Source organism: Roseimicrobium gellanilyticum (assembly GCF_003315205.1).
In the GTDB taxonomy this organism is placed as follows: Bacteria; Verrucomicrobiota; Verrucomicrobiia; order Verrucomicrobiales; family Verrucomicrobiaceae; genus Roseimicrobium; species Roseimicrobium gellanilyticum.
This window is the reverse complement of the sequence record NZ_QNRR01000004.1, coordinates 1-230,686: the sequence shown is the minus strand read 5'-3', so window position 1 is coordinate 230,686 and position 230,686 is coordinate 1. Positions and strand designations below refer to the sequence as shown.

At 60.2% G+C, this 230,686-nt stretch carries 195 protein-coding genes and 1 tRNA gene (1 of these 196 cut by a window edge); 112 read left to right on the top strand and 84 right to left on the bottom strand.

Annotation, left to right across the window (positions count from 1 at the left end; genetic code table 11):
• Positions 1-583, top strand: partial view of a hypothetical protein gene (locus DES53_RS13450; RefSeq protein WP_170157090.1) — the 3' portion only. Its footprint begins 104 nt before the window's first position; the window shows 583 of its 687 coding nt (coding positions 105-687); the start codon falls outside the window, past its left edge; its stop codon occupies positions 581-583.
• 254 nt (positions 584-837) lie between these two features.
• The gene (locus DES53_RS33490) at positions 838-1,296 is read left to right on the top strand and encodes a peptidoglycan-binding domain-containing protein (protein ID WP_211325538.1); all 459 of its coding nucleotides are present in this window, start codon (positions 838-840) and stop codon (positions 1,294-1,296) included.
• A 6-nt stretch (positions 1,297-1,302) separates the two neighbouring features.
• Here the strand turns inward: DES53_RS33490 and DES53_RS13440 are convergent, their stop codons facing one another.
• The 3 genes from DES53_RS13440 to DES53_RS13430 all read right to left on the bottom strand — a co-directional run bounded on the left by DES53_RS13440 (position 1,303) and on the right by DES53_RS13430 (position 6,246).
• Complete coding sequence (locus tag DES53_RS13440; protein WP_113958788.1) at positions 1,303-2,379, bottom strand: hypothetical protein; 1,077 nt, start codon at positions 2,377-2,379, stop codon at positions 1,303-1,305.
• Positions 2,380-2,704: 325 nt separating this feature from the next.
• Positions 2,705-4,168, bottom strand: coding sequence for an MBOAT family O-acyltransferase (locus tag DES53_RS13435; protein ID WP_113958787.1), 1,464 nt, complete (start codon positions 4,166-4,168; stop codon positions 2,705-2,707).
• A 197-nt stretch (positions 4,169-4,365) separates the two neighbouring features.
• Positions 4,366-6,246 (bottom strand): HAD-IIIC family phosphatase, encoded by a 1,881-nt coding sequence (locus DES53_RS13430; protein ID WP_170157089.1) that lies wholly within the window; start codon positions 6,244-6,246, stop codon positions 4,366-4,368.
• A 196-nt stretch (positions 6,247-6,442) separates the two neighbouring features.
• Here DES53_RS13430 and DES53_RS13425 point away from each other — a divergent pair, with 196 nt between their 5' ends.
• Positions 6,443-6,655, top strand: coding sequence for a hypothetical protein (locus tag DES53_RS13425; RefSeq protein ID WP_113958785.1), 213 nt, complete (start codon positions 6,443-6,445; stop codon positions 6,653-6,655).
• Here the strand turns inward: DES53_RS13425 and DES53_RS13420 are convergent.
• A complete protein-coding gene (locus DES53_RS13420) occupies positions 6,586-8,712 on the bottom strand; it encodes a hypothetical protein (protein WP_113958784.1) in 2,127 nt (708 codons plus the stop codon). The two genes, DES53_RS13425 and DES53_RS13420, sit on opposite strands and share 70 nt — an antisense overlap.
• A 122-nt stretch (positions 8,713-8,834) precedes the next feature.
• On the opposite strand from DES53_RS13420, the gene DES53_RS13415 reads away from it, so the two are divergent.
• From DES53_RS13415 to DES53_RS13405, 3 genes are all read left to right on the top strand, one after another.
• Positions 8,835-9,341: a hypothetical protein gene (locus DES53_RS13415; RefSeq protein ID WP_113958783.1), complete on the top strand. Its 507-nt coding sequence runs from the start codon at positions 8,835-8,837 to the stop codon at positions 9,339-9,341.
• 27 nt (positions 9,342-9,368) lie between these two features.
• Entirely contained in the window at positions 9,369-10,631 is a 1,263-nt protein-coding gene (locus DES53_RS13410; protein WP_147263392.1) for a hypothetical protein, read from the top strand.
• 393 nt (positions 10,632-11,024) lie between these two features.
• Positions 11,025-12,026 carry an SMI1/KNR4 family protein gene (locus tag DES53_RS13405; RefSeq protein WP_113958781.1) on the top strand — a complete coding sequence of 334 codons (1,002 nt, stop codon included), beginning with the start codon at positions 11,025-11,027 and terminating at the stop codon, positions 12,024-12,026.
• 341 nt (positions 12,027-12,367) lie between these two features.
• Here DES53_RS13405 and DES53_RS13400 read toward each other — a convergent pair whose 3' ends face one another.
• Positions 12,368-13,303 carry a bactofilin family protein gene (locus DES53_RS13400; protein ID WP_170157088.1) on the bottom strand — a complete coding sequence of 312 codons (936 nt, stop codon included), beginning with the start codon at positions 13,301-13,303 and terminating at the stop codon, positions 12,368-12,370.
• A gap of 159 nt (positions 13,304-13,462) precedes the next feature.
• Here DES53_RS13400 and metX point away from each other — a divergent pair, with 159 nt between their 5' ends.
• Positions 13,463-14,671: a homoserine O-acetyltransferase MetX gene (gene metX / locus DES53_RS13395; RefSeq protein ID WP_113959072.1), complete on the top strand. Its 1,209-nt coding sequence runs from the start codon at positions 13,463-13,465 to the stop codon at positions 14,669-14,671.
• An 82-nt stretch (positions 14,672-14,753) separates the two neighbouring features.
• Here the strand turns inward: metX and DES53_RS13390 are convergent, their stop codons facing one another.
• Positions 14,754-15,989 (bottom strand): MFS transporter, encoded by a 1,236-nt coding sequence (locus DES53_RS13390; RefSeq protein ID WP_170157087.1) that lies wholly within the window; start codon positions 15,987-15,989, stop codon positions 14,754-14,756.
• Between the two features lie 253 nt (positions 15,990-16,242).
• Between DES53_RS13390 and DES53_RS13385 the strand changes: the two genes are divergently transcribed.
• Positions 16,243-16,319 (top strand) — tRNA-Pro (locus tag DES53_RS13385).
• A gap of 28 nt (positions 16,320-16,347) precedes the next feature.
• Entirely contained in the window at positions 16,348-16,875 is a 528-nt protein-coding gene (locus DES53_RS13380; protein ID WP_113958778.1) for a YbjN domain-containing protein, read from the top strand.
• Between the two features lie 13 nt (positions 16,876-16,888).
• Here DES53_RS13380 and DES53_RS13375 read toward each other — a convergent pair whose 3' ends face one another.
• The 3 genes from DES53_RS13375 to DES53_RS13365 form a co-directional block, all read right to left on the bottom strand.
• Positions 16,889-17,626, bottom strand: coding sequence for an SMI1/KNR4 family protein (locus DES53_RS13375; RefSeq protein ID WP_113958777.1), 738 nt, complete (start codon positions 17,624-17,626; stop codon positions 16,889-16,891).
• A 130-nt stretch (positions 17,627-17,756) separates the two neighbouring features.
• Positions 17,757-19,067, bottom strand: a complete 1,311-nt coding sequence (xylA, locus tag DES53_RS13370) for a xylose isomerase (protein ID WP_113958776.1) — start codon at positions 19,065-19,067, stop codon at positions 17,757-17,759.
• A 245-nt stretch (positions 19,068-19,312) separates the two neighbouring features.
• Positions 19,313-20,092, bottom strand: a complete 780-nt coding sequence (locus tag DES53_RS13365) for a transporter substrate-binding domain-containing protein (RefSeq protein WP_245958168.1) — start codon at positions 20,090-20,092, stop codon at positions 19,313-19,315.
• 83 nt (positions 20,093-20,175) lie between these two features.
• Between DES53_RS13365 and DES53_RS13360 the strand changes: the two genes are divergently transcribed.
• Complete coding sequence (locus tag DES53_RS13360) at positions 20,176-20,937, top strand: dienelactone hydrolase family protein (protein ID WP_113958774.1); 762 nt, start codon at positions 20,176-20,178, stop codon at positions 20,935-20,937.
• A 339-nt stretch (positions 20,938-21,276) separates the two neighbouring features.
• On the opposite strand, the gene DES53_RS13355 is transcribed toward DES53_RS13360, so the two are convergent.
• The gene (locus DES53_RS13355; RefSeq protein ID WP_113958773.1) at positions 21,277-22,245 is read right to left on the bottom strand and encodes a LysR family transcriptional regulator; all 969 of its coding nucleotides are present in this window, start codon (positions 22,243-22,245) and stop codon (positions 21,277-21,279) included.
• Between the two features lie 119 nt (positions 22,246-22,364).
• On the opposite strand from DES53_RS13355, the gene DES53_RS13350 reads away from it, so the two are divergent.
• The 7 genes from DES53_RS13350 (at position 22,365) to DES53_RS13320 (ending at position 31,010) form a co-directional block, all read left to right on the top strand.
• Complete coding sequence (locus tag DES53_RS13350; protein ID WP_113958772.1) at positions 22,365-23,069, top strand: pirin family protein; 705 nt, start codon at positions 22,365-22,367, stop codon at positions 23,067-23,069.
• A 199-nt stretch (positions 23,070-23,268) separates the two neighbouring features.
• Positions 23,269-23,688 carry a DoxX family protein gene (locus tag DES53_RS13345; RefSeq protein ID WP_113958771.1) on the top strand — a complete coding sequence of 140 codons (420 nt, stop codon included), beginning with the start codon at positions 23,269-23,271 and terminating at the stop codon, positions 23,686-23,688.
• A gap of 339 nt (positions 23,689-24,027) precedes the next feature.
• Positions 24,028-25,533 carry a hypothetical protein gene (locus tag DES53_RS13340; protein WP_170157086.1) on the top strand — a complete coding sequence of 502 codons (1,506 nt, stop codon included), beginning with the start codon at positions 24,028-24,030 and terminating at the stop codon, positions 25,531-25,533.
• Positions 25,534-25,581: 48 nt separating this feature from the next.
• Positions 25,582-26,976 carry an NAD(P)/FAD-dependent oxidoreductase gene (locus DES53_RS13335; protein ID WP_342782357.1) on the top strand — a complete coding sequence of 465 codons (1,395 nt, stop codon included), beginning with the start codon at positions 25,582-25,584 and terminating at the stop codon, positions 26,974-26,976.
• A 15-nt stretch (positions 26,977-26,991) separates the two neighbouring features.
• The gene (locus DES53_RS13330; protein ID WP_113958768.1) at positions 26,992-27,471 is read left to right on the top strand and encodes a VOC family protein; all 480 of its coding nucleotides are present in this window, start codon (positions 26,992-26,994) and stop codon (positions 27,469-27,471) included.
• A gap of 117 nt (positions 27,472-27,588) precedes the next feature.
• Positions 27,589-29,805 carry a glycoside hydrolase family 5 protein gene (locus tag DES53_RS13325; RefSeq protein WP_113958767.1) on the top strand — a complete coding sequence of 739 codons (2,217 nt, stop codon included), beginning with the start codon at positions 27,589-27,591 and terminating at the stop codon, positions 29,803-29,805.
• A 200-nt stretch (positions 29,806-30,005) separates the two neighbouring features.
• Complete coding sequence (locus DES53_RS13320) at positions 30,006-31,010, top strand: N-acetylmuramoyl-L-alanine amidase-like domain-containing protein (RefSeq protein ID WP_170157085.1); 1,005 nt, start codon at positions 30,006-30,008, stop codon at positions 31,008-31,010.
• A 121-nt stretch (positions 31,011-31,131) separates the two neighbouring features.
• Here the strand turns inward: DES53_RS13320 and DES53_RS13315 are convergent, their stop codons facing one another.
• Both DES53_RS13315 and DES53_RS13310 read right to left on the bottom strand, forming a co-directional pair.
• The gene (locus DES53_RS13315) at positions 31,132-31,353 is read right to left on the bottom strand and encodes a hypothetical protein (protein ID WP_211325537.1); all 222 of its coding nucleotides are present in this window, start codon (positions 31,351-31,353) and stop codon (positions 31,132-31,134) included.
• Positions 31,354-31,614: 261 nt separating this feature from the next.
• Complete coding sequence (locus DES53_RS13310; RefSeq protein WP_113958764.1) at positions 31,615-32,640, bottom strand: threonine aldolase family protein; 1,026 nt, start codon at positions 32,638-32,640, stop codon at positions 31,615-31,617.
• A 42-nt stretch (positions 32,641-32,682) separates the two neighbouring features.
• On the opposite strand from DES53_RS13310, the gene DES53_RS13305 reads away from it, so the two are divergent.
• Together DES53_RS13305 and nrdR are read left to right on the top strand one after the other, a co-directional pair.
• Entirely contained in the window at positions 32,683-33,627 is a 945-nt protein-coding gene (locus DES53_RS13305; RefSeq protein WP_245958167.1) for an ADP-ribosylglycohydrolase family protein, read from the top strand.
• A 74-nt stretch (positions 33,628-33,701) separates the two neighbouring features.
• Positions 33,702-34,202: a transcriptional regulator NrdR gene (gene nrdR, locus DES53_RS13300; RefSeq protein ID WP_113958763.1), complete on the top strand. Its 501-nt coding sequence runs from the start codon at positions 33,702-33,704 to the stop codon at positions 34,200-34,202.
• Positions 34,203-34,308: 106 nt separating this feature from the next.
• Here the strand turns inward: nrdR and DES53_RS13295 are convergent, their stop codons facing one another.
• Together DES53_RS13295 and DES53_RS13290 are read right to left on the bottom strand one after the other, a co-directional pair.
• Positions 34,309-34,653 (bottom strand): MGMT family protein, encoded by a 345-nt coding sequence (locus DES53_RS13295; protein ID WP_113958762.1) that lies wholly within the window; start codon positions 34,651-34,653, stop codon positions 34,309-34,311.
• 58 nt (positions 34,654-34,711) lie between these two features.
• The gene (locus DES53_RS13290) at positions 34,712-35,701 is read right to left on the bottom strand and encodes a hypothetical protein (RefSeq protein WP_113958761.1); all 990 of its coding nucleotides are present in this window, start codon (positions 35,699-35,701) and stop codon (positions 34,712-34,714) included.
• Positions 35,702-35,965: 264 nt separating this feature from the next.
• Here DES53_RS13290 and DES53_RS13285 point away from each other — a divergent pair, with 264 nt between their 5' ends.
• The 3 genes from DES53_RS13285 to DES53_RS13275 all read left to right on the top strand — a co-directional run bounded on the left by DES53_RS13285 (position 35,966) and on the right by DES53_RS13275 (position 38,447).
• Positions 35,966-37,246 carry an MFS transporter gene (locus DES53_RS13285; RefSeq protein ID WP_113958760.1) on the top strand — a complete coding sequence of 427 codons (1,281 nt, stop codon included), beginning with the start codon at positions 35,966-35,968 and terminating at the stop codon, positions 37,244-37,246.
• Positions 37,247-37,309: 63 nt separating this feature from the next.
• Positions 37,310-37,900, top strand: coding sequence for a thioredoxin-like domain-containing protein (locus DES53_RS13280; RefSeq protein WP_113958759.1), 591 nt, complete (start codon positions 37,310-37,312; stop codon positions 37,898-37,900).
• Positions 37,901-38,057: 157 nt separating this feature from the next.
• On the top strand, positions 38,058-38,447 hold the full coding sequence (locus tag DES53_RS13275) for a hypothetical protein (RefSeq protein ID WP_211325536.1): 390 nt from the start codon (positions 38,058-38,060) through the stop codon (positions 38,445-38,447).
• Positions 38,448-38,607: 160 nt separating this feature from the next.
• Here DES53_RS13275 and DES53_RS13270 read toward each other — a convergent pair whose 3' ends face one another.
• On the bottom strand, positions 38,608-39,633 hold the full coding sequence (locus DES53_RS13270) for a DUF4886 domain-containing protein (protein ID WP_113958758.1): 1,026 nt from the start codon (positions 39,631-39,633) through the stop codon (positions 38,608-38,610).
• Between the two features lie 146 nt (positions 39,634-39,779).
• Between DES53_RS13270 and DES53_RS13265 the strand changes: the two genes are divergently transcribed.
• Positions 39,780-41,234 carry a CIA30 family protein gene (locus DES53_RS13265; protein ID WP_147263390.1) on the top strand — a complete coding sequence of 485 codons (1,455 nt, stop codon included), beginning with the start codon at positions 39,780-39,782 and terminating at the stop codon, positions 41,232-41,234.
• Between the two features lie 14 nt (positions 41,235-41,248).
• Here DES53_RS13265 and DES53_RS13260 read toward each other — a convergent pair whose 3' ends face one another.
• The 3 genes from DES53_RS13260 to DES53_RS13250 form a co-directional block, all read right to left on the bottom strand.
• Entirely contained in the window at positions 41,249-42,175 is a 927-nt protein-coding gene (locus DES53_RS13260) for a metallophosphoesterase family protein (RefSeq protein ID WP_170157084.1), read from the bottom strand.
• A gap of 50 nt (positions 42,176-42,225) precedes the next feature.
• The gene (locus DES53_RS13255) at positions 42,226-43,062 is read right to left on the bottom strand and encodes an alpha/beta fold hydrolase (RefSeq protein ID WP_113958756.1); all 837 of its coding nucleotides are present in this window, start codon (positions 43,060-43,062) and stop codon (positions 42,226-42,228) included.
• Between the two features lie 408 nt (positions 43,063-43,470).
• Positions 43,471-46,194, bottom strand: coding sequence for a hybrid sensor histidine kinase/response regulator (locus DES53_RS13250; RefSeq protein ID WP_113958755.1), 2,724 nt, complete (start codon positions 46,192-46,194; stop codon positions 43,471-43,473).
• A gap of 403 nt (positions 46,195-46,597) precedes the next feature.
• Here DES53_RS13250 and rplI point away from each other — a divergent pair, with 403 nt between their 5' ends.
• Together rplI and dnaB are read left to right on the top strand one after the other, a co-directional pair.
• Entirely contained in the window at positions 46,598-47,104 is a 507-nt protein-coding gene (gene rplI, locus DES53_RS13245) for a 50S ribosomal protein L9 (protein WP_113958754.1), read from the top strand.
• Between the two features lie 173 nt (positions 47,105-47,277).
• Positions 47,278-48,804, top strand: a complete 1,527-nt coding sequence (gene dnaB, locus DES53_RS13240; protein WP_113958753.1) for a replicative DNA helicase — start codon at positions 47,278-47,280, stop codon at positions 48,802-48,804.
• A gap of 835 nt (positions 48,805-49,639) precedes the next feature.
• Here the strand turns inward: dnaB and DES53_RS13235 are convergent.
• Positions 49,640-50,071 carry a VOC family protein gene (locus DES53_RS13235; RefSeq protein ID WP_113958752.1) on the bottom strand — a complete coding sequence of 144 codons (432 nt, stop codon included), beginning with the start codon at positions 50,069-50,071 and terminating at the stop codon, positions 49,640-49,642.
• A gap of 169 nt (positions 50,072-50,240) precedes the next feature.
• On the opposite strand from DES53_RS13235, the gene DES53_RS13230 reads away from it, so the two are divergent.
• From DES53_RS13230 to DES53_RS13210, 5 genes are all read left to right on the top strand, one after another.
• Complete coding sequence (locus DES53_RS13230) at positions 50,241-50,567, top strand: hypothetical protein (protein ID WP_113958751.1); 327 nt, start codon at positions 50,241-50,243, stop codon at positions 50,565-50,567.
• An 84-nt stretch (positions 50,568-50,651) separates the two neighbouring features.
• Positions 50,652-51,062 carry a hypothetical protein gene (locus DES53_RS13225; protein ID WP_147263389.1) on the top strand — a complete coding sequence of 137 codons (411 nt, stop codon included), beginning with the start codon at positions 50,652-50,654 and terminating at the stop codon, positions 51,060-51,062.
• A gap of 108 nt (positions 51,063-51,170) precedes the next feature.
• Positions 51,171-53,126 carry a phospho-sugar mutase gene (locus DES53_RS13220; RefSeq protein ID WP_113958749.1) on the top strand — a complete coding sequence of 652 codons (1,956 nt, stop codon included), beginning with the start codon at positions 51,171-51,173 and terminating at the stop codon, positions 53,124-53,126.
• 394 nt (positions 53,127-53,520) lie between these two features.
• Positions 53,521-53,832, top strand: coding sequence for a transposase (locus DES53_RS13215; protein WP_170157083.1), 312 nt, complete (start codon positions 53,521-53,523; stop codon positions 53,830-53,832).
• Positions 53,829-54,683 carry an IS3 family transposase gene (locus tag DES53_RS13210; RefSeq protein WP_113958747.1) on the top strand — a complete coding sequence of 285 codons (855 nt, stop codon included), beginning with the start codon at positions 53,829-53,831 and terminating at the stop codon, positions 54,681-54,683. The genes DES53_RS13215 and DES53_RS13210 overlap by 4 nt, the downstream gene beginning before the upstream one ends.
• Positions 54,684-54,947: 264 nt before the next feature.
• On the opposite strand, the gene DES53_RS13205 is transcribed toward DES53_RS13210, so the two are convergent.
• The 3 genes from DES53_RS13205 to DES53_RS13190 all read right to left on the bottom strand — a co-directional run bounded on the left by DES53_RS13205 (position 54,948) and on the right by DES53_RS13190 (position 61,509).
• Entirely contained in the window at positions 54,948-56,348 is a 1,401-nt protein-coding gene (locus tag DES53_RS13205) for an alkaline phosphatase family protein (RefSeq protein ID WP_113958746.1), read from the bottom strand.
• Between the two features lie 185 nt (positions 56,349-56,533).
• Entirely contained in the window at positions 56,534-59,197 is a 2,664-nt protein-coding gene (locus DES53_RS33725; protein WP_245958166.1) for a glycoside hydrolase family 130 protein, read from the bottom strand.
• Positions 59,194-61,509 (bottom strand): glycosyltransferase family 4 protein, encoded by a 2,316-nt coding sequence (locus DES53_RS13190; protein ID WP_281270152.1) that lies wholly within the window; start codon positions 61,507-61,509, stop codon positions 59,194-59,196. The genes DES53_RS33725 and DES53_RS13190 overlap by 4 nt, the downstream gene beginning before the upstream one ends.
• Before the next feature lie 141 nt (positions 61,510-61,650).
• Here DES53_RS13190 and DES53_RS13185 point away from each other — a divergent pair, with 141 nt between their 5' ends.
• The 7 genes from DES53_RS13185 (at position 61,651) to DES53_RS13155 (ending at position 67,812) form a co-directional block, all read left to right on the top strand.
• Positions 61,651-62,577, top strand: a complete 927-nt coding sequence (locus tag DES53_RS13185; protein WP_245958164.1) for a histidinol-phosphatase — start codon at positions 61,651-61,653, stop codon at positions 62,575-62,577.
• A gap of 114 nt (positions 62,578-62,691) precedes the next feature.
• Positions 62,692-63,843 (top strand): ABC transporter substrate-binding protein, encoded by a 1,152-nt coding sequence (locus DES53_RS13180; protein ID WP_113958744.1) that lies wholly within the window; start codon positions 62,692-62,694, stop codon positions 63,841-63,843.
• A gap of 6 nt (positions 63,844-63,849) precedes the next feature.
• Positions 63,850-64,773 (top strand): branched-chain amino acid ABC transporter permease, encoded by a 924-nt coding sequence (locus DES53_RS13175; protein ID WP_113958743.1) that lies wholly within the window; start codon positions 63,850-63,852, stop codon positions 64,771-64,773.
• A complete protein-coding gene (locus DES53_RS13170) occupies positions 64,770-65,756 on the top strand; it encodes a branched-chain amino acid ABC transporter permease (protein ID WP_113958742.1) in 987 nt (328 codons plus the stop codon). Before DES53_RS13175 ends, DES53_RS13170 begins: the two co-directional genes overlap by 4 nt.
• 14 nt (positions 65,757-65,770) lie before the next feature.
• Positions 65,771-66,535: an ABC transporter ATP-binding protein gene (locus tag DES53_RS13165; RefSeq protein WP_113958741.1), complete on the top strand. Its 765-nt coding sequence runs from the start codon at positions 65,771-65,773 to the stop codon at positions 66,533-66,535.
• 159 nt (positions 66,536-66,694) lie between these two features.
• Positions 66,695-67,051, top strand: a complete 357-nt coding sequence (locus DES53_RS13160) for a four helix bundle protein (RefSeq protein ID WP_113958740.1) — start codon at positions 66,695-66,697, stop codon at positions 67,049-67,051.
• A gap of 53 nt (positions 67,052-67,104) precedes the next feature.
• On the top strand, positions 67,105-67,812 hold the full coding sequence (locus tag DES53_RS13155; RefSeq protein ID WP_113958739.1) for an ABC transporter ATP-binding protein: 708 nt from the start codon (positions 67,105-67,107) through the stop codon (positions 67,810-67,812).
• Between the two features lie 601 nt (positions 67,813-68,413).
• On the opposite strand, the gene DES53_RS13150 is transcribed toward DES53_RS13155, so the two are convergent.
• From DES53_RS13150 to DES53_RS13140, 3 genes are all read right to left on the bottom strand, one after another.
• The gene (locus tag DES53_RS13150) at positions 68,414-69,076 is read right to left on the bottom strand and encodes a HupE/UreJ family protein (protein ID WP_113958738.1); all 663 of its coding nucleotides are present in this window, start codon (positions 69,074-69,076) and stop codon (positions 68,414-68,416) included.
• Between the two features lie 32 nt (positions 69,077-69,108).
• Positions 69,109-71,271, bottom strand: a complete 2,163-nt coding sequence (locus DES53_RS13145) for a TonB-dependent receptor (protein WP_170157082.1) — start codon at positions 71,269-71,271, stop codon at positions 69,109-69,111.
• 268 nt (positions 71,272-71,539) lie between these two features.
• Complete coding sequence (locus DES53_RS13140) at positions 71,540-71,956, bottom strand: hypothetical protein (protein WP_113958736.1); 417 nt, start codon at positions 71,954-71,956, stop codon at positions 71,540-71,542.
• A gap of 303 nt (positions 71,957-72,259) precedes the next feature.
• On the opposite strand from DES53_RS13140, the gene DES53_RS13135 reads away from it, so the two are divergent.
• The 3 genes from DES53_RS13135 to ppk1 all read left to right on the top strand — a co-directional run bounded on the left by DES53_RS13135 (position 72,260) and on the right by ppk1 (position 77,067).
• Entirely contained in the window at positions 72,260-73,264 is a 1,005-nt protein-coding gene (locus DES53_RS13135) for an ROK family protein (RefSeq protein ID WP_113958735.1), read from the top strand.
• Positions 73,265-73,353: 89 nt separating this feature from the next.
• A complete protein-coding gene (locus DES53_RS13130; RefSeq protein ID WP_147263388.1) occupies positions 73,354-74,889 on the top strand; it encodes a Ppx/GppA phosphatase family protein in 1,536 nt (511 codons plus the stop codon).
• A gap of 57 nt (positions 74,890-74,946) precedes the next feature.
• Positions 74,947-77,067: a polyphosphate kinase 1 gene (ppk1, locus tag DES53_RS13125; RefSeq protein WP_113958733.1), complete on the top strand. Its 2,121-nt coding sequence runs from the start codon at positions 74,947-74,949 to the stop codon at positions 77,065-77,067.
• A 63-nt stretch (positions 77,068-77,130) separates the two neighbouring features.
• Here the strand turns inward: ppk1 and DES53_RS13120 are convergent, their stop codons facing one another.
• The 3 genes from DES53_RS13120 to DES53_RS13110 all read right to left on the bottom strand — a co-directional run bounded on the left by DES53_RS13120 (position 77,131) and on the right by DES53_RS13110 (position 84,025).
• On the bottom strand, positions 77,131-78,471 hold the full coding sequence (locus DES53_RS13120) for a hypothetical protein (RefSeq protein ID WP_113958732.1): 1,341 nt from the start codon (positions 78,469-78,471) through the stop codon (positions 77,131-77,133).
• A gap of 261 nt (positions 78,472-78,732) precedes the next feature.
• Entirely contained in the window at positions 78,733-80,238 is a 1,506-nt protein-coding gene (locus tag DES53_RS13115; RefSeq protein ID WP_211325535.1) for a delta-60 repeat domain-containing protein, read from the bottom strand.
• Between the two features lie 43 nt (positions 80,239-80,281).
• Positions 80,282-84,025 carry a PVC-type heme-binding CxxCH protein gene (locus DES53_RS13110; RefSeq protein ID WP_170157080.1) on the bottom strand — a complete coding sequence of 1,248 codons (3,744 nt, stop codon included), beginning with the start codon at positions 84,023-84,025 and terminating at the stop codon, positions 80,282-80,284.
• 1,083 nt (positions 84,026-85,108) lie between these two features.
• Between DES53_RS13110 and DES53_RS13105 the strand changes: the two genes are divergently transcribed.
• Together DES53_RS13105 and DES53_RS13100 are read left to right on the top strand one after the other, a co-directional pair.
• Positions 85,109-86,194 (top strand): ribonucleotide-diphosphate reductase subunit beta, encoded by a 1,086-nt coding sequence (locus DES53_RS13105; RefSeq protein WP_113958729.1) that lies wholly within the window; start codon positions 85,109-85,111, stop codon positions 86,192-86,194.
• A 108-nt stretch (positions 86,195-86,302) separates the two neighbouring features.
• On the top strand, positions 86,303-89,659 hold the full coding sequence (locus DES53_RS13100; protein ID WP_113958728.1) for a ribonucleoside-diphosphate reductase subunit alpha: 3,357 nt from the start codon (positions 86,303-86,305) through the stop codon (positions 89,657-89,659).
• A 274-nt stretch (positions 89,660-89,933) separates the two neighbouring features.
• Here DES53_RS13100 and DES53_RS13095 read toward each other — a convergent pair whose 3' ends face one another.
• A complete protein-coding gene (locus DES53_RS13095) occupies positions 89,934-94,685 on the bottom strand; it encodes a CHAT domain-containing protein (RefSeq protein ID WP_113958727.1) in 4,752 nt (1,583 codons plus the stop codon).
• A gap of 553 nt (positions 94,686-95,238) precedes the next feature.
• Positions 95,239-95,856 (bottom strand): hypothetical protein, encoded by a 618-nt coding sequence (locus tag DES53_RS13090; RefSeq protein ID WP_113958726.1) that lies wholly within the window; start codon positions 95,854-95,856, stop codon positions 95,239-95,241.
• Positions 95,857-96,150: 294 nt separating this feature from the next.
• Between DES53_RS13090 and DES53_RS13085 the strand changes: the two genes are divergently transcribed.
• The 3 genes from DES53_RS13085 (at position 96,151) to DES53_RS13075 (ending at position 99,029) form a co-directional block, all read left to right on the top strand.
• Entirely contained in the window at positions 96,151-96,531 is a 381-nt protein-coding gene (locus tag DES53_RS13085) for a hypothetical protein (protein ID WP_113958725.1), read from the top strand.
• 45 nt (positions 96,532-96,576) lie between these two features.
• Positions 96,577-97,563 carry a porphobilinogen synthase gene (gene hemB, locus DES53_RS13080; RefSeq protein ID WP_245958163.1) on the top strand — a complete coding sequence of 329 codons (987 nt, stop codon included), beginning with the start codon at positions 96,577-96,579 and terminating at the stop codon, positions 97,561-97,563.
• Positions 97,564-97,964: 401 nt separating this feature from the next.
• Positions 97,965-99,029 carry a hypothetical protein gene (locus DES53_RS13075; RefSeq protein WP_211325534.1) on the top strand — a complete coding sequence of 355 codons (1,065 nt, stop codon included), beginning with the start codon at positions 97,965-97,967 and terminating at the stop codon, positions 99,027-99,029.
• A gap of 301 nt (positions 99,030-99,330) precedes the next feature.
• Here the strand turns inward: DES53_RS13075 and DES53_RS13070 are convergent, their stop codons facing one another.
• The 3 genes from DES53_RS13070 to DES53_RS13060 all read right to left on the bottom strand — a co-directional run bounded on the left by DES53_RS13070 (position 99,331) and on the right by DES53_RS13060 (position 102,810).
• Complete coding sequence (locus DES53_RS13070; protein WP_113958723.1) at positions 99,331-100,125, bottom strand: hypothetical protein; 795 nt, start codon at positions 100,123-100,125, stop codon at positions 99,331-99,333.
• Between the two features lie 90 nt (positions 100,126-100,215).
• A complete protein-coding gene (locus DES53_RS13065; protein ID WP_113958722.1) occupies positions 100,216-101,526 on the bottom strand; it encodes a CCA tRNA nucleotidyltransferase in 1,311 nt (436 codons plus the stop codon).
• Between the two features lie 336 nt (positions 101,527-101,862).
• Positions 101,863-102,810 (bottom strand): M15 family metallopeptidase, encoded by a 948-nt coding sequence (locus DES53_RS13060; RefSeq protein ID WP_113958721.1) that lies wholly within the window; start codon positions 102,808-102,810, stop codon positions 101,863-101,865.
• A gap of 122 nt (positions 102,811-102,932) precedes the next feature.
• On the opposite strand from DES53_RS13060, the gene DES53_RS32975 reads away from it, so the two are divergent.
• The 4 genes from DES53_RS32975 (at position 102,933) to DES53_RS13040 (ending at position 105,985) form a co-directional block, all read left to right on the top strand.
• Complete coding sequence (locus DES53_RS32975) at positions 102,933-103,247, top strand: hypothetical protein (protein ID WP_113958720.1); 315 nt, start codon at positions 102,933-102,935, stop codon at positions 103,245-103,247.
• Between the two features lie 429 nt (positions 103,248-103,676).
• On the top strand, positions 103,677-104,570 hold the full coding sequence (locus DES53_RS13050) for an alpha/beta hydrolase (RefSeq protein WP_170157079.1): 894 nt from the start codon (positions 103,677-103,679) through the stop codon (positions 104,568-104,570).
• Between the two features lie 104 nt (positions 104,571-104,674).
• Entirely contained in the window at positions 104,675-105,574 is a 900-nt protein-coding gene (locus tag DES53_RS13045) for an alpha/beta hydrolase (protein WP_170157078.1), read from the top strand.
• A 66-nt stretch (positions 105,575-105,640) separates the two neighbouring features.
• Positions 105,641-105,985, top strand: coding sequence for a hypothetical protein (locus tag DES53_RS13040; RefSeq protein WP_113958717.1), 345 nt, complete (start codon positions 105,641-105,643; stop codon positions 105,983-105,985).
• Positions 105,986-106,049: 64 nt separating this feature from the next.
• Here DES53_RS13040 and DES53_RS13035 read toward each other — a convergent pair whose 3' ends face one another.
• On the bottom strand, positions 106,050-108,548 hold the full coding sequence (locus tag DES53_RS13035) for a DUF3597 family protein (protein WP_170157077.1): 2,499 nt from the start codon (positions 108,546-108,548) through the stop codon (positions 106,050-106,052).
• Between the two features lie 619 nt (positions 108,549-109,167).
• Here DES53_RS13035 and DES53_RS13030 point away from each other — a divergent pair.
• Positions 109,168-110,655 carry a sulfatase family protein gene (locus DES53_RS13030; protein ID WP_113959065.1) on the top strand — a complete coding sequence of 496 codons (1,488 nt, stop codon included), beginning with the start codon at positions 109,168-109,170 and terminating at the stop codon, positions 110,653-110,655.
• Between the two features lie 302 nt (positions 110,656-110,957).
• On the opposite strand, the gene DES53_RS13025 is transcribed toward DES53_RS13030, so the two are convergent.
• The 9 genes from DES53_RS13025 to DES53_RS12985 form a co-directional block, all read right to left on the bottom strand.
• Positions 110,958-114,107: an efflux RND transporter permease subunit gene (locus tag DES53_RS13025; RefSeq protein ID WP_113958715.1), complete on the bottom strand. Its 3,150-nt coding sequence runs from the start codon at positions 114,105-114,107 to the stop codon at positions 110,958-110,960.
• A 9-nt stretch (positions 114,108-114,116) separates the two neighbouring features.
• Entirely contained in the window at positions 114,117-115,220 is a 1,104-nt protein-coding gene (locus DES53_RS13020; RefSeq protein WP_113958714.1) for an efflux RND transporter periplasmic adaptor subunit, read from the bottom strand.
• A gap of 21 nt (positions 115,221-115,241) precedes the next feature.
• Entirely contained in the window at positions 115,242-115,871 is a 630-nt protein-coding gene (locus DES53_RS13015; RefSeq protein ID WP_113958713.1) for a TetR/AcrR family transcriptional regulator, read from the bottom strand.
• 304 nt (positions 115,872-116,175) lie between these two features.
• Positions 116,176-116,814: a TetR/AcrR family transcriptional regulator gene (locus DES53_RS13010; protein WP_113958712.1), complete on the bottom strand. Its 639-nt coding sequence runs from the start codon at positions 116,812-116,814 to the stop codon at positions 116,176-116,178.
• A 166-nt stretch (positions 116,815-116,980) separates the two neighbouring features.
• Positions 116,981-117,592 carry a 30S ribosomal protein S4 gene (gene rpsD / locus DES53_RS13005; protein WP_113958711.1) on the bottom strand — a complete coding sequence of 204 codons (612 nt, stop codon included), beginning with the start codon at positions 117,590-117,592 and terminating at the stop codon, positions 116,981-116,983.
• Positions 117,593-117,628: 36 nt separating this feature from the next.
• Positions 117,629-118,201, bottom strand: coding sequence for a 30S ribosomal protein S11 (rpsK, locus tag DES53_RS13000; protein ID WP_342782355.1), 573 nt, complete (start codon positions 118,199-118,201; stop codon positions 117,629-117,631).
• 34 nt (positions 118,202-118,235) lie between these two features.
• Positions 118,236-118,631, bottom strand: coding sequence for a 30S ribosomal protein S13 (gene rpsM / locus DES53_RS12995; protein WP_113958710.1), 396 nt, complete (start codon positions 118,629-118,631; stop codon positions 118,236-118,238).
• Positions 118,632-118,651: 20 nt separating this feature from the next.
• Positions 118,652-118,765, bottom strand: a complete 114-nt coding sequence (gene rpmJ / locus DES53_RS12990) for a 50S ribosomal protein L36 (protein WP_113959063.1) — start codon at positions 118,763-118,765, stop codon at positions 118,652-118,654.
• A gap of 221 nt (positions 118,766-118,986) precedes the next feature.
• Positions 118,987-119,481 carry a DUF3592 domain-containing protein gene (locus tag DES53_RS12985; RefSeq protein WP_170157076.1) on the bottom strand — a complete coding sequence of 165 codons (495 nt, stop codon included), beginning with the start codon at positions 119,479-119,481 and terminating at the stop codon, positions 118,987-118,989.
• Between the two features lie 149 nt (positions 119,482-119,630).
• Between DES53_RS12985 and DES53_RS12980 the strand changes: the two genes are divergently transcribed.
• Genes DES53_RS12980 through DES53_RS12975 form a run of 3 tightly spaced genes read left to right on the top strand, consistent with a single transcriptional unit; the run spans position 119,631 to position 120,710 of the window.
• Positions 119,631-120,200 (top strand): DUF3592 domain-containing protein, encoded by a 570-nt coding sequence (locus tag DES53_RS12980; RefSeq protein WP_170157075.1) that lies wholly within the window; start codon positions 119,631-119,633, stop codon positions 120,198-120,200.
• 47 nt (positions 120,201-120,247) lie between these two features.
• Entirely contained in the window at positions 120,248-120,421 is a 174-nt protein-coding gene (locus tag DES53_RS32970; protein ID WP_170157074.1) for a hypothetical protein, read from the top strand.
• A 25-nt stretch (positions 120,422-120,446) separates the two neighbouring features.
• A complete protein-coding gene (locus DES53_RS12975) occupies positions 120,447-120,710 on the top strand; it encodes a hypothetical protein (RefSeq protein ID WP_113958707.1) in 264 nt (87 codons plus the stop codon).
• Between the two features lie 15 nt (positions 120,711-120,725).
• Here the strand turns inward: DES53_RS12975 and DES53_RS12970 are convergent, their stop codons facing one another.
• Together DES53_RS12970 and DES53_RS12965 are read right to left on the bottom strand one after the other, a co-directional pair.
• The gene (locus DES53_RS12970; RefSeq protein WP_147263384.1) at positions 120,726-121,418 is read right to left on the bottom strand and encodes a hypothetical protein; all 693 of its coding nucleotides are present in this window, start codon (positions 121,416-121,418) and stop codon (positions 120,726-120,728) included.
• A gap of 9 nt (positions 121,419-121,427) precedes the next feature.
• Positions 121,428-122,309 (bottom strand): hypothetical protein, encoded by an 882-nt coding sequence (locus DES53_RS12965; RefSeq protein ID WP_113958705.1) that lies wholly within the window; start codon positions 122,307-122,309, stop codon positions 121,428-121,430.
• Between the two features lie 133 nt (positions 122,310-122,442).
• Between DES53_RS12965 and DES53_RS12960 the strand changes: the two genes are divergently transcribed.
• Positions 122,443-123,360 carry a sugar phosphate isomerase/epimerase family protein gene (locus DES53_RS12960; RefSeq protein ID WP_113958704.1) on the top strand — a complete coding sequence of 306 codons (918 nt, stop codon included), beginning with the start codon at positions 122,443-122,445 and terminating at the stop codon, positions 123,358-123,360.
• A gap of 506 nt (positions 123,361-123,866) precedes the next feature.
• Here the strand turns inward: DES53_RS12960 and argA are convergent.
• Positions 123,867-125,153 (bottom strand): amino-acid N-acetyltransferase, encoded by a 1,287-nt coding sequence (gene argA / locus DES53_RS12955; protein ID WP_113958703.1) that lies wholly within the window; start codon positions 125,151-125,153, stop codon positions 123,867-123,869.
• A 473-nt stretch (positions 125,154-125,626) separates the two neighbouring features.
• Entirely contained in the window at positions 125,627-129,133 is a 3,507-nt protein-coding gene (dnaE, locus tag DES53_RS12950) for a DNA polymerase III subunit alpha (protein ID WP_113958702.1), read from the bottom strand.
• A 172-nt stretch (positions 129,134-129,305) separates the two neighbouring features.
• Here dnaE and DES53_RS12945 point away from each other — a divergent pair, with 172 nt between their 5' ends.
• The 3 genes from DES53_RS12945 to DES53_RS12930 all read left to right on the top strand — a co-directional run bounded on the left by DES53_RS12945 (position 129,306) and on the right by DES53_RS12930 (position 132,423).
• Positions 129,306-130,520 (top strand): phosphoglycerate kinase, encoded by a 1,215-nt coding sequence (locus DES53_RS12945; protein ID WP_113958701.1) that lies wholly within the window; start codon positions 129,306-129,308, stop codon positions 130,518-130,520.
• 88 nt (positions 130,521-130,608) lie between these two features.
• Entirely contained in the window at positions 130,609-131,412 is an 804-nt protein-coding gene (gene tpiA, locus DES53_RS12940; protein WP_113958700.1) for a triose-phosphate isomerase, read from the top strand.
• A gap of 519 nt (positions 131,413-131,931) precedes the next feature.
• Positions 131,932-132,423, top strand: coding sequence for a hypothetical protein (locus DES53_RS12930; RefSeq protein ID WP_113958698.1), 492 nt, complete (start codon positions 131,932-131,934; stop codon positions 132,421-132,423).
• 517 nt (positions 132,424-132,940) lie between these two features.
• Here the strand turns inward: DES53_RS12930 and DES53_RS12925 are convergent.
• Positions 132,941-133,675 carry a VC0807 family protein gene (locus DES53_RS12925; protein WP_113958697.1) on the bottom strand — a complete coding sequence of 245 codons (735 nt, stop codon included), beginning with the start codon at positions 133,673-133,675 and terminating at the stop codon, positions 132,941-132,943.
• A 98-nt stretch (positions 133,676-133,773) separates the two neighbouring features.
• Here DES53_RS12925 and DES53_RS12920 point away from each other — a divergent pair, with 98 nt between their 5' ends.
• From DES53_RS12920 to DES53_RS12885, 7 genes are all read left to right on the top strand, one after another.
• Positions 133,774-134,337 carry a c-type cytochrome domain-containing protein gene (locus DES53_RS12920; RefSeq protein ID WP_113958696.1) on the top strand — a complete coding sequence of 188 codons (564 nt, stop codon included), beginning with the start codon at positions 133,774-133,776 and terminating at the stop codon, positions 134,335-134,337.
• A 437-nt stretch (positions 134,338-134,774) separates the two neighbouring features.
• Positions 134,775-135,563 (top strand): sugar isomerase domain-containing protein, encoded by a 789-nt coding sequence (locus DES53_RS12915; RefSeq protein ID WP_113958695.1) that lies wholly within the window; start codon positions 134,775-134,777, stop codon positions 135,561-135,563.
• 89 nt (positions 135,564-135,652) lie between these two features.
• Positions 135,653-136,681, top strand: a complete 1,029-nt coding sequence (locus DES53_RS12910; RefSeq protein ID WP_113958694.1) for a methionine synthase — start codon at positions 135,653-135,655, stop codon at positions 136,679-136,681.
• A 253-nt stretch (positions 136,682-136,934) separates the two neighbouring features.
• The gene (locus DES53_RS12905) at positions 136,935-137,234 is read left to right on the top strand and encodes a hypothetical protein (protein ID WP_147263383.1); all 300 of its coding nucleotides are present in this window, start codon (positions 136,935-136,937) and stop codon (positions 137,232-137,234) included.
• 373 nt (positions 137,235-137,607) lie between these two features.
• Positions 137,608-138,057 (top strand): hypothetical protein, encoded by a 450-nt coding sequence (locus tag DES53_RS12895; protein WP_113958691.1) that lies wholly within the window; start codon positions 137,608-137,610, stop codon positions 138,055-138,057.
• Between the two features lie 109 nt (positions 138,058-138,166).
• Complete coding sequence (locus tag DES53_RS12890; RefSeq protein WP_113958690.1) at positions 138,167-139,015, top strand: MBL fold metallo-hydrolase; 849 nt, start codon at positions 138,167-138,169, stop codon at positions 139,013-139,015.
• Between the two features lie 361 nt (positions 139,016-139,376).
• Positions 139,377-141,281, top strand: a complete 1,905-nt coding sequence (locus tag DES53_RS12885; protein ID WP_113959062.1) for a sulfatase-like hydrolase/transferase — start codon at positions 139,377-139,379, stop codon at positions 141,279-141,281.
• Positions 141,282-141,314: 33 nt separating this feature from the next.
• On the opposite strand, the gene DES53_RS12880 is transcribed toward DES53_RS12885, so the two are convergent.
• A complete protein-coding gene (locus tag DES53_RS12880) occupies positions 141,315-142,235 on the bottom strand; it encodes a LysR family transcriptional regulator (RefSeq protein WP_113958689.1) in 921 nt (306 codons plus the stop codon).
• Positions 142,236-142,403: 168 nt separating this feature from the next.
• On the opposite strand from DES53_RS12880, the gene hpf reads away from it, so the two are divergent.
• The 3 genes from hpf to DES53_RS12865 all read left to right on the top strand — a co-directional run bounded on the left by hpf (position 142,404) and on the right by DES53_RS12865 (position 145,872).
• Entirely contained in the window at positions 142,404-142,802 is a 399-nt protein-coding gene (gene hpf / locus DES53_RS12875) for a ribosome hibernation-promoting factor, HPF/YfiA family (RefSeq protein WP_170157071.1), read from the top strand.
• Positions 142,803-143,080: 278 nt separating this feature from the next.
• Positions 143,081-144,916 (top strand): Na+/H+ antiporter NhaA, encoded by a 1,836-nt coding sequence (gene nhaA, locus DES53_RS12870; protein ID WP_113958687.1) that lies wholly within the window; start codon positions 143,081-143,083, stop codon positions 144,914-144,916.
• Positions 144,913-145,872, top strand: coding sequence for a universal stress protein (locus DES53_RS12865; protein ID WP_113958686.1), 960 nt, complete (start codon positions 144,913-144,915; stop codon positions 145,870-145,872). Before nhaA ends, DES53_RS12865 begins: the two co-directional genes overlap by 4 nt.
• Positions 145,873-145,974: 102 nt before the next feature.
• Here the strand turns inward: DES53_RS12865 and DES53_RS12860 are convergent, their stop codons facing one another.
• Both DES53_RS12860 and DES53_RS12855 read right to left on the bottom strand, forming a co-directional pair.
• On the bottom strand, positions 145,975-146,496 hold the full coding sequence (locus DES53_RS12860) for a VOC family protein (RefSeq protein ID WP_113958685.1): 522 nt from the start codon (positions 146,494-146,496) through the stop codon (positions 145,975-145,977).
• Positions 146,497-146,622: 126 nt separating this feature from the next.
• Complete coding sequence (locus DES53_RS12855; RefSeq protein ID WP_245958161.1) at positions 146,623-147,906, bottom strand: neutral/alkaline non-lysosomal ceramidase N-terminal domain-containing protein; 1,284 nt, start codon at positions 147,904-147,906, stop codon at positions 146,623-146,625.
• A gap of 465 nt (positions 147,907-148,371) precedes the next feature.
• Here DES53_RS12855 and DES53_RS12850 point away from each other — a divergent pair, with 465 nt between their 5' ends.
• A complete protein-coding gene (locus DES53_RS12850; protein WP_170157070.1) occupies positions 148,372-151,656 on the top strand; it encodes an FtsK/SpoIIIE domain-containing protein in 3,285 nt (1,094 codons plus the stop codon).
• Here the strand turns inward: DES53_RS12850 and DES53_RS12845 are convergent.
• On the bottom strand, positions 151,646-151,912 hold the full coding sequence (locus DES53_RS12845) for a hypothetical protein (RefSeq protein WP_113958682.1): 267 nt from the start codon (positions 151,910-151,912) through the stop codon (positions 151,646-151,648). The two genes, DES53_RS12850 and DES53_RS12845, sit on opposite strands and share 11 nt — an antisense overlap.
• Between DES53_RS12845 and DES53_RS12840 the strand changes: the two genes are divergently transcribed.
• The 8 genes from DES53_RS12840 (at position 151,911) to DES53_RS12805 (ending at position 157,431) form a co-directional block, all read left to right on the top strand.
• Entirely contained in the window at positions 151,911-152,174 is a 264-nt protein-coding gene (locus DES53_RS12840) for a hypothetical protein (RefSeq protein WP_113958681.1), read from the top strand. The two genes, DES53_RS12845 and DES53_RS12840, sit on opposite strands and share 2 nt — an antisense overlap.
• Before the next feature lie 14 nt (positions 152,175-152,188).
• Positions 152,189-153,871 (top strand): hypothetical protein, encoded by a 1,683-nt coding sequence (locus DES53_RS12835; protein WP_113958680.1) that lies wholly within the window; start codon positions 152,189-152,191, stop codon positions 153,869-153,871.
• 15 nt (positions 153,872-153,886) lie between these two features.
• On the top strand, positions 153,887-154,324 hold the full coding sequence (locus DES53_RS32965; RefSeq protein WP_113958679.1) for a hypothetical protein: 438 nt from the start codon (positions 153,887-153,889) through the stop codon (positions 154,322-154,324).
• 128 nt (positions 154,325-154,452) lie between these two features.
• Positions 154,453-154,662, top strand: a complete 210-nt coding sequence (gene rpmI / locus DES53_RS12825; RefSeq protein WP_113958678.1) for a 50S ribosomal protein L35 — start codon at positions 154,453-154,455, stop codon at positions 154,660-154,662.
• A 128-nt stretch (positions 154,663-154,790) separates the two neighbouring features.
• Complete coding sequence (gene rplT, locus DES53_RS12820; RefSeq protein ID WP_113958677.1) at positions 154,791-155,183, top strand: 50S ribosomal protein L20; 393 nt, start codon at positions 154,791-154,793, stop codon at positions 155,181-155,183.
• Between the two features lie 127 nt (positions 155,184-155,310).
• Positions 155,311-155,760, top strand: coding sequence for a GNAT family N-acetyltransferase (locus DES53_RS12815; RefSeq protein WP_170157069.1), 450 nt, complete (start codon positions 155,311-155,313; stop codon positions 155,758-155,760).
• Positions 155,761-155,823: 63 nt separating this feature from the next.
• Entirely contained in the window at positions 155,824-156,840 is a 1,017-nt protein-coding gene (gene pheS / locus DES53_RS12810; protein WP_113958675.1) for a phenylalanine--tRNA ligase subunit alpha, read from the top strand.
• 63 nt (positions 156,841-156,903) lie between these two features.
• The gene (locus tag DES53_RS12805; protein WP_113958674.1) at positions 156,904-157,431 is read left to right on the top strand and encodes a hypothetical protein; all 528 of its coding nucleotides are present in this window, start codon (positions 156,904-156,906) and stop codon (positions 157,429-157,431) included.
• Here DES53_RS12805 and DES53_RS12800 read toward each other — a convergent pair.
• The 4 genes from DES53_RS12800 to DES53_RS12785 form a co-directional block, all read right to left on the bottom strand.
• Entirely contained in the window at positions 157,415-159,784 is a 2,370-nt protein-coding gene (locus DES53_RS12800; protein WP_170157068.1) for a cupin domain-containing protein, read from the bottom strand. The genes DES53_RS12805 and DES53_RS12800 overlap by 17 nt on opposite strands.
• 66 nt (positions 159,785-159,850) lie before the next feature.
• Positions 159,851-161,380: an autotransporter outer membrane beta-barrel domain-containing protein gene (locus DES53_RS12795; protein ID WP_113958672.1), complete on the bottom strand. Its 1,530-nt coding sequence runs from the start codon at positions 161,378-161,380 to the stop codon at positions 159,851-159,853.
• A gap of 93 nt (positions 161,381-161,473) precedes the next feature.
• The gene (locus tag DES53_RS12790) at positions 161,474-162,577 is read right to left on the bottom strand and encodes an HTTM domain-containing protein (protein ID WP_113958671.1); all 1,104 of its coding nucleotides are present in this window, start codon (positions 162,575-162,577) and stop codon (positions 161,474-161,476) included.
• A 35-nt stretch (positions 162,578-162,612) separates the two neighbouring features.
• Positions 162,613-163,497: a hypothetical protein gene (locus DES53_RS12785; protein WP_113958670.1), complete on the bottom strand. Its 885-nt coding sequence runs from the start codon at positions 163,495-163,497 to the stop codon at positions 162,613-162,615.
• A gap of 224 nt (positions 163,498-163,721) precedes the next feature.
• On the opposite strand from DES53_RS12785, the gene pheT reads away from it, so the two are divergent.
• Both pheT and DES53_RS12775 read left to right on the top strand, forming a co-directional pair.
• On the top strand, positions 163,722-166,124 hold the full coding sequence (pheT, locus tag DES53_RS12780) for a phenylalanine--tRNA ligase subunit beta (RefSeq protein WP_113958669.1): 2,403 nt from the start codon (positions 163,722-163,724) through the stop codon (positions 166,122-166,124).
• 436 nt (positions 166,125-166,560) lie between these two features.
• Entirely contained in the window at positions 166,561-166,770 is a 210-nt protein-coding gene (locus tag DES53_RS12775; protein ID WP_113958668.1) for a hypothetical protein, read from the top strand.
• Between the two features lie 64 nt (positions 166,771-166,834).
• Here DES53_RS12775 and DES53_RS12770 read toward each other — a convergent pair whose 3' ends face one another.
• Both DES53_RS12770 and DES53_RS12765 read right to left on the bottom strand, forming a co-directional pair.
• Positions 166,835-168,148: a Gfo/Idh/MocA family protein gene (locus DES53_RS12770; RefSeq protein WP_113958667.1), complete on the bottom strand. Its 1,314-nt coding sequence runs from the start codon at positions 168,146-168,148 to the stop codon at positions 166,835-166,837.
• 32 nt (positions 168,149-168,180) lie between these two features.
• Positions 168,181-171,159, bottom strand: a complete 2,979-nt coding sequence (locus tag DES53_RS12765) for a PVC-type heme-binding CxxCH protein (protein ID WP_113958666.1) — start codon at positions 171,157-171,159, stop codon at positions 168,181-168,183.
• Positions 171,160-171,811: 652 nt separating this feature from the next.
• Between DES53_RS12765 and DES53_RS12760 the strand changes: the two genes are divergently transcribed.
• From DES53_RS12760 to DES53_RS12745, 4 genes are all read left to right on the top strand, one after another.
• Entirely contained in the window at positions 171,812-173,446 is a 1,635-nt protein-coding gene (locus DES53_RS12760) for an arylsulfatase (RefSeq protein WP_113958665.1), read from the top strand.
• Between the two features lie 269 nt (positions 173,447-173,715).
• The gene (locus DES53_RS12755) at positions 173,716-174,126 is read left to right on the top strand and encodes an acyl-CoA thioesterase (protein WP_113958664.1); all 411 of its coding nucleotides are present in this window, start codon (positions 173,716-173,718) and stop codon (positions 174,124-174,126) included.
• 91 nt (positions 174,127-174,217) lie between these two features.
• Positions 174,218-175,663, top strand: coding sequence for a hypothetical protein (locus DES53_RS12750; protein ID WP_211325533.1), 1,446 nt, complete (start codon positions 174,218-174,220; stop codon positions 175,661-175,663).
• 185 nt (positions 175,664-175,848) lie between these two features.
• Positions 175,849-176,721, top strand: coding sequence for an alpha/beta hydrolase (locus DES53_RS12745; RefSeq protein ID WP_113958663.1), 873 nt, complete (start codon positions 175,849-175,851; stop codon positions 176,719-176,721).
• A gap of 131 nt (positions 176,722-176,852) precedes the next feature.
• Here DES53_RS12745 and DES53_RS12740 read toward each other — a convergent pair whose 3' ends face one another.
• On the bottom strand, positions 176,853-178,127 hold the full coding sequence (locus DES53_RS12740; RefSeq protein WP_113958662.1) for a M14 family zinc carboxypeptidase: 1,275 nt from the start codon (positions 178,125-178,127) through the stop codon (positions 176,853-176,855).
• A 155-nt stretch (positions 178,128-178,282) separates the two neighbouring features.
• Between DES53_RS12740 and DES53_RS12735 the strand changes: the two genes are divergently transcribed.
• The 3 genes from DES53_RS12735 to DES53_RS12725 all read left to right on the top strand — a co-directional run bounded on the left by DES53_RS12735 (position 178,283) and on the right by DES53_RS12725 (position 181,645).
• The gene (locus tag DES53_RS12735; RefSeq protein WP_113958661.1) at positions 178,283-178,615 is read left to right on the top strand and encodes a hypothetical protein; all 333 of its coding nucleotides are present in this window, start codon (positions 178,283-178,285) and stop codon (positions 178,613-178,615) included.
• 214 nt (positions 178,616-178,829) lie between these two features.
• Complete coding sequence (locus DES53_RS12730) at positions 178,830-180,869, top strand: hypothetical protein (protein WP_113958660.1); 2,040 nt, start codon at positions 178,830-178,832, stop codon at positions 180,867-180,869.
• A gap of 191 nt (positions 180,870-181,060) precedes the next feature.
• On the top strand, positions 181,061-181,645 hold the full coding sequence (locus DES53_RS12725; RefSeq protein WP_113958659.1) for a hypothetical protein: 585 nt from the start codon (positions 181,061-181,063) through the stop codon (positions 181,643-181,645).
• Positions 181,646-181,784: 139 nt separating this feature from the next.
• Here the strand turns inward: DES53_RS12725 and DES53_RS12720 are convergent, their stop codons facing one another.
• Positions 181,785-182,084: a hypothetical protein gene (locus DES53_RS12720; protein WP_113958658.1), complete on the bottom strand. Its 300-nt coding sequence runs from the start codon at positions 182,082-182,084 to the stop codon at positions 181,785-181,787.
• 209 nt (positions 182,085-182,293) lie between these two features.
• Positions 182,294-182,740: a hypothetical protein gene (locus DES53_RS12715; RefSeq protein ID WP_113958657.1), complete on the bottom strand. Its 447-nt coding sequence runs from the start codon at positions 182,738-182,740 to the stop codon at positions 182,294-182,296.
• A 321-nt stretch (positions 182,741-183,061) separates the two neighbouring features.
• On the opposite strand from DES53_RS12715, the gene aroE reads away from it, so the two are divergent.
• Positions 183,062-183,907: a shikimate dehydrogenase gene (gene aroE / locus DES53_RS12710; RefSeq protein WP_113958656.1), complete on the top strand. Its 846-nt coding sequence runs from the start codon at positions 183,062-183,064 to the stop codon at positions 183,905-183,907.
• 120 nt (positions 183,908-184,027) lie between these two features.
• Here aroE and DES53_RS12705 read toward each other — a convergent pair whose 3' ends face one another.
• Positions 184,028-184,213 carry a hypothetical protein gene (locus DES53_RS12705; RefSeq protein WP_113958655.1) on the bottom strand — a complete coding sequence of 62 codons (186 nt, stop codon included), beginning with the start codon at positions 184,211-184,213 and terminating at the stop codon, positions 184,028-184,030.
• Positions 184,214-184,498: 285 nt separating this feature from the next.
• On the opposite strand from DES53_RS12705, the gene DES53_RS12700 reads away from it, so the two are divergent.
• Together DES53_RS12700 and DES53_RS12695 are read left to right on the top strand one after the other, a co-directional pair.
• On the top strand, positions 184,499-185,128 hold the full coding sequence (locus DES53_RS12700; protein WP_113958654.1) for a hypothetical protein: 630 nt from the start codon (positions 184,499-184,501) through the stop codon (positions 185,126-185,128).
• 29 nt (positions 185,129-185,157) lie between these two features.
• Positions 185,158-185,739, top strand: a complete 582-nt coding sequence (locus DES53_RS12695; protein ID WP_147263381.1) for a hypothetical protein — start codon at positions 185,158-185,160, stop codon at positions 185,737-185,739.
• 32 nt (positions 185,740-185,771) lie between these two features.
• Here DES53_RS12695 and DES53_RS12690 read toward each other — a convergent pair whose 3' ends face one another.
• From DES53_RS12690 to DES53_RS12680, 3 genes are all read right to left on the bottom strand, one after another.
• Complete coding sequence (locus DES53_RS12690) at positions 185,772-186,164, bottom strand: YciI family protein (RefSeq protein WP_113958652.1); 393 nt, start codon at positions 186,162-186,164, stop codon at positions 185,772-185,774.
• Positions 186,165-186,503: 339 nt separating this feature from the next.
• A complete protein-coding gene (locus DES53_RS12685; RefSeq protein ID WP_113958651.1) occupies positions 186,504-186,971 on the bottom strand; it encodes a hypothetical protein in 468 nt (155 codons plus the stop codon).
• Positions 186,972-187,184: 213 nt separating this feature from the next.
• Complete coding sequence (locus DES53_RS12680; protein ID WP_113958650.1) at positions 187,185-187,814, bottom strand: hypothetical protein; 630 nt, start codon at positions 187,812-187,814, stop codon at positions 187,185-187,187.
• Between the two features lie 189 nt (positions 187,815-188,003).
• Here DES53_RS12680 and DES53_RS12675 point away from each other — a divergent pair, with 189 nt between their 5' ends.
• The 3 genes from DES53_RS12675 to DES53_RS12665 all read left to right on the top strand — a co-directional run bounded on the left by DES53_RS12675 (position 188,004) and on the right by DES53_RS12665 (position 190,896).
• The gene (locus DES53_RS12675; protein WP_113958649.1) at positions 188,004-188,744 is read left to right on the top strand and encodes a uracil-DNA glycosylase family protein; all 741 of its coding nucleotides are present in this window, start codon (positions 188,004-188,006) and stop codon (positions 188,742-188,744) included.
• 188 nt (positions 188,745-188,932) lie between these two features.
• Entirely contained in the window at positions 188,933-190,045 is a 1,113-nt protein-coding gene (locus tag DES53_RS12670) for a glycoside hydrolase family 3 N-terminal domain-containing protein (RefSeq protein WP_113958648.1), read from the top strand.
• A gap of 149 nt (positions 190,046-190,194) precedes the next feature.
• A complete protein-coding gene (locus tag DES53_RS12665) occupies positions 190,195-190,896 on the top strand; it encodes a zinc ribbon domain-containing protein (RefSeq protein WP_113958647.1) in 702 nt (233 codons plus the stop codon).
• Positions 190,897-191,247: 351 nt separating this feature from the next.
• Here the strand turns inward: DES53_RS12665 and DES53_RS12660 are convergent, their stop codons facing one another.
• From DES53_RS12660 to mnmA, 3 genes are read right to left on the bottom strand one after another with little or no spacing between them, the layout of a single operon-like run.
• Positions 191,248-191,727, bottom strand: coding sequence for a hypothetical protein (locus DES53_RS12660; RefSeq protein ID WP_147263380.1), 480 nt, complete (start codon positions 191,725-191,727; stop codon positions 191,248-191,250).
• A 35-nt stretch (positions 191,728-191,762) separates the two neighbouring features.
• Entirely contained in the window at positions 191,763-192,404 is a 642-nt protein-coding gene (locus tag DES53_RS12655) for a DUF7832 domain-containing protein (RefSeq protein WP_147263379.1), read from the bottom strand.
• A gap of 35 nt (positions 192,405-192,439) precedes the next feature.
• Entirely contained in the window at positions 192,440-193,534 is a 1,095-nt protein-coding gene (gene mnmA / locus DES53_RS12650) for a tRNA 2-thiouridine(34) synthase MnmA (RefSeq protein ID WP_113958644.1), read from the bottom strand.
• Positions 193,535-194,169: 635 nt separating this feature from the next.
• Here mnmA and DES53_RS12645 point away from each other — a divergent pair.
• Positions 194,170-194,583, top strand: coding sequence for a GreA/GreB family elongation factor (locus tag DES53_RS12645; protein WP_113958643.1), 414 nt, complete (start codon positions 194,170-194,172; stop codon positions 194,581-194,583).
• Between the two features lie 52 nt (positions 194,584-194,635).
• Complete coding sequence (locus DES53_RS12640) at positions 194,636-195,103, top strand: hypothetical protein (protein ID WP_113958642.1); 468 nt, start codon at positions 194,636-194,638, stop codon at positions 195,101-195,103.
• A 155-nt stretch (positions 195,104-195,258) separates the two neighbouring features.
• Here DES53_RS12640 and DES53_RS12635 read toward each other — a convergent pair whose 3' ends face one another.
• Positions 195,259-195,699, bottom strand: a complete 441-nt coding sequence (locus DES53_RS12635; protein WP_113958641.1) for a DUF5069 domain-containing protein — start codon at positions 195,697-195,699, stop codon at positions 195,259-195,261.
• A gap of 433 nt (positions 195,700-196,132) precedes the next feature.
• On the opposite strand from DES53_RS12635, the gene DES53_RS12630 reads away from it, so the two are divergent.
• Positions 196,133-196,756: a hypothetical protein gene (locus tag DES53_RS12630; protein ID WP_113958640.1), complete on the top strand. Its 624-nt coding sequence runs from the start codon at positions 196,133-196,135 to the stop codon at positions 196,754-196,756.
• Between the two features lie 42 nt (positions 196,757-196,798).
• On the opposite strand, the gene DES53_RS12625 is transcribed toward DES53_RS12630, so the two are convergent.
• Positions 196,799-197,416 (bottom strand): protein-L-isoaspartate(D-aspartate) O-methyltransferase, encoded by a 618-nt coding sequence (locus DES53_RS12625; RefSeq protein WP_245958159.1) that lies wholly within the window; start codon positions 197,414-197,416, stop codon positions 196,799-196,801.
• A gap of 268 nt (positions 197,417-197,684) precedes the next feature.
• The gene (gene bcp / locus DES53_RS12620; RefSeq protein WP_113959060.1) at positions 197,685-198,188 is read right to left on the bottom strand and encodes a thioredoxin-dependent thiol peroxidase; all 504 of its coding nucleotides are present in this window, start codon (positions 198,186-198,188) and stop codon (positions 197,685-197,687) included.
• 750 nt (positions 198,189-198,938) lie between these two features.
• Between bcp and DES53_RS32960 the strand changes: the two genes are divergently transcribed.
• Positions 198,939-199,526 (top strand): CDP-alcohol phosphatidyltransferase family protein, encoded by a 588-nt coding sequence (locus DES53_RS32960; RefSeq protein ID WP_170157066.1) that lies wholly within the window; start codon positions 198,939-198,941, stop codon positions 199,524-199,526.
• An 89-nt stretch (positions 199,527-199,615) separates the two neighbouring features.
• Complete coding sequence (gene der, locus DES53_RS12610; protein WP_113958637.1) at positions 199,616-201,202, top strand: ribosome biogenesis GTPase Der; 1,587 nt, start codon at positions 199,616-199,618, stop codon at positions 201,200-201,202.
• Between the two features lie 17 nt (positions 201,203-201,219).
• Here the strand turns inward: der and DES53_RS12605 are convergent, their stop codons facing one another.
• Positions 201,220-202,713: an HTTM domain-containing protein gene (locus DES53_RS12605; RefSeq protein WP_170157065.1), complete on the bottom strand. Its 1,494-nt coding sequence runs from the start codon at positions 202,711-202,713 to the stop codon at positions 201,220-201,222.
• Positions 202,714-203,016: 303 nt separating this feature from the next.
• Here DES53_RS12605 and DES53_RS12600 point away from each other — a divergent pair, with 303 nt between their 5' ends.
• The 3 genes from DES53_RS12600 to DES53_RS12590 all read left to right on the top strand — a co-directional run bounded on the left by DES53_RS12600 (position 203,017) and on the right by DES53_RS12590 (position 207,916).
• The gene (locus tag DES53_RS12600; protein WP_113958635.1) at positions 203,017-204,051 is read left to right on the top strand and encodes a ThuA domain-containing protein; all 1,035 of its coding nucleotides are present in this window, start codon (positions 203,017-203,019) and stop codon (positions 204,049-204,051) included.
• Positions 204,048-204,623: a Fur family transcriptional regulator gene (locus tag DES53_RS12595; protein ID WP_245958158.1), complete on the top strand. Its 576-nt coding sequence runs from the start codon at positions 204,048-204,050 to the stop codon at positions 204,621-204,623. The genes DES53_RS12600 and DES53_RS12595 overlap by 4 nt, the downstream gene beginning before the upstream one ends.
• Positions 204,624-205,291: 668 nt before the next feature.
• Complete coding sequence (locus tag DES53_RS12590; RefSeq protein ID WP_113958634.1) at positions 205,292-207,916, top strand: VWA domain-containing protein; 2,625 nt, start codon at positions 205,292-205,294, stop codon at positions 207,914-207,916.
• A gap of 345 nt (positions 207,917-208,261) precedes the next feature.
• Here DES53_RS12590 and DES53_RS12585 read toward each other — a convergent pair whose 3' ends face one another.
• From DES53_RS12585 to leuB, 10 genes are all read right to left on the bottom strand, one after another.
• Entirely contained in the window at positions 208,262-209,773 is a 1,512-nt protein-coding gene (locus tag DES53_RS12585; protein WP_113958633.1) for a sulfatase, read from the bottom strand.
• A gap of 305 nt (positions 209,774-210,078) precedes the next feature.
• On the bottom strand, positions 210,079-210,339 hold the full coding sequence (locus DES53_RS12580) for a YHS domain-containing protein (protein ID WP_113958632.1): 261 nt from the start codon (positions 210,337-210,339) through the stop codon (positions 210,079-210,081).
• Between the two features lie 69 nt (positions 210,340-210,408).
• Entirely contained in the window at positions 210,409-212,631 is a 2,223-nt protein-coding gene (locus DES53_RS12575) for a multicopper oxidase family protein (RefSeq protein WP_170157064.1), read from the bottom strand.
• 144 nt (positions 212,632-212,775) lie between these two features.
• Positions 212,776-213,168 carry a hypothetical protein gene (locus DES53_RS12570; protein ID WP_113958630.1) on the bottom strand — a complete coding sequence of 131 codons (393 nt, stop codon included), beginning with the start codon at positions 213,166-213,168 and terminating at the stop codon, positions 212,776-212,778.
• 470 nt (positions 213,169-213,638) lie between these two features.
• Positions 213,639-216,125: a glycogen/starch/alpha-glucan phosphorylase gene (locus DES53_RS12565; protein ID WP_113958629.1), complete on the bottom strand. Its 2,487-nt coding sequence runs from the start codon at positions 216,123-216,125 to the stop codon at positions 213,639-213,641.
• 88 nt (positions 216,126-216,213) lie between these two features.
• Entirely contained in the window at positions 216,214-216,969 is a 756-nt protein-coding gene (gene rsmI / locus DES53_RS12560) for a 16S rRNA (cytidine(1402)-2'-O)-methyltransferase (protein WP_113959058.1), read from the bottom strand.
• 253 nt (positions 216,970-217,222) lie between these two features.
• On the bottom strand, positions 217,223-217,732 hold the full coding sequence (lptE, locus tag DES53_RS12555; RefSeq protein ID WP_170157063.1) for an LPS assembly lipoprotein LptE: 510 nt from the start codon (positions 217,730-217,732) through the stop codon (positions 217,223-217,225).
• A 103-nt stretch (positions 217,733-217,835) separates the two neighbouring features.
• Positions 217,836-219,311 (bottom strand): tetratricopeptide repeat protein, encoded by a 1,476-nt coding sequence (locus DES53_RS12550; RefSeq protein ID WP_170157062.1) that lies wholly within the window; start codon positions 219,309-219,311, stop codon positions 217,836-217,838.
• A 37-nt stretch (positions 219,312-219,348) separates the two neighbouring features.
• Positions 219,349-219,699 carry a hypothetical protein gene (locus DES53_RS12545; RefSeq protein WP_113958626.1) on the bottom strand — a complete coding sequence of 117 codons (351 nt, stop codon included), beginning with the start codon at positions 219,697-219,699 and terminating at the stop codon, positions 219,349-219,351.
• Between the two features lie 41 nt (positions 219,700-219,740).
• A complete protein-coding gene (leuB, locus tag DES53_RS12540; protein WP_113958625.1) occupies positions 219,741-220,844 on the bottom strand; it encodes a 3-isopropylmalate dehydrogenase in 1,104 nt (367 codons plus the stop codon).
• Positions 220,845-221,201: 357 nt separating this feature from the next.
• Between leuB and DES53_RS12535 the strand changes: the two genes are divergently transcribed.
• From DES53_RS12535 to DES53_RS12485, 12 genes are all read left to right on the top strand, one after another.
• Positions 221,202-221,501 (top strand): hypothetical protein, encoded by a 300-nt coding sequence (locus tag DES53_RS12535; protein WP_113958624.1) that lies wholly within the window; start codon positions 221,202-221,204, stop codon positions 221,499-221,501.
• Positions 221,502-221,558: 57 nt separating this feature from the next.
• Positions 221,559-222,362, top strand: coding sequence for a polysaccharide lyase family 20 protein (locus DES53_RS12530; RefSeq protein ID WP_113958623.1), 804 nt, complete (start codon positions 221,559-221,561; stop codon positions 222,360-222,362).
• Positions 222,363-222,429: 67 nt separating this feature from the next.
• On the top strand, positions 222,430-222,675 hold the full coding sequence (locus tag DES53_RS32520; protein WP_170157061.1) for a hypothetical protein: 246 nt from the start codon (positions 222,430-222,432) through the stop codon (positions 222,673-222,675).
• On the top strand, positions 222,672-223,052 hold the full coding sequence (locus DES53_RS12525; RefSeq protein WP_170157060.1) for a hypothetical protein: 381 nt from the start codon (positions 222,672-222,674) through the stop codon (positions 223,050-223,052). The genes DES53_RS32520 and DES53_RS12525 overlap by 4 nt, the downstream gene beginning before the upstream one ends.
• 25 nt (positions 223,053-223,077) lie before the next feature.
• Positions 223,078-223,533 (top strand): GyrI-like domain-containing protein, encoded by a 456-nt coding sequence (locus tag DES53_RS12520; protein WP_113958621.1) that lies wholly within the window; start codon positions 223,078-223,080, stop codon positions 223,531-223,533.
• Positions 223,534-223,821: 288 nt separating this feature from the next.
• On the top strand, positions 223,822-224,313 hold the full coding sequence (locus tag DES53_RS12515) for a GNAT family N-acetyltransferase (protein ID WP_147263377.1): 492 nt from the start codon (positions 223,822-223,824) through the stop codon (positions 224,311-224,313).
• A gap of 60 nt (positions 224,314-224,373) precedes the next feature.
• On the top strand, positions 224,374-224,871 hold the full coding sequence (locus DES53_RS12510; protein ID WP_211325531.1) for a hypothetical protein: 498 nt from the start codon (positions 224,374-224,376) through the stop codon (positions 224,869-224,871).
• 67 nt (positions 224,872-224,938) lie between these two features.
• A complete protein-coding gene (locus DES53_RS12505) occupies positions 224,939-225,472 on the top strand; it encodes a hypothetical protein (RefSeq protein ID WP_113958618.1) in 534 nt (177 codons plus the stop codon).
• 315 nt (positions 225,473-225,787) lie between these two features.
• Positions 225,788-226,336, top strand: coding sequence for a hypothetical protein (locus tag DES53_RS12500; protein WP_147263375.1), 549 nt, complete (start codon positions 225,788-225,790; stop codon positions 226,334-226,336).
• Positions 226,337-226,356: 20 nt separating this feature from the next.
• The gene (locus DES53_RS12495; RefSeq protein WP_113958616.1) at positions 226,357-226,902 is read left to right on the top strand and encodes a DUF6714 family protein; all 546 of its coding nucleotides are present in this window, start codon (positions 226,357-226,359) and stop codon (positions 226,900-226,902) included.
• A gap of 40 nt (positions 226,903-226,942) precedes the next feature.
• Positions 226,943-227,437, top strand: a complete 495-nt coding sequence (locus DES53_RS12490) for a DUF6714 family protein (RefSeq protein ID WP_113958615.1) — start codon at positions 226,943-226,945, stop codon at positions 227,435-227,437.
• 12 nt (positions 227,438-227,449) lie between these two features.
• Positions 227,450-227,872: a hypothetical protein gene (locus DES53_RS12485; RefSeq protein WP_113958614.1), complete on the top strand. Its 423-nt coding sequence runs from the start codon at positions 227,450-227,452 to the stop codon at positions 227,870-227,872.
• A gap of 15 nt (positions 227,873-227,887) precedes the next feature.
• On the opposite strand, the gene DES53_RS12480 is transcribed toward DES53_RS12485, so the two are convergent.
• Both DES53_RS12480 and DES53_RS12475 read right to left on the bottom strand, forming a co-directional pair.
• A complete protein-coding gene (locus tag DES53_RS12480; protein ID WP_113958613.1) occupies positions 227,888-228,433 on the bottom strand; it encodes a sigma-70 family RNA polymerase sigma factor in 546 nt (181 codons plus the stop codon).
• 278 nt (positions 228,434-228,711) lie between these two features.
• On the bottom strand, positions 228,712-229,653 hold the full coding sequence (locus DES53_RS12475; protein ID WP_113958612.1) for a serine/threonine protein kinase: 942 nt from the start codon (positions 229,651-229,653) through the stop codon (positions 228,712-228,714).
• A gap of 217 nt (positions 229,654-229,870) precedes the next feature.
• Here DES53_RS12475 and DES53_RS12470 point away from each other — a divergent pair, with 217 nt between their 5' ends.
• Positions 229,871-230,545: a hypothetical protein gene (locus DES53_RS12470; RefSeq protein WP_170157059.1), complete on the top strand. Its 675-nt coding sequence runs from the start codon at positions 229,871-229,873 to the stop codon at positions 230,543-230,545.
• The last annotated feature ends 141 nt before the right edge of the window (positions 230,546-230,686 follow it).

Sequence of the window (230,686 nt, the reverse complement as noted above, 5' to 3'; positions counted from 1 at the left end):
CTACAGCGGGTACAAGCAGGACAAGGAAATTGCCTCCTTCACCGTGCATGATGCCCCCTCCCTGGCGGCCAGCGTGCTCACCGATGCCACACGCGAGGCGTTGCAGAAGAAGATCGATGCCTTCAGCGAAGAGGCGAAGAAAGACAAGCCCGCCACCCTCACGCTCTCGCTCGAAGACCTGAATCAAGTGATCGCGCTCGCCGGGGAAAAGAAGATTGGCGACTACGACTATCGCAACGTGGTGCATTTCACGGCGATGGATGGCAAGGCTGGCCGCCTTCTGGCGAACATCCGATGGCAGATGAACAACCTCCCCCTCAGCAAGGCCCCAGATCGCTTCCTCGTAGGGAGTGCCAGCTTCCTGCCAAGAGTGGATGGCGGAAACTTCGATGTGTATCTCGATACCGTGGAAGTCCCCGGCAAGACCGTGAGCCCCGGCTTCATCGGCCAGTTGCAAACCATCCCCTGGCTCGCTGTCTCCAAGAACAACACGGACGTGGCCGAAGTGCTGAAGCACGTCGGCGCCGTCGAGTTCCTCCCCGACAGCTCCGCCCTCGTGCTGAAGGCGAACGTGGGTAAGTGAAGAACGATGAAAGCGCCAGGCAACAGGGGCGAAGGCACAAGTGACGGTGCCGGCTAAACCTGAGAAGCTCAGTCGCGAAGCGACACACGAACCCATGCATACCTCACGCACCCGCCAATTTCCTGTGCCTGAGCGCCATGCTCGGAGCTGGGAAAAAGGGCTTGCGCACCGCCGCAACGCCCCGACCTTCCCTTGAACAGGACCTGCTTAAGCGGGTCAAAAAACACCTGACTTCAAGGACAAGGGAGGATGCCATGAAACGAATCCTTTCACTATCGGTCGGAGTAGCGCTGGCTCTGATCACAAGTTATTCCCCACTTCAGGCCGGTCATCGCGGCGGCTGCTACGGTGGCGGACATTACCACGGCGGATCAAGCTGGGCCATTGGCTTCAGCCCGGGGCTGTTCTGGTCGTACCCGCTCTTCCGTCCGGCCTACTATCGACCTGCATACTATGAGCCGTACGGCTATGGTTATGGATACGGTTACCGCCCGTACTACCGGCCCGCCGTCAGCTACTCCTACTACAACCGGCCCACGCTGGCCTCCGACGTGCAGATTGCATTGGCACGAAGAGGCTACTACTACGGCAATATCGATGGAATCATCGGTCCGCAAAGCCGCAGCGCCATTCGTCGCTACCAGGTGCGGTATGGACTTCCCGTCACCGGGGTCATCGACTACCCCCTGATGAGATCGCTCGCCTTGAGGTGACGGTCGCTACTCCACCACATCCCACTTCAGCTTTTCCGCGAGGTAGCGTGAATAGATGCGCGCGCCGAGTTCATTGCAGTGCGTGCGGTCGGCCATGTGTTCCGCAGCGAGGCGGCACATGGCAGGATTCGGCGTGAGGATGCACGCGACGGGAGCGGGCTTCAAGGAGTCCACATAGCGGAGGAAGGCCGCATTTCCGCTTCGGAAGTCCGGGTCGTCATGCATCGCCGCGTACACCTCCGGGTGCACCGGTAGCTCGTGGAAGATCACCTTCACGCCATGCGCGTGGAACCACTCCAGGCTTTTGCGGAAGGCATGATCCTGCAAGGCAGAGAGCTTCCAATGTCCCAGCACCCGCTTCGCCGCGAGCTCGGGGGCGATGAGCTTGCGCCCTTTTTCCGTGTGCGCCATCGCGTTCTCCGCCTTCCAGTCCGCCATGGGAGTGACCCGTTTCTCCGGCCAGGGATAAATGGGATTCCCCGGCGCCGGATCGATGACATTCAACGTCGCCGTGTAGAGCGAGCGCCGCACCGAGCGCACCGGGAGCAGCCACTCCACCAGGTGGCCCATGCGTTCACTGCGCGGGCGCACTTGGATGCGTTCATAGAGCGTGGCATGCTGGGCCAGATTCGCCCGCACGCGCTGGTCCGCATCCAGGCTCTGGCGCAAGACAAAGGGATTCACCTCCACAATGGCCACGCGCAGCCCGGAGAGCAGTTCCTCATTGCGCCGGATTAAGGACCACATACCAAACGGCGTGCCACCTTCGATGGAGAGATTCCGCACCTCCCTCTCAGGCACGCCCCACATGCGTGCGGCTTCATCTGAGATCACCCCCCACACACTCTGGCTCGTGCCAAAGAAGCCAATCTTCACCGGCGTGTCCTGCTTGCGGAGTTGGAAATTCTCCACCGCTCCATACGCATCCATGCCCCGGATGTCATACATGGGGAGTGCGCGAAGGGGCTCCAGCGCGAGTCGTCCCAGGATGAAGACTGCGAGTGTGATCCACGCAGATTTGCCGAACCAGCGGTGGATGCGGAAGGGAATTGGGGTCGTGGAAGATGATGTATCAGGAGTCATCAGCAGTTGGATCCAATGCGAATAAAAAGAAGCCCGTGTTCAGAAAGGAAGCGCCGTAATTTCGCGCATCTGCGGCGCTCACCATTCTCTAAAAAATGGACGGTAGAAATGCGCTCCTGCGCGTCCCTCAATAATGTGGGCGGAGGAGGAGTGCTGCGATGCAAAACACCCTGCAACGCCATAGATGCGCACCGCCTCCGCCCGCCATCTACGGACGCGCAGGAGCGCATCCCTACCGCATCGTTTTTGTGGGAGCGTCGTGCTGTGTGGAGACTAGACTGCATTCGGCTGAGCAAAGGTGACCATGAAAGTGAAGCAGGCGTCCTCAAAACTGGAAATACACAAACGACACCCCTTCCATCTCGCCAAGGAAAGCCAGCAGCAACAGCAGTCCACCATAGGTCACGCCACGTCTCCACGGTGAAGCCGTGTCCGCCACAGGCAGCTCGCGATCCCGCCACCAGCAGGGGAAGTCGAGGAAGAGGACTACGAGCCCATAGAAGACCACATACCACAGCGCCATGATGTCCGGTGCGATGGCACCGCCTCTGAAAATTCCGGTGATGAATGCCCACGCATGCGCGAGTGACGCCGTCTTCACGAAGATGAGCGTGAGGCACACGCAGTGGAAGGTGAGCACCATGCCGCTGACCTGCACCAGCCACTCACGCGCATTCTTCGGGCGATGTGGATGCTTGCTCGCCTTCGGCCCGGACCACAGCTTATGCGCCACGAGCATGAGGCCCAGCACCACACCCCACATGACGAAGTTCCACGAGGCCCCATGCCAGATGCCGGAGATGAGCATGGTGAGGAAGAGATTGAAGTTGAGCCATTTCTTCCCGCGGAACTGGCGGCATAGCGGTACGAAGACATAGTCCCTCAGCCACGTGGAGAGCGAGATGTGCCAGCGCTCCCAGAACTCGGTGATGTTCCGCGCGAAGTATGGCTGGCGGAAGTTCACCATGAGATTCACTCCGAGCAGGCGTGCACAGCCGCGGGCAATGTCACTATACCCGGAGAAATCGCCGTAGATCTGCAGGGCAAAGAGATACAGCGCCAGCATGAGCCCCACACCTGTCTGTGAGGCCGGATTCGAAAAGGCCTCACGCGTCATCGGCGCGATGGCATCGGCAATCGCCACCTTCTTCACATAGCCAATGATGATGAGCTGCAGCCCGCTCCAGAGCTGCTCGGGCGTGAGCGTACGCGGTGCCGTGAGCTGCGGCAGCAGATTGCGGCTGCGTTCAATCGGGCCTGCCACGAGCTGCGGGAAGAACGCGTGGAAGAGCGCGAAGTCCCACACCTTCTCCGCTGGCTTCTGCGAGCCGCCATCGACATCGATCAGATACGAGAGACCTTGAAACGTGTAGAAGCTGATACCCGCGGGTAGGATGAATTGCATGACCACAGGCGTGGTGGTCCACCCAAACTGCGCACCCAGCGCATTCACATTCTCCAGGAAGAAGCCGCGGTATTTGAAGTAGCCGAGCATCCCGATATTCGCCGCCACACCTATCCAGAACCAGATGCGTCTCCGCCTCGACTCCTCCGGCAGCGCATACACCGCCTTCGCACACACATGCGTGAAGATGGTGGAGACTGCGAGCAGCACCAGAGGCAGCACCTTCTCCCAACCGCTCAGCTTGGGCTCAAAGAAGCCCCACCATCCATAGAAGAGATAGCTCGCCACCAGCAGCAGCGCCTGCTGCGCGCGAAACGGCACCGCCCAGTACAAGGCGAAGACGAGCGGGAAAAAGAGAACGTAGTCGAACGAATTGAACAGCATGACGCAGCACGGTCAGCGAAGGCACATTCACACTCACTAACTCCCCGGCATGGCGGGGATGACTCACACCAGCCGGCCCCTTCTTCAGGGCAGGCTGTACCTATCATGGAGCCGGGCACCGCGGTCTTTCTGCGGCGCCCGCGTCTTCACGGGGGTGCGAGTGTGGTGATGACTGGCGTCATGAGCAAAAGGTTGCGTCAGGCGTTCTCCGTGATCAGGAGACGGACTTGCGTGCTCTGGACCGGGGCCGTAGTCAAGCTCAAAGAGTGCCAGCTTTCTCCACGACCCGCCGCCGCATCCGTGTGGAATCCGAAGCCCGGGAGCAGCGCCTTTACTGGCGTATTCTTCGGCGTGGGCAGGTACTCGCCCAGCAGCTGCACATATCCGGCCGCAGTGGCACGCTCCACGAGGTGATTCATCACCAGGTGCTCCACGGTGCGACCCATGGCGCGGCAGCTCATGAGCCAGGTATCAAGGCGTAGCGCTTCTCCTGCGGTAGAGTCTTCATCCGGCACAGAGAGCACCACGGAGATGATGCCGTAATCGCCGAATCTGTCGGCCAGTTGCACGGCAAAGCACACCGCACCCGGCGTGCCCGCCATCTCCTCCACCTTCGCGCGCGAATGCCTGCGCGTGGTGAGGTTGAACTGGTTCGTCTTCGTGATGAGGTCCACCACACGATCGATGTTCTCCGCACTGATGGGTAGGATCTCTGCGCCCATTTCCAAGGAAGCGAGATACTCCTCCGGCGAGGCCGCGACGCCCAGAGACTGCTTCCGCGAGTTCTCTGCTGTGTACTGCGCCGCGCGCTCTGCATCCGCGCTCGTGAGTCCCACCGCTTCAAACGCGAGCGTCTCCTGCAGCACACGCACATACAGAGAGGGATCCGCAGGCACTTCAGGCACCAGCACCTCCGGCAGTTCCGCACGCACATGCGCGCGCTCCACCGGATTGTCATCGAAGAAGACGAAGCTATCCAGCCCCAGGTTCAGCTCGAGTGCGATCTGGCGCAGGCGCTCCGGCTTCGTATCCCAGGAAGCGTGGAAGGCCGCAAAGTCCTCCATGCGCAGTACGATGTGCGGATTCTTCTCAAAAGGCTCGCGCGCATCCGCGTCGTTATTCTTCGAGCACACCGCGAGCAGCACGCCGGACTTCCGGAGCTGCTTCACATGTTTTTGAAACGCGAGGAACGCCTCGCCCTCGGTCGAGCCTGCGGCGGTCGCAACGCCATGCGCGCCCAGTTCACCCACCACGCCGCCCCACAGGGTGTTATCGAGATCGAGCACGAGCACCTTCTTGCGCCCGGCGGTGAGCACGCGGATGCCTGCTGCGATATGCCGTGCCATCACGGAGAGCCCTTCCGGTGAGAAAGGCTGCTTCAGCCAGTGATAGTTCCGCTCGTCGTAGAAGCGTGACTTCCCATGCCAGGAGCTGATATGCTTCAGGTCCACCAGATACGTGCCCGCCGGCAGGGCTGCACGCAGGGAGGCATTCACGCGCTGGATGAGGGACACATCCCCCTCGTGATCATGCCGTGAGGAGAGGCCATACCCCAGCGCACCCACGCCCATCCAGTCATAGGACACCTGCACGAGTTTGCACTTCAGCCGCGCCACCTGCGCCCAGCACTGCTGGAGAAACGCCACCTCGTCCTCAATGCGCTGCGCCGAACTGCGCGAATCATGCGCAAGCAACCGCTGGTTCCACGGGAGCACCACAATGACATCGGGCGCATCCTCCACCTTCAGAGCCATGAGCGACTGTACCACCTGATCGTACTCCGCATCACTCACCTGCACATGCATGCCATCCGCCCACGCCCATGCCACGAGCATGGGCAGCAGATACGTGGTGGTGCACTGCCCTGCGACGAAGACTCGCAAGGGCTTTACCGTGGAGGCACCCGTCGCAATCTCAGCCGAGTCCTGCCTCCCCGTGCACAGATCCCTCTGCAGCATCTTCCCAAGCTGTGAAATCGCATTTGGCTCCAGCGAGGCCATCTCCCGCCGAGCCAGCAGCAGCGCCTCCTGCAGACGGCCTTCCTTCTTCAGCGCACGGTACTGGGCGGCAATTTCCATTGGGCCCATTGTATCGGACCGTCGCGCGGATGCAAAAGGGGATCATGGAATGAAGGCTCAGGGCGAGGTTTTTAACGCAAAGCAGCCAAGCAGCAGAGGAACCCATCGGAGGTCAGGCCTTCCGGCCTACCCTCCATCAGTTCTCTTGCTGGTTCGCTGCTTTGCGTTACACCTTGTTCCCCCATCCTCCGCACCCATGCCCACGCCGCCTGAAGTCCTCGCCCTGCTCCGTTGCCCTGCCACGAAGCAGCCGCTGCGTGCGGCCACGGCGGAGGAGAAGAAGGCGCATGGCATCCCGGAAAGCGAGGATGCGCTCGTCTCGCAAGATGGCACGCACATCTACGGCTCGCCTGATGGACTGCCCAGGTTGCTCTCGGCGAAGGAAGTGACTCCTGAGGATGAGGGGTAGAAGATGCTCGCACCCTTCCGCAGGTCCGCATTGCGCAGGCAGGCATCATAAAGCTCATCCTTGGTGCCACGACTGCGCATCATGAGATGATAGGAGCTGATACACTCGAAGCTCGCATTCAGCGCACCGAGCATGGGCAGGTATTCATCCACATCCTTCGTGAAGTGCTCCACCATACCCCACGGGGGAAAGAGGTGGGACTCCTCCATGCGACGCAGCACATCATACACCTCGGCCGAATTCTCCGCGCTGGAGGCGGACATGAGCACGTAGTGCGGATGTATCACGGACATGCCGGTCAGCTCCACACCCGCGACCAGATAGCCCATGCCGCGGCGCGCCTCACCGGCAGAGAGGCCGTAAAAGCCCCGATGCGCAGCCTCGCTGTCCGGCCAGTTCTTGGGGAAATACTCCTTCTGCCGCTGCAGCAGTGTCTTGCGTGCGGCAGGCCAGTTCTGCTTCGTCAGCGAGTCCGGCGTGGGATCATCGAAGTCCGGATAGAAAAGGCTCTGGATCTCCGCAATGAAACCGGTGCCATCATACACCCGGCCACTGGAGGCCATGCGGAAGGGCGGCGGCTTCGCATTCATGGCGCCCATGGCCAGCACCAGCGCGGTCTCACCACCCCAGTCGCGCCACACAGCGCGCAGTGGTGTCACCTTGTCCTCGCGCACGCCATGGCGCACATACCCCTCGGAATCCAGCATGATGTCATCCAGTCCTATGGAGCGGACCGCCGCCGTGATCCGCGCCTTCAGTTCCGTGTGGCCCAGGATCTCTGCCGCCAGCAGCATGCTGTGGTAGTAGATGGCCGTGTCCACCGTGCTGTACTCTGTGCCAGGCAGAATGCCGTAGCGTCCATCCTGGTGCCGCTTCACAAAGTGCGGCAGCAGACCGCGTGCCGTGTCGAGATGGGAGATATTATCCTCGATACGCTCCGCCAGATCCTCGGCAAAGCGGTCACTCACCATGCCGCGCTTCGCAGCGAGCGCCGTACCCAGGGCAAAGAGGCCGCACGCCGGCACATTGTCGAAGTAGCCATCGCGGATGTGCGCGCGGTCCTTCACATAGGCGGTGCGCATGCTGAAGCAGCGGGCCAGCTTCGCATAGCTCGCGAGGAAGACGTATTCATCGAAGGGAATCGCCGGTGTCTCCAGAATGAACGCCACGGAGTCCAGCAGGCCGTCCGCGCCCCCCTCAGCCACCCAGTTCAAGAATTTCGCATGGCCAATCTCCTCGGCATTCAGCGCCTCCACAAAGGTGCGCATGTCCGGCGAGTCCACGACGAACACTTTCTCCCACAGTGTCTTCTGGTCGGCGCCTTTGATCTCCACCTTGAAGGTCCCCTTCCCCTTGGCACGCAGTTCCAGGCCCACCACCTTGGGTTGATACCTCGCCGCGATGTACGGCGGATAGCAGGCGCGGAAGTCCAGCACGTAGTCCAGATCACTGCCGAGGCCCGCGAGGCTGTGCCACATGCCACCCCACTTGTCCGGTGGCATGGTGATGCTCACCATGCCCGTTTCATACCCGATGCCTTCCTGACCGGTTCCGATGAAGCCGAAGTCCGTGCCCAAGTTGGTGTAGGCCACGAAAGGGTTCACCTTCTGCTCAATGCTCTGCCTGCCGCCTGCCTGTGGATCGAAGACGGTAAAGTACTCATGCACTGGCTGGCGCACACGGCGGGGCTCGGCCTTGGGTCCCATGACGAGAGTGGCGGATTGCAGGACAAATTCTTCATCCTGCGCTTGAGCAGGCTTGGTCGCGGGCGTCTGCACGAGAGCGGGAGAAGGAGCAGCCGCCGGGCTCGGTGCCGCAGCCGCGGTGGCGGGGGCAATCGCAGCCGGGGAATCCGGCGCTGGAGCTTGGGCCGACGCCGCAGACGGCGCGGTAGCAGCCACCGATGCCGAGGCGGGAATGACGAGTTCCTGAGCTTCCCCCCTCAAGCTCCCACTGAGGCCAACCGCCAAACAACTGGCGAGCATCACCCCGTGTCGCACTGGCGACAGCTTGAAAGTCAGGAGTTTGGTGATGCCCTTCATGAAGGATTCCTGCATGAATTGTAAATATTTTAACAAAGTGAAAAGGTTAGGACAATCAAAATACGCTGTTTCTTCCGCAATCTGTGCCTTGTGGTACTCTTTTTAAGCTGGTAGCAAACCCAGTCTTTGTGACCGTGATGAGCGCAGAATCCCTACCCCTTACCCCCCCGTCTAAGGACGGGACAAATCTTTGGCCTCTCATTTGGAAGTTCATCAAAATCAGTCCGCTCACGACCCTGGCCATCTACACACTGGTTTCACTGCAGTTGGAGGAGAACTATCCCATCTCCAACTATCCCATGTATTCCAATCCGAGCCCGGAACGCCCATACTATATGGTTACGGACGGCGAGGGCAAGCCGGTGGCGATTCAAACTCTCACCGGCGTGACCTGCCCGAAAATCGGCAAAATCTACCGGACGAAGTCAGAAAAACTCGCCAAGGAACTGGATGTGAAGGCAGTGGACCTGAAGCCCGAGCACCAGCAGACCATCGCCATGGAAATGTTCGCCTACCTGCGTGACGAGGCGAAGCAAAAAGGCCAGACCGCGGCCCTGCCCGCGAAGCTCCGGCTTGTGAAAAACTACCTCACCTACGAGAACCGCGAGGTCGTCGAAACACCCACCCTCATCGGCCAGGAGTAGCCCTCCTTGTCCCCTGCCCCTTACTCCTTGTCCCTCTCCCGCTCCATGTGGCGCAAGCTTTTCTCCGGTTTCCATCAGCTCCCCAAGGTCTCCCCTGTGGAGGGCTTCCTGCTGCGGCTGCTCTTTGCCGCCTTCCTCATCTTCACCATCCGCTCGCAGGTCACCTATACAGGCGAACCGCATCCGAAGGGATTGCTCACCATCCTGCACTGGTTCGGTGAGGGTCCCTACCTCACCTGGCTCGCCAATCCGGAAACATGGGCTCTCTACAAGGGCATCTTCATCGCGCTGCTCGCCGTGTACGTGAGCGGCTATGCGCTTGTGGTGGTGACACCCGTGCTCGCCATCATGCACCTGCTGCCCTTCACGCTGTATGCGTCCCAAGGGTTCAATCATCACGGCAATCAGATCGTTACATGCACGCTCATCATCCAGGCCTTCTGCGTGATCTGGTACAGCGTCCGGCACAAGCTGGCCATCACTCCACCGAGCGAGCGTCTGAGTGCATGGATGCTGGTTCAGTCCCAGGTGATCCTCACCGGCATGTACTTCATCTCCGTCTTCACGAAGCTGGACAAGAGCAACGGCATGTGGCTCTCCAACTCGAAATACGTGGCCATGGACATGCTGAAGACACAGCGCCAGAGCTACCTGAATGAGCTGGATCCTGCCTTCGCGGGGAATCCACCCGAGGCCATCTGGATGCTGGATAATCCCACGCTGGCCACACTCTTCTTTGGCAGCGGCCTCTTCCTGGAGTTCTTCTGCATCTTCGCCATCGGGAACCGCCTGCTTGGCTTTCTCATCGGCGTGTCCCTCATCGTCATGCACCGCTCCATCGATCGCCTCATGGGCGGCGTGGCGTTCCTGAACAACGAAATGCTCTGCTTCATCTTCCTGGTGAACATCCCCTTCCTCATCGCCTGCGTGGTGAACTGGCTGCCGAAGCTCCGCGCGCGCCATCTCGCAGTTGCTGGTGGTGTGGCCGGCATCGCCTTGAGCTTTTGGGTGCAACCCGAAAGCGTGCGCACCGACTTCACCCAGGGCGGCGCCGTGAATGTGTTCCAGGGACTCGGCAACTACCTGCTGAAGCTCATCAACAACATGGACACGTGGAACAGCTTCGAGGCCGCCCAGTGGCAGAAGACCATCGCCTTCGTCACCCCCGCCATCCTCACCAGCCTCGGCTGTGCCGTCCTCGGGGCGGTGGTGGGAAGTTTCCTCGGCAAAGGCAATGGCAAGACTGAAGGCAGCAAGAGCGAAGACACTGCGGCAGCACACACTGCGTGAGCTGAAACGCAGCGAAGCGAAGCCGCAAAGGGAACTTCACCCCCGCTTGGAACAACGCTGGAGGAAAGTTTCCGACTAGGGCGGTTTAAACCAAGTCGTGGCCTTGGATCAGGGGTGACTTGCCGCACCGCGACCAGCGGTCGCAGCCACAGTGGTACCAAGACTTACTGCCGTGGCGGATGGTTCAGGCCGCAGCTGTGGCCGCGACCGCTGGTCGCGGTTGGGGTGGCGCGCCCCAAGACGAAATTGGCTACACTGTAACTTAACCCGCTCTAGTCGCACAAAGGGCGCAGCTCGATGCCTTTGTATTCCCAGCGTTCTCTTGCGGCCATTCTCTGACGTCTTCCAACAATCTCCGCCAGAGCACTCCGCTTGCTGTAGATTGGCGCAAGCATGGCCTCATACGACCCATCGCCAAAAGACGAGAACGCCGAACGCATCGATGCCGGCCCGCAAGATGACGTCGCCATCCTCGTGGCCCACAATGGACACGATGCCGGACGGAGATCCATGCGGGGATGCGGTATCTCGGCCCTGGTGTGGTTCGCGTGTGTGGGATTTTTCTACCTCTATGCCAGAGCTTCCTCTGGCAAAGGCAGCGATGACGGGATGGCCTGGGGTGTCATCGCATGGCCCGCGATGATTTTTGCGGTACTCATCGGACCGGCTCTGGGAGTGCTCTACGGCCTCGAAGTCGTGAGCTATCTCAACTGGCGGAAGAAAAAAGGAATGGCCAATATCTTCTGGCGCCTCTTCATCGGCTTCTGGCTGCTGGTGTTTGCTGCCTTGTTCCTGGGTTTTGGAGTGGCGGGAATGTATTTCGTCGGCAGGGGAATGATAGCGAATCCCGATTTCAAGGACCTCGTTCCAAATTTGGGCGCTCTGTTGCTGAGCCTTGGCCTTGCCGTCGTGGGCGCATTTCTGGCATGGCAGGCCTTGCGAAGAACAGGAGCGTCTACTGAAACAGAAGACATCGCTGCTGCCCAAGCCGCAGCAGAGGAAGAAAGGCGCGAGTGGGAGGCGGTCGACTTCGCCTCACTGGAGCAGCAACTCGGCTGCACTCTGCCTGCCGCCTTCAAAGCCATGATGCAGCCCGGCAGTGAGTGGCGGAAGGATAGCTGGACGCTCCATCCCAAGGGTCTCGAGAACGAAGACGAGATCTACTCTATCCTCGCACTGCATCCACCCAACGAGAAAGCCCTGCGCACACATCCCGCCACCGGAGAAACCATGCTTTGCTTCGGTAGCGCGGACTCATTCGAATACTGGCTGCGCCCCGGACACGAGGACCCTCCTGTGTACGAGTGCTTCATGGAAAGCCCTCCTTTCGACGTGACTGAAATCGCCCCACGCCTCTCTGTGTTTCTCGCTTGGCCAAAGGAACAGACGTGGTAGCGCGTTTCACCGAGGCACATGCCACGTCAAAAGCCCCCCGCTCGCTTATTGCGCCACAAGGACGACTCGGATTAACCGCAAAGGGGCAGAGGCACAAAGGACGCAGAGAAGGAAGACATTGCTGTCGGGGTGGTGCATGTGCGTGAGCGTGGTGAAACCTCGATGCAGGGGAGGCAGAGACGCGCAGCCGTCGCTTCAGAAAGTCGGCAAGCTTCATCGCGAAATAGCCAGGCAACAACGGAGTGAAGAGGCCGCGGAGGTTAGGCCTTCCGGCCTGACAGCGGGCGTTGGGTCTTCAGACCCGACAGCAACGCAGAATTCCCACTGCCCTCCCCTTCCCCTCAATGCGGGTGAAACACCACCTTCTCACACCCCGGCTGGGCGGGCACATGCTCACAACGCCAGGCCCAGGCACGCGCGAGTTTCGCAATGGGCTCCAGAGGTCCCTGCAGGATGCGGGTCTCGCCATTGAGCTCGCCGCCGGGGCGCACGAGCACCGACCGCGCGGCCACACTCCCATATAAGACACCTCCGGGATTCAGCAGCAAAGAGCGGTCACAGACAAAGTCACCCTTCACCACGCCATTCACCACCACATCCCGGGCGCGCACCTCGCGCAGGAAGTGCACCTCCCCGCTCTGGAGCACCTCAATGCGCCGGGCATGGATGGGCTCCCCAACGATATCGTGGGTCGCATAGCGCAGGTCCGGCAGGTCATCGATGTTCACAGTACCGGGGTCCGGCTCCTCCGCGCTGGTCATCGGACGCAAGCAGATCGGACAGGTGGGCACCGTGGCCACGCCCGACATGGTGCGGTCATGAAAATACTCGCTGTACTCCTGCGGCAGCTCATTCAGCCGGGCCGCAAGCAGGCGGGCGTCCAGGAGCTGAATGCCCCGGCTGCGGGCCGCTGTTTGGGCACCAGGGGTGGCGCCAGCGGGGGCGATGTAGATGCCGGGGATGTGGCCATTCGCCGCCAGGACCTCCACAAAACCGGTCACGCAATCCACCGTGGCCATCCAGCGGCTCCAGGGGGCCAGCCGCACCAGAGCCTTCCCCTTCTGACGGGCCTTGGGGTCTTCGATGAAAAATTGGGCTGCCGCCGTAGGCTCCACCGCCGTGGCACCGGGCTCATAGCCGGAGTACACGGCCAGGGCGCGGATGACCTCCAGCAGACGTTTCCAGTCCAGGCTGCGGAGCAGGTCCTCTGACCAACTCACCGGCAGCACCGAGCCCTCGGTCAGGACCGGGTCCTCGGATGCATCAGGGGATTGCATGGCGACCATGGCTGCGGTGCAGGTGGTGAATAGGGGCCTTAAATGTACCGCGATGCTGACTTTTGTCTATGCATGAAGAAGCACCTACGTGACTGAGGGCCAGCAACGGACAGCATTCCGCTTGCCCGCAACGGCATCGCGGCCATGTTTCCCATCCCCATGTCCGCCCCTCCCAGCAATACGACGCAGGCGCAGTTCGCGCGTGTGGCCACTCCAGAAAATCCGTTTCGCTTCACCTGCGGCATGGAAATGGATGACCTCACGCTCGCGTACGAGACCTACGGCTCGCTGAACGCGGACAAGACCAACGCCATCCTCCTCTTTCACGCGCTCTCCGGCAGCCAGCACGCCGCTGGCTACTGCTCCACCGTGCCAAATACGAATGGCCGCTGGACGGACGATTGCCATCGCGGCTGGTGGGAGCTCTTCATTGGCCCCGGCAAGGCGCTGGATACGGACAAGTTCTTCATCATCTGTGCGAACTTCGTCGGCGGATGCTACGGCAGCACAGGGCCAGCCTCGCTCGACGCGAAGACGGGCAAGCCCTATGCATCCAAGTTCCCCCAAGTGAGCACCGCCGATGTGGTACGCTCCCAGGCAAGGCTGCTCGACCTGCTCGGCATCGACAAGCTGCATGCAGTGATAGGACCTTCGGTGGGCGGATTGATGACGCTGAACTTCGCCTCCCTCTTCCCCGAACGGGTGCGTCTGATTGTTTCCATCGCCAGCGGCATGCGCACCACGGTGCTCTCGCGTCTGGGTGTCTTCGAGCAGGTGATGGCGATTGAGAATGACCCGCACTTCAAAGGTGGCAACTACTACGGAGGCCCCGAGCCGGAGTACGGCATGGCCCTCGCCCGCATGATCTCGCACAAGACCTTTGTGCACCTGGATGCGATTGAACGCCGCGCGCGTGGTGACGTGGTACAGGCCGGCGACCAGCTCTCCTGGTACAAAGTGGGCCACAATGTGGAGAGCTACATGCTCCACCAGGGGAAGAAGTTCGTGAAGCGTTTCGATGCCAACACGTATGTGCGCATCTGCGACATGTGGCTGCGCTACGAACCGCTGCGCGACGCGAATGTGGAAAATCACGGCGAACTCTTTGCCATCAGCCGGCAGGCGGGCCATCACTGGCTGGTCTTCAGCATTGATTCCGACTTCTGCTTCTACCCAGAAGAGCAGGCGGAGCTCGTGCGCTGGCTGGAGCAGGCAGGCGTGTCGAACATGCACATCACCGTGCACTCGGAAAAAGGACATGACTCCTTCCTGCTGGAGCCTGCCCTCTACACGCCCCACCTCGCCTACACCCTGAAGCGCGGCGTGACGACCGATGCCGCGTGGGAAGAGGACAACCTCGGCTTGTAATCATTCATGGCCGACCCCGCCCCATCTCCGCCGGCCTTTGACCGCGGCCGGATGCGGGGATGGCCATGCGCCTCTGCGCTTCTTACGACACCGGCTTCACCCGGGAGGCGACGAAGATGCTCAGCAGGCTCGCGCCAATGGCGATCCACCCCAGCGTGGGGAAGTGCAGGATTTTTCCAGTGATGGCATCGCGTGCCACGATGTGTCCGCCAAGTAACGAAGCCAGTCCAGCAGCCATGTCGCGCACACTGCTATTCAGACTCATGAAGGTGCCGCGCAAGCGGGCCGGTACGGCAGAGGTGATGATCGCCTGCCCGGGAACGAATCTCCCACCGGCAAAGATGAAAAACAGCGCCGCGAGCACCAGCACCCAGAACAGCGGAGTAGCGCCTTGATTGGTGATGAAATAAATCGGCGCCAGCGCCCCTGCGATGGTCACGACGAACATGCGCAGGCGGCCATGCTTGTCCGCCATGCGACCGACCACCGGTGATGTGCACAGGCTTGCGAACCCGCCCACGAGGTACACCCAGGAAAGCTCATGCTCCTGCAGCCCCACATTCGACACGAGGCTGGGACTCAGGAAGGGAATGATCATGAAGTGGCCCAACACCAGCAGCGTCATGAAAAACATGGCGGTGACCGTGTTTCCATTCGTCACCAGCTCACGCAGCCCCGCCAGCGCCTGCCCCCGCACGTGCCCGCCCTCGGTGAGGTGTCCGCGCAGGCTGGGGAAAATCATCAGACACGTGACCCACAGGATACATCCCACCACCACAATGATGATGAAAGGCGCATGCCAGCTCCAGATGGCGGCGAGCCACAATCCCACCGGCACGCCCGCCACTGCGGCAAAGGCGAAGGACGCCATCACGATGCCCATGGCCCCGGCACGACGCTCCAGCGGCACCACATCCCCCACCACCGTAAGCACAATAGCTCCTGATACACCGCCGAAGGCGCCGCTGATCACGCGCGCGGCCAGCAGGGTGTGGTAGGTGGGTGCCAGCGCACAAGCCAGCGTGCCCAGGATGAAGCCTGCGTAGCAGAAAAGCAGCGCCTGCTTCCGATCAAACCGATCCACCCAGAACGCTCCAATCAATCCCGCCATGGCCGCGCTGAAGGTGTAGGACGCGACCAGCAGGCTGAACTGGTGCGGCTCAATCTGGAAGATGCGCATCAACTGCGGCCCCAGCGGCATCATCACCATGAAGTCCATGATGTGGGTGAACTGCACCGTGGCGAGCAGGAGGAGAAGAAGGCGTTCCGAAAGGCCCGTGGGAACTGGGGATTTTTGGGGGGCTGGAAAAGACGACATTGAGGCGTGATGGGCGGAGCTCGGCACAGCCATGACAGGCACTGGCCGGGGATGGGATACGCATGATCCGAAGCCACGGGCGCGGGCGCAAGAAGTTGAGCGAGTTTTTCCTGCCCCCCGCAAGGGTCTGTGCGTGAACTACCCCGGGGTGAATTGACACTATGAACACTGGCGCGCATCAAGCCTGCACGAATCACTTGCGCAAAGCGCTATCCCGGCCAAGTTACGCGCCCATCAGTCAGTTTTTCAGTTACGGGACGTAGCTTAGCCTGGTAGAGCGCGTGGTTTGGGACCACGAGGCCGGAGGTTCGAATCCTCTCGTCCCGACCATTTTTTGCCCCCGAGTCGTCAGTTTTTCATGTCCGCGCTGCACGTCGCTGTCCTCAATGCCTTCAAGAGCAAGGGGTGGGCCTACCGCGAGATTCCCGGCATGGAAGTCGTGGAGGCCAGTTTCGAGGCCTACCATACCCGGGTGCCGCTGCACGTGCAGTCCTTTGGCGAGATGCAAATCCTCGCCGTGGTGGCAAATGCCTCCGTGAAGGTACCGGACACCCATCGCGTGCGGACTGCGGAGCTCTGCATGCGCGTGAACAAGGAGCTGAACATCGGCGCCTTTGAAATGGATTGGGACACGAATCAGGTCATGTTCCGTCAGGCGAATGTCTTCCCGAAGCATCGTCACGATGAAGAACTCATCACCAACCTCGTGCATAACGCCGTGGTGGAGATGGACCGCATGACTCCCTACCTTGGCGAACTCTGCCGCACCACGAAGGCCATGCTTCCCCTGCTGGATCTCCAGCAACTGCTGAAGCGCGAGGAACTGCTGCCTCCCGGCGACCCTGTGGAAGAGGGAGAAGAGGAAGCGAAGCCCGCCGACGCGTAGTCCTTGAGGCGACCTACTGCGCTCTGCCGAAGAAGAACCTTTTCAACTTCCGCAAAAATGTGGACCTGCCGCGCCCGGCAAGGATGGGCCACTTCGGGTGCGCCGCAATGAAATCCAGGTAGCGCAGGTCAACGCCATCACCCGGTTTCGCACTTCGAAAATCATAGATCATCACGTCCTGCTCGAGCGGTTCCGCAAACGCGCGCAGTACCTCGTCGCCGCCCGCCATGGCGGCTTCCCGCGTGAGCAGATCGTTGTTGAGTTCTTTGATCGGCCTGATGCGGAATTCATACACATCATTGATGAGACTCTTATACGGCGGCGTCATCTCGCGCAGCCACTCGTCCACGAACTGCACCAGGCTGTCGCATTGATAAAAATACATGGGTCCCTCATGCTGATAATAGAAGACAGGTCCCAAATCGCCGGACCCAGCTCCCTTCCAATAGAACCAGAAATTGCCCGCCCCATCAACGGCGATACACCGGAAGCGCTCCCTGAGACTCTTCGGGTATGCAAACGTCTCATCCCGTCCCCAGAAGTCGAAACACTCGAGCGTGCCCCCATCAAAACCACTGCAGTATTCCAGCAATGCCCTCGTCTCCGCTGGCAGCGAATGGCCAAGTTTGCGCTCCATCGCGGCAATCTCATCCGCGCTGAAGGGCGGTGACGGTTTCGTGTCCCACGATTCACCATCCTCAGTGGATGGAGGGTTGGCCAGATGCTCCTGAATGCGCTGGACGATCGACATGGAAAAGTGAAGGCCGGACCCTACCCGCTGTCAAAGCGGACTCCATTCAAAGTCCGCACAAACAAAGAAGCCATCGCATACCGCGATGGCTTCTTGTTGGGAGCTTCGTCCTGAGTGGTTGTCTTGAAAATCAAATGAACTCGTTCACCAGATTCTCCAGCATTTCCTGGCGGCCACTGCCGATGACGGGTTCGCCGTTTTTCAGCGTGTAGGCTTCGAGGTCTTCGAGGGTGCAGCCACCCTGCTCCACCTTGGCGCCAATGCCACTGTCGAAGGTGCTGTAGCGCTGCTTCACAAAGTTGTCGAGACGACCGTCTTCAATGATGGCAGCAGCAATCTTCAGGCCGCGCGCGAAGGCATCCATGCCTCCGATGTGCGCGTGGAAGAGATCCACCGGCTCGAAGCTTTCGCGACGGCACTTCGCATCAAAGTTCAGACCGCCCGTGGTGAAGCCACCCATCTTCAGCAGTACCAGCATGATCTGCGTGGTGAGGTAGATGTCCGTGGGGAACTGATCCGTGTCCCAGCCGATGAGTTCGTCACCCGTGTTCGCATCAATGGACCCGAGCGCTCCGGCGGCGAGGGCAACTTCCAGCTCATGGCGCATGGTGTGGCCGGCGAGCGTGGCGTGGTTCGTCTCGATGTTCAGCTTGAAGTGCTCCAGCAGACCGTACTCGCGAAGGAAGTTCAGGCACGCGGCGCTGTCGCTGTCATACTGGTGCGTGGAAGGTTCACGCGGCTTGGGCTCGATGTAGAAGGGACCGGCAAAGCCAATCTTCTTCTTGTAGTCCACCGCCATGTGCATGAAGGCGGCGAGGTGATCCATCTCACGCTTGATGTTGGTATTCCACAGCGTGGCGTAGCCTTCGCGACCACCCCAGAAGGTGTAGCCCTCACCACCGAGGCGATGCGTGACTTCCAGCGCCTTCTTCACCTGTGCACCGGCGTAGGCGTAGACATTCGCATTCGGACTGGTGGCTGCGCCCTGGTTGTAACGGGGATGCGCGAAGAGACAGGCGGTGCCCCAGAGGAGCTTCTTGCCGGTGGCCTTCTGCAGTTCCTCCAGCGTGTCCGCCACGGCGTCGAGGCTCTTGTTGCTCTCGGCAAGGGTCTTGCCCTCGGGAGCCACATCGCGGTCATGGAAGCAGTAGTAGTCGATGCCGAGCTTATCCATGAACTCGAAGCACACATGCGCGCGCTTCTTCGCATTCTCGATGCTGTCCGTGCCATCATCCCACGGCTTCTGGGAGGTGCCGGCCCCAAACGGGTCCGAGAGGGTGTTGCGCATCGCGTGCCAGTAGGCCACGCCGAAACGCATGTGATCGCGCATGGTCTTTCCAGCGACCACTTCGTCCGCATTGTAATGTTTGAAGGCCAGGGGATTCTTGGACTTCGGTCCCTCAAACGGGATCTTCGGAATGTCAGGAAACGCTTCGCTCATAGAGCCGCCACTTCAGCCTCCAAGCCCCGCGCCGTCAAGATTGGGCCAGAAGTTTCTTTGTAGCGCTTCGGTCTGTGATGGCTGATTTTTAACAAAAAAACACATCCGGGAGGCACCCCTTCAGACCGCCTCCATTGCAGGGCAGCAGGGAGATTTCACGGCATTTTTGAGCGACACTCTTCCGGGAGAAACAGGATCCTGCGTGTCTGTGTTCACCCACAAACGGGAAGCGTTTCCTGCCTTGATCAAAGGTCAAACACAAAGGGAATTCCCTGCTCCTCCATCATCTTCTTTTCCTTCGCGAGGTGCTTCTCACCAAACTTGCTGAAGGAGCCATCCTTTCGCAATTTCGTGATGCACTCATTGACCTTGGTCTTCAATTCGGTGTCACCCTGCCTCAGGGCCACGGCCCACACTTCCTCACGCAGAGGCTTGAGCAGCACCTTCGTGGTCTCAGGATGGCGTGCATGGTAGTTCATCAGCGAAAGCTGATCGTAGATCCACGCGTCCACGCTGCCTTTGACAACTTCCATCACACAGGCGGTGTCTCCGTCGAGAGCGATGACCTGGGCCTTCGGCAAGTACTGCCGCACATACTGTTCCCCAGTGGTTCCCAGACGTACCACCACTTTTCTTCCAGCATCATTCAAGTCTTCGACCTTCTGGACGGGTGAATCTTTCCAAAGCAACATGGCGAGCCCGGTCTTCACATAGGGGTCGCTGAAATCCACCGACTTGCGCCGCTCCTCATTGGCGGTCACCGAGGAGATGATGAGATCCACGCTGCCGCTTTTCAACGCGGCGATGAGCCCGTCAAAATTGATGTTACGGAATTCCACCGGACGTCCCAGATGTTCACCGATGGCCTTGCCCAGATCCACACTCACACCGGCAAACTCGCCCGTTTCGTTCGTGTACTCGAACGGTGGATAGGTGGCATCCATCGCGATGACGAGCTTTTTCTCTGAGCAGCCGGCCAGGAATCCCGCCAGCACCAACAAGCACAGCACGCAGAACCGATTCATGCGCCATGGTGCGGCATTGGCGCAACTTCGCAATCGCGTTTCGCTGTGAGTTGACACCCTGCCTGGCATTTCCATCATGCGGCATGATTCTTTCCTCCGGCGAATTCCACGACCTGCCCACGCCCTACGGCCCCATGCGTATTGAGGTTTTCCGTCCCGTGGCCGCGGGAAAGTATCCCGGTATCGTGCTCTACTCGGAGATCTTCCAGCTTACCGGGCCCATCCGCCGCACCGCCGCCTTCCTGGCTGGCCATGGCTTCGTGGTAGCCGTACCGGAAGTGTATCACGAGTTCCTCCCCGCCGGCACGGTGCTGGCCTACGATCAAGAGGGTGCGGACAAGGGGAATGAGTACAAGTTCGCGAAGGAACTCGCCAGCTATGATGCGGACGCTCGCGCTGCGCTGGACTTCCTGAAGTCCCACCCTGCCTGCACAGGCAAGCTGGGTGTCATGGGCATTTGCCTGGGTGGCCATCTCAGCTTCCGCGCCGCCGCGAAGAACACCGATGTGAGCGCCGCCGTGTGCCTCTACGCCACGGACATTCACAAGAAGAGCCTCGGCAAGGGCAGCAACGACGACTCGCTGGAAAGTATCAAACACACAAAAGCAGAGCTGCTGATGATCTGGGGCCAACAGGATCCGCACATCCCGCTGGAAGGCCGTCGCACCATCCAGGCAACGCTCGACTCCGAAGGCGTGAAGTACACCTGGCATGAATTCAACGGTCAGCACGCCTTCATTCGCGACGAAGGTCCTCGCTACGATCCCGAGCTCGCCATGCTTACCATGAACCTAACACTCGCTCTTTTCCGCAGGAAGCTGAGCGAGGGGGATGTGGCGGTGTAGGATGTCTGGAAGCCGAAGCCGCATCATCTTGCGGCCTCGTTCATGGCCAAACTTCTGGAAAACGTTTCCTGAGCGCTTTGCGTCGTGGAGTGCGGTGGCAAAGGCCTCCCTTGAGGCCGCGACACCGCTTTGAACGAAGCACATGATTTCGAATCCCGCCAGGCGTTGACCAATCGCCCAGGTCTTATGCGGGCACAAGTCGTTGGAACAGTTGGAAGGTTTGGGAAGACCTTATCCCTCCGCTCAAAGCGGTGTCGCGCCTTAGCGCTTGCCGCCGCACTCCACGACGCAAAGCGTTTTTTCACATACCTTCCCCGAACCTACTTCGATTCAAACGACCTACCTGCTCACCACCCGCTTCTTCTTCGCGGGCGCCGGGCCCATCGGCCCATTCGGCCAAAGCGCTCTCCGCTGCCGAATCTCCAGCCCACACGCCGCGCTCACTTCACGCACGGTGCGCAGGCCCGGCCAGTCCTGACCACGGCGCCAGCACATGACCAGGTCCAGCGGCGGCACCTCGGGACTCACCGGCAAATAGACGACTCGGTCCGTCGTGTTGCACGCAAAAGACCAGGGCACGAGTGCCACGCCCACCCCAGACTCCAACCGCAGCAGCAGGCTGGAGGCGCTGTCGAACTCCTCCATGCGCCCCAGCTTCACCCCGGCGGTCGCGAGCAGCCCCTCCACAAACTTCGGATACTCCGGGTATGCATGCCGCGCATACCCCAGGAGCATCGCCTGCGGCAGGTCGGCCAGTTCGATTTTTTTCCTACGCGCCCACGGATGATTCCGGCTCATGGCCACGCAGATGGGATAGGTCACCAGCGTTTCCTTGATCAATCCGGACTCCTGCAGCACTCCTGCACCCACGGTGTAGGCGATGTGCAGAGTCCCCTCCTTGAGCCCCGCATTCATCTCATCGGAGGAAAGGTCATGCATGCGCAGGTTCAGGCTGGGATGCGTGCGACCCAGACGCTCCAGCACGAGTGGGAGCAACTCCGCAGCGAGAGACGGCGCATAACCCACCTCCACCGTGGCGCACTCACCCCGTGAGATGGCCTGCACGTGGCTCGTGATATTGTCCGAACGCGCCAGCAGCTCCCTCGCATGCTCCACCAATGCACGGCCTGCATCGTTCAGTGACACGCGACCTTTCTCCCGGACAAACAGGGACACGCCCAGGGATTGTTCCAGGTCCTGCATCTGCCGGCTCAGCGCAGGCTGGGAGAGATGCAACCTCTCCGCGGCACGGCTCACATTGAGCGTTTCCGCGACCACGAGGAAGGAGCGAAGGTGGCGCAGTTCCATGAAGGGCTGGGTATGTGGCACCTATGCACTTCTTGCATGGACTCGCAAGGAAAGTTGCATTGGAGACTTTTGCGCCAGGGCCGAACCTCATCTCGTAATCCAACCACAAGTTTCACCCCATGAAATTCACCCTTCGCAAATCCAACGAGCGCGGCCACGCTGACCACGGCTGGCTCGACTCCCGCTTCAGCTTCAGCTTTGCGGAATACCATGACCCGAAGCACATGCACTTCCGCACGCTGCGTGTCATCAATGAGGACCACATCGCCGCCGGCGGTGGCTTCCCCATGCACCCGCACCGCGACATGGAGATCTTCAGCTACGTGCTGGAGGGCGCCCTGGCGCACAAGGACAGCATGGGCAACAGCCGCGAGCTAAAGCCCGGTCAGATCCAGCTCATGAGCGCCGGCAGCGGCGTGACGCACAGCGAGTTCAACCCGTCCAAGACGGACAAGACTCACATGCTGCAAGTGTGGCTCTTCCCGGACAAGCGCAACCTCGAGCCCGGCTATACCGAATGGCACCCGAAGGCCGAACATGCCAACGAGAGCAAGGTCCTCGTGATCTCGCCCGATGGCCGTGAGGACTCCGCCGTGATCCACCAGGATGCGAACATCTACCGTCTGAAGCTCACCAAGGGCGAAAAGGTCACGCACGATCTCGCCTCTGGTCGCGGTGCCTGGCTGCAGCTCGCTCGCGGCAACGTCTCACTGAATGGCGACACCGCTCTTACCGCCGGTGACGCCGCCAGCACCACCGACGCCGGCACGGTCACCATCACCGCGAACGAAGACAGCGAAGCGCTCCTCTTCGACCTCGCCTGACCCCCTGCGGGGATTTGAGATTTGAAATCTCAGATTTCAGATCCCCACAAAAACCAAACCCCAGTCTCGAATCCACGCGGAGAACTTTCGCCAACGATTCAGAAAACCAACCCCAATCACCTCCAAGACACCCTGCACGTCATCTCAAACTCAGTTCCCCTCTGAAATTTCAAATCTCAAATCCCAGTTCCACATCATCATGAACAAACTCATCAAACTCGACTTCGTTCCCTTCTCCACCGACCTTGGACTTCTCGTCCTGCGCGCCTGGCTTGGTCTCTCCATGTTTGCCTTGCATGGACTCGCCAAGCTGAAGAACTTCGGCGGCACCGTACAGATGTTCAATGAGAAGATGGGCTTCCCCACCCCTCTGGGTGCCGCTGCCGTCCTGGCGGAGTCGGCCTTCGCAATCCTGCTCGTCATCGGCCTCGGCACACGCTGGGCTGCCAGCTTCCTCGCCGTGACTATGGCCGTGGCCTTCTTTATGGCGCATCAGGGCTCATTTGACCCGAAGTCTGCCACCGGCTCCGGCGAACTCGCCTTCATCTACCTCGCCGGTTTTGTCGCCCTTCTCATCTCCGGCGCTGGACGCTACTCGGTGGATGCAAAGCTCAAGTAAAGAAATCCACGTCAGCGAACTGCAGCCAGTTCCCCAAAGTCCCCTTCGCCACATGTTTGGTGAAGGGGACTTTTTTGTTGCCGGCACGGTGTGAATTGAACATTGACGGAGACGAAACCCACCGTGATTCTCGGACGAATCCGTCAGTGTTACGCGAACCATGCATGGTTTCTCTTCTCCCCGTCTGTTGACACTCTGCCCATGCGGATGGCCCGTATGAGAAGCATCGTCTCCCGTTTTTTGGATGCCCTGGGTCGACCCTGCTTGTTTCCATGGCTGGTAGTGATCCTGATAGGTTTGTCCCGGCTTCCATCCATTTGCCATCAAGGTGAGCTGGACGTGGACGAAAGCCTGATGATGGCCCAGGCGATGCGCTATGAACACGATCTCATGCCGTGGCGCTCGGTAGACACCACCACCAGCGGTCCTTTGAACTCCTGGGCATTCTACCTCATGCGATGGGTCTTTGGTGCTCCAAGTTATGGGCTCGTACACGCGCTCGCGGCGGTGGCAACAGGCACAGCAGTGCTCATCACCTGGCTGACGCTTCGCGTGCTCTGCCATGCTCGTGTGGCTGCGCTGGGAGGACTGGCGGCATGCACGTTCGTCATGCTTGGCCAGAGTCCTTCCATGACTCACTTCACGTCAGAGATGATCCCACTCGTCCTGCTAACCGCAGCCGTCTGGATGATCGCACTGGGAGTGAACTTCCTGCAGGTACGCCACTGGGCCTGGCCCCTGGCTGCCCTGCTGGCAGGCGCGGCCCCTTGGGCAAAGCTGCAAGCTGCACCGCTCAGCCTTGCCTTGGTCATCGGGCTCATGGGCATGATCTGCTGGCTGCGTCCTGATGGACAGACATCTGGCACCACTCTGCTCCGCGCTTCCGTCATCGCGGGCGCCTTCTGTACCGTCACCCTTTTCCTCGGGTCGCTCATCGCATTGCAGGGGACATGGGATGACTTTTGGAACTCGTACATCGCGCGAAACCTGGCTTATGCGAATGCCCATACCGCAGGAACCCAATTCTCCCGCGTTCTGCATCTCTGGACGGATGCGTCCCGGCTTTCCATTATTTCCCTGTTGATGGCAGGAATGGTTGTGTTCGCAGGGGCATGGGGGTGTCATGGATGCCCGGGCTGGCGGCAGCAGACACGCGGGCACATGGCCATGCTCGCATGCATGGTCCTGTATCTGGCTGCGGGAGTTTACGCCGTCACGAAACCTCCGTTCAACTTTCCCCACTATCATTTCCTTCTGTTCCTTCCGGTTATTCTTGTTTCCACCATGCTGCTATCCATGTGGAGCGAGCACGATGCCGAGAGCACGTCCCCCAACTCGTTCCCTGCTGGATATGCATGGTTTGCACTCACCGTCATCGCCATGCCCTTCGCAGCCATCAGATCGAGCGCCCCGGGTTGGCTCGCACACTGGCGCTCCAGTGTTGAGCGTGTGCCCGGTTACCAGTTGGCACGCCGGCTGCAAATCCTGGCTCCTCACGCCACTTCCCTGGGCATCTGGGGATGGGCGCCTCAAGTCTACGTGCATGCCGGACTGACCCCAGCCTCACGGCATGCCATCTCACACTATCTGATTGATCCGCATCCGCTCCGTGAACGATTCCGCCGAAGCTACCTTGCCGATCTGAAGAAGTCGCGCCCTGCAGTCATCGTAGACGCAGTGACCCCACTCGCCCTGCTCTGGGACTGGTCAGGCACCGAGCGCATCGAGTCATTTCCCGAACTTGATGAGTTCATCAGGTCCAACTACCGGTTGGTGGAGAACTTTCCGGCGGATGGATCTCAAGCACCCTACCGAATCTATCTTCTCAATGACTCTGGCCTGTGAACATGTCCTGATGGGGCTGTCGATTGGGATGCCAATGGCGCATCCCACCTGCGGTCATGGCATCACCGGAGGAATGCTCTGTCATCACGCCGGATGAAAACACTGGCGATCATTGGTGGCGGGATCACCGGCCTCGCCTCAGCATATGTGGCAGCGAAGTCTGGGACGAAGGTCACCGTGCTGGAGGCTTCGCCAGAGATGGGGGGACTCCTCAGGACCTTCCCCATTGGAGGGAACAGGCTGGAATGCTACTACCACCACTTCTTCACTCACGATGCCGAGTTGCGATGGCTGGTGGAAGACCTGGGTATCGGTGACAAGCTGGAGTTTCTTGATGCGACCATGGGAGTCTTCAGGGATGGCGACATTCATCCCTTCAACTCTGTCCGGGATCTGCTGGCATTCCCTCCCCTGGCGCTTCCGGACAAAGTCCGCTTCGCCGCCACCAGCGCCTACCTTGGCAAACTGGCGAACTGGCGGCACCATGAATCCGAGTCCGCCCTCTCGTGGTTTCACAAGTACGCAGGGAAAGCAGCGACCGAGGCCATCTGGTCTCCCCTGCTGGATATCAAGTTCGGCCCCTATGCAGCTCAAGTTCCCACCGCGTGGATGGTCGGACGGCTCAGGCAGCGCATGAACTCTCGTAAAAAAGGAGACGAAAAGCTGGGCTACATCCGCGGCAGCCTGAAGGTGCTGCTCGATGCGCTTCTCACGAAGCTGAAAGAGGCCGGCGTGGAACTCGTCGTCAATGCACCTGTCCAAAAGCTTCTGGGCAACAGGGAACACATCACCGGAGTGGAAACTGCGGCAGGCACACACCTGGCAGATGCCACCCTCGCCACGATTCCCACGCCTGCGCTTTCCACTCTCGTGCGTCCTCATTCGGATGGCTATGCGGACGAGTTGGCTGCCATCAAGTATTTCGGCGCCGTGTGCACCATCCTGGAGACTTCAGTCCCACTGAGCGCCACCTACTGGCTCAATATCGCCGATCCCGGCTTCCCCTTCGGGGGTGTGGTGGAGCACACCAATCTGGTCCCACCCACCGAGTATGGAAGCTCCCACATCGCCTATCTGTCCCGATACTATGCATCGGATGATCCCCTGGCTACGGCCTCACAGGCGGAGGTGCTGGAGCAGATGCTCGCACCCATGCAGCGCATCTATCCCAAGTTCTCCCGCGACAGCATTCGCAACACCTACATCTTCCGCACCAATACCGCAGCGGTGGTGTGCGACCTGAATTTTTCCCAACGAGTCCCTCATTGCCGCTCGCCGCTGGGCAGCTTTTACCTGGCCTCCATGCCGCATGTGTATCCTGACGAGCGAAGCTGCAACAACTCCATCCGCGTCGCGGCCGAGGCGTGCAACGTCATGGGACTGGATGCCAGCATGGTGCCAAAGAACGCCTCACTGGCAGGTCAGATTCGTATGGAGAAGTAAGAGCGCTTCTCCATCATGCCCACTTCCATTCATCCCCAAACCCGCATCGGCCATATCCATCTGAAGGTCGCCGATCTCGAGCGTGCCATGGCGTTCTATCACGGTGTGCTGGGGTTTGAGATCACCCAGCGTTATGGAAAGCAGGCGGCCTTTCTCTCGGCGGGTGGCTATCACCACCACATCGGGCTGAACACGTGGGAATCTCTCGGCGGCTCTCCTCCGCCTCCTGGCGCTACGGGGTTGTATCACACCGCGATTCTCTATCCTGACCGGGCTTCGCTGGCAGATGCCTTGCGACGTGTGCTGGCGGCTGGTATCCCGCTCGATGGAGCCTCTGACCATGGTGTGAGCGAAGCGCTCTACCTGCGCGATCCAGATGACAACGGCGTGGAACTCTACCGCGACCGTCCCGAGTCCGAGTGGCCACGCAAGAATGACGGCACGCTCGACATGTACTCGCGCCCGCTGGATTTGCAGGCGCTGCTCGCGTCCTGACCGGATTGTGCGGGATTAAAGATTGGCTCATGTGCTTCCACGCACGGCTGAACACAACCTCTCTAAGAGACGGTGCCAGGTCATCGTTCTCTTCACTCCCTGCCCTTCCATTCCCTCATGCCGCACCTTCGTTTCGTCTTCACCGCGTTTGCCACCCTGGTGTGCCTTGCCTCTCCGATTTTCGCAACCGACGCACTGCTCGCCAACGGTGACTTCGAAACGGACGCCAACACCGATGCATGGCCAGACCAGTGGGAACGAGGCAAGGATGGCATCACCTGGGAGAAGGAAGAAAGTGGCAATCACTTCCTGCGCCTGACCTCACCCAAACCCGGTGCCATGGTCGTGACCTACCGGCCCATCCCAGCGCCCAAGGACGCAAACGCCGTGGAACTCACCTGGAAGCAACGCGTGACCGGACTGGTAAAGGGAGGCTCACCATGGTTCGACGCGCGCATCATGCTGGAGTGCAAGGATGCCGAGGGAAAGAAACTCACCCCCGCACCGCAGCCAGCCTACACCGGCAAGAACACAGACGGCTGGGTGGAGCGGAAGACTTCCTTCCTCGTACCCGAAGGCACGAACACCATCGAGATCATGCCCGCACTCTTTCAGGTGAAGCAGGGCACGTTTGATCTGGATGACATTTCTCTGAAACCCACCGACCCCGCGCCACTGCTGGCAGCAAAAGCGGCTGCTGAAGAGAAGAAGGCCAAAGCCATCGCGGATCGTCGCGCGAGAGCCGCGAAGCTTCTGGAGAGCGAGGGCAATCTCCTTGCGAACGGCAACTTTGAAAAAGCAGACAAGTCCGGCAAAGCGCCTGAGGTGTGGGGTAAACCAAAGACCGGCCTGAGTTGGGAGACCAATGAAGACGGCACCCGCTTCATGCGTCTCACCAGCACGAAGCCCGGGGAGACGGTCATGCTCTTCCGCACCGTGGATATCCCCGATGGGGTGAAGGCCCTTGAGTTCACCTGGAAGCAGCGCATCACCGGACTGAAGCCGGGCAAGGAACCATGGTTCGACGCGCGCTTCATGATGGACTTCAAGGACGGCACCGGGAAGAAGCTGAAGGGTGCACCCGCTCCCAACTCACGCAGCGACACCAAGGGCGCATGGATGCCACGCACCGCCAAGTTCCTCGTGCCCGAGGGCGCTCTCTCGCTCGATATCATGCCTGCCCTCTTCCAGGTGAAGGCAGGCACGCTGGATCTGGATGATCTCGTGCTGAAGCCCACCGAGCCCGAGCCGCTGCTCGCTGCCGCTGCGAAGGCCGCAGAAGAAGCTCGCCTCGCGCAGGTGGATCCCGAGGAACCCAAGAAGGACAAGTGGCCCCAGGAGTTGCACGTGCAGGGCAATCAAGTGCTCACCAAAGATGGCAAGCCCATCTGGCTGCAGGGGTTGAACGTCGTGAGTCTTGAGTTCCTCGTGAAGGGTGACCACGTGCTGAAGTCCACCCTGGTGGCCATCGATGATTGGAAGGCGAACATCATCCGCCTGCCCGTGAAAGAGGACTACTGGTTCGGCGAAACCTCCGGCCAGAAGGATGGTGGCAAGGAATACCGCGAGCTCGTGGATCAGGTGATCACCCTCACGGCAAATCGCGGTGCCTACGTCATGCTGGATCTGCATCGCTTCCGCGCGCCGGCAGCGCAACACGCCGTCTTCTGGAAAGATGCCGCCGTGCGTTACAAGGACCATCCCGCCGTGATCTTTGATCTTTTCAATGAACCCCACGGCACCACCTGGGAAGTGTGGCGCGATGGCGGATTCGTCGCGGAGAAGAAGAAACCGGCGGACGAAGACTCCTTCCTCTCTCCCGAGGAAAAGGCGAAGTCCGCACAAGGCTTCCAGGCCATCGGCATGCAGGCGCTGGTGAATGCCGTGCGCGATACTGGCGCAAAGAACATCGTGGTCGTAGGAGGACTGGACTGGTCCTATGATCTCTCCGGCATCGCGAAGGGTTTCACCATCGATGAGCGCGGCGGCAATGGCCTCATCTACGCCACGCACATCTATCCGTGGAAGCGCGACTGGCAGGAGAAGGTGCTCGTGATCGCAGACAAGTACCCCATCCTGGTGGGTGAAGTAGGCGCGGACATCAAGAAGATGGACTTCCTGCCGGACAGCGCTCACGAAGATCCCTATACTTGGGTGCCTGACATGCTCGGCCTCATCCAGAAGCATCGCCTGCACTGGACCGCTTTCTCCTTCCACCCCTCAGCATCTCCGGTGATGATCACTGGCTGGGACTACACGCCCACGCCCTTCTGGGGCGCCTTCGTGAAGCGCGCGCTGGCGGGTGAGCAGTTCGAGCTGAAGAAGATGCGGTGAGGCGAGGCAACAGTACAGCTTCGTGCTCCCGTCGTGAGAGAGGCCGTTGCACTTCGCACGGCGGGATGAGCGCGGATTGCAGCACCGTTTATCTGAACGTGGCACGACCTTTGCCTGTCACATCTGGACCGCGTTTTACATCCCCAGGTGCCGACTGCCGACGCGCACCTCGATGCTTCGATAACCAACGGTCTTCCCACATGCTTCGCCGTCACTTCCCCCTCGCCGCTGCATTGCTCTGCGGCCTCGCCTTCACCAGCGCCAGCGTCGTTCCCGCTTCAGCCAAGGAACACCTCCCGCAGAGCGTCACCTTCAAGGGGAAGGTCACCTTCGATGCCATCGTCGCGAAGGCGGTGAAGGAAAACTGGCGTGCGCTGCCCATGGGTGAGCGCGTGGCGAAGTTCGGCATGGCCATGCGTGGCATTCCCTATGTGGGCTTCACGCTGGAGATCGACAACCATGTCGAGTCGGCTTCCGCAAACTTCAACGGGCTCGACTGCTGGACCTTCTTTGAGATCGCACTCGGCATGGCCCGCATGATTGAAGTGCCCAAGGCCACCTACACGCCCAGTGATTTGCTGGCGGAGATTGAGTGGACCCGCTATCGCGGTGGCGTATGCACCGGGCACTACCTCGACCGCATTCACTACCTCGCCGAGTGGTGGTATGACAATGAAGCGCGTGGCAATGTGGCCCGCGTCACTCGCGATGTGGGCCCGACAGTCGCCATGACCGGGCGCAAGTGCCAGGAAATGACGGTGCTCTGGAAGGGCTACCGCTACCTGAAGAACAATCCCTCCTACCTCCGCGAGATGGGCGTGATCGAGCAGCGCGAAAGTTCCCTGCCCTTCCGCTACATCCCGAAAGACAAGGTGAAGGCGATTGAGAAGAACATCCAGAGCGGTGACATCATCGGCATCGTGACGAACCAGACAGGTGGTCACTGCTCGCACGTGGGCCTCGCATACCGCACTCCGGATGGCGTGCTGCATTTCCTCCACGCCTCCAAGAATCACAAGAAGGTCACGCTGGATAAATCCCTCTCTGGCTACCTGAACGACTTCCGCTACCACTCCGGCATCATCGTCGCCCGTCCCCTGCCCCGCTCGAACACGGTGCGTGAACGCGCGCCCTACCTTGCCGCCTTCAAGGACATCACAGGATACACCCAGTATGATGTACGCGGCCAGGCAGGCGGCAGATAAACGGCTGCCACCGCGATGTCACCTTTTCGGCCTCAAGGCAACATGAGAAATGAAAGGTGAAAAATGCAACGTACCTGAGACCCGTCCCACTTTTCACTTCTCATTTTGCATTTTCTTCGTCTCACGCAGCCTTGTCCGCACCCACGAGTGCCGCGACCTTCTTCGTATCGCCGGTGAAGTCCAGCGTTCCGCAGTCCATGCAGATCCGTGTCTTCAACGAGACATCACTGGAAAGCGAACTGAGGAACCGCGTGTTGTCCGGCACAAAGAAAATGCTTCCGGTGGATTGAATCGCTCCGGGTTGGAAATTGCTGCCGCCGCAGCGCAGGCACTTGTGGTCCATAGCTTGAGAATGTGTGAGTTTGCTGATGCCGTCGTGGCGTTTCTCGATGCGCATATCAATGCACGCAGAAATTTCTCCTGCCCATGCACACGTGGGAAGTAAATCTGTCCTCAAATCATCATTGAGGACAGCGTCAGACGGATCACCCAAGCACCAATGCAACATGAGAAATGAAAGGTGAGAAATGCAAAGTGTCTGAGGCCTGCCCCACTTCACACTTTTCATTTTTCACTTCTCATTTTGCATTCGCAGCTCGCGTGCTCATCCCCGCGCCGCTCCCAGCAGCGCCTGCACTTCTTCCTCCGTTGTCTTCCACGAGCACATGAACCGCGCGCCACCGCCAATGAAACTGTAGTACTTCCATCCGGCGGCCTTGAGTCGCTTGTCCACGTCTGGCGAGAGCTTGGCGAAGACTGCGTTTGCTTCCACCGCATGCAGGATCTCCGCGCCTTCGATTTCCCGCAGACCTGCCGCCAGCGCCTGCGCGTGAGCATTTGCCAGTGAAGCGTAGCGGAGCCAGACGCCGTCCTGGAGCAAACGGCGCCACTGCGCGGAAATGAAGCGCATCTTGCTCGCGAGTTGTCCGGCCTGCTTGCATCGCCAGGCAAACTCCTTGCTCAGTTCCTTGTCGAAGAAGACCACGGCCTCCGTCATGGCCATCCCGTTCTTCGTTCCGCCAAAGCACAGCACATCCACCCCGGAACGCCAGGTCGCCTCCGCAGGGGAGCAGCCTAGCGAGGCCATGGCATTGGCAAAGCGCGCGCCATCCATGTGCATGGAGACACCATGGCTGCGGCACACCCCCCAAAGCTCCTTCAATTCCTCCGGACGATATACCGTGCCAAACTCGGTGCTCTGACTCACGCTCAGCGCACGCGGCTTGGGGAAGTGCAGATCATTGCGACTGCGAATGAGCCTGGCGACATCTGCCGGGTCGCACTTCGCATGTTCACCTTTGGCGAGCAGAAGCTTCGAGCCATTCGAAAAGAACTCCGGCGCGCCGCACTCATCCGTCTCCACGTGGGAGACGCTGTGGGCAATCACGCTGTGGTAACTGTGGCACAGCGAGGCGAGCGCGAGTGAATTCGCTGCAGTTCCGGTGAATACGAAGTACACATCGCAGTCCGTCTCGAAGACTTCGCGAAAGGAATCACACGCCTCCCGGGTGTAGTGGTCATCCCCATAGCTGGGCTGATGGCCGAGATTCGCTTCTTGGAGCGCTTCCCATGCCTCGGGGCAAATTCCTGCGGTGTTGTCACTGGCAAACTGGCAACCTGGAGCCATCATAGGCGGATGATGGGAAGAGATGGCCGTTTGAAAAGCCAAATCATGGCCTCTCTTTGGGGTGCGGCGGTCGGAGATGCGCTGGGCGTGCCCGTGGAATTCCGCGGCAGGGCAGAACTCGCCACCAGTCCAGTGACCGGCATGCAGGGCTACGGCACCCACGATCAGCCCCCCGGCACCTGGTCAGATGACACCTCCCTCACTCTCTGCACCATCGAGTCTCTCCTGACCTGCGAAGAAGTGGATACCCGGGACATGGCGGAACGCTTCCACCGCTGGCTGGTAGAGGGGCTTTGGACAGCGCACGGTCAAGTCTTTGATATCGGCATCGCCACCCGGCAGGCGCTGGCGAGATTCTCAGAGGGCCGCAAACCCGAGCTCTGCGGTGGCCGGCAAGAATATGACAATGGGAACGGCTCCCTCATGCGCATGCTGCCCGTATCCCTCTGGGTGCGGGATGCCGGTGTGGAGCAGGCTCTGCCGCTGGTGCACCGTGTCTCCCGTATCACCCACGGACACTCACGCACGCAGATGGTGTGTGGCTACTACAGCCTCCTGGTCTGGGCTCTGCTGGAGGGAGCCACCCCCGCTGCAGCGCTCGAGCAGGCATGGCATCAGGCGGAGGAGGAGTACAAGTTTCACGAGGATTTCGAAATGAACTGGCCGCACCTCCAGAGGCTCTCGCCCTCGGTACTGCCCAGACTGGAAGTTCGCGATATCCACAGCAGCGGCTACTGCATTCACACCATCGAGGCCGCTGTCTGGTGTCTGTTGCGTGGGAAAGATTTCTCCAATACTGTGTCGAGCGCAGTGAATCTCGGCGATGACACGGACACCACCGCGTGTGTCACCGGCACGCTGGCTGGATTGCACTTCGGTTTGGAGCAAATCCCGGCAACTTGGATCGATCAACTCGCACGACGGCAGGAATTGGACACGCTTTTTACGCAGTTTTCGGCACGCCTGGCGGGTGGACTCGCACATTCTTGAAGATTCTCACGAAACATTTGCGGAGTGTGTCAGACTGGACACACTTAAAACCGTATTCATGTGCCCGTGCTCTTATGCGCTGTCCGAAGTGTGGTACTCCCGAAGACAAGGTCATCGACTCGCGTGAGGCGAAGGATGGCGCGTCGATTCGCCGCCGTCGCGAATGCCTGACCTGCGGGCATCGCTTCACCACCTATGAGCAGGTGGAGTACGAGGACCTCACCGTCGTGAAGCGCGACCAGAAGCGTGAGCCCTGGAGCCGCGAGAAACTGATCGACAGCATGAAGAAGGCCTGCGGCAAGCGCCCGGTCAGCGTGGACACCTTGGAGACAGCGGCAGATGCCATCCTCACCGAGGTGGAATCCGCAGGACAGCGCGAGGTACCGAGCCGCACCATCGGTGCGAAGGTCATGCAGTATCTCGAGAAGATCGACCACGTGGCCTATGTGCGCTACGCGAGCATTTACCGCGAGTTCCAGGACGTGACAGACTTCATCAGCGAGGTGAATTCTCTCGGAACACGCGTACCCCGGGATGCGGCGAAGCAGCCGGAGCTCTTCAAGAAGCTGAGCTAAGGTGGTCCGCACACTCCGCTGTGCGGTCACGCCTGCACGTCCCTTGAGGCACCAAGTTCTCCAGCGGGCCACGTGCCCACCGTTATGTCACCTTGACCCGCAATGGTCACGGTGCGGGCCACCACTCCTGGAAGACGTGGATACACGCCGGATGTACCCGGCCCTGAGCGTCGAACCGCACGCCCTCCTCCTCCAGCATGCGGCGCTTCCGCGCGAGTTCATCGCCATCACGATGGCCATTGAATCCGCCAAGCGTGAGGGCAGCGCTCACCACCCGATGACACGGCACGCGCGGAGCGAAGGGATTACGCCTCAGCGCCTGCCCCACGGCCTGATTCGAGCCACAGTCCAGCGCCCGGGCCACGAGTGCGTACGTGCTCACCTTCCCCTTTGGGATGGTGGAAATGAGATCGTACACTCGGATCTCAAAGTCGGTGGGCGGGCGGCTCATCGCATCGGAAGGATACGATGGCTGAATCCCTGAAGGCGCTCAAATTCGCTTCAGGGATTCACGGTCCGGCCTTCTCGACCTGGACGATTTTGGAGCCCTGTTTCTTTTTGCTGTCTTCGACGGTCAAAGTAACCGCACCAGCAGCCTTGGCACCGGGCACCGTGATGGTGAGTTCTCCTTCGGGCTGCCCTTCTTTCCCTTGAGATGCAATGCCGGTAGAAGCGTCGGCGGTCAATGCCCATTTGTAGGGAGGAGTTCCTCCCTTGAGGTTCGTTTTCCAGGTGTCTCCATTCCTGACGATGTCGGCAATTTGCGGCACCTCACTGACTGCACCTTGTCCAGCTGCCCCAGGCAACGTCACTCCGGGATTCTGAGCACCAGCAGGTACCGCTTTGTCCGCTGCCCCGAAATAGAAGCCCACAATGGTTCCCAAAATGCCGACAAGGGACATGAAGATCTCCCGCGCCATCCGGAAGTTCTCGGCATTCGAGACCTCTGAGAACGCATGGTAAATAAGCATGAAAGCAATGCCCACCGCGGAGGCGGTGATGAGGAAGGTCACCAATCCACGAGCTGCGTCGGTTTCCGCCAGCTTCGTGAGCAAGGCAGAATCATCATTGGCGACGGACAGGATCATGACAGTCACGATGGCTCCCACGAAAATTAGGATCCCCACCCCCAAGTTAAAGCCGGAGAGAAGCTTCGACTTGAATGACTCAGGTTGGGCGGCCTTGTACAGGGCCTCCGTTTCCAACTGCGCCTCTTCAGCCTCCCTGCGCAGTTGACTGGCTTCCGTTCTGGCCTGCTCTGCAGCAGTGGCATCTTTGTCTGCCTGCTTGTCCAGAGCCGTATCCTTGGGCGCGGCCTTGCTGGCAGTCTCCCTTGATTTTTGGGCGGCTTCCTCAAGACCGCCCGCCTTTCTCTCGGCGGCCTCAGCAGCCTTCACTTTCTCAGCCGCCTCCAAGCCTTTGGCCGCTGCATCCTTCAGCAGCTTTGCCGTCACCGCCGCCTTCTGGGCCTTGAGTTGTAGATCTGCCGGAATAGCCATGGCTCTAGAAGTTGAGAATCCTGGTTTGATCCGGCACGGGGGAGACTCCGAATGTTTTGCCATTCAGCAGCCAAACCAGAATTTTTGCAAGCATTTTACATCACCTTGTATTGGATGCACAAAATGCATCTGGGGAAATCGACCGCTCAGCTCGGTGTGTGATCCCTTGGGGTTCGATAAGGCAACCAGCCCTCCTCATATGCCTGGCCGCGCATATTTTATTGTCCCATTCCCCGCTCGGACGACGTAGCATTTCCAACCTCCATGTCCGAGCCCCCTCCCCCCAGCCACTCGTATTCCAGCCGCATCCTTTGGGGAAATGTGATCCTCGCAGCCCTGCTCATGCTGGCGACACTCCCGGGGCGCACACAGGGACTTGGACTCATCACGGAGCCCATGCTTGCGGACCTGCAGCTCGACCGCATCACATACGCGAATATCAATCTCTGGGCCACCCTGCTCGGCGCGGCCGTGTGTCTGCCGGCGGGCTGGGTCATCGATCGAGTGGGACTGCGCTGGACGTCAGCCCTCATCGTACTCGCCCTGGCGCTCGTCGTCTGGCGCATGAGCGGTCACTTGGGCAGCGTCATGGTGCTTTTCACGTGGGTGCTGCTCACGCGTGCGTTTGGACAAAGCGCACTCTCTGTCGCCAGCATCACCACCGTGGGAAAGGGTGCGGGCACACGCGTGGGGATGGCCATGGGCGTGTACTCGGTGCTGATCATCGTGTTTTTCTCCCTCGGCTTCGTGGCGGTCGGCTGGGCAGTCCGCGAGCATGGCTGGAGGAGCGCGTGGAGCTCCATCGCCTTGAGCCTTGCGGTGGTGGTGGCACCACTGACGTTGCTCCTGCTTCGCGAGCCGACGATCAAGAAGGCCCCAGCGGATGCTTGCAACGCATCGGGTGAAGCCCGGGAGTCCGTCACGGGGTTGAGCTTGGGACAGGCGCTCGCGACTCCGGTGTTTTGGGTATTCGCGGGTGCGACTGCACTCTTCAATCTCGCGGCATCAGGATTGGGTCTCTTCAATGAAGCCGTGCTGGCAGAGGCGGGATTCAACCGGGAAACCTATCACCTCTTCCTGCCCATCATGACGCTCTTCACTTTGCTGGGTCAGGGGCTGTGTGGATGGCTCACCCTGCGTCGGCCCATGGCGGTGCTGCTGGGGGTGGCCATGTTCCTCTACGCGCTCGGTCTGGTGGGCCTGCCTTTCATCCGTACCCTCACCCAGCTCTGGTTGCTCGCGGGTGTCTTGGGACTCGCCGCGGGATTCATCACGGTGATCTTCTTCGCCATTTGGAGCCAGGCCTTTGGTCGGGCACAGCTCGGCCGCATTCAAGGTGCCGCACAGATGCTCACCGTGCTGGCCTCTGCCGTGGGACCGCTGCTCTTCGCCACGTGCCATGAGAAATACGGCTCCTACGCACCCGCTCTCTACATCCTCACACCGCTCGTCATCCTCCTCGGCCTTGTGGCCTGTCGCGTGACACTGCCCTCCATTCCCACCACCGTCCCTGCGGTCTCCTTGCAAAAGCCCGTGCAAACCTGACGCCACTTGCGCAGTTCCCTTCCCCACCCACTCTTTCACCCTCCAATCTTCCATCCACCTCCCATGCCAAGCCTTGCCCGCACGACCTCTCTGTTTCTCGCCTTGGTCTTCGCTCATCTTCCTCTGGCCGCATCCGCACAGGCTCCAGATGCGCTGCTGTTCCCGGGAGCCGATGGCAAAGAACACACGCCTCTCGTAGTGCCTGCGGAGAAGAAGGCTGCTGTGCTCTGCTTTGTCTCTCCCTACTGCCCCACGTCGAACAACTTCGTCCCTGAGCTAAACCGCATCGTGGCAGACTACAGCGGCAAGTTCGCCTTCTACTTCGTGCATGCGGATCCAGACGTGAAACTCACCGACGTCCTGCAACACACCGAAATGAACGAGATCAAAGCCACCGTGCTGCTCGATAAGGAACAAAAACTGGCCAAACTCGTCCAGGCAAAGATCACGCCCGAAGTCGCTGTCCTCGCCCCCGATGGCAAGACCACCGTCTACCAGGGCCGCGTGAATGACCTCTATCTCGGCCCCACCAAGCGACAGCGTCAGGCCACGACCAAGGATCTGCGCGATGCCCTCGACGCCATTCAAGAAGGCAAGCCCGTGGCCCATGCGAAGACCGAGGCGATGGGCTGCAAGATCAGTGGGATGAAGTGAGGAAAGGGAGGTCCGCACACTCCGTTGTGCGGTCAGGCTGGAGCGGCCCCTTGAGTTTCTTGCCTTCGGTAGATGCCAACGCGGTAGTGTGCTGGTGGATGTTTTCACCTCACCCGCACAACGGAGTGTGCGGACCACCCAGGGCAAACCGCCTCGAATGAACACCACCTCCCCCGAGCTTGTCACCGCCATCATGGATACGGATCCACCAACCCCGCCTCGCTCCTCCCCTTCGAAGACGCATCTGGAGGAGGACATCGCCATTCACATCTTCTCCGTCTCCGCCGCCATGGTGGGGGTGTGCATCACGGTCATCAGCATCGTACGCGTCGTCATCCGTGCCGAGGGCGTGAATACCATCGCCGATGACCTGCTCGCGGTGGATGCCCTCATTTTTCTGCTCTCCTGCTTCCTCTCCTACTGGGCACTCCGGACACGCAAGAAGAACCGCATGCATCGCGTGGAGCGCGCTGCAGACATCGTCTTCCTGAGCGGACTCTCCGTGATGGCGATCGTCTGCGTGCTGATTGTATGGGCGGTGATTTGATGTGGTCCGCGCACTCCGTGCGCGGGTGCAGGCTCAAAAGCATGGAAGAAGTCAACACACCCAAGCACTTCGCACCACCCGAAAGCTTGCGGGAAATCGAGAACAGCCCCCCTGACCGCACACGGAGTGGGCGGACCACCAGGAGTGCGGACCACCGTCCTCACTCCGCTCGCGACTTCACCCGCTCCTTCTCAGCACTCACCGCCTTGTGCGCCGTCTCCTGGAGGAACTTCGCATACTCCGCATCCAATCCCTTGGGCACAAAACTATTGCCCACCGCACTCTCGCCAAAGAGTACTTCGTAGAACACGCAAGCTCCCAGGTACTCCCCGGCCATGTTTGCATGGTGGCCATCCATGCCCAGGGTAGTCTTGCCGTCCTTTCCCTTCCTCCAACTCCACCCCACGTGCAGGGAGTGTGTCTGGGCCGGGAGCGCCGGGTTCTTGGCCTTCTTGGGATCGAACGCCGCATCCACACCGGTGAAGCCCCACTTCGCATCCGTGTCCGCGAGGTACAGGGCATCACCGGAGGGTATGATGGAGGCGCCGAGTTCCTTCGCGATGGTGCGGTACGCGTTCTGCAGCATCTCGTACATTTCCTTCTGGGTGCGGGGTTCACCGGGTTTGGGTGCCTTCACAGAGAAGCGCGGGTCATCCTTGCGATACGCCCAGGTCTCATGCACCAGCAGGGTGGACTGCGGCGCATGCTTCTTCACATAGTCGCGCAGTTGATTGGCGTATGGCTGGTAGGTGGAAAGGTCATGACTCTTGATGCTGGCCTGCTGGATGGTCACGTAGTCCCATTTGTTTGAGGCAATCGCGGCTGGCAGACCCTGCTTGAAAGTATAGAGCCCCTTCGCATCCTGCGGATTCTTCTCGTGCAGCATCGCCTTGTCCCAGTGCACCTGCATGGACGCCCCACCAATCACCAGGAAACGGTGGACCAAGGTGTGGCCGCCCGCCTGCACGAGGTCCCCCAGATACCGGGTGGCGTTTGCAGAGAAGCTGTTTCCAATCGTCAGCAATCGCACCGTCTTGCCCGAGCCCGTTCCTGAGACCTTGGAAGCTGGATCCGCCTTCTTGAGCGCCGCTGCATCCTGTGAAAGCACGGAGTTTGGCAGCAGGCAGGACAGACAAGCCAGGGCTGTGATGAAAATGGCATGGTGCAAAATGGGACGTCGCTTCATGGAAGGAAGTGCTAAACGAAGGCCGGCGCCGACCTTTTCCACAAAGATAGCCCTCTTTGCACTCGTGCCAAAGGACCGCGCGACATTCGATTTCACTCCCCAGCATTTTTTGCACGAGGCATTGATGAATCCCGTATGCCAATGCTGTGAAACTCGTTCCAGTCACCCACCAGAAAGGGCCCGCCAGCGTCTGGCTTTGCCTCTGTCTCTCTGCCTTCCTGACAGGCAACGCGATGGCGCAGGAGCCACGAGTGGTCCAACCATTGGAGAACTTCGATGCGGCAGCCGCCCGCGACATGGTCCCCATCACCTTCTGGCGCTGGACTCCGGAGCAGAAGAAGAATGCCGCCGCGTACTCTGAACTCAAGCTCGTGTCTGACGCGGGCAGCAAGGGGCAGACGCTGAAAGTCACCCTGAAGCAACCCCTCCCAGACGGCATGGACTTCTACCCCCTGTGGATGCTGGGTCTGGAATACCTGCCACCGGAGACCGAAGCTATCCGCCTGCGGGTAAAGGTCCTCTCCGGCCAGTTCCAAATCAATGCCGGGAGCCCCACCGCCTACTTTGCCACGAGTGATGTGTACACCAAGCCCATCAGCATCACTCCCGGCGACTGGCGCACCATTGAGATTTCGCTCATCCACGATCTGCAACGCAATTACCGGAGGCCCATCTTCAGCCAGCAGAGCCCGGTGATCTACTACACGCGCTGGATTCAGGAGACGATGAGATTGCAAATCGGTGCCTCTTCGCAGGGAGAGTTGCTGGTGGATGACATCGAGCTCGTCACCCGCGGCCACGGCAGGCCGTTTGCCACATTCTCCCATGGTGACATCCGCCCCCTGGGCGAGGTCGATCCAGCAACCCGCTTCACCTTTGCCACGGATGATCGCGAGTTTGCGCTGTCTCATGAACCGGGCAACAAGGCCGTGAGAAAGCCTGTCATCCTCGGTGCCGGCACTGACCCACGCACGCTCTGGACCGCGCGACAACGTGGTACGGAAGAGATGTCCTACTTCGGAGTGAAAGCCCGCGCCCCCAAAGGGGCAAATGCCCTGCGCATCACGCTGAAGATGGAGCATGAGAGTGCTCTGGATCTTCTCGTCGCGGATATCTTCGCGCTTGTGGGCGAGCGTGCCGAGTTCCCATGGGACAAGACCACGGCTGCCACTTCAGCAACCGAAGCTATTGCGCCGGGTGAATTCAAACCCTTTGACTACTGCCTCTCACCTTCCCGCACGCGCGATGTCTCATGGGGCCTCTACCACGCGCGCCGTGCCGTGAAGAAGGGCGAATGGACGGAGATGGTGATTCCCTTCGCGGATTTCGTGTGCGCCTACGGCAGCGGCACACTCCAGCCCCGGCAACTCCAGCAGCAACCCCTTACAGCGGAGGAGGTCGTGGCCGTGGCCATGCTCTCCCCCTGGCGGCAGCGGCGCGCCGAGACGCACTTCAGCATTGGGAAAATTGAGTTCGTATCCCTGCCTCAAGAATTTGCGGAGGCCAGATCCTATGTGCAGGTGCCGGACATTTCAAAAATACGCCTGGAGAAGAAGCCCGGCCCCTATGGGGGAGCAGCCTCCCAGGTGCATGCTCCGTGAGTCTGCCGGCAAGCCTATGCCTTCCGCTTCACTCCCTCCAGCTCACGCGCCTGCATCTTGCGATAGCCCTTGATGCGCAAGGCACCGTTGCTCATCACTTCCAGCATCCCATAGCTGTTGTTCTCCTCGCCACTGCCTTCAATCAGTGCGGCAAGGGTGACGTAATGGATGCCATTCACCTGCTGATAGGCGTTCTTGTGCGAGTGTCCTTGCAGGACCGCGCTCACATGTCCGGAGGCCTCCAGCACCGCGCGCACCTCGGCAGCATTCTTCACGCTGTGCTTGTCCGCCTCGTCCAAACGCTGATGTGCGAAGACCACCACGGGAGACGTGTGCTTCTTCAAATCTTCACGCAACCAGGCAAGCTCCGCAGCAGGGATGTTCGCATCTGTCCACTCGGCATTGGACCGTCCGTAGGGCTCACCATCGGAACGGTAGCAGGCATCAAGGATGACGAAATGCACCCCGCCGTGATCAAAGGAATAGTGGGATGTTTTGGATGCCCCCGTATGCGCGATGAACTCCGCCTTCGTTAGTGTGGCCACGCAGTGGTTCCCCAACACGTAGTGACGTGGTGACGTGACCTTGGCGAAGACCTTCTCGATTTCATCCAGCCACGCAATCTCCTGCTCCACGGTCGCAGCCTGATCGATGAGATCCCCCAGCTCCACGACGAAGTCGGGTTTCTCCGCATTGAAACGCTGCACCACCTCTTCCAGCTTGCGGGGCGTCTCGCGGTAGAACCGCGTCTTCGTCGACTCCTTGTCCGCGTAGTGCAAATCTGTGACGATGCCCACGCGTACTGCGGGTGCAGGCTTGGCAGTTCCACTCTCATCTTTGGCGAAAAGCGCCCCTCCCAATCCTGCCAGGCAGAGAGTTCCGTGGCGGAGGAAGGCACGGCGATGCAAAGGGGTGGAAATACGAAACTCTTGCGTGGGCATGGGCATGCTTCAAGCAACGCGCTTCCAGCGGCAATATTGCCGGCAGTTCCTCACATGCCGCCCCGCTCTGCCGCAATCGCTGCCAGGGGTACCAGACTGCGGGTACGGGTGGTGGTCAGGGTCAGCTTCGCCACCTCGCGCGGCGCGTCCCAGTGGGGATGGTGGCCGCATTTGTCAAAGAAGTGCAGACGGGCATCCGGGAAGTAAAGCAGGGCCAGCTCCGCCTGACTCACGGGGCACAGACGGTCCTGCCGTCCCCAGGCGAGGACCAGCGGATGCTTGAACACATGGGGCGGCACCCCGTGCTGGATGTCATCCCGGGAGAGATGCTTCAGCGCCTCATCAAAGGATGCCGATGCGGTCATGCTGCGCGCCTCGTCCAGAACCAGCGAGGGCTGCAACTGCGAGGGTCGCACAGAGAGATGCCGGAAGAGGAGGCTTCGCGAAATCACCTTGGAAGCCAGAAACGGCATGGCCTTGCGCAGCAGCCGGATCAGGCCATTCGACATGCCCATCACGTGCTGATACACCTTCCGCTGGCGGTCGCGGCCAAATCCAGCCGGGGCCAGCGCAATCACCGCACCCACCAGCCCGCCCCGTCTTGCCAGTTCCAGCGCCACATTCGCACCGATGGAACTGCCCACGACATCCACGCCTTCCAGGTCCTGGGCTTCAATGAAAGCGGCAGTGGCATTCGCGAGCGAAGTCACGGTGACCTCGCCTGCTACGGGCTCGGACTTTCCAAATCCCGGAAGATCCATTGCAATCACTTCGCGCTCTGCGGCGAGCATCTTCAGAATCGGCGCCCAGGATCTCCAGCTTCCGCCCATCCCATGGATGAGCAGCAGCGGTTTGCCTCTGCCTCTTCGTATGTGATTGATGCGCATGAGGGCGGTTCGTTGTCGACCCGATGGGTAGTGCAGGTTGCCATAAGTATATTCGCGTCCCGACCAAATGCGGTTCCAAAAAAGTGCGGTTTCCACCACTCAAAGGAGGACACAAAAGCGTCTTCCACATGGAGATATTTATCTCCACCTAATCACCGTACATTTCGCATGTCATCGCATTGCGTTGAGCATCATGCATGTAGCCAGATGCGTGGCACATGGGCCCTGGGCATTCCAACGGTGCCAAGCTTCCGGCGACGAGTGGGGCACAGTCGTGGCACGGAGCCGGCATTTCTTCAGGCTGCGCGTTCAGTCCTGGGCAGCATGCCGAATCCACGCCCCTCGCACAGCCTTTCATCTCTCATGCGCACCGAACCCACAACCCATCACACCACATCATACCATCTGTTACCGGTCCATGGCACGACGCATCGCGGCCTGCAGTTGACCAATGTCCACTGGCTTCACTACGTGCTCACTGAAGCCCGCCTGCAGGCTCTTCTGCACGTCGCGGTCCATGCCAAACCCACTCATTGCGATGCCCTTCATGGGACGGGTCTCCCGCATGCGTCTCATGAGTTCATAACCGGAGCCGTCCGGCAGTCCGAGGTCACTCACCAGCAGATCGTATGTGTTGGCGTCCCCCAGCTCCAGTGCGGATGCCACACTGACGGCTGTGTCCACGTTGTACCCTGCGCGACGCAGCAAAACCGCCAGGACCCTGGCCGTGTCCGGATGATCCTCCACCAGCAGCACCCGCACCTGTTGCGGACTCTGCTCAGGCCGGGGGGATAGCGGCGTGGATTTCAAGGTCTGCTCCTCACGCGCCACGGGCAGCTCCATGGTGAAAGTGCTGCCGCTCCCCTCTCCCGAACTGCTGGCCGTGATAGAGCCGCCATGCAGCTCCGCGAGCGCTTTGGAGATGGCGAGACCCAGGCCCAGGCCACCGAATTGCCTCGTAATCTGTTCATCCCCCTGCTCAAACGCGTCGAAGATGCGCGGCAAGACGTCCGGCGCGATGCCGATGCCACTGTCCGCGACGCGCACACATGTGCGCTCGTTGGAGACCCTCTGGGTGCGCACATGAATCCACCCGCCATCGGGCGTAAACTTCGCGGCATTCTTCACGATATTCCAGAGTATCTGCTGGAGGCGCGCCGGGTCCACCCGCACCAGCCCCGCATTCGGATCGAGCTCCATGCGCAGGAGCACCTCCTTCTCCAGAATCTGCGGCCGGCAGATGCCGCACACATGGCGCACCACGGTATTCAGGTCCACCGCCTCCATCCTCAGCGCCAGCTTCCCGCTGGTGATGCGGCTGAGATCCAGCAGGTCATCGATGAGCTTGGTTTCCAGCTCCACATTCCTGCGGATCATGGCCATGTCCTCACGCAGCCCGGAGGGAATCTCCGGATCCAGCTCACGCGCCGCCGCCGTCATCAGCACCGGAGTAAGAGGCGTGCGCAGCTCATGGCTCAGCACCGCGAGGAAGCGATCCTTCGCTGCATTCGCCGCCTCCGCTGCCTCCTTGGACTCCTGTAGCGTCTGCTCCGCGAGCCTTCGCGCAGTGATGTCGCTGAAGACGGGCACAAAGAAGCGGCTGCCCTCGCCACCCACACGGGATACAAAAATATCCAGCCAGCGGCCGATGGATTCCACATAGGTCTGGTAGCGCAACGGCTCACCCGTGGCCACCACCTGCGCGTACATGCCGATGCGGCGGTCCGGCGCCAGCATCAGCTCGCGCGCCGTCTTGCCCAGCACCTTGTCCCCATGGAGCCCCGTGCTCGGGCCGAAGGCTGGATTCACCTCCAGGATGCGGTAGTCGATGGCCTTGCCGCTCGCGTCATATAGCATTTCGCACAGACACACACCTTCATCGATGGCGTTGAAGAGATTGCGGTAGCGCTCCTCGCTTTCCTTCAGCGCCTTTTCCGTCATGTAGCGCTGAGTCACATCCGAGAAGATGGCCGCCACACGTCGCAACTCCGGCGCCCCCATGCGGAACGCGCGCACCTCAAACCACCGGTTCATCCCCGCACCTACATGCGTGAAATGCTCCGGCACACCGGTCTCTGCAATGCGTCCGTAGATCTCAAACCAGTGCGGCTCATGCGTGGGCACCATCTCCTTGATGGTCTTGCCCTGGGCACCTTTCAGCCCCGTATGCCGTTCAAAGGAGGGATTCACCTCGGTGAAGCGGTAGTCCACGGGCTTGCCGGCTTCATCATAGATCATGTCAAAGACACAGAAGCCATCATCCAGCGAAGTGAAGAGCGTGCGATAGCGCTCCTCGCTTTCCTTCAGCGCCGCATCTGCTGCGTGTCGTTCGCTGATGTCGGTAAAAATCACGGCTACGCGATGACTCCCCTCCCCGCCCACACGCAACGCATAGGCATCGAAGCGGCGCTTCAGTCCGGCGTCTTCATTCTGGAAGCGCACCGGCACTCCCGTTCGGGCGACTTCACCGTAGATGGTGAACCAGCTTGGATTCGCATCCGGCACCAGCTCCCGCAGGGTGTACCCTGCGGCATCCTTCAGCCCCGTGTGCCGCTCAAAGGCAGGATTCACCTCCACAAAGCGGTAATCCACCGGCGTGCCTGAGGCATCATAAAGCATGTCGAACACGCAGAACCCCTCATCGATCGCCTTGAAGAGTGTGCGATAGCGCTCCTCACTCTCACGCAGGATCGAGTCGGACAGCTTCCTCTCCGTGATATCCTGAATGAAGATGGCGAGCGATTCCGGTGAAGGATGCATATGCACTTCCAGCCAGCGTCCCAGCGGCTCGTACAGGAGTTCCATCCGATCTTCACGCTGCAGTTCCATGGCCGCGCGATACCGATGCCCCACCTCTTGCTGGACAATATCCGGAAACTTCTCCCAAAGCGTGTAGCCCAGAAGGTCCTCCACACTCAAATACAGGGGCTCCACCAGCTTGAGATATGCGGGATTCACTGAGATGATGCGCCAGTCGCGATCCATCGCGATGAAAGCATCACTCATGTGATTGAGGATTGCCTCAACCTGGCGGGTCAGCAGTCCATTGCCCGCACGCGCGGCGGAGCCCACACCTCCGTCAACAGGAGATGGGACCGGCGTAGGTACGACGGGGCGTTCTGGCAAATTCATGGATCGATGATGCAGCACTCGAACGTCAACTGTTCGGGTAAAATGACCAATCCTTTGTAAATAAGCGACCTATGTGATCAAAGGAATACACGGGATACTGCATCGGGAGGGGTTGTTGGAAAAGAAATCCACCTTTGATTCGGATCTGATGCTGCAAGTGCACCTGTGTTCATGCAAAAAGACCGGCTTTCTGTCATCGAAGCCGTTCTGAATGCGGATAAATCCGGGCATCACACTCTGAGCGACGAAATGCAGCACGAGTAACAGCCCACCGGGGACGTCCCTGAAAGCGCCCCCGCCTTCGCAAGAATCGTGAGATTGGGCGTAGAAACTCGCTCGGAGTTGTTGACACTTCGTAGGCGCTGTGTAGCTTCGCCGCCCTTCAAAATTTCAGAACCTTGCTATGGCCACCACCCAAGTCATTCTCAAAGAAAAGATCGCCAGCCTCGGTGCCGAGGGTGACATTGTGAAAGTGCGTACCGGCTACGCTCGCAACTTCCTCCTCCCCAAGGCCAAAGCCTACGAAGCCACCGCTGGCAACCTGCGTCATCAGGCCAATCTCCAGAAGGTCCGCGCTGAGCGCGAAGCCAAGGAACTGGAAGAAGCCGAGAAGATCGCCAGCAAGCTGAAGAAGCTCAAGATCAAGCTCACCCTCGCCACCGGCCAGGGCGGCAAGGCTTTCGGCTCCATCACCACCAAGGACATCGTGGAAGCCGTGGCTGCCAGCACCGCCAAGATCACGCTGGACCGTCACCAGCTCGAGCTTGAGAAGCCCATCAAGAGCACCGGCACCTTCGAAGTTCCCGTCAAGCTGCACGCTGGCGTGGAGTGCTTCCTGAAGGTCACCGTCGCCGCCGCTGAAGCGGGTGCCGAAGAAGGCGCCGAAGGCGAAGAAGAAGCTGCTGAGTAACACCAGTTTCAGAGCACACCTTTCAATCCCCTGCGTGAGCAATCGCGCAGGGGATTTTTGTTCCCATCGCATCGTTTCACAGAGACATCAGAACGGCATAGCGAAGGATGTCCGCTTTTTTAGCGTGAAATATTGCGCACAGCTCCGTTAACGCCACACTGCTCCCCCGCCCCATGCCACCCGAAAAAGCCTCCAACGTCACGCCATTCGACCCGAATGCAGCGCAATCAGGTGGGCAAGGATTCCAGAAAGGCGGGCAGGGATTTGGGCAGGGCAAGCCGAAGCCGCCGGTAGACATCAATGATCCCACACGCTCCCAGCCCTGGGACGCTGATGCGGAGAAGGGCGTGCTCTCGTGCTTCCTCCACGACCCCACCAACCTGCTGAACGACGCGCAGGTCAATCTCCCGGACGAGGCCTTCTACCATCCGGCGAACCAACTCCTCTACAAGGTGATGAAGGAGTTCAACAACGGCACCCGCCCTGTTGAATACATCGCTCTCACCAACTACCTGCGCGACGCAGGTCACCTCGACAAGATTGGCGGCGCCGGCATGCTTTCCGAGTTGCTGAACTTTGTGCCGACCCCCGCGCACTACGGCTACTACAAGGGCATCCTGCGCGACAAGCATCTGCTGCGCCGCATCATCCACGCCTGCACGGAGAGCGTGCAGAACGCGTACGAGTTCAACGAAGACGTGCCCGCACTGCTCGACCGCGTGGAAGAGCGTGTGATGAGCGTGCGCGATGACACCGAAAGCCGCGACACCATCAAGCCGCTGAAGCACCACGTCATGGAGGCCTTTGACTCCATCGAAGAAATGCTGAAGGACCCCGGCAAGCTCCGCGGCATCCCCACCGGCTACCGCAAGCTGGATGGCCTGAGCAACGGCCTACAGGGCGGCGAAATGTTCGTCCTCGCGGCCCGTCCTTCCATGGGCAAGACCTCGCTCGTGATGAACATGGTGGAGCACGCCGCCCTCACCAACGAGGTGCCGGTTGCCGTCTTCAGTCTGGAAATGAGCGCCGTCATGCTGGTGCGCCGTCTCATTGTGGCGCGCGCCGGTGTCTCCATGAGCCGCATCATGAATGGCATGCTCAGCCGCGAAGAGCTGCGCGCCGTGACCCGCGCGTGCTCGGACCTGCAAAAGGCCAACATCTTCATCGACGAAACTCCCGGCCTCAACATCCTGGACTTCCGCGCCAAATGCCGCCGCCTGAAAAAGCAGCATAACATCGGCATGATTGCCATCGACTACTTGCAGTTGATGACTGCACCCACGAAGAAGTCCGACAGCCGACAAAACGAAATCGCCGCCATCTCCGCCGGTATCAAGGCGGTGGCCAAGGAGCTGAATGTCCCTGTGGTGGTGCTCGCGCAGCTCAACCGCGCTGTGGAGTCACGCAAGGGCCAGCGCCCCATGCTGAGCGACCTTCGTGAGTCCGGCTCCATCGAGCAGGATGCGGACATGGTGGGCCTGCTCACCCGTGCCGACTACGCAGGCTCCAAACAGGAGGATGATTCCAAGGACCGCAAGGACGCCGAGGCCGAGGACGAGGCCAGCAAGGGCAAAGGCCTCCTCATCATCGCCAAGAACCGTAACGGCCCCACGGATGACGTACCGCTGAAGTTCATCGCTGAACTCATGCGCTTCACCGAGCGCGAGTTTGACGAGAACGAAAAGGCGGGTGGGGACTAATGGGAGACGCTGCGCCTTGGGATGTTGCACTCAGCCCCCCTCAGGGTCGCCCAACTCTTGAAGAAAATTCTCCGTTCGCGGGAACGCATGCATCCATTTTGGGTGTCTAAAGCGTTCTCCCAAACCTATTCGGAAGCGTTAATAAATGACCGCCTCCGGCAACGCAAAATCAAGGAATTGGGTGAGTTGCTCACAAGTTATTCACAACTTATCCACCGGTGAACAACCGAAGCTCAATGCGTGTGAAGTTTTCCGGTTTTTACGCCAGCATTGTTAAAAACAGGTGTGCATGGTCGTGGAACGCTCGTATTTATTGCGTGGAACAAAAAAGACACATTGATCCAACGTTTAGTCTGGCATTGTAGCGGACTTCCGCTTCATTTAGGTCAGCGGCGCAAGGGAGTTTCGCCAGGGAAACATGATCGCAATTCCCTGTTTCTGAATGAGTTTCGACTCAAATGGCATCTTCCGACTTTTGACTTTTTCTGCGAAACAAGCCCTCCTTAGTGCTTCTCGCTTCGTGTCTCCGCTGACACATGGATTCCCTTCCGTGTGACGTGACTGTCACCGGGAGAACACGGGCCGCAAGTATGAATCACCGTCATCGGGCAAATTTCATGCCATCCGAGTCTTTCAATTCCTCTCGCGAAGAAAGCCGGAAAACGTTTATGGAAAATCGCAAAACGCCGGAGTTGTTCACACTCCTCTGGACGTGTGTGGGAAGAACTCTTCCCGGCGAAAGTCACCCGCAATCGCGAACAACCCGCGTGACGAAATTGCCAGAATCGAGCGGAAACCGCCTCAGGCTCATCCCTGATCGCGAGACAGGGCCCCCTCAGCCAATGTCGAGCAATCCATCCTCGCCAATGGCGAAAAAAGGATTCCAGGCAACTTCCCAGTAGTGCCCATCCAGGTCGCGGAAGTACCCGTAATGTCCACCCCACGGCGCATCTTGCGCGGGTTTTACGATGGTGGCTCCTGCCTTCTCCGCCAGCGCCAGCACTTCTGCCACTTGGGCCTTCTCCCGGACATTGTGCGCGATGGTGATGCCCGGTGAACCTGTGGCCGCGACCGGAGTGTCCTTCGAAATATCCTCCGCCAATGCATGGAACGGATACAGGGCCAGCCGCACTCCAGCCGTGCGAAAGAAAGCCACCGGCCCACCCTCCTCGTACGTGGTGGAGAATCCCAAGCCATCTCGATAGAAACGAACGGCGCGCGGGAGGTCGGTGACGCCGAGCGTCAGGAGGGAGATGCGAGGTTCCATGAGAGAGGTTCGAGTGAGCACCTGTCCCTAGTCGGACCCGCGCGCGCTTCAATCAGCCATCCGCCTAAGTATTTATTGCGACCCTTTGCGGAAGGGCGGGTTGAAATGGGAAGCACCGCGGCCCCCGGCGGTTTCAAGACTTTCCCCAATTTCTTTTCCTGCCGCTCCGATGAAGAAGCCACCTTCCCAACATACCAATACCTACTGGCTCAGCCCTGACGGACAGCACGTGAACGGTCCCTACTCCATGACCCAAATCCTGGCCATGCATCAGGTTGCACCGCTGGCTCCGGACATGCCCATGCGCCTCGAAGGCACCGACTCCTGGGCCACGGTGGCGGACTGGCTGCCCATCGTCGTCCCGCAGTCTCCCAGGGCCCGTGCACGCGAAGCCGCAACGGCTCGCGCGCAGAACCCGGCCATTCCTCCGTGGACGCTGCTCGCAGGACTCGGCATCGCAGTTGCTGCCGTGCTCTATTACTTCTTTGTGCTGTGACGGGAGTGACATCCTCCCGCGCCAACCAAGGTATCAGACGGAAAAACCATTGATCTGCCTGGCCCGGCAGGAAAAACTGCCGGCGTGGAATTCCTGATGGTATGCCTGGGCCTGGCGATTCCGGTGCTGGTCACCGCACTCGCCCTGCGCAAAGCCGCCATACTGGTGCTGCGGGTGAAGCCATCGCTGGAGAAGGTCCTGGTCCTCACGCTGCTGATGGGAGGGGTGAGTACCGCGCTGCATTGGGGCGTGGGCCGTGTGGTGGCAGATGCCACGCAGGACTCAAATGCCATCCTGTTCTCTGCCTTTGCCATCTGGACAGGAGCAGCGGTCATTCACATCACCGTTCTCGCCTTCAGCCTGCAGATCACTCTCGCCAGCGCCATCAAGGTGTATCTGCTCATGCTGTTCGTGGTACTCGTGACGCTGTTCACGCTAGCCACCATGGCGTTCCTCCTGAGCTGGCTTTGGATGGCAGTGAAGACACCGCTATGAAGGCCAGACGGAAGTCTGGACACTTCACCCGGCCGCACCGTTTATTTGCATTCCCGCAGACCGCCTCTTAATCTGCGGCCCCTGGTACTCGGTACTCCACCCAATCACATGTCCCTCGAATCCACCCTCCAGCAGGCCGCCGCTGACGGCAAACTTCTCGAAACCTCCGTCAAGAACATCCAGTCCCTGCTGGCTGGCAGCACCAACCCCGTGTACCTCCTCAGCGTCCAGGAACTCGTGGACGCGGGAGAATGGACGGAGCTCAATGACCGCTTCTTCGCCTCGCTGAAGTTTGGCACCGGCGGCCTTCGCGGACGCACCATCGGCAAGATCATCACCAAGGCTGAGCAAGGCACCGCAGCACCTGGTGAGCGCCCCAGCTTCGCATGTGTGGGTACGAACTCGATGAACGAGTACAACGTGTCCCGTGCCACCCAGGGCCTGGCCAACTACTGCGTGAAGTACCGCAAGAACGCCGGACTCAGCGGCAAGCCTCGCATCGTCTTCGCGCATGACACGCGCCACTTCTCCACCGAGTTCGCCCGTAAGTGCGCCCAGATTGCGACCGACCTCGGCTGTGACGTCTCCCTCTTCGACGGCCCGCGCGCCACGCCGGAAATGTCCTTCGCCGTGCGTGAACTGCGCGCCGACGCGGGTGTGATGCTCACTGCCTCGCACAACCCCGCCCACGACAACGGCTACAAGGTGAACTTCGCCGATGGCGCCGGCATCATTGAGCCGCATGCCACGGGCATCATCACCGAGGTGAATGCGGTCAAGTCCGAAAGCTACACTCCTCTCCCCGATGCCGAACGCGGCACGCTTGCCCTGCTGGGTGAAGAGATGGACGAAATCTACCTCAAGCGTGTGGAGACTCTCATGCTGCAGCCGGAGCTGCTGGAGAAGGCGAAGAGCCTGAAGATTGTCTACACCGCGCTCCATGGCGCCGGTGGCGTGCTCGTGCCACGCATCCTGCGCCAGCTCGGCTTCAACCTTCTCACCGTGCCCGAGCAGGATGTCTTCGACGGACGCTTCCCCACCGTGGCCTCACCGAATCCGGAAAATGCTCCCGCGCTCGCCATGGCTGTGGCCCTCGCGGACAAGGAGAATGCGGACATCGTCATCGGCACCGACCCGGACTGCGACCGCATGGGCGTGGGCGTCCGCGCTCGCAATGGCAAGATGCAACTCCTCACCGGCAACCAGATTGGTTCGCTCATGGGTTGGTACCGCATCAAGACTATGTTCGACCTCGGCATCCTGAACGAGTCGAACAAAGATCACGCCGTGCTCATCAAGACCTTCGTCACCACCGACCTGCAGGCTGCCGTGGCCAAGGCCTACGGCATCGGCGTCATCAACACGCTCACCGGCTTCAAGTACATCAGCGCAAAGCTGGAGAAGTATGAGCAGGCTCTTCCTGCTGAGGAAAAGAAAAACTACCGCGACCTCAGCGATGCCGAAACACGTGACCTGCGCCTGAAGCACAGCAAGTTCTTCGTCTTCGGAGGTGAGGAAAGCTACGGCTACCTCGGCACCGATTTCACCCGCGACAAGGACGGCAACGGCGCCGTGGTCATGTTCGCTGAAGTCGCCGCCTACGCCGCCTCGCAAGGCCGCAAGCTCATCGACCTGCTGGATGATATCTATGCCGAGTTCGGTTACTTCCTCGAAGTGAATCACAGCAAGACCTTCGAAGGTGCGGAAGGCGCCGCGAAGATCCAGAAGCTCGCCGACTCCTATGTGAACAGCCCGCCCACCAGCTTCAACGGCAGCCCCGTCACCAGCGTGAAGGACTACAGCAAGGGCGGCCACAAAGACGAAGAAGGCGACGACATCCCCAAGGAAAAGATGCTCTGGGTCTTCCTCGAAGACGGCCGCGCCTTCGCCGTACGCCCCAGCGGCACCGAGCCCAAGATCAAATACTACCTCTACGGCAAGCAGCAGCCCAAGAGCGGCAAATTCATCGCCGAGGAGTTGGTCGCCGCGAAGGAGAAAGTCAGCGAAGGTCTGAAGACGCTGTGGACCGCCATCGAGGAGGACATTGAGAAGCGGCTGGTATAAGCCGCGCAGTAGCTCACATTTCAAGGCAGCTCAAAGTAGCTTCGACTTCAGTCGAGCGTTCAGGAAAGAAGCCACCACATGGGGTGGCTTCTTTTTTGTGTTGGGTGTGGCAGGCTGCATTGGATTCAACGCAGCGCCGAGCGGAGCGAGACGACTGCGAAGCAGCCCGAAGGGTGAGGACGACAGGACGAATCAAACACAGAGACGCAGAGGAACTTCGGAGACTGAGAAGCTCCTCATGACACCTAAAAACGCCTCACTCTCCATTCAAACTCTCAGCTCTCAACTGCCGACTCTCAACTCAGGTCAGGCTATCAACCATCAACCAAAAACCATCAACTGAGGTGCGCTAATTTCTTGGACCACGGGATAAGAGACAAGCCGTATGAGTACCGTGAACCGGAAAAAGCGTTACAGCAGTGATTTCAAAGCCCATGCCGTGGAGTTGGTCCGCACGGGTAAGAGCGTGCCCGAGGTGGCCGAGGAACTCGGCATTGGCACTGGCATCCTTTACCGTTGGACCCAGTCCCAAAGGCAAACGGTGCAGCTCGTTGGCACAGACCTCCGAGCCGCAGGTGAGGAGGGCGAAGCCAACGAGCTGCACCGTTTGAGACGTGAAATCGCCAACCTGCGTCTGGAGAACGACATTTTAAAAAAGGCCGCTGTCATCCTGGGCACGCCACCACCGTCCAAACCCGCGAAATGATCCTGCAACTCCAACGCCAGACCGGTGGGAGTGTTCGCAAGATTTGCGACGTCCTGGAGCTGCCCCGCAGCAGCTTTTACCATGCGGCAAATCCTACCCCACGCCAGGAGGAAGACGCTTATCTGGGGGAGCTCATCGAGGAGATCTTCAAACGCAACCGGTGCCGCTATGGCTGCCGCAGGATCCATCAGGAACTGTGTGACCATGGCATCGTGTGTGCGCCTTCGAGGCTGCGCCGCATCCTCAAAACACGGGGCCTCAAAGCCATTCAGCCCAAGAACTACCTGCCCAAAACCAGCGATGGCCGGGCAGACCGTCCCAGTGCCAATCTGCTGGCTCAGCAGCCCTTGCCGCAGAAGCCTGGCCAGGCCTGGGTCGGAGACATCACCTTCATTCCTGCTGCGGCAAGCTGGCTCTACCTGGCCGTGGTCATGGACTTGGGATCACGCCGCATCGTGGGCTGGAGCCTCGCTACACACATGCGTGCAGAACTCGTCGTCCACGCCTTGGAACAAGCCCTCCAAACCCATCCCAAAGCCAGCGGCGTTGTCTTCCACAGCGACCGAGGCAGCCAGTATGGCAGCACAGCCTTCCGCTCCGTGCTCACGCGTGCAGGTATGTGCCAGAGTATGTCGGGTCGAGCCAACCCCTATGACAATGCGTGGACAGAATCCTTTATGGGCACCCTCAAACGCGAGATGCTTCAAGGAGGTCGCTTTGAAGACCTCACCGATGCGCGACTGGAGCTCTTCGAGTACATCGAGGGGTACTACAACAATCAGCGCAAGCACTCCGCTATCGGATACCTCACCCCCAATCAGTTCGAGACCCAATCCAGAAACCTAAACTAAGACACTCGCTGGTCCAAAAAAGCGTTGCACCTCAAACCTTCCCTCAGTCTCCGAAGTTCCCTCTGCGTCTCTGTGTCTCTGTGTCTCTGCGTTGAACACCCTGCACGCAAACTCACCCTCCAGCGCCTGAGCCAATCCTCAGACAAGTAATTGCCGATTATCACACCACAGCATCAACTTCGGTCAGGCGAGACGCCTAACGCCCACCGTCAGGCCAGAAGGCCTAACCTCCTTGAGCTTCTTTGCTGCTTTCGCTGCTTTGCGTTAAACCCCCACCCTGCCATACCCGCTCCCGCGCGCGCAGTGCTCATACAGATGCCCAAACACCTCGTGCGCGGACACACTCATGGAGCGTGGCAGCTTGGGAAGGTCACCAATCAGCACAGGCCAGTCCTGCGTGTCATCCGGCACACGACCGTGTGAGCCTTTCACCAGCGTCGCATCGAGCGGAATCACATCGAAGAGCGTGCGCAGGCGCATCGTCTTTGCTGCCAGCTTCAATCCCAGCTTGAGCTTCGGACGCTTGATCTTCGGATCCAGGAAGAGCTCCACCGGGTCGTACCCCGGCTTGCGATGGATATCCACGCAACGCGCGAAGTCGGGCGCGAGCTTGTCATTCTCCCAGTAGTAATACGTGAACCAGCTGCGGAAGTCTGAAACTACGACGAGGTCGCCACTGCGATAGTGGTCCAGCCCGGCGAAGAACTTCTCTTGCTTGCCAAGAATCTGCTGCACGCCGGGCGTATTCTGCAGCACCTCGATCACCTCTGGCGCGATGGACGGATCATTGAGATAGATATGCGCCACCTGGTGGTCCGGGATCATCACCACCTTGCTTCCGCCGAGATCCAGCGTCTCGCGACCGAGTTCGTTCTTGATGCTCAGCCAGCCCTTTTCGCGGAAGACGCGATTCAGGTGCACTGGGCGATCCACCTCGGTGATGCCATACTCGCTGAGCAGGATGACCTTGATGCTCCGATTCTCGAAGAACGTGATCAAGTCCCCCACCACATCATCAATCTCTTTGAGTGCCGTGGTCACCTTCTCCATATCCGGGCCGTACCGCTGGAGGTCATAGTCCAGGTGTGGCAAGTACACGAGATTCAGGCTGGGCCAGCAGCGCTCCTCCACCCATTTCGCCGACTGCGCAATCCACGCCGTGCTCTTGATGCTCGACGCCGGCCCCCAGAAATGCGGAAAGGGGAAACTCCCCAGGTCCTTCTTGATGCGCTCCCGCATCCCCATCGGCTGCGTGTGCACATCGAAGACCTTGCGTCCATCCGCCGGGTACAGCGGTCGCGGGGTGATGGAGAAGTCCGCGCTGGAGTACATGTTGTACCACCAGAAAAGCTTCGCACAGGTGAATTCCGGGTCCACACGCCGCAGTGCCTCCCAGAGCTTCTCGCCGGAGACAAGATTGTTACTCTGCTTCCAGAAGCGGTGCTCGGAGTACTCGCGGTCGTACCACCCATTCCCCACGATTCCGTGGTCACGCGGCAGCCGCCCCGTGAGGTAGGTGCTCTGCATCGTGCACGTCACCGCAGGAAGCCCCGGCTGTACCCGCGCAATGCGATTTCGCTCCATGAAGGCGCGAATATTCGGCGTCGCCTCACAGATGAGGCGGGGCGTGAGACCCACGACGTTCAGAATGGCAGTGCGCTGCATGAGTAACGAGACGTGACTAGACTGTCCTTAGCTTGGCGGAACCGCAGTCAACGGGAGCGAGCGAGAGAGTCAAGCGGCAATGGCGGAAGATGCGAGGATCCGCGGGAAAAACTCGCGCAAGAAAAGCGAATACCTCATCGAGCAACGCTGCGCTGGCTGGATATTTGTTCGCTATCATCCCGCCATCACCGCAGGCCACGATCAACGGCATCTGCGAGTGCCGTCGCTGTGGCGGCCATCGCGACGGAATCGCGACCATTCTGTTCGGTGATTCTCCGGACATGGGAGCGCTCACGCAACCACGCAAGCTGGTCCGCGAAAAGAGCGCGCAGCAGCTCGCAATAGCGGCGCATCTTGTCCCCGTCGGGATGATAGTGGAGATCAATCTGCTGGAAGAGATCAAGTTCCTGAAAGCGGCCACGGGCGGCCCGTTCGCCTCCTCCCCAGGTCTTCAGTACATCCAGCCGGGAACCGGGGAACATCTCCATGAGCGTGCGCGTCTGCTCCTCATCCACCACCGCATGGACGCGGGCACGGACGGGCACCCATTCTTCCAATGTTACGTCCCCCCGTTCGAACAGCAGACGGAATTCCTGCCGGTCAAGGCGGGCGGGCTGGGTGAAGCTGTGGTGGAAATGCACCAACGCGCCCGTGGCATGGCGCACGGTGCATTGGACCATCTCCTCTATACCCGTTCCCGGACGCAAGGAGCGCTGGGCAGCGACCACCTCCCCCTGGCCCAGCCAGCCTGCGAAGAGATCAAAGAAGTGGACACCGTGCTCGACAAAGATGCCGCCGCTTTTTTCGCGGTCCCAGAACCAATGATGGGGTGCGAGGCCTTCGTCGCTGGCGAAGTTTTCCAGCCGTCCGTAGAGGCAGGCACCGAGGACGCGAGACTCCACAAGGCGGGTGATGACATCGGACAACGGATTGTAGCGCTGCATGAGATTCGCGATGCAAAGGAGGTCCCGAGATCTCGCCAGGGCGAGGAGTTCGTCCGCCTCGCCAGTGGTCATGGAAAGCGGCTTTTCGCAGATGACATGCTTGCCCGCTTGCAGGGCTGCACGCGCCTGGGAGAAGTGGAGAAACGGGGGCGTGGCGATGTACACGAGATCCACGCCGGGGTCCGTTAGCAGCGCGTCCACACTCATGACATCAGCAACGCCGAAGCGCCGTGCCATGGCCAGAGCCGCTTCGCGGTGAGTGCCGGCGATACCCACGAGCTGCGTACCGGGGACTTGGAGGAACTGCTGAAGCGCGAAGAGACCGAATCCCCCCGCACCGATGGCGCCGATGCGCAGGGTTTCATATTTCATGGCAGATGATAGGTGGGACAGGACGCGAAAGACAACGACACCAGGCCAGGTGACGGAGCTGAGGGAACACACCGCCTCCGACTGCAGCGCAGCCAGCAGGGCATCCAGCGACAGGCTCGCGATGGCTGAGGCTTTGTCGCTCATGGCATAGGGCAGGATGAGCTGGCGACCATGAAGCAAGGAACCGCAACTGTAGACGACGTTGGGCACGTAACCTTCGCGCTCGTTGCCTTCCGGGGCGAGGAGCGGCTGGCGCAGACGTGCGATGACCTTCCTGGGGTCCTCGAGATCCAGCAACACAGCGCCGATGCAGTATTTGCGCATGGGACCTACCCCGTGGGTAATGACGAGCCAGCCAGCTTCCGTCTCGATGGGTGAGCCACAGTTGCCCACCTTCACGGACTCCCACATCTCCGAGGGACGGAGGATCACCTCCGGGTCATTCCAGTGATGGGGATTGTCCGAAAACATGATGAAGAGGTTCTCATCGTCCTGCCGCGAGAGCATCACGTAGCGCCCCTGGATGCGCCGGGGGAAGAGCGCCATCCCCTTGTTCTGGACGGCACGGCCATTGAGAGTGAGGATGCGGAAGTGAAGGAAGTCCTCTGTCTCGATGAGCATGGGAAGGATGGCCCGCCCATTGTAAGCCGTGTAGGTGGCGTAATACATCACCGATCCATCGTCATCCACGAAACGGACAAAGCGTGCGTCCTCGATGCCATTGGTTTCATTCGGAGATACGGGGAAGATGATACGCTCACTCATGGCGAGCTTGTCGGAGAAGCTCAGTTCATAGTTGGAGTCAGCCAGCCACTGGATGCACTCCAGCGTGCGGGCGAGATCGTGTGTGGCTGGCTGGGACTCATGACGCACGGTGCCGATGCTTTTGTTCAGATCACTCAGGGTGAAATCCTCCGCAAGCGGGGCCATGACGGCAGCGGCATGGCCTCCCTCAAACCCCATCTCAGCCAGCTTGATGATGAAACGTCGTTTTCTGTACCTGGGATTGGGGACAATCACGGGCGCGGTGACGAAGCGTGACACCGGGTCCAGTGAAATGTTTCCCTCAGGCGAGATGGTGCCGACGCGGAATTCAATGGAAGAGATATGACCTTCACCCGTAGCCCGGAGGCTCATGACAAAACGCAAGGCGCCAGCATCAAGGCCGCTCTGGTCAGGATGGGGCACAATGGAAGGATTGAATAGCGCAGCGGACTCCAGTGCATACTCACCGGAGAACAGAGCGCCAATGAGCATCTTTCTTTCGTTGGAGAGCGGGCGCTGGGTGAACACGTGCCGCTCCACCTTCTGGAAATGCCCCAGCAGCAGCGATGCGATAGCGAAGTGACGCGCCTCGAACTCCTGTCGCACGGAGTCCAACTCATGACAGGCCTCCTCCTCCGTGAGGGCGAGCGCCCGGCCGATGATGGTGGTAATGCGATGAATTTCCGCAGGGATGAACGGGCGAATGATCACCCTGGCGCTTTCGGGGAGGAGCGTCACCTCGTGACGTCTGAGGTACACGGAACTCATGGAGAAGGATGCGGCAAGGGTGGAGTGGGATGTTCAGCACCCGCCATTTCGGCAAGTGCCAGGTGAAAGGCGAGCGTGGACTCCGCGCCTTGATTTTCGTTTACGCGATCATGATGCAGGCCGTCGCTGCAACCGCCTGTCGTGAAGTCATAGAGCGCCAGGCCCAGGTCGTTGCGCCCGAGGAACCATTCGAAGGCGCGCTTCGCCTCACGCGACCATGAGGCATCCTGCGTGGCACGGAAGGCTTCATAACACGCTGACACCATGGCCTGTGCTTCTACCGGCTGCTGGTCGAAGTCCGCGCGCGCACCATCCCGCAGATAAAATCCATTGCTGCCAATCGGGCGATAGCAGCCTGCCTGCGTCTTCTGGATCGATACCAGCCAGCTAAGCGACTTGAGCCCGACGTCCAGCGCCACCTTGTTCGGCGACCACTGACCGCTGAGGATGAGCGCCTGGCAAAGGCGCGCATTATCGTAGGTGACATAAGGCTCAAACCACGGCCAGTTTGCGGTCGCGCAGGTGTTCCAGAGATCCACAAGCCGGTCCGTGAGCAATGCACGCATGGCAGCCAGTTCCGGAGTGCATTTGAACTGGCGCAAATACTCATGGATGCCCAAGAGGGTGAAGCTCCACGCGCGTGGTGAGGTGAAGGAGGAGACAACTTCAAGTCCGCGCTCAAAGAGCTGCGCCGATAGCCGGCGGTGGCCTTCATTGCGCGAGCGGCCCGCGCCCACTCCAGCCGCCCAAAGTGCGCGGGCATGGCTGTCTTCACTCCCGTATTCCTCCAGCCACATGCGCCCATGGCTCATGAAATTGCGGAAACGTCCACTCTTGTAATCGAGAGCTGCGGCGAGAAATGCAAGGTAACTGGTGGCGAGGGTACCAAGATTCTCCGCGGGCGGATCACCCCCAATTTCCTCAAGCATGTTGCACAGGATAAAGGCGCGTGCGTTGTCATCCGTGCAGTAGCCTTCATGGAAGTTTGGCACATTGAAAATCGCGTGCTGGAAGATGCCCGTGCCATCGCTCATGCGAATCACATGATCCAGTCGCGGTGGTGGCAGTGCGTAGGGACGGCTGCTGAGTGTCCAGCCCGCGAAGGCAGTGCGGGGGTTGGCCTTTCGCGTCGCGCGGGCCTGCCGGAAAGATTCCAGATAGCGCTCTGCCACGGCAGGCCAGATCATCTCGCGACCCATGGCATAGGCATCGGCACGTATCCTTTCCATGCGCAGAGGCTCGTCGAGTAGCCCGCAGACAGCCTCTGCAATCGCTTGGGAATTGCGGAACGGAACGAGCGTCCCACGCCCGCCCGCCAGGAGTTCCTGCGCGTGCCAGTAGGGTGTGGAGACCACCGCCTTCCCAGCCCCGAACACGTAAGCCAGGGTGCCCGAGGTAATCTGCGCTTCATTCAGATACGGCGTGAGATAGATGTCCGTCGCGCCGATGAATTCCTTCAAGTCGTCCTGCGAGACGAAGCGGTTGTAGAAGATGATGTGACCTTTCACGCCCCTGTCTTCCGCGAGACGCTCGAGGCTGAGGCGATAGCGCTCACCCTCACGTTCCAGTAGATGGGGATGCGTGGCGCCCAGCACCAGGTATACCACGTCCGGATGGCGCCGGACGATCTCCGGCAGTGCTTCTATCGCATGCTCGATACCTTTGCCTGGGCCGAGCAGTCCAAAGGTGAGGAGTACCTTCCGTCCGTTCACGCCGAACTGCTCCTTGTAGCCACTGGAGTCCACGAAGGGCATGTCCAGGATGCCATGCGGAATGAGATCCACCTTCGCTTCCGGGATCCGGTAGGTCTCACGGAGGATCTCAGCGCCCTTTCGCGCCATCACCACGAGACGATCGCTGCGTTCGGCCAGTTCCTTCATCACCCTGCGTTGCACGGGATTGGGCTCCTGGAGAATGGTGTGCAGCGTGGTCACCACAGGCATTCGCAGTTCCTTGATGAGCGCGAGAACATGGCTCCCACTGGGGCCGCCGTATATGCCGAACTCGTGCTGCACGCAGAGCACATCCACGTTGTTGAAGTTCAGAAAATCCGCAGCCCGTCTGTAGGAATCGAGATCCTTCTCCAGCAACTCAAACCGCACGCGCGAAGGATAGACATACCCGTCCGTCCGGTCATTCACCGCACCCGTGAAGCATTCCGCGTGATGAGCCGCGAGGGCCACCGATTCGCAAAGGTCATGGGTGAACGTGGCAATCCCACAAAGCCTTGGCAGGTAATTGCCAAGGAACGCGATCCGCTGAAGACCAGCAGTACTCAGGACAATCCTCTCACATGCATGAACATGCCTCACAAGACAGCCTGCACAGCATAAAGCAACCCCGCGTTTCCAATCTCCCCAAGCGGCGGCGATTTACCGAGCATCCCTATACTAGACCCTTCACTCCAAAAGTATGAAAGCTCACCCCAATCCATCCTGCAATCCCCCGCCTCCTTGCCACCCCGGCAGGCGTATGTAAAATACCCCCCAGAAACCCTGACCTTGATGGAAGCTCCCGAACCCGAATCTCGCTACTACGACTCCCACATGCACACCGCCCTGTGCAAGCACGCCTGGGGGCTGCCGGAGGAGTATGCCGAGATTGGCAAGAGACGCGGGCTTTCGGGCGTCATTTTCACCTGCCACAGCCCGATGCCCCGCGGTTTCTGGCCGCACGTGCGCATGGATGAGGCCCAGTTCGACGAGTATGTGGCCATGGTGGAGCGCTGTCGCGACCACTATCAGGGCGTGATGGATGTGCGCCTTGGGATGGAGACGGACTACTTCCCCGGCTTCGAGGACTGGGTGCAGGAGTTGCACAATCGTGCGGATTTCCACTACGTGCTCGGCTCCGTGCACTGGCAGGGGCCGGAGTACCATGCGCGCTTCGGCCAGGGCAGTGCGGATGATTTCCGCCGCAGCTACTGGGAAAACCTCGCCGCCTCCGCGGAAACAGGCCTCTTCGACTGCCTGGCGCACCCGGACCTCATCAAGAACTACCGCGCAAGCGAGTGGTCGTTTGAACCGTGGCAGGAGACGATTGCCAGCTCACTGGATCGCATCGCGAAGACCGGCGTGGCCATGGAGCTGAACACCTCCGGCTTCCACAAGAGCTACCAGCAGATGAACCCCAGCCTCGCCATGCTGCAGATGATGCGCGAGCGGAACATCCCTGTGGTCATCGGCTCGGACTCACACAAGCCCCTGCGTGTGGGGGAAAACTTCGTCGGCGCCTTGGAGAAGCTGCAACGTGCCGGGTTTGAGAGCGTGCGCATCTTCGAGCATCGCAAGCCCAAGGACCTCGCCATCGCCAGTCTTTTGCCCCGGCTGAAGGCGGCTGCGCTCCGCCTTGCGGACGAGCCCATGTTCTTCGCGGCGTGAGTTGAGTCAGCATTCAGAAAGGCAAAAATTGCGCCACAGGGCTGTGCCGCAAAAAGGGAAATGTGCCTGCATTTCCCCCTTGTCGGCACGCGGCATGCTGCCTAATCTCGCCGCATGGACTTCCCCAGACGTAGTTTTCTCCTCACAGGCCTGTGCGGCCTGGCCTTGGCCGGACTCACCCAGTGCAAAAAGAGCGGTGGCGGCGACGCAAACACCATCGTGGTGGGTGAAGTGGCCGCCCTGTCCGGGGGTACGGCCACGTTTGGCCAGTCCTCCCACGCTGGCACCCAGATGGCAGTGGATGAAATCAATGCCTCCGGCGGTCTGCTGGGCAAGAAGGTGACCCTCATCACGGAAGACGACCAGTCCAAGCAGGGCGAAGCCGGTACCGTGGCGAAGAAGCTCATCTCGCGTGAGAAGATTGTCGCCCTTCTCGGCGAAGTGGCCTCCGGCCGCTCGCTGGAAATGGCACCCATCTGCCAGAAGGAAGGCGTGCCGATGATTTCGCCCGCCTCCACGAATCCGAAGGTGACCGAAGTCGGCGACCATATCTTTCGTGTGTGCTTCATCGACCCCTTCCAGGGGACGGTGATGGCCAAGTTCGCCCTGGCCCGCGGCTGGAAAAAGGTGGCTGTAATGACGGACGTGAAGCAGGACTACAGCGTGGGCCTCTCCCAGTACTTCAAAGAGTACTTCACGAAGAACGGCGGCACCATCGTGGGTGATCAGAGCTACAGCTCCGGGGACAAGGACTTCAAGGCGCAACTCACGAAGCTGAAGGAAGGTGCTCCAGATGCCATCCTCGCCTCTGGCTACTACAATGAGACCGGCCTCATCGCCGTGCAGTGCCGTGAACTCGGCATCTCGGCACCGCTTCTCGGTGGCGACGGCTGGGACTCCCCCTCCCTCGTGGAAGTCGCGGGCAAGGCCATTGAAGGCAGCTTCTTCTCCAACCACTTCTCCGCAGAGGACAAGGCCCCCATCATCCAGAACTTCATCACGAAGTACAAGGAGAAGAACGATGGTAAGACGCCCGATGCCATGGCCGCGCTGGGTTATGACTCCATGATGATCCTCGGCGCCGCCATCAAGAAGGCGGGCACCACCGAGGGCAAGGCTTTGCGCGACGCCATCGCCACCACCAAGGACCACGCTGGCATCACCGGTGTCATCTCGCTGGATGAGAAACGCAATGCCAACAAGCCGGCGGTCATTCTCACGATCAAGGACGGCAACTTCGTATACGTCGAAACCGTCGCCCCCTAAAGAGCCTTGGAGCAGTTCATCCAGCAGTTGCTCAACGGCCTTTTCCTGGGGGCCATCTATGCATTGATCGCACTGGGGTACACGATGGTGTACGGGGTGCTGCGCTTCATCAACTTCGCGCATGGAGATGTCTTCATGCTGGGCGCCTTTGCAGGCTACTACCTGCACAAGGCGCTGATGCCGCTGATGGGAGCGCTGCCTGCCCCCATCAGTGCGGCGGTCATCCTGCTCCTGGCCATGGCTATTTGCGCCGCGCTGGGGATTCTCATCGAATTCCTGGCGTACCGTCCGCTGCGAAGCCGTCCACGGCTCAATGTGCTCATCACGGCCATCGGTGTCTCGCTCTTCCTGGAGTACACCGGCCAGCTCATCTTCGGCGCCACGCAGCGCCCCTTCCCCGAGGTCATCCCCAAGAAGAACATCGAGGGACTGGGCGGGCTGTATGTCTCGAACACCCAGGTCATCGTGCTGGTCACCACGGTGGCCCTGCTCGTGGCCCTGCGTTTCATCGTGATGAAGACGAAGATGGGCCTGGCCATGCGTGCCCTGTCACTCAATCCCACAGCAGCCACGCTCATGGGGGTGAATAACAGCGTCGTCATCTCCTTCACCTTCGGCCTTGGCTCCGCGCTCGCGGCGGCGGGCGGCATCCTGTACGCCTCGCTCTATCCCTCCATCGAGCCCTTCATGGGCATCCTTCCGGGATTGAAGGCCTTCGTCGCGGCCGTGCTAGGCGGCATCGGGAATATTCCAGGGGCAGCGCTGGGCGGCTTGATCATCGGCATCACGGAGACACTGGTCGCCGGCTACAGCCAGGACATCGGCATTCCCTCCGGCTACAAGGACGGCGTGGCCTTCGTCATCCTCATCCTCATTCTCCTCTTCAAGCCCTCCGGCCTTCTCGGGAAGGTCGAACGCGAGAAAGTATGATCTTCAAGAAATACGGCACCCAGCTCTTTCTCCTGGCGGCGCTCGTCGTGAGTCTGGTCGTTTCGCTGTTCGCGGACCAGATTGATGACTACTACATGGACATCGCGCTCAATGTGGGGATCAACATCATCCTCGCCGTGAGCCTGAACCTGGTGAATGGCCACACGGGCCAGTTCTCCCTGGGGCACGCCGCCTTCATGGCGGTGGGTGCGTACGGCTCCGCCGTGCTCACGCTGCAAGCCGGTGCGCCCATGGTGTCCGCACTGGGAGGCGGCGTGTTTGGACAGAGCCTCGTCTTCATCATCGCGCTGCTCGTCGGCGGTGTTTTCGCGGCACTGCTTGGCTGGATGGTCGGTGTGCCCTCCCTGCGACTGCGTGGAGATTACCTCGCCATCGTGACCCTGGGCTTCAATGAAATCGTGCGCGTGGTCTTCACGAATACGAATGCGGACGGTCCCTTCGGTGGCGCACTTGGTCTCAAGGGCATCGAGCCGTACACAAACTTCTTCTGGGTCTTCGCCATCGCTGCCATCTCCGTGTACGTGGTCGGCTCCATGGTGAACTCCACCTACGGTCGTGGCTTCCTGGTCGTGCGTGATGATGAAGTGGCAGGCGAGTCCATGGGCATCAATACCGTTCGGTACAAGGTGACGGCCTTCGTCATCGGCGCCTTCTTCGCCGGTCTCGCAGGTGGTCTGTATGCCCACCTGCGCACCACCATCTCCGCAGAAGGTTTTGGCTTCCTGAAGTCCGTGGACGTGGTGGTCATGGTCATCCTCGGCGGCATGGGCAGTACGCTCGGCGTCGTCATCGCCGCGGTCGTGCTGACGGTGCTGAATGAGTACCTGCGGGACTTTGAGCAGTACCGCATGATCATATTCTCCCTGATCCTGATCATCATGATGATCGTGCGCCCACAGGGCCTGCTGCCCAACGTGGTGCTCCAGCGCAAGAAGAACAAAAAGACAGTCGACCCCGCCTGATACCGACCTAGTTCATGAGCGCAAACTTGGAGCTTGAAAATGTGACGGTGCAGTTCGGCGGCCTGCGTGCCGTGGGCGATCTCACATTCGCCGTGAAGCCCGGCGAGTTGCTGGGTCTCATCGGCCCGAACGGCGCGGGAAAGACCACGGTCTTCAATCTCATCACCGGCGTGTACCAGCCAACCGCCGGCGGCATCCGCTTCAATGGCGTGCGCGTGCCCGGCCACAAGCCTCACCAGATCACTCGCATGGGCATTGCCCGCACGTTTCAGAACATCCGCCTCTTCGGCTCGATGTCTGTCTTCGACAACGTGCGCTCCGCCATGCTGATGCACATCAAGCACGGCATCACCCACTCACTCCTTCGCGCGCGGGCCTTCCGCGATGAGGAGAAGCTCCTCGCCGCCGAGGTTCATGATCTGCTCGGCATCTTCAATCTGGAGAGCATGGCGGAGGAGCCCTGCAAATGCCTTAGTTACGGGGACCAGCGCCGCCTGGAAATTGTCCGCGCCCTCGCCACCAAGCCCAAGCTCCTGCTCCTCGACGAACCCGCCGCCGGGATGAACCCCACGGAAAAGGAAGAGCTCATGAATCTCATCCAGTTCATCAAGGAGAAGTTCAACATCTCCGTGATGCTCGTGGAGCATGACATGACCGTCGTCATGGGCATCTGCCAGCGCATCGTGGTGCTGGAGTATGGCATCAAGATTGCCGAGGGCACACCGGATGAGATTCAGAAGGATCCGAAGGTGATTGCGGCGTATCTGGGGACGGAGTGAGGAAGGGTTGATGGTCTATGGTTGATAGTTGATAGCCTGAACAAATTTCCATCAATACCTCCATTGAACAACTTAGAGAGCCTGGCCACATGAAGAGTGTTTCCACATTCGAAGCTCCTCAAGCTATCAACTATCAACCATAGACTATCGACCCTTGCCATGTTTGGATTCGAAAAACTCGACGTGTGGCAAAAGGCGATTGAATTCGCGGATCAGGTTTACACCGTGACACGTGCCTTTCCGTCCGACGAACGTTTCGGGCTCACCAACCAAATGAGGCGAGCAGCAGTGTCAGTCTCCTCAAACATCGCTGAAGGCAGCGCGAGGATTTCGCCAAAGGATTTTGCGCGTTTTATTGAAATTGCCACTGGGTCCGTCTACGAAGTGGTTTCCCAGGCATTCATCGGCCGCAGGCAAGGATTTCTCTCACCCGCTCAGTTTCAAGAGCTGTACAGCAGCGCGGAGCATCAAGGAAAAATGCTGAGCGGCCTTCGCCGCTCATTGCTGGAATCCTGAAGCTTGCAGTTCTCAGGCTATCAACTATCAACCATAGACCATCAACTCCTCCGATGCTGGAACTGCAAAATCTCGAAGTGGCCTATGGCTCGATTAAGGCCCTGCATGGAATCTCATTGAAAGTACCGGAGAAGAGCATTGTGACGCTCATTGGAGCGAATGGCGCTGGAAAGTCTACCACGCTGCGTGCGATTTCGGGATTGCTCAAGGCACGCGGTGGCTCGGTGAAGTACGACGGTGAAGACATCACGAATGCCGCGCCACATAAGATTGTCGCGAAGGGATTGTGCCATGTGCCGGAAGGCCGCATGATCTTCGCGAACCTCACGGTGGAAGAAAATCTCCGCATGGGTGCGTATCTGCGGAAGGACTCGGCGGGCATCAAGACGGACACGGAGTACTGCTTCCACATCTTCCCGCGTTTGAAGGAACGCAGGACGCAAGCGGCAGGCACCATGTCTGGAGGTGAGCAGCAGATGCTGGCCATCGCGCGTGCACTGATGGGACGTCCCCGCTGCCTCATGCTGGATGAGCCATCCCTAGGCATCGCGCCGATTCTCGTGCGCGCCATCTTCGACCAGATTGTCGCCATCAACAAAGAGCGCGGCCTCACCATTTTGCTCGTGGAGCAGAACGCGAACCTTGCATTGAAGATTTCCAGCTACGGGTATGTGCTGGAAACTGGTTGCGTACTTCTGGAAGACACGGCGGAGTCCTTGCAGAAGAATCCCGAAGTGCGTGCGGCGTATCTGGGGGACTGAGAGTCCACACACTACTGCTGCTGCCGATGGCCCATGAAACGTCGCTTTGCGTCTTGGAGTGCGGTGGCAAGCGTTAGCGCGACACCGCTTTGAGCGGAGGGACGCCATGCCACCTATCCACTCATCGGCGCTATGAGCTATCGTGAGGTGGTCCGCATTCGGTGAGTTCGGGTGGCCTTGCCATACGGGTGCGGGGTGAAGTGCATTGGATTCAACACAGAGACACGGAGACGCAGAGGAACTTCGGAGACTGAAGGGGAACCACCAGACCATCTTCTATGCGCGGTAATTTGTCCTGAAGGGATTCAGCGTTGAAGAGCCCGGGACTTGGATACTGGAGCATTCTCAGACCTCAACACATCCCACCCTCCGCTCAAAGCGGTGTCGCGGCCTCCAGGGAGGCCTGTGCCACCGCACTCCACGACGCAAAGCGCCCTCGCAACACGACTCGATGATGCCACACCTTTACAGCCTCATTCTCAGTCTCCGAAGTTCCTCTGCGTCTCCGTGTCTCTGCGTTGAACTCACTGCAGCAGAACACACCCACCACCCCAATCCCAACCAAGTCGCACGAGTCACCGTGCCCCCCACCCATTCACGCTCACCCCATCACCCTCGCCACCACCCAGCACACACTCACCACCGCAATCACCCCCGACGCCGGCACTGCCACGGCCTTCCGGTACCATTCCCGGTTCCAAAACGCGCTGCACGCCAGATACGCCACTCCCACCACGGCCAGGTGTCCCAGGCCCACGCCGAGGTTCAAGCTTAGCAGCGCAATCGGAAACGTCGCCGGTGACAGGGACACCTCCACCTTCTGGAACGCATTCGCAAACCCCAGTCCGTGCACGAGACCAAAGACGAACACGGCCGCCAATCTCCACTTCCAGCGCTCCGGCTTCGGCAGCAGAATATTCTCCACCGCCACCATCGCAATGCTCAGCGCAATGAGCGGCTCCACCACATTTCCGGGCACCTTCACCAGCCCCAGCATGCCGAGCCCGAAGGTCACCGAATGTGCCATGGTGAAGAGCGTGATCTGCAACAGCAGCGCCGGAAAGGCACGGCACATGAAAAAGAGTCCCAGCACGAACAGGATGTGATCCAACCCTTCTGGGATGATGTGTACGAACCCCTCGCTCAGGAAGTGCGCCGCCACTCCACCCATGCCCTCCTCCTGCCACGCCAGCAGGAAGGGTAGCAACAACCCACCCATCAGCACAGAGAGGGAGGGTTGCAGAAGAGCGAGGGAGAGTGACATCGATGCGTTGAACCAGACTGGACTGGACTGGACTAGAACTTGTACGTCAGCCTCACGCGGAACGTGCGCGGCTCCGTGGGGTGCAGATGAATGTCATCATACCCCTCGGCCCGCTCGCCCTGCAGGCGGCTGGTGTAGAAGTATTCAATGTCGTTGTCCTCACGGTCAAACAGGTTCAGGCACTCAACGGCCGCTTCCCAGTTCTTCTTGCGGTAGCCGATGCCCGCATTCACCAGGAAGCTGGACTTTCCTTTCACCGAGTTGTCCTCGATGAGCGGGCGACGGTCAAACGCCCGTGCACGGATGCTGGCAAAGGGTCCCTCCTCCTGCCCGTGGGCACCGAGCGTGATGCCACCGCTGAACATGAGTGGCACGCTGCTGGGGATGTAGTCGTCATTTCCGGAGTCCGTGAAACGCGCATGCGTCAGCGCAATCTCCGCGTCCAGCGTGAACCACTCCACCGGCCGCCAGTAGCTGGCGAACTCCAGACCATAGCGCCGCGAGCCCGGACCAGCCTCGTTCGTCCCTGCATCGCCGATGTACACCAGTTCACTGTCACTCTCGATCCAGAAGAGCGCCAGCGTGGTGGTCAGGTTCGGCATCACCTGGCTACGCACGCCAATCTCCGCACTCTGGGTGCGCACCAGCGGGTCCACCTTGTCCACGCGATCACCGCTGCCGGGGTCGATGACGGTATTCACGCCGCGAGCATCGTTGCTGTGGAAGCCCATGCCGTAGCTGAGGTAGAGCTCCGTCTCATGCCACGGGCCAAAGATGGCGCTGATTTTCGGGCTGATGATGCCGTCGAACTCATCGCCTTCATTCGCACTCAGCGTGCTGGACTGCGTGTCAAAGTAGTACCCATCCGCGCGAAGTCCTGCCACCGTGCGGAACCAGTCCGTCCAGTGCGTCTTGGCCTCACCGTAGATGCCGGCGCTGGCTTCATACACCTCATCCTCACGCACCGTGAGGAAACGGCGGCGCGCCTCGGTGCGATACAGTCCGATATCTCCTATCACATCATGTCGCGTCTGGAAGCCCAGCGTGTACTCCGCTTCATGGCCGAAGAACTCGGCATTCTCCCAGGTGCGGGCGATGTTCCCACCGAAGATCCAGCGACTCTCCTTCTGCTCAAACTGGTCGCCGCGATCCGGGTAGTCGAGGAAGTAGGTGAAGTTCGAGAAGAGGTCGAGGTCGTAGTAGATGGCATACGCATTCCCACGCGTGACCACATCGCCATCCCGTGTCTGGAAGGTGGCATTCAGGCTGTAGCGCTGGGATTCACCGAGTGTCGTCGGGTCCACGGTACCGAAGCGGTCGAGGCGTCCGTCCTCAATGGCACGCTTTGGAATCTGGTCGCTGGAGTTCCAGTCGGCATGGTAGCCCATGAAGGTCACGGTGAAGAAGTTGTCTTCGTCGCCGTGGAAATAGCGCAGCATGCCGTTCCAGCGCTTGAAGTCATCCGGGTGCACCCAGGGACCGTCATACGTGTTGTACTCCAGCGCATACGTGAGGCCGCTCGTCACACCGGAGGACACAGGCTGCACGGGATTCTTCCCGACGTTCTTGGGATTCTTCGGATCCGCGGCTACCGAGGGCGCCGCCTCAGGAGCATCCAGCATGATGGAGCCAGCGATGAGACCACGATAGTAGTTATCCTCACCGATTTCGAAGGTCGCCTGATTGTGCGGCAGCTGATTGAAGAACAGGAAGTTCGCCGAGCCCGCCGTGGAAAGGTCACCATCCGCCGCCGCGAAGGTGCCCTTGCGGTACTCCACGCCTTGGAGCAGTTCCGGGATGAGCGGATTCAAGTCCGTGTAGCCCTGTCCGTGCGCATGCGTGCGCATATTCATCGGCATGCCTTCCACCGAGACTGCGAAGTCCGTGCCGTGGTCGAGGTTGAAGCCGCGCAAGAAGTACTGGTTCGCCTTCCCGCCGCCCGCATGCTGGGTGATGATCACACCGGGAATGATTTCCAGAATCTCACCGCGACGCAGCACGGGCCGCGAGAGCAGGTCCTCCGAACTCGCACGGCCTTGGGAAGCCGTGGAGGCCACGCCGACAAGGTCCTCCGCCTTGCCGGTGACGACGATGGGAGCGAGTTCTTGGGGAGCGGATTCTTGAGCGGAAAGTGAGACGGGAACAAGAGCCGCCGCAAGAGAAGCGAGCAGCGACTGGGAGAGGAAAGGTTTCATGGGAGTGATTGAAATGAGAGCACGAGTGAGAGCGAATGTGGCAGCCGGGCCGAAGGCCTTGGACTGCGTGCAGCCTGCTGCCGCTTTGAAGAGTCCACAGCCTGCTGTGGCGATGGCTGCCCCCGCTGGGAGCATGGCCACACGAATGAAGGGAATGATAGGCGGCTTCGCCGCGATGGAACGCGCAGCAGGCTGCGCTGAGAAAAGCGGCAGCAGGCTGCCGCAGTCCAAGGCCTTCGGCCCGGCTCCTACGAGTCTTCCCTTTCCTTTATGCCACTCGTGGTGGCGGACTCGGTGGCGCATTGGCCCAGCTTGAGGCCATCGGCTGCCACTCCCATGCGGCTCGCCTCACAAGGATACCTTCCAGCTCCATGAGAGCAGGCGTGGTCCATGTCACGAAATCCAGCTTCGGCTTTCCATCCTTGGCTTTCTCTTTCTTCCCGGGAGCCTTGGTGGAAGAGGACGACCACTCAGGCACGACTCCATTCCGCACCATCTCCCGCGCCTCCTCCCACTCCAGGCTCACCATCGCCTCGTGGAAACCCTTCACCACGCCATGCTGCGCAGTCTCACGCACCACCGCCTTGCTCATCATGAGCATCGGCACCAGCACCAACGGCCCGCCCACCAGCTGGAAGAGCGCCAGCAGGTACAGGTGTCGGAATTTTGAGCGCAGGAAGGACATGAATAGCGACTGCGCTGGATGCTGGCAGGCGCGTCAGGGTATGGCAAACGAAAAACGGCCTATGCCGAGGGGTTGATAGTCGATGGTTGATAGTTGATAGCCTGACCTAAGTCGAGAGTTGGTGGCGGAGAGCCCGAGAAAGACTCAGGCTTTGAAGTTTCTTTGTGGCCTCCGAGTTGAAATCTCAAACGGACCACCGCCCGAGTCCTTAACCTCTCAACACCCTCAGGCTATCAACTATCAACCCTCGACTATCAACCAATTGTCACTTGCCTTTTCCCCCAGACTTGATGAAAACGTGCCATGGCAAAGAAGAGTCCTGCGAAGAAAATCGCGCTCAGCGGCAAGCCCTTCTGGGTCGGGTTTGATTTCGGCGGCACGAAGATGATGGCGGTCATTCTGGACGCCGACTACAACGTCCTCGGCACCGCCAGGAAGTCCACCCAAGGCGGCGGCAAGGGTGCGGCGCGCGGCATCAAGCGCATCCAGGCCACCATCGAGGAGGCCATGGCCAATGCGAACGTCCGCCCGGCCAAGATGCAGGGCATCGGCATCGGCTGTCCCGGCACGGTGAATACCGAGAAAGGCATCCTCATTCACGCGCCCAACCTGAATTGGAAGCGCGTGATGCTCGGGCCCGAGCTGGAGAAGCTCTACAAATGTCCCGTGGCCGTGCTCAATGACGTGGATGCCGGCACCTACGGCGAGTACACCCTCGGCGCGGGCAAGGGCTCACGCTCGCTGCTCGGGGTCTTCCCCGGCACCGGCTTGGGCGCAGGCTTCGTGTATGATGGCAATCTCATTCGCGGCGCGAATGTCTCCTGCATGGAGCTGGGCATGATCTATGTGCCCGGCACCCATCTGAGCTCAGCTTTCCCCGGCTACGTGCTCTTCGAGGATCTCACCAGCCGCCTCGGCATCGCCGCCGCTGCCAGTGTGGAATGCACGCGTGGCAATGCACCCCTGCTCGATGCCAAGACGAATGCCGTGCTCAAGGAGATGCGCAGCAAGGCGCTCTCCACCTCCTTCAACGCACACGAGCGCGCCACGGAAACCATCTTCCTGAATTCCCTGCAGTACCTCGGCATGGGTATCTCCATGGTGGCCAATCTCATGGCCCCGGACCACATCACCCTCGGCGGTGGTCTCGTGGAGGAAATGCCCAAGCTCTACCTCCAGGCCATGCGCGAGCAGGTGGAGCGCTTCACCGTCCCGGAGATCTACCGCGGCATGAAGTTCTCCATCGCCAAGCTGGGGAACACCGCCGTGGCCTGCGGCTCCATTGCATGGCTGCGCGCAAAAAAGTAAAATAAATCACCGACCAGCGGGCCTTGAGTCATATTTCTGGCCCGCCGCTTGTCACCACCCCGAAGGCAGCGACAAGCAAGCCCCGCACCATGTCTTCACCCGACCAGCTCGATACCGCCGCGATCATCCAGTTCGGCTCGACCTCCGTGACCCTGCTCGTCGCGGAGAAGGCGGCAGACGGCACCTTCTCGCAGCTCGACTATCTGGAGAAGCCACTGCCCCTGGCCCGCGACATCTTCCGCACCGGCACCGTCTCGCGCCCCGTGATGGAGCAGGCTGCCGCCATCCTGCGCGACTTCCGCCAGACGCTCGGCGAGTACGCCGTGCCGGATGCGAACCTGCGCTGCCTCACCACCAACATCCTCTCCGAGGCGACCAATCACGAAATCTTCCTGAACCGCATGCAGGTCGCGGGGAATGTGCGCGTGGAGCTCATCGATGACGGCGACATGACGCGCCTCATCTACCAGACCACGGTGCGCCTGCTGAAGAGCAATCCGGACATCGCGAATGGGAATACGCTCGTCTCCCACATTGGCCCGGGGAATACGCGCGCGCTGCACTTCATCAAAGGGCGTATCAATGCGTACTCCAGCTACCGCCTCGGCATCTTCCGCACGCGCGAGGCCATGGCGCTGGAGTCAGGCCCCGCGCAGCAACTGGCCTACATCGAGGAGCAAATCCGCGGCGTGGTGGATACGCTGGCCACGGACTACTCCGAGGCGAAGCCGGACTACCACGTCTTCATCGGCACGGAAATTCAGAGTGCAGCGCCGCTCATCGCCAAGCCGAAGCAGGGCGCGAGCTTCATCACGGTGAAGCAGCTTGAGAAATTCACCGAGTCCATCGCCGCCATGTCTGCGGATGAACTCGTGAGGAAACTCCACCTGCACTACACCGGCACGGAGGGCATCACCCCTGCCCTGCAGACAAACCTCGCTCTCGCGCGTCGTTTTGACGACCAGGTGCTCGTGGTGCCGGAGGGCGATTTCCAGCGGGACCTACTCATGGACCTGCTGGAGAGCAATCCGCTGACCCAGACCTTCCAGGATGAGGTGCTCCAGGCCGCGCGCGAAGTGGCCAAGAAATACAAGACCGACCACAAGCACGCCGAGCATGTGGCGAAGTTTGCCCAGCAGATCTTCTCCGACCTCCAGTCACTGCACTCGCTGGATGCACGCCATGAGCTGCTGCTGCGCGTGGCCGCCATCCTGCATGAGACAGGCATGTTCGTGAGTCCGCGCGAGCATCACAAGCACAGCCTCTACATCATCCTGAATACGGAAGTATTCGGCCTTTCCGCACGCGACCGCACGCTGGTGGCCCTCCTCGCACGCTACCACCGCCGCTACAATCCGAGCCCGAATCACGCAGACTTCTCCGAGCTCTCGCGTGAAGATCGCATGACTGTCATCAAGCTCGCCGCCATCCTCCGCGTGGCAGACTGCCTGGACCGCAGCCACTCCCAGCGCATCAGGAAAGTAGACCTGAAGCGCGAGGGCGACACCTACGTCATCGAGACGCCCGGGGTCGAAGACACTACCGTCGAGCAGATCGCGGTGAACGGGAAGTGCGATATCTTTCGTGAAATCTATGGCTACGAGGTGCTCCTGCGCACGCCGTAAGCCCATTCCCCACTGCCGGCATCGTCCACCGCTCCCAGACCTTCTTTTTTCTCCTCCATGGCCACCGAACCCAATTACTTCAATCGTGAGCTGAGCTGGCTGGCCTTCAATGAACGCGTCCTCGCCGAGGCTGCCCGTGAAATGCTGCCACCGCTGGAGCGGGTGAAGTTCCTGGCCATCACCGCCTCGAATCTGGACGAGTTCTTCATGGTCCGTGTGGGTGGACTGCAATACCTCAAGGACGCACGCCGGAAGGTGAATGACCCCGCCGGACTGACGCCAACGCAGCAGCTCAATGAAATTCGCGAGCGCACGCTGGCCTTCATCAAGGAGCAATACCGCATCCTGAATCAGGACCTGCTGCCCGTGCTGCGCCGCAATGGCATCCGCCGCCTCACGCCCGCCGAGCTGAATCCCAGCCAGCGCACGCACCTGCACGCCTACTTCAATGAGAATGTCTTCGCCGTGCTCTCCCCCATCGCGGTGGAGCCGGGTGAGGATCGCCTGCAGCTTCCTGCCTTGCAGATTGTACTCATGAGCGAAGTGCGCTCGCGCATCGGTGAGGAAGACCAGGTGCGGCATGTCGTCTTCACCCTGCCTCCAAATCTCCCCCGCCATGTGGTCATTCCCGATGCGGAGGGGAACACGCACGCCTACATCAACATCGAGGACCTCGTGGAGATCTTCATCCACGACTTCTTCCCGCAGGAACAGGTCACCGGCACCGCGCGCTTCCGCATCAGCCGGAACAGCGACATCACCCTCGATGACGAAAGCGCCCAGGACATCGCCGCGGAGATGGAGGAAATCCTCGAAGCACGCAAGACCAGCAACACCATCCGCCTGGAAATCGAGGACGAGCCGGACGTCACGCAGTCCCTCATCAAGGCCATCCAGCAGATCTGTGATGCGCCCCCCTCCCTCACGTACATGATCCCCGGGGAGCTGGATCTGCGTGCGTACTTCGCCATTTCCTCAGTGCCCGGCTTCGAGGACCTGAAGACCGAGCAGTGGCCCACCTCAGAGGCCGTCACCCTGGAGCCGGACGAGAGCATCTTCGATGTCATCCGGAAGGACGACATCCTGCTGTACCATCCTTATGAATCCTTCGAGCCCGTGGTGCAGCTCATCGAGCAGGCCGCGACGGACGCGAATGTGGTGGCCATCAAACAAATCCTCTACCGCACCGCGAAGAACAGCCGCATCATCTCCGCGCTCATCAAGGCCGCCCAGGCAGGCAAGCACGTGACAGCATTGGTGGAACTGAAGGCCCGCTTCGACGAAGCCCGCAACCTGGAACGCGCGGAAGAACTCCTCGCCGCCGGCGCGCAAATCATCTACGGCGTGCGCGGACTGAAGACGCATGCAAAGATCACCCTCGTCGTGCGTCGCGAACCTGGCGGCATGGCCCGCTACTGCCACTTCGGCACGGGAAACTACAACGAGGCCACCGCGAAGCTCTACACCGACATCAGCTTCCTCACACGCGATCCGGTGTACGGCGCGGATGCGTCGGCCTTTTTCAACACCGTCACCGGACGCTCCCGGTTTGTGCACTTCCAGAAAATCAGCATGGCCCCCTTCGGCCTGCGCGAGCGTCTGCTGGAGATGATCCAGAGCGAGACCGCCCGTGCCGCCGCCGGCGAGGAGGCGGAAATCATGCTGAAGATGAATGCGCTCGAGGACCTCCAGATGATGGAGGCCCTCTACGCCGCCTCGCAGGCCGGGGTGAAGGTACAACTCAATATCCGCGGCATCTGCTGCCTGAAGCCGGGCGTGAAGGGCTTGAGTGAAAACATCCGCGTCGTCAGCATCATTGACCGCTATCTGGAGCACGCGCGCATCTACTGGTTCCGCCAGGGAGGTGACCCGGTCGTCTTCATCTCCAGTGCGGACTTCATGACACGCAACCTGAGCAAGCGTGTGGAGTTGCTGACGCCGATTGAGGATCCTGCGTGCAAGAAGCGCCTGCAGGAAATCCTCCTGACCCACTTCTCCGACAACGTGCAGGCCCGCCAGCTCGACAAGGACGGGAACTACACGCCGGTCCCGCGTCCTTCCGCCAAGTCCAAGACCAAGGCCGTGCGCTCGCAGGAGTTCTTCGCGAAGCAGGCCGTGCGGAGGCATCGCCCAAGGGCGCAATCACCGGATTTGCTGGTGCCGCATGTGCCGAAGTGAGTAGGGCTGCGATTGGTGGATGTGCCGAGCCTGGTGGAGCGCGAGATTCCTGAAATCTTATTTTTAGCGGTCGTTCGCGCCCCCTCCGGCGGCGCCAGGATTGGAACTTTCATAGGCTCGTTCCACGTTGCTGGAGATTAGCAAGAGCAGCTTCATTGGGCTCTTCGTCTCTTCGGCACCCGCTCCTTCCTTGAACCGACTGACAAAGGCAGCTCCATACTTGTCTTCGAGGCATTTGATAAATTCTGCAGCTGCCGCCTGACGGTTGAATACGCCGTCATTCACGGGCGTTCCATCTGGCATCCTTTCATCGGGGTATCTTCTGTGCAAATCATGCATCGACTTTTCGGCTGCTTCGATCTTGGAACGTTCGGCCGAGAGCTTCAGTTTGATCTTATAATATTCCTTATCGGAAGCTTTTTCTAGTGGGGTACCCGGCTGCCGCAATTGACCCCGCAATTCACTTCTTACAACTTCGAGCGCCATCTCCTTGAGTGTGATTGTGTCGTTTACTTGAACTTCAGCGGCGTCAGCATTTCCCGAATTGTTGAGTTCTGTCCACTTCAGGTGGTCAAGCCCCTTTGCATGCTTTGTTACGTCTGCTCTGAAGAAAGTCAGCAATTCCTTCTCAGATGTACTGCTCTTAATAATGAAAATTCGCATCTCAGGTGGCCATTGCTTCTCAGCATAGGGCCCCTCAACGATCACACGAGTAAAACGCCTGCCATCACCCTCCTCACCCTTGGTCGGGTCAAATTGAGGTTTGTAGCCAAGAACCGGGTTGATTTTATTTCTTCGTGTGGCCGGGGCGAGTGACGAGTACAGCCCGGCACTTTTCCCTGCTGTTCCCTGACTCCCGGGCCCGGGCTTGCCGCTCTGGGCTTTGTTCAGGGCCATGCCCATCATCCTCAATCCATCAAAGTATCTGGTCGGAGAGGCAACGTCGGTTTTATTCCCGAAGGTCGTTACAATGTTGCCAAAACCGAGATTGCTCAGCTCATTCAATGCTTCTTTTGCCAGCTCGTTCTTGGTGGATGCATCAACTGCTTCAGTATTCTCCAGGTTCTTACTGTCGGCAGCGTCCTTCATTTTTTTGATGAACCGCATTTGGGCAGCTTCAAACGCACTACGAAATTCTTCTGACAGCTCAATTTCAACCGATGTTGCCACGGGTTGCCCAGCAGTAGGCTGTGTGGCATCCGGGAGCGGAGCAGGGGTTGAAACAAAACATCCTTTGGGGAGCAGACCATCCACCAATACCCCGACCTCTCTTAGGGCACTGCCCAGCATCTGTTCTAATTTTGAGGCGTAGCTTGCGCGCTCATCCCTCCGCACGAGGGCGGGAACCTTCTGCAATTCTACGGATTGCTGATTGAGCAAACCTTGGTCTGGCGCGGCATCCATAATTTTTCGAAGCTTGCGTGACGTCTCCGTTACGTCCGGTCCCAATGGAGGACTACATAGGTCCAACCCACTGAAAACACAAAGAGAAAAATCTGAACACTCACGAACGAGTTGGGGCATCACATCGCCTACAATTCACGACCCGCTTCGGTCTGCGGGAGCCCTTCTTGGAAACGATTCGGAGCGCGAACCATCAATCCAGCATCTCCACCCTTCCAGCGTTTCATTCTCACTGCACTGAGCCGGGGTTCCCGCACCGCTTTACTTTACGTTTATCCGCACCATCCCAAGAACACGCGAACTATTCTTCAAGGGAATGGAACCAAAGATCACAATCTTCCCATCTTTTTGAAGCAATGCCCCGCCCACTTGCATCGAAACTGGGTCACTCATCTTGTTTCTTCTGGCAGCTTGGTTTGCCTTCGACTCTGCCCAATCCGCAGGTTCATACGTCATGAGTCCTGACTTTCCGAAGCTCACATCGGGCGCTCCATTGGGCAGGAACAACGTCAGTGCAAAACATCCCTCAACCTCGCCAGCTACGGCAATGCGCCCATCCCCCAAGACGAGAGCTTCCGACACCGCATGAACCCTTGGGAAATAGGCGGTCACCTTCCCTCCACGACCAAAGGTATCGTCAAGCATGCCGTTCGGAAGATAGCGGAACAAACCGATGGACTGGCCTGAATTCGACGCACTGTGAGGGCCGCACTTGGTTGCCACGATGATTTTGCCGTCACCCTGCAGCGCAAGGCGGTTGTCGAACGAGTTCAGCCCTCCCATGGCCATGGCCACCCTGCCGTCCTTGCCGAAGTTGGTATCGATGCTCCCATCGCCATTGAGGCACAGAAGCGCCGAATACACAAACGGGCGTGTAGAGGCGTCTAAGGTAAACTTTCCAAAGTGCAACCAACCAGCTACCAGGCATTTGCCATCCGGAAGCGAGATTGCGTCGTCCACCACCAGTTTTCCATTGTTGGGCAGTGGCACTGGCGCCCTGCCTGCATTGCCGAATGCCGGATCCAACACTCCATCTGGTGTAAATCGAGCCACGCTCGTGGTGGCCTTGTTGGATTCCGTGAAGGTGCCTCCCGCCACCAGAAGCCTGCCGTCGGGCTGCGCTTTGAAGGTGCGGTGAAAAAACTTGCCGTCACCAGGATGTCCATATTTGCACATCTTCACACCATTTTCCCCAAAGCCTGGATCCGGCGATCCGTCGGGTTTGTATTTGAGCAGGAGTATCTCTCCATCGCTGCTGTTGGCCGGAGTCTTTCCTAAAGGAACCGAACGTCCCGAAACCATGATGTGGCCATCACTTAGAATCTCCAAACCAACACACGCCTCCCTTCGTTCTGCGCCCGAGGAGAATGTGACCTTGCCCCCGACTCCAAAAGTGGTGTCCAGTTCACCACTGGGCTCATAGCGGGCCATGGCGATGATATACTCCCCAAAATTGTACCCGACACGGTTGTCGCAAATCACAATGATCTTCCCGTCATTCTGCACCGCCCCATACAACCCAAAACAGTATGGATACAATGCGATGGGCACCTTCAGTTTTGTACGCTGACTATTGAAGGACGTTTTCTGGATGGCTGCAAACGGTGTCATCACGAACCCATCCGAGCCAAAAGTAAGGTCGAGAGCCCCAGACTGAGCCGTAACAGCCGCCGTCCGAACAACGAGCATCAGGAAGATCTGGAGCAGGACCTGGAGCCGCCGGTTTGTGCAACGCATCGCCGACCATTGGCCCGCGACCGCACTCACGGCAAGAGGAATCATTACGCCATACCCCCTCCCGTGATCGCGCCTATCCTTGCTTCTTCTTTTTGCCAGTGGCTTCCTTTTTGGAGCTCGCGGCGCCCGGGTCCTTTCCGTCACCACCTTCCCTCTTCCCCTCCTCCGCCACCTCATGCTCGCCGGTCTCCGTTTCCTTCACGGCGACTTTCTTCGAGCCTAAGCTGCCACCACCACTTTTCAGGCCCGCCAAGTATGCCACGAGGTCGCGGAGCTGGCGCTTCGTCAGCATGGCACTCATCGGCGGCATCACGGAAATGGGCGGGGTCTTCACGGTCACCTCGGCGATATCAATCTTCTTCACCGAACCATCCGCGAGCTTGAGCTCCACATTCTCGGCATCTTCCTTCACCACCACGCCGGCGTAGGACTTCCCATCCTTCAGCGTCACAGACACCATGCCGTAACCCGGCGCGATCTGGGCCACGGGATTCACCAGCGACTCCAGCAGGTACGTGCGATCCTTCTGCGCGCCGATACCGCTGAGCTGCGGGCCCACGGTGCTGCCTTCCTTTGAGTCAAAACGATGGCAGGCCGTGCAGTTCGCCGCGAGGTGCTCCAGTGCGATGTCCTTGCCTTCCACCGAGCTGCCACCTTCCAGGCACTCAAGATAGGCACCCACCGTGCCCACGGCTCCGGCGCGGGTCGCCTCAAAGGCATCCAGCTTCTCCTTCAGAACGGCGACATCCGCAGAGCGGGCCAGTACGGCTTCCAGGACATCGAGCTGGCGGGATGGCGGGCACTTGCCGGCAACGAGCTGCTCCATCTCCCTGGTCAGCACCACATCCGCCGCGTCCATCTTCAGCTCGGCCAGGAGAGCCAGGCACTTCTGCTTTTCCAAGGTGGATCCGGAGGTCAGCAGCTTCCCGGCCTGCTCGATGGCGACCTCTGGCTTTTCCCGGGCCAGAATCTCCAGCGCGGCAATGCGCAGGGTCTCCGGAGTCTGAGCCTGGGGTTGGGTCTGGGCTTGAGTTTTCGTTTTTCCTCGGGCCTGGGCCTGGGCTTGCGGCTGAGCCTTGCCTTCCACGAGCGCGGTCAGGGTCTTGCCCAGTTCCGCCGAGCCACCGTGCTGGGTGGCGAGCAGCTGCAGCGCGCCGATGCGCGTCTCCGCTGGCGCACTGCCTTCCATCACGGCAGCGGCGGCCACGTTCGCTTCAACCGGCAACTTGTAGGCGATGAGGATTTGGATGGCCAGTGTCTTGAGGCCCGTATCCTTGAGGGCCATGAGCTGGTCCAGATGGGGACGCAACACGTCCGCGATGGCTTTCTCATCGCGAGCTTCGAGCGTGCGCGCACGTCCATCCGCACGGTCCAGTGGAGGCGGCGTGCACCAGAGAGTGAGAAGGGTCAGTGCTTCATTCCGCACGGGGAGCGCGGCATCTTCACGGAGGGCATAACTCACCACGCGTTCCGCTCCCGCGGTGTCACCGATGCGGAAATTTGCATTCAGCACACGACGGGTAAACGCATCAGGAACGACTCGCTTTGAATCCAAAGAAGCCGCCAGCTCGGGCAACTTGGCAGGAATGGACTCATCGTCATGAATGGCCCGCGCCGCCTCGGTAGCGACCGCTGCATCTTTATCCTCAAGGAACGCCGAAACCGCCCCATCTGCCCGGCGACGCAACGCCAGCACCGCACCCAGTCGCACGGAACGGGACTCGTGCGTCGCCGTCGCCGCCAGTTCCCCGGTGGTCGCGCAGCCCGTCAGGCCGCTCACCAGCGCGTGGCGCAGGTACGCATCCTTGTCGGCATTGAGGGCGAGTTGGGCCAGCAGTTCTGGCGTGGCCTCTTTCACCTGCAGCTTGCCCAATGCGACGGCCGCTTGAAAGCGCACGCGCGGGCTGCGGTCCTTCAGCAAAGAAAGGAGCTTCGCGCCAAACGAACTATCGTTTTGCGAGTCTCCCACCACCTTCGCGAGTTGGGCACGGACTTCGAGGTCCTTATCCTCCGCCAGAGCCGTGATAAGCCCCTCCACACTCCCCCGCTCCACCTTCCCGGCACGCATGCCCTGGCCCAGTCCCCACAGCGCATGGATGCGGGCGAGACGCGGCTGGTTGGCATTCTTCGCAACTTCTTCCAAGCGAGCAAACTCACCCCGCTTTACAATCTCAAACTGTGCCGCCAGACGCACGCGCTGGTCGGCATGCCCGAGGTAGGCCAGCGGCTCCACGGCCTCCGGATTGCTGAAGCCCTCGCGCAGGCGGGTCAGCGTTTCCTGTCGCTCCGTGCTGTCCGTGCCCGTGGGGTCATCCACGGTCCAGATCGCGCCCAGTTCATCCAGCGGATAGCCACCCATCCAGTCAGCCAGGTAGAGCTTGCCCTCGGGACCCCAGCTCATGCCGATGCCCATGACACCGCTGTTCACTGTCGCATCCTGCGTCACCGTGAAGGACGCCCCGGACGGTGCCACGCGGAAGACATTCATCTTCCCACTCGGGAACTGGTTTCCAAAGAAACCCTGCCTCCAGGGAGCCGCGAGCGCTGTTCCGGGATTAAAGACAAAACCCGCAGGACCATCATGACCCTGAGCCAGTGGCGGGGTGATGTACTCTGGCTGCCCGGCAAAGCGCGGCTTCCACAGGCCCTCGTCCATCCAGGGAATCCACCCCTTCATGTACTGGTAGGTGCAGCGCCATCCGGAGTCGCTGCCCTCGGTGATGTAGACGAAGCGTTCCTTTTCGCCCGTCTTGTCCGCATCGTTGTCCACGCCGAAGAGATTGCCGTGCTCGTCGAAGGCGATCTCCTGCACATTCCGCAGACCATGGGCGAAGATTTCGAAATTCTTCCCGTCCGGCTCGCAACGCAGCACGCATCCTTCATGCGGCTTCGCGACCCGCTTGCCCTCCTTCGTGAGGACGTTCACGCCCTTGTCGCCGATGGTCCAGTAGATGCGCCCGTCAGGCCCCACGGTGAGGCCGTGCATGTCATGGCCTGCATACGCGATGTGGTGGCCGAAGCCATGCGCCACGACCTCGCGCTCATCCGCCACGCCGTCATCATTCGTGTCGCGCAGGCGCCACAGGTCCGGCGCGATGGTGCAGTACACCCAGCCGTCATGGTACAGGATGCCGGCAGCGATGCCCGTGACCTCCGTGTTGAAGCCCTCGGCAAAGAGCGTGATCTTGTCCGCCGTGCCGTCCTTATCCGTGTCCTCCAGGCGGTAGATGCGCTCAGTGTGCACGGTGAGGTCCTTCCAGTCGATGGAGCCATCCTTGTTGTGGTCCTTCAGGCTGCCGCGCGGGCGGAGCGTCTTCCCCGGGGCGAGCACGTCATGGTAGAACGCCTTCTTCTGCTCGATGCTCTCCATCGCCACGTCATTGGGAATCCACTGCGTGTGCTCACGGATGTCCAGGTCTCCCACCTTGCGGCGCGTCGTCTGCGTCACGTACACGCGCCCCTGCGGGTCTACCGTGACTGCCACCGGGTCTGGCACATTGAGCGCGCCGGACCACTTGTGCAGTTGCAGCTTCTGGGAAGGCAGCGGCGGCACGGGCACGGGCTTGTCTTCCTCATTCGGCAGCGCGGGCGGCGCCACAGGTGCGGGCGCGGGGGCTGGAGCAGGGGTCGACTCAGTCTTCTTCTTCGCGTCCGTCGAGGTCGGAGTCTTCCCCTTTCCCTTGCTCTTCGAGGAGGAGGCGCTCGATTTTTTCTTTGAGGAAGTCTGCGCCCCCTGCACCGGGGAGGTGAAGGTCACACAGACAAGCGAGAGCGATACCGAAGCCGTGAGCAGAAAAAGGAAACCTGGACGGAGCATAGGGAATGAGGGGCGCCAAGCATCCGCCAAATCGGCCCGGAGGCAAGAAGGGAGGTGAATGGAGGGGAAAGGCAAGCCATGCCCTTCACCAGACATCACAAAGTGGTGACTGAACACCTTAACCTCGGTCAGGGAAGCCGACAAGTCCGTTTGGGTTTGAACGCGGCTTTCCCGCAGTTCCTCACCACCGCGTGGTTACTCTCTCTCCAGCAAGCTGTATATGTATCTACGGGGTGGGTGGTGGGTGGTGGGTGGTGGCGTAACGCTATCGACTCACAGAAACGTCGCTTAGCGAACGCTGAGCGACACGCTATCGACACGCTTAGCGTTCGCTATGCGACCCGTGTTACACACCCGGTTTCATACCACGAAATGCTGAATCCCGTCTTTGCGCAGCGACCGAAGCGGCCGGCCAAAGGAGCGCGGACACTCCTGTCCGCTGTCTGCAATCCAGCGAACTATCGGACGTAGAAGACGCCCATCCCTTTTCAGAAGCAGCTGGCGGCATGCGGCCTTGCCTGCAACATGACAGAAGGTGGTGAGTCAGGGGTAGCGGACAGGAGTGTCCGCGCTCCTTTGAGCAGCCGATGGTTCACCATTTGGCACGATAGCGCCCATTTTCGGCCAAATTTGCTCCCAAACACGGCCTTTCTCTCCTTCCCGCCCGTATCCCATCCCTGGCACTACTGTTTCTTTGAACAATTTTTGTAAAACGCAATTCTTCACACTCCTTAGCTATCCTGAAAACCAGACTATTGACCCTCAACGCCTTATGATGGCTTTTATGACACACACTCGTGTTTGGAGTAATCTCTGTTTTTCCAGCCATCCGTTTTTACGCGCCAAAAATATTTTCACGCTCCTCCCCTAGTGATTGCGTGGAATTGCGGTCCGTGACGCAACAGGTTGTAGTTTTTGCTGGATCGCACCCCACATCTTGTGCATGATGCGAACCGCGCGACCAAGATATGGTGGTTATGAAACACCCCACCGCTTGTTGAGGTCCTCCGCGGTTCAGTTGGCTCGTTACGCATCCGTCACTTACCCGCCTTCTTCAACCCCAAAATCACCTCTGTCGCTGCCATGGAAAAGACTTACCAAATCGGAGACCGCAAGTTTGTCCTCGACCAGGATAAGGCCGAGGCCGCCTACACGGCCAAACGCATCATCAACGGCCGCAAGACCGAGGCCTTCAATCTCCTTCCCCTCAAATACAAGTGGGCCTACGACCTCTATCGCAAGATGAAGGCCAACCACTGGGAGCCGGAGGACATCAGCATGCAGAAGGACGCCGAACAGTGGCGCTCCCCCAACGCGCTGACCGAGACCGAGCGCTGGATCATCATGATGGGCATCGGCTATTTCTCCGCCGCCGAGGGCATCGTGGGAGACAATGTCATGCACGTGGTGCGTGAGCTGGTCACTGCTCCCGAACTGAAGCTCGTGCTGGGCCGCCACGCCCATGAGGAAAACATCCACGCGGACAGCCTCCTCTACATGATCTCCAGCCTGGGCATCAACCCGCACGAGTGCGAGGCGATGTTCGAGCAGGTGGAGTCCATCAAGAAGAAGAACGAATTTGTCACCCGTGTGTCGCACGCCCTGCGCCGCGACCTCGACCTGACCCAGACAGAGAACAAGCGCCTGCTGGCGCAGAATATCTTCGTCTTCGGCCAGTGCATGGAGGGCACCCAGTTCTACGGCCTGTTCGGCATGATCCTCAGCCTCTACCGGCAGAACAAGTTCCCCGGCATCGGCCAGATGTTCCGCTACACACTGCGGGATGAGAGCAACCACATTGAGCTCTTCCGCAACCTGTTCATGGACCTCGTGGATGAAAATCCCGATATCTGGAGCCCGGAGTTCCGCAGCCAGCTCGTGGACATCATGCGCGAGGCCGTGACGCTGGAGAAGGAGTTCATCCGCGACTGCCTCCCTGTGGGCGCCGTGGGCCTGAGCGCCGACGAATTTGAGCAGTACATCGACTACATCGCTGACCGCCGCCTCACCGGCGTGGGCCTGCCCCTGCTCAACCCGGGTGTGAAGAACCCGCTCCCATGGCTCATCGAAGTCATGGACGTGAAGAAGGAGACGAACTTCTTCGAACAGAAGGTCACCGAGTACCAGACTCGTGGCTCCCTTGTCGTCGGCAGTGACGACGAGTTCTAAGTAACCACCTTCATCCGGCCTGCCGGCCATGGCCCTGGAAAGGGGCGCGCCGGCAGGGATCACCGTTCCCTGCGCCCCTTTCCTTCAACCAACACTCCCTCTACAGCCATGATTTCCCGCCACCTGATTGATGAAGACAGGGCGCTCAAGCGCCTTGCCAACCTGTCCAAGGAACTGCGTCCGCACTTTGACTGGCGCGGGCTTGCGAGCGGCTGCGCCGAGCTTCTGGAGCCCGGCATGGAGGTGGAGGTGGACGGCATGCGCCGCCCCTTCGACATGGGAGAAATTGCTGATACTGTGGGCAATGCGCTCGCGGACCTCCAGCTCTCCCGCAAAAAGCAGGACGAAATCTACACCGAGCGGAACCGCGACCTCGTCCGCACCATCGCCCTGACCGTGGCGGATGAACTGGCCCGCCGCACCCGTGAGACCGAGCTGCGCGACCAGCAGGGCGCTCCGGTGCTCCGCTCCGAGGAAATCTACCGCATCATCGAGCGCACCCTCGTTCGTTATAATCAGCATGACCTTGCACGCAGTGTCGTGACCCGCATGCAAAGCCATATCCCCACTCATAATACCTCCAATCCCCAGCCCGTGATGGTTCCGACCAAGGTCATCCGGCGCAATGGCGAGGCCGTGCCGTGGAACCAGAGCAAGATTGAGTCCGCGGTGCGCAAGGCCTTCCTCTCCCTGGAAGTGAACTCCGAGCCCGCCGTGGCCATCGCCGATGCCGTGAGCCGCCGCATGTCCGATGAGGCGCGCCAATTCGTGCACATCGAGGACCTGCAGGACGTGGTGCAGGAGGAACTCATGCGCCAGGGCCACTTCAAGGTGGCTGCCGCCTACATCGCCTACCGTACGCACCGCAAGGAAATGCGCCGCACCGAGGAGGAATCCTCCGAGCAGCAGCAGCTCCAGCTCGGTGGCGATACCCAGCAGGACAGCTTCATCCTCGTGCGCTCCACGGATGGCTCCAGCGTCCTCTGGGATGGCCTGGACCTCCGCAAGCGCATGGACTACGCGCTGCTCGGTCTCGATGTCTGCCTCACCCGCGAAGAGATCGAAGTGGAACTCCGCCGCTCCTTCGCTGCGGAAATGTCCAAAGAGGACCTGAAGAAGACCATCATCCTGAATGCGCGCACGCTCATCAGCCATGATGCGGACTTCGCCAAATTCGCCGCGCGCATCCTGCTCACCTACATCTATGAAGAGGTGCTCGGCTGGGACATCGTGAAGGATGGCATCGAAGCTCTGCCACTCTTCCATCGCCGCGCCCTGCGCCGCAATCTGCAGCGCGGTGTGGAGATCGAGCGCCTCGACCCCCGCCTGCTGAACTATGATCTCGACCGCCTCGCAGAAGCCCTCGACCCGGCGGCGGACCTCGACTTCGACTTCCTCGGCATCAGCTCGCTCTATGATCGCTACCTGATCGTGGACAAGAAGGTGAAGCCCTCCCGCCGTCTCGAAACGCCCCAGCTCTTCTGGATGCGCGTGGCCATGGGCCTCTTCCTCCAGGAGAAGAGCGAGGCGGTGACGAAGGTCATCAATCTCTACTCCCTCTACAAGAGCCGCCGCTTCTGCTCCAGCACGCCGACCCTCTTCAATGCCGGCACGCTGCACTCCCAGCTTTCCTCCTGCTACCTGTACAAGGTGGATGACAACATCGAGTCCATCATGATCCGCGGCATCGCGGAGAATGCCTTCCTCAGCAAGTGGGCGGGCGGCCTCGGTGGTTCCTGGACTTCCGTGCGTGGTACCGGTGGCTACATCAAGGGCACCAACGGGGAATCCCAGGGTGTCATCCCCTTCCTCAAGCTGCACAATGACCAGCTCGTGGCCGTGAACCAGGGTGGCAAGCGCAAGGGCTCCGGCTGCGCCTACCTCGAAACGTGGCACAACGACGTGGAGGACTTCCTTCACCTGCATGACCAGACCGGTGACCTCCGCCGCCGCACGTTCGACATGAACACGGCGAACTGGATTCCTGACCTCTTCATGAAGCGCATGGAGGCCCGCCAGGAATGGACCCTCTTCCGCAGCAATGACGTGCCCGAGCTGCACGAGCTCTACGGCCGCGCCTTCGAATCGAAGTACGTGGAGTATGAAGAGAAGGCCGCCAAGGGTGAGATCTACGGAAAGAAGATTCCCGCGCTCGACCTGTGGAAGAGCATGCTGAAGCTCCTCTTCCAGACCGGCCATCCCTGGATCACCTTCAAGGACCCGTGCAACGTCCGCAGCCCGCAGGACCACGTGGGTGTGATCCACAGCTCGAACCTGTGCACCGAGATCACGCTCAACACGAGCGCCGATGAAACCGCCGTGTGCAACCTCGGCTCCGTGGTGCTGGAAAATCACCTCACCGACTCCGGTGACATCGACCACACCAAGCTGCGCGAGACCATCCGCATGGCCGTGCGTGCGCTGGACAACGTGATCGACATCAACTTCTACCCCACGGAAGCCGCGCGCCGTGCGAATACCCGCCACCGCCCCATCGGTCTCGGTGTCATGGGTCTGCAATACGCGCTCTATCGCAAGGGTGTGCCCTTCGGCTCGGAAGAAGGCGTGGCCTTCAACGACGAGATCATGGAAGCCGTGGCCTACTACGCCTACGAAGCCTCCAGCGACCTCGCCGCGGAGCGTGGCACCTACTCCAGCTACGAAGGCAGCAAGTGGTCCCGTGGTCTGCTTCCGCAAGACACCGTGGACCTCCTCGAAGAGGAGCGCGGCGTGGCCATCGAAGTGCCTCGCGGCGGCAAGATGGACTGGAAGCCGGTGCGTGAGAAGATTGCCAAGCAGGGCATGCGCAACAGCAACGTCATCGCCATCGCTCCGACCGCAACCATCTCGAACATCATGGGCAGCAGCCCGTGCATCGAGCCCCTGTACAAGAACCTTTTCGGCAAGGAGAACCTCGGCGGCGCCTATCTCATGCTCAATCCTTACCTCGTGAAGGATCTGAAGAAGATTGGCCTGTGGAATAACGACATGCGCGAATCGCTCATCCTTTCCAATGGTGAGCTGGAGCCCATGGACAACGTGCCCGTCGCGCTGAAGAAGCGCTACGCCACCGCCTTCGCCATCGATGCCGAGTACGTCCTCGACGCCGCTGCTCGTCGCCAGAAATGGATCGACCAGAGCCAGAGCACGAACCTGTGGTACTCCGCCGTGGACCTTGCCACGCTGTCCCGCATCTACCGCGGCGCCTGGCGCAAGGGTCTGAAGACCACCTACTACCTCCGCACCCTGAGCGCCACGAACATCGAGGCCTCCTCCGTGGTGAAGGAAAAGGAACTGCGCGGCGTCATCGCCCAGGCCGGTGGCTCAGCCGCCGCCCCTGCTGCCCAGGGCAAGAGCGCCTCGCCCACCGGCAACGCTGCCGCAGACCCCGCCGAGTACGCCGCGTGGCTCGCTGCGCAGAGGGATAAGGCAATCAACGGCAAGGAATGCGAAGCCTGCACGTAGAAGCAGCAGAGTTGATGGTCTATGGTTGATAGTTGATAGCCTGAGGAGACCATCGCAAAGCAGCGAAAGCAGCAAAGAATTGAGATTGGAAAACCCGCGTTGCGTGTGCAGCGCGGGTTTTCTGTTTTGTGGACTCACATCCCAAGAATCTGAAAACAGCAGGCATCGAGGAAACTCCCAACTACGAACACGCAAACCATTCACTCGCGATATCGCGAGCGCTTTGCGTTGTTCCCTCAGGCTATCAACCATCGACCCTCAACCATCAACTTCCCTACCTCCTCGCCCGCACCCCCTGCATCATCACAAACGGCCCCGCCGTGCTCACTGCTTTCACCAGCCCACCATCCTTCTCCCCACGCAATCTCACGAGCCACTCGCGCTGCACCTCCTGCAGCAGTACCGCCACGTCCACCTCACCAGCACTCCCCTGCTCCATCACTCCGCTGGCTTGCAGCTTCTTCTGGAGGTCGCTCATGAACTCAGCAGTCGCGGCCTTGTCCTCCACCGGCCAGAGCGCCAGCAGCGATTGCTCAGCACCAGCCAGCGTGAACGCGCGTTGCAGTGCCAGCAGGTCATCCGCCCCGGACTCCGGCTGCAGGAGATCCACACGGGACAGACACGCAGGCACGGTCACCAATTTCGTTTTACGAAGATCCAGCGTCGCAATCTCCGAGGCCGCGAAGATGCCATCCTCCACTTCAGGCTCGGTGCTCGCATCTGACTCACCGGCAGACGCAGCGACCCGCAGGCTCTCCTTCCAGGCCGTGAGTGTATCGTCTGCGCTGCTCAACAAAAGCCCGGACCGCCACGAAGGATTGCCGGCATGCCCGGCATCTCCCATGACCTCCTCGCGTTGCGAAGCTGAAGGCAGGAAAAACAACGGCGCACGCACCTGCAGCACCGGCGAAGCTTTCACCTCATCACGCAGCTTTTTCTCCAGACTCCCGGCATCCGCATTGGTCCCAGCCCTGGCCTCTATCGGCGTGGCCGGAGGTCCCGCAGGCGGCAGCAGGGCGAGATCACGCGCGGCGGTGACCTGGCGCAGCGGCATGAGTTCCGAAAGGAACCGCCCGTCCGGCTCCAGCAGGAGGGTGGGAAAGGAAACCATCTGCAGCGCATCATCCGGACAAAGGATGAGCATCGCGGGAGGATGCTCCAGGTTGGCCAGGGCCTGTCCCACCACCACCTGCCCAAGCGCCGCGAGCACCTGTGCGGCGGTGGCTTCATTGGTGTGATGTTGTATCACTTGATGATACAGCCTGATGAGCTCTTCAACCAGTCCCGCTTCAGCAAGGCGCACCTGTTTCACCACGCCTTTCTTCGGCAGTATGGAGACGCTGAAGTACTCCAGCCCACCCGGTTCACGATGCCGGTAGAAGTCCAGCAACACCGCCCCCTCAGGCATGCCCTCACGCACATCCGCAAGTGAAGTGCTCAGCGCGCGCCGCTTCCAATTCGTGCCCCCCAGCAGCGTCATGAAGGAGGACTCTGCATCTGCCATGTCCTCACGCCGCTTCTCCAGGTCCTGCAAGAGGGCTTGTGCATCCGCGTACGGCGTTTCCAGGGTGATGGCCGCCGCATTGCGCGCCATCGTGCTCAGGGCGGAACGGGCAACCTCCACGCGCCCCAGCAGCGGCTGCGCGGAGAGGTCACCGCTGGCCGGAGCCATCTGGCTGTCCTGCAGGAGTGAGTCCAGCAGCACACCCTTCTGCCGCACCAGTGCCCCGGCAATCGCCTCGGCGCTGCCATACCTGGCCACGAGGTCGAAGGCAGACCGGCGTTGCGCGGCGTAGTGCAGCACCTCCTGCTCCGTGCCGGAGTGCATCACATCCGCCATGCCCAGCTCCAGCACACGCAGGGCCTCCAGCATGCGCGTGGCCGCCACCTCGCGATCGCCCCGCCTCCCCGCGCACTCCGCGAGCTGGAGGTGAAGCTGGCTCGTACCCACCACCTGCGCACCAGCCACCGCCGTGATGAGGTCCAGCATCTCCCGCGCGTGTTTCTCCGCCGAAGGCCAGTCGCCACTGCGTGCACGCAGCGTGATCAGGTTCTGCAACACCACGCCCTTGCGCGCCTGCACGGCCATGGCTGCGCTGTCCTTCAGCGAGGACCACGCGATCTCATAGTGCGCAATTGCCGCGCCATGCTCGCCCAGACGCAGGCAGAGCTGGCCAAGCTGTTCGCGCAGCAGGATGCTCGCCGCCGCAGTGCTGCCATGCCGCTCTTCACACAAGGCCACGGCACACTCCAGCAGCCGCCGGCCGGCAGCCGCACGATCATGCAGCACCGCGAGCAGCGCCACATTCTGGAAGGGCTCCATCGCATCCGGGGTCGTCGCCAGCTTTGCCTGGAATTCCTTCACCATCTGCTCATGCGGCGTTCCTGCCGTGTAGCGCACGAGGTTCTCACACGCCGCCCTGGCACCCGTCATGTCCTTCCGCTGCGCGAGCGTGAACATCTCCAGCATCGCCCCGCTCGCGAGGATGGCGCGCGTCTGCGGAGTCGTGGTCGACTGCGCCACGGGACCAAGCGCCTGGCTCGCCTGAATGGCCTCCAGCGCCCGCTGGCTGTCCCCGCTGAAGAGCCACAACCCTGCATGCTCCAGCAGCGTCGCCTGCAGAGGACCTGCACCCGCTTCCTGCTTGCGCAGCAGGCCCATGCGCTCCTCCATGAATTGCTCCGTGGAGACCCCGTCCTTCTGCAGAATGGCCACGGGAATCATTTCCTCGAGCAGTTCCAGCAGACCCGCTTCATCCTGGCGCTCGCGACGTTTCTCCAGCGTCTCCAGCATCTGCGCCCAAGCCGCTTCCATGTGGCGCTTGCGCAGCTTGATGCGCGCCTCGCGAATCGCCACAAACTCCTCCTCCTCCACGCGCCACGGGGTGTTCCAGGAGTTGCGATCCATCTGGGCGAGCACCACGAGCGCGCCTTCGTCATCACCCGCCCGGTCGAGTTCACGATACAGCTCCTGCAATACCACGCGCCGCTGCTGCCGGGCTTCCAGAGCTTCCCCCTCGGGCTGTCCTTCAAGAATCTTCCTCAGCACCGCGACCGATTCCGTGTGGCGTCGCTCGCCTGCCAGGAATGTGGCCAGCGCCTGCGCCGCATCCTTCCAACCGGGATTGCCCTGCTTGTTCCCGGCAAAGGCCAGCGCCCTGCGGAAATGTTCTTCCGCAGCCGCCACATTCCCGCGGTGCTCAAAGGCGCGCGCCTGGTCCACCAGACTCCATACCACCTCGCGACGATCCTCAGAGGCCGCCGCATCCTTCCCCGCACTGGTGCGCAGCAAGTCACGGCGCAATGCAGTGGCCATTTGGAAATGCCGCATGCCTTGCTCCTGCGAGGCCTCATCCGCACCGTCATGACTGTAGCCACGACCCAGCACTGTGTGGAATTGCGCCATGTGCCGCGCGGCCGTCGCATCAAAACTCTCCGGATGCTGCGCCGCTTTTTTTTCCAAGTCTTGCAGGACGCCGGTAATGCTGCGGTTGGCCTCTTCACTGCGGCCCAGCTTTTGCAGCAGCCCCGCCATGGCCACGAGCGTGCGCATGCGCTCCGGCTGCCCCGCCTCCTGCTGCCGCCCCTGGAGTTCGAGCAGCTCTTGATAGCACTCGAGGGCAATCTGCGGTCTCTCGGCCACATCCACAAAAAAGCGACACGCATCCTGCAGCACCGACTCGCGCTCCTGCAGCAGCATGCTGACCGGCGCGGACTCCGACGCCGCCGCCTGCGGGGCCTGCTTGCGATGCCACTCCAGCAACTCCGTATACAAAGGCTCTGCGCGATCCGCATGCTTCCTGGTAGCGAGCAGCCCGGCCAGCCGCTCCTGCGCCTGACGGCACCCCAGGTCATTCAGTGAGCCCACCTTCTTCCAGATTTTCCACGACTCCTCCGTGTGGGTGAGATGCTCGCCGGCCTTCTCAAGCTGATACCCGGTGAGTCTGGCAAGCCCGTCGCGAATCTCCGCCTGGCGTTTGTTCAGGCCAGGCAGCATCAGCTCCGCCTCGAGCGCCAGGCGATAGTGCTCCTCCGCCTCCTTCGGCTGATGGAGATGCAGGCTGAGCAAATCGGCCAACGCCAGGAGCTGGGTGGGGAGACGCTCGTCTACCGCACTGTGTTTGGCGATGATATCCAGGATGGCGCGCCGGGTGCTCGCCGCTCCCGCATAGTCCTTGATACGGATGGTCTCCTGATGCTCCGCCCAGAGGTCCATCGGGGTGACCATGCGCAGGTCATCTGGGACCGTGGCGGACTGCACCGTTTTCAGCAGGACCTTGATGAATTGCTCCTTCAGCGTGAGATCCGCCAGACTGCCGGAGAATTCACACAGTGAAGTGAAGGCCCGGCACAGCTCCCACTGCTCGCTGAGCCTGTCCGGCCTCTCCAGACTTGCATGCACCGCCTGCAGCAGATGCATGCCGGCGACACCAAACTGCTGCCGGTTCATCGCCACCCACGCCAGCTTGCCGTGGATCTCCGCCACCCAGTAGGCATCCACCTCCGGATGGTGTTTCAGAATCTCCAGCCCGCGACCAAGCAACTCCTCCCCTGAGTACAGCTCCCGTGGCGTGACGCTCGCGCTGGCCATGCGGGCACTCGCCAGCGCGGAGAGCGCCGCGAGCTCCATTTGCCAGTCCGCCGACACCGCCACCGCCCGGCGCACTTCCGCCTCCGCCCCCGCGATGGCCTGGCCAACCTTGCCATCGGCAAGGAGAGCGTTGATTTCCTGAGTGATCTCCTGCCCGGGAAGTCGAGGCGATTGCACTTCGCCGGGCTCCGGAATGGGAAACTGCTGCTGCTGACGGGGTAGCTGGAGGAACTGCGAAGGAGAAGTGGGCGACGGTGTGTCGGCAGGCACCGGGAGCGGCTTGGGTGCCGGTGGAGGCAGGGGTTTCGCCTGCGCCGCCGGCGGCGGCTGCGGCGGCTGCGGCACCTCGGTGGGCACTTTCAGCAGCAGGGGCTGCTCGTCCTCTTCAACGGCCTGCACTGCACCCGTCAATACCACGAGCAGCAGCACCATCATCACCCACCCCACGCTCCGCCAGCAGAGCGAGTGGAAACAGGCGCCGCACCTCGACCGGATGATCGGCTTCGGCCGGACTGAATGACGAAGGGGAGACATCCAGATTGATGGTGCAGAGAGAAAAGGCGGCACAACAGAGCGGAGGGCAGCACATAGTCAATCGACGATGCAAATACCCCGGAGGTTAGGCGTCCCCGCCTGACAGGGGTAGTTGGGCCTCCGGCCTGACCAATTCCAAGTCCATCCATCTTCGCGCGTGATTCAACCATCCGCATGAGCGACGAGCGCCCTCCACCAAAAAGCTTCACATCTACAACACAGCTTCACCATCAGCTCTCCATCAGCAGCGTTGCCGAGTACAACGCCGTCGTCACGCCAGAGGCCTAACGTCCGCTGTCAGGCGAGGACGCCTAACCTCCTTCAGTTTCCTGGCTGCAGTGCGACCCATTCCCCACAGCGACACCTGTGCCTCTCTGCCCCTTTGCGGTTAACCAGAAACGTCCCTGTGGCGACCCCCCTGTCAGGCGGGGACGCCTAACCTCCGTCGCCCAATCTACTTTACCCCTGCCTTCCCCCCGCCTGCCGAAGCCTCCGGTCCGGAATGCAGCAGCAGGGTCTTCAGGCAGGCATCGAAGATGGGCTCCAGATCATCTCCCGCCACGGATGCCGCGTAGGTGGCCTTGATCTTCCTACCGGGAGGTCCTTCGAAGAAATACATCCCCTGTGCGAGGTAGACCGAACCGATGCGGTTGCGCATGGTGACCTTCTGCGCCTCGATGCCACCATCCGTCTTGAAGGGACCTTCACTTACGATCTGCATCTCCGGGTTCGCATGGATCATGTTCTTCACATGACCGTCCGTGAATTCCTTCAGCGTGCCGTCGAAGGCCTCACTATCGATGATCATGGAGCCGCGATCCTTCGCGCCTCTCGGGAACTCGAAGAGAACCGCATTCCGCTGCTCAGGCTTCTGTACCCACCCGTCCGGGAGGTGAAGGGAGCAGCCATGCGCGGCAATGAACTGCCTCTCACCCGGCGCGAGCTTCTGTCCCGCAGACTCCTCATCCGCCTTGTCCATGAAGAACCCGAACCTCGGCCCTATCTTGATGGCGGCAAAGTAGCCCGCCATGATCAGGGACAGCAGGATGACGATGGTGAACGGACTCTTCATCGCTCGCGATACTACATCTGTGCAACAACCGGGCAAGGTGAATGGCAGTGCCGTGTCCCGGTTTGCTGTTTGGGAGGGAAGATGAATTCATGTTTCATCCTTGCAGGTCTCAGGCATGACATGCCTTTTTTGCAAAGACCATGGGACATCTGCGGATGCGCCGCGCCCCATCCTCTGACGACAAAGAGAAAATGTCCCGCAAGCAAATGGCTCAAGTCTCAGTCTCGTTACACAGATCGCAGTTTACTGAGCCCCAGTCGGGGCTACAGATCTGGCTCCCCTCCCCTTCAGCTCATGTCTCTCTGGACCAACAAGGATCGCCGCACCCACCAAGATGATGCGGATGCCTTCGCGTACGATCCCAACGGGGGCGGACTGAAGCAGTGGCTTGTCGGGGCCGTCCTTCCGTTCTTCATGGTGTTGTACGGCATTACCTGTCTCAGTTCGGACCAGACAGATATCTTCGGTCCTGATGGCAGGACCGTGGCCTATGGCACCGCCGCCACGGGGCTGGTCGTAGCCTTCATCGCCCTCGGCTGCTTCCTCCACTTTCACTTTTTCTGGAGGCTGAACGAGCGACTGGAGCCATACGCAGCACGACTGAAGAGCGTATCCCTTCTCGTATTCTTGGGCGGCTTTCTGTTCAGCATCTTGCGCCGCCTCGATCTCTTCTAGCTTCTCCTCTTTCATTCGGTTTCCACCCATCACCCCCTTCCTCCCTTGCTCAACCTGCCCATCCGCCCCAGACGCAACCGTCGTACCGCTGCCATCCGCGACCTCGTGCGCGAGACCGAGCTGACGCCGTCTCATCTGATTTACCCGCTCTTTGTGCACGCAGGTTCTGAGGAGCAGCCCATTGAGTCCATGCCCGGCTGCACCCGGTGGACCGTGGATGGACTGTTGAAGGAAGCTGCCGAGGCGCACGCCTTGGGAGTCCCCGCCGTGGTGCTCTTCCCCGCCATCTCGGACCGGCTGAAGACCCGGGATGCCAGCGAGGCCTGGAATGCCAAGGGCCTCGTCCCGCGAGCCATCCGCGCCCTGAAGAAGGACCTTCCCACACTCACGGTCATCACCGACGTGGCGCTGGACCCCTACAACGCCGACGGCCACGATGGCCTGGTGTCCGATGACGGTCGCATCCTCAATGACGAAACGGTGGAGGCCCTCTGCAAGCAGGCCCTCTGCCACGCCGACGCAGGAGCGGACATCGTCTCCCCCAGCGACATGATGGATGGCCGCGTGGCCGCCCTGCGTAGTGCCCTGGACGCGGCGGACTACGCCGACGTGGGCATCCTCTCCTACACGGCGAAGTACGCCAGCGCGTGCTACGGCCCCTTCCGCGGAGCTCTCGATTCCGCACCAAAGTTCGGCGACAAGAAGACCTACCAGATGGACTATGGCAACGCCCGCGAAGCCGAGCGCGAGGCCGCCCTGGATGAAGCAGAGGGCGCGGACATGCTCATGGTAAAGCCTGCGACGCTGTACCTTGATATCATCCACCGCCTGCGCACCCGGACCACACTCCCCATCGCAGCCTACCACGTGAGCGGAGAGTACCTCATGATCAAAGCGGCGTCCGCGAGCGGCTGGCTGGATGAGAAGAAGATGGTGCTGGAAACTCTCACCGGCATCCGCCGTGCGGGAGCAGACATGATCCTGACCTACTTCGCCAAAGACGTGGCGAAGTGGCATGCCCAAAAGCAATAGGCTCTGACAGCAAGAGCATTGGGAGTACTGCCCTCATGGAGGCATCGGCAGGGATGAATGTCCTTAGGGCGGTTTATACAAAGTCGTGGCCTTGGATCAGGGGTGACTTGCCGCACCGCGACCAGCGGTCGCGGTTGGGGGGGGTAGCACGCCTCAAGACCAAAATGGCTACACCGTCACTTAAGCCGCCCTAGCGGAGCTTCCACGACTCGATTTCCCGTCACGATTACAGGGGGGCGCGCCCATTCCCATTTACGACCGGCGATACACCAGCCTAAACCCATCTTTAATTATCATAATCTCATAAATCCTCCATAAAAACCGACTCGCCATCGGGACGTTTTGCACGATATTTTCATCGCTAAAATTTATTGTCCGAGTTTTTCCCGTTCGTCCTGTTCATGTCCCAATTTCCCTGTGTCCATTGCCAGCAACCCATCGCGGCTAACGCACCCCGACGTGGCAATATGGTGACCTGTACCTCCTGCAAAGGACAGGTGTACATGCCCCAGGTCATGCAGGTGCCCACTGCGGAGGAAAAGCGTGCCGCAACAGCAGCAGCCGCTGCTGCGCAACGGAACACGGGCAAGCGCGGCTACAAACCGCCTGGGAAAAAGGGGATGATCAGTACCAGTGGTATTGGCATCACCATGATCATCCTCTGCGTGCTGGTCATCGGTGGAGCAGGATTCGCGGTGGGAGGCTACTTTGTCTTCAAGGCCATCAAGGGCCACATGGACAAGCGGAACGAGCTCACCACCACCCAGTACACCTTTGAGAAGGAAAGTCCCCCGCCGGCGGAAATAGCCAAGCCAAAGTCCGAGGTAGCATGGGGGGGCGGCAGCACTTCAGCGGCCGGCGTCTATTCTCTCGATGACGCAGGCAAGCCCACGCGGAGCGACCTGGAGAAACTCCAGAAGAGCTTCCAGGCCATGATGGAAATCTCGATGCGCCTCGAGGAGGACTACAAAGAGGACCTGACCGAGGTGGGGCTCAACCGTCTGCTGCTTGCCGAGCGCATCGCTGCGGACAAGGATTTCAAGCAGTCGCGCCAGATCATCGGCGCCGCCCGTCAGGTGATCGAGAAGCACAAGAAAATCGCCCAGGAAGAAGACGAGGCCTTCCTCAAGGATCTGGGAAAACTGAGCCTCGAGGGCATCGCCACGGAAATGATGGTCATGCGCATCAGGGGCATCATGCATGCCTCCCAGCCAAATCTCGACAAGCTGCGTGGGATTGATACCACCATCGCAGGTCACTACGAACAGGCCATCAACCACCTCGAAGCGACGCAAGGCACATGGAAACTCGAAGGCGAGTCCGTGGTCTTCTCCAAGGACACGGATGCGGAGCGCTACAAGACCTTCTTTGATGAAGTGGACAAGTGCGTCCAGATGCAGGCCGACCTGGCCCAGAAAATCGGCATCGAAGCAGTCCCGAAGTGGAAGGCAGCGTTTGGCCTCTAACCTCTAGAGCGGTTTAAGTTACAGTGTAGCCATTTTCGTCTTGGGGCGCGCCACCCCAACCGCGACCAGCGGTGCGGCAAGTCACCCCTGATCCAAGGCCACGACTTTGTTTAAACCGCCCTAGTCGGCGCTCATGGGGAGTGTCCCCTCCGACTGGCTCGCCATGCCCCAGGACATTCCACGTTCCACCAGACTCTTTGGGGGTTAAATGGCCGGCACTTCCTCCAGGCAAAAACAAAAGAGGCCGGAGCACTGCCCCGGCCTTTTATATTTGGAATGATTGAGCCTGGCGTACTGCCGCTTACTTCAGCACCACCTTGAAGGTCTTCTTGCCTTCCACCTTGATGCCGTTCACGCCCTTGAACTTCTCGGCGACTTCGGCCTGGGTGAGGTTGTCTCCCGACTCCATCATTTCGCCGAACACCTCGGGCTTCTCGAGCAGCTTGTCGAACTCCACGTCGAAGAAGGTCACGGTGTCACCATTCACATGAGTGGCATCGGAGCTGGCAATGCCGCTGGCACCCTTGAGCTCCACGGTCATGCGCATGCCGGCCACCATGGGCTTCATCATCGCGACCTGGGCTGCCATTTGCTCCTTGGGAATCTGGGGCTTCTTGGGAGCATCAGGATTCTTGGGTTTGTCATCGGGGCTGATGACCGTCAGCGTGCCGCCTTCGAACTTGAAAGTCATCGGGCGCTGGGGCTCTTTGCTTGACTCCGGATTCTTGGAGGTCAGGGGCGAATACTTGAGTTTGTTGATGTCCGGCACCGCGTAGGTGACCTTCACGCCACCACGTCCATCAGGAAGGGTGACTTCCTCATGCGACTTCACAGTCACGCCTTCGCCGAGTTCCTTGGCGCGCTCTTCGGCCTTGGCCTTGTCCGGCACCATTTCCTTCAGACCAGCGGCAGGATTGCCAGGGTCATTCGCACCGGCTCCGCCGAGCATGGCCTTGAGCTGTGCACCCAGGAGCGTGGTTTCCTCGACGGTGGCCGAACCGTCCTTATTGACGGTGACCACGGACTTGGCTTCGAAGCAGGAGGTCAGGCCGAGAGCAACCGCTGCCAGAGTGATGAGAGAGAAGATTCGTTTCATGGAACCACAGCCTAGGCTGGTTCTCCCATAGTCTACAAGAGGAATGAGTAACTTTAGTTTGCGGCAATCCTGTCACATGGACCGGCCGTCTTACAAGGTCTTTGCCCGAATCCACTCCCGGGCTTCCTCCGCCGTTTTCAGCGAGCCTTCCAGTTGCAGATCCTGCACCATGCGCAGCAATTCCCCCACCCGCGGACCGGCAGGCACGCCCATGGCCATGATCTCGTGGCCATTGATGAGAGGGGCTGGCACCAGGGGCCTCAGCTCTGCGGCGAACTCAGCCTCCTTCGCACGGAGGAAGTCGTAGTTCTCCGTGAGCCCGTTGCTGCTCATGCAGTCCACGCGATGCAGCTCCATCTCGTCCTCGTACGTGGGCCGCGCCATGAACCGCTTCAGCTTGCTGACGCGCATCTTCTGCACGTCCTTGAACATCATGTGATTCGCCACAGCCTCCACGGTGGGATGGATCACATCATTCGGGAACTTCAGCCGCCGCAGGATCTCCTCTGTCATCTCCGCGCCCTGCTTGTCATGCCCGTTGAAGCGGATGCGTCCCGTTTCATCGACTTCATACGTCGCGGGCTTGGCAATGTCATGGAGCAATACGGAGAGCACCAGCGGCAGGGACACCTTCGCCGGGAGCAGCCCCAGCATGATGCGCGTGTGCTTGAAGACATCCCCCTCCGGATGCCACTGCGGCGGCTGCTCACAGCCTTGCAACGCGAGGATTTCCGGCAGCACCGCCTTCATCAGACCACTGTCCACGAGAAGGTCGAAGCCGCGTACACGATTCGGGTGGAGGAAGATTTTCACCAGTTCCTCACGGATGCGCTCCGCACTCACCGAGGCCACCTCGGGAGCCAGATCCCGCATGGCAGACCATGTATCCGCATCGATCTCATAGCCCAGCACCGTGGCGAACCGCACCGCGCGCAGCAGCCGCAGATGATCCTCACGGAAACGCGACCGCGCATCTCCGATGGCCCGCAGCAGCTTGCGCTCCAGATCTGCGCGCCCCCCCACATAGTCCAGCACCTCCTCCGTGAGAGGATTGTAGAAGAGGCCATTCACCGTGAAGTCGCGCCGCTTCGCGTCCTCCACGGCGCTGGTGAACTCCACCGAGTCCGGCCTGCGCCCATCCGTGTACGTGCCGTCCCGGCGGAACGTGGCCACTTCAATCTGATGCGGTCCCTTGCGCACAATGATGACGCCGAAGTGTGCTCCCACCGGAATGGAGTGCGGAAAGAGCGCCTGCACCTGTGCCGGCCTCGCACTGGTGGCCACGTCGTAGTCCTTGGGGTCCACACCACGCAGCATGTCACGCACGCAGCCTCCGGCGAAGACGGCCTCGTGACCGGCCTTCACCAGAGTGCTCACAACATTGGCGGCGGCGTTACGCATGGACAAGAAGGAATCAGCAGAGTGGAGCACGCAAGTTTCACTCCATGCTGATTTTGGTCAATGGCGAGTGGAGCGGAGGTGATAAGTAGTCAGTAGTCAGTAGTCAGTAGTCAGTAGTCAGTAGTCAGTAGTCAGTAGTCAGTAGTCAGTAGTCAGTAGTCAGTAGTCAGTTCTCAGTTCTCAGTTCTCAGTTCTCAGTTCTCAGTTCTCAGTTCTCAGCCTCCGAAGTTCCTCTGCGTCTCTGTGTCTCTGTGTTGAATCCCACGCACGCCACCACACCCACCGTCTTACTGCTTACTGCTTACTGCTTACTGCTTACTGCTTACTGCTTACTGCTTACTGTACCCCCGGCGCAATCGAAGGCACTGTAGGCAGCATCACCGGTGGAGGTGGCGTCTTCTTGACCGCCGCCGGCTCAGACGTCGGCGTCACTCCACTTCCCGAATCTGCCCCCGGCAGGTAACTGGTGCCTCCGAGATTGGGTGGCAGCGGCACCGTGGCGGAGGTCGTGGTCGTCGTGCTGCCGTCGGGATACACGTACTGCCGTTTCACCTTGGGAGGCCTCACCTTGGGAAGATTCAGGCCAATGGCCTTCGCGTACACCACGGGTGGCACGGGCAGTGTCCCGCGTGAGTCATACGTGGCGTCGTCGAAGTGCCACCACTCCGTATTCAGAATGCTGAAGCCCGCAGAGGTCATGGCCATCTGCAGAATGGCGCGCCGCTCGCGCTTCTCAGCCGAAACATTGCTGGCGGTGTAGTAGCTGTCAGGTCCGCCTTCATCGAACCCCGTGGGCATCGCCAACTCGCGACCGCCCGCATCCACCAGCGTGACATCCACCGCCGTGCCGGAGCAGTGACGCGACCACATGTACTCCGGCGGGGTGAACATGCCCGTGTACCCGCCATGATCATGCAGGACCGTGTGCGACTCCGGCGGACGCCAGGCATCCCAGACCTTCAATCCATATCCCTGCCGCTGCAGAATCTCCTGCGCCACGCGCAGCTTCGCCGCCGTGGTGTGGTGCAACAGGCACGGCATGTCTTCCGGATACACCCGCTGGCGTGTGATGTTGTTCGCCTTGCGGTACAGCAGATCATACTTGATGCCGGGGACCACGCTCGTGACCTCCACCAGTCCCCGGCTCCGCGCCAGCGCCAGTGTCTGCGTCTTGCTCTCCGTATACGTACTGCTGCCCGCACAGGAGACGAGCGCGAGGAGCACCAGCGGCACGGCAGTACGACAGAAGGAGCGCAGACCTTGGGGGATAAAACGTGGCATCATCCCCCCCTAGCAGGCAGGCGCGCAGGGCTCAAATTCTTTGAGCACCCCGGGGCGCAAGCAACGATCCGGAAGTGCAGGACAGGATTGCCATCACCGATTTGTCAGCCAGAGTACTCCCAGCCATGCAGGTGAAAAACGAAGCATGCCACGGCCGCTGGAAACTCTGGCTCACGGAGATTCCATCCCATGACTCAAGTGCCGATGAACTTTCGCTCCTGTCATCCGGCGAGGCGCTGTGGTCCGTCGAGTGCAGGTACAACAGGGTGTATCAGACACAGGCTCACTGGCGCATCGACGATTCAGGCCAGCTGCTGCTGTCCTCGCAAACCGGCCGCGTATTCTCCCGTTGTGACCTCGAACTGTCCGGCGACCTGATGACGCTCAGACCAGCACACGGCCATTGCAGCTTGTACGAACGGGTGACCGAAGCTGGGTGAACAGGAAAAGCGGCACCGCATATCGACTCAACGCGCCAGGTCGCTTTGCGTCGTGGAGTGCGGTGGCATAGGCCTCCCTTGAGGCCGCGACACCGCTCTGAACGGAGCCATGCGCTGTGAGCACCGCGCACCGCTTTCCAACATCGAACATGTGCCGATTGACGGCCGTTGTTAACAGGATGCGCTTGTGAAGGCGGAAATCCTCCGTTCAAAGCGGTGTCGCGTCCCGCAGGGGCGGGATCTTGCCACCGCACTCCACGACGCAAAGCGCCCCTTCGAGATGCCAGATGAAAGCGAACCAGCGTTCATGGTTCGATGTGCCAGCAGCTCTCCATCCCATCTCCGAACACGCTCCGCTTCGCGGAAAAATCTCCCCCTCCCCAAAATTCCCCTGAAGAATCCCCTCTTCCACTCCGCATTACTTCACCCATGAAGTTCCCCTTGGCCCTCCTCGGCCTTCTCTCTCTGAGCATCAGCATCACCTTGAGCGCGGCTCCGCCCGAGCCCATCACCCTGAAGCTCTGGCCGAGTGGCACACCCTCACCCATGCCGGTGAAATCCGAAGCCACAGCAAAGCTCATCCAATCCTACGGCGGTGCCACACCCACACGCCTCACAGACATCAGCGATCCCACCATCACGGTGTATCGACCGGAGAAACCCAATGGCGCCTCCGTGGTGGTCGCACCCGGTGGCGGGTTCATGTTCCTCTCCTACTCCTTCGAAGGCACCCAGGTGTGCGAGTGGCTCAACCGCATCGGCGTCACAGGGGTGCTGCTGAAGTACCGCACACCCACGCGTGACGACACCGAGCACTTTACCCTGCCCGTGCAGGACGCGCAACGCGCCATCGGCCTGGTGCGCAAGCACGCCACCGAGTGGGGACTGGACCCCAAGCGCGTGGGACTCCTCGGCTTCTCCGCCGGAGCGAATCTCGCCGGTCACGCCGCTTGGGATCGCGGCACTCGTACCTACCCGCAATCTCCCGAGCTCGATGATGCACGCGGTCCCGACTTCCTCGTCTTCATCTACGGAGGCGGCTTCCTTGACAAGCAGGACAAGACCAAGTTCCGCCCCGGCTTCAGCGTGCCCGCAGATGCACCGCCCGCCTTCTTCCTCGTCGCACACGATGACAAGGCCAATCCCATCGAGACCACCATGCTCTACCTGGAGTACAAGAAGCAGAACCTGCCTGCGGAGATTCACATCTGCACCAAGGGCGGCCACGGCTTCGGCATGCGCGCTGCGGGCAATCCCATCAATGACTGGCCGCGACGCTGCGCCGACTGGATGCGCAGCATGGGATGGCTACAATCCCATTGATGGAAAACCCCATCATCAAAACTGCGTGCATCCGCCTTCCATTTCCTTTTAAAGATCACCACTCCACCACTCCACCACTCCTCTTCCCGCCTCCTTCACCCATCATGAAATTCACCTCCTCACTCCTCGCCTTTGCGCTGGCCTCCGTGGTCTCCGCTCACGCCGCTGATCCCATCATCGTGAAACTGTGGCCCAAGGGCGCAGAAGAACCTGCCGGATTCAAGGCCGAACCTGAAAAGTCCGAGAAGAAGCAGGACGGCATCGAGCGCACCAGCCATGTGTCAGATCCCACCATCACCGTCTACCGTCCGGAGAAGCCAAATGGCACGGCCGTCCTGGTATGTCCTGGCGGTGGCTACAACATCCTCGCCAGCGAGCATGAAGGCACCATGGTGTGCGATTTCTTCGTGAAGAAAGGCGTCACCGCCATCCTGCTGAAGTATCGCGTGCCGCGCCGTGACCCGCAGGATCCCAGCAAATACCCCCTGCAGGACGCGCAACGCGCCATGGGCATCATCCGCCATCGTGCCGCCGAGTGGAGCATCAACCCTGAGCGCATCGGCATCCTCGGCTTCTCCGCGGGCGGCCACCTCACCGTGATGACCACCCTGCATCCCAACGAACGCACCTACACGCAGGACCCCGCGCTGGACAAAGAAGATGTCACCCCGAATTTTTCCATCCCCGTGTATCCGGCCTACCTCGTGACCAAGGAGGAAACCTTCAAGCTCCTCCCCGAGATCGCCGTCACCAAGAAGTCCCCTCCCATGTGCCTGATTCACGCCCACGATGACAAGGGCGCTACCAGCGCCAGCGCCAGCGCCCTGCTCTACCTCGAGTACAAGAAGCTCGACCTCCCCGCCGAACTCCACATCTACACCAAGGGCGGCCACGGCTTCGGCATGAAGACCAAGAACGAACCCGTGGACCAGTGGCTCGTGCGCGTGGGCGAGTGGATGACCAGCATGGGCTGGATGGGTGAGAAAGAATCTACGCAAAAGTAACAAGGAAAAGCATCGTCAGACGTCCTTTCTTTTGGTAGGATCATCTTCACCAAAGAAAGGACTGTCATGAAGCTCGTTTCCTTCATTGGCCTCGCCGTTTTCATGACGGCTGTCGTGATTTCCATCAGAGCCAGCATGGCCGCTGAGCCGGTGGATGCATACGTGACTCCCGTTCCCACCACGCCCCAGGGTACGAGCGCCGCCATACTTCCTCCAGGCACCTATCACGCAGTCACTCCCGGAGGTGTCCGTCTCTCCGGCTGGGTGCATTCGCCGTACGCCTCCCAGTTCCCCATGCCGACGAAGACTCCGTCTGCGTCACCAAAGGCAAAGATGCCGCAACGTGATCCAGGATTGCGCTTTGTGCCGGTGCAGCCGCAGTTTCCGACGCTGGTGCGTCCCGGCAAATAGTCCACGAACACGGATGTATCCGTGGCATTCGTGGACTTCGGATCGGCTTGCCTCAATGCTCGTGCTACACAATCACGCGGCGCGTGAGCTTGAACCGCAGGAGATAATTGGAGAATTCGTCGCCGTCGTGCTGGGTTCTGTATTGGACCTCATGCTTCCATATCGCTACTGGCCCAATACTCTCGCTCTGTGGGGTCTTCGGTAGCTGCCGTTCAAGCACCGTCACGAGCACGTCGGTATCGTCGAACTCATTGCGGAACTGACGGGCCATATCGGGCGGTAGAGGCTTGTCAGCATCAGTTCTGTCCCAGCATTCCCTGGCGTTGAGAGCGAAGATATCCAGCGCGATCAGGTCTGCGGGCGCCCACACTGCCCAAAGGGAGGCAGCGCTGGCGACGATCGCGGCAGCCATGGCCGCCATCATGTAGTGTCCCGTAGCCAGTAGGGACGCAGCACCTACGACCCCGGGACCTCCTGCGGCCGTCTCCACGAACTTCTCCACAACGCCAAGAAAGTTTACGCCGTCCGTGTCACCCTCAAGCGAGGAGATGGATGAATTCGCCAATTCCGTCAGCACCTTTGTAAATGCGTCGGAAAAACCGTGAATCTGCTTTTCCGCGGCGACTGCGGAGTCGACTTCGAAGCCGACGATCGAGATGACCCTGACGCCTCCGGCCAGGAACCCAGCCGGGCCGCCGCCGGCCAGATCGGCATCGGTCGGAAAGAACTTGGTCGGGCTGTGCACCTCCCCGTTGTTGTCGCCGTCGTCGTCGATGTCCTTCCAAGGCTCGCGGTCAATTTGCACCTTCACAGTCTTGGCACGAGTCCTGCCTGTATTCTCGTGATTGGGGACCAGATGACCGACAAAGGCCGTCCACGAAACCTCATCGTCGCCGAGGCCCGGAGTCTCCTTGATGCATCGCCCCCCTTCGCACTCCAAATCGAATTGCGTATTCTCATCCGGTTCGATGCGCAGCACGAGCCGGTTTGATGGAAGCTCTCCCACGCTGATCCAGATCTCGTAAAGGCCCGGAGGAAATGGCGACTCTGTTCCGTCCGGAGATTGGAATCTCATCGGGAGTTGCACCGCAACGTCATCCTTCACCCGCATGTCAACAATCGCCTTGCCCTGCTCGTTCCTCACCGGGGTTTTATTGTCACCGAAGACGAGGCAATCCTCGATGAAGCCCCTCCGTGCGGGGACTTCCATGGACTGGAAATGCACGTTGACATGGGTCGCGATGAAATTGAAGCCACGAAGCCATATCGTATTGCCAGCCTGCCGCGCAGGTATGCGAAGACATTCGTTTCGAGGCATCGTGTAGTGCACTCCGCCTTCACACTCCAGTGAGGGCGGCAATTGCATGCCGCCCGACGGTGGCGGCGAGTTCAGGACCTTCCGGACGCAGTGCTGGTCGAAGCCCCCGGTTGGTAGAGGAGTGAAGCTGCAGACTTTCTCGAATTGATGCTCCGCCCATGCATGAGCTGATGCAGGCGGGACTGGTCTGACGCTTTGGAGGTTGCCGAACCAGTACGGTGTGTCGGGTGGTCCGAAACTGAGGCTCGTGAGCCATGGCCAGGGTCCCTCTGGTCCCGCCCCACCCTCAAAAGTGCTGCTGCCCTTTCGCCAGGGACGCACCTGACCCGGGCCCGGTTTGCCAGCTGCATGGAGAAAGTCCTGCCTGATTGAGAGCGCAAGTCCCTGACCGAGGAGCGCCGCTGCGAAGTCATTGTTCTCAGGTGGTTCGTCTCGCACCGCATCGGCCAGGTGGTTGGAGAACAGACATTCACCCTGCCCGTTCCTGCGAAATGCGGTGAAGCCATCGAAGGCACGTCCCAGTCCCTCTTGCTCCTCGGTGCTGAGGCTGTTGAAGATGCCATAAAGGCGATTTTCAAAGTCGTTCCGGAAGGGTTTCCCAGACTTGCGTCGCTCCCAGATGGCCACGAGCGCTGGCACGAGTGTATCCTTGGTCTTCAGGGTTCTGCAGAGCGATTCCACCCTTTGCTTCGGCGTTCGCTGTGATTTCGGCGCAAGTTCGTCAGGAAGTGTGCCTCCCCGATCCACAATCAAGATGATCAGGCGCTCGTGCAGCCACATGTTCATCGTGCCTGAGGTGCCAAGCTCGCCGGTGTAGCCGAGCTTCGTGGCCAGCTGTTCGCGACTGGCAACACTGTTGTGCAACCCGAAGAGGGTCATCAGATCAACCACGGAGTCCCGCCAGTCCAGCTCGGCAGCGCGATCGCCCACAAGCTGGTCGAGCTTCGAGGCAATATCGACGGCGTGATTCTCCACGATCGTCAGGATGATGCGATTGTGGAGGAAGATATTCATCATGGCCGTGTCATTGAAGTCGCCGAAAAACTCGAGCTCTGTCGCGAGCCGCCTCCGGCTGGCCAGATCGCCGTTCATGCCGATGAGTTTCGCCAGATCAACAATCGAATCCCTCCAATTGCTGCCTGCCGAAATGGCCGCAGCCTTTCGATCGAAGGTCTCGCTGAGACGTGCTGTGGCGGCATTCCCGCCCTGAAATACACTTGAAAGCAGAGGCGATATTGAATTCATGTGTCCCTCCATATCGTTCGTTTCCACCGATGGCCGGGTTCCCCGCTGCATCAGCGATCACCCGGAACGGCAAATGTCATTGAGATACCGAGTAGAAACGGAAGCTCTTCGACCCAAAATCGAAACGTCTTCCGAGAAGCGCACTCCCACCGTTATGGATATAGTTAAGCTACAGTGTCCTTTTCATCGCAGCCACGAATGACCTCGATGAAGTCTTGTTCAGTTGGCGGAGTGCGCTCCATAGAACACCCATATCTGGAAGGTGCCCGTTCATTTTTCTTCATATTGAATCCTGGTCTGTGGGTCTAAAATAAGTTCCCACTGTGTGGTCACCATCAGGCCCCTGGACAAATGCTGTATCCAGCCGGAGATAAACCGCCCAACTGGCAAAAGTACAATTGCCCCATTCTCCCACTCCTGGGAAACACTCGTCCACCTCGGGAAGAAGGAGCCGCAAGTTTTTGGAACGTGCGTGTCAATGGCGCAGTGGTCGTTCAGTCCGGGAACGCCCCCCCGGCAGCAACACCATGACGAGTTCTCCCGTTGCTTGTGTTGAAAGAGCGCCCCACTCCCGCCGTTTCCGGGGCGTATGTTTTCCCTCCGCATCCTCCTCATAGCCATGGTCGTAGCACTCTCCGCCACTGCCACGCAGTCACTCCACGCCGCTGAGAAGAACATCATCTTCTACATCGCGGATGACCTCGGCACGGAGCTGGGGTGCTATGGGAACAAGGTCATCAAGACACCCAACATCGACGCCCTGGCGGCGGACGGCTGTGTCTTCACCAATGCCTATGCCACCACAGCGAGCTGCAGCGCGAGCCGCTCCGTGATCATGACCGGCCTGCACAATCATGCGAATGGGCAATACGGTCACCAGCATGATACGGGACACTTCTCCTGCTACCCAAATGTGGTGACGCTCGCGCTACCACAAGTGATGAAGGAGGCGGGCTATCGCACGGGCATCTTCGGGAAGCACCACGTGGCACCGCTGGCCATCTTCACGTACGATGTGATGGTCCAGGAAAAGGGACGCAATACCATCGAGCTCGCTGAGAGTGCGAAGAAGTTCATCACCGCGAAGGATGAGAAACCCTTCATCGCCTACATCGCCACGGCGGATCCACATCGCGGCGGCAAGCAGTTCGATGATGTGGCAGGGACTCCGAACCCCTTCGGCAATCTTCCGAAGAAGAAGAGTTATCCCGGCGTGACCGAAGTCTTCTATGAACCCAAGGACGTCATCGTGCCGCCCTGGCTTCCGGACACCGTGGAAAGCCGCGCAGAGCTCGCGGAGTACTACCAGAGTGTGTCGCGCGTGGATGCCGGCCTTGGCCAGTTGATCAAGATCCTCAGGGAAGCCGACCTGTATGACAAGACGATGATCATTGTCACCAGCGACCACGGCATGGCCTTCCCCGGAGGCAAAACCACCACGTACGAGCCCGGCCTGAAGGTGCCTATGGTCGTGCGCAACCCCTATGTGCAAAAGCGTGGCATCCGCAACAACGCTCTCCTGAGCCATGTGGACCTCACACCCACGATGCTGGACTTCGCCGGTGGCTTGGACAGGGAGAAAAACGCGCCCATCAAGCCCATCGATGCCAACGCCTTCTGGGCAGAGCGGAAGCTCGACAAGGGGGAGAACCGCGGCAAGCGCTACAACACCTACCACGGCCGCACCTGGCTGGACATCCTCGACAAGGAAGAGGACCCTTCACGCAAGACACTCTACGCGTCACACACCTTCCACGAAGTGCAGATGTACTACCCCATGCGCGTCGTGCGCGAGGGAGACATGAAGCTCATCTGGAACATCGCCTATCCCCTGCCCTATCCCTTTGCCTCGGATCTCTGGGCCGCCAGCACCTGGCAGGGCCAGCTCAAGAAGGGCAAGGATGCTCCGTACGGCGTGCGCACCGTGGGCCAGTACGTGCAGCGTCCGCAGTTCGAGCTGTATGATTTGAAGTACGACCCGGATGAAGCAAAGAACCTCGCGACGGATCCTGCGTTTGCGAAGGAATTGGAAACACTCAAGACCAAGCTCCGCGAATTCCAAAAGGGCATGGGAGATCCGTGGGAGCAGAAGTGGGATTATGAGTGATGCCAGGCAGCGTGGGATGAATACGACAGATCCCGATGCTGTGACGCGCAGCGTCCTTGGACTGCGCGCAGCCTGCTGCCGCTTTCCTAAAGTGCAGCCTGCTGCACGCTTCACAGCGACGAAGTCGCCAAGTCTTCAGGACGTATTACACCACGAGCGAGTGTCACCATCGCCACAGTCCCGCAAAGCGGGATGGACTCTGGAAAGCGGCAGCAGGCTGCACGCAGTCCAAGGCCTTCGGCACCGCTTCCATATCCTTGCCCTCGCGTTCACGTGATTCCCAGCAGGAATGCAACCCACCCTCAGGCTGCGTCGGGTTGCAGCGTGATAGCCTCCCCCGCTTCTTTAGACTCCACCTCCGCCCGCCTTGCCACCCGCTTCTCCGCGCGACGCCGTCGCCATGCGACCACATCATCAAACAACGAATAGAACACCGGAATCGCCAGCAGGGTCAGCAGCAACGAAAACGTCTGCCCGCCAATGATGATACCCGCGGTAGCCGTGTTCATGGAAGCGCCGATACCACGCGCAAACAACAACGGCAGCATCCCGGCCACAAACGCAATTGTGGTCATCAAGATGGGACGCAGTCGGTCCTTGTTCGCCTGTAGGATGGCTTCCAGACGCCCCATGCCTTTCTCGCGGAGCTGGTTCGTGTGGTCGATTTGAAGAATGCCATTCTTCTTCACCATGCCGAAGAGCACCAGCAGCCCCAGAATGGAGAAGATATTCAACGACTCACCAAACAGCAGCAGTGATAGCAAGGCGAAAGGCAACGTCAGCGGCAGCGCCAGCAGAATGGTAAACGGGTGAATCCACGACTCGAACTGCGCGGCGAGCACGAGATACATGAAGATGAAGGCGAGGCCGAAGGCGGTGACGAAGGCAATGAGCGTGCGACGCAGTTCCTTCGAGCGACCCACCGGCCCCGTGTCATACTCCGCGGGCAGGTTCTGCTTCTTCACCGCGGCATCGATGGCCGCGAGGATCTCCGCCTCACCCACACCAGGCGCGTTGTTCGCCGTGATGGTCACCTGACGGCGACGCCCCGTGCGCTTGATCTGCGCGGGGCCATCGCCCTCTTCCAGCTTCACCACGTTCTTCAGCGCCACTGGACCGGACTTGGCGGAGGGCACGAAGAGCGCGGCGAGGGCTTCCTCGTTGTTACGGTAGCGTTCATCTGCGCGCACGTGAATGTCATACTGCTCACCGCGATCGGTGTAGGTCGATACATCCACACCACCCACCAGCAGGCGCAGCGTGGAGGAAAGGTCGGCGATGTTCACGCCCATCTCGCCCGCCTTGCTGCGGTCCACCACGGCGGTGATCTCCGGCTTTCCATCGACCAGCGTTGTATCTAGGTCACGAATGCCGGGAATCTTGCGAGCCTCCTCCATCGCTGCCTTGGCAGCCGCGCTGATGCGGTCAAGGTCCGGACCCGCAATCATGTACTGCACATTCGCACTCGATTGCCCAGAATCGAAAGCAGGCACAAGCATCACAGTCATGCGCCAGTCAGAGGGATACTTCGCCACCACCTGCTGACGCACCTGGTCCATGATCTGCGACTGCGTTTCCTTGCGCAGGGCCGGGTCGGTCAGCCGCACATACACACTGGCGAGATTCTGCGTGCGCTGGTCATTGTCGCCAATGGTCACCAGCGTGTATTCCACACCGGGCATGTTGCGGATGTCACGAGCCACACGTTCCGCCGCGAGGTCGGTAGCAGCGAGGCTGGTGCCTTCGGGCGTGCGGAAGGACATCTGGAACTGGGCCTCTTCCGTTTCAGGGAGCAATCCCTTCTGCACCTTCTGCATGAGGAAGCCTGTGCTGTAGAGCACCCCCACGCAGGTGAGTACAACCACCCAGCGATGGCGCATGGAGAAGCGCAGCATCACCATGTAGATCACCTCAATCGGCTTGTAGAAGATGTTCACCAGCTTTGCCATGCCGCGCTCCAGCCAGTTCGGTCGCGTGACCTTCAGCATGCGGGCGGAAAGCATCGGTGCCAGGGTGAAGCTCACCAGCAGGGACACCGCGATGGCGAAGGACATGGTGAGACCGAAGCTCGCGAGGAAGCGTCCCACAATCCCGCTCAAGAACGCCACGGGCACGAACACCGCGAGCAGCGACAGTGTGGTCGCCATGACCGCGAGACCGATGTCCTTCGTGCCCTCCACGGCCGCAGTGTACGGATCCTGCTTCTTCTCCTCGATGTGGCGGAAGATATTCTCCACCACGATGATCGCGTCATCGATCACAATGCCCACCGCGAGTGCGAGGGCCACGAGGCTGATTTGATTCAGCGTGACGTCCGCCGCCCACATGACGCCGAAGCTGGCAATGATGGAGGTGGGAATAGCGAGCGCGGAGATGAGCGTGGCGCGGCTGTTCCCCAGGAAAAAGAGTACAATCAATGCCGCGAATACCGCACCGAGAATCAAGTGCTCCTGCACCGCATGCGCGCTGGTGCGGATCACGAGTGAATTGTCCCGGACGATGTCCACCTTGTAACCCGCAGGAAGCCGCTTCTCAGCCTCCACCAAACGCTCCTTCACGGCATCCACCACCTTGATGGTATTCTCCCCTGACTGCCTGCGGATGGAAAGCAACACGGTGGGCACGCCATTGTGCCGTGCAATGGACTCCTGCTCCTCAGCGCCGTCTTCAACACGCGCCACGTCACCCAGACGCACGAGTCCCCCTTCATTCTCACGCACCACGAGGCGCTCCAAACCGGCAATCGTATCGAGCTTGCCGATGACGCGGAGATTCGATTCCGTCGCGCTGCCCTTCACCACGCCAGCAGGAATCTGCACATGCTGGCGGCGCAGCGCGGACTGCACATCCACCGCCGTGAGATTCAGCGCGCGCAGGCGCACGGGATCCAGGTGCACATTGATCTGGCGCTTCTGCCCACCGAGCAGGGTCACCTGGCCCACCCCGGCCACACTCTCCAGCTGGCGGCGCAGCACCTTGTCTGCATACTCGGTGATCTCGCGCACCGGCTTGTCTGCCACGAGCGCGATGTTCAGCACGGGGGTTGCATCCGGGTCCAGCTTCTCCACGCGTGGCGGCTCCGCATCGTCCGGCAGTTCATTGAGGATGCGGTTCACCCGGTCACGCACTTCCTGCGCAGCCACGTCCGCATCTTTCTCCAGCAGGAAGGAGATGAGCACCTGGGAGAGGCCTTCTGCGGACGTCGAGTGCAATTCGTCGATGCCGCTGACCGTGTTCACGGCCTCTTCAATCTTGTCCGTGACGTCCGTTTCGATTTCACCCGGTGTGGCGCCGTCCAGATAGGTCGTGACCATCACGGTGGGAAAGTCCACCTTGGGGAAACGGTCCACTTCCAGACGCGTGTAGCCGAGCATGCCCACGACGACGAACACCAGCACCAGCACGGTGGCGAAGACGGGACGCTTAACAGAGATGGAGGCGAGCCACTGCATGGTCGTAGATCAGGGCTTCATCGCCACGGTGATGCGCACACCATCCACCGTGGATGCGGCGGGGTCGGTGACCACGGTCTCGCCTTTGGCGACACCACTGCGGATTTCCAGCCAGTCTCCATGGTGCTCTCCGAGGTCCACCAGGCGCTCGGTGACCTGCTCATGCTCCACCACGAACACGCGAGGCTGTCCGCCAGTGGTCCGCACAGCGCTCTTCGGCACCGCGACTCCAGGTTTCTCCGGCAGCAGCAATCGTCCTTCGGCGAACATGCCCTGCTTCAAGGAACCGTCTGCATTCGGCACATTGGCCTCCACCATGAGGTCGCGTGACGACTGGCGCAGGGCGGCACCGATGTACTTCACCACACCGCCAAACGTACGTCCTGGAAATGCAGGCACTTCAAAGGTGACTTCCTGCCCCGATTCAATGCTTCCGGTCGCTGTCTCCGGCACATTAAGCAGAAGGCGAAGATGGTCATTCGCGACGAGTTGCACGACCTGCGTGCTGAGCTGCACATACTCTCCCGGCGAGATGCGCCGCTCCATCACACTGCCGGCGAAAGGTGCGCGAATCACCATGTCGTCGAGGTTTTTCTTCGCCGTGTCACGACGTGCGATCGCCGCGTCCAAATCCGCCCGGGCGCTCTTCTGTTCCACAGACAGTTTCTCCAAATCAGCTGCCGAGATGGCACGCGTCTTCGCAAGCGGTTCATTTCGCTTCCACTCCGCGATGGCGAACTCAAGCCGCGACTGCGCCTGGTTCACATGCGCCTCGGCTTCGCGCAGTGCGAGTGCCGCAGCGCGGTCATCCAGCTTCACCAGCACATCGCCTGCCTTCACCACGCTGCCACGCTCCACCGGAGTCTCCATCACCTTGCCGGCAGCATTGGCGGCGACAGCAGCATCGAGGCCGCTCTTCAACTCACCTGTGACCTGAAGGTAGCGCGGCATGGGATGCTCTTCCGCGACGGCGACGGTCACGGGTACCGGTGGCGTCTCCTTCACTGCGGGCTTGGTCCCGGCAGTACCCGCAGGCGCTGCATGGCGCCCACAGGATGAAAGCGCCAGCACCGAGACCAGTGCGAGCGCAGGGATACTGAAGTTCTTTTGCATGGTTTTTTCTAGGGGGGGAAGTCAGGTGCGCGTCTTCCTCTCGAGGCCAGCGGTGAAGAGATCCACGCAGGTGGCCACGTATTCCGCAGGGGTGTAGCCGTCGTTGCAGCCCTCGGAATTCTTCAGCATGCCGGCGAGCAGCATGTTGATGAACATGTCCACGGTGGCCGAGAAATTCACATCGGTACGGATCCGGCCAGCGTGGGCAGCGGCTTCCAGATTCGCCATGAGGCGGTCATGCAACGCACGGAAGGCATCCATGATGATCTTCCGGTAGGGAATAGGATGACGCCGGGCTTCGCCAATCAGCGTGCGAATGAAAGCCTCGTCCTTCTCAATCAACTCGTAGAACGCGGTGCCGAAGCGATTGAGGTTCTCGCGAAGGCCACCACTCCAGGCCTCTTCCGAGCTCAGGTCTCCATACGCGCTGGTTTCCTTGAGCCGGTCGAAGACGGCAGAGATGAGTCCCTCCTTGTTCTGGAAGTGGCGGAAGATGGTGAGCTCATTCACTCCGGTCTCCTCCGCCATCATGCGGATGGTCGCGCGCTGCAGGCCCTCTCGCGCGAACACGCGCAGCGCGCCATCCAGGAGATTGGCGCGAGTTCCTTTGGTCTCAGGGAGGGGCGTGGGAGCGTCCGACGGGGTTTTCATGGGCAACAGGTATGCAAGTAAGTACTTGCTTGCATACCTGTAAAGCACTTTCTAAGACCGTTTTCAGATCCTGGCGACGGATTCTCTCTGTCGCGCGGCACCCCTTCTCTGCTTGAGCAGTTCGGGTGCCGTCCTGGCGGCTGTGTTTCTGGCTCCCATCAGGACATCCGATGCGTGCTCGGTTTCTCCTTCGAGGTTCCCCTGGGAAGGGCAAACCCAACCCCCAGCTTTTCTGATCCTGTCCTGGAGTACAGTTGAGAAAAGCCGGGGGTCAGGTTGCTTGGTCTTGGGGGGGGAAATGATGTCAGCGTCGAGGACGCTGCTGCTGCGGCGGTGCGATGCCTGCCATGAAGATGTCCACGCAGGTGTTCACGTACTGCCGTGGGGCGTAGTCCCGCTGGAACTCCACCGTATTCTTCAGCATGCCGCCCATGAGCATGTTCGTGAACATGTCCATGGCCGCGAAAAGGTTCACATCCTTGCGCACCTCGCCGGTCTCCTGGGCCTTCTGAAGGACCTGGAGGAACCGATTGCGCAGGGGCTTGATGGCTTCCATCACAATCTTGCGATGCTGCTCAGGGAGGCGGCGGGCCTCGCCAATCAAGGTACGGATGAAGGCTTCATCCCTCTCCAGCATCTGGTAGAAGGACAGGCCGAAATTACGGAGTACATCGTGGAGCGTACCGACCCACGCCTTGTCCGTGTCCAGCGATTCATACGCTGGAGTGTTCATCACGTTGTCGAACACCGCCTGGAGCAACCCGTCCTTGTTCGTGAAATGCCGGAACAAGGTCACTTCATTCACGCCCGCTTCTTCCGCGATGATGCGGGTGGTGGCGCGGGGAATGCCATCCCTGGCGAAGACGTTCAAAGCGGCCGCGATAATCTTATTTCGCGTACCGACTTCGGTCTTGGTCGTTGAGGTGACGGCGTTCGGAGGCATCTACTGAGATGGAAAACGAATGCAAGTGCTTACTTGCAGCCCTATGTAAGTGCTTGCTTACTTTTTGTAAAGGGACTTTTTTCGCAAAAAGCAATTACACAGCACAAAAAAAGGCTGAAGGATTGCTCCTTCAGCCTTCAAATGGTTCAGCCTGTACTGGCTGGGACTAGCGGGAGTAGAGTTCCACGACCAGCTGCTCGTTCACGAAGACGTCGATTTCTTCGCGTTCCGGCGCACGGTTCACGGTGCCGGTGTGCTTGTCGCGATCCACGGTCATCCAGTCGGGAATCACTGCGCCCTGAGTCAGGTCGAGGAAACGATTCACCAGCTGCTGGGAGCGGGGGGTGTTCTTGACGGCGACCACGTCACCGGCCTTCACCTGATAGCTCGCGATGTTCACGCGCTTGCCATTCACCGTCACGTGGCCGTGGCCGACGATCTGACGGGCGGCGAAGCGGCTGTTCGCGAAGCTCATGCGGTAGACCACATTGTCCAGACGCTGTTCAAGCATCTGAAGGAGGATGGTACCGGTCACGCCCTTGCGGCGGGAGGCTTCGGCGAAGAACTTGCGGAACTGCTTCTCCAGCACGCCGTAGGTGTGGCGGAGCTTCTGCTTTTCGATCAGCGCGGTGCCGTAGTCGGAAGTCTTGCGGCGGGCATTGCGGGGGCCGTGCTGCCCCGGGGGGAAGGCGCGGAGCTCGAGGGCCTTCGAGGGGCCGAACAGGGCCACACCAAAGCGGCGGGCGATTTTTTCCTTGGGACCAGTATAACGTGCCATGACGGATAAAGAGCGGAACTTCGAGAGGTGCGGCGACTACACGCGGCGGGCTTTGGGCGGACGGCAGCCGTTGTGCGGCACGGGGGTCACGTCCTTGATGGCGAGGATTTCGATACCGAGACCCTGCACGGCACGCACGGCGGACTCACGGCCGGAGCCGGGGCCCTTGAGGCGCACTTCCACTTCCTTGAGACCATGGCCCATGGCCTGGCGGCAGGCGTCCTGGGACACCACCTGGCCGGCATAAGCGGTGCCCTTGCGGGAACCCTTGAAGCCCATCTTGCCGGAGCTGCTCCAACCGATGGCATTGCCATTGCGGTCCGTCACGGTGACCATCGTGTTGTTGAAGGTCGCCACCACGTGCACAATGCCGCTGGTGACGTTCTTGCTGCCCTTGGCCTTGACGACCTTGGGAGCGGCATCGCCGGCACCGCCGTCGAGGCTGAGGAAGACTTCGTTGATGTTCTTCTGACGGTCTCTCTCGGAGAGGGGCTTGTCAGTCGCAGGTGCTGCCGGAGTAGCAGCAGGTGCTGCCGGAGTCGCGGCGGGGGCAGGAGCAGGAGCGGCAGCTTCGGGCGCTGCGGCAGGATTCTGATTTTCGTCGGCCATGATGAGATGAAAATTAAGAGATACTCAGCAGGGCTTAGACCTTGCCAGCCTTGGCATTCGGGTTGCGCTGCACACCCACGGTCTTGCGCTTGCCCTTGCGGGTACGGGCGTTGGTCTTCGTGCGCTGGCCACGGACAGGAAGTCCACGACGATGACGAATGGAGCGGTAGCAGTTGATGCTCGAGAGGCGCTTCATGTGCGCATTGAGCTCACGACGAAGGTCGCCTTCCACGACGATGCCCTTCGCATTCACCACGCGGCTGATTTCCGCGAGCTGCTCATCGGTCAGCTCACCCGTGCGGGTGTTGGGATCAATGTTGGTCTCAGCGAGTACCTTCCTGGTAAGGGAGGGACCAATGCCGTAAATGTACGGAAGAGAAGCTTCAATGCGCTTCTCGTTCGGGATTTCAACTCCAAGCAGACGTGCCATAATGAATGTGTTCTACAGACTTAACCTTGCCGCTGCTTATGCCGCGGGTTTTTGCATACAATACGCACGACTCCCTTCCGCCGAATGACACGGCAGGACTCGCACAAGCGCTTCACTGAGGTTCTTACTCGCATGATGATAAACAGAGGAAATGCCATATGCCCCACCGGAACGGCAGGGCGAAGGGGAGGGATGTCTAGCAAGATTGTTCACATGCGCAAGTGCGAAGTGGTCTTTTTTTCGCACGATTGAGTATCAGCAGAGGGAAGACAATCTGCCACGGACGCCGCGAAATGCCACCACGGCTCCCGCCCGGTGCCATTCCCCTTTCTCCCGCACGCTGAACGGACTGCACTCAGCCCACCAGCATGCTCCACACCCCGGCACCCGCTGCCAGCAGGCCAAATCCCAGCATCGCAAAGTCCGCCACCACGAGGTGGGTGGCATGCGCCGGATCCCTGTCCAACACCGCTTCCGCGGGTGCAGCCGGGTCATGCCATACCGAAATGCTCGCTCCCGGGGCATGCTTTGTCAGGAAGGCCTCCGCTTCGGTGGGCTGATAGTAGAGGATCCTGCCAAATGCGATCCGGGTCCCCTGCAGTCCCGCGCCTGCGACCGTGTATGAGTATTCCACCTTGGGGCTGTAGCTATGGTACGTCTGGCCCGTCTTGGAATCTGTGGAGCGTCCCTCCACAATGTTGGAAGACACCACCGTCCCAATCACGGAGGGCCAGTTCACAGCCGCGGTGGCCAGTGCCAGGTTCTTCTTTTTGGCCAGCAGGCCCTGCACATTCAGATAGATCATCCACAGACCAAAGATGACCAGGACCCATTGAATAAGAGGCGGCATAAGGCGACCAGGGTGAAAGGTGGACTCTGCGCGATGGAAGCCCACCCTGCCACACGCGCAAGTGTTTTCGCCGCACAACCACCCAAGCACGCCATCCATTTTTTCCATCCGCCACTTGCACGTCCCCGGCTCCTGATGACGATAGGGCCGTGAACCCCTCCCCTTCCCCACCCCAGCAACCCGGCGGCGGTTGCCTGGCGCTGGTCCTGGTCTTCGGTCTCGTGATTGGTGCCGGCATTGCCTTCGGTGGCGCTACACTGCTTTGGCAGACACCCTCGGCCTGGAAGCAAATGCAGGAGGTATGGACGGAAACCCCAGGCACCGTGCTTTCCTCTCGAGTGCAGGAGCGCGAAGTGCGCACGGGCAACCAACCGCAGAACTACAAGACCAGCACCCTGTACCATGTGGAGCTGGACTATAGTTACGAACTGAAGGGCCAGCGCCACACCGGCACTGCCCCCGCGGCACGACAGCCCGAGCAGGAGGGAAATCTGGAACAGGCTACTGTCATCGCGCTGGAGTACCAGCCCGGACATCCTGTATCTGTTTTCTACAATCCGAAGGACCATGCCACCTCCCGCCTTGTCGCCGAAGGTCCCAACGGTCTGTTCTGGATTGGCCTCTTTGGAGGCCCACTGCTTATCCTCAGCGGTGCAGGCTTGGGATGGTGGAGTTGGCTGGACTGGAAGGCAAAGCGCAAGGCCGCTGCCGGAACCTGAACACTCCGTGATGCAGCCGCCCTTTCATGCTTGTGCGATCCCTTGGCATGAGCACGAAACGCGAACTCATCGAACCCCACAAAGGGGACAAGCGGTATGTCCGTCGTGACAGCCATGGCCGGTTCGTCGAGAGCGACGATGTCAGTCGCTCCCTCAGCATGGACCGCCGCATCAAGGCGAAGCACAAAGCCAAACACGGTCAGGGTGACCGCGGCGACTAGCCTCTTCTCTTCCATACCACGCCTCATGAAAACCTCCGTCATTCTCGCCGCTGCCGCATGCAGCCTCTTGATGGTGTCCTGCAAGGACGAAAGTGGTGAACGCGTGCCGCCCCGTGCTCCCTCGCCCGATGGTACAAATACCTCCAGCTCGGGTGTGCAGAATCCCGGCGAAGCAACACCACCCTCCACCACCAGCGACGTGAAGGGAACCGGCGCAGGCACGGACGCACCAGACAATCCTGCAAAGGCAAATCCGCCCGCCGTGCGCCAGCCAGCCACGGAGAACTAGGATTTGCCCTTCGCTTCACGCCGGCATCGACGCGATCAAGCCCCTCAGATGTTTGATCATCTGGTGAGGCTCGCAGATCGCGTACTGATCGTGGAAGCTCACATGCAGCATGCCAGCGATGTATTCGAACATCGACTCCTGCACCCCGTAGTCATTCCCCTGCTCCAGATGCGTGAGGAGTTCTGAGAGATCTTCCTTATCGGAGAACCAGCCCACATCGATCGCCTGCTGCAAAAGCCCCGCCGCGTCCTCCAATCCGGGAAGCTGCTGCAGCGCCGGATGGTCGTGATACTGACGCATCAGGAGAAGGGTGTCATAGTCATCGCCACCCAACCGTGCCGTGACCTCCGCTACCGTCAGTGGTGAAGGAAACGACTCCGTGCATCCAGGGAAGAACTGCTCAAACTCCTCGCGAAGCTGTGGCTCACACATCGGCCAGCGTTCACGGAATTGATCAAAGAGCCTCACCACCTGCCCTGGGGTCAGCGCGGGCGGCAGCACCGACATGAGCGGATAACTCGCGTGCAGGAAGGGCTCAGGCGGCCACTTACGCACCTCCTCCACGAAGTCCGCGGCCACGGTGGATTGCACTTCCTGCAGGCCCCAGGCTTCGGAGATCCACTCAGGGGGCAATGCAGCAAACTCCCTTTCTTCGGCGAACCGCCTTGGCGACCGCTTCACAGCCTCGATATACAGCTCTCTGGTCATGCCCATGGCTCAGGCGGCGCGATTTTCTTCACGCATGGCCACCCAGTTCTCCAACATGGAGCGGGCTCCCTCGCGCGGCTTCACCGTGTATCCGAGTTTTTCCAGACGCAGCCGAAAGTACCCGGCAATCACCGGCGCCTTCACTCGAGTGCCCAGTTCACAGGAATACACACGTGAGAGCGGCAGGCTCACCGTGGGTTTTTCATCAGACGCATCGGTGTAGAAGTCGATGTTGATGGCGTTGGCCACCACTTGGGGAAATTCATGCGCATTGAGGATCTGCCATTTCCCATCGCGACGCACTTCCAGGATGTCTCCCGGTTCCACGCGGAAAGGCAGACCTCGATGCGTCGACGGCACCAGCACGAACATCAGCATGAAAGGGCCAATCGGAAGCGCAATGATGAGGGTGTAGAGCTTCGTGCGCGTGACGTCTCCCTCCGCTCCGCCGGATAGCGCAATCTTCAGGCTCTCGATGAAGAACATCGCAAAATCCTCGAAGATGCCACCCACGGTGGTGAGCCCGTGATTCAGGTCATAGATGATTTTTCCGGCGACTCCGACGCCCAGCAGGGTGATGTGCGCGGCGAGAATGACGAGCGCCCAGTTCGTGCGGGATTCGAAACGTCCCCGCATCTGCGCCGGTTCATCAATGTACACCTTGGGTCTGCCCATCGGGTGCTTGCACATCCACACCGTGACGCCGGTGCCGGCGGCCATGGCAAGGAACTCGACGAAGGTGAAGCCCTCCCCGCTCGTGTTCTGCCAGAGCAGGGCCAGCACGGAGAGCCACATGGCCCAGAGGAAGGAGCGCTGCCACGTCGCCAGGAGCTTTGGCGGAGCGTCTGAGACTTCACCTTTTGTGCTGGAACGTCGTGATTTTCTGCCCATGGCGCGCCCGGATGCTAGCGCGAACCGTTCTACAGGCAAGCGACACGCGGATTGCGCGTAAATCCGCCCTTGCACCCTGTAACACCCCACGGCACGTTTCGCACACAGTCCCCTCCCTTTCCCCACTCCTCACATGATCAAACTCACCGGTATCGCAGACGAAGCAGGCGCACCTCTCGACGTGCAAATCAAGGCCCACCAGGATCTGGGCTGGGACAGCATTGAATCCCGCGTGGTGGAGTTCGATGGCGTGAAGGGCAACCTGCATGAAATCCCCGAGGCCACCTTTGAGAAGGTGTGCGAAGAGCTTGCCGCGAAGAACATGAAGGTCAGCGGCTTCGGCTCCCTGATTGGCAACTGGGCCAAGAAGATCGAAGACGACTTCTCCATCACCGAAGCGGAAATCAACCGCGCCATCCCGCGCATGCAGAAGCTGGGTGCCAAACTCATCCGCGTGATGAGCTACGCCGTGCGCAAGGATGCCGAGGGCAACGACCTGCCCGACCAGATGGAAGCCGAGCGCATCCGCCGCATGGCTGAAATCAAGAAGCGCTTCGATGACGCCGGCCTCACCATGATTCATGAGAACTGCATGAACTGGGGCGGCATGAGCGTGAGCTATGTGAAGCGCCTGAACGACGCCGTTCCTGGAATCAAGTGGGTGTTCGACACCGGCAACCCCGTCTTCATTGCCGACCGCGACCGCCCCGGCCAGAAGCAAAACTCCTGGGAAATGTACCAGGCCATCAAGCCCCACATGGCGCACGTGCACGTGAAGGACGGCAAGTGGAACACCGCCAAGAATGACGCCGACTACACCTACCCCGGCGAAGGCGAAGGCCAGACCCAGCGCATCATGGAAGACCTCGTGAAGTCCGGCTACGAAGGCTATATCAGCATCGAGCCCCACGTCGCCGTCGTGTTCCACGGCGCAGGCTCCGCGGACGACCTCTCCCCCGAAGCCAAGGCCAGGGAGCAGTACGACAGCTACGTGAAGTACGGCCGCATGCTCGAAGACATGCTCAAGGGCTACGGCGCGAAGCTGGGCTGATTTCGGAGGTTAGACCTCCGGCCTGACAAAGGGCGTTGGGCATCCTGCCTGGCGCTCTTTTTTGCTACCAGGCATCCACACGGGTAGCCTTCCTACGGACAATTTCTTCGTGATGCCCAATCAGGATAGGAAACGGACACGACAGATCCAGATGCTGTGACGCGAAGCGTCCTTGGACTGCGTGCAGCCTGCTGCCGCTTTCCAGAGTCCACAGCCTGCTGTGGCGATGATGATACTCGCTCGTGAGATGACGCTTCTAGAAAAGCTTGGCGACTTCGTCGCGGAGGAGCGTGCAGCAGGCTGCACTTGAGGAAAGCGGCAGCAGGCTGCACGCAGTCCAAGGCCTTCGGCACAGCTTCCATATCCACGCCCTCACGTTCGCGCACCCTGCGGAACACTTCGAGGTACCATTCATCCTGCGTGACTCGTTGGTGCCCCGTCTCGTCTTACGCCATGAGCATGGAAGAATGAATGAGAGGTGCGGTATCGGGATTCAACCATTGAGCTCAAAACGCCTTCTTGAGCACCCGCGAGTTCCTTCCACTGCGGTCGTACGCCTCGCGTCTCTTGGCAGGCAGCGTATCCACCGGCACTTCCTTGTAGCCCATCTTCTCCTCGAAGAAGCGGAAGGCCTGGGTGCTGAGCGCGAAGATCCACGCACAGCCACGCTGGCGGGCAGTGTCCTCGGCGAAGGCCACCAGCTTGCGTCCGTGCCCCTTGTTCTTGTGCGCGCGACGCACGAAGAGGCAGGCGAGTTCCGCCGCTTTCACTCCGCCATCGAGTTCATACACATGCACGGCGACGCTGGCCACCGGGTTGCCGTCCAGCTCAAGCACGTAGAAGTCGCCGATGCTCTTCTGCATCTGCTCGCGCGTGCGCGGAGCGAGTGCGGCATCTTCCACACTCTCACGCATCATCGCCTGCAGCGCAGGAATGTCAGACGTGCGCGCCTTGCGCAGGTGCTGGTAGTCATCCGCATGGATCATGGTGCCGACGCCTTCGTTGCTGAAGAGTTCGGCCAGCAGCACTTCGTCCTGCCGTCCATCAATGATGTGCACGCGGGGCACGCCTTCGTTACAAGCGAGAGCGGCGTGCTTCAGCTTCGAGAGCAGGCTAGGGTCCGCATTAGAGTCCTTGCGCTTGGCCATCTCCCGCGCCTGTCCCACGGAGATCTGGGCGAGGCGCTGCCCAGCGGCATCCACCAGACCTTCTTCCGCGACGAAGATGACCTTGGCAGCATCCAGCTCCAGCGCCACGTCCACGGCGACCTCATCCGAGTTCACGCGCAAGGTAGCGCCACGGCCATCATATCCCAGAGGCGGCAGCACGGGGATGATACCTTCCTTCAGCATCGCCAGGAGCATGCGCTGGTCGACACGTTCGATACGACCGGTGTGAACCAGGTCGACGCCCTCAATCACACCGGCAGGGTGCACGGCGAGCGCATTGGGAACGGCGACACGCAGTTCCAAGGCGGTGAGGTCACCCATCAGTTCGCTGGTGAGTCGGGAGATGGCATCCGCGCTGACTTCCAGCGTCGCGGCATCCGTGAGGCCCATGCCGTCGTCACTGGTCAGCTTCACGCCGCGCAGGTCCGCGAGTTCCTGGATCTGCTTACGCGCGCCAAAGACCACGACCACCTGAATGCTCAGCGACTGCAGCACGGCAATGTCCTGCAGCAGGCTGTGGAAGTTCGGCAGGCGCATGACGGCGCCGTCAAAGGCAATGACAAAGATGCGTTCCTTGAACTGGGGAACGTATTGGAGAATGCCTCTCAGGTCTTCAAATCTCATTGAGGGAGCGGAACGTGGTCGCTGGGTGGGGTTGAGAAAGGTGGAATGCGAATGTGAAACACCACAGTACTGCTTCTCCCTTGTTGCTCAATGGGAACCTGTGGTGGTTTGAGCGTCAGTCCTTCTATGATGCGGCGGCAGCGACGGCGACGAACTGAAGGATGCACGTAACGGAGCGCTTTGCGTCTTGGAGTGCGGTGGCAAGCTTCAAGCGCGACACCGCTTTGAGCGGAGTTTGAGCAGGCTCCAAACTGGTGAAACTCACCAAGAATCCTGATGCCGGACTTTCAGAAGGTCTGGGGAGTTTGAGCGAAAAACGGGTGTCGGGATATTGCGTCTCTTCGTTCAAAGCGGTGTCGCGCCTTAGCGCTTGCCACCGCACTCCAAGACGCAAAGCGCAGATCCAACTCCTGGAAAATACGACAGCCGCATTCCCCTGTCACACGCCCGCACGCGGAGTGTGCGGACCACCATCACCCCACCCACTCCTGCAGGTCCTCGCGCACCTCGTCGCTCAGTTCCACGCTGTACTCCTTCCCGGCATTCAACACCGCTTCACGTCCGCTGGCCACGGCGATGCGGAACTGCACCTTGGTATTCCCCGGATGCGCTTTGATGATGCCGAAGATCTCCTCCAAATCCTGCTCACTGTGGTCCGCGGAGTTCAACCGCAGCACCAGCATGCCGTTGGTGGAGAGCTTGCCGTTGCCATTGCCGTTCTTCGGCTTCGCGCCTTCCTTCGGTTCCCTGGCCGGCTTGAGCGGCTTGATTTCCTGAGCTGTCAATCGAATCGCGTCGCTGCGATTGTCCTTCTCCGTGCGAGCGCGGATGCCCACGGCGGCGCCGGAGACCATGATGTCTTTGAACTTCTCGTAGGTGTCATTCCACGCGATGCACTCCACCGAGCCGGTGAAGTCTTCCAGAGCGAAGGTGGCGAAAGCGCGGTTGTCCTTCTTGGTAAACTTGATTTCCAGGCGCTCGATGGTGCCCGCGCAGAAGACCTTCTGCTTCTCCTGCTTCATCTCCTGCAGGTCCATGACACGCGTCACATTGTCCTTTTCGAAGACGTAGCGATACTTGTCGAGCGGGTGACCGGAGACAAAGAAACCCAGCAATTCCTTCTCAAAGGCCATCACCTCTTCTTTCGTCCACGGTTTCGGCTTCTGCGCTGCCGTCACCGTGTTGCGGGTGGCGCCCATGTCATCGTCGCCAAAGAGACTCACCACGCCGGCGCGGCGCTCCTTCTGCCGCGAAGCGGCCGCTGAGAGCACCTGGTCGATGCGGGCAAACATCGCCGCGCGATCCTCCTTGGTGAAGTCAAAGGCGCCCACCTTGATGAGCGCTTCCATGAGCCGCTTGTTGATCGCGCGCGAGTCAAGTCGCTGGCAGAAATCCTCCAGGCTCTTGTAGGGCCCGTTCTTCTTGCGCTCTTCCACCGCCTGGGACATCGCGCCCTCGCCCACGTTCTTCACGGCAGAGAGACCGAAGCGGATGGCCTCCGGTACCGTGCTGTCGCCGATGCACTCGGGGGCGAACTTCAGCGCACTCTTGTTCACGTCCGGCGGCAGGATGGTCATGCCCATGCGCTGGCACTCGGAGACGAAGCTGGAGATCTTGTCCGTGTTGTTGACTTCATAGGACAGCACCGCTGCCATGAATTCCACGGGGTAGTTCGCCTTCAGGAAGGCGGTGCGGTAGGTGACGATCCCGTACGCAGCGGAGTGCGACTTGTTGAAGCCGTATCCTGCGAACTTCGCCAGGAGGTCGAAGATGTCGTTCGCCTTGCGGTCGCTGATGCCCACCGTCTTGCCACAGCCCTCCACGAAGATGGCTCGCTGCTGGGCCATCTTCTTCTCATCCTTCTTACCCATGGCGCGGCGCAGTTCGTCCGCAGCACCGAGGGTATAGCCGGCGAGGAGGTTGGCAGCCTTCTGCACCTGCTCCTGGTAGATCAGAATGCCGTACGTTTCCTTGCTGACGTCCTCCAGCAGCGGGTGGAGATACTCCACCTTCTGCTCACCCTTTTTACGCTTGATGAAGTCCGGGATGAGGTCCATCGGGCCCGGACGGTAGAGCGCGAGCAAGGCGATGATTTCCTCGATGCGGTCCGGCTCGAGCTGCTTGCACGTGTTGGACATGCCTCCAGATTCCATCTGGAACACGGCGACCGTCTCGCCCTTGTGCAGAAGCTTGTAAGTGTTCAGGTCGTCGAGTGGAGCCTCCTCGACTTTGAAGTCCGGGAATCGCAGGCGCACGAACTGCACCGCATCATGGATCACACTGAGGGTCTTCAGCCCCAGGAAGTCCATCTTCAACATGCCCACATCCGTGAGCGGGCCCATGGCGAACTGGGCCACCACTTCCTCCGCGGCGCCGAGCGTCAGCGGGATGAAGTTGTCCAGCGGCTGGTCCCCGATAACGATACCCGCCGCGTGGATGCCGGCGTTGCGCGTCATGCCTTCCAGGAAGGTGGCGTACTGCCAGAGCTGCTGTGTGGCGGACTCCTCCGCGATGGCCTTCTTCAGCTCGGGATTCTTTTCCACCGCATCCTCGAGCGTGATGTTCAGCTCAGCGGGAATCATCTTGGAAATGCGGTCCGCATCCCCGTAGCTCATGCCCAGCACGCGACCCACGTCGCGGATCACACTCTTCGCGCCCATGGTGCCGAAGGTGATGATGTGGCTCACGCTGCGCATCCCGTAGTGGTGCCGCACGTAGTCGATCACCTCCGGGCGTCGCGTCTGGCAGAAGTCGATGTCGACGTCAGGCGGTGACTTACGCTCAGGATTCAGGAAGCGCTCGAAGATGAGTCCGAACTGCAGCGGGCAGATATCCGTGATGCCCAGGCAATACGCGACCAGTGAGCCTGCCGCCGAGCCACGGCCCGGTCCTACGGGAATGCCGTGCTCCTTCGCCCAGTTGATGAAGTCCCAGACAATCAGGAAGTAGCTGGTGAAGTTCATCTTCGACATGATGCCCAGCTCGTAGTCCAGGCGCTCACGCAGCGCGGTATCATTCTCGGCGCGCTCCGCGCCGTAGCGCGTCGCCAGCCCCTTGAGGCTCAGATCACGCAGGTAGTCATTCCGGTCGATCCCATTTGGAGGCTGGAACTGCGGATACTTCTCAATGCTCGCGGAGTCGAGCTTCATGGTCACGTTGCAGCGCTCCGCGATCTCCAGCGTGTTGCGACACGCATCCTCGAATCCTTCGAAGAGCTCGTACATCTGCTCCGCCGTCTTCAGATAGACCTCTGGCGAGTAGTGTTTCCGCTTTTCGTCATGCACGTTGGCGCCTTCGCCAATGCAGATCATCACATCGTGTGCCTCATGGTCCTCCTTGTTCAGGAAGTGCACATCATTCGCAGCCACAGTCTTGAGCCCAAACTCCTTTGCGAACTCCGCCAGCTTCACCATGCAGGTATGCTGCTGGGAGCTGCCGTGATTGTGCATTTCCAGGAAGAAATTATCCGCACCGAAGATGTCGCGGAGTTCCACCACACTCTTGCGCGCCTCATCCTCACGATCGGAGAGGATGAATTCATTGATCTCGCCGTTCAGGCAGCCGCTCAGGCAGATGAGTCCCTTGGCATGCTTGGCGAGGAGCTTCTTGTCCACACGCGGTTCGCTCTGATACAGGCCCTCGAGGTGGCCACTGGTCACCAGCTTCACCAGATTGGCGTAGCCTTCATTCGTTTCCGCCAGCAGGGTGAGGTGGGAGGAGCGCTTTCGCCCTGTCACCTCCTTCTTGTCCTCCATGCTCCCCGGGGCCAGGTAGATTTCGCAGCCAATGATGGCTTTGATCCCCGCCTTTTGGCAGGCTTGGTAGAACTCAATGGCTCCAAAGAGATTGCCATGGTCCGTCATGGCCACGGCGGTCATCCCGAGCGCTTTGACCCGCTTCATCAGGTCCGGAATCCGCACTGCCCCATCGAGCATCGAGTATTCCGTGTGCAAATGAAGATGAACAAAGGATTCAGGCATGTGTGAGGAAGGTGCGATAGGGCAGGCTAAATGCGAATGCAAGGTGGTGGGCCAAAGGACTTTTTAGAGCCACCAGACACGATTCTATGGGTTTCTACGTACGAGGACAACTTTCCGCTGGACGGCCCGCAACTTGCTGGCTTTTTGCCTGCCCTTCCAACCCACTTTCCCCATGCCCAAGAAGACCATCCGCGACATCGACATTTCTGGCAAGCGCGTCCTCGTGCGCGTGGACTTCAATGTGCCTCTTGAAGAGAAAGATGGTGCCATGGTGGTGACGGACGACACTCGCATCAAGGAGACGCTCCCCACCCTGAACTACCTCATCGAGAAGGGCGCACGCGTCATTCTCGCCAGCCACCTCGGCCGCCCGAAGGGCAAGCCGGACCCCAAGCAGTCCCTCAAGCCCGCCGTCGCCAAGCTTTCCGACCTTCTCGGAAAGCCCGTCGCCTTCGCGGATGACTGCATCGGCAACGAAGCCAAGTCCAAGGCGCTCGCCCTCAAGGACGGCGAAGTCCTGGTGCTGGAGAACGTGCGCTTCCACGCTGGAGAAGAGAAGAACGACGCCGCCCTGGCCAAGTCCCTCTCCGAGCTGGCTGAGGTGTATGTGAACGACGCCTTCGGCTCTGCCCACCGCGCCCACAGCTCCACCGCCGGTGTGGCTGATTTCCTTCCCGCCGTCTCCGGCCTCCTCATGGAGAAGGAGCTGGCCTACCTGCACGACGAGCTGGAGAACCCCGAGCGCCCCTTCGTGGTGATCCTCGGCGGCGCCAAGGTGAATGACAAGATCGAGGTCATCAACCGCCTGCTCGACAAGGCGGACACCATCATCATCGGCGGCGGCATGGCCTACACCTTCCGCAAGCTGGTGCAGGGCATCTCCATCGGCAAGAGCCTGTACAAGCCTGACTGGGAACCGATCGCACAGGCCGCCATCGACAAGGCGAAGAAGAACGGCGTGAAGCTCCTCATCCCCGTGGACGCCCTCATTACGGACGCCTTCGACTTCGACGCCAAGAAGCTCGGCGAGACCAAGTACACCGGCGTGAACGAGAGCATCCCGGACGGCTGGGAAGGCGTGGACATCGGTCCGGAATCCGTAAAGCTCTTCGCGGAAGAGGTTTCCAAGGCCAAGACCGTGGTGTGGAACGGCCCCATGGGGGTCTTCGAAATCAAGACGTCTGCCAAGGGCACCTTTGACATCGCCGAGGCCGTGGCCGCGAACTCCGGCGCCAAGACCATCATTGGCGGCGGCGACAGCGTGAAGGCCGTGAAAAAGGCCGGCGTGGCAAACAAGGTCACTTTCATCTCGACCGGCGGCGGGGCGAGCCTCGAACTACTGGAGGGCAAAGAACTGCCCGGAGTTGCTGCGCTACAGGACAAATAACTATATTCACTTCCCCATCAGCACCTTTTTTCTTGCCGACTGATTGACGATTTTCTGATACTGCAGACCCGCCTACTCCAGCCCCCAAATGCTCCCTGTATTCCGCAAACCGATTGTCGCCGCCAACTGGAAGATGAACAATCCTCCGTCCGAGACGGAGAAGTTTCTGCGTTCCTTTCTCCGCGTCCTTCCTGAGAAGACGGGCGTGCAGGTGGTGATTGTGCCTCCCTATCTCTCCCTGCCGAAGGCACAGGAGCTCATCCAGGGTGGCCGCTCGGAGACCGTGGAGCTCGGTGCGCAAAACATGAGCCAGCACGCCGGTGGCGCCTACACGGGTGAAATCAGCGCGGTGATGCTCAAGGAGTGCGGCGTGCGTCACGTCATCGTCGGTCACAGCGAGCGCCGCGCCATGTATGGCGAGACGAACGCGATTGTGAACGCCAAGCTCCTCGCCGCCCTTGAGGCGCGCATCCACCCCATCCTCTGCGTGGGTGAGACGCTGGAAGAGCGCGATGCCGGCAAGATTGAGCAGGTGCTCGAATCCCAGACCCGCGAGAGCCTCGCCAACGTGGGCTCCCGCCGTCTGCTGGACGTGGTCATCGCCTACGAACCCGTGTGGGCTATCGGCACCGGCCGCACCGCCTCCCCGGAGCAGGCGCAGGAGGCACACGCCTTCATCCGCAAGGTGCTCGGCGAAATGTTCGACGAAGACACCGCCCGCAAAATCCGCATCCAGTACGGTGGCAGCGTGAAGCCCAGCAACATGGCTGAGCTCATCTCCCAGCCCGACGTGGACGGCGCCCTCGTGGGCGGCGCAAGCCTCGAAAGCGGCAGCTTCTACGAAATCGTGAAAGCCTGCAGCAATCACGTGACCGAGCCCCGCGGCGCGTAAGCAGCGAATTTAGAAAGTAGTCCGCCGGGCCCCGGCGGTCATGACGAATGGCAGGTCGCAGGACCTGCCGTTTTTCTTTTGGTGTCTTCCAATGAACTCACCACCGCGCCCATGGGGACACTTGTGTGGCGAAGCCACCTTGGACTGCGCGCAGCCCTGCTGCCGCTTTCCCTGAGCGCAGCCTGCTGCGCGCTTCACCGCGACGCAGTCGCCAAGCTTCTCAGGATGCGTCACCTTGCAAGCGAGTGTCACCATCGCCACAGCAGGCTGTGGACTCTGGAAAGCGGCAGCAGGGCTGCGCGCAGTCCAGGGACGCTTCGCGTCACAGCGTCCGAATCTGTCGTGTGTATCACGCCGCTTTCTAGTCCTGACACACCTACTCTGCGAGATGGACTTCGTAAATCGTCAGCTTCAGAGAACCAGCGATCATCAACACAGCGTCAGAAACAATCCGCCAGTCGCGACGTTCGAATACACCAGTAGCACCGTACTCCTGTTGACCTGCTGACTTCCAATTCCATGAGAACGCTCTCCCCTTTCCTCGCTGTCTGCCTCGCCCTTTCTTGTGTATCCCTCGCTCCCTCGCAGGACACCACAGCGAAACCTGCGGGTGCAGCAACCACGCCTTCCCAAGCCGAGCTTGAAGCTGAGTTCACCAAGATGCTCACGGAGGCCACCCTCACCGGCCGCTGGAGCGGCGTGAAGGAAGGCGAACTCACCGAGGAGCGCAACGAGTCCTACAACATCACCAGTGTCGCCAAGGTGGAGGGTGACAAGTGGACCGTGAACGCCCGCGTGAAATACAAAGGAGCCGACTTCCCCATCGCCATCCCTGCAAAGGTGAACTGGGCCGGTGACACTGCCGTGATGAGTGTGGTCGATCTCACCATGCCCGGCGGCAACACCTACTGGGCCCGCGTTCTCTTCTACAAGAACACCTACGCCGGCTCCTGGGGTGTCGCAGGGGGTGGCGTCGGTGGGCTGCTGAATGGGCTGGTGACGCAGAAGTGACCGGCCTTTTTTAGAACATCTTCAACAAAACGATGGCCTCTACAGGGGTACGCCGAAGGCGTTAGACATTGTCCAGCCCAAGGTAAGCTTCGCCGCGAAGCGGCAAGCGCCACCTTGGGTACCGAGTTCGAGATGCTGAACGCTGGAAGCGTTCCACAAGAGCGCTGCAAGGAGATAGCCGCCATAGCCTAGATATGGCAGTGCCTTCTGTTGAACTCTTTCAGAGTTCCTGCGCTTCGTCTATCTCACCCAAAGTGGCGCCTGCTTCGCAGGCTGACCTTGGGCTGGACAATGTACAACGCCTTCGGCGTAAAAAGGCTGCAAGTTAGATGACAATGTTTCGCCAACGCGAATCCTTGCCTCCTAACGTAATTGCTGTTCGCATTCGCGCCCTGAAGGGTCGCAGGAGCCCAGCCTAGGGTTAGGGAGCCTTGGCGACCGACACCCTAGGTAAGCAGGAAATAGATGCCGCTCTGAAAGAGCGGAGGAGAAGGTCGCCTCGCTCACTTACTCCGCTTCACCCACCCACCTGCCTTCTCACCGTCGTCCCGGGATTCATCAAATCATCCCGCTCCAATCCGGTGATGCGCGTTAGCTGCTTCAGCAGGCGGAAGAACACGACCAGCATGACCACCATCATGGGCACGCCGATGACGAGCATGCCCATCCAGTTGAGCTTGGCCATGCCTTTCATGAAGGCCTCGGTCGCGGGCTCCTTGCCTCCGAGGAGATGCATCGCCAGGAAGAAATTCAAAACGGAACTCACCAGCATGCCCAAGCCCAATTCACACGAGGCGCGGAAGAGAGCCTTCTTGTAGTCGGCCTGACGCTGCGGTGTGTTCAGCGCCGCCTTCATGGCTTCCAGATTGATCACGTGCGGCTGCATGATGAGCGCATTGATGAGCGGCTTCCCAAGGCGATGGCTCAACGGGAACGCCAGCCCGATGATGATGGGAATGGTGCTCTCCTTCACCGCGAACCAGAAGGCGGGCAGCTTCAACAGACCCAGGCTGCCGGTAATGAGGATGGTCACGAAGCCGAGGACGGAGAAGAGATTCCACCCCTTCTTCTGGATGAAGCACCAGATGCCGAAGCCAACCGGAAACGCGAGGCTCACCACCAGCGCCCATAGGGGACCGAGCCGCTCCGGCGTGCTCAGCTTGTCCAGCACCAGCGAGGGCAGGATGATGGTAAGAGCAATCTCAAGGAGCGGGTTGGGCGGGGGCTGATGCGGAGCGGAAGCTTGGGTCACGGGGCAACCAACCGCATGCCGGGGCGCTGGCAAGCGGAAGACGCGCCACACACGACCATTTGCCTAAGCTTCGCACGGGTGCATCGTTGTATTCTGCGATGCTCCCCCGGTTCCCCCTTGCCACCTTCCTTGTGACCCTGACCCTCGCGCCCTGCCTGGGGGCCAAGGATTTTGACAAGGACGTGAAGCCCATCCTGAAGGAGCACTGCTACGAGTGCCACAGCGAGGAGGCCAAGAAGGAGAAGGCCGGCTTCGTCTTCGACAACAAGACCCGCCTCAAGAAGGACATCGGCCCGAACCTCATCATCGAGCCCGGCGACCCCGCCTCCAGCCATTTCTTGGAAGTCATCGCAAACCCGGATGCGAAGAACCACATGCCGCCGAACAAGAATCTGAGCAGCAAGGACATTGCCACCCTGCGGGAATGGATCTCCGTCGGCGCGCCGCTGGACAAGGATGCTCCCAAGGTCGCGGCCAAGAAGGAGCTGCCGCCCATCATGTCCTGGACCAATGCCGAAGGCCGGAAGATCCGCGCCGGCTTCGGCGGCATCGAGGGTGAGAATGTCATCTTCAAGATGCCCAACGGTCAGCGCATCAGTTACCCGATTGCCAATCTGGCCCCCGAAAGCCAGGCCCAAGCCCGCGAAGCAGCGGCTCCTTAAACGTAGCTCGCGAGTCCCTTCGCGAGTCAGTCGGTCTATGCCGTAGATTGCAGCGATTTCGTTCGCCTCGCCCTTCAAGGTGAGCGTCCCTCAATCAGAAAATGCGGTAGGGATGCTCTCCTGCGCGTCCGAATATGGCGGGCGGAGGCGGTGGGGAATGCAGCGTTGCAAGGCGATTTCGTGCCGCAGCTCCGCTCCACCTCCGCCCATCTAATGCAAGACGCGCAGGAGCACATCCCTACCGCATTTTTTTGAGGAAGCGGCGACTACAGAGAGTGGTCCCTGACCTCGGCTGACTTGGGAACCCACCGGTCCTTCCTCGCGAACGCCCCCCTCCCCCATGTACAATCCCGCCATTCACCCGGGGAGTTCTCGCTCTACGCCAGTGCACATTCGACATTGATTTTCTTATCGGCTTTGGTGACATCAGTTCACCCATGCCCGCCTCCTCCCCCGCCCTCCGCTTTCTCGAAGCTTCCGAACGCCTTCTCACCCGCGCCCGCGCGCAGGAATCCCAGATTCAGCAGGCGGCGGACTGGTTCGCGGAGACCATCCTGAAGGGGCAGATGGTGCACGTCTTCGCCAGCGGGCACAGCCGCATCATGGTGGAGGAGATGTGGCCCCGCTACGGGTCCTTCCCGGGCTTCAACCCCATCGTGGAACTCTCCCTCACCTTCCACAATCTCGTGGTCGGCGCGAACGGCCAGAGGCAAGCCATGTTCCTGGAGAACGTCAGCGGCTTCGCGGCGCGCATCTTGAGAAATTTCGCCCTGCAGGAAGGGGACTGCGCCCTCGTCATCTCCAGCAGCGGCTGCAATGTGGTGCCCGTGGAAATCGCGGAGGAGTTCCAAAAGCGCGGCGTCCGCGTAGTCGCGCTCATCAGCCAGGAGCACAGCGATGCCAGCACCAGCCGCCATCGTGATGGCAAGAAGCTCCAGGACTTCGCTGACCTCGTGCTCGACACCGGTGCGCCCATTGGAGACGCCATGGTAAAAATCGACAACCTCGAAACGCCCGTGGCTCCCGGTTCCACGGTGGGAGGTTGCCTCATCATCAATGCCATCAAGGCCGAAGTCGCCGACCGTCTCACCAAAGCCGGACACCCTCCCAAGGTCCTGACCGCCGGAGCCGTCTGCGGTGCAGAAAAAGCCACTGCACTCTTCGAGGCCGCCTACGACGAACACGCCCGCCGCATCAGCCGCTACTACGCTGGCCTTGGGGTCTAACCCACCCCACGAGTCCTTGGACTCTCTCAGTCCTCCACCACTCCAGTATTCCAGTACTCCATCATTCCGCCCCCTCACCCCTCCTCACGATGAAAGACAAGCCACTCCGCACCTCCGTCATCGGCAGCTATCCCTTCCCCGGCTGGCTGGAGTTTTCCTCACAGCACCTCGACAAGTTCGGCTCAGAGGACATCAAGGAAATGCAGGATGACGCAGCACGCGTGGCCATCGGCGATCAACTCGATGCCGGGCTCGATGTCATCACGGATGGCGAGCAGACACGCTTTGATTTTAATCTCTCGTTCTACGGCTTCATCGAGGGCATCGCGCTCGAACCTGCCAGCCCCCGCCGCTTCGGCCCACCCGCGCATGATCAACGTGGGAAGCATGCCATCGTGGGCACGCTCGCAGCGCCGCGTGGACTCGGCGCGGTAGAGGAGTTTGAGCGCCTGCAGCGCCTCGCGCCCAAGGGCGTGCCTCTCAAGGTTTCCGTTCCCGGGCCATACACGCTCTCAGGACGCCTCGCCCCCAATGAGGAGTACAAGGATCGCTTCGCCATCACCCAGGCATTGCTGCCCCTGGTGAGAAAGGAAATCGAAGACCTCGTGCGAGCCGGTTGCAAGGAGATCTGCGTGGATGAACCCAGCATGAGCTGCTACGGCTACAAGGAGGATACACGCCGCTTTGTCAGCATCTTCAACCACACCGTGGAGCCCGCGCGCGGCAAATCCCGCATCTGCACGCACCTGTGCTTCGGCAACTTCAAGGGTCATCCCGTCGGCTGGCGCAAGTACGCCCCGCTCTTCCCCGCCTTCCTCGACCTGCACGCCGATGAGGTCCACGTGGAGATGGCGAACCGCGAGTACGCCGAGCTGGATGTCATCAAGCCCATGGCGGAAAAATACGACGTGGCCGTGGGCGTGATCGACGTGAAGAGCTACCACGTCGAAACACCCGAGCAGATCGCCGATGCCGTGCGCGCTTCCTTGAAATTCGCACCCGCCGATCGCCTCGTCTTCGCCCCCGACTGCGGCCTCAGCCAGACGGCGAGATGGGCCGCGAAGAAGAAACTCGCGAACATGGTGGCGGGGGTGGAGATGGTAAGGAAGGAGCTGTGAAGCTCGCTTTTGTTTCGCCAACCAAGCTCAAAGCTGCCAAGCTGTCCCTGTGAGCGTTCAAAACACTGCGACATCGGACCCTGCTTTTCTTGCCAGGCTCGAAAGTTGGGTTCGGAGCGCCGGAGAAATTCTGGTGCTCATTCGCTACGCATATAGCGGAGGAGCAAAATCATTTGAGTTCTTCTCGTCGTTCCGAGAACTGGCTTCCAGGATTGAAAAGTTACCTCCACTCACCAGTGTCATCGCCTTTCGGTTGCCACAACTCCCACTGCGGGGTGTCGTAACCGATGACTTCATTTCGCAGTGCCTCGCAGATATTCCGGACGGTCCTGAATATCTCGTGGTGGAGTTGGCGCGACGCACCGCCGGTTCACAGTCGTGGTTTCACTTCGATTCGGGTGAATCGCATGAGGAGTTGAAAGTGAGCCTTGAATACTCACGCGATGCTCTCGTGGCGGTCGGTCTCTGGCCGGACTGGCTGTATGACAACAATGACGTTACTTCGGCCATCGTACCAGATGCTTCTGGTTCGGTGAAAGGGGGAGCCTACTAGAGCACCTTAAGTGTTGACGCAGCTGTTTCTACGCCGAAGGCGTTGTACATTGTCCAGCCCAAGGTCAGCTTGCGAAGCAAGCGCCACCTTGGGTCTATGAGATCAAGATGCTGAACGCTGAAAGCGTTCTACAAAGGAGTCGCATCGTGGAGGAGGTAACCCTGATCAGTTGCTTCTCTGTGGAACCCATTCTGGGTTCAAATGCTCTTTCGGGCCAACCCAAGGTGGCGCTTGCTTCGCAAGCTGACCTTGGGCTAGCAGTGTTTAACGCCTTCGGCGTAAATGCGGCTACAGATTGGATAAAAATTTTCCAGTAAACATCCCCTCTTCCAAGCCGTCCATTTTCACTTTGCAGCGTCACCTGCATATCAGCATGATGAGTTCCCCATCAACTTTTCTCTGGAGCGATGTCTGGTTGCTCACCTCCATTTGTCTTGCGGGTCCGAGAGGCAGCGCCGTTTCTCTTGAGACCATCATTGGTGTGGGAGACGGCATCAACCACGCCATCTTCACACCCTCTGAAGTGAATGGCGGCTTTAGCCGGTTGCAGAGAGCAGGCATCATCAGGGTTCACGAAGATGGATGCTCATTGACACCAGCTGGCGAAAAATTGGTGACGCCATCTTTGAAAAAGCCACTCAGCCTCGCAAAACGCATGGAGCATATTCGCAAGCAACTGGGAGCCGAGGACTGGAAGCCTGGCACCGATCCTCATGCAGCCGACGACGCTGAGACCGAAGTGCGGTACGTTGATGACGCCATGTTCGATGCGGCTTACAAGGCTTACAAAAACAGCATGAAGAGGACAAAAAAGAAGAAGTGACCGCTTCTCCCCCTCGTCTGCCCAATTCGTTTCCGCTTTTCCATTTACACAGCCGGGTCTTTTCCCCTTGAATGGAATCCCGCCAGAGCGGAACTTCCCTTTCCCCCGCATGCTGATCAAACCCGTGCTGCAGAACGGCGCCCTGCTCGCCGACATCCACAACGCCTCCAATGGGGGCGACCGCCTGCATCTCTGGTGGCTGGGGCAGAGTGGGTTCCTGTTGAAGTGCGCGGGTGAATTCCTCCTGCTGGATCCCTACCTCTCCGACTCGCTCACGAAGAAATACGCGAAGTCGGACAAGCCTCACGTCCGCATGACGGACCTGTGCATCTCCCCGGAGAAGCTGGACATGGTGGGCGTGGTCACCAGCAGCCACCAGCACACGGATCATTTCGATGAAGAAACCCTGCGCCCCTTGGCAAAGGCGAGCGGCGGCATCAAGCTCGTGCTGCCGGAGGCCAACCTGCCGCAGGCTCGCAAGCGGTTGCCGGATTCCGGCATCGAGTATCTCGGGCTGAATGACGGCCAATCTCTCACGGTAAACGGCTGGGAATTCACCGGCGTGGCCGCGGCGCACAACCAGGTGGACCGCGACTCGCAGGGGCGCTGCCACTACCTTGGCTTCATCATCCGGCGCAACGGCATCACCATTTATCATAGCGGCGATACGAAGTGGCATGACGGCCTCATCGAGCCACTGCGCCATGCCCGCTGCGACCTGATGCTCCTGCCCATCAACGGCGACAAGCCTGAGCGCCGCGTGGCAGGCAATCTGAATGGCACCGAAGCCGCCGCCCTCGCCAAGGCCTGCGACGCCGGACTGGTGGTCCCGTGCCACTACGAGATGTTCAAGTTCAACACGGACACCACGGAGGAATTCGTGGCCACCTGCACCCGTCTCGGCCAGGCGCACCACCTCATGCGGTGTGGCAGCCGGCTGACGGTGGGGGGAAGGTAGGACGTGAACGTCAGGTAAACGATCTGGATACTGTGACGCGAAGCGTCCTTGGACTGCGGCAGCCTGCTGCCGCTTTCCTGAAGTGCAGCCTGCTGCGCGTTCCACCGCGACGAAGTCGCCAAGCTTTTCCAGACACATCGCACTACGAGCGAGTATCACCATCGCCACAGCAGGCTGTGGACTCTTCAAAGCGGCAGCAGGCTGCCGCAGTCCAAGGACGCTTCGCGTCACAGCGCCAGGATCAGTCGTGTATGTTTCGCTCTCCTCGGGTACAAGAGGCAGTGAACACGGACAGTAAACGGGAACAACTTCCCGAAAGCCCGCGCCTCCTCCCGCGTTTATGCCGCACGCACCTCCTCTCATGATCACGCGCACGCTTCTCTTCCTGGCAGTCCTGCTTTCGCTCTGTGGCACCTCACGCCTGCATGCCGCAGACCGGCCGAACATCCTGTGGCTCACCACGGAGGACATCGGGCCAAACCTCGGCTGCTACGGAGACACGTATGCGGTGACGCCGAACCTCGACGCCTTCGCAAAACGATCCCAGCTTTTCCTCAACGCCTGGTCGAATGCACCCGTCTGTGCACCGGCACGCACGGCCATCATCAGTGGCATGTACCCCCCGTCCACCGGCAGCGAGCACATGCGCAGCAGTGTGCCGCTTCCCGAGGGAGTGAAGATGTATCCCCAGATGTTGCGCGAAGCGGGCTACTACTGCACGAACAACGCGAAGGAAGACTACAACCTGCAAAAAACCAAGACTCCCGAAGACAAGGATGCCGTCTGGGATGCCAGCGGGAAGAATGCTCACTGGAAGAATCGCAAGGATGGCCAGCCCTTCTTTGCCATCTTCAACTTCACCAACACGCATGAGAGCCAGATTCGCCAGCCTGGGCACAAGCTGGTGCATGATCCGGCGAAGGCGAATGTGCCGCCTTACCACCCTGATACACCGGAGTCGCACCACGACTGGGCACAATACGCGGACAACATCACGGAAATGGATGGCCTCTTCGCCGCGAAGCTCAAAGAAATGGAAGACGCCGGCCTCGCGGAGGACACCATTGTCTTCTTTTACGGGGACCACGGCGCGGGCATGCCACGCCACAAACGCTGGCCCTACAACAGCGGCTTGCGTGTCCCCTTCATCGTCCATTTCCCGAAGAAGTGGGAACACCTCGCGCCAAAGGGCTATGCTGCCGGCGCGAAGTCAGAGGAACTCATCAGCTTTGTGGATCTCTCCCCCACCCTGCTGAGCATCATCGGACAGCCTGCGCCCGACTATCTGCAAGGTCGCGCCTTTTGTGGCAGTCATGCGAAGCCCGCGCCGGAGTTCCTGTATGGATTCCGCGGGAGAATGGATGAGCGGCAGGACCTGGTGCGCAGCGTGACGGATGGCCGCTACGTATACATTCGCCAGTACATGCCTCACCTGCCCTACGGCCAGCACATCAACTACATGATGCAGATGCCCACCGCCCAAGTGTGGAAGAAAGCCTATGATGAAGGCCGCGCCACGCCAGAGCAGGCCATGTTCTGGAAAGCAACCAAACCATCAGAAGAGCTCTACGATCTGCAGAGTGATCCCCATGAAGTGAAGAACCTCGCTGGTGATCCTGCTCATGTGGCCACGCTCGACAAGCTTCGCGCCGCGAATGAAAAGCACCTGAAGGACACGCGTGACCTCGGGTTCATCCCTGAGGCGGAGCGACTGAAAGTCAGCGGCGATCGCTCACCCAGAGATGCCTTCGTCTCGGAGGACGTGTATCCCTTTGATCAGGTCTTAGCCATGGCGCGTGCCGCCAGTGACACCTCAGGCTCTGGCAAGGATGCAGCACCTTTCATCGCGGGTCTGTCCCACAACAATGCCGTGGTGCGCTACTGGGCGGCGCTCGGGCTCCACATAAGGGGGGCCGCAGCAGTGGGGATGGGACACAAGGCCTTGCGAAAAGCCTTTGCTGACAGCAGCGTCAGTGTTCGCATTGCCGCAGCCAACGCCCTCGCCACTCATGATGGCAACGGTCCCTACGCTGCAGTAGCGATGGAGGTCCTGATTGCCTATGCAGATGCCAGAAGAGCGGGCAACGCCACCGCGATGGAAGCACTCAGCGCGCTGGGAAATCACGTGGAGAAGCTGAAACCCTACGCGGACAAAATCGCCGCCCTCCCTGATGGCGCTCCAGGTACCGAGCAGCGTCTCAAGGAGTATGTACCGCGCCTGAAGGAGAAGCTGAATGCGGACCTCGGGATCACTGCGAAGCCGTGAGCTCGTTTGGATGGCACCCACGGCTCTGCGCCATCAGGCGTCATTCACCATCGGGAAGAGCTTGGCATGGCTCTTTCCCGTGATGGCCGCTGCCACTGGATGCCTCACGCGCCGCTCGGTGGTGATGGCGAAGTAGTCGCTGCCGCATTCCTCCACCCGGGCAATCACTTTCAATCCGTACTGTTTGAGAGCCGTGGTGCTCACTGCCGTGGGAATGGCCGTGAATCCCAACTCGCCCTGAGCTGCCGCAACCATCATGAGGGTGGCGCTTTCAAACTCGGCCACGACTTTCGGTCGAATGGATTGGGAATCAAACCATGTATCAAGCGCGATGCGACCGCCCATGTTCTCGCTCGGGAGCAGTGCAGGTGCGTTGTGAAGGGAGCGCGGGAAATTCCGCCGGAGCTTGGGCACAAGGCTCGGAGCTGCGCAGAAAGTCACGCCGGAGCGTCCCAGGCGATGATTGTACACCTTTGACTTGAGGCCGCTGGAGGCAGGTTCGTCGGACAACACAATGTCGAGCCGGTGGGCGTGGAGTTGATGGATGAGCGGTGCCAGCTCGGCCTGGCGGCAGACGACATGCGTGGGTACAGCGAACTGAAATGCGGGTTTCAGGATCTCAAACGCGATCTGCTTGGAGAGCGCGTCCGTCATGCCGACATTGAGCCTCAGGGCCTTTCGATTACCGGGAAGGTGCTTGAGGGAGTTCACCAGTTCGCGCCCCGCGGAGAAGATATCGTCCGCGTAGGCCATGGCCATCTGCCCCGCCTCCGTCAGTGCAATGCCACGACCTTTTCGTTGAAACAGCTTTTCCCCCAAGGACTCCTCAAGACTGCGGAGTTGTGCGCTGATGGCGGGCTGCGACACATGCAGCTCCTCGGCCGCCCTGCGGACACTGCCTTTCCGGGCAACCATCCAGAAATAGCGGAGGTGGTGGAAGTTGAGCTGTTCCATGAGATCTTGAACGATAACTTTATCTTATCGGTTGCATCAAAATGCAATCATTGTGGAACATTGGCCAACTGGTACCGTGGTCGCGTGAAGCTGCAGTGAAGTTGTCCTGTTTACCATGGATGCCCCTGCACGAGCCCACTGCTCAATGGGATGAACCGTTTTACCATCATGAAGACGAACACCACCACAGTCCCCATCCACATTACGCCCCACCACCTTACCCTCACACCGGCTCTGGCTGGCTGCGTGCATGGGAATGTCGGAAAGCTATCGCAGTATGCTCATGATGCACTGGCCGCTCACGTCGTCCTGCGGAGGCATCATGGCACGGCTGAAGGAAAGCAATTCTCCGCCAGCCTGCGCCTCGCCATACCAGGGCGGGACCTTCATGCATCGGCGACTCACGCGGACCTCTACTCCGCCATCACGAAAATGACCAGGAGGCTCGCAAGGCTCTCCCGCAAGCGGAAGACACGACGCGTTCGCGCCGCGCGAAATCTCCGCAGGACGAGGCTGATGAAACGCACCGTCCTCATGGCGCAGTCGCGCGAGGAAGATTCGCTGTAGCGGTCCAGGTTCGTTGGCTGTCTCCTTCACCAGAGCACTTTGTGTGCGGACAGCCTTCGAAGGGATGCAGTTCTGACTCGGAACTGCATCCGCATCCGCCTCCGATGTCTCATCCGAGAAGGGCGGGACAGATCACGGCCTGCACTCCGACGAGGCGTGGAAGCGCCTCCAATCCTCCAGGTGGACAAGGAGGTCCCAGATCCCTTGCCTATTCACCCCACGTTTTGAAGACGCGATGAGTCGTCTTCTCAAAATCCCATTCCCCGATCAAACTGCCTATGACTTCGACGCGACCAACGAAACTTGAACGTCCAGTGGATCCCGAGCGTGACCATATCCTCGGAAACCCGGACGCCGAGTTGACGTTGGTCGAATACGGGAACTACACGCGCCGCTCCTGTCATCTGGCCCACGAGGTCGTGGCCGACCTGCGCGACCGATTTGGAGAAAGGCTGCGCTATGTCTTCCGTCACCGCCCGGCGGGAGACAGCGGCATCGCAAAGCGGGCTGCAGAGCTGGCCGAGTACGCCTATCTGACCACGGGAGAATTCTGGCCCGTCCATGATGCGCTCATGAAGGGAGGGCATGCGTTCACATCCGGAGACTTTGAGAGACTCGCCCGGGACTTCAACCTGCCTCCACCTCAAGGCGAACACGCAGCCACTCTGGAGACGGCCAAAGTCCGGGTGAAAGAGGACGTGGAAAGCGCTCACCGCAGTGGCGTGGTGATGACTCCCACCTTCTTCATCAACGGCAGACGCTACGAGGGAACGTGGGATGAGAATACACTGGCCGATGCGATGCTGGGCACGCTGGGCCATCGTGTACAAACGGCGGCCTTGAACTTCGCACGCTGGGCACCCTCCGCAGGATTGCTGCTTTTGTTCATGTCCGTACTGGCAGTGTTCCTCGCGAACTCCGCGGTGGGTCCAGCATTCAGTTCGCTGTGGTCCATGGTGAGTGGCATTCGCATAGGTGATGCGGCGTTGAATCTCTCCCTGATCCACTGGATCAATGACGGACTTCTCGCCATCTTCTTTTTGGTCGTTGGATTGGAGATCAAACGTGAGTTCACCACGGGGCGTCTCTCAACACTCCGGTCAGGTGCTTTGCCAGTCATTGCCGCCCTGGGCGGGATCCTCGTGCCTGTCGCGATCTATCTCTTCATCGCACCGCCGGGTCCGCTCGCTGCCGGTTGGGCTGTTCCCATTGCCACGGACACCGCATTTGCCGTGGCCATTATCGTATTGCTCGGTGCGCGCGTCCCGGTTGAGTTGCGCGTGTTTCTCACTGCCGCAGTGATCATTGATGACTTGGTCGCCATCGCCATCATTGCCGCCTTCTATACTGAGACCATTCATATGAACTATCTGATGGCTTCCGCAGGGGTGACGCTCTTGTTGGTCGGGATGAACCGGTGTGGCATCTATCGTCCACTGCCTTACATCCTGGCAGGCATCGTTCTTTGGGTGCTCCTCCACGAGTCCGGGCTGCACGCGACACTGGCTGGTGTCATCCTCGCCCTGGTCACGCCCGCCCGTCCGCCTGCGAAGCTGCACGTGCTCTTGGGTCAGGCGGAAGCCATCATCCGCGCCGAAACTCGCCGCAGCGGAGATGCCCTCATGAGGCACGGTCTTTCCGAGCCCGCCATGCGCGAGCTGGATGCCATCCATGATCGCACGGAGTCGCCTGCGGACAAGCTGCTCCGCACGATGGAACCGTGGTCCAGTTATCTGGTGCTGCCGCTCTTTGCACTCGCCAATGCCGGAGTGGTCCTCTCGTGGGATGTCTTCCAGAGTCATGGAAGCCTGATGCTGGCCATCATCCTCGGTCTGGTCGTCGGAAAGCCAGCCGGCATCCTGTTCGCAGCCTGGCTGGCAGTCCGGCTGAAGATTGCCACCAAGCCGCCGGAATACTCCTGGCGTCAGGTCGCCGGCGCAGGCGCTCTCGCAGGCATTGGTTTTACCATGTCCCTTTTCATCGCTGGTGAAGCCTTTCCTGAGCCGGTCGATTTTGCTGCGGCGAAGATTGCGATATTCACCGCGTCGATCATCGCTGGGGTCGTGGGCACTGCCATTTTGTGGCCGAATCGAAAGCGCAACCCCATTCCATGATCACAGTTACAAAGCCTCTTTCTTCCCCTTCGCCCCCTTTAACCCAAGGAGTATCCATGTCAGACCCAAAGATTAGCCTACACCCTCCCAAGAAGATTCTTTTGGGAACCGACCTGAGTGCGCGCGGTGACCGCGCCTTGGACCGGGCAGCGCAGCTCGCGCGCCAGTGGGACGCGGAATTGCTGGTCGTCCATGCCCTTGACCGGAAGGCCGAACACGTTTCCGATCTCGTCGATCCCCTTCCCTCGTGGAGACAGTCGCCCTCGCAAGAACTCCACATTCAAAAACAGATCAGGCGAGACCTCAGGGAAGAGGTGGCTCAGTTGAAGATTCACATTGAGGAGGGTGACCCTGCTCAAGTCATTCTCGACACTGCCGCGAGAGAAGGCTGCGAATTGATCGTGCTGGGCATGGCCCGCGACGAATTGTTCGGAAGGACGCTCCTGGGGAGCACCGTGGAATACCTCCTGCGAAAATCGCCGGTGTCGGTGCTTGTGGTGAAAACGAGACCGAACGGGAGCTATCAACACGTGCTGGTGGGAACTGATTTCACAGAAGAATCTCGATGGGGCCTGGAGGTCGCCGCCCATTCTTTTCCGAGCGCCCGGCTGACGCTGATGCATTCGTTTGAGATGCCGTACCGCGCATTGTTATCCGACAGCACACTGAGCCACCAGTTTGCCGCCATGGAAAGAGCCACCATCGCAGAGTTCGTCCGCGATACGGCACTGCCAGAGCAGGTGCGTGCCCGCCTGCAAACCACCATCGAGCACGGTCCACCGGGCCTGATGCTGCGCCGTTTTGTGGAAGAGCAACACTCAGATCTCACAGTCATCGGTGCCTACGGTCGGGGCTTCCTGTTCCACCTGTTCGTGGGAGGCAATACTCCGCGCATTGTAGACTCCGTGCCAGGCGACATTCTTCTGGTCCGAGCCCATCGCGAGAAGGCGGGTTGACTCACCCTGGTGCTGGTGCGGATTTCGATGATGGAGCCTCAACGGTGTATTGCACCGTTGAACCCCATGCATCAGTCCTTGGGAGGTATACCAAGGCGCACCTCAAGACTCGCTGTCTCTGGCCGCGTCGCGTGTTCCCGCACACAGGTCTTTGATATCAGCCCCGAAGAATTTCTCTGCACGGCGGCTGATTTCTGCGGGAGAGACATTCTCGATGTGCGTGGCAAGGCTCCAGCGATGACCGTAGGGATCGTACAGCCCCGCCATACGGTCACCCCAAAATTGGTCCGCGGGTTCGCTCATCTTGCTGGCGCCCGCATCCAGGGCCTGCTGGTAAGCAGCATCGACATCATCCACATAAATCAACAGCGTGGCTGGCGTGCCCCCGATGCTTTGTGGCGCGAAACTCTGCCACTCAGGAAACTCATCGGACATCATCACACGTGAGTCTCCTATCTGGATTTCGGCATGAACGATCTTTCCATCGGGAGTGCCGAGACGGTAGACCTCCTTTGCATCGAAAGCCTTCTTGTAGAAATCCAATGCCGCGGCGGCATTGCGGACGACCAGGCTGGGCGTGACGGAGTGGTACTCGTCCGGCTTTTTCTTCACGGGAGCAGACATGGCTGATGGGGGGATTGGGGTTACGATCAGGGGGAGCCCTGAATGCGCTACCGGGGCAGCGCGGGAATCCTGAATCGCACGCCGTCCCCTTTCTGGTCGCTATGGAGGCTCAAAGTTTGCCTTTCTTTAATTGCGCCCTGCCCCCGCAGCTCCCAGCTTCCCATCGAGCGCCTTCGCTTTGCCTATGATGGTCTCCTCCACGGCTTCACTCCACGGACCGGGATGAGAGCCATAGACCATCGCGCCGCCGGCTTCGTAGCCACCTTCCTTGAGCACACGGAGACTGGGGATGTAGCCCATGACATCGTTCGAATAACCACACACCCACACCATGGGATGCTTCAACTCGCGCTTGAGACGCAGGGAGTAGTCCACCACCACCTCGCCGCCGAGGGTGACCATGGCCATGGCATCGCCGAAGTGGATCACCTGCACCGGATAGGGATAGGAGGTCTCCAGCTTGCCTTCGTTCTTGAGGATGGCCAGGAGCCTCTTGGCATGCTCCGCCTCATAGGCATTGGTGGTTTCCGCGCGCTTCTCCAGTTCCTCCTTGGTCGGCGGCGTGGCAAAGGCAAGTGGCACACGCTCGAAGGCCATCTTCAGGTCGCTGGGTGTGGGCTGCTTTGGCATGACCTGCAGGGCGGTCTCCACCGCCATGGCGAGCGTCTTGCCATGAGTCTTCGCGTGATCGACTTCACGGCGCGGATACGGATTCTGGTCACCACCGCAGCCAGTCATGAAGAGGGCCACGGCCCCCGGATGCGCCTTCTCCAGTTCCTCTTGTGCGTAGCCTGCGTAGTCACCGCAGAATTGCTGGATGCCCAGCGTGGTGTTGTGGCAGGCGTAGCCAAAGAGCACGGCCACGAGTTGCTTCCCATCCGCACTGTTCACTTCCAGCACCGGCACATCATGGTCCACCGGGCCATCGGGATAGGGACTGTTCTTGTAGCCGAGGCGTGAAGGCAGGCGGCGGTTCATGGCAAAGCCGCAGCGCGCGCGATTGTGATGCACCTGCGCGGGAGCCAGCTTCGCAATCGAGTCATCCATCAGCTTGGTGAGACGCTCGAGCAGCAGCTTCCCGTACTCCTCAGCCTCCGCGACCTTGTGCTCCATGCCCTCCAGGTAACGCCACCCTCCAATGCGGAACTCCGGGCCACAGTGCGTGTGAGACGCATTCATCACGACGCTCTCCGGCGGCAGCCCATGCTTCTTCTGCCCCGCCTCCTCCACCCCCTGGCGCAGCGACGCGGGAATACCGATGAGGTCCATGGTGAGAATCACCAGCCGATTCCCCTTCGCATCCTCCAGTACGAGGCATTTCGCGTACAGGTCCTGCAGCACCCCGTCGGAGGGTGTCTTGCGGGAGGCATACCCCGCCATCCACATGGGCTTTTCCGGGGTGATTTTCATGGAGGTGGCAGCTGCCTTCCAGACCGGGGCTGCCGCGGGGACAGCGGTCCCAGAGGCCGACTGGCCAAGAGCGGAGCCGAGACAAAACCCAGCTGAGAGGAATAGCGCGATGAGGAAGGTTGGCTTGTGCATGTTCAGGGAGTGGGTCCGGAAGAGCAAGGTGCGGCCAAATGCCGCCAAGATCCCTTGTGTCACTACGGCGCGCCTACGCCGCGTTCTTACCGTCCTGCACCAAAACAGAGGTACAGGGCAGAAAAGGAGAAGTAGGGACTGACAGTGTTGTCTCCTTTGCGACTGGAGGCAGAAGGCCGCGCCTCAGCACGCAGATGCTGCACCACACATGCAACGACGAAAAGTTTTCGCGAGTCGTTTGTATTCCCCCGGAACAAACATACAATGCCCGTCCATCTGACCGCCCTGTGTTTTCTCGACTCAAGCCTCACGAATTCGACCCACCAAACTTTCATGAGCAGCCGGCCTCACAGTTTCTCATCCTATGCGCAATTCCCCGTCCTCATGGACAAGGCGGTAAAGAAGCGGCTGGCACTGCGCCAATGGCGCGATCAGATTTTGGGCAGCGAACATGCCCTCCGCACTGCACTGACGTCCTGTGAGATCCATTCCGGTTCGAACGTGGAACTGTCACATCCCCTCGCGGCACGGTGGCCCCGCACTGAGAGCCATATACTGGACAATCTGCTCTCCGCGCTGGCCCAGCTTGCGGATGCCAGGCAGAAGGCCACGCAAGCCAGACAGGAGCTCGCGCGCGCAGACTCCCACGTGAAACAAGCTGAGGAACAAAGGGCAACCCAGCTGATGCTTGGACTTCTGCTTCTGATTGTTCTGATTGGCATCTGGTTTCTCATCCGCTGGTTTGATGACAGCACGCTGAGAGCTGCAAAACAGCAGCAGGAAGACAGCAGAAGACGTTCTGAAGCAGCAGCCGCTGATTTCCAAGCCGCAAAGGCAGAGGCATTGCGCGCACTCCAGAGGTTCCAAAACACCACACAGCGGTTGATGGCTGAGGAATTCGAAGAAGATGCGGTAAACTGGCATCAGGTGTTGCAATCCCTACCGGTGTTTTTCCGGGGTGACTGGAGTGCGGAAGCCTGGAAGGCCCATGATTTTTCATCAAGCCATCGGGCGCCGTTCTGGCTCGCAGGCATGGCGAGTGAGCAATTGGGACACGGTGGCACACCTTATATGATGCCTGTTCTGATGCCCTTGCTCGGCGGCCAGATGACGACACTTCTCAAAGGCAGCGCCGCTGACTCGCTGGCCCTCATGCACGGATTGGTACTGCAGCTTGCCACCATGATTCCCTATGGGGCGACTTTCACCTTGCTGGATCCTTCCGGTGCAGGCCGGGCATTTCCCATGCAGCGGAGCCTGCCCTTTCTCCGCCCCATCGGCGTCGATATTGCGCGGGATCTCGAATCGGTGTGGGATGACATCGGCCGAATCATCAAGACCCATCTTGATGCGGAGGTTCATTCGTTCGACCAGCTTCCTGAACAGACGCAGGCGAATGAACGGTACGAGTTCATTTTTGCGGCTAACTTCCCCGATGGCTATGATCGGCGAACCATCGAAACTTTGCAGAAGATCGCCAAGAACGGACCCGTGGCCGGGAAGTATCTTTTCATCCAGCATTCTGATGCGAAGCAGCTGCCACGCGACTTGAGCTGGCAGGACTTTGGCGGCATGGCAGTCGTAGATATCCAGAACCCGCCCAAGCCGGTGCTGGAGGGCATGGCAGTGCAGATGCTGCGCGGTCCGGATGGAACCGTCCAGACCCTGGCGCTCCAGCATCTCAACGCAGCGAAGCCGCCTGAGCACAATGTCGAATGGAGCCATCTGACCGGCGACGATCCGACGGCTTGGTGGACTCAGCGGGCGGACACCTTGATTGAGGCTCCGGTCGGCTCCGTAAGCCGTGGCAACCACATTCATCTCTGGTTTGGTGTGCAACGGGACGGACGGCCCTGCGCCCACGGCATTCTGGGCGCCATGCCCGGCTCTGGGAAGTCCAATCTCTATCATGTATTCATTTGCGGCCTGGCCACGCGATACAGTCCTGAAGAACTGAACTTGTACCTCATCGATGGCAAGATGGGCGTGGAGTTCCAAGCTTATCGACGCTTGCCGCACGCCCGTGCGGTGGCGCTGAATTCAGCCCCTGAACTGTCCAGGAGCGTGCTGGCCGAACTGGTGGCCGAAATGGAACGGAGAAATGAGCTGTTTGGAAGACTCAAGGTCGTGGACCTCCCCGCATACCGCAACGTCGGCTCTCCTGACGGTCCTCGGCCGCGCATTGTACTGATGATTGATGAGTATCAGGAGCTCTTTGAGGATGACCGGATGAACCAGGCGTCCGCCCACCTGCTGACCCTGGCACAACAGGGGCGAAGCGCGGGCATCCATCTTCTCCTGGGCTCACAACGGTTCGGCGCGGCAGGGATGCTCAATCAGGCCGCAGTGTTCGGCAGCATTCACCTCCGCATTGCAATGCGGATGAGCCAGTCGGACGTCCAGGGGCTCACCGAATTTGGAAGGAACGGCAGGCGTCTGGTGGAACAGTGCGACATCCCGGGAAAAGTGGTGGTCAACTCCAACAGCGGCGACGACAACTCGAACGAATTTGGAAAGGTTGCGCTCCTCGACCATGTGCGGCGAGCCAGTCTCCTGGAGGCCCTGGAAAAGAAGGCAGATCGAGAATGGCCCGCCGAGCAACGCTTTGCCACCGTGGTTTTCGACGGAAGGGAACAACCAAACTTCTCTGAGAACCCGCAAATGGTGGATCTCATCCGGCTGCCCCATCGCCCCGATGAGACGGCATGGAGAAAGATTGCTGTGGCCCCGGTTCATGAACAGGGCTTCGGTGTTCCTGATTGGTACGCTGGAGAGCGCCCCATGGCCCTTTGGGTTGGACAGGAGCTCAATGTCCACGGTCAGGCACGTGTCATCCTGCGTCGGCGCGCCATGGAGAACGTGCTGCTGGTGGGGGAGAATCTGAATGCCACCTATGGCATCCTTGCTGGCCTGCTCTGCTCAGTCGCCGTCGGCCAGGCGTCTGGCGACTTCAAACTCCATCTTGTTGACAGGGCAATTCCTGGAACTCCGTGGGAAGGTCTCCTGGACTCGGTATGCAGCCGGATCTTTGATTGCCACAGCCAATCCCCGAACTGTGTCCTCACCAAGGAGGCCCGAGTCGCCACCAGATGGCTGGACGAATGGACCCTCGAATTGCAACGGCGCTCTACATTGGAGGAGGCCGAGCTCCAGCGTCAGCCCACCTGGCTGCTGGTCATCGCAGGAGCGGATCGGATGCCTCCACTTGCCAAGGTGACGAGTACATTCGGATCCACAGTCGACAGTCCGGATGGTGAAAAGCTCAAATCAATCTATGTCAGCGGTCCCATCCTGGGCCTGCATGTCGTGATGAGCTTTCCCTCCGCCAGCTCGCTCAAGCAATGCCTTGACCGTGCCCAACTTGAGCACTTCAAGCATCGAGTGGTCACCCAGATGGCGGACGGTGACTCGTTCCTTTTGCTCGGTAACGATCAGGCGGCGAAGCTCCAGCGAGGAAACTCCCGTCCGGTATTCGCCATCTGTCAGGACACCGCCGGAGGCACCTCAGTCAAATTCAAGCCTTACACTGTGGACGCTCAGATTTCCTGGAGTGAACAGCTGAGTTCCCTTGTCCCCCACCTCAACCGATGGAAGGAGACCCACCATGTCAATGGATGAAGTGCATGAACGAGCTCTTGCCCTGGCTCACGCCCTGGAAAAGTTCAACCAACACCTCGCCTCCGCCATGGCGGAAGTCGATCGCTCTCACACGCAAGTCGCACCCCTTTGGAATGATGCCATGCGCCGCGACTACGATCGCCACTGGATTCCACTCGAAGACCAGATGAAGGATTACAATCGCCGGATTGGCCCCCGTTATCTGGAGTTTCTTGTTCAGCGTCTCCGTCACCTCAGCTCCTACTTGCACGGCCATGGCTCTTGATGTCGACAAGCTTCGCGAAGGACTCGACCACTATCGCACCACGTTGGGGCACCAGCGCAACGACCTGCACACTGAGGTCCAGGAAATCAACAGAAGCTTCCACGCTCTGTTCGGGGCCTACGGTGGTCGCATGGCTGAGGATCTTCAACGCCATTGGTCAGACACAGCCCGGTGGTTTGAGGAGTATCTGGACAAGAGCACGCACCTGGACCACTTCCTGCAGGAGCGGATCGAAGAACTTCGCCACCTGTAAGAAGGGGGGAATCCGTGGAACCGAGCATCACCCACACGACGGCGATCGCAACCATCGCACGCCTCACCAATCCCGAAAAGCTCTCCAGGCTCCGGGCCTCAAGAGCGGCGAATGGTCGCATGAACCGGTGCATGTACTGGCTTCACATGGTCGAGACCATCGGCGGGGATGTACCCGCCATCGTCGACCAGGCACTTGCAGCAAGACCTGAGCGGCCAGGGGAAAGACGGCTGACAAAGCATTCGCTCCTCCGAAACTACAAACGAATGAGGATGCATGGAGCATTCACCCCGGAGAATCTCACCCGGCTTCAGCAGGGCCACGCCGCCGTGGCAAGCCGATGGAAATACCAGGGGCAGACCCTGGAAGTGGATCATGTCATCCCAGTGAGACTCGCCCCTGAGCTCTCCGCAAAAATTGCCAACCTCGCCTACCTGCCGCGCCTTGCCAATCGTCGCAAGGCAGATCGCGTGGCCCGCGCCGCTGTTACATTGCTCCGTTTCTATCACAAGCAGGACATCGTATCCAAAGAGACGCTGGAGCATGCCCAAATCCTGCAGGCCGGCGGGAAGGCAACGCGACTGGCTCCAATGCCCCTGCCTACAGCGGGAGTGTCTGTGCGATCGGGCGCGCCCATCCCTGCTGGTGACAAGGCATATGCGGCGCCTTCGATAGGGGCCCAGGCCATCGACCCGCGACGGCTCATCGTGGGCATGTCGAGCATTGTTGAAAGTCTGCAGGATTGGGAACCGCGTGCCGATGCCGCAATCTCCACGGCGGAGTCCACGTTGAACCGCACGGCGGAGCACATCGATCGTGGACGCCATCGCCTTGTCGTGGCCCAATCGCGCCACCGCGATGACGAAGTGACGATTGGCAGGCTCGAAGCAGATCTCTCCAGTTGGAAAACCCGGGTCGTGCATTCCCTGGAGCTGGTGAACCAATGCCTGGCGGACGCCCAGAAGGCACGTAGCCGCGCGGATGCCGCCGTCACTCTCTGGAGCAACGAACTGGAAGAGGCCCGGACCTGGCTCGCGACCGCGCGTGAGCGCGAGGAACACGCTCGTGATGAGGTGGACAGGGCGGAGCGAGCCCTCTCCGAGGCGGAGTCCGAGCTCAGTCATGCTGAAGCAGAGCTGAGCTCAGCGCGGTCAGAGACCGTCTGTGTGGGCACGGACAAGGATGGCAGGGGGATCTACCGTGCAGTCGACACTGGTCCTTACGAAGAAGCTGTAAGGCAGGCATGGCGCCAGGTACAGAATTGCCGGGACTGGCTCAGCAGGGCAGAACACGAACTTTCGGTGGCCATCGCCGACCGGGAGGCCGCCCAAGAGAGGGTGCGGGTTTGCGAGCGAGCGCTCGAACTCGCCCAAGGAGCTGCTCAAAGCGCATCTGCGGCGTGGGACACGACCTTGGATGCCCAAGCGCGCATTCAGCGAGCCGAAGAAGACCATCAACACGCATCCTACCTGGCTTCCACGGCAAGGCAGGAACTCGCCGGGCAACACACCGCCGTCTCTGCCATGGGGTCGTTCATTCGTGCTGCTGACACCCGCCAGGCCGAAGCCGCGGAAGCATGCCGCGAGGCCCATCGCCACCATTCGGTCTCCAGACAAAAATCCACACAGGGCGGCTTGGAGATTCAGTGGCGCAGCGAGCAACTCAAGGCCTTTGACGCGCCAATCTCCGGACTTTAGGCGCAGGGACAGAAGATGAATAGCGACCACACATGGCTCCGCCAGCAGCACAGCCAGTTCGAAAGTGAACTGCAGCGCAGCATGCTCTTCATGCAGGATCACTTGGAGAGGCGCAGCGAGGTCTCCGGTCTGTGGAATGATGAATGCGCAAGGGAGATGGGACGCCGCTTCCTCAATCCATTGCATGAGGAGGCCGCGTCCAGCCTGGAGAAGCTGCGACGGCAGCACGCCGCCCACGCCTCTACGGCAACGGACTTGGAAAGCGCAACCGGCGCATTCCATGATGCCTCACGAGCCTCCCAATGCCTACACCGTCAAGCCGATGAAGCTTTGGCCACATTTAGGAGACTGGATTCATCCCTGGATCATGCAAATCGCTATGTAGAGGGAGCCATTTCACATCTGAGAGACGTCGAGCACGCGCTGAGCGAGGCCGCCAGAATTGCCGGCTGAGTACAATCGCCCCTTCCCTCTGGTCCAGGTCCCACGTGAAAAGCGCCCGGCACAGCCCCCTTGACACGTCTCCCCACCCCAAAAATTTCCTTGCGCACGGGCCGGTCCCCCGTATTCTCTCCGCCCCTATGTCCAAAAATGCTGGCCTAGCCAAAACGAGAAAGTCCGTTTCCAAGCGGTTCAAGATCACTGCCTCTGGCAAGATCTTGCGCCGTAAAAAGGGGAAGCGCCACCTTCTCCAGAACAAGAACCGGAAGCGGAAGCGCAACCTGGGCAAAGTAGCACTCGTCGACAAGACGGATGCAGCGGCCGTGAAGGCCAACATGCCCTGGAGCTGAGCCATTCCAGTTCGGTCCCGTACCGCGGGACCACGATGCCACGCCTGGCTCCCCTCGCCCCGGAGCCTTCGATCGAGTGAGGCCAACATCGACACCGAAAACAACAGCTTGATCAGAGAAAGACAAAGATGCCAAGATCCACCAACTCACCCGCCAGCCGCAAGCGCCGCAAGCGCGTACTCAAAGCCGCCAAAGGCTTCCGCGGTTTCCGTTCCAAGCTTTATCGCTACGCCAAGGACGCTGTCCGCAAGGCGATGGTGTACAACTACCGCGACCGTAAGAATCGCAAGCGCGACTTCCGCAAGCTCTGGATTCAGCGCCTCAACGCCGCCACGCGCGCGCACGGCCTGAGCTACAGCCGCTTCACCGAAGGCCTCAAGGCTGCCGGCATCGAACTCGATCGCAAGGTCCTTTCCGACCTCGCCATCAAGGACGAAGCCGCCTTTGCCGCCCTCATCAATCAGGTCAAGCAGGCCCTGGGCAACAAGACCGGCGTCACGCTGAAGAAGACCGCCGCCTAACGAGGCACGGAGACTTCCACAGCCAGACTCACTGGTTTCCCAAACTTCAAGGAAAGCCGGGGCTCCCATGCTCCGGCTTTTTGTTTTTTCACTTCTCGTCTCCTTCCATCTTCAACTCAGAGACGCCGTGCCCTCCTCTGCCGACAGCTTCATCATCCGCCTCATTGATCCCGTGGATCAGGAGGCATTCACACGTTGCTTCCCCGTTGCGCGAGAGCTCCGCACTCACTTCGCGGATGAGGAGGCCTTTGTGCACGCGGCCATCATGGCCCAGGGACGCGGAGCCAACTACGTTTACCTGGAGCACCAGGGCGAGATACGCGCCTTCACCGGCTTCCGCATCTGTCAGAACCTCGTCTGGGGCACCCACATGTATGTGGATGACCTCGTGACGCGTGCGCAGGATCACGGGCACGGCTACGGCAGTGCCCTTTTTGACTGGCTGGTGGAAGAAGCACGCCGCCGCGGCTGCGCACACTTCCAGCTCGACTCCGGCGTGCAGCGGTTTGACGCGCACCGCTTTTACCTGCACAAAGGGATGAACATCACCAGCCATCACTTCGCCCTGCCTCTCTGAGCGAGCGCATGCGCCCCGCAGCCCAACTCCCACGTTCCCTTTCCTTCTCTTCCCACTCCCCCCATGCTCGCTGAACTCGACACCATCCGCACCGAAGGCATCGCCACCCTGGAAGGCATCTCTGATGAGACCTCGCTGGAGAACTTCCGTGTGAATTACCTGGGCAAGAAAGGACGCCTCACCACGGTGTCCGCCGGCATGCGCGACGTGCCCCCGGATCAGAAGGCCGCCGTGGGCGCGAAGCTCAATGAGGTACGCACTGCTCTCACCGCAGGCATCGAGCAGAGGCTCTCATCGCTACAGGCCGCCAAGGACGCCGAGTCCGTGAAGGGCATCGATGTCACCCTGCCCGGCCGCCCGGCCCGCTCCGGAGCGCTGCATCCGCTCACACGCATCCGCGACCGCGCCATCCAGACACTGCGCCGCATGGGCTTCGCGCTCGCCGACGGTCCGGAAATCGAAACCGAGTGGCATTGCTTCGACGCGCTGAACACGCCGGCGGACCACCCCGCGCGCAATGAGAAGGACACCTTCTATCTCCCCGATGGCCGCCTTCTGCGCACGCACACCAGCACCGTGCAGATCCGCACCATGGAGTCTGCGAAGGCACTGCCGGTACGCATCATTGCTCCCGGCGCTGCGTATCGCCGCGATGAAATCGACGCCACACACTTGAGTGTGTTCAACCAGCTCGAAGGTCTCTATGTCGCCACCGACGTGAGCCTCGCCGACCTGAAGGGCACGCTGGAGTACTTCTTCCAGGACACCTTCGGCCCGCAGACGCAGGTACGTTTCCGCCCGCACTTCTTCCCCTTCACGGAGCCCAGCTTCGAGATCGACATCAAGCTCGAGGTGAAAGGCCAGGAAGCGCGCTGGATTGAAATCGCCGGCTGCGGCATGGTGGATCCCGCCGTGTTCGAAGCCGTGTGCAAGTCGCGTGGTGACAAGCTCTTCGATCCCGAGAAGGTGACCGGCTTCGCCTTCGGCATGGGTCTGGATCGTCTTGCGATGATCCTGCACGGCATCACGGACATCCGCCATCTGATCGAGAACGACGCACGTTTCCTCTCCCAGTTCTGATTGTCTTTGGAGTACAGCGCTTCTCCAGCGCGGCCGCTCTATTGAGTCATCTCCCCTACTGCCATGCTGAAACACCTTCTCTCCCCGCTTCTGGCTCCTCTGGCTGCCAGACTGGAGAAGCTGCAGAATCGCATGACCCAGGGCTTCAAACGGGTCGAGTCTCAACAGGCAGACGCGAAACAGAAGACTGCGGAACGACTGAACATGCTCTCGCGCCAGGTAGATGAAGCGCGGAATGAGTTTCACCGCGGATTTCGCATCCAGGAGGATTTCCAGCAAAACTTGCAGAGCCAGCTCAACGAGGTGCTGACACTCCTGCGCATGCAGCAGGGAAACCGGACGGTGACACACCGCCCCCCAACGATGCCTGCTCAGCAGGTGAGTCCGGCAGACAGCAATCACGCGAAGCCGCTCCTGTCTTCCGATACTCCGCCCACGACGACTGACCCCACACTGCACGACAGCATGGTGGAGATGATGCTCGGAGCAGGAAGAGACTGGCTGGCCGCCCAAGGACAGCATGATGCCCCGGCTCAGGAGCCTCTAAGGCCGCCAGCATCAGGCCCTGTGTCTCCTACGCGGAGCCGGTGACGCCTTCCTCGCGCAGCAGTCTCGTCGTCATTCTGCCGCCGTGCAGCTCCAGGACAAGGTAACGTGCGGGCACGGTGCCGACATTCTCCATCCCATGAGGAATCCCTGCAGCACAGAAGAGGACGCCGTCCTTGCCCATGCGCTGTCCAAGTGATAGCACCTCACCCTCGAGGACGACGATCATGATGTCGTAAGAATCCACGCGCGGCGCGTGACCGCCACCCGGCTCCACCGTGGTGACATGACAACGCAACTTACTGAGGCATGCAGTCGGCCCTTCGAAAAGCACAGTCTTATGCCAGCAGCCGTCTCCCTTCACCGCGTCCTCTCCACCGGAGGGGGGAACGGTGACCTGTGCGAAGCCAAGTGACGGCGTGGCCCCTGAGGGATCCGCAATCCACTTGCACATCATATACCGGGCTGGCTCCGGACCGACCGACGACACGGTGTGGTAAAATCCTGCCGGGGTATATGTGATATCTCCGGGTCGCAGCCTTCTCCGCCCGCCGTCCGGCTCATGTCTTAGATCAGGAAAGTAGGCCTCCACCTCTCCTTTCAGCATCAGCTTGAATTCCTCTTCCGGATGCTGAACCGGAGGATGAGGACACCTGCCCGGCTGGAGCAACGAAACATGACTGCGGACATCCGCCAATCCATGCGTCGTCCCCTCAAAGAGGATGTGGGCCTTCCACCCCGGCGAGACTATTCCCTTCAATGATGATGGATCCGCAGAAGCAACAGTGCTGTGCAAGCGGCGCTCCCCAGTGGCATACGGCAGAGGCGGAGACGGCACAATACGATTCACCTGAACGCGGTCGACGCCCTTCACCAGCAGGCACGGGGGCAACGGCCTCTCCAGCATCTGGAAGGGCCACTCACACTGATAGGGCACGGGCATGCGAATGGGTGTGTCCACGGACGCATACTGAAGAAGCAATGCGGTGCGCCTGAGTTCCGGGCTGAGATTGTTCGAGCCATGCCAGATACGGCCATCAAAAAAGAGCGCTTCACCATCCTGCATGGGGACAAGTCTGGGAGCTTCGGCAGCGCCGCACTCTTCCGTCCAGGCACCGATGTCTTCATCGCAGATGTCCTGTCGGCGCCTGCCTTTCTGCGAGGCCTTCTCCTGCACGGTGATGCCGAACAGGTGGGAGCCGGGCGCCATCTTCAGGGAGGTTTCCGCGCAGGTGCCGCGCATTCCGATCCACACGGAGACAGTCTTTCCTTGGGGCGCTGAACTTTCAATGTCGGAATGCCAGGGGTGCTTCTCCCCCGGCTCACGGTTCACAAGCCATGCACCCCACAACACCACATGCTCACCAATCGCCGCGATGACACGGGACATGATACGCCAGTCAGTGGCGGCGTCATAAAACGCGCGGTGATTCACTGCATTTCCCTTGAACCACTCCGCGGGTGGAGCCCCTTTCACCTCAAGTCCTTTCAGCAACCACTGGCACTCTTGCACCGAGAATAGCTTGATGGGCTCTGCATACCCCTGTGTCGCGAGTTGTGAGCGGGCTTGCTCCACGAGCGATGCTTCTAGTCCACGTGCCTTGGGATGTGGAGATGCGGCCACCGGCTGCCCAGAAGGAGCCGGGAGCGGCAGGGAAGCAGACTGACCATTCCCGCTTTGCGAATAGGGAATCCTGGGAACCTTGTGTTTTCCAGACCATCGAAAAACAGGATTGTCTACATGAGACAGGTCGAGGGTCTGCACCCTTGCCCGCGACTTCCACCGCACGAAATCAAAGCTCAATTGGTCGCGCTTGGAATGGCGGCTGACCTCCGTCCACCACTCATGGCAGAATTGCCTGCCAAGAAGCGTGTCCAGTCTCCGCACCAAAAACATGGTGCCGTGGAGTCCGAAGTTCTCGGGAAACTCGGAGCCACGATAGAGCGCCATCTGCCTTTCGATCAACTCTGGCGAATCCATCAGGAGTTCCTGCACAGCCCTGGCCTCGTCATACAGGCAGCGACGGCTGTGATGCGGACAGACGGCCACGTCGGCATCCCCAAGGAGATTGTGGATGGTTTGGAGATCGAGAGCGAGCAGATCGCAATTCGCATCGACCCAGACAGAAATGTCAAATTCACCCAGGAAGAGGTGCGGCAGCAGCTTCACGCGTCGCGCATCCCGTTGGGGATCATCGAAGACCCGGTCGACAACCATGACCTGCCAGGGCGATGGGACCTGCATGGCCACGTCTTCCGTGAGCAGCACATAGGTGAGTGCAGGATCAGGCTGCCGGACCACCGGCGGATCATCATACGCGCCGAATACCGCCGTGTAGACCGCCACCCGATCATCCCCGGGTGGCTTCTGACTGTGGCGCCGCTGCGTATCCTCCATGTCCTCCATGCGGACTCATCTACGACAAGCCAGTCAGTTTCGCAACGGCTCTGGTGAAGTGCGGTTTCAGAACTTCAGAGATGCGATGATGGAGGCAAAGTGCTCCTCCTCATTGCCCCGCAACACATGACCTTCGTAGTCCAGGATGATGAAGAAATTGCTTCCCACTTCAATGAGCAGCCCGCCTCCTACATTCAGATAGTCTTCATCCGGCCGGGCTGTGCGTGCCTGCACTTCATAATCCGGAGTCTCACCTCCGCCCGAAAGCCAGCGATAGGGGGAGCTGGTAAGTGAAACCTTCACAAACTCATTCGCATTCAGATTCTCACGTTCCCATGCAGCGCGGATCTGCGGAGTGATTGCTCCGAATCCGGTTTCAATTCTATAGGAGGCCTGCCAGCCCACACGGGTCACCAGGGAATCATACTTCTGATCCTCATAGGCCAGACTCCCCCGCCCCGCGCTTTGTTCGGCATAGCCATCGAGCTCACCGTTCCGGTAGTCCAGTCCGATGAAAGGACCGGTTTGGAGAGCCCCAAGACGGAAGTTGTATCCTGCGTTGAACTCCACGGAATGATTCTCGCTATCCGGCTCAGCTGTGGCGGTCGTGCCCAAGCCAGTGCGACGGTGGATGTCCTCTTCAAAACTGCCGAAGCTATACAGCGTATCGACGTAGAAATTCCCCGGCGTCCATGAGAGGTACGCGGAGATGGCAAAGCCATCAAGATCCACAGCGCCACGACTGTCAAAATCACCATCGGTCTGAAGGTAGGTACCTGCGAGCCCGAGAACGAGGTCCTCCGCGAGACGCCTCTCTGCTCCCAAAGTGCCGCTCCAGCTTTCCGCCTCGAATCCGCTTGCGAGCCCACGCCAATCCACATCTGCGGAGGCAAATCCTCCGCTGGCAAAGAGGGTGAAAGCGCCATCATCCGAGCTCATCTGCATGGACTGCGGCTGCACCACCACCTTTCCCTTGCCACTCATGGGCGCAGGAGACTGCGATACAGCCATCTTTTCAGAGCCGGGGTCCCAGCCCGCGCGCATACGGAAGAGCCGTCCATTCACATCCCGCGTGCTTGCGCGCACAGAGTGGAGCAGGAGTTCCCGCTGGGAAAGCGCCACCGGCAGACCGGACACCACACAGGAGGCGATGGCTGCGGCATCAATCGCAAGCACCCGTGCATTGCCAGTGGTGACGATGAGAAACCCAGGCTGCCCTCCCACGCTGCCTGCGGCGAAACTTGCATTGGCCGTGCCGCTGAACGGTTGAGCCGCACCTCCACCAAACTGATTGAAGCCCCCCTGAAATCCGCTCTGTCCACCGAATTGCTGGAAGCCTTGAAAGCCGCCCTGGCCTCCGAAATTGAAACTGCCACCTCCCTGAAATCCACCACCACCACCGAACTGCTGGAAGCCACCTTGGAATCCGCCACCGAAGTTGAAACCGCCTCCTTGAAAGCCACCCTGAAATCCTCCGCCGCCACCAAAGTTGAAACCACCCTGAAAACCCTGCGCGTGACTGGTGGCAATGGTCCCGCCTGAAGCGAGGAAAATGAGAGCGAGCACTCCAGCCTTCATGATGGTGGGCGTCTTCATGGTAAGAAAAGGAATCGGGCAGATTGCAACACCAGGCAAGTTGTTTGTCAAGACAACAGGTGAGCCCGACAAAAGTGCAGGCGTCACCTCACGTCACCCGCGTGCGACGGAAACGGGCTGCCGCAACATCCGCCCCGCGATCTCAGCCGGGACAAACGCCATCAACGCAGCAGCCATCGTCATTTGGAAAGCACCGAGCCCGCTGATGGCGGCCAGCATGGCATGGAGGAACAGGCCCGCCATCAGCATCACCGGACGCAGACGCGGGTGCCATACGAGGAAGGCGAAGCTCAACTCAAATCCCACCGTGAAAGCACCGCCGGTCAGGGAGATGAACTGCCACCACGTCTCGTGCCGGGCCATCCACTCCACTGGCACACCGCCGTACTCAGGACTCATCATGAGCAGATACACCGCAGTGCCATTCCACCACGTCGGCCCCTGCAGCTTCGCCGCACCGGCACAGAAGTAGATGAGGCAGAGATGCACCTGAATCAGACGAAGGGCGATATTGGCGGAAACGCTGGGGACGGCGATTCCGGATGAGCCCTTTCGCCGGGACTGCAACCAGGCATCCACAGAGCACACGGTGCCTGCCGATCCCACACTGAGGTAGAGGAGCAGGAGCAGCAGAATCGCATCCATGCCCGAGTAGATGACCATGCCACGCTGGACATAGCTGACATGACCCAGCCAGGTGAGAAGTAGCGCCCATCGCGTGCCAAAGCCCAACAGTGCGCAGGTGGCCGCGAGCATCAAACCCACCTGCACTACAGTGATCGTGAGCGAAGACTCCGGCAACAGGTGCCAGAGGGAGAAAGTGCCCCACCACCGATTCACCGGCGCCACGGGATTGCCCGCGGCGTCCCGCTTGAGATTTCCTGCATCATCCAGTGGGGGGCCGGAAAGCGGCACAAGAGGGCCAGCGGGATCGCGGTAGTCCCGCATGTGGGTTCCCTCCGCCAGCAGACGCACTTCATTCACCGCCTGATGATCCAGCCAGGCAGTGCCTCCCACCACAGCGGAGATCTGGGTCCACGTCACCGCGTGAATCCACAGCAGGACACCGGCGGTGAGGATGCGTACCAGGGCCAGCGGAGCAGGATGTGCCACGGAAAACCAGAACGCATCCCAGGCATGCCAGAGGTCACGCCACCACACACGGGAGGATGTCGCTTGGTTGGTGGTATTGCTCATCTCAGGTCATCTCATGATCTATCTGGCGCTCGCGGTCAGTGCTGGACATCGCGGCTCATCACCGCCGTGCCAATGCGCTCCTGCAGGGGACGTTCGTCGCCGGGAGCATTCAGTTCCGGGTGCTCCCGCAGCAGACGTCGGAGGGCACCCGGCATATCGGGAGCCTGCTGCGTGACGGAACCGCTGGCACTGCTCTCACGCAGCATACGCTCTGCCACCTCCAGAATGCCCGGTCGCTCATGCCCCATGCGGACCACGCCGTCCAGAGGCACGCCCTCCGGTGAAAAAGCGCCCAGGCTTACGGGGAAGTAGAGACGCAAGTCCTCCGCATCCCACCCGCTGCGCACCTGCTGCGGTGTACGGATGGCGTGGGACACGGAGAAAAGCTCCACCTTGGCCACCCGGTTGTCCGCGCTCCCATGGAGACGGGCGAGCCGCCTCACGAAGGCCATGGCATAGGTAATGCCCAACTCCGTGACGCGGGGACGTCCCGGCGCCACCACCAGATCTGATGGCGCCACCTGAGCTCCCAGCAACATGGCAGGATAAAGTTCCCGCTGGTAGGCCATCGTCCAGGCCTGGCGTGTTCTTGAGGGATACTCCACCCATTCGGAGCTGCCATCGACTCGCTCGATCCTTGCCCAGATCAAGGTGGCAGGTCCGGGATCCGGTGCAAAGAAACGGTAGCCGCTGTTCACTCCGAGGAAGCGCACGTACGGCATCGCGGGGACGGCGGCCTTTTGCAGCAGCGGCGGGGCCGTATAGCGCCCCCCTTCCGTGGTGCCCACCATCAGCAGCATGGTGGCGAAGTGCGCCACCAACAGGAGACTGATACCCACTTTCATCCGGAGCCAGGGAACTCCATGCACCTTGAGAGAGCCTCGCGGTGCCTGATCGCGGGTGGAAGTGAGACCGGTCATGATTGAAGAGCAGCGGCGGATTTCTGCGATGCGCCCACCGGTGGGTCATTGTGAAACCTTTGTTGCACAGGTCAAGGCCGGCTCACTCGCCCCACCCGGTTGCTCCCGGCGAATTGCTTTTCCCCTTGCCCAAAGCCCCGCCTTCCGTACCTATCTTCCCCCCAGAATTGGACGCGGAGATCCCGCCCCCGATTTGGGGACGCAACTCTGGATTCTCCCCGTTCATGAAAGTCTCCCTCTCCTGGCTCAAGACGCACCTCGACCTGGCCGATGCGTCCGTGGAATCGCTGCGCGATCTGCTGACCTTTGCCGGCATTGAAGTGGAAGGCATTGAAGTGCGAGGGGTGGACACGGACAAGATCGTGGTGGCGCAGATCCTGGAGTCGGTGCAACACCCGAATGCCGACCGTCTCAGCGTAGCCCAAGTGGATGACGGCAGTGGCACCAAGCGGCAGATCGTCTGTGGCGCGAAGAACTACAAGGTGGGAGACAAGGTCCCCCTCGCCCTCCCCGGTGCGAAGCTGCCGGGAGGCATCGAAATCAAGGAGGGCAAGCTCCGCGATGTGCAGTCCAACGGCATGATGTGCAGCGGTCGCGAACTCGGCATTGGCGAAGACCACAGCGGCCTGCTCATTCTGGATCCTGCCCTGAAAGTGGGCAGCCTCTTCAAGGAAATCGTACCGCCGGATGTGGTGTTCGATCTGGAGATCACGCCAAACCGCTCGGACTTGCTCAGCCATTCCGGACTCGCGCGTGAACTCGCAGCCCTCACTGGCAAGGCACTGAAGTCCGCACCGGCACCCGAACTGCCTGAGCAGGAAAAAGCTTCGAAGAGCCAGGTACGTCTTGATGCTCCGGATGCGTGCCCCTACTACACCGCCCGCTACATCCGTGGCGTGAAGGTGGGTCCCAGCCCCGAGTGGCTGCGCCGCCGCCTGGAGAGCGTGGGCCTGCGCCCCATCAACAACGTGGTGGACATCACCAACTACGTGCTGCTCGAAGTGGGCCAGCCGCTGCATGCCTTCGACATGGACAAGCTGGAGGGCGGCATCATCGTGCGCCACGCTTCCGAAGGTGAGAGTCTGGTAGCGCTGGATGGCAACAGCTACACGCTGAATACAGATGACCTCGTGATCGCGGACAAGGCCTGCGCGGTAGCCATCGCTGGTGTGATGGGTGGCAACGCCACGAGCGTGACGGAAACGACCGCGAACATCCTGCTGGAGTCCGCTTACTTCACCCCCAGCCAGGTGCGCCGCACCTCGCGCCGCCTCATCCTGAGCAGCGACTCCAGCTACCGCTTCGAGCGCGGCGTGGATCCCCAGGGTGTGCTGGAAGCTTCCGCACTCGCCACGAAGTTGATCGTCGAGATCGCAGGCGGCAAAGCGGACGAAGAAGTGATCGTCGCAGGCAAGGCGCCCGTGCTGGTGAAGGACATCGTGTTCGACGAACTGAAGGCGAAGGCTCTCATCGGCATTCCGGATCTGGACCGGTATGAGATGCACAAGGTGCTCTCCTCTCTGGGCCTGCAGCTGCTGGGCGCGAAGGGACGTGACTCCTCGAAGTGGCAGATCCCGTCGCATCGCCTCGACCTGCAGCGCTCCATCGATCTCGTGGAGGAAGTCGCGCGTGTCGTGGGGCTGGACCGCGTGCCCAGCCGTGCCGCCGGCGCCTTCTCTCCTGCCCAGGCCACGGATCGCACCTACGACTTCACCATGACGCTGCGTCAAGCATTGGTGGAGCGTGGCTTCTACGAAGCGCAAACCCTGCGCCTGATCTCCACGTCTCAACTCAAGGATGTGCTCGGCCAGCCAGTCACGCCGGAAAAGTCCGTGGCCGTGCGCAATGCGCTCAGCGAAGATCACACCACGCTGCGCCCCAGTCTCGTACCCGGATTGCTCGCCACCACCGCGCTGAATATCCGCCAGGGACTGCAGCGCCTGCGTTTCTTCGAGATTGGCCGTGTGTTTCTCATGAATCCGAATGGGACCAATCGCGAAGAGGAACGCGTGGCAATTCTCATGAGCGGCCCTGCGGAAGCCTCCAGCTGGGCGCAGCAGGAAAGTCCCGCCGTGGATGTGTTCCACCTGCGTGGCGTACTGGAAACCATTCCGGGCATCGCAGGTAGCAGCATCGAACTCGTGCCCAAGCCGCTGGAAGGCTGGCTGCTCTCTGCCGAAGTGAAACGTGGCAGCAAGACCCTCGGCTGGATCGCGCAGGTGCATCCTGCACGCGTGCGTGAACTCGATGCCCGTCATCCGGTTTATGTCACGGAGCTTTCCCTGAGCGCGCTGCAGCAAGGCGCACAAGGCACGGCGAAGTTCACCGAGCTGCAACGCTACCCCAGCATTACGCGTGACGTGGCGCTGGAAGTGCCGGCGGATCTTCCCACCTCCAAGATTGCTGCGTTCTTCGCCTCGCAGAAGGAACCGCTTCTCGCGGGCGCGGAAGTGTTTGACGTCTTCGCCGATCCGACAGGACAGAAGCTTGCAAGCGACAAAAAGTCAGTGGCTTGGAGCTTGACCTATCGCGCCACAGATCGAACATTGGAGTCGAAGGAAGTGGATGAGGCGCACAGCCGGGTGCTCAAGGCACTGGTTGGCACGCTCCCCGCTACCATTCGCTGACAACAGACTTTCTGCTCTTTTCACATCACCCCATTTTTCCGGAAACGGAAACCACTCTCCTGCAGTGCTCGTCTTTTGGGTCGCACATGGCCCGAACCGATAATTGAAAGCACCGGGGGTTGCGCATCTGGTGCTTATGCCACGCCTTAACTGGACTGCAGACGTACCTGCCAGCGGGCCCCCACCCTGTCGCTCTATTTGGGAACGGCAGCCAGCTGCCCAGACGGCACACGTGGGACTCAAACCGCCCTGCTGTTGAGCTTGCTCCGGCGGGGCGGTTTTCTTTTTTCCGCAGGGATGAAGGACGTGCGCGCAATCGTGCAAAAGGCCTTTCATTTCCAGGCTAAAGCGGCACGTGATTTGCACCCACGTCTCATGGACGAGACCGTCCTGTATGGTACACTCGTCCCATCAAGCAGCCATTATCCCCCAGCCAATGAAAGCTTGCTCCTACCTTCTCGCGGCCGCCATGCTCACGATGACGCTGGCCAACTGCACCACTACGCAGCATCCCACGCGCGCCACTCAACAACGCCCACGTCCCATCGAGTCCGGCTACGACGATCCGGACATGGTGATGCTGGCACAACAGACGGAAAGACGTGGCGGTCGACTGAACATCGGCTTCTACGAAGGCTGGAGATAGTCGTGGCTCGCGTGGAAAGGCACGCGAACTCGAACCTCAATCAGGACTGCGCCCCCGAGAGCGCTCACCCCAGCTCTGGCAACTTCCACTCACCACGGAAGGGCCGGGCTGCGAGCAACGCATTCGCTTCCGAGTCCTCGCCGAAATTCTCCGCAGCCGGATCCCATTTCAAGGCGCGCTTCGCTTTCAGGGCCACTGCAGCAAGCTGGCACAAGGTGTCTGAGCGCACCGCGGTCTCGATGTCGCAGATGGGTTTCATGCTGCCACCAGACTTCACCGCGTCCACAAAGTTCCGTGTGTGCTCAAGGCTCTCAGGCAGCTTGATGGACATCGCACCGGCTTTGTTCGCCGGATCGCGCAGCAGCTCTGGTGAACTTGCAGCAATGACGCCGCGCTTCACATGCACCCAGCCATTCTCACCTTCGAAGGTGGTCCCATGACTGATACTTTCCCTTCCTTCATTCACAAAGGTGATGGGTGCGGCCTTCGCGAATTCATAGCGAAGCTTCCAGCTCAATACCGCATCACAGCCTCCACCGTCTGGGTATTCGCCCGAGCCTTCTACATGGATGGGACCCGAGGCGTCGGTGTCATTCCCCCACGAGGCAATGTCCAGATGATGGATGCCCCAGCAGGAGATCATGCCCAGTGAGAAGTTGGTGATGTTCTCGTGATTGTCACGCTGCAGCTTCTTCTCGCTGTAGGCGGTGAATGGAGCTGGTCCTACCCAGCGCTCCCAGTCCACGAAGTCCGGCAAGGGTTGCTCCTCGAAAGCAGCAACCTTTTTCCCGCCAGGCACGCCCACGCGAATCTCCTTCATCTTTCCGAGGCGACCATTGCGCACGAGCTCGCATGCCCAGCGAAACTTCAGGTCCGACCGCTGCTGCGTGCCAAACTGGAACACGACGCCCTTCTTCCTCACGGCAGCACGCACATGCATGGACTCCGCGAGGGACATGCCCATCGGCTTCTCATGGTAGATGTGCTTCCCCTGTAGCACCGCATCTGTTGCAGGAATGCTGTGCCAGTGCACGGGCAACGCCATGAGAATCGCATCGATGGAGCTGTCGCGATGCAATTCGCGGAAGCCCTTGTAGACCTTCACATCCGCACTGCCGTAGCGCTCTTTGACGTGGTTCTTGGCACGCTCAAGGTTCCGCGTGTTCACATCACAAAGCGCGGTCACCCGCACGTCGTCGTGATTGAGGAAGGCACGCATGTCCACCGTGCCCTGAGCTCCCGTGCCCAGCACGCCGAGGGTGATCTTGTTGGAAGGCGCCGTCTGCGCGCGCAGCACATGGGCCGGCACCACGCATGGCGCCACACCGGCTGCAAGGATCTGCGAGAGAAACGAACGGCGGGAAGGATGCAAGTTCATGCGTGTGCGTAGGAAAGCTGGAGACAGCCCGATTATTTCAGCGAAAGGATGAAGGCCTTGATGTCCTCCAACTCCTGAGGCTTCAGGATGAGATTCATCGGCGGCATGGGGGACACCGGAGTGGCGGTGTAGCCTTCCGCGAGCACAGCGTTTGGCTCGATGAGGCTCTTCCACAGATAGGCTTCGTCTTTGCGCGAGGCGATACCATCCAGCGCGGGTCCGACCGGGCTGCCCTTTCCGCCGAGCACATGGCAATTCATGCAGGCAGCCACGGGATGTTTCCAGAAGATGTCCTCCCCGCGTTTCGCGCTGCCCGCCAGTACCTTCTCCTCAGCATCCTGCACCGGCAGGAGTTCGCAGAGTTTCACGTCGTCGAAGTAGCCATCGCCCTTCGCCACATGCAGCAGGTTGATGCTCGCCTTTGTGCGTTCCTTGCTGTCGAAAATGGTCTCCACCTCTACCCAGTCGCTTTCCTTGGCAGTGAGCTTCTCCGTCTCAGCACGGCCGATGTGATCATTCAGGCTCACCTTGCCCTTCAGCGCGTGCGCTCGCACCCAGGCGCTCAGGCGGTACCGCGTATTCGGTTTGAGCGGAACGTCTGCATACAGGCTGGTATCCGCATCATCGCGCGTGATGATGCGCACAAACTTCTGGCCACCGTGAGCGCGATCTGGAGCACTCGTCCCCTTCCACTCAGCCTTTTCGTTACCAGGTCTCCTGCCATAGTCGCGTCGCATCCATCCTTTCGGCAGGCCATTCTCCGCGAGTTCCTCAAATCCGGGATTGGGCAGCAGGTTTGGCCCTTCTTTCCAGGCATTTGCCCCGTGCTTCTTCGTCAGGATGCGCAGAGCGTCTGCCAGCCACTCGTCCTGCTTCAAAGTAGCATCCGAGCTGATGCGCGACACCAGCGTCTTGATCTCCGGTGTCGTGGGAAAGGTCGCCAGCTTTACGAATGCAGCGAGCCGTGTGTGCGGGTCCGGATCGGACACCACGCCTGTACCGAAGAAGAGCGCAAGTGACTTGCTGTCATCACCCAGGGCACGCACGGCGTTGCGGCGCAGACGCGCATCCTTCGCGAGCAGGGCAACCTTGTGGGTAGCCTCGTCGAGCGCGTCTTCGCGGGAGAGAATCCACAGGGCGTGCAGGGCGGAGAGCTTGCCGTCATTCGCCGTGACTCGTGCTTTGAGAGCCTCGACCGACTTCGTCACCTCTGTAAGCAATCCATCGATATCCTCCGGCCGAATGGGGGTATTGCCCTCACCTCGTGTGCCACGTACGACAGGCGTGCTGAATTTCGTGAACTGCTGTGCAGCCAACCTCGACCACTGCGTCGCACCGTCCAACGAAGGCTGAGCCGGCTTCGGATTTGTTCCTTTCGTCACGACGCGGTAGATGCGGCCACGCGCATGATCGCGCAGATCATTGAGATGCGCGCCACCGGGGCCAGTCTCCGCCTTGTATCCACCACGTTCGGGACTCGGCGTGGGGTTGTGTTGGATGATGAAATTCTGCCAGTCGGCAAACCACACGGCGCCATCCGGTCCGACTTCCGCGAACACGGGCGACATCCACTCATCCGTGCTGGCCACCAGGTTCATGTAGTCCTTCGCCACATAACCCGCACCCTGCGGCTGCACATCCATGAGTGCGATGACTTTCATCGTCGGCTCGCACACCATGGCCTTGCCACGGAAACGCTCCGGCATGCGATCTGATTCTATGAAGGCGCTGCCTGCCGCCGAGGTGTAACCGCCGAAGACATCCACCTGGCGATAGTTCGTGGTGATGGCGTGGCACTTGTCCACCACGTTGATCTTCCGTGCGGTCACAGGCCTCATCCCCTGCGGGAAGACTGAATTCGGAATGCCGCCGTAGAAGATAGGTGCGCCATTCGCCGTGCCACCGAACTGGTCACCAGCTTCGTTCGCACTGTGCGCCCAGGCGTTGTTCGTGAACTGATGCAGGAATTCAATGCTGGATCCATCCGGTCGGAATCGGTACGTGCCCATGGCGAACTCCATGTCCTTGCCGCCCACCGTCCCCTTGAAACCGGAGTAGCCCACGCAACCGTAGATCCAGTCATCGATGCCATAGTGGAGGCTGCTGGCCTGGGCATGGGTGTCACGCACACCCCACGCATCCATCAGCACCTTGCGCACATCCGCTTTGTCATCGCCATTGGTATCCTTGAGGAAAATCAGACGCGGCGGCTGCGTGATGATAAGACCGCCGTTGGCAAAGACGAGACTGGTGGGAAGGTTCAGCTTGTCGGCGAAGACGGTGAACTTGTCCGCACGGCCATCGCCATCCGTGTCTTCACAGATTTTGATGGTGTCATGCCCCTCGCCGTTGTCGGCATAGCCATGGGGATAGTCGCGTGTCTCAGCGATCCAGCATCGCCCACGTTGATCCCACGCCATGGCGATGGGCTTGGCAATGTCCGGCTCGGAAGCGAAGAGCTGCAACTCCATATCCGCCGGCACCTGGGTGCGCTGCATGCTCGCCTTCACACTCATGGGGAACTGGTAGGTGATGGCTTCCGGACGCTTTTCATAGTTCGCCACGTTTGGATTCGCTTCGCGCTTCTCCGGCTCGCGAATCTTGAGAAAGGCTTCCCAAGCGACCTTGCGCTCTGGAAGCAGAGCAGCGAACACCTTCTCACGAATCTCCTGTGCGGTGTTCAGGTCCTCCACAGGAATAGCACGCAGCACCCGGCCATTGATGGTCGCAAGAATGCCGTTCGCGTTGAGCTTCGACGGGGCATCGGACTTACGACGTTCACACACCACGTCGTAGTGCTTCAGCAGGTCGGTCTTGCATTGCTTGTCGTCGTTCACATAGTCGAACCAGATCGCCTCCCTGCCCAGTGCCTCCATGGCCTCATGCAGCGGGCCAGGGGTCGACTGCTCAATGGCATAGGGATCCACGTACAAGACACGAATCGGCCCATCCGCCGCTTGGGTAAATGAGACAAGCGCACAGAAGTGAAGCAGAACAAGGAGGCGTTTCATGCAGGAATGGAGTCCAGTTATTTCGCCACATTCAACGCGGAAACACGACCTCATTCTTCGGACGACTTTTATGCCATTTCGGACACGACATTCATATACAGACATGAACACCTCGTGACTGAAGCAAGGGCACATGGCGCCCTCACGCCCAACATATCAATGACTTGCGCAATGCGCTTTGGAGTGCGTATGCGAAGCACCGCTTTGCGCTTGAACGTCAGAGTTGAGAGAACTGTGTGACGCCAGAGAAGAACCTGGTATACACGACTGATTCGGATGCTGTGACGCGCAGCGTCCTTGGACTGCGCGCAGCCTGCTGCCGCTTTGAAGAGTCCACAGCCTGCCGTGGCGATGGTGACAACCACTCGTAGTATAACGTGTCCCGAGAAGCTTGGCGACTTCGTCGCGATGGAGCGTGCAGCAGGCTGCACTTTAGGAAAGCGGCAGCAGGCTGCACGCAGTCCAAGGCCTTCGGCATCACTTCCAAATCGTTAACCTGACGTTCATGCGCTTTACGGGAACGCATGCACCAATCCGTGGGGCGAGCGCTCTATCTCCTTACAAGCCCAATTCGTCTACCCTCTTTCTCCCTGCAATCTTTCTCCAGTTGCCTTCGTTGCAACGACTGACATCTCATCCATACCTCCCATCCATGCTGGATAAACCTTTCCACATTCTACCGCCGCTGTTTGGTGCGATTGCCACCTTGGGGTTCACGGGCTTTGCATCAACTAACGCGGAGGCTGCCAAGCCCAACATCGTCCTCATCGTTGCCGATGACCTTGGCTATTCGGACCTCGGCTGCTACGGAAGCGAGATTGCCACACCGAATCTCGACAGCCTCGCGAGTAACAGCCTTCGTTTTTCCCAATTTTATAACACCGCGCGTTGCTGGCCCACGCGTGCCGCGCTGATGACCGGCTACTATCCGCAGCAGGTCCGCATGGATCCCCAGCAGCGTGGACGGAAACTCCCCAACTGGACACGCACGCTGCCTCAATACCTGAAACCCGCTGGCTATCGCAGCTACCACAGCGGCAAGTGGCACGTTTCCGCCGCGCCACGCCAGGTGCAGGACGCGGGGTTTGATCACAGCTACGCGCTGGAGGAGCAGAATCGCTTCTTTGATCCCAAGAATCACACGGAAGACGACAAGCACCTGCCGCCGGTGAAGCGTGAAGACGGCTACTATGCCACCACCGCCATCACCGACTACGCGCTCAAGTACCTGAAGGAACACGCCACCCAGCACAGCATCGATCCATTCTTCCTCTACCTGGCCTACATCTCGCCACACTTCCCCCTGCATGCACCCGCTGCAGACATTGAGCGCTACAAGAACAAGTACCTCGAAGGCTGGGAAGTCATCCGCCAGCGCCGCTATGAAAAGCTACAGTCGATTGGCCTGGTGCATTGTCCTCTGTCCAAACCGGAGCCCGACATCAAGGCTCCGAGTGGAGGACCAGATACCCTGAGGAAACTCGGTGCGCCGGAGTCGTTCTACGCCGTGCCCTGGGACAGCCTCACTCCACCGCAGAAGGAATTCCAAGCGATGAAGATGGCCATTCACGCGGCGATGATCGACCGCATGGATCAAGAGATTGGGCGGGTACTCGCGCAGTTGAAGAGCATGAATGCGATGGAGAACACACTCATCTTTTTCCTCTCGGATAACGGAGCCAGCGCGGAGATTCTCGTGCGTGGCGATGGCAACGATCCCGCCGCTCCCATGGGTTCCGCCGACTCCTATCTTTGCCTTGGCCCCGGCTGGGCGACCGCATGCAACACCCCTTTTCGTCGTCACAAAATCTGGGTGCATGAAGGCGGCATCTCCACACCCCTGCTGGTGCACTGGCCTGCACACACTGGTGCTGGTGGCGGCAATTTGAGCAACACCGTTGGCCATGTGATCGACATCGTGCCCACCATCCTCGACGTGGCTGGCGTGAAGGCAGAGCCCCAGTGGAACGACGCCACCGCTCCACCCTTTCCAGGCAAGAGCCTTGTCCCCGCCTTCACTAAAGATGACGCTGTCACCCGCACATCCCTGTACTTCAATCACGAGAGAAACAGCGGCCTGCGCATGACGAACTGGAAGATCGTCCGCGATGATCCTGCAAAACCTTGGGAACTCTACGACCTCTCCAAAGACCGCAACGAGTCTATCAACCTGGCCGACAAGGACCCGGAGCGTGTGCGTGACATGGACAACGAATGGAAAAGGCTGGATGAGCAGTTCAAGAAGAATGCGGAGGATGCGGCCCAAGAAAAAGTGCAAGGGAAGTGAAAACGCGGCAGGAGGTTGTGGAGCAAGTGTTCAGTAATCAGTGTACAGTAACCAGTATTCAGCCCTGACCACTGACCACTGACCACTGACCACTGACCACTGACCACTGACCACTGACCACTGACCACTGACCACTGACCACTGATTACTGATTACTGATTACTGATTACTGATTACTGATTACTGATTACTGATTACTGATTACTGACTACTGATTACTGACTACTGACTACTGACTACTGACTACTGACTACTCCCCTCCTCTCCCCATGCATCACACCAAGTTCGAAACCGAACTCCAGGTCCGTCCGGACGATATCGACCTCTTCCGTCATGTGCACAGCAGCCGGTATCTGGACTACCTGCTAGCGGCGCGTTTTGATCAGATGGAGCGGTGCTATGGATTGAGCATGGAGGAATTCCTGAAACAAGGACTTGGCTGGTATGTGAAGACCTCCCATTTCGAGTACAAGCGGGCGCTCGGCATTGCGGAACGTTTTGTGGTGCGCACGTGGGTGGAGGACATTCGCAGCCCGGATGTGGAAGTGCGTTTCGAGATGTTGAAGGGAGAGAAACGACGCCCCGCCTGCGTGGGCTGGTGCGTCTTTACCATGGTAAAACTGGACACGGGCAAGCCGGAATCTATCCCCGACTGGATCATCGAAAAATACTCAATTTAGCTCCTTTTGAATCCGGGCGCGCCATGGCCCGCGAGAGAGGGGCCTGTAGGGCGTTGGTGTGATACCGCAGGATGCGGTCGCCCCGACGCCCATGAAACGACTCCTTGCCCTCCTCCTCAGCCTCGCCATCGCCTCCAACCTCAGCGCCCAGGAGAAGGAGAATGAGAAAAAACAGCTCCGTGCCGGGGCCGCCCTGAGCAACATCACACCGGAGATTGGCGGGCTCGTGGTGGGCGGCTTCAATCCCGAGCCATCCACACATATTCATGATGAGCTGCATGTGCGGTGCCTCGTGCTGGACAATGGAGAGACGAAACTGGCCTTCGCTGTGTGCGACCTGCTCGGCGCAGATCGTGACATGTATGAGCAGGCGGCCTCGCTGGTGGAAAAGGAGACCGGCATTCCGCGCTCCCACCTCATGATGTCCGCCACGCACACGCACTCCGCTTCAAGCGCGCTGGGCAGTGACCGCCTCGGCATGCCACGCCCCCCGCTGGATGCGTATCAGCTTTTTGTCGCCCGCCGCATCGCCGATGGTGTAAAACGCGCTCTCAATAGTTTGCAACCCGCGCGCATCGGCTGGGGTTCCGGGCAGGAACCAAATCACGTCTTCAACCGCCGCTGGTTCATGAAGGAGGGCACCGTGCCGGTGAATCCCTTCGGCGAGTATGACCAGGTGAAGATGAATCCTCCCCGCGCCAGCAAGGACCTCGTGAAGCCCGCTGGCCCCACAGATCCGGAGATCTCCATGCTCTCCATCCAGACCGCCGATGGCAAACCTCTCGCGGTGCTGGCGAACTACTCCCTGCACTACGTCGGCGGCGTGGGAAATGGGCATGTCTCCGCGGACTACTTCCCGCTCTTCTGCAAACGTCTTGGCGAGCTCATGGGCGTGGGCGAGCAGGACCCGCCTTTCGTCGGCCTGCTCAGCAACGGCACCAGCGGGAACATCAACAACATCGATTTCAGCAAGCCCGGAACGAAGTCACTGCCCTATGAGCGCATGCGCCAGGTGGCGGATGAAGTCGCCCAAGCGGCGTACAAGGGACTGCAGGGCATCACCAAATATCATGATTGGGTGCCTTTGGATGCCCGCTTTCGCGAGCTCACCCTCGGCGCCCGACGTCCGACTCCAGCACAACTGGATCGGGCCAAGGGACTCGTGGACAAGCCCCGTCTCATTGGGGGCAAGAGCGCGCTGGATGTCATCTATGCCGAGCGCACGCTGAAACTCGCGAATTATCCAGAAACCCTGCCCATCCCGGTACAGGCCTTCCGTGTGGGTGATGTTGGAGTCACTGGCATTCCTTGCGAGACGTTTGTAGAGACCGGCTTGGAGCTCAAAGCCAAGAGCCCGCTGAAGCCGGCATTCACGCATTCGATTGCCAATGGTTACTACGGCTACCTGCCGACGCCGGAGCATCACAAGCTGGGCGGCTATGAAACCTGGCTGGGCACCAATCGCCTGGAAGTCGAGGCCTCCGTGAAGATTACCAAGGCGCTGCTGGAGATGCTGGGTGAGATGGCGAAGCAGTGAATTCACACTGGACCAATGTGAAGCATCATGGAAGGGATGTGTCCATGACTCCTGGGTGCGGCAGGCTGCATTGGATTCAACACAGAGGCACAGAGACGCAGAGGAACTTCGGAGTCTGAGCTGACTTCCGAAAGGAAGCGCAGCCGCACGCGTTCTCAGCCAGCAACTTTCCCATATTATCCTTGATGCACCTGCTACGCACCCTCCTCCTGCTCACTCTCGCTACGCCTGTCTTCGCCCAGGTCCAGACGGAGTCACCTGACGTCCGCGTGGAAAAGAACATCGACTACCTCGGCCCGGACCGGAAGGAGAAGGCGGACCTCTACCTCCCCAAGGAAGATGGCAAGAAGCATCCCGCCGTCGTCATCATCCACGGCGGCGGATGGGCTGGCGGCATCAAGGATGCGACGCGGGAAAAGAACATCGGCACCACCCTCGCACTGCATGGTTACGTCTGCATGAGCATCGACTACGTGCTTGCGGAGAAGGACGGCAAGAATGTCGCCTGGCCGCAGAACCTCCACGATTGCAAAACCGCCGTGCGCTGGCTGCGCAAGAATGCCGAGCGTCTCCACCTCGATGCGGACAACATCGGCACCATCGGCGGGTCTGCAGGCGGTCACCTCGCCACGATGGTCGCCGTCACCGGTGCCGACCTCGATCCCTCCGGCCCCTATGGCGAATACTCCACGAAGGTACGCTGCGCCGTGGACCTCTACGGCCCCGCCGACTTGGAAAACTGGAAGGACATCGCTGCCCTGCGCAAGTCACGCAAGGATGCTCCGGAGCTCTACAAGCAATTCTCCGTCCTCACCCATCTCGACAAGGACGATCCGCCCATCCTCATCCTCCATGGCACCGCGGACACTACCGTGCCAGTGAGCCAGTCAGAGACCCTCGCCGCCGCGCTGAAGAAGCAGGGTATCGAGCATCATCTCGAAATCATCGAAGGCGCCCCGCACACGTTCCATCTACAGCCGAAGCAGAAGGACCTGCGCCCGATGGTGGTGGCGTTCTTCGACAAGCACTTGAAGGGGAAGGTAGAGAGTAAGCAGTAGGTCAGTATTCAGTGAACAGCAAGTAGCGGAGCGGGCCACAGCGACGTACTCGGCAATGGACACCCACTCGAAACCCCAGTCCAACTGCGAGCTACTTGCCGCTTACTCCTCACTGACCTACTGAATACTGTTTACTCCTTCTTCGGCCCCTCCTCCAGATACCGCTGCACCGCCACGCCGAGCTTCGCGCCCACGGCCTTGTAGCCTTCCACGGTGCTTTGCTCGATATTCCACGGCGTTTCCAGGCACACGGCCACCGTGTGAGGATTCCCGTTCATGGTCACCCACGTGCCGCTCATCTGACGCCACAGCGGATGGTACTTGGGTCCGTCATATTTCGGACCATCCATCATCGGCATCACCGAACCAACTTCCGAACGTGAGAGACTGAAGAGACGCTTGCGGTTGCCGAGCATGGGCTCCTTCACGAGTTCGTCAGGCAGCGCGTAAAAGAATGCCTTCGTGTCCTTCGCTCCCGGGTTGTGCAGATCAAGGAAGACATCCATGCGGCCCTCCTTCACGAACTCACGGATGTGTGTCTGTGCGGCAGCCACCTCGTTCCAGTTGGGTTTTTCCGTCCAGTCGCGATTGTGATCCTGTGGCAGCGCCTCCTTGCCACCATTGCCCGTGGCGGTGTTGTCGATGTCCATGATGGGGACGATGTAGATCTCCGCGTGCTGCCGCAGCCACAACGCGTTGCTCTCGTCACTCATGAGCCACTCGGTGAATCCCTGACACACCCAGCTCGCACCACTCTCCCACGCGTGCTGCCTTGCCTGGACCCAGATGCCAAATCGCCGCGCCTCCACACGGTCACCTTCGCACACGCGGAGCATGGGCACGGTACGCCCCTCGCGTGACTTGCAGAGTTCACGCTCTTCCGCAGCGGCCGAGGAATCCGCCACCCGGCGCACCAGTTCCGCCGCACTCGAGGGCGTGAAGGGCGGCCCCCAAGCCACCAGCACACTGGTCCCCTCCACGGGAAAGGTGTAGGTCATCACGGCTTCCGCCCGCACGCCCAGCGGAGTTTTTTTCCAGGACTTCCCATCTGGCGAAAACGATGCGCGCAGTGGCATGGCCCAGTCGGCGGAGAGGGGCTTGTTCGAGGGCACTCCGTTTGCCTGAGGCATGGGCAGGTCGGACGCGTGGAGTTGCAGGGTCAGTGGCTTGCGTGGGTCCAGTCCCTCCACGCGGAAGCACCACCAGCACGGCCATCCGCGCTTCGGATCGCCACCCGGCATGAATTGCACCGTCTGACTTCCCGCATCCACATGCATCACCCGCACTGAGGCACCCTCGAAATCAGACTCCACGGTGAGCGCCTGCATCGGGTGAGTGAGCCACCCCATCGCAAACACGAAAACGACAACCAGGAAGTGCAGAGAGGAAGGAGGAAATGGATTCATGGGAGCGCATTCGTACGTGTGGAGAAGGTCGACTTTATGCAATGCCAGACGCCTTCAGCGAAAGGTAAAAAAACAACATATGTTCACACGAACACATTTGCCATTCCGCCGTTTTTTCGGAGAATAGGCAGGTCCCTTTTCACCTCCAGATCCGCATGGCCTCACACACCCGCTCCACCAAGCTGCCTGCCTGTCTCGCTGAGGCGGCGGAACTCCGTGCCAGGGCCTTGGGCTACCCGAGCTGGAATGCTTACATCAAGGGACTCATCCGCTACGATCTGCTGGTACAAGGCGATCACACCATCACCCTGCCTTGGGCGAGGTGCGCGCTCGACGTGCAAGACCAGATTGACGCCAAGCTGCTGGTCCTCACGGAGAAGGGCAAGGGCGAGCGGGGGCAGTTGCTGAAACGCATCATAAAAAAGGTCGATGTCCATGCCGGGCATGGCGTGCCAGCTTCGGCACTGGAAGAGAACGAGGAACGGTAAAGCGTTGTCGCAAATGGAGATTCACGCTTTTGCAAGCGAGGACAATGCGGAAGCTGAAGATCCGCTCAAATCATCAAGTGTGGCTGATCCGTAGCAGGCCTAGGCAGCGTTCAAGCTTGTAGAACTCTTTGCAAATGAGTATAGAGTGTTGCGCACGGTCTGACACCCGGGCGCATAAAACCTCCCCTTTGGTGCTCCCCACACCTATTGATCGATGAAGTCCCAGCGTCACATCCACCTGTGCTATGCCGCCGCTGACACCGACAAGGTGTGGCCGTGGACATCCGTGCTTCAGGACGAGTATGGTTTGCAGTGCGGCCATCCCGGCCCGTTCCCGCATTCCAAGCTCTCCGCCGAGGAAAATCAACTCGCGAGGGAGCGCAAGGTTTCTTCTGCAGTCGCGGTGATCTTCTTCGCTTCACGCGCGGCGCTCGACTCGAAGCTGGTGGTGAATCAATTTCTCCAGGCCATCGAACTCTCCAAGCCGGTGCTCGTGTGCCTCCTGGAGGACAAGTCCGGCATGGCCACCCCGCGCTGGTTTGAGAAAGTGCTCGCCGAGCAGCAAGTCATTCCCGTGTGGCAGCTGGACCAAGGGCAGACCAGCCAGCAGTTGGAGTCGTTCCTCGCCGGACTGGGACTCATGTCCCAAGGCATGCGCCGCCAGCCTCGCAGCAGCGCGCCAGCTCCTGCACCTGTACCTGCGAGCCCCAGCACCCCTGTGCGTGTGCCTGAGCGCCCGGTGAGCATGCCTGCGGCCGCGGTCATCGCGCCGCTGAATGCGCCCGTGATCGCGCCAGTGCACTCCTCCGTGGCTCCCGCCATGAGCGTGCCACTGGCCGCGGCCACTCCGGCAGCGCCCGTGACAGCCGCGCCTGCTGCGCCACGCGTGAGCACACCGGCAGCACCGCCTGTCAGCACTACTCCTGCAGCAGTCCCGGCGGCATACGCCCCTGCTCCGGCGCCGCAGGCTCCACCAGCTCCCGCACCTACACCTGCACCCGTGGCCACACCCGCAGTGGCTCCTGTGTATCCGGCTGCTCCTGCCAGCGCGCCTGCTTCACCTGCGCCTGCGGCCAGCTATCCTGCAGCGCCCGTGGCCGCGACACCGCAAAGCACCACGCCAGCGGTGGCGAGAGTAAGCACTCCGGCAGCGCCGCCTTCCACGCCAGCAGCCATTCCGCAGCCGGCGCCGGTGTACACACCTGCTCCGGCGCCTGCACCTGCACCTGCAAGCGCCCCCACAGCGGCCCCTTCCTCATACGCGTATCCGCAAGCTCCCACAGCAGCATCTGCGTCGACGCCTCAGCCTGCGCCACTACCAGCTCCAGCTCCGGTGCCCGTGAGTGCCCCGGCGGCCACACCTGCTCCAGCCGCACCGACTTACACCCCCGCCCCAGCGCCCATAGCGGCTCCGGTCGCCGCAGTGCCTGCAGCACCCATCACGCCTTCCACCAGCATCCCTGCAGTCGCAGCCTCACTGCTGGGTACCGCAGCTCCGGCGGCGGCGGTTGCTCCGCAACCCACGAGTCTGCCTCCCGCTGCTTCCGCGCCTCCGGCCTATGCTCCTGCTCAGGTGGCAGCACCCCAGACTCCTGCCACCCACACCTATGTGGCACCTGCGCCAGTGCCCCCTGCTCCCAGTGCGCCCCCTGTCGCGGCCACTCCGGCCATCCCCGCTGCGCCCAATTTGAGCGCATTTGCGGTGCCATCAGCTGCAAACCCTCCCGCCGCAGCGCCTCAGGCTCAACCTACCCCCGGCGTCGCTCCCTCAATCGCCCCTGCTCCACAGCCAACCCCGCAGGCGTCCATCGCAGAGCCCGTCATCACCCCGGTGGTGGCTCCGGCCAATGCCCCACTCAGCGGCCCTCTTACCCTGCCCGTACACACACCGCTGAACTCTCTGCTCGGCAGACCCAATTCCGCGCCAGAGGCCGAAAAGGAAAGCGAAAAGCCCAAGGAAAAGCTACCGGTCGTCGACCCCTTTTCCGTCGGAGGTGTACCCAGTACTCCAAAGACACCCACGGGTCCCATCTCAAAAATCGGAAAAGCCTCCAAAGGAGGCGCGAAGGGCGCCGCCCCAGAGGCGGAGGCAGAGCCTCCCAAGGACGCTCCCATGTTCGAGCCCGTGGTTGCTCCGGTCGTCATGCCCACCACTCCCTCAGAGTGGTCTCCCGCACCCAAGGGGCGCGGCATGTTCGGCTCCATCGTGGGCGCATGGGACCGCCTGTGCTCTGTCTTCACGAAGCCAAAATAGGCTTCTGGTACCCACGCGCCGGAGAGCCGGTATTCGTTCGTTCCAGGCAAGATGCCGAAATGCATCTTGCAGAATTGCGCACGTCTGACATGCAGGCAGGATGCTTCATGGCGCGACCGCGCATGCCCGGTGGTTCGTAACCTCTGCATCACCCCACACGCACTGAGAAGAACAGCCACCGCCCCTGCCAAATGCGCCTCCGCCTGCATCACTTCATCGGAATCCTTCTGGCGCTCCTCGGGCTGCTGCTTTTTACCGCACCGCTTGCCACCTCGAAGTGGGAACCTCTGGTCAAGCCGCTGGTATACGAGTCCAGTGGACAACTCCGGGCCGATGGCATCTCGCGAAAGACTGGCATCTTTCTCTATGAGAAGCTCTATGATCACCATCTGATGTGGCCTCTGGGAGTGGCAGTGCTGGTACTCGGGCTGGGTCTGGCACTGAGAGGCCTGATACCTTGGAGCAAAAAGCCGCTCACCCGTGTGGCTCAGATTCTCGGAGCCATCGTCACCTGCGCGAGTGTGTTCTTCACCATGCCGGTGTTCCTCGTGGAGCCGGAGTCGGAGATGCGCCTTGTCGGCTGGGGCGCTCTCGTGCTTGCTCTCACGCTGGTGGGGCTGCTTTTTGCCTTTGCGGCCGGGGTGCCCGCGCTTATGCGCGACACTCCGCGCGCGCCCGCGCTGGTGGGACTGCTGCTGTGCCTTGCGCCGCTTCCCGTATCCCTGCTCCTCATGAGCCTGGCACACGCCGTCCTGGGCTTCCGCCTCGCGGTGTAAGCGGACACGTGGCCCCCTTGGCTGCATCCCACAAGCTCGCGCGTCTATCTACTACGGTGCATCATGTTCTGATGCACCGTGAGCAGTTGCCACCACCATCGTCATGCATCCTGCCACTCACGTGGCAGGGCACTGACGGCTAACGGCAACGACCGTAGCGGTAACCGTAGGACGGACGGCAGTTGTTGTAGTATCGCGGCGCGCAGTAGGACCGCCCGCTGCTGTAGTAGAAGGAGACTCCACCGCCTCCGTAGTAGCCACCTCCGTAGTACCCACCGGAATATCTCGGCGCGCAGGTTTCCACATAGACGGTCCGGTAGACAGGGCGTCCGCAGTGGTCGTAGCCCACGCAACGCTTCGTGTAATAGCCCGCTTCCGCGGCAGCGGTGACGCCAAGGAACCCGGCGACAACAGCAGCAATGATGGCGAATTTTTTCATGACGGTGATCCTCTTGCAGATGTGATGGCGGCCGGATGCATCTGCCGGTCACAGCGGCCACCGGGGGGTTCGAAGCGCACGCTCCAAAGGGGTGGTTGCCGCGTTCGACGGGAGGTCCGCGAGACTTATTCAGGCGGGGTGAAAAATTTCTTGAGCCTTCCTGAACTGCCTGGATTTCAATCTTCAGCAGCTCTGATGTGTACCCGGAGCTATCCCACCCACATCTGCTCCTCCGGCACTTCCAGAACGAGCCGCATGCCATACGATATGCCCTTGATGAAGGGAGCCAGCACTTCGAGCAGATCATCCGGCTGGAAATGTTCCGGCTTGGTCTCGGGATGGGGATAATAGATGAGCGCAGGCACCGGCTCGCACCCGGAAAGATGCAGATTGCAATCGAAGAACGAAAAGTCCTCCGCCGGCTCCGTGGGATGCCACTTCACTGAGCGAAAGGTGAGGCGCGGCTTCACCACTTCGTAGCGAGCGGGAGCGATGGAGAGATTCAGCGTGGCCAGGTGATACCCAGACAGGTCCAGTCCCAGCGTCTCGAAAAACGGCAACTGCATGCGCAACGTGCCACCCGGAAATCTCGGATTTGCATTGGTACCGGAAGCGACCTGATAACCGGGAACAATCGTGGCGGGGACAGAAGGCATGGATGGGTGATGATACAGATGGATAGGAAATAGGACACTCCACAACAGCCCGTAGGCAGGAGCATCGCTGGATCAAGGCCTCAGCGACGCAGTTCAATGCAAAATGAAAAATGAGAAGTGAAAAATGCAAATTGGAGGTGTGCCTCAGTCATTTTGCATTTTTCACTTCTCATTTTTCATTTTGCATTCCGGGATGAAACCTGCGTGTCCTCGTCCCCTGCCAAAGGGAAAAATGGTGCGTGATGGCGCAGCCCAACCCCAAGCCACTTCCAAAAAACTCCCCCTTGCTTTTCGCCGTGCCTGCCTACCCGTGAGGCTTCCATGAACTTCCTGCCTACGCTCACCGGTTCCCTCTCCCAACCTGCCGCGGACAATCCCACCGTGGCCATCATGGAGGCGGCGTATGCGCACCACGGTCTGCACTACCGTTACATCAATATGGATGTGCCGCCGGAACTGCTCGCGGACGCAGTGCGCGGCGCGAAGGCCCAGGGATATGTAGGCTTCAACTGCTCCCTGCCCCACAAGGTCGCCATCATCGAGCATCTGGATGGCCTGGCAGAAAGCGCACGTATCATCGGTGCTGTGAACTGCGCGGTGAAGCGTAACGGCAGATGGATAGGCGAGAACACGGACGGCAAGGGCTTCTTGCACAGCCTGACCCCGGTGGTGGATCCCACCCGCAAGCATGTGGTGATTCTGGGGGCGGGCGGCGCTGCACGAGCCATTGCCGTGGAGCTCGCCCTCGCCGGAGCCACGCGAGTGACGATTGCCAATCGTGCCCGGGAGCGCGGCCAGGAACTCGCGGACCTGGTCAACGGGAAGACCGATGCGAAAGCGTCCTTCATCCCGTGGGAAGGCAACCTCCCCCTCCCGGCAGATGCGGATGTGGTGGTGAATGCCACCTCCATTGGCCTGGCCCCGGACTGGCAGGCCCGCGTGCCTGTGCAGGCGGACTCATTTCCTGCGCATGCCGTGGTGGCGGACGTGATTCCCAATCCCCCACGCACCCTGTTCCTCGGCGAGGCGGAGGCACGTGGCTGCCGCATCCTCGATGGACTCGGCATGCTGGTGAATCAGGCTGCGACAAACTTCGCCTTTTGGACGGGGGTCGAGCCAGACAAAGACGTCATGCGCCGGGTGCTGGAGCAGGTATTCACTGCCTGATAGCCCAAGGGCAAGGGTGGCGGCCCTTTGCCGCACACCAAAAAATGCATTCCCGAGCAGCAGCACCTGCACCAGGTGCTGCCCGGGAAACGACGGAACCAGAAGGACAGGAGGCAGAGCCTAGGACAGGCGCTTGCGGATGAGCTGCTCGAGCCAGTTGCTCAAGCTGCGTCCATCCTGCTCGGCAACGGCGCGGGCCTGGTCGAGCAGATCCTCGGAAAGGGTGATGCTCGTCTGCGTCTTGCCGGGAGCGCGCATGCCGTGGCGTGATCCGGCCTTCTTCTTCGCTGTTTTCTTCGTAGCCATATCACACCATATCCCAGATCCATCATGGTACGCAACCGATTTTGCGCAGGGCATGCCGGTCGCTCCACCGGTACGTTCTCCTACACCATAACACTCTGTATCTGTTGGACATCCCTGCGTCCCCTCCCTTGTTGCCTCCATGCGCTTCCAGACCGGCAGGATACCGTCACAAGTCCAGCCCGACTGGTCGGAGCGAGGAGAGGGAGCATCTGTTGCAGCGGTTCCCGGCGGCATGTGTCGCGCTTTCCACTTTTCTCTTCCGGATGTCCGTGTATCATCGGCGCCATGCTCCGCCGCTTTGTCAAGGTGCTGCTCACTCTCCTGCTACTGGCCTTCATCGCCGCCGTGGGAGTCCTCGTCATTGCCCTCAACGTGGAGGACCCACTCACCTTCCAGATTGCCAGCCAGGAGCCCACGGCTGCCGGGGATCTCACAGGCCCAAATGCGCGCATCATTCCGAGCGGCAGCGGCGCCACCACGCTGAAGTGCGAGGTGAAAAACACCAGCATCTTCCCCATCGAGTTCCTGCCCACCACCTCCATACTCCTCCCGGCAAAGGACGCGAACACCGCCTTCCTGCCCGCGTCGGAGGTCGAATCCGTCGTCATCCGCCTGACGCCCGGACAAACCTACCAGGGAAAGCTCTACGGCCCGCAGCCGCTCAATGCGGAAGACATTCACACCTTCAGCTATGATTGGAACGTCCGTGGTCAGAATGAGGTCCGCACCATGCTCCGCTGGCTGGATGAAAATGCCGGATTCGTTCCCGACTCATGGCTCGCCAGCCTCTTCTGGCATACCGAGCCGCGCAAAGGCCGCGTGAAAAACGTGGACGTGACCATGCCGGGAGCTGCAGCAACCGCCAGCGAAAGTGGGGACGCCAACAAAGACGCCAACAAAGCAAGCGTGCCCTAAGGCAGCAAGCGGGCGCGGCACGGTGAGCCATGAATACCACCCGGCGAGCCATAACCATCGCTCGCATAGTCTTCTACACGGTGGTCACCGGCATGTTGATTTACCATGTTGCCGAAGCCTTCTCCCGGGATCCGCTGACGTTTCGGATTGAGAGCATCACCATCGAAAAGGATGGGAAGCACTTGATGCACTACGAGATCAGGAATGAGTCGTGGTTTCCCATCGAGCTCGACAGAGGAGGTGGAGACTTGTGTTTACCAGGATTCCATCGATTTGCGCGCCGGGGAGACTGGAACGGTGTTCCCTTTGCGCGCCTTGGCCCAGGATATATTGGCTCTACCTACCTGATGAAAGCAGGCGAAAGCATCAAAGGCACAGAGCCAATTCCACTACGTCTGCGCCCTGAGCAGCCAGTTCCCAATTGGTGCGATGGCCTCTGCTTTCAGTATGCATGGCAGCCCCGCATTGTCCGGCAGTTGGGAATCTTGCTACGCAAGCCCTTGTCTCTGCGTTTCATGCCCCAGAAACTTCGCGATCCCTTTGAGGTATTCTATATCGAGAGGGAATGCCGGATACCCGTGCAACTCCCCAAAGCGGTACCGCGCTCGTAGCTGCACCATCACCTCAGTTTGGAAGGCGGTGCCTACCCCTGCGGTGTCTCCGTCATCTTCACGAACGCATTGGCTTTCGCATTCTCCACAGGCCGCACTTCAAAGAACAGTCCACATTGCAGACAGGGATTCTTTGCGGCGAGCGCAGCGGCTTCTTCCAAACTCTTCGCCAGAAAAAACCAGTAACCTCCAATCACTTCTTTCGACTCACCGAAGGGGCCATCCGTGAGAATGCCGCTCTTGGAAACCGTCGCGCCCTGATCCGACAGGCGCTGCCCGCCCTTCATCTTTCCCTCACCGATCAAGCCCTCAATCCACGCATAGAAATCATCGATGGCCGTTTGAATGCGCTCGGGCGAGAGGTCTTTGTCCCATTGTCCGCGAGAGATGACGAGGTATTCAGCGGTGGTATCTGGTGCGCTCATCCGGCGAGTGTGGAGGTTGCGCCTCCCTCACGCAAGCGCAGAAGCGTGGCACAAAACGACAACTGCAATCGCCGGATCAATCGTCATCGTAGAAGCAGCCACACGTGATTGCCTGCCCGCCGCACCGTGGGCAAGGTTCGAGATCACACCCAAGCTGGTGCCTCTTCCCACGAATCACACCACAGTCTTCGCAGGTGGGAAAATCGAGGTCATCCTCCCCTTCACCATAGAGGGCACGGTCGTACTCGACCCCATTGATGACGAACGCTCGAGGCGCCACCTTCGGTTTCCTGTCACCGTGCCAGCGCGATTCTCTCTGGGAGCCTGCCAGGACATGGCTTACGTATCCACCGTCGCATCTCCAGCCGTCTCCCCCTCGAAGGGAATGCTGATGCACAGCCACTTCTTGCCGGTGGTCTCGAAGGAAATCTCCCACTTCACCGGCTGTCCACGGGGCTCCTGCAAATCAAAGCCAGCCAGCCTGACCGCGGAAAAGATGTAGTCCGGCAGTTCCTGCTGCAGCCAATCGATGAAGACCTCATCGAGCTTGGGCCGCACGGCTGCGAGAATCTGGTCAAAGCGCTCCACCGCCTCAAAGTAGAACTCCCGTGACTCCGGCCACGGTCCATTCTCATCTCCGGGCAGGCTGATGGAGATATTCGTCCCTGTGCGGGGGAAGTTCCAATCACACTCCCAGTACGATCGCTCGGGCGCATTGGGGATGTGCATGTACAGCAGACTGCCGAAATCTGGATCGACTATCCGCTGCGGGGAAAAACGCTTCTTGAAGAACTGAAGAATGCTCATGCGTGTTGGAGGGGGGCCAAGGGGATGCATGAGGAATATCGCGAGAAAGCGAGTCCTCGCCCGGCAGCATAACGACCACGACGAAATCCGACAATGCAGAACGCCAGCGTCGGCTCATGTTTGAATCAGGGTTCAACGTGAAACCAATGCCCCACATTTGCCCAACGCGCCATTCTCCGGACTCGATCACAAGGCCTTGGCAGAAGGCGCTATCTACTCGCCCGCCTTGCTTTGTTCACCTGGCGATTCCTTTGCTATGTAGGTGAAGATTCTTCCGAAGCACTCAAAGCGCTCCTTCTTGGATGCGTTCAGCAGGCGCTCCACCAGCATGGGGTAGAAGCCCGCCATCTCTCCACTCGTGAAGCTGCCTCCAATGTATTTCGGATCGAAGTCCTTGGGCCTCCGCTCCAGCAACCACTTGAAGGAGGGGCGCAGCAAGGGGTCCTGGTACAGGATGTCCATGAACTCCTCGTCTGCATCGCTAAACGTGGCGAGCAACCCGAGTTGCTGATCGATGGCAATCCAGTCACGAATCTTCTGCCATACACGGTCGATTCCACCGCCCTCCTTGAACGATTCTATCTGGGTCCCCACGTCATCGAGAATCTTCAATTTGGTCTCCTCTGGAATCTCTTTCCAGAAATTCACCTCAAAGCCAATCCATTGATCCAAACGGGGAATGTGCTTCCGCATGGCATCCCTCGTTTCAGGCAAGTGGAAAAGGGCTTCATAGAGTTCGTCTCCAAAGGTGGCCCGGAATTCTCCCAGTCGCTGGGCCTGCTTTTCGGCAGAGGCTCCAGTCATCAGGAACAACACCACGAGAAGGGGAAGGAATGTCTTCATGATGGAAGGGGGCGGATCATCAAGTGGAATCGAATGGCACGGGGCAATCGACCCTGCCGTTCCCTCACCTCGATGCACTTTGGAAACGCATTCAAGGTCGCATGGCATTCAGCCACATTCGTTCTACCGGTCTTGAAAAATTGTCTGGCCCCCTCCGCGAGGCTGGTGCATGCCTCCTGTTCATTCCCCATGCCCGCCGCATCTCCCCACCTGGCACTCATTTCCGCTGCCCACTCCTTGCGCGATACGCTCAAGCCTCTGCGTTTCTCCCCACCTGTCGAGTTCGTCTACAATCCACTGGAGTACGCCGCCGAACCCCATGAGCTGTACCTTACGCGCTACGGCAGCACGCGGAAGAAGGTGGTGTTCCTCGGCATGAATCCGGGCCCCTTCGGCATGACGCAGACGGGCGTGCCCTTCGGAGAGATTGCAGCCGTGCGGGATTGGCTGGGTATCAAGACCGCCGTCGGCAAGCCGCCCAAGGAACATCCCAAGCGCCCGGTCGTGGGCTTCGATTGCCCGCAGAGCGAGGTGAGCGGTCGCAGGCTGTGGGGTCTCTTCGCCCAGCGGTTCGGCCCAGCGGAGAACTTCTTCGCCGATCATTTCGTAGCAAACTACTGCCCGCTGGTGTTCATGAGCGAGACCGGCGCCAACCTCACTCCGGACAAGATCCGCCCCGCAGAGATGGAGCCTGTCTTTCGCGCGTGTGATGAGCATCTGCACCAGTTGGTGGAGGCCTTGCAACCGGAATGGCTCATCGGCGTGGGAGGCTTTGCGGAGGGGCGCGCCCTGCTGCTGAAGCCCGCTTTCCCCAAGATGAAAATCGCCCGCATCCTGCACCCCAGCCCAGCCAGCCCGGCGGCGAACAAGGACTGGTCTGGCAATGTCACACGCACGCTGGAGAAGCTGGGCGTGTGGCCGGCTTCGTGAGTGTGCCTTCGCCGTCAGGCAGGATGCCCAACACCCACTGTCAGACCTGAAGCCCAACCTCCAGTGGCCAGCGCGGCGTGGTTCTCCGGCCCTTTGCGCATTTTGCGTTTCTTTGCGGCGAAAGATCCGCAGGCCCATGCGGTGCTTGCACCTTCCGACCTTCCCGCTAGGCTGGAGGAAATTCCAAAATGTCCTCTCACGCCTCCCGTCTCGGCCAGCTTCTCCTCACCGGCATTCCCGCTCCTGAACTCGACAGCGCCACGGCAGCGCGTCTGAAAAAGCTCCAGCCCGGCGGCTACATCCTCTTCAGCAGGAACCTCAAGGACGCCGCGACCCTCCGCAAGCTCTGCGACGACCTGCGCGACCTGAGCGAGATCGAGCCCATCATCACCATCGACCAGGAGGGGGGCCGAGTCTCCCGCCTGCGCTACATCGGCCACGAGCCTCCCAACGCCCAGCAACTCCGCGAGAAGGGCAGCTTTGACCTCATCAAGCAGCACGGCAAACTCACCGGGAAGCTGCTGCGCCTCTTCGGCATCAATCTCGATCTCTGCCCCGTGCTGGACATCAGCTACGATGACACGGCGGACAATTCACTGAAGGGCCGCTGCTACGGCACCGACCCCCAGCAGGTCGTGGACTTCGCCGGTACCTTCAACCGTGCCATGCGCAAGGAGGGCGTGCTGAGCTGCGCCAAGCACTTCCCCGGCTACGGCCCCGCCGAGTGCGATCCGCATGAGTTCCTGCCCATCATCGACAAGACCCGCGAGCAACTGGACAAGGAGGAACTCCTCCCCTACCGCGCCCTCATGCCGGAGCTGGACAGCGTGATGGTCTGCCACGCGAACTACCGCGCCTATGACCCGCAGAATGAGCGCTGGCCCGCCTCACTCTCCCACAACATTGTGCAGAAACTCCTGCGTGATCAGCTTGGCTTCGACGGTCTCGCCATGACGGATGATCTGGACATGGGTGCCATCCTGAATGAAGTCACCTTCGAGCAGGCCATCCAGGAAGCCGTGAAAGCCGGCAATGACATGGTGATGATCTGCCACCGCCTGGAAATGGTGGAGGAAGCCAGGAAGCATCTCGAAGCCCTACCGGACCCTGTGGTGTACGATGCTCTGATACGCCTGGAAAAGACCAAGAAGAAACTCTCCACCCCCTCGCCCTTCTCCCTGGAGCGCTTCGCCGAAGTCAACGACGAAATCTGGCAGCTCCGCGTGGACACCCTCGGTGAGGAACGTGCTGCCATCCTGAGTGTTGAGGATGGCAAGCGGTCGCCGGTGGAGCTCTATTGAAGCAAGTAGCAACTAGTGAGTAGTCAGTAAACAGCATTCAGTAACCAGTATCTGCAACTTGCCCCCTACTTACCATTTACTACTCACTACATACTCCCGACTGCCGCACACTGAATACTGACTACTGAACACTGTTTACTTTCATTCCCATGCTCCCCGTCATCCAAAATCTCCTCGACCTTCAGGACCGCGATCAGCGCATCATCTCGCTTTCCAAGGATCTCAAGAACATCCCCACCCTGCAGGAGCGGGCGAAGGGGCGCCTTGCAGACGATGAGGCGGCAGTGGCCACGGCTCAAGGACGCGTACGTGAGGTGGAACTGAAGATCAAGAATCTCGAACTCGACGCCAACACCCGGCGCAACACCATCGGGCGCCTGAAGGAACAGCAGTTCGCCACGCGCAAGAACGAGGAGTTCCGCGCCATGGGCCACGAAATCGAGCGCTATGAAAAGGAGATTTCCAACCTGGAAGACCAGGAACTGGAGCTCATGGATCAGCTCGAGAAAGTGAAGCCAGGCCTCACGGCCGCCCAGCAGGCGCTCGGAGTCACCAAGAAGAGTGTCGATGCCGAGATTGCTGAACTCACGGAGCGTGCCAAGGCCATTCAAGAGCGCCTTGCGGAACTGAACAAGGAACGCACGGATCTCTCCGGTAATGTCGAGCCTGACGCCCTCTCCATGTACAACCGCCTGCTGAAGAGCAAGGGCAACTCGGTCGTGGTACCTCTTGAAAAAGACACCTGCCAGGGCTGCCATATGAAAGTGGTGCTCGCCACCATCCAGGGTGTGCGTGAGCAGAAAGAAATCACCAACTGCGAACAGTGCGGACGCGTGCTGTATCAGGGATAGCGGGGAGGGAGTTTGCGATGGTTGGGCAATGGCTGAGCGATTGTTGAGCCGTGGTTGGCTCGCCATGGATTGCGATCGCGTTGCGGGCTTCGAGGTCTCGCATGACATGAAATGGTTTGGTAGGGCGGCATCCTCGGGATTGCCATCAAGGTTCGCGGAACGGGTGGAGAATGGAGAAGCGTGCGCCTCTGGTCGATGACGCCGCCTGCCTATTGACCGGTAGGGGGCTGCTGCGTCGGCCTCCTAATTTTCGTGGGCGGAGCCGTGCGGAGCTGCCAGGTGAAATCGGCCTGCGACGCCCTATCCCCACCATCTGGTTCCGCATCCCAAAGCACCCTACCGAGTTTCATTTCACGAAATCGACCGCTTGCTGATTCGACTCGCGAGAAGGCTCATACCCACCACCGCAAACCCAGCCACGCCCACCCATCTCGTAGCCTCTCGACCAAACACCACGGTCCCGTTGAACCACATGAAGGCCATGAAGCCATGTAGTGCATAAAGAATCAAGCGATGGCGCTTCTCGTGACTCACGGGTGACACCCACCACCACACCGCATCCACCACCCAAAGTGCGGTAAAGACATAGTTGAAATACACTCCCCCGCCCCAGTCGAGGCCGGCGAGCTCATAGGTTTGCTTTGCCGTGGACGCATAGGCATCCGCATGGCTCCAGTGATGCACAAAATGGAATGCGCAGATCACATGCGCGAGGAACACGACAGCACCAGCGGACCACCGTACGCGACTCCACGGACGCTTGAAGCGCGGTACAAAGGCCAGCACGTACAACACGAAGGCCACCATCGCGGTGGCGCGTGTGAGAAACATGCCGGTATCCATGGAGCTCGTGCTGGAGTGAGAAGTCAGGGCTTCTTCCGGAAAGCCTTCCACACGCCCCATCCCATCATGGCAAGGAGCAGGATGGTGACGGGCACTTGGAACACGGTGCCCTGAATGGCACGCTCCACCACGTCGAACAGCTTCCCGACGACCACCACCAAGAGCACGAGCAGGAGGATGAATCCCACGGTGACGAGCGCACCCGAAGTTTTGGGATGCTTCTGTGTTACCGTCTGCGGTTTCACCCAGCGGTCCGGATTCTCCCTCCACTGGGCATGGCGTTCATCCAGCACTGTCTTCAATTTGGCTCCACCCTCGTCCGTGAAGGGAATGTGATACATGCTGGGGAGATCCCCCTGTAGTGTGGCAGCATAGTCGCGCTGATATGCGCCGCTGTAGTAGGCATCCACAAACGGACGCCACTCCGGCTTCACCATGTAGTCCAGAAACTCGATATCCCCCCAAGCGCGAAAGTCCTGCGGAAACACCCGGGGGCCGTCTTCCACCACCTCCACCCAGAAGTCGTCGGTGAGCGCATCACGCTCATGCAGCCACCGCTGAAAGTAGAGGATGTGATGTGCGCTGTACTGGTCCGGAAGTCCAGTCTCTACGAATTTCTTGTCGTAATGCCAGTCGGCAGAATCGTAGTGGATTGATTTTGCCATGCGTGCGCCACCATATTCCAGCGACACGCGTGACATCAATCATAATGAATGGTCTCGAAAAAAGCACCACCGAGCAGGCGGTCCCCATCATACAGCGCACAGATCTGTCCGGGAGTGAGTGCACGCTGCGGCGCGGTGAAGGTGAGCTCCGCCGCCCAACCGTCCTCACGTTCGTACGGGCGGAAATGCGCCTCCGCTGACGGGTTGCGATAGCGTGGCATGGCGAGCAGGTCCCACTCGCGCGTGAGATCAGCGCCCGTGGTGGAGATGCCATTCAGCGTGCAACGCCGTGCCCACAGCAGAGGCGTGTCTTCGCGTTCGATGGCGATCACGAGTTCATTCGTGGCAGGACGCTTCGCCACCACGACATACGCCTGCTTGTAGAGATTGCTCGCCACGCGAAGGCCCTTGCGCTGGCCGAGGGTGTAGAGATGCAGCCCACGGTGCTCGCCGAGCACCTTGCCTTCCAGATTCACAATATTGCCAGGCTTGTCCTCCACAAACGTACGCAGGAAATCCTCCATCTTCACCTCGCCGATAAAGCAGATCCCCTGGCTGTCCTTCTTGTCCGCGGTCTTCAGGCCGAGCTTTGTTGCCTCTTCACGAACCTGAGGCTTCAGCAAGGAGCCGATGGGAAACCTGGCAATCTCCACCTGCTCCGGCCGCATCATGGCCAGGAAGTAGGTCTGGTCCTTGTTCGGATCCACGCCGCGGCGCACCACCGCGGCGCCGTCCTCCAGCACATCATTCCGCGCATAGTGTCCGGTCGCGATGGCATCAAAACCGTGCTCACGCGCCCAGTCCCAGAGCACGCCGAACTTCATCTCGCGATTGCACATCACATCCGGATTCGGCGTGATGCCCTGCTGGTAGCCTTCCAGCAGGTATTTCACCACACGCTCACGGTACTCCTGCATGAGATTCACCACACGGAACTCAATGCCAAGCTGGTCCGCCACCGCACGCGCATCCTCAATGTCCTCCTCCCAGGGGCAGTGGCCAATGATGTTCTCCTCATTGATCCAATTCTTCATGTACGCGCCATGCACCTCGTGCCCCTCGCGTACGAGGAGTGCGGTGGCGACACTGCTGTCGACACCTCCGGACATGGCGGCAAGGATGCGTGACATGGGGCGGGAACGGGGATGGAGTCGTGGAAGGTTGGAATACTGGAATGATGGGGATGCGAAATCGCGAGCCGTACTCAGAACACGAGCGTGGGCATGGGTTCAACGCAAATGTGATACGAGTGTGGGCCAGTGGGGAGATTGGTGCGAAAAAGAATGGCCGCAAAAGAACGCAAAGAACGCAAAGGGTCTGAGTCTACTGGGTGAGTTCTCACCATGAGGACACTTCAAGACCTGGGTCGGCTGTCACTGAAATCTCCGCCCACCCCTGACGAAACCTTTTTGCGCTCTTTGCGTTCTTTTGCGGCCATTCCTTCCGCCCGTCATTTGCCTTTCCCCTTTCATAGCCTATCTTGTTCCTGGTCATGAATACCAGCAGGACACTCACCGCAAAGACGCCCTCCCTTGAGGCTGGGCTGCGGATGCTTGTGCCTGCGACCCGGCATGGTCACCGCCTGACGGCCTTCCGGCATTAGGCGGGGCGGCCATTCGTTGAGCTGTCTTTCCCGGCCTCCCCGCGCCCGCGCTTCATCATCCAGCGCCCCTCCATCCGGCCATCTGCCGTCCTTGGCTTCGAGCATTGACTCGTGAGACCCGGCGCGTGGTCCGGAAGTCCACGCCCATACCGAACTATCCTCATGAATACTCATTCCATTACCCTATCGCACAAAGATTTGCATCTCATCCTCGCCCTCCATACTCAACGTGAGTTCATCCCGCATCTCGATGAAGGGAGGCACCAGGAACTCATGCGTTTGGTGGGTCAGGCGGGAGAAGGAGCCTCGCTAAAAAGTCTTGTGAATCCCCCCTCGGTAGGTCTTTATGATGCAGTTACGGTGAATGATTTCTCCGCTCCAGCGTCCAATGCGATGGTCTGCCGGATTGTGCTTCCGCACGAGGCAGACCTGGATGCCGGGCTCTACTCAGTGCTGGCCCCCATCAGCATTGCCCTGCTCGGCCGTCCACTCGGCGCCACCGTGACCTTCGACGCTCCGGGCGGCTCCCGGCAGCTGCGCATTCTTTCGATCCAGAAGGAAGAGGTGGTTGTCTGACGCCTCCATTTCGAATCCTCCCGCACAATACACGTTCACTTCCTGCCTTGAAATGAATCCCGAAATCATCCCCATGCCTCCCGCCGCGCGAGACTCGTGCGGCCGGAAGAATCATGGCTGCCCGGAGGACGACCGACTGCTGGAGTCCTGGGTGCGCAAGGTGAATGACCGCTGGCTGGTGCACTCCGGCCTGCAACATCGCGCGAGCGCCTATCTGGACCACCTCGCGGCCACGGATCGCGAACGGCTCATCGACAGTCTTCGCATCGTGCGAGAACTCTTCCGCACACTCGGCCCCTTGGAGGACCCGAAACCACGCTTCTACGCGGGCCTCTTCAGCCTGGCAAAGGAAGAAGAGGCCAAGCGCTACCTGCATGATCATCTCTTCACTTTGAGCCTCATTCCCGTGGGCGTTCACTTGGAGCATCCCAGTGCGGATGTGCCGGAGGTGTGCACCCAGGTGCGGCGCCTGCGTGAAGACATCTACAAGTGCATCCTCACAGTGCAGGCCGCGGCGTGAGGGAAGCTCGCAACGGTGTCAATAATGTAACTACGGCTTCAGCCGTACTGACCTGCAACGACACTGATTCGACTGAAGTCGAAGCTGCTTTGCAAAAAACCCGAAGCCGCAAGGCTCCGGGTTTTTCAATATCGCGGTAAATGACGGCGGGATGCTTACTTCAGCTCAGCGCTGTAGAAGGTGGCCCAGTCGTCCAGGTTGTTCAGGTTCACTGCATCCTTGATGCTACCGTCATCAGGACGACCGGCGGAGGAGCAGATGCTGGCGCGGGTGCCGTCATCATGGATGTAGCCCTTGATGGCGTCGTTGAGCTTCTTCACCGCGGCCTGGTCGAGGCTGCCGCCCTTCTTGGAGAGCACCCAGCTTTCGAGCTGCACATAGGAAGGCTTGCTGGACTTGATGTAGGCCAGGAACTCCTCGCGGTCGATGCCAAGGCCGTCGAGCACCATTTGGTCATAGCCCTTGCCGCAGCCGGGATAGTCAGGATGAAGCTTGCCGACGGCTTCCAGCGAAGCCTTCTGCCAGAGACGGGGAAGATGCAGGACTCCGAGAGGACCGGCAACGCCGGACGAAATCATGGGGACAATGGAGCTCATTTGGATGGTCGGTTTGTGGTTCGAATTGCTTGCTTGAGTTGCTGTGTCTCGAAACGAAACGCAGGCGAGTTTGCGAAGCACCTCCAAGTACGGCAAGCCTTTTTTGTCAAAACGCCGTAATGGCGGAAAAAGCCACGCCGCGCGCCGTTGGGGGGCGATTTCCCTCTTTGCGCAGGGAAAGTCGTGCCAGACAGACCAGCACAGCGAATCATGCGCGCCCCCGGACACCGGCTCACAAGTTCATTCAGAGCATGTCGTAGGGCGGAATAGTCCATGGCTCCCACACGGGTGTTAAGCCGCAACAAACAGCAAAGACACGTTTTAAAGAGCCGCATGGCGGATGGACGACATTCATGCATTGCCCTTGCAATGGCACTGGTCTTTTTTTAAAAGAGAGTGCACGCTGAATTGCGCCCGCCTCTCCCATTCCCTCATGATGCCCCGTCTTTGTGTCGCCCTCCTGCTCACCAGCCTGGCTGTTTTTTCCAGCGGCTGTGGCCTGGCCAAGCGTGGGCTGGCGGGCATCGGCAGCTCCAAGAAGGGCGACCGGAACAAGGAGGAAAAGAAGGACGCCTCGCGGGACACCTTTGTGGGGGTCATCGAATCGGTGAATCCGGAACAGCAATTCGTGCTGGTGCGCATGGAGCAGGGATTCGCCATCGCCGCAGGGACGCCGCTTGAGACACGCAGCGCCAATGGCCTGCTCTCCCGGCTGGTCGCGGGACCGGAGCGCAAATTGAACTTTCTGGCCGCAGACATCGTGGACGGCATGCCGCATGCTGGCGATATGGTGGTGCTGCCGGCAGGCTCAGCTCCCGCCGGTACGGCTCCGGACACACCGCCTGGCACGGAACCCGCGAAGCCCGGCAAACTGGAACCCATTCTGACCGCCGAGCCGCCTCCCGGCACCCTGCCCCAGCCCGGGAACTTCTCCTCACCGCTCCCGCCTCCCAGCGGCTCCCCGTGGAATCCCTCGTCTGGCTCTCCAGATGCCAATTTCATTCCGGGGTTGCCACCCTCGTTACCCTCCCCTGCGCAGCGGACGAATCCAAGGTAGAGCGGGAAGGTGCATTTCCACACATGGGGAATGCACCATGGGTCACCTCCCCGCCTCGCCCGTCATAGGTACAAAACGGACCGGCAGTACGGCCACGGGCGTCACCTTACCGTCTGTCTTCTGCATGAGGTAGAGATTCTGCCGCCCGCGCTCAGGCCCCACGGGGATGATCATGCGCCCACCTTCCTTGAGCTGGTCCACGAGCGGTTTCGGAATCTTGTCTGGGGCGCAGGTCACGATGATCGAATCAAAGGGCGCGGCCTCCGGCCAGCCGACGTACCCATCGCCGATGCGGGTCTTCACATTGGTGAAACCCAGTCTCTTGAGATCTGACGCCGCCTGCTTGCCCAGGGCCTCCACGATCTCGATGGTATAGACCTCCTTCACAATCTTCGCGAGAATGGCAGCCTGATAGCCCGACCCGGTGCCAATCTCCAGCACACGGTCCTCGGGCTTCGCCAGCAGCTTCTCCGTCATGAAGGCCACAATGTAGGGCTGCGAAATGGTCTGCCCATGACCGATGGGAAGGGCGGTATCAGCATACGCCTCACCACGCTGCGCCTCCGGCACGAACTCGTGCCGCGGCACGGAGCGCATGGCGGCCAGCACACGCTTGTCACTGATATCACGACCCAGTCCTTCGATCTGATTTTTGACCATTTCTTCGCGCATCGTATCCCAGTCCCGGTCCGCGCGTCTATGGTCTCCTTGCGAACAGGCGACTGGCAGAATGCACGCAAAAAGCAAAGGCAGCATCAGGGAAAACCACAGGTGCCCGCGCCGCTCTGGAAACGCACTCATGATGCCACCCTTAGACACCCCACAGCAGCGGGTGTTGGGATTCCACACAGGTGAAACGCAAAGCAGCCAGGCAACAAAGGGTTCCAGCATCGGGGCGAAGAGCCCGTCTTATCGCTCTGCTGCTTCGTTACTGTGTGATTTCCCCTTTCCCCAGTGCCTCCAGCACCAGTTCCACGTGCTTCTCCGGCTTCACCTTCTCCAGCACCGCCGTGATGCCCCCTTCCTTGTCGATCACAAACGTGCTGCGCTCGATGCCCATGTACTTGCGCCCGTAGAGCACCTTCTCCACCCACACACCATATGCAGTAGCGACGCTGTGATCCTCATCGCTGATGAGCGGGAAGGGCAGCTCATATTTCTTCTGGAACTTCGCATGCTTCTTCACCGTGTCGCCGCTGATGCCGAAAAGCTTCGCGTTTCGCGAGAGTACGCCCCACGCATCCCGGATGCCACAGGCCTGTGTGGTGCATCCGGGTGTATCATCCTTGGGATAAAAATACAGCACCACCGGCGAGCCCCGGAGGGAGGAGAGGGACAGCTCTGCACCATCTGCATACGCGCCGCCGACTACAGGGGCGGTGAAGTCAGGAGCAGGAGTACCGGGTGTGGGCTTTTGAGTTTCTGAAGGCATGGCAAATGCATGCAGCCAGCATCCCAAGCGCGCAACCATGGAGGCACGATAGACTGCCCACAATCCGACCGAATACCAGATGCTGCCGACTGCAGGGGACAGCGCATGAGCCAATCAGGAAGGACGCCCCGCTTGTTTCCACGCACGCAACCTTTCCCGCGTTGCTTCAAATCTCTGCTGAAGTCGCGCTGGGAGAGATTGTCTCTTGATGAGCCTGATGAAGTCGTTCCGGTTGTATTGGGCCCGGAAGTAAAACGGACGTATCTCCAAATATAGAATGGCTGTCTCTATGGCCGCCATATCCCCTGCCTCGATCCTGCGCAGCCCAGACCGAAGCCCCCCGGGAAACGCGAGTGCATCGTACCCGTCATGAAACTCCCGGCATGCCCGTTCCCATGCGGCAAGCGCCTCCTTCCCCTCGGAGCGGTGCCGAAAAGTCTCGTGCATCCGCTCATGAAGCTTTCGAAGCGTTGCCGCGTTGGTCTCTATGAGGGACTGCATCAGAAGTGCCTGGAATCAGTTTTCCATGTGAAGGTATGTCATCGCCTCTTGAACTGTGTATTGGAGCTCCCTGTACATGAAGATAGGGCACGAGAGCCAGCTTTGCCAGCAGGGTCCCTCTATCGCTCACCGCTGGGGGGGCGCGACAGACGCGATACCAGGGCATGGACACAGAAGCCGGGGGGCAGCAACCATTTGCATCCACCGTCTCTTGGAGTATGGACAACACCCCCTGATCCCAACGTTTCCGTGACCCTGGCCAATAAAATCACCCTGGGCAGAATTTTCCTGATTCCGGTCTTTGCCTGCTTCGCCCTCTACTACGCCCACAGCGTGCGTGAAGGGCGTCCGGACGATCGTCTGTGGCTGGCCTCGCTCGTGGTTTTCGCGGTAGCAGCACTCAGTGATGCGGTGGATGGCTGGATCGCCCGGCACTACAACCAGACCTCCCGCCTCGGTGTCATCCTGGATCCCCTGGCGGACAAGCTGCTGATGATGGCCGCCGTGCTGATCCTGTCTTTCAGCGACTGGCCGGTGAAGCTTCCCCTCTACTTCGTGGTCATTTTCTTCGGCCGTGAGGTGGTGGCGATCATCGGAGCCTTCATCGTCAATCACCTCGCCGGCAAAGTGCGCATCCAGCCCCACTGGACGGGGAAAGTGGCCATCTTTCTGCAGATTGTCACCGTGAGCGCGGGCATGCTTCAACTCCACCCTGTCATCCCCTGGGTGGCGGCGGCGGCGACCCTCTTCTCCGTCATTTCCTTCATCATCTACGTCGGGGATGCCATCAGTCAGGTGAAGGCGGCTGGCCACGGCAATCCCGACCCCCGCCCCTGAGCCAGATAGACCTGAGTTTCTAAGCCCGCGAGGCCCCTCGTGGCGTATACTACACTTCCCTCCTCCCGCCCCACCCCGCCCCGCATCTCATGGACGACTACGACATCGACAATCCCCCTCCCCTTCCGACTGCCACCCCGATGGTGGCGATTGTGGGTCGTCCCAATGTGGGCAAGTCCGCCCTCTTCAACCGTCTCGCAGGCCGCACCATCGCCATCGTGCATGACCGCCCCGGCGTGACCCGTGACCGTCTCATCGCCACCTGCACGAAGGCCATCGCGCCTTTCGACATCATGGACACGGGCGGTATCGGCGAGAAGATTGAGGACGACTTCTACCAGCAGGTGCAGGCGGAGGCGCACCTCGCCATGGACGTGGCGGATCTGATTCTCTTCGTGGTGGACGGCGTCGCCGGTCTCACTCCCGTGGATCTGGAACTGGCGAGAATCCTACGCAAGACCACCAAGCCGCTCGTCCTTGCCATCAACAAGATGGACAGCGAAAAGCGCCGCATGCATGGCGTGGACTTCGCCAAGCTCGGATTCGAGGACAGCATCGAGGTGAGCGCCGCCCATGGCGTGCGCATTGACCAGCTGGTGGGCCTCCTCGGAAAGCGACTGCAGCTCAAGCCTGCGGTTCGCTCGCGGGAAGCGGATCGCGAGACCTTCATCAAGAAGCAGCCGCTCAAGCTCGCCATCGTAGGCCGCCCGAATGCGGGCAAGTCCTCCCTGGTAAATGCCCTCGCCGGGAAGCAGCGCACCATCGTGAGTGACGTGGCCGGCACCACGCGGGATGCCATCGATATCCCCATCGAGCACCGCGGCCGGAAGTACCAGCTCATCGACACTGCGGGCATGCGTCGCAAGGCGAAGATCCACGACGAGGTGGAGACCTTCAGTTCGATGCAGGCCACCAAGAGCATCAAGCGCGCGGACATCTGCCTCCTCATGGTGGACTGCAGCAACATCACCATGCAGGACCGCAAGATCGCCAGCATCATCGTGGAGCAGCAGAAGCCCTGCATCCTGCTGCTGAACAAGTTTGACCTCTTCCACCCCGGCATGGGGCAGAAGGATCGCGTGGAGGAGCTCATGGAGCAGGCGGGCCGCGAGTTCTTCTTCATGCGCCACGCCCCCTTCGTGGCCCTCTCCGCGAAGGAAGGCCAGCACCTGGACAAGGTCTTCAAGGCCGTGGTGCAGGTGGAGGAAGGCGCCGCCAATCCGCCCGGCACTGGCGTGCTGAACCGCCTGCTCCAGCGCGCGATCGAGAATGCTCCCGGTACCACCGGCCGCAGCGGCAAGTCCTTCAAGCTGCTGTACGCGACGATCAAAAAGGAAGACAAGCCGCCGCGCATCCCCGTGCCGCAGATCGTTCTCTTTGCCAATCGCGCGGACAAGCTCCAGGAAAGCTACCTGCGCCACCTGGAAGATGTGATCCGCACCGGCTGGCCCGCTCCCGGACTCCCCTTTACCTGGGAGGTGCGTGGCAAGACGCGGGGAGACAAGCCCAAGCCCGGCGGCAAGCCGAAGGCAGCCAAAGCCGATACAGAAGACGTCACCGACAATCGCCCCAAACATACCCGCCCGACCAAGGGCACTTCCGGCAACGTGTGGGAGAAGCGGCCCAAGAATCGCGTCACTAGAAAGCGCAGCGTCGGGAGCCGCAAAGGGGGCTGAGTCCCAGCCCGTGCTCTTCATTCTCTAAAGGGCTGCTCCGGTGACGCCGAAGTAGCCGGAGGTGGCGTCTGCCGATGCCCTTCCCGCTGGGCCATAAGGATGGGCTCGGGCTTGCCCCGGGTACCATCTGGCTGGGTCATCTCCCGCACGAACCAGAGCTGCCACGCCACCACCTGGCTGAGGCCGCCATGGGAGTCATTCCACCGTCGGGCCACGTAGTCCCCATACGGCATGCGGTGCACCTGGTGGATGGTCATCCACAGGTTCGTCTGATACTTTTGCCAGCGAGCATCCTTGTAGGCGGCGCTGGCGAGCGCAGGTTTGTCCCAGGAAACGGGAGCACCATCACGCAAGAGGTCCACCTCGGAGCCATCGGATAGCCCAGCCCGCAGCACGAACCACCCATCCTCCATCAGCGGTGTGGGCGCGAACATAGTCCAATACTGGTCCAGCCGGAAGACCATGGCAGCCGGATTCGCCCAGCGCGGGAAGACCTTTTCCCAGAAAGCAAAGTTGGTTCCCCGGAGATTCCACAGGAAGACCATGGAAAGAGAAAACACGCAAAATCCGTTCAAAACAAAGCCGAACACGATATCTCGTTTTCCAACGTGATAATCACATCTTATATTCTCATTTTTAGGAATATTCACATGTTTATCACGAATGAATCTTCTCCAGAACTCCGAAGGTAGAAATGCCAGCCAAGCAGCCATCATTACCCAAGGGAAGGCGCCGATATCGAGGCAGATAGCGATACCGGCGTGGAGCCCCACCATGGCCAGCACGGCAATGAACCGGCACCCCGCCCTCCACACGGGAAGGAAGGCCACCACAGGCCCGAGTATTTCCAATATCACCGTGAAATGGGTGAGCGCTCGGCATGCGGCCGGATACTCCCGGAGCCACACGGCCGCAGGCCTCGCCAAGGAATCCAGCTCCAGCACCTGTCTGAGAGCGGTGCCCTCACTCCACCACACCCCGTGGTTCTTGAAGGCCACGGAGAACCAGTACACGAAGGCCACCTGAAGCAATAAACACGCTGCTGGCAGAGAAACGAGGGTACTACCCGGATGCGGCGCTCCGCTCCCACCCTGCTTGGCGTCGCGTCGCGCATCCAGGGACCACCGCGCTCCGAGTGGCAGGAAGACGCTCCAGAAAAGCAACAACCGGATCATGCTGTCCGCCCCGTTGTTGATCATCGGATTCCTCGCATCGAGGGACGCCACCAATGCCCAACACACGAGAGTCGCCACCCGGGTGCGATGCCCTGCAAGGAGGGAAACCGCCGCCATGAGCTGCATCACAATCAGCACGACCTGCCAGGTCAACGAGCCGCTCAAGGCATGGAGGGACCACATCATCTGACCACCCCACTGCTCCGCCAGAGCCGTACGCGGCAGGACACCCGTATCGGAATAGAAGGCCTCAGCATTCGTGAGGGCCACTACCGAGTCCGAAACGACCACCGCAGCCAGCGCGATGCGGAACGCGGCGAGCGAACGGAGGTCCACCTCAAAAATGCTCCGCAGCGCCCGCAGCGGGTGTTTGGCCGTCGCGTCCCCCCCAACGGATGCCGTGGCATGCACGTTGGAAGAATTGGAAGTCGCCACAGCCCTAAACATCTCCGTAAATCTAACAATAAGTAAGCTGAATGCAATGAACCGGATAATTGGGTTCCTCTGCCTCCCAAGGACCAAGGCACCCCACCTGAAATGAACCGCAGACATTCACCCATTTAGATGCCGCATTCGATTCTCTCCCGTCAGCCCCGTTTGGCTTTGCAAAGCTTCCGCCCTTCGGCATCATCGTTTCCCATGACCCGCGCTTCCTTTTTCCGCGTCAGCCTGTTCCCGTTGCTTACCGCAGCGGTGGCCCTCGTGACGCCCCTCTGCCCCTCCCCTTCGTTTGCCCAGGCGCCCGCCAAGACCAAGATTGTCCTCATTGCTGGCGTGAAAAGTCACCCGAGCGGCCAGCATGAGTTCCGCGCGGGCGGCACCCTGCTCACCCGTGCTCTCAATGAACAGAGCGGTCTGCCCGTGAATGTGGTGCTGGTCACCGAAGGCTGGCCCAAGGATGAAACCGTCTTCGACGGCGCCAAGGCCGTGATCTGCTACGCAGACGGCGGTGGGAAGCATCCCTTCGTGGGACACCTCGACAAGGTCGATGCACTGGCCAAGGCGGGCGTGGGCATCATGTGCATGCACTACGGCGTGGAAGTCGTCCCTGACCAAGCGGGCAAGGAATTCACCCGCTGGATTGGTGGATACTATGCAGGCGGCTACTCGGTGAACCCCCACTGGGATGCCGATACCGAAGCGGCGAAGGACCACCCGGTGGGCCGCGGCGTGAACCCGGTGAAGGTGAATGACGAGTGGTACTTCCGGATGCGCTTCCCCGAGCCCCCCGTGCACAGCACCCTGCTGAAGGCCACCCCAACCCGCGCCATCATCAAGCGCTACATCCACTGGAACGACGGCGCCGACCCTGAACTCGGCAAACCCCAGTCCCTCATGTGGGGCATGCAACGCCCGGACGGCGGACGCGGCGTGGGCTTCACCGGCGGCCACTGGCACCGGAACTGGGCCATCGATGACTTCCGCAAAGTAGTGCTCAATGCCATCGTCTGGACTGCCGGACTGGAAGTGCCCGAGGGCGGCGTAAAGTCCCTGCCCATCACCGAAGCCCAGCTCAACGAAAACCTCGATGAGAAGACTCCCATGGTACAGGTGAAGCTGCCCTCGCCTGAGGACTTCAACACCCCTACCGCCGAGCCCGTGGGCAACCGCGGCCCCGGCGTGAAACCCGCTGCCCCTGCCAAGCCCGCGACCGCTCCCGCGAAGCAGCCATGATCCCCCCTCACGGCACTGACGTATCCCAAGGCATGGAGCACTCCCACGCTGGCAGCCAAGGTCACGACCATGACCACAGCCACGATCATGATCACGGTCATTCACACGCGGGCACCGGCGTCCGCGAGCCCATGACCGCGCAGCAATCCGCGAAACTGGTGCAGGAAACGGTAGGCCGCTGCCGCGCGCTCGGCCTGCGCCGTACCGCCGCGCTGGAGGACCTCCTGAAGGTGCTCGTCGAGTCCCCGCGTCCCATGACGCTGGGCGAACTCGCCGAGTCCAAGCTGCTGAAGAACCGCTGCGACCGCGCCACCGTCTTCCGCCTCCTCGTGCGCCTGGAGAAGCAGGGGATCCTGCGCCGCCTCGGCCTGCATGACCGCTCCGCCTACTACACCGTGAACCTCCCAGACGAGCATCACGACTACCTCATCTGCACCGAATGCGGCGCGATCGAGCAGCTCGACATCGCCTGTCCGGTGGAACAACTCGAGGCCCAAATCGCCCGCGACTCCGGCTTCCGGAAACTCTACCACGAACTCGAGTTCTTCGGCATCTGCCCGAAGTGCGCTTGAACGTAGCTCGCGTTAGCGCAGCCCGACGCAGGAGGAATCCCTTCGCGAGTTTGGGCTGTGGGGCCGATTCCGGTTAACCGCAAAGGGGCAGAGATGCGAAGTCATCGTCAAATCCGGTGCCCCACTTCATTGCATTACAGCAGCCCTGGGAGCGCTGGCCTCTGGCCGGCTGCTTTTGCGGCATCACCCTGCTCCGCCACGCATAAGCGTCCTGCCGTTCAAGGAGCGGCACTAGCCTTAGTGCCGGTGGTCGGCGATCTGGGTGCGGAGCCTTGAGAGCCGGGACTGAAGGATGGATACGTCGGATTCCTCGCCCTTCGCCCGGGTACTCACACCGCAAGACGGCACTAAGGCTAGTGCCGCTCCTTGAACAGTCGGCCAATTCGCATGGAATCGCGATGGCATTCTCCGCATCTCTGCCTCCTCATGCCTCGAAGCATTGCTACGCTTACCCAACCTCAACCCACCCCACCACCAAACCCTCCTATCCTCTGCGTCCTCCGCTCCTCTGCCCCTTTGCGGTTAACCGAAACGTCCCTTCCACCCACCACCCGCTCGATTCCCCCGAACTTGCCCGGAGAAACTGTTGCAGTGCATTCGTAGAAATGGTGTTGTGTTAGAACTCTAGACCACGCTTTCTCTCCGCTTCCCCGCCGCAGCTTCGCTTCATGGACTGGCAGTACCCTTACCTCCTCCTGCTCATCATCCCGGCGCTGGCGTTTCTCGTGTGGGCGGAGCGGAAATCGGCGCATCCCATGCCAGCCTCGCGGAAGCGGATGCTGCTCATCGTGCGGGCGCTGGGTGTCATCCTCGCGCTCGCGGCGCTGGCGGGTCCGGCAAAGGTCATCACCAGCAATCGTCGCGCCGTGGTCGTGGCGGTGGATGTCTCCCAGAGCCTCGGTCCTGAAGGTGTGAAGACCGCGCTGCAGAAAGCCGACTCCCTCCGAGCCTCGCTACCCGGTGACACAGAAGTTTTCAACGTGGCCTTCGGCGACGAAACCCGACTGCTCAACGAACCCGAACTCAAGGACCCGGCGGCAGAGTCTCTGGCCGAAATGCAAAAGAATCACGGCGCACAGAGCCGCTACGCCGCCGCCGTGGAGTATGCGCGAGCACTCTTCCCTGCGGGCACATCGCGGCATGTGGTGCTCATCGGCGATGGCCATGAGACGCGCGGCAATCTGGTGGAAGCCGCACGCGGTGCCGCACTGGCCGAAGTCCAGGTGCATGCCGTACCGGTGGCAGGTCCACGCAAGCCCGATGTGCGTGTACGCCAACTGGTGCCCAGTCAATCCCGCCTGCATGAGGGCGCAGCCCTGAAGCTCACCGTGGACATCGAGAGCACCATGGATGGCAGCGGCTCGCTCAAGCTCTTCGAGAACGGTGTGGAGGTGGAGCGTCGCAATGTGAGCGTCAAAGCCGGTCAGGCGCTGCAGGAGCTCTTCACCCGCCACCCCGCCACGCGAAACATCTACAAATACCGCGCCGTGCTGGAGGGCTTCGCCGGCGACGCCATTCCTGCGAACAACGAGGCACTGACCCTGGTGGACGTGCGCGGCCGCCTGCGCCTGCTCTTCGTAGAGGGCGATGCGAATGAAGCGCAGTACCTCATGCAGGCCATGGAGAAGGAGGGCATCCAGCTCGAGCTGCGCGCGCCCGGCACCATCCCCGCAAGTCCGCAGGAACTCAGCGGCTATGATGGTGTGATACTTTCAGATGTACCCGCGCACAAACTCGGGGAGAACACCATGGTCGCCATCCGCGACTACGTGGACAAGCTGGGCGGCGGCTTCATCATGCTGGGCGGGCCGAACTCCTTCGGTGTCGGCGGCTATTTCCGCACGCCGATTGAAGAAGTACTGCCCGTGCGGCTGAAAGCGCCGGATGAAGAGGAAAAACAAAGCAGCGCCCTCGCCCTGGTGATTGACCGTTCCGGTTCGATGTCCGGCGAGAAGCTGGAGATGGCCAAGAGCGCCGCCATTGCCACCGCGGAAGTGCTCACGCGCAATGACAGCATCGGCGTATATGCCTTCGACTCCGAGCTGCACGTGGTGGTGCCGATGACACGCCTGAGCTCTGCGGCCGCTGTGGCAGGACAGATTGCCGGACTCACCAGTGGCGGCGGCACGAATGCCTACCCCGCCATGTCTGAAGCACGCAACGCCCTCCAGCGTGTGAAGGCCAAGATCAAACACATGATCCTGCTTACCGACGGCCAGACCAGTGGGACGGGCTATGAATCGCTCGCCTCGCAATGCCGCGCTGAGGGCATGACCATTTCCACCGTGGCGATAGGCGATGGCGCGCATGTGGGATTGCTGCAGGCCATCGCGAGTCTCGGTGGCGGTCAGAGCTACACCACGCTGGATGCCTCGAACATCACGCGCATCTTCACGCAGGACACTCTCATCCACACCGGCCGCATGATCCGCGAGGATGCTTTCACACCCGCCATGTCTGAGCGCCATCCCATTCTCGCCGGTTGGGACAAGTTCGAGCCGCCACCGCTGCTGGGTTATGTAAAGACTCTGCGCAAGAGCACCGCTCAAGTCCCGCTGGTCACGGACCTCGGTGACCCTCTGCTCGCCCACTGGCGCTTTGGCCTCGGCAAAGCCACCGCTTTCACCAGCGATGCGAAGAGCCGCTGGGCCTCCCTGTGGATCAGCCGGTGGAATGGCTTTGGCCAATTCTGGTCCCAAGTGCTCCGCGAAACCGCGCGTCCGCCTCAAGGTCAGAACATGGATCTGCGCTGCGAGATGGTGGGCGATGAAGCGAAGGTCAGCGTGGATGTGCTGACCGATGCTGGCACCCGTGGCAATGAAGCGCGTGTCACTGCCGAAGTCTTCTTCGTCTCCGCCGAGTCACTGGGTGCTCCGCTGAAACCCGTGCAAGCGCTCACCTTACGCCAAAGCGGACCGGGTCTCTATGCCGGCGACTTCAAACCGGAGCAGGCGGGTGTGTATCTCGTGCGTGCCCAAAGCGGTGCCCAGATGGTGACCGCCGGTCTTGTGCACAACCCCAGCGGTGAGCAAAGCCTCGGCACGGTGAATGAACCTCTGCTGCGCGAAGTCACACAAATGACGGGCGGCACATATTTGAATCAAGATACCAAGCTCGACCTCGGCAGCGCCAAAGCCCGCCGTTACTTTGAACTGTGGCCCACCCTCGTCATCGCCCTGCTCTGCCTGTTCATCATCGATGCCATCGTGCGTCGCTGGGAACACGTCACCGGTATCTGGGACATGGCGTTTGGTGGGTTGAAGTCTGCGACGAAGACGAAGACAGCGCTGTGAGTGAGTAGCCGCAAAGAAACGCAAAAGGCAGCAATTCCATCAATCTTCCTTGGAACGCCACTGGGTATGCAGGCCCTGGGAGCGCTGGCCTCCGGCCGGCTGTATCTGCAGCAACAACCTTGCCTTTCCACTTAGAGACGTCTCCTGTTCAAGGAGCGGCACTGGCCTTAGTGCCGGTGGTCGGCCATCTGGGTGCGGAGCCTCTTGGAGAAGTTGCATTGCAGCCAGACACGCGATGCGACTACTTCCACACCACATCGCGTGCCAGCCTGCAGGACGGCACTAGGCTAGCGCCGCTCCTTGGACTGTCGGCTTTTCAAATGAAAAAACGAATCACCACGTTGCTCACTCATCACCCCCCTCTGCAGCCGCCTTCGCCTTCTTTCCCTTCTTCCTGCCGCCTTTCTTCTCAGGCGTGGGTTGTCCCTGCTCTGTATTCGGCGTGGGCATGGGCGCTTTAATTTCTTGCTGCCAGGCGTGCAGCTTCCCGAGCAATGCCGTGGTCTTCTCAGTCTCCGTCGCGGCAAGGTTCTTCGTTTCGCCAATGTCGTCCTTCAGGTTGTACAACTCCACCTTCTTGTCCTCCATGAATTCCATCAGCTTCCAATCACCGCTCACGATGGTAGCCACCGGCGTGGTGCGCCAGGAGTTCTCGCCCGCGCCGAGGTAGCCGGGGAAGTGCTGGAAAATCGCCTCGCGTTTCAGCGTGGCTCCGCCATCACGGAAGAGCGGCACGAGGCTTTCACCATCCAGCGTCTGGCCCTCGGGCGCTGTGCCCTTCGCAAGCTCTACGAGTGTGGGGAAGATATCCACGTGAATCGCAGGCACATCGCTGGTGCTGCCAGGCTTCACCACACCCGGCCAGCGCACGACGAAGGGCACGCGCGTGCCACCTTCATACAGGCTGCCTTTGCCGCTGCGCAGTGGCGCGTTGTCGGTGATGTCGCCCGCCTTCTTGATGCCTTCACGCGCATAGCCACCCACGCCGCCGTTGTCACTGGTGAAGATGAGCACGGTGTTCTCCGCGAGTTGGAGCTTCTCCAGGGTATCCATCACGCGCCCCACGCTTTCGTCCACGCTGGCGATCATGGCCGCATACGTGGGATTGTCATGGCCTCCCGCGGGGGCCTTGGGTTTGAAATGCTCGATGAGGTCCTTCTTCGCCTCATGCGGTGAATGCACTCCGAAGTGTGGCAGGTAGAGAAAAAAGGGCTTGTCCTTGTGCCGGGTGATGAAGTCGACGGCCTTGGCCGTGAGGAAGTCGGCAAGATAGGCTCCCTCAGGCACTTCCACCTTGGGATTGGTGTTGAAGTTGAAATGCTTCCCCATGCTCACCATGGCTTCATCGAACCCACGCTTGCCGGGATGATGTGCGCCATCGTTGCCGAGGTGCCACTTGCCGAACATCCCCGTGGCATAGCCCGCGGACTTGAGCGACTCCGCCACGGTCTTCTTCTCCAGGGGGAGGGAATCGAGATTGTCCACCGGACGCAGGGGACGCGAACGCCAGTTGAAGCGGTCGATCCCACCCACCGTGTACACCCCGGTACGCGGACCGTACTGGCCGGTCATGAGCGCCGCGCGCGTGGGCTGGCAGTTCTGCGCCTGGTGGTAGCTCGTGAGCTTCATCCCCTGCTCTGCGAGACGGTCGATGTTCGGCGTCTCGTAGTACTGGCTGCCGAAGCAATGGACATCCGTGTAGCCCAAATCATCTGCCATGATGAAGATGATGTTGGGCGTGGTGGCAGGGGTTGCAGCAGTGGTGGTGGCTGAGGTCGCGAGAGCAGCAGCGCTGGCGAGAATCGCCGTGGCGCGGGTGATGGTGGATGCTGCGGTGGAGACGAGACGCTGGAACATCGCGGGTGAACGAAGGCGAGACCGGAATCTTGCGGGAATGTGTTCGAGCGGATGGAGCTCTCGCAGGGAGCGGCACTAGCCTAGTGCCGGTGGTCGGCAATGTGGGTGCGGAGCCTTTTTCTTGCCCTCACAAACACGCAAGGCGGCCATTCAAACGCCACATGGCGTGCCACCCTGCATGACGGCACTAGGCTAGTGCCGCTCCTTGGACTGTCGACCTTTTCACCTCACCAACGAAAACTCCCCGTCCCTGCGTTTCACAGGAACGGGGAGCCGAAAGGTTCACAGCTATCGCTGCTACCCGTTTACTTCAGCTTCGAGAGGTACTTCGCGGGATTCGCGTCGAACTTCTTGATGCACGGCTTGCAGCAGAATTTTACTTCCTGCCCCTCGTAGGTCTTGGTGACCACTTTGCCCATGCTACCGAGTTCATTTCCACTCACAACGCAGGTCTTCAGCGTATAAGGCTTCACATCTGCGGCTGATGCCGTGGCGGGGATGCTGGTGGCAACAAGTGCGGCACCAAGGAGAAGGGTGGAAAGGTAGGTGGTGAGTTTTGTTTTCATAATGGTGATGATGTCGGGGGGGTATTTGTCTGTTTCGTTTTTCGGTATCGATGACTGCAAAAAGGGTCATCAAAATCTAACTTCGAGACCAGCACCGAGGCCGTACTCGGAGTGGTACTGGGTGATGAGGGAGGCGGTGCGCGTGAGCGTGTAGGTCGCTCCGGCAGACCACTTCCACTCGGTGTTGGTGTCGTACTCGACCTGGCCGAAGGCAGCGAGGCGCGGGGTGATTTGGAACTCCTTCGCCAGTGCGAAACACGCATCGCCTTCGCTGTCGACACTGATGGTGGCCCAAGCCAGCAGCGGCAGGCGGTAGTTGAAACCGATGACCGCACGGTTCTCCGCATCGTCCTCATTGGTGAGGCGTGCGCCGATGAAGGCCTGGAAGTCCGCGTTGAAGTAGCGCTGGTAGAGCGCCTCCACTTCGTACTCGGTGTCATCCACATTGGCCCAACCAACTTCCCAGCCGAGCAGGATGTCGTCCTTGGGGTTCATCCAGGTGATGAGTCCCTCCGTCATGTGGGACTGGATGGAAGCCGCTCCCCAGATGTAGGCCATGTCATGGCTGTGCTCGCCCAAGCTGCCCATGGCCATGCTGCCATGCCTGTGAGCGCCACCGATGGCACGACCAAAACCATAACCATGGTCACCGGAAGCGATGCTGCTCTGCGCAGCCTCGCCCGGATTGTCAGCAGACGCGACGTTCGTATTCGCAGCAGGGCTGTTCGCATACTGAGGCATCGCGCCGTCCTCCGGTGCATAGCGGAACACGCGGGCCATGCCGGACATCATGTGATAGAGGATGTGGCAGTGGAACATCCAGTCGTGCGTCTCGTTCGCCTCAAACTCGACGGTGCGCGTGCTCATAGGGGGCACGTCCACGGTGTGCTTCAGCGGTGAGCGCCTCCCCTGCCCCATGAGCAGGCGGAAGAAGTGGCCATGCAGGTGAATGGGATGGTGCATCATGGTGTCATTTACCAACTCCAACTCGATGATTTCGCCCTTCTTGATATGGATGTAGGGGTCCTGGGCGATGGTCTTGCCATCGAAGCCCCAGATGTAGCGGTTCATGTCTCCCGTGAGCTTGAGCGAAATCTTGCGGCGCGGCAGGTTCTTCGGCAGTGTGGTGCTCCCGGGGGACTTCAGTACACGATACGGCGAGCCGGGACGCGGAAGATTCAGCGCAGCGCGAGGGTCATCCTCCTGCTCCTCCAGCGCGAGATTCAGCATCTCATCCATGGAGTACACATTGGCCTTCGGCGGATCAGCGGCAGGCTTGAGCTCACCGTTGCCAAAGAAAGCGGACGCATGGCCGCTGTTGTCCTGTGCCGTAGCACGCAGCTCGTACTGGCCACTGGGTGGCACGGTGACGATGACATCATACGTCTCCGCGATGGCCATGAGGAAGCGGTCCACCTTCACTGGCTCCACTGCGGGGCCATCTGCCGCCACGATGGTCATCGGACCTGCGGAGGAAGTCAGGAAGAAGTAAGACGCTGCAGAGGCATTGATGATGCGCAGGCGCACACGCTCACCCGGTTTCCCGCCAAGCTGCACGCTGCGCTGGCCGTTGATGAGGAAGGCATCGTATCCCACATCGGACAGATCCATGGGCGGCATCTTGGACCACTGGTTGGAGAGGTACTCCTTGAAGTGTCCGGACTGAATGGCACCGAGGATGGACTGCGCGTTGCCACGCTTCAGCCCAAAGTAGTCGCTGCCACGCATGAGCATGCGCTGCACTTCGTGCGGGTTGATGTTCGTCCAGTCGGAAAGCACCAGCACCTCCTCGCGGTCGGCTTTCACCGGTTCACCACCACGCGGATGCACCACGATAGACCCATACACGCCAATCTGCTCCTGCAGGTGCGTGTGCGAGTGGTACCAGTACGTGCCGGAATGCTTGAGCTGGAACTCAAACGTGTGCGTCTTCCCCGGCAGGATGGGCGGTGTCGTAATGTAGGGCACGCCGTCCTGCACATTCGGAAGGAGCAAGCCATGCCAGTGCGTGGAGGTCTCTTCGTTCTTCAGGCGATTGTGCACACGAATGCGCGCCCACTCGCCCTCACGAAAGCGCAGCGTGGGTCCGGGGATGCCGCCATTGATGGTGAGCCCGCGCACACGCTTGCCGGCGGGGCGGACGGTCTGTTCATCAATGTAGAGGTCATACTCCACGACCTTCGCGCCGGGAGGAGCCTTGAGCTTGCACTCGTCGCAGGCCAGGGCAGCGAGCGGGTGCAGTAGTGCCAACGTGGCGATGGCACGGAAAAGAGAGGTGAGGGAAAGGTGCATGACTGACTGGGTAGGTCTTGTCGAATCTGATCTGGAAGAGTGTGTCCCCATGACGGCCCACGGTGGGCGGGGGCGAGATCCAAGCACGATGCTGCCGTGAAGATGGCAACGCCTGGGCGCAATGCGTCTGTCAACGACGCAGGATCAGATCAAAATGGCGCAGAAAAGGACCGACAGCCGGACGTGCGGCGTGGCCTTTTCTGACGCATCAGTCGTGACAAAGCTGGACTGGGGCTCACTGATGGGAGCCGCAGGCTGGAGGATGTCTTCCTGAGCCTTCCAATACACGACGGGAATCACATCACGCGCGGACTGGGAGGGAATGGTGGGAGGTGCCGTGGGCTGCTGCTGTTCTGTGGCAGGAGCACAGGCACAGGTATTTTCTTCCTGTTCCACCTGCTGGACCCATGCACAGCAATCCATTTCGCATTTCGGTGTCGCCTCTGCCGCCATGCCCATGGCACGCAATCCCACCGCTCCAGGCAGCGCCTGAAGGAGGACAGCGATGATGAGGACGATGGAACGGAAATGACGCATGAACCGCGCTGACGATGTGGTCTCTACGAATGGATACGCACGAGGCCGGATATTGTTACAATACGGGCCAACGAGTTGGACGCAAGCGCGGAGGGTTTGTTCAAGGCTGAATGCACGAAAGCGGAGTTCAGCGGCCCTGGGAGCGCTGGCCTCTGGCCGGCGTGGTTGCGGGAACAAGGTAATGCGGCAACTTCGCGTCACGTGCGAGAATAACATACATCACGGGACTTCGGCGAGTCCCGCTCCCTGCGAGGGGATGCTGGGAGGAATAAGTGCATTCGTAAATAGCTCACGGCAGACCAAATACGCCGGCCGGAGGCCAGCGCTCCCAGGGCCAATGCGCGCGAACACACTGAAGGGAGCCAAAAAAGAAGGCGCCGGTCTCACAACCGGCGCTTTCAAATCTCTTTGGAGCAGTCTTCTACTGACTACTTACGATCTACTGCTTACTGAACACTGCCCACTCTCCCCTACTCCACCCGGATTCCCGGCAGCTTCCAGATCTTCTCGGCGTACTCACTAATGGTGCGGTCGCTGGAGAAGAAGCCGTTTCTGGCGGTGTTGAGGATGCTCATCTTGGTCCAGTTCGTGGTGTCGCGGTAAGCGGCATCCACCTTCTCCTGAGCCTGCACATAGGCGCGGTAGTCGGCCAGGACCAGGAAGGGGTCGCCTCCTTCGAGCAGGCTGTTGCGCAGCGGCTTGAAGTCCTCGGCATTGCCGGTGAAGAAGTCGCTGGCGATCCAGTCGATGACGTTGCGCAGTTCGGCGTCGTTCCAGTAGTAGTCCCACGGATTGTAGCCACGGGCGTGGAGTTCCTCCACCTCCTCGACGGTGAGGCCGAAGATGAAGATGTTGTCATCGCCCACCTCGTCTTTGATTTCCACGTTGGCGCCATCCAGCGTGCCGACAGTGAGCGCACCATTGAGGGCGAGCTTCATGTTGCCGGTGCCAGAGGCTTCCTTGCCTGCGGTGGAGATCTGCTCCGAGACATCCGCCGCAGGGATGATGCGCTCTGCGAGGGTCACGCCGTAGTTCGGCAGGAAGGCAACCTTGAGCTTGCCAAGGATGCGCGGGTCATTGTTCACCTTCTCCGCCACCGCGTTGATGCAGTGGATGATGTTCTTCGCAAGGTAGTATCCCGGCGCGGCCTTCGCAGCGAAGAGGAACACACGCGGCTGCATATCATACCCCGGATCCTGCAGGAGCCTGCGGTACAGGGTGAGGATGTGCAGCAGATTCAGGTGCTGGCGCTTGTACTCATGCAGGCGCTTGATCTGCACGTCGAAGATGGCATCCGCGCTGATGTCATAGCCAGTGAGCTTCTTGACGATCGTGGTGAGGTGCTCCTTGTGCTTGCGCTTGATGGCACGGAAGCGCTGCTGGAAGGCAGGATCCTCCGCGAAGGGTTCCAAGGCACGCAGCTTCGAGGCATCCTTCGTCCATGCATCGCCGATGGACTCGGTGATGAGGCTGGTGAGTTCCGGATTGCACACCATGAGCCAGCGACGCGGCGTGATGCCGTTCGTCATGTTGAGGAAGCGGCCCGGGTAGAGCTCATTGAACTCGGGGAAGAGCTTCGCGCGAAGCAGACGCGTGTGCAGCGCGGCCACGCCATTTGTAGCATGGCTGCCCAGTACGGAGAGGTGGGCCATACGCACCCGCTTGCCACCATTCTCATCAATGATCGAGAGCGCCTGCATCTTGCTGATGTCTCCCGGCCAACGACGTGACACCTCCTCCCGGAGAAACTTCTCGTTGATGGTGTAGATGATCTGCAGGTGACGCGGCAGCACCTTGTCAAAGAGGCCCACGCTCCACGTCTCCAGCGCCTCCGGCAGGAGGGTGTGATTCGTGTAGCTGAAGGTGCGCTGCGTGATGCTCCACGCCTGCTCCCACGGGAGCTCCTCGATATCCACGAGCAGGCGCATGAGCTCGGGAATGGCCACAGCCGGGTGCGTGTCATTGAGCTGGATGGCCACCTTGTCCGGGAACGCTTCCCAGCCCTGGTTGTCCCGCTTGTACCGGCGCATGATGTCTGACAGCGAGCAGGCCACAAAGAAGTACTGCTGCACCAGGCGCAGCTCCTTGCCGCTCTCCGTGGCGTCGTTGGGATACAGCACCTTCGAGACGGTCTCGCTCGCGGCCTTGTCATGAATGGCCTCGATGTAGGAGCCTTCGTTGAAGACCTTGAGATTAAAATCATCCGTCGCCCGGCTCTCCCACAGGCGCAGGAAGTTCACCGTGGCGGAGCGGTAGCCAATGATGGGGATGTCCCACGGCATGCCGACGATCTTGCGGCAGTTCTCCCACACCATCTTGGCATTGCCATAGTCATCGAAGTGCTGGGTCACATGACCGTAGAGGCTCACCTCCACCTTGTACTCAGGGCGCGTAATCTTCCACGGGCTGCCTTCGCGTGTCCATGCATCCGGCTGCTCCACCTGACGGCCATGCACAAACTCCTGGCGGAAGAGGCCGAATTCATAGTGGATGCCATAACCGACCGCCGGCAGATCCAGTGTGGAGAAGGAATCAAGGAAGCATGCCGCAAGACGGCCGAGGCCACCATTGCCCAGCCCCATGTCCGGCTCACGATTGATGATGGTCTCCAGGTCCTGGCCGAGGTCCGTGAGAGCCTCCTTGGCGGAGTCATACAGCGCGGTGTTGCGGAGATTGTTCTCCAGCAGACGGCCCATGAGGTATTCCAGGGAGAGGTAGTGCACGCGGCGCACATTCTTCGAGCGATGCGTGCGCATGGTCTTGAAGGATTGTGCCAGCGCACGGTCACGCACCGCCATGCAGGTGGCCCACCACCAGTGCATCTTCGTGGCGGTCTGCGGATCGTGTGCGAGGGTGAAAAGGAGGTGATTGCGAATGGAGGCCTTCATGGCCTCGGCATCGTTGTAGGCCGTGAGATCCAGGGGCTCGTTGTCAGTTGAGGGAGTGGTGCGCCACATGACTTTTCAGTGGGTGAGTGTGGTTCCTTGGGTTGGGAGATTATACCAGTCTGAACAAGGGAATGGGAATGCCGGAGTGCCGTGGCATTCACTCGGGATGAGCTTCGTGCCCGGCAGCGCGGTCGCGTGTCATCCATTTCGGGAGCTCACGGGGACCGATGAGCAGGGTGATTTCACCTTTGGGAGCTTTCACAGCATAGTGATCAAGCACGGACTGCGCCGAACCGCGCCTGAATTCCTCAAACATCTTCGTCAATTCCCGCGCGACCACCACAGGGTGTTGAGGATTCCGCTTCGCCACCATCTCCAAAGTATCCACCAATCGGTAGGGCGATTCAAAGTAAATGCTGGTGCATTCACGGTTCATGGCAGCCTCCAATTCATTGTCGCGCTGGCCCTTCTTGTGAGGAAGGAAGCCGCCGAAATAGAACGGTACCGTCGGCAGCCCGGAACCCGCCAGGGCAGTGAGCACAGCGCTGGCTCCCGGCACCACCTCGATGCGCAGCCCTGCGCCGATGGCGGCGAACACGAGTCGCTGGCCAGGGTCTGACACGGTGGGAAAGCCCGCATCCGACACGAGCGCAATCGTCTCCCCATTTTCAATGCGGCCCAGAAGTTCCGGGATGCGCCGCGCCTCATTGTGCTCGTTCAGCGAAATGAGCGGCACCTGCAATCCATGATGCTGCAGCAGATGGATTGTCCGCCGGGTGTCCTCACATGCCACGCAGGCTGCATTCTTCAGAGCCTCCACCGCACGGGCGCTGAGGTCACCCAGGTTGCCAATGGGGGTGGCGATGAGTTGCAGGCAGGGCGTGGCTTCAGAAGCTGGGGACGGGTCCGGCATGGGGAGATGGATGGACAAGCGATCCGCCAAGTCGGGGTGAAACGCAACGCAACAAAGCAGCAAAGGATTGAAATGCAGCGCACTGAAGAACTGTCGAGAGGCGCAGCTTCATCCAACTCATGTCCTTTGCTGCTTTGTTGCGTTGCGTTTCATCCTATCCGGTCAGAGCCAGGACTTGCTGCTCTGGACACAAAAAAACGGCGACCGAAGTCGCCGTTCTTGAGTGTGTGGTTCTGAAATGTTTCCGTCCAGCTTACCAGCCTTCCGAGACGGCACTCGCCATGGAAATGGAAAGGCGTTCGGCGGCATCCGCGAGGGCCTGACGCTCGGTGATTTGCAGGCTGGGGTCGATCACGATGTTCGAGGCGCCCTGCACTTGGCCCTTGAGGAGCTGCTCACCCGCGCTGGAGTCCACGGTGTAGTCGATGCGCAGACGCATGAGGAGTTCCGAGGAGCGGAGTGTATTGCTGCGCACGGCGCGGAACTGGCTGCGCTCGATGTCGGTGATGGTGGCGTTCAACACGGCATCAGCCTCGCCACGGGGGACGATCTGGTAGGCGCCGTCTGCCTGGAGCTTCTTGATGAGCGCATTGGTCACCAGCACTTCGAGGCGGGGTTCCAGCGTGTCGTTTTTGAAGGTGGGCACAGCCAGTTTGGTCACATTGGACATCTGGTGCGGCTTGCTGGCACCGAGCTGGTAGCCCGCGCAGTTCGTGAGGAGGGAGAGCGCCAGCGGTGCGAGGAAGAGGGCAAGCTTGTTCATGCGTTGCTTGGGGAGTCGTGTGGTTGCCGGGGAGTTGATGCCGTGAATGTGTCTGCTTGAGCGCCTGTGTGAGCCGGTCATGCCAGCTCACACAAGATCAGGATCAGGGCTTGGGAGCCTCAGGAGCGGCGGGCTTGGCCTGTTCTGCAGGCTTCGGAGCCTCAGCAGGCTTCTCAGCTTCCGGAGCCGGAGCCGGAGCCGGAGCCGGGGCCGGGGGCACTGGAGCGGGAGCAGGAGGCACAGGAAGGGACTGCGGCGCAGGCATGGGAGCGCCGGGGCTCGGAGGCACAGGCAGCAGCAGAGGCTTGTCTCCTTCCGCAGGAGGCAGCAGGGTGCCGGGAGCGGTGGGAGCCTGACCTTCACGAGTGGGCAGGTCGGGTTCGGTGAGGGGGATGGGCTTGAAGTTATCCGGCTCCACACGCATGGAGGGCTTGGAGTTCAGCTTCGCCACCACAGGAGCGGGCGGGCCTGCGTACTCGTCGCGGTTCTTCGTGTTCACCGCAGCGGGGACCACATAGCCTTCGCCAGTGCTCACACCACTCTGCTTCACGTCGTCAGGATTGGAGGCTGCGAGCGCAGCCAGACGGCGCTGGGCTTCGGAGACGGTCTCACCACCGCCGGTCTGCATCGCCTCGCTGTAGTAGATGGCGGCGGCCTTCGGCTTGCCCGCCTTCTCATAGAACTTGGCGATGGAAAGAGCATTGGCAGATTGCGCAGCGCGACCTTCGGTGATCAGGCTGTCGGCCTCCTGCACGCGCTCACCAGTAGGGTTGATCGCCTTGTAGGTCTCCATGGCATCTAGAGCGACGCCAAGATTCGAGGCATCCTGTGACTTGCGGGCGGCGGCGGCGCTGATGGCGCCGATGCGGAACTGCGCCTCAGAAGCGAGCTTGGTGTTGGGATAGTTATCCACCACCATCTGGTAGGCCTGGTTGGCCATGGGCTTGTCGCCATCATCCTGGTACACTTCGCCAATGGCGAACTGCGCGTAGGGAGCATACTTGCCGTAGGGAGAGTTGCGGATGACGCCCTGATAGAGCTTCACGAGATCGCTCTTGTCGAGCTTCATCGGGATCATCAGGAGAGAAGGCTGCTTCTTGCCGGCCTTCGCTTCTTCAGCGATTTCAAACTGCTGTTGCACGGCCTCATCGAAACGAGCGCTCTGGCGGTAGTCGGTGATGAACTTCTGGAAGGAGTCGTATGAGTCCTGCAGCTTGCCACTGCGGCGCTGGAGCGCGGCCAACTCAAACTGGGCATTGGCCGCAGCGTTCGTGAAGCGATAGCGGCTCACCACATCCTTGTAGAGGCTGATGGCACGGCCGTTGTTGCCGGTGGAGGCAGCGGTCTTCGCATCGCGAAGCATGGCTTCCGCGGCGCCTTCCTGCACCTGACGCTCAGGGGCGCTCGGCACCACCTCGTCTTTTTTGTCGAACCACTTGAGAGGGTTGGCCTTGCCGAGGTCAAGCGCGCGTGCATCCGGCGCAGCAAGGAGGGCCACAGACGCTGCTGCAATCGTGGCACGAAGGACGGGCTTGGAATTCATCGCGCGGAGAGTAGTGGAGGGTTTGTAGGGCGTCAAGAAGGGGAATTTCGGGTTTCTAAAGCGAAAAGAGTGGCTACCACCAGTGGCCGAACTCGGCCCGGCGAAAGGCACGACTCGATAGCATGCCGGATGCCACGGAAGCAATGGCATAAGCGGGAAGCGCAGGCTCGGAAAGACGCGCCGCGATGGGAATGCAGATACCCGCCAGAGTCAGCAAAATGCCTCCGGCGACAATCATCTCCAGCACAGTGAAAATGGACAGCAACAGCGCCGCCACCAGTGCGCCACCCAGGCACGACCAGAAGGCATTAAGAAATGGCGCGGGATAGAGCCAGCACACCACACAGGCAGCGACCGCGGCGAGGATGGCAGTGACTGCCACCGACGCCGCGATGCCGGGCAATAAGTTGGGCCTGTGCGCCATAGAGAACCGTGCCCGACCAGGCCGGGCACGGGAAGCATTCCTTACAACTCCGCCACGATGGCATCACCCATCTCGGCGGTGCCCACCTTGCGGGTGTCGTCCGCGCCACTGTAGATGTCACCAGTACGCAGGCCGCGGTCGATGACGTGGCGGACGGCGGTCTCAATGGCTGCCGCTTCCTTCTCCAGGCCGAGCGAGAAGCGCAGCAGGAGGGCCGCGGAGAGGATCTGGGCAATCGGATTGGCAATCCCCTTCCCTGCGATGTCCGGGGCGGTGCCGCCGCTCGGCTCGAAGAGGCCGAAGTACAGGCCGCCTTCCTTCGCCTTGCCCAGGCTGGCGCTGGCGAGCATGCCGAGGGACCCGGCAATCATGGCCATTTCATCCGAAAGGATGTCGCCGAAGAGGTTCTCGCACAACACCGTATCAAAGTTCCGCGGCTGCTTGATGAGCTGCATGGCCGCATTGTCCACATAGAGGTGGGAGAGCTTCACATCCGGGTAGTCCTTGGCCACTTCTTCCACGGTGGCGCGCCAGAGGAGGCCGTTTTCGAGGACGTTCGCCTTATCGATGGAGGTCACGTGCTTGCGACGGCCCTGGGCGGCCTTGAAGGCGACGTGGGCGATGCGCACGATCTCGCTCTTCTTGTAGATCATGGTGTCGATGGCGGTCTCCTCGCCATCCTTTTCCCCGCGGAACTTGGGCTGGCCAAAGTAGAGGCCGCCAGTCAGTTCACGCACGCAGAGCACATCGAAGCCGCCAGCGATGAGTTCCTCCTTCACCGGGGAGGCGTGGGTCAGCGACGGGTAGCAGATGGAGGGGCGCAGGTTCGCGAAGAGGCCGAAGTGCTTGCGCAGGGGTAGAAGGGCGCCGCGCTCGGGCTGCTCATTCGGGGGGAGCTTTTCCCACTTGGGTCCGCCGACGGAGCCGAAGAGGATGGCATCGCTCGCCTCGCAGGTGGCCAGGGTGTCGGCCGGGAGGGCCTTGCCCTTGGCATCAATGGCCGCGCCGCCCACGAGCTCTTCCTTGAACTCAAACTGGGGGCCAAACTTTTCCGAAACGCGGGCCAGCACCTTGCGTGCCTCCGCCATGACTTCTGGACCAATGCCGTCGCCGGCGAGTACTGCAATCTTGTGAGCTTTTGCCATTATTAGGCGATAGCGAGAGGGTCGCGGGGTGCAAGGAGGTTTGCGGGGGAATGTTTGGCGTGGGGTTGCGATGAGACAAGTCCTCTTGGATAAGGAGAGGTGTTTGCGGAGTGGAGGCGGAGACAAGGCGACAGCCCAAGGATCGGGGGCACTCCTGCCCCGTGGTAGCGAGCCAATAGGGGTAAGATCATGGAGGCAGTACCTATCGGAGCGACTGGACGCTGGAGTCGCGACCCGCATTGGGGGCAAGAGTGCGCCCGATCCTTGGAGGCTGACGCCTCGCCTTTAATTTGTGGGTAATCCGGAGCCCTTGACCACCTCCCTTCCCGCCATCTAATTCATCCACACAACTCCACCATGTCCTTCCGCCGCAACAGCGATGCCGCACACGCTTGGAAAAGCTGGATGGTCCGACATCGCGACACCTTGCTGGAATGTGGAGTGCCTCACGACGTACTGGAACACGAACGCCACTGGACCTATTTCCTCGATCACGGCTACTTCACACCCGCCGGGCTTTCTGAGCCAGTCGTCAGCATTGACCTGATGGAAAAGAGCCAGCTCAAACGGCTGCACGCCCTTTTGAGTCAATGCGAGACCTACGAAGCTTGCTGCATCCTGCCGGACATCGGACATCTGCTGACGAAGAAAGGGTAATTGTCGACAGACACGAAGTCAGACTCATCCACAAAGCCCCAAGCCTGCTCGCCCCGAATGAAACGCATCCTCGCCAATTGCTTTCTCCTCGCCCTCTTCCTGACAACATCGTTGCCCGCCCAGGCGCAAACAAGCCTGCTAAGGCTCGCGGACTTCGAAACCGGTGACCTCTCCCAGCTGGGCACCCAGAAGGTAAAGGAAGACTCGCTGACCATTGTGACCTCTCCTGTCCGCGCGGGAAAATTCGCTGCGCGCACCCTGCTCCGCGCCAGCGACCCGGAGACCAATGGCGGGCAACGCGCCGAGTTCTCCGATGGCAAGCGGATCACGAAGATCGAGATGGAGAAGGAGTACTGGTACGGGCTGAGCATTTACATTCCGGAGGACTTCGTCGCTCCCACCAAGTCGAATGCGGTCCTCTTCCAGTGGCACACGCAACAAGGTGGCCCGAGCCCCGTGCTGGCCATCCGCGCGCAGGCCGAGAACTGGCTCATCACCGGCAATCCCTCACCCACCGAGAAGAAGCGCACGCTGGCACGAATGCCCTTTGAAAAAGGCCGCTGGACGGACTGGGTGGTGCATGTGCGCTGGTCGGCTGAGAAGAAGGGTTTCTGGACCATCTGGAAGGACGGCACAGAAGTGGTGCGCGAGCGCGACATCATCACGCAATATCCCGAGGCCCTCGGACCATACGCCAAGTTTGGCCAGTACCACAGCGTGGGCGAGGTCCCGCAGAACGTGGTATACTTCGATGAGTATCGTGTCGCCGGAGCGGATGGAAGCTATGAAGCGGTGGCGCCGCCGAATGGACCGAAGCGAGGAAGTGCAAAGCCAGCCCCGACGAGCGTTGGCTCCAAATAGGCCCAAACCCTGGCGGTTTATGTCTTTCCGGCAAAACAGCGACTCCTCTAGAGCGTGGAAGATCTGGATGATGCGTCATCGTAATGCGCTGCTCTCCTGTGGCCTGCCTCTAGTGCTGCTCGAAAACGAACGCCACTGGACCTACTTCCTTGAGCACGGCTACTACACGCCTCCGGGCTTTGCGGAGCCGGTTGTTAATATCGACCGGATGGAGAAAGGTCACCTGGAATCGCTCCTGAACGTTTTGGAAGGGACCAAGCATCATCTGGAGAGCGCAATAGTCAGCCGACTCAGTCACCTGCAAAACTCATGACACCAATGTCCCCACAAACTCCTGAAGAGATCAAACAACTGGTGGAGTCCGGACTGGAGGTCGCGACATGGATTCCACTACGGGAAGTTCTCGAACCGTATTTGACCGAACCCTATGTGCGGTCGCTCAGATGGCCCTATTCGAAACCAGTAATTGAGGTCACCTGCTGGATCGTCGCGGACCTCAGTCATCACCAGGAGGGATTGACCCTCGCCTACTCCAAATACGGTCATGGAAGCCACGCTCCATGGGGTATTGTGCTTGCAAGCGATACCCACATCGGACGCGACGACTCTTGGTTTGCCTATCTGGAGGATGCATACATCAACTGCGGAGCGTGGAAGGGCTCGCTCCCTGAAGAGTACGAGATACGGTAGATAGGAATTCAACTCCATCTCCGCCATGTCCTACAAGATCACACTCGCTCAAGCCGAACCTACATGGGTGGCAGTGGTACGTGACCGTGTGCAGGCACAAGACCTCTCACGCTTCGTCCCCGCAGCCTGTGGTGAAGTATGGAGCTTCATCCGTGCCGCCAAGCTTCCCAAACCTGGACGTCATGTGGCGGTGTACCTGGACGGACAGGAGCATGTCGAAGTCGGCGCCGAGGTCTCGGAGAAATTTGCAGGCAATGAACGCGTGCATTGCTCCCTGCTTCCCTCGGGCCGCGCCGTCACGACGACGCACTACGGCCCCTATGCAGGCCTTGGCGCTGCGCACGCTGCCATTCGCGCCTGGTGTGCGCAGCACGGACACCAATGCTCTGCGGTGTCCTGGGAAGTGTATGGACACTGGGAGGAAACGTGGAGCGCCGACGCGTCGCAGATACGGACGGATGTGTTTTATTTGCTGGCGTGAGGTTATCGACACGAGAACCTCGCTCAGGGCCTGCCTCCCTGAAAATTTCGGCAGGGTGCTGCTGCGTCGGCACCCAAATTTCCGTGGGCGGAGGTGGTGTGGAACATCTTCGCCATCTTCCCTGCGCACGACCTTACCCGCCCAGCTCCGCACCATCCAAAGCCCCACCTGATCAGGGTGCCGGCGCAGCAGCACCCTACCGAAAAATGCAGCACCTCGACTCCTGGAGCGATACCCTCTCCTCCATCGCGAGCTTCGACTATCATCAATCTCACCGGATCCATCGCCATGAGCGAGAACAAGATCACCATCCTCCACGCCGACCTGTCTCTCCCCGACCACCAAGAAGCGACGCTGTATCTGCTCAATGCCTACGCGATGGATCCCATGGGCGATGGGAAGCCACTCTCCGATGCCGCGAGGGCAGCGGTGATACCCGGGCTGCGTGAGCATCCCACGACGTTGGTCTTTCTCGCTTACCGTGGTGAGGCGCCCGTGGGACTGGCCATTTGCTTCCGCGGCTTCTCCACCTTCGCAGCGCGTCCGCTGGTGAATATCTCGGACTACTTTGTCTTTCCCGAGCAACGCGGCCTGGGCATTGGCAGGCAACTCCTCGGAGCCATTGAGCAGCACGCTCACAAACTGGGTTGCTGTCGGGTCACGCTGGAGGTGCAGGAGAACAACCATCATGCCCGGCGCGTCTATGGAGCAGCTGGCTTTTCCCAGGCCGTGCACGTTCCGGAAGCGGGTGGCGCGCTTTACCTTTCCAAGGAGCTGTGAAGTCAATTGCGCTTCCCGAGCATCCGTCGAAGTTGCGATTCAATGAGGGCAAAGCAGACTGTGACATTGATCGGCTGGATGTGGTTCGGCCTTGGCGTACTGGCATTCATATCCGGCTTGGGTGGCCTGATGATGAGCAGCCTGATGGATGTGCTCAGGGCCAACCCGCCAAAGAACACTGCCCCCCTTGACGGCATCTGGAATTATTACCGTCAGGCTGCGGTGGTGCAGGTGGTCCTGGCGCTATTCACCGCGTTCACGGCGTATAATTTTGTACGCCGGAAGCCATGGGCCCGAATCGGCATCCAGTTCTTCTCGGTTCTGACTGGCCTTTGGTTTGTGGGTTTCGGCATATTCTGGGTTTGCACCACATCGTCCCTCGCAGCTGCTCCGGGCTCGGAGCAAGTAGCTACGGCAGCGCGCATCTTCATGTCGGTCGCAGGTGGTGTCATGATGACCGCGTTGGCAACAGTCTTTGGATTCTGTGCGTGGTTCATAGGTCGGCCTGCTGTGAAGGATGAATTCCAACCGGCCAACCAAGCGAAGGCTGGCTCCTAGGAGACAAATCATCACCTTGGCTCCCGATGAAATTTCGATTATCGGTGCACGCCAGCCTCCCTTGTTCATGTTTGCATTCCTGCGCTCCCTGTTTCGCAAGCGTCGCGTAGTGCGTGGTTTTCCACCCATACCAAAGTGGAAGCCGAGCATCCCTATCGATCTCAATTCCGTGGCCGACCGGGCTGGCTACTACACCGATCATGAGAATGTGGTGGTCATCTTCAAACACGGCACGTGTGTGGTCCTCCATGCGAATGTCCGCAATCCCGAGGTGGAGGCCATGAGCGTGCTGGAACGGGTCTACAATTTTCATCCCGATTTCAATCCCCAGCTTATGGATGATGGGAACTGGCTCGTGAGCTTCTCCCAGCCCCACTGTGTCTCCCTCGTCACCAAGGCGGAATTTGAGAATCACCGGTCGTACATCCAGGACAACCATCTCCAAGGTCTGGTCCAGGGTGAAGTGCTGCTCAATGCAGAACAACAGCCCAACTCCTTCGATGAACCGGGCATGATTGGCCTCTTTGGTCGAGCCCGCATGTTCATGGATGCGCAGGATCCCGTGGTGGCGAGAATTCTGATGCCCAAGGAAGAAGTCTAGAACCAAGGGCACAAGCCGCATCAATCATGCCTCGCACCACCATCACGATTGATGGGGCTTGATGAGATCTAAACAGAATCTCCATGCCCCCTTGAGACCATTCGTCTTGAGATTCAGGAATCTTCACGGCAGAATCAAGCCCCAACCTTCCACCTCAATTTAGCCAACACCTTCCCCAAAGAAGAGGTGGCAATTCTGGCAGCGATGACCACACGAGAACAACTCAACTCCAAGCTCGGCAATGCGCCAGAGAACCTTGTCTCCCACTTTGAAACGGGACATTTCCTTTCCCGGCCAGAGTCACGCATCCATTGCATGCCCCTTCCGCAGGCTCTTGAATACACCTCACATGTGCTGGCATTGCCCATCGGGGATCATTTTGGATTATTCGCACTGCATGACGGCCAGGACTCCAATCCCCATTGCTACGTGTCCAGAGGCCCCTGCTCCGGCAGCATCTTTCATCTGATGCATGATGGAGACTGCCGCATCACCCATCGCTCCCTCGAGTCATTTCTGACCGCGCTCAACGCCCTGTCCGATCACGAAAGCATCGATGACTTGAAGGAGGACACGGATCTGTTCTTTGATACGATCCCCACCATCCAGGGATTGCTGTCACGCGACGAGGACATCGATATCCTGCTTCCGGTCTATCTGCCGGTCACAAAAAGCATCCCGGGCGACCTGAAACACCAGCTTGCCACGTCGAGGGATTTCTATGTCCGGGAGGCCATCGCAAGCTGGTTGAACCTCCGGGGCACCCGTGAAGATTTGCCTCTGGCCGAGCTCCTGGCTGCTGATAACTATGGCCAGGTAGCACGCCCCGCCAAGCTGGCTGTTTCGAGGCTTCAGCAACTGTAGCCAGCAGGCAAGCCCGCCCCATGACTCCCCCATTTCCCAGTCGCGAGGAACTCCGCAGTCGAGGCTACGATCCTGCAACTCTCGACCAGTATGATCAATGGCGGGAAGCGAATCGTGAGGCGCAGGCACTGGCAGCGAGACTGCCGGAGGTGTTCGGTGATCCGCCAAGGCCCAAGATCACACTGAGTGTGGCGCGAGGCTACGATGACGAATGGAATCTAACGGAAGAACGCATCGCAGAACTCTCTGCGCAGGATCCAGAACAGCACTGGACCGAAGTCTCCCCGGAGGCTGTGCGAGGTTCCCAGGAGTACTTCACCTTCTCCGATGCGGAGGGCTGGAGATTCTATCTACCTGCCTTCATGCAGGACTACCTGACGGAGTTTCCCAACTACGGCTGGGACGCGGTGTACCTGGCCTTTGTTTCACGGAAACACGTCGATCTTCTCACCTCGGAACAATTGGCGTTTCTCGATGAGTTCATCGCCCTTTGCCAGAAATGGCTACCCACATCAGATCTTCCGGTTGCACCTGACCAGTTTCTTCGGCTCAAGGGACTGCTATAAAGGTGATTCCAGCGCAGACTCGCGAGACTCCCCCCTCCTCATGCCTCCCCCATTCCCCAGTCGTGAGGAACTCCTGAGCCGTGGCTACTGGCCAAAGACTGTAGAGGAGCTCTACGACCTCTGGCAGGAAGCACATCGTGAAGCCCTGGCTTTAGCAGCACGGTTGCCGGAGGTGTTCGGTGACCCGCCCAGGCCTGCCATCACCCGGAGCGTGGCGCGGGGGCTCGATGACGAATGGATACTCACGGAAGAGCGCTACACCGAACTCCTTGCACAGGACTCTGAGCAGCACTGGATGGATGTCACGGCGGAAGATGTGAAAAACTGCCAGGAATATTTCAGCTTCTCCGATGCGGAGGGCTGTCGATTCTATTATCCCGCCTACTTGAGACACTATCTGGAAGGCTTTCCGCTGTACTGGTTCACAGCAGTCAGGGAGGCGTGCATCTTTCGAACTCACCTCGAACTCCTCTCTGAAAAACAGTTGGAGTTCATCGATGAATTCATGAAGCTTTGCGCGACCTGGGAAAACTGAGGGAAACCCACCATGCGTGTCTTCATCTCCTCCGACTCCCATTGGGAAGCGAAGCTCTCCCATGCCACGCGCACGCTGGATGAGCAGCATCACTTCGAGAGTCGCGACTATGGTCCCGGACTGACCGGTCTGACCATCATCCTGAACTGCCGGGACCCGGAACTGGGTCACAAGCAGCGGGTGCGTTTCACCAAGGCGGACAGGACGCTGGGCATCGATGTCATGCTACGCTTGGAGGACTTCACCCGGGTGCCACACCAGCATCGCCGGCAACTCATCTCCCAAGGCCTGCTCACCGAAGTGCCACGCATCGTGAGGAAGTACGCCATCCCAGACTTCGATACGGAGAGATTCCTCACGGATTTTGAAGGCTACATCACGGACTGCTTGCTGGGACCGGAGGCAGGAAGATTTGACCATCTTTGCCTGCCTTGAAGGGCGATGCCTCCCCTACGCCTCCGAGATCTCCCGGAACAACCACGTGCGTGCGTACACCCACCAACGCTTCGCCGTGGGCACGGAGATGTCGAGCACTTCGGAGACCTCTTCCAAAGTCATGCCGGTGAAGTAGCGGAGCTTCACGAGTTCCGCCTTTTCAGGTTCCACGTCCGCGAAGCGATCGAGCGCCTCGTGCACTGCGAGCAGTTCCTCATCCTTCACAGGTGCGGCGACTTCCACATCATCCACGTCCACATGCTCACTGCCCGCACCGCGGCGCTGGGCGTGGCGCTTGCGCGCCCGGTCCACCAGGATGCGGCGCATGGCCTCCGCAGCGGCGCCGAAGAAGTGGGCGCGATTGGCAAAGGGTTGGTCCCCCAGGCGCATCCAGGCCTCGTGGACGAGCGCGGTGGGCTGGAGCGTTTGGCCGGGTTGCTCGCGCGCCATCTTCGCGCGGGCGATCATCCGCAACTCCGCATACACCTGCGTGAGAAGGGCGTCGGCCGCTTCAGGCTCGCCGCGACGTGCAGCATCGATGAGCAGTGTGAGGTCAGCCATGGCTGGGACAGGATCGCAGAATCCGGGCCGGTGGCCAAACCATTTTTATCCATGAGAACTTGAATCAAAACATTCCCGCCCTCTCGTCGCGGCTGAGGTGGATCTGCGCTTGAAGGAAAGGCGCCGCAGGTTCGGCTGGTTGCGGAGCATCTCGATATTACGAGCGCTCCCAAGGACCGTCAGCACTTCAAGCGTGGGAACCTTGAGGAAGCCGGAGAGAGTCCGACACTGGAGTTCCAGTCCTCGCAGTGAGCCGCAGTTGGTTGCTGGCGATGAGGTCAGCCAAAGGTCAGGCGCTTGATGCGCAGGACGATCTGCTTCGCCAGCCCACCCTTTCCTGCCGCGATGGCATGACCGCGCTGAAACGCCTCAATGTCCGCCCTGAAAGCCGCCACACTCGGGTATCGCCGCTCCTTATCGAGCGCGAGAGCCTTCATCACCATGGATGACAGTGCGGCCGGCACTCGACCTTCAGCGAGGTGCGGCAGTGGCGTGGGAGACTTCACCTCTGAGACGGCCCTTCCCTCCCAGGGTGGGTGCAAAGTAAGGATGGCATAGAGCACACTTCCAAGGGAGTACACGTCCGAACGCTCATCGAGATCATGGGTAAGCCCCATGACCTGTTCCGGCGACCTGTAACCAGGCAGACCCGTCCCCCCTTGCAATGCAGGTAAGGCGATGCCCGAGAACTCCTCAGCGGGACCCTCTCGACGCGCCTTCTCCTCCCTGCGCTTCACGTTCGCTTCGCGCAGGGATACTTTCCGGGGAAGCTTGAGGCCGGGCGTCACATGGCGCACGTGAACCTCCTCCAGGTGCTGCGAGTCGAGCACCTGGGCAGCACCCCAGTCCATCACCAGCACCTCGCCGGACCCACCAATCATCACGCTCTCCGGCTTGAGACCGCCGTGGATGATGTGCCTGCTGTGGGCGAATGTGAGAGCCTCACACACCTTGCCGTGGAGTGTGAGCAGTCTATCCAGCGTGAACTCACGCAGAGTCTCGGGCTCCTTGCGGCGCAGTCCCTCGATGACTTGTTGGAGGGTGCGCTCCCTCTCCATCTTCAGAGCGTAACACGGTCGCCCCCCGGCATCTTGACCCAGATCGCAGACCTGTACGATGTTCGGATGGGAGAGCCGCGCGAGCACGGCTGACTCATGAATGAAACGCTGCCACTGGTGCACTGCCGAGTCAGTGACTGTGGGATGGATGGAGGTGCTCATTCCAACCCCTCATGCGCCAACGCCAGACAAAAGAGCTCAACAATTCATGAAATATTCTTTCAGAGCGAGAAGTGGCTGTCTTCTGAACGCCCACGAAGGAATCGCAACGAAGTGAAGGGCCATTTGAAAGGCGGGTCAGAGCTCGCTTTTCGCCACGCAAGCGGCGTCACATTCCGGGGTGAATGCGACATTCATGGGAAACCCAGACATCACCACCATGACCCGATTCAAGCAATTCCTCAAGGAGTGCGAGGTACGCAAGTTTACCAAAGCTGACTACACCCTGCCCAGCATGCCCAAGGATGGGAAATTCATGCTCGACGGCATGGCCCAGCGAAATGCCTCCAAGAACTCGGCGATTGCACTGAAGGCTCACTACACGGAGACGCTGGAGCTCACTTCACACAACTCCGCCAGCGAACCTTGGTACTCGGACCGGGGCATCCTCTTCATCGTTTGGAATGGAGACCTCACCATCGATGGAGACTTGCTGGACGATGACTTTGGCATGAAGCCACTGCTCATCATCAAAGGGAATCTCACCGTGCGGAACTGGCTGCGCGGAGGCATGGACACGTTTGTGGGTGGGAATGTGAAGGCATCGGGATTCATCATCGGCCACTACAATGACTCCGCCTTGTTCGTCGGCGGCGACCTCACTGCGGCTGGCTACATTCCGCGAGCAAAGCCATACAAGGACCTGCCGGACATCGTCCCGCATCAGATCGTGGGGAAGGTGGATGCGAAAAAGTTCGACAATCTGAACTCCACGAACGAGACCGTGAAAGCGGCCTTCGTGGAGGAAGCGCTCGTGAAGGATGGCGAGGACATCTACATCGATGAACGCGCAATCTTCGAGCGGTCAGACAAGGGGCTGCCGGTGTGGAAGTGAAAGGCAAATAATGCTGCGGCGGTGCCAGCAAAGTAGTTTCGGCTTCAGCCCAATGCCATGAAGGAAAATGCGGGGTATTTTACCATGGTATGAGCTTAAACTCGAAGTGACCATTGCGGGAGGAGCGCTCATGGATACGTG

What these genes read in the sequence shown, in the direction of transcription:
- DES53_RS33490 (WP_211325538.1), top strand. Translation starts at nt 838, where the DNA reads ATGAAACGAATCCTTTCACTATCGGTCGGAGTAGCGCTGGCTCTGATC.
- DES53_RS13440 (WP_113958788.1), bottom strand. Translation starts at nt 2,379, where the DNA reads ATGACTCCTGATACATCATCTTCCACGACCCCAATTCCCTTCCGCATC.
- DES53_RS13435 (WP_113958787.1), bottom strand. Translation starts at nt 4,168, where the DNA reads ATGCTGTTCAATTCGTTCGACTACGTTCTCTTTTTCCCGCTCGTCTTC.
- DES53_RS13430 (WP_170157089.1), bottom strand. Translation starts at nt 6,246, where the DNA reads ATGGAAATTGCCGCCCAGTACCGTGCGCTGAAGAAGGAAGGCCGTCTG.
- DES53_RS13425 (WP_113958785.1), top strand. Translation starts at nt 6,443, where the DNA reads ATGCCCACGCCGCCTGAAGTCCTCGCCCTGCTCCGTTGCCCTGCCACG.
- DES53_RS13420 (WP_113958784.1), bottom strand. Translation starts at nt 8,712, where the DNA reads ATGCAGGAATCCTTCATGAAGGGCATCACCAAACTCCTGACTTTCAAG.
- DES53_RS13415 (WP_113958783.1), top strand. Translation starts at nt 8,835, where the DNA reads ATGAGCGCAGAATCCCTACCCCTTACCCCCCCGTCTAAGGACGGGACA.
- DES53_RS13405 (WP_113958781.1), top strand. Translation starts at nt 11,025, where the DNA reads ATGGCCTCATACGACCCATCGCCAAAAGACGAGAACGCCGAACGCATC.
- DES53_RS13400 (WP_170157088.1), bottom strand. Translation starts at nt 13,303, where the DNA reads ATGCAATCCCCTGATGCATCCGAGGACCCGGTCCTGACCGAGGGCTCG.
- metX (WP_113959072.1), top strand. Translation starts at nt 13,463, where the DNA reads ATGTCCGCCCCTCCCAGCAATACGACGCAGGCGCAGTTCGCGCGTGTG.
- DES53_RS13390 (WP_170157087.1), bottom strand. Translation starts at nt 15,989, where the DNA reads ATGTCGTCTTTTCCAGCCCCCCAAAAATCCCCAGTTCCCACGGGCCTT.
- DES53_RS13380 (WP_113958778.1), top strand. Translation starts at nt 16,348, where the DNA reads ATGTCCGCGCTGCACGTCGCTGTCCTCAATGCCTTCAAGAGCAAGGGG.
- DES53_RS13375 (WP_113958777.1), bottom strand. Translation starts at nt 17,626, where the DNA reads ATGTCGATCGTCCAGCGCATTCAGGAGCATCTGGCCAACCCTCCATCC.
- xylA (WP_113958776.1), bottom strand. Translation starts at nt 19,067, where the DNA reads ATGAGCGAAGCGTTTCCTGACATTCCGAAGATCCCGTTTGAGGGACCG.
- DES53_RS13365 (WP_245958168.1), bottom strand. Translation starts at nt 20,092, where the DNA reads ATGAATCGGTTCTGCGTGCTGTGCTTGTTGGTGCTGGCGGGATTCCTG.
- DES53_RS13360 (WP_113958774.1), top strand. Translation starts at nt 20,176, where the DNA reads ATGATTCTTTCCTCCGGCGAATTCCACGACCTGCCCACGCCCTACGGC.
- DES53_RS13355 (WP_113958773.1), bottom strand. Translation starts at nt 22,245, where the DNA reads ATGGAACTGCGCCACCTTCGCTCCTTCCTCGTGGTCGCGGAAACGCTC.
- DES53_RS13350 (WP_113958772.1), top strand. Translation starts at nt 22,365, where the DNA reads ATGAAATTCACCCTTCGCAAATCCAACGAGCGCGGCCACGCTGACCAC.
- DES53_RS13345 (WP_113958771.1), top strand. Translation starts at nt 23,269, where the DNA reads ATGAACAAACTCATCAAACTCGACTTCGTTCCCTTCTCCACCGACCTT.
- DES53_RS13330 (WP_113958768.1), top strand. Translation starts at nt 26,992, where the DNA reads ATGCCCACTTCCATTCATCCCCAAACCCGCATCGGCCATATCCATCTG.
- DES53_RS13325 (WP_113958767.1), top strand. Translation starts at nt 27,589, where the DNA reads ATGCCGCACCTTCGTTTCGTCTTCACCGCGTTTGCCACCCTGGTGTGC.
- DES53_RS13320 (WP_170157085.1), top strand. Translation starts at nt 30,006, where the DNA reads ATGCTTCGCCGTCACTTCCCCCTCGCCGCTGCATTGCTCTGCGGCCTC.
- DES53_RS13315 (WP_211325537.1), bottom strand. Translation starts at nt 31,353, where the DNA reads ATGGACCACAAGTGCCTGCGCTGCGGCGGCAGCAATTTCCAACCCGGA.
- DES53_RS13310 (WP_113958764.1), bottom strand. Translation starts at nt 32,640, where the DNA reads ATGATGGCTCCAGGTTGCCAGTTTGCCAGTGACAACACCGCAGGAATT.
- DES53_RS13305 (WP_245958167.1), top strand. Translation starts at nt 32,683, where the DNA reads ATGGCCTCTCTTTGGGGTGCGGCGGTCGGAGATGCGCTGGGCGTGCCC.
- nrdR (WP_113958763.1), top strand. Translation starts at nt 33,702, where the DNA reads ATGCGCTGTCCGAAGTGTGGTACTCCCGAAGACAAGGTCATCGACTCG.
- DES53_RS13295 (WP_113958762.1), bottom strand. Translation starts at nt 34,653, where the DNA reads ATGAGCCGCCCGCCCACCGACTTTGAGATCCGAGTGTACGATCTCATT.
- DES53_RS13290 (WP_113958761.1), bottom strand. Translation starts at nt 35,701, where the DNA reads ATGGCTATTCCGGCAGATCTACAACTCAAGGCCCAGAAGGCGGCGGTG.
- DES53_RS13285 (WP_113958760.1), top strand. Translation starts at nt 35,966, where the DNA reads ATGTCCGAGCCCCCTCCCCCCAGCCACTCGTATTCCAGCCGCATCCTT.
- DES53_RS13280 (WP_113958759.1), top strand. Translation starts at nt 37,310, where the DNA reads ATGCCAAGCCTTGCCCGCACGACCTCTCTGTTTCTCGCCTTGGTCTTC.
- DES53_RS13275 (WP_211325536.1), top strand. Translation starts at nt 38,058, where the DNA reads ATGAACACCACCTCCCCCGAGCTTGTCACCGCCATCATGGATACGGAT.
- DES53_RS13270 (WP_113958758.1), bottom strand. Translation starts at nt 39,633, where the DNA reads ATGAAGCGACGTCCCATTTTGCACCATGCCATTTTCATCACAGCCCTG.
- DES53_RS13260 (WP_170157084.1), bottom strand. Translation starts at nt 42,175, where the DNA reads ATGCCCACGCAAGAGTTTCGTATTTCCACCCCTTTGCATCGCCGTGCC.
- DES53_RS13255 (WP_113958756.1), bottom strand. Translation starts at nt 43,062, where the DNA reads ATGCGCATCAATCACATACGAAGAGGCAGAGGCAAACCGCTGCTGCTC.
- DES53_RS13250 (WP_113958755.1), bottom strand. Translation starts at nt 46,194, where the DNA reads ATGAATTTGCCAGAACGCCCCGTCGTACCTACGCCGGTCCCATCTCCT.
- rplI (WP_113958754.1), top strand. Translation starts at nt 46,598, where the DNA reads ATGGCCACCACCCAAGTCATTCTCAAAGAAAAGATCGCCAGCCTCGGT.
- dnaB (WP_113958753.1), top strand. Translation starts at nt 47,278, where the DNA reads ATGCCACCCGAAAAAGCCTCCAACGTCACGCCATTCGACCCGAATGCA.
- DES53_RS13235 (WP_113958752.1), bottom strand. Translation starts at nt 50,071, where the DNA reads ATGGAACCTCGCATCTCCCTCCTGACGCTCGGCGTCACCGACCTCCCG.
- DES53_RS13230 (WP_113958751.1), top strand. Translation starts at nt 50,241, where the DNA reads ATGAAGAAGCCACCTTCCCAACATACCAATACCTACTGGCTCAGCCCT.
- DES53_RS13220 (WP_113958749.1), top strand. Translation starts at nt 51,171, where the DNA reads ATGTCCCTCGAATCCACCCTCCAGCAGGCCGCCGCTGACGGCAAACTT.
- DES53_RS13210 (WP_113958747.1), top strand. Translation starts at nt 53,829, where the DNA reads ATGATCCTGCAACTCCAACGCCAGACCGGTGGGAGTGTTCGCAAGATT.
- DES53_RS13205 (WP_113958746.1), bottom strand. Translation starts at nt 56,348, where the DNA reads ATGCAGCGCACTGCCATTCTGAACGTCGTGGGTCTCACGCCCCGCCTC.
- DES53_RS33725 (WP_245958166.1), bottom strand. Translation starts at nt 59,197, where the DNA reads ATGAGTTCCGTGTACCTCAGACGTCACGAGGTGACGCTCCTCCCCGAA.
- DES53_RS13180 (WP_113958744.1), top strand. Translation starts at nt 62,692, where the DNA reads ATGGACTTCCCCAGACGTAGTTTTCTCCTCACAGGCCTGTGCGGCCTG.
- DES53_RS13170 (WP_113958742.1), top strand. Translation starts at nt 64,770, where the DNA reads ATGATCTTCAAGAAATACGGCACCCAGCTCTTTCTCCTGGCGGCGCTC.
- DES53_RS13165 (WP_113958741.1), top strand. Translation starts at nt 65,771, where the DNA reads ATGAGCGCAAACTTGGAGCTTGAAAATGTGACGGTGCAGTTCGGCGGC.
- DES53_RS13160 (WP_113958740.1), top strand. Translation starts at nt 66,695, where the DNA reads ATGTTTGGATTCGAAAAACTCGACGTGTGGCAAAAGGCGATTGAATTC.
- DES53_RS13155 (WP_113958739.1), top strand. Translation starts at nt 67,105, where the DNA reads ATGCTGGAACTGCAAAATCTCGAAGTGGCCTATGGCTCGATTAAGGCC.
- DES53_RS13150 (WP_113958738.1), bottom strand. Translation starts at nt 69,076, where the DNA reads ATGTCACTCTCCCTCGCTCTTCTGCAACCCTCCCTCTCTGTGCTGATG.
- DES53_RS13145 (WP_170157082.1), bottom strand. Translation starts at nt 71,271, where the DNA reads ATGAAACCTTTCCTCTCCCAGTCGCTGCTCGCTTCTCTTGCGGCGGCT.
- DES53_RS13140 (WP_113958736.1), bottom strand. Translation starts at nt 71,956, where the DNA reads ATGTCCTTCCTGCGCTCAAAATTCCGACACCTGTACCTGCTGGCGCTC.
- DES53_RS13135 (WP_113958735.1), top strand. Translation starts at nt 72,260, where the DNA reads ATGGCAAAGAAGAGTCCTGCGAAGAAAATCGCGCTCAGCGGCAAGCCC.
- DES53_RS13130 (WP_147263388.1), top strand. Translation starts at nt 73,354, where the DNA reads ATGTCTTCACCCGACCAGCTCGATACCGCCGCGATCATCCAGTTCGGC.
- ppk1 (WP_113958733.1), top strand. Translation starts at nt 74,947, where the DNA reads ATGGCCACCGAACCCAATTACTTCAATCGTGAGCTGAGCTGGCTGGCC.
- DES53_RS13120 (WP_113958732.1), bottom strand. Translation starts at nt 78,471, where the DNA reads ATGGATGCCGCGCCAGACCAAGGTTTGCTCAATCAGCAATCCGTAGAA.
- DES53_RS13110 (WP_170157080.1), bottom strand. Translation starts at nt 84,025, where the DNA reads ATGCTCCGTCCAGGTTTCCTTTTTCTGCTCACGGCTTCGGTATCGCTC.
- DES53_RS13105 (WP_113958729.1), top strand. Translation starts at nt 85,109, where the DNA reads ATGGAAAAGACTTACCAAATCGGAGACCGCAAGTTTGTCCTCGACCAG.
- DES53_RS13100 (WP_113958728.1), top strand. Translation starts at nt 86,303, where the DNA reads ATGATTTCCCGCCACCTGATTGATGAAGACAGGGCGCTCAAGCGCCTT.
- DES53_RS13095 (WP_113958727.1), bottom strand. Translation starts at nt 94,685, where the DNA reads ATGATGGTGCTGCTGCTCGTGGTATTGACGGGTGCAGTGCAGGCCGTT.
- DES53_RS13090 (WP_113958726.1), bottom strand. Translation starts at nt 95,856, where the DNA reads ATGAAGAGTCCGTTCACCATCGTCATCCTGCTGTCCCTGATCATGGCG.
- DES53_RS13085 (WP_113958725.1), top strand. Translation starts at nt 96,151, where the DNA reads ATGTCTCTCTGGACCAACAAGGATCGCCGCACCCACCAAGATGATGCG.
- DES53_RS13075 (WP_211325534.1), top strand. Translation starts at nt 97,965, where the DNA reads ATGTCCCAATTTCCCTGTGTCCATTGCCAGCAACCCATCGCGGCTAAC.
- DES53_RS13070 (WP_113958723.1), bottom strand. Translation starts at nt 100,125, where the DNA reads ATGAAACGAATCTTCTCTCTCATCACTCTGGCAGCGGTTGCTCTCGGC.
- DES53_RS13065 (WP_113958722.1), bottom strand. Translation starts at nt 101,526, where the DNA reads ATGCGTAACGCCGCCGCCAATGTTGTGAGCACTCTGGTGAAGGCCGGT.
- DES53_RS13060 (WP_113958721.1), bottom strand. Translation starts at nt 102,810, where the DNA reads ATGATGCCACGTTTTATCCCCCAAGGTCTGCGCTCCTTCTGTCGTACT.
- DES53_RS32975 (WP_113958720.1), top strand. Translation starts at nt 102,933, where the DNA reads ATGCAGGTGAAAAACGAAGCATGCCACGGCCGCTGGAAACTCTGGCTC.
- DES53_RS13050 (WP_170157079.1), top strand. Translation starts at nt 103,677, where the DNA reads ATGAAGTTCCCCTTGGCCCTCCTCGGCCTTCTCTCTCTGAGCATCAGC.
- DES53_RS13045 (WP_170157078.1), top strand. Translation starts at nt 104,675, where the DNA reads ATGAAATTCACCTCCTCACTCCTCGCCTTTGCGCTGGCCTCCGTGGTC.
- DES53_RS13040 (WP_113958717.1), top strand. Translation starts at nt 105,641, where the DNA reads ATGAAGCTCGTTTCCTTCATTGGCCTCGCCGTTTTCATGACGGCTGTC.
- DES53_RS13035 (WP_170157077.1), bottom strand. Translation starts at nt 108,548, where the DNA reads ATGAATTCAATATCGCCTCTGCTTTCAAGTGTATTTCAGGGCGGGAAT.
- DES53_RS13030 (WP_113959065.1), top strand. Translation starts at nt 109,168, where the DNA reads ATGGTCGTAGCACTCTCCGCCACTGCCACGCAGTCACTCCACGCCGCT.
- DES53_RS13025 (WP_113958715.1), bottom strand. Translation starts at nt 114,107, where the DNA reads ATGCAGTGGCTCGCCTCCATCTCTGTTAAGCGTCCCGTCTTCGCCACC.
- DES53_RS13020 (WP_113958714.1), bottom strand. Translation starts at nt 115,220, where the DNA reads ATGCAAAAGAACTTCAGTATCCCTGCGCTCGCACTGGTCTCGGTGCTG.
- DES53_RS13015 (WP_113958713.1), bottom strand. Translation starts at nt 115,871, where the DNA reads ATGAAAACCCCGTCGGACGCTCCCACGCCCCTCCCTGAGACCAAAGGA.
- DES53_RS13010 (WP_113958712.1), bottom strand. Translation starts at nt 116,814, where the DNA reads ATGCCTCCGAACGCCGTCACCTCAACGACCAAGACCGAAGTCGGTACG.
- rpsD (WP_113958711.1), bottom strand. Translation starts at nt 117,592, where the DNA reads ATGGCACGTTATACTGGTCCCAAGGAAAAAATCGCCCGCCGCTTTGGT.
- rpsK (WP_342782355.1), bottom strand. Translation starts at nt 118,201, where the DNA reads ATGGCCGACGAAAATCAGAATCCTGCCGCAGCGCCCGAAGCTGCCGCT.
- rpsM (WP_113958710.1), bottom strand. Translation starts at nt 118,631, where the DNA reads ATGGCACGTCTGCTTGGAGTTGAAATCCCGAACGAGAAGCGCATTGAA.
- rpmJ (WP_113959063.1), bottom strand. Translation starts at nt 118,765, where the DNA reads ATGCGAGTAAGAACCTCAGTGAAGCGCTTGTGCGAGTCCTGCCGTGTC.
- DES53_RS12985 (WP_170157076.1), bottom strand. Translation starts at nt 119,481, where the DNA reads ATGCCGCCTCTTATTCAATGGGTCCTGGTCATCTTTGGTCTGTGGATG.
- DES53_RS32970 (WP_170157074.1), top strand. Translation starts at nt 120,248, where the DNA reads ATGAGCACGAAACGCGAACTCATCGAACCCCACAAAGGGGACAAGCGG.
- DES53_RS12975 (WP_113958707.1), top strand. Translation starts at nt 120,447, where the DNA reads ATGAAAACCTCCGTCATTCTCGCCGCTGCCGCATGCAGCCTCTTGATG.
- DES53_RS12970 (WP_147263384.1), bottom strand. Translation starts at nt 121,418, where the DNA reads ATGACCAGAGAGCTGTATATCGAGGCTGTGAAGCGGTCGCCAAGGCGG.
- DES53_RS12965 (WP_113958705.1), bottom strand. Translation starts at nt 122,309, where the DNA reads ATGGGCAGAAAATCACGACGTTCCAGCACAAAAGGTGAAGTCTCAGAC.
- DES53_RS12960 (WP_113958704.1), top strand. Translation starts at nt 122,443, where the DNA reads ATGATCAAACTCACCGGTATCGCAGACGAAGCAGGCGCACCTCTCGAC.
- argA (WP_113958703.1), bottom strand. Translation starts at nt 125,153, where the DNA reads ATGAGATTTGAAGACCTGAGAGGCATTCTCCAATACGTTCCCCAGTTC.
- dnaE (WP_113958702.1), bottom strand. Translation starts at nt 129,133, where the DNA reads ATGCCTGAATCCTTTGTTCATCTTCATTTGCACACGGAATACTCGATG.
- DES53_RS12945 (WP_113958701.1), top strand. Translation starts at nt 129,306, where the DNA reads ATGCCCAAGAAGACCATCCGCGACATCGACATTTCTGGCAAGCGCGTC.
- tpiA (WP_113958700.1), top strand. Translation starts at nt 130,609, where the DNA reads ATGCTCCCTGTATTCCGCAAACCGATTGTCGCCGCCAACTGGAAGATG.
- DES53_RS12930 (WP_113958698.1), top strand. Translation starts at nt 131,932, where the DNA reads ATGAGAACGCTCTCCCCTTTCCTCGCTGTCTGCCTCGCCCTTTCTTGT.
- DES53_RS12920 (WP_113958696.1), top strand. Translation starts at nt 133,774, where the DNA reads ATGCTCCCCCGGTTCCCCCTTGCCACCTTCCTTGTGACCCTGACCCTC.
- DES53_RS12915 (WP_113958695.1), top strand. Translation starts at nt 134,775, where the DNA reads ATGCCCGCCTCCTCCCCCGCCCTCCGCTTTCTCGAAGCTTCCGAACGC.
- DES53_RS12910 (WP_113958694.1), top strand. Translation starts at nt 135,653, where the DNA reads ATGAAAGACAAGCCACTCCGCACCTCCGTCATCGGCAGCTATCCCTTC.
- DES53_RS12895 (WP_113958691.1), top strand. Translation starts at nt 137,608, where the DNA reads ATGATGAGTTCCCCATCAACTTTTCTCTGGAGCGATGTCTGGTTGCTC.
- DES53_RS12890 (WP_113958690.1), top strand. Translation starts at nt 138,167, where the DNA reads ATGCTGATCAAACCCGTGCTGCAGAACGGCGCCCTGCTCGCCGACATC.
- DES53_RS12885 (WP_113959062.1), top strand. Translation starts at nt 139,377, where the DNA reads ATGATCACGCGCACGCTTCTCTTCCTGGCAGTCCTGCTTTCGCTCTGT.
- DES53_RS12880 (WP_113958689.1), bottom strand. Translation starts at nt 142,235, where the DNA reads ATGGAACAGCTCAACTTCCACCACCTCCGCTATTTCTGGATGGTTGCC.
- hpf (WP_170157071.1), top strand. Translation starts at nt 142,404, where the DNA reads ATGAAGACGAACACCACCACAGTCCCCATCCACATTACGCCCCACCAC.
- nhaA (WP_113958687.1), top strand. Translation starts at nt 143,081, where the DNA reads ATGACTTCGACGCGACCAACGAAACTTGAACGTCCAGTGGATCCCGAG.
- DES53_RS12865 (WP_113958686.1), top strand. Translation starts at nt 144,913, where the DNA reads ATGATCACAGTTACAAAGCCTCTTTCTTCCCCTTCGCCCCCTTTAACC.
- DES53_RS12860 (WP_113958685.1), bottom strand. Translation starts at nt 146,496, where the DNA reads ATGTCTGCTCCCGTGAAGAAAAAGCCGGACGAGTACCACTCCGTCACG.
- DES53_RS12855 (WP_245958161.1), bottom strand. Translation starts at nt 147,906, where the DNA reads ATGAAAATCACCCCGGAAAAGCCCATGTGGATGGCGGGGTATGCCTCC.
- DES53_RS12850 (WP_170157070.1), top strand. Translation starts at nt 148,372, where the DNA reads ATGAGCAGCCGGCCTCACAGTTTCTCATCCTATGCGCAATTCCCCGTC.
- DES53_RS12840 (WP_113958681.1), top strand. Translation starts at nt 151,911, where the DNA reads ATGGCTCTTGATGTCGACAAGCTTCGCGAAGGACTCGACCACTATCGC.
- DES53_RS12845 (WP_113958682.1), bottom strand. Translation starts at nt 151,912, where the DNA reads ATGGCCGTGCAAGTAGGAGCTGAGGTGACGGAGACGCTGAACAAGAAA.
- DES53_RS32965 (WP_113958679.1), top strand. Translation starts at nt 153,887, where the DNA reads ATGAATAGCGACCACACATGGCTCCGCCAGCAGCACAGCCAGTTCGAA.
- rpmI (WP_113958678.1), top strand. Translation starts at nt 154,453, where the DNA reads ATGTCCAAAAATGCTGGCCTAGCCAAAACGAGAAAGTCCGTTTCCAAG.
- rplT (WP_113958677.1), top strand. Translation starts at nt 154,791, where the DNA reads ATGCCAAGATCCACCAACTCACCCGCCAGCCGCAAGCGCCGCAAGCGC.
- pheS (WP_113958675.1), top strand. Translation starts at nt 155,824, where the DNA reads ATGCTCGCTGAACTCGACACCATCCGCACCGAAGGCATCGCCACCCTG.
- DES53_RS12805 (WP_113958674.1), top strand. Translation starts at nt 156,904, where the DNA reads ATGCTGAAACACCTTCTCTCCCCGCTTCTGGCTCCTCTGGCTGCCAGA.
- DES53_RS12800 (WP_170157068.1), bottom strand. Translation starts at nt 159,784, where the DNA reads ATGGAGGATACGCAGCGGCGCCACAGTCAGAAGCCACCCGGGGATGAT.
- DES53_RS12795 (WP_113958672.1), bottom strand. Translation starts at nt 161,380, where the DNA reads ATGAAGACGCCCACCATCATGAAGGCTGGAGTGCTCGCTCTCATTTTC.
- DES53_RS12790 (WP_113958671.1), bottom strand. Translation starts at nt 162,577, where the DNA reads ATGAGCAATACCACCAACCAAGCGACATCCTCCCGTGTGTGGTGGCGT.
- DES53_RS12785 (WP_113958670.1), bottom strand. Translation starts at nt 163,497, where the DNA reads ATGACCGGTCTCACTTCCACCCGCGATCAGGCACCGCGAGGCTCTCTC.
- pheT (WP_113958669.1), top strand. Translation starts at nt 163,722, where the DNA reads ATGAAAGTCTCCCTCTCCTGGCTCAAGACGCACCTCGACCTGGCCGAT.
- DES53_RS12775 (WP_113958668.1), top strand. Translation starts at nt 166,561, where the DNA reads ATGAAAGCTTGCTCCTACCTTCTCGCGGCCGCCATGCTCACGATGACG.
- DES53_RS12770 (WP_113958667.1), bottom strand. Translation starts at nt 168,148, where the DNA reads ATGAACTTGCATCCTTCCCGCCGTTCGTTTCTCTCGCAGATCCTTGCA.
- DES53_RS12765 (WP_113958666.1), bottom strand. Translation starts at nt 171,159, where the DNA reads ATGAAACGCCTCCTTGTTCTGCTTCACTTCTGTGCGCTTGTCTCATTT.
- DES53_RS12760 (WP_113958665.1), top strand. Translation starts at nt 171,812, where the DNA reads ATGCTGGATAAACCTTTCCACATTCTACCGCCGCTGTTTGGTGCGATT.
- DES53_RS12755 (WP_113958664.1), top strand. Translation starts at nt 173,716, where the DNA reads ATGCATCACACCAAGTTCGAAACCGAACTCCAGGTCCGTCCGGACGAT.
- DES53_RS12750 (WP_211325533.1), top strand. Translation starts at nt 174,218, where the DNA reads ATGAAACGACTCCTTGCCCTCCTCCTCAGCCTCGCCATCGCCTCCAAC.
- DES53_RS12745 (WP_113958663.1), top strand. Translation starts at nt 175,849, where the DNA reads ATGCACCTGCTACGCACCCTCCTCCTGCTCACTCTCGCTACGCCTGTC.
- DES53_RS12740 (WP_113958662.1), bottom strand. Translation starts at nt 178,127, where the DNA reads ATGAATCCATTTCCTCCTTCCTCTCTGCACTTCCTGGTTGTCGTTTTC.
- DES53_RS12735 (WP_113958661.1), top strand. Translation starts at nt 178,283, where the DNA reads ATGGCCTCACACACCCGCTCCACCAAGCTGCCTGCCTGTCTCGCTGAG.
- DES53_RS12730 (WP_113958660.1), top strand. Translation starts at nt 178,830, where the DNA reads ATGAAGTCCCAGCGTCACATCCACCTGTGCTATGCCGCCGCTGACACC.
- DES53_RS12725 (WP_113958659.1), top strand. Translation starts at nt 181,061, where the DNA reads ATGCGCCTCCGCCTGCATCACTTCATCGGAATCCTTCTGGCGCTCCTC.
- DES53_RS12720 (WP_113958658.1), bottom strand. Translation starts at nt 182,084, where the DNA reads ATGAAAAAATTCGCCATCATTGCTGCTGTTGTCGCCGGGTTCCTTGGC.
- DES53_RS12715 (WP_113958657.1), bottom strand. Translation starts at nt 182,740, where the DNA reads ATGCCTTCTGTCCCCGCCACGATTGTTCCCGGTTATCAGGTCGCTTCC.
- aroE (WP_113958656.1), top strand. Translation starts at nt 183,062, where the DNA reads ATGAACTTCCTGCCTACGCTCACCGGTTCCCTCTCCCAACCTGCCGCG.
- DES53_RS12705 (WP_113958655.1), bottom strand. Translation starts at nt 184,213, where the DNA reads ATGGCTACGAAGAAAACAGCGAAGAAGAAGGCCGGATCACGCCACGGC.
- DES53_RS12700 (WP_113958654.1), top strand. Translation starts at nt 184,499, where the DNA reads ATGCTCCGCCGCTTTGTCAAGGTGCTGCTCACTCTCCTGCTACTGGCC.
- DES53_RS12695 (WP_147263381.1), top strand. Translation starts at nt 185,158, where the DNA reads ATGAATACCACCCGGCGAGCCATAACCATCGCTCGCATAGTCTTCTAC.
- DES53_RS12690 (WP_113958652.1), bottom strand. Translation starts at nt 186,164, where the DNA reads ATGAGCGCACCAGATACCACCGCTGAATACCTCGTCATCTCTCGCGGA.
- DES53_RS12685 (WP_113958651.1), bottom strand. Translation starts at nt 186,971, where the DNA reads ATGAGCATTCTTCAGTTCTTCAAGAAGCGTTTTTCCCCGCAGCGGATA.
- DES53_RS12680 (WP_113958650.1), bottom strand. Translation starts at nt 187,814, where the DNA reads ATGAAGACATTCCTTCCCCTTCTCGTGGTGTTGTTCCTGATGACTGGA.
- DES53_RS12675 (WP_113958649.1), top strand. Translation starts at nt 188,004, where the DNA reads ATGCCCGCCGCATCTCCCCACCTGGCACTCATTTCCGCTGCCCACTCC.
- DES53_RS12670 (WP_113958648.1), top strand. Translation starts at nt 188,933, where the DNA reads ATGTCCTCTCACGCCTCCCGTCTCGGCCAGCTTCTCCTCACCGGCATT.
- DES53_RS12665 (WP_113958647.1), top strand. Translation starts at nt 190,195, where the DNA reads ATGCTCCCCGTCATCCAAAATCTCCTCGACCTTCAGGACCGCGATCAG.
- DES53_RS12660 (WP_147263380.1), bottom strand. Translation starts at nt 191,727, where the DNA reads ATGTTTCTCACACGCGCCACCGCGATGGTGGCCTTCGTGTTGTACGTG.
- DES53_RS12655 (WP_147263379.1), bottom strand. Translation starts at nt 192,404, where the DNA reads ATGGCAAAATCAATCCACTACGATTCTGCCGACTGGCATTACGACAAG.
- mnmA (WP_113958644.1), bottom strand. Translation starts at nt 193,534, where the DNA reads ATGTCACGCATCCTTGCCGCCATGTCCGGAGGTGTCGACAGCAGTGTC.
- DES53_RS12645 (WP_113958643.1), top strand. Translation starts at nt 194,170, where the DNA reads ATGAATACTCATTCCATTACCCTATCGCACAAAGATTTGCATCTCATC.
- DES53_RS12640 (WP_113958642.1), top strand. Translation starts at nt 194,636, where the DNA reads ATGAATCCCGAAATCATCCCCATGCCTCCCGCCGCGCGAGACTCGTGC.
- DES53_RS12635 (WP_113958641.1), bottom strand. Translation starts at nt 195,699, where the DNA reads ATGAGCTCCATTGTCCCCATGATTTCGTCCGGCGTTGCCGGTCCTCTC.
- DES53_RS12630 (WP_113958640.1), top strand. Translation starts at nt 196,133, where the DNA reads ATGATGCCCCGTCTTTGTGTCGCCCTCCTGCTCACCAGCCTGGCTGTT.
- DES53_RS12625 (WP_245958159.1), bottom strand. Translation starts at nt 197,416, where the DNA reads ATGGTCAAAAATCAGATCGAAGGACTGGGTCGTGATATCAGTGACAAG.
- bcp (WP_113959060.1), bottom strand. Translation starts at nt 198,188, where the DNA reads ATGCCTTCAGAAACTCAAAAGCCCACACCCGGTACTCCTGCTCCTGAC.
- der (WP_113958637.1), top strand. Translation starts at nt 199,616, where the DNA reads ATGGACGACTACGACATCGACAATCCCCCTCCCCTTCCGACTGCCACC.
- DES53_RS12600 (WP_113958635.1), top strand. Translation starts at nt 203,017, where the DNA reads ATGACCCGCGCTTCCTTTTTCCGCGTCAGCCTGTTCCCGTTGCTTACC.
- DES53_RS12595 (WP_245958158.1), top strand. Translation starts at nt 204,048, where the DNA reads ATGATCCCCCCTCACGGCACTGACGTATCCCAAGGCATGGAGCACTCC.
- DES53_RS12590 (WP_113958634.1), top strand. Translation starts at nt 205,292, where the DNA reads ATGGACTGGCAGTACCCTTACCTCCTCCTGCTCATCATCCCGGCGCTG.
- DES53_RS12585 (WP_113958633.1), bottom strand. Translation starts at nt 209,773, where the DNA reads ATGTTCCAGCGTCTCGTCTCCACCGCAGCATCCACCATCACCCGCGCC.
- DES53_RS12580 (WP_113958632.1), bottom strand. Translation starts at nt 210,339, where the DNA reads ATGAAAACAAAACTCACCACCTACCTTTCCACCCTTCTCCTTGGTGCC.
- DES53_RS12575 (WP_170157064.1), bottom strand. Translation starts at nt 212,631, where the DNA reads ATGCACCTTTCCCTCACCTCTCTTTTCCGTGCCATCGCCACGTTGGCA.
- DES53_RS12570 (WP_113958630.1), bottom strand. Translation starts at nt 213,168, where the DNA reads ATGCGTCATTTCCGTTCCATCGTCCTCATCATCGCTGTCCTCCTTCAG.
- DES53_RS12565 (WP_113958629.1), bottom strand. Translation starts at nt 216,125, where the DNA reads ATGTGGCGCACCACTCCCTCAACTGACAACGAGCCCCTGGATCTCACG.
- rsmI (WP_113959058.1), bottom strand. Translation starts at nt 216,969, where the DNA reads ATGCCGGACCCGTCCCCAGCTTCTGAAGCCACGCCCTGCCTGCAACTC.
- lptE (WP_170157063.1), bottom strand. Translation starts at nt 217,732, where the DNA reads ATGAACAAGCTTGCCCTCTTCCTCGCACCGCTGGCGCTCTCCCTCCTC.
- DES53_RS12545 (WP_113958626.1), bottom strand. Translation starts at nt 219,699, where the DNA reads ATGGCGCACAGGCCCAACTTATTGCCCGGCATCGCGGCGTCGGTGGCA.
- leuB (WP_113958625.1), bottom strand. Translation starts at nt 220,844, where the DNA reads ATGGCAAAAGCTCACAAGATTGCAGTACTCGCCGGCGACGGCATTGGT.
- DES53_RS12535 (WP_113958624.1), top strand. Translation starts at nt 221,202, where the DNA reads ATGTCCTTCCGCCGCAACAGCGATGCCGCACACGCTTGGAAAAGCTGG.
- DES53_RS12530 (WP_113958623.1), top strand. Translation starts at nt 221,559, where the DNA reads ATGAAACGCATCCTCGCCAATTGCTTTCTCCTCGCCCTCTTCCTGACA.
- DES53_RS32520 (WP_170157061.1), top strand. Translation starts at nt 222,430, where the DNA reads ATGATGCGTCATCGTAATGCGCTGCTCTCCTGTGGCCTGCCTCTAGTG.
- DES53_RS12525 (WP_170157060.1), top strand. Translation starts at nt 222,672, where the DNA reads ATGACACCAATGTCCCCACAAACTCCTGAAGAGATCAAACAACTGGTG.
- DES53_RS12520 (WP_113958621.1), top strand. Translation starts at nt 223,078, where the DNA reads ATGTCCTACAAGATCACACTCGCTCAAGCCGAACCTACATGGGTGGCA.
- DES53_RS12515 (WP_147263377.1), top strand. Translation starts at nt 223,822, where the DNA reads ATGAGCGAGAACAAGATCACCATCCTCCACGCCGACCTGTCTCTCCCC.
- DES53_RS12505 (WP_113958618.1), top strand. Translation starts at nt 224,939, where the DNA reads ATGTTTGCATTCCTGCGCTCCCTGTTTCGCAAGCGTCGCGTAGTGCGT.
- DES53_RS12500 (WP_147263375.1), top strand. Translation starts at nt 225,788, where the DNA reads ATGCCCCTTCCGCAGGCTCTTGAATACACCTCACATGTGCTGGCATTG.
- DES53_RS12495 (WP_113958616.1), top strand. Translation starts at nt 226,357, where the DNA reads ATGACTCCCCCATTTCCCAGTCGCGAGGAACTCCGCAGTCGAGGCTAC.
- DES53_RS12490 (WP_113958615.1), top strand. Translation starts at nt 226,943, where the DNA reads ATGCCTCCCCCATTCCCCAGTCGTGAGGAACTCCTGAGCCGTGGCTAC.
- DES53_RS12485 (WP_113958614.1), top strand. Translation starts at nt 227,450, where the DNA reads ATGCGTGTCTTCATCTCCTCCGACTCCCATTGGGAAGCGAAGCTCTCC.
- DES53_RS12480 (WP_113958613.1), bottom strand. Translation starts at nt 228,433, where the DNA reads ATGGCTGACCTCACACTGCTCATCGATGCTGCACGTCGCGGCGAGCCT.
- DES53_RS12475 (WP_113958612.1), bottom strand. Translation starts at nt 229,653, where the DNA reads ATGAGCACCTCCATCCATCCCACAGTCACTGACTCGGCAGTGCACCAG.
- DES53_RS12470 (WP_170157059.1), top strand. Translation starts at nt 229,871, where the DNA reads ATGACCCGATTCAAGCAATTCCTCAAGGAGTGCGAGGTACGCAAGTTT.